The organism is Streptomyces sp. NBC_01268, assembly GCF_036240795.1.
Classification (GTDB): domain Bacteria; phylum Actinomycetota; class Actinomycetes; order Streptomycetales; family Streptomycetaceae; genus Streptomyces.
Genome location: NZ_CP108454.1, coordinates 4,050,371 through 4,278,350 on the forward strand (window position 1 = coordinate 4,050,371; position 227,980 = coordinate 4,278,350).

Consider the following 227,980-nt stretch of genomic DNA (forward strand, 5'->3'; position numbering starts at 1 on the left):
GGAGTGATCCTCCCCGATGGGTTTTCCACAGGATCGGCGGACCCCCTTGTCCCGACCGATCGTTCGGTTACTCTAACTCCGTACGCCTGCCCCTGCCCAGCTCATTGAGGAGTTGCGCCCATGGCCGCCGCTCAGCTGACCACCGACCGTCTGGCCGACAAGCACCGGTCCACCCTGGATCAGGCCCTCGACACCATCCGCACGCGCGCGTACTGGTCTCCGTACCCGGAGCATCCCAAGGCCTACGGGGAGGGCGGTTCGCTGGACGCGGCCGCCGGTCTCGACGCCTACAAGGCCCTGCTCGACACCCGCTTCGAGCTCGACCAGCCCGGCACCGACGACTGGACCGGCGCGGAGGTCTCGCCGTACGGCCCGGCCCTCGGCATCACGTACCCGCACGCCGACATCGACGTCCTGCTGCCCGCGATGCGCGCCGGCATGGGCGCCTGGCGCGACGCGGGCCCCGAGACCCGAGCCCTGGTCTGCCTGGAGATCCTCGCCCGGATCTCCGCCCGCACCCACGAGTTCGCCCACGCCGTCATGCACACCAGCGGCCAGGCCTTCATGATGGCCTTCCAGGCCGGCGGCCCGCACGCCCAGGACCGCGGCCTGGAGGCGGTGGCGTACGCGTACGCGGAGCAGACCCGCACGCCCGCCGGCCGCGCCGACTGGTCCAAGCCGCAGGGCAAGCGCGATCCCCTGGAGCTGTCCAAGGAGTTCACCCCGGTCGCCCGCGGCATCGCGCTGATGATCGGCTGCAACACCTTCCCGACGTGGAACGGCTACCCGGGCCTGTTCGCGTCGCTGGCCACCGGCAACCCGGTCCTGGTCAAGCCGCACCCGCGCGCGGTCCTCCCGCTGGCCCTCACGGTCCGCGTCGCCCGCGAGGTCCTCGCCGAGGCCGGCTTCGACCCCAACCTGGTGGCGCTGGCCGCCGAGCGTCCCGGCGAGGGCATCGCGAAGACGCTGGCCGTCCGCCCCGAGGTCCGGATCATCGACTACACCGGCTCGACCGCCTTCGGCGACTGGCTGGAGGCCAACGCGCGCCAGGCGCAGGTCTACACGGAGAAGGCCGGCGTCAACACGGTCGTCGTCGACTCGACCGACGACTACAAGGGCATGCTCTCCAACCTGGCGTTCTCGCTGTCCCTGTACAGCGGCCAGATGTGCACCACCCCGCAGAACCTGCTGATCCCCCGCGAGGGCATCGCCACCGACCAGGGCCCGAAGGCGTACGACGAGGTCGTCGCCGACCTCGCGGGCGCGGTCGGCGGCCTGCTCGGCGACGACGCCCGGGCGAACGCGCTGCTCGGCGCCCTGGTCAACCCGGACGTGAAGGCGCGTCTGGAGGCCGCGGCGGGCCTGGGCGAGGTCGCGCTGGCCTCCCGCGAGGTGGCGAACCCGGACTTCCCGCAGGCCGTCGTCCGCACCCCGGTCATCGTGAAGCTGGACGGCTCGAAGCCGGACGCGGAGGCGGCGTACTTCTCCGAGTGCTTCGGCCCGGTCTCCTTCGCCGTCTCCGTCGACTCGACCGCCGACGCCCTGGAGCTGCTGCGGCGCACGGTCCGCGAGAAGGGCGCGATGACGGTCGGCGCGTACACGACCTCGGCGGACACCGAGCGGGCCGTGGAGGAGGTCTGCCTGGAGGAGTCGGCGCAGCTCTCGCTGAACCTGACGGGCGGCGTCTACGTGAACCAGACGGCCGCGTTCTCCGACTTCCACGGCTCGGGCGGCAACCCGGCGGCGAACGCGGCGCTGTGCGACGGCGCCTTCGTCTCCAACCGCTTCCGCGTGGTGGAGGTCCGCCGCCAGGCCTGACCTCCCGCCCTGTGACCCCGGCCCTCCGGGGTCACAGGCCCCGGAGGCCCCGGAACACCAGGGCGCGGGGCGTGCCCGGCGGCTCGGCGGCCGCCCCCGAGCCCGCTACTGCGGGTCCGGGACGTCGGCGTACCGCTGCACCCAGGCGTGCATGGCGACGGCGGCCGCGGCCCCCGCGTTGATCGACCGGGTCGAGCCGAACTGGGCGATCGAGCAGACCATCGCGGCGTGCTTCCGTGCCTCCTCGGTGAGGCCCGGCCCCTCCTGCCCGAACAGCAGCACACAGCGGCGCGGCAGCACGGTGCGCTCCAGCGGCACCGCGCCCGGCAGGTTGTCGATGCCGATGATCGGCAGGTTCTCGGCCGCCGCCCAGGCGGTCAGCGCCTCGGTGTCCGGGTGGTGGCGCACATGCTGGTAGCGGTCGGTGACCATGGCCCCGCGCCGGTTCCAGCGCCGCCGCCCCACGATGTGGATCTCCTTCGCGAGGAAGGCGTTGGCGGTCCGCACCACCGAACCGATGTTGAAGTCGTGGCCCCAGTTCTCCACCGCCACGTGGAAGCCGTGGCGGCGGGTGTCCAGGTCCTCGACGATCGCCTCGCGCGTCCAGTACCGGTAACGGTCGACGACATTGCGCCGGTCCCCGCCCGCCAGCAGCTCGGGGTCGTAGCGCTCGCCCCGCGGCCAGGGCTCCGGGTGCGGCCCGACGCCGACCTCGGGGCCGTACCCCTCGTCGTACTGGATCGGCTCGCTCGGCTCGCTCTTCCCGGACGGCTCGGACGGTGCGGACGGTGCGGACGGTGCGGACGGCTCGGTGCTCCCGACGGGCCGGGGCTGTTCCTCGGTGGTGCTCACCCGACGAGGGTACGGGGACGTGGCGCCGGAGCCTCCTCCTCCGCGGGCGGCTCCCGCCGCAGCAGCCGGTCCCGGCCCCGCGCCGCCCGCACGCCCAGCCACAGCAGGAAGCCCGTCGGCAGGAAGACCGCGTCCGCGGAGATCATCGCGAGCGAGAAGACGGGCAGCCCCAGCAGCACGGCGATGCCGGCGTGCTCCAGCATCATGACCCCGAGCAGGACGTTCTTGACCTTGCGGTTGAAGAGCGTGAAGGGGAACGCGACCTGCACGATCACCGTGCCGTAGGTCAGCAGCAGCACCATCACGCCGCTGGTGCCCAGCAGCTCGGAGAGGGCCGGCCAGGGGGAGAAGTAGTCCAGCTTGAGCGGGTAGTACAGCGCGGTGCCGTCCTGCCAGCGCGAACCCTGGATCTTGTACCAGCCGGCCGTCGCGTAGATCAGGCAGACCTCCACCATGATCACGAGGAGGGCCGCGTTGTGGGTGAGGTTGGCGATGACGTCGAGCAGGGTGCGCGGCTCGTCGGCGGCGTACCGGCACACCAGCCACCACAGCCCCTGCCCCAGCCACAGGACCCACAGCAGCACCACGAGCCACCATTCCCCGGTGATGTCGGAGAAGTAGGTGGTGGCCAGCAGGAGGCCGCCGAGGAGGGTCCACAGCACCGGCCCCACGAGGTCGCGGTCCGGACCGCCCGCCGCGCCGCTCCGTGCGCGCCGGGCCGCCCGTCGGGCGTCCAGCGACCAGACCTGGCCGCAGCGGGTGAGGACGAGGTAGAGCGCCATGATGTGGACGACGTTGTCGCCGCCGTCGCCCATGAAGATGGAGCGGTTCTGCAGGGACAGGACGCCGGCCATGAAGACCACGGACACGGCCCGGGTGTGCCAGCCGAGCAGCAGCAGGAGCGAGGAGAGCGCCGCGAGCCCGTAGACGAGCTCGAACCAGAGCCGCCCGTCCGACCACATCAGGGCGGTGAAGGCGTGGTTGTCGGTGATCAGCCGGCGGCCCATCTCCCAGGACCAGGGGCCGTCGGGCCCGTACAGCTCCATGCGGTGCGGCCATTCGCGCAGCAGGAACAGCAGCCAGGTGAACGAGAAGCCGATCCGGACGATCGCCGTCTGGTACGGGCCGAGGGCCTCGGCCGTGACCTTCTGGAGGGCGCGGGCGAGCCGCCGCTCGAAGGGGACGCGGGGCTGCGCGGGGGCAGCGGGGGTGCGGCTCATCGGCCGGCCTCCGTACGGTTCGGCGCGAGACTCCGGGCTTCGGCGCCCGCGGCCCCGGCGGGCCGGTCGGGATCGGTGATCCGCCACCACGGATACGAACGGAAGACCGGCTTCGTGTCGGTCTTCTCACCGCTCCACGAGGGGGCCGGGACGGGCCGGGTCACGGAGCGCAGCTGGACCCGCTGGACCGTGCCGCCGAGCTCCCGCTCGTCGAGGCGGCGCATCACGATCCGCCGCATGTAGCTCTCGGAGAGCTCTCCGCGCAGCCCGTTGGGGCGGTGGTCGTCGGTGTGGGAGTTCAGGTAGAAGTCCCAGGCCCGGCGCAGCTCGTTCTGCTCGGTGTGGCTCGGCAGGAGGCTGCCGCGGATGTTCGCGGCGTCCTGGCCGGTGAGGTCGATCCAGCCGGTGGTCCTGCGTCCGCCGTCACCGGCCACCTGCGCGCGCACCTGGACGGCGACGTTCTGCTGGAGCGGGTTGGGGGCGAAGAGCTTCCAGTTCTGTTCGAACTCGGGGTAGACCCAGTCGTCGACGGCCTCGCCGTGCTGCTTGGTCAGCGTGTTCGACGGGGCGACGTGCAGGAACACCATCCCGAGATGCACGCAGGCGAAGACGCCGAGAACGGCGAGCGCGACGGCGGCGACCACCTGGTACGGGAGCGAGAGCGCGGCGATCCCGGTACGGGGCACGGCCGGAGGAGCGAGCCCGTCCTGCGGCGCGGGGGCGTCCTCAGGCTCGGGGGCGTCCTGCGGCAAGCTGCCGTCCTGCCGTACGAGACCGGAGTCGGGATCCCGGACCTGCCTGGCGGAGTCCTCGGTGTCACCGGACTCCTCGGCACCTCTGCCGTCCCCGGCGCCCCCTGTGCCCCCGGCTTCCCCCGTGTCCCTGCTGGTCCTGGCCTCCCCGACGCCCTCTTCCACGCCTCCGTCGTCGTACGAGTCCATCGCGCCCCGCTCCCGATCGGCCCAAGCAGTTATCCACAGAGGTTGACACCCTACGGGCCGTCGAACGACCATTGAAGCAATTCAACCGAACGATCGGTCGGTAGGGGGTCCGATGACCGCAGGTACGGCAGAGACGACAGCGACAGCGACACCGGCGACGACAGGGACGGCGGCGACACACGCAGCCCTGGAAGCGGTGTTCGACGCCGCCGTCGCCGCCGACGAGCGCATCGAGCCACGCGACTGGATGCCCGACGCCTACCGGGCCGGCCTGGTCCGCCAGATCGCCCAGCACGCCCACTCCGAGATCATCGGCATGCAGCCCGAGGCGAACTGGATCACCCGCGCCCCCTCCCTCCGGCGCAAGGCGATCCTCATGGCCAAGGTCCAGGACGAGGCCGGCCACGGCCTGTACCTGTACAGCGCCGCCGAAACGCTCGGCACCAGCCGCGACGAGCTCCTCGACAAGCTGCACTCCGGCCGCCAGAAGTACTCGTCGATCTTCAACTACCCCACGCTGACCTGGGCCGACGTCGGCGCCATCGGCTGGCTCGTGGACGGCGCCGCCATCACCAACCAGGTCCCCCTCTGCCGCTGCTCCTACGGTCCGTACGCGCGCGCCATGGTCCGGGTCTGCAAGGAGGAGTCGTTCCACCAGCGCCAGGGGTACGAGGCGCTCCTCGCCCTCTCCCGCGGCACCGAGGCCCAGCACGCCATGGCCCAGGACGCGGTGGACCGCTGGTGGTGGCCCTCGCTGATGATGTTCGGCCCGCCGGACGACGAGTCGACCCACTCCGCCCAGGCCATGGCCTGGAAGATCAAGCGGCACTCCAACGACGAACTGCGCCAGCGCTTCGTCGACATCGCCGCCCCGCAGGCCGAGTCCCTCGGCCTCACCCTGCCCGACCCCGACCTCAAGTGGAACGAGGAGCGCGGGCACTACGACTTCGGCCCCATCGACTGGGCCGAGTTCTGGGACGTCCTCAAGGGCAACGGCCCCTGCAACGAGCAGCGGCTCACCCAGCGCCGCCAGGCGCACGAGGACGGCGCCTGGGTCAGGGACGCCGCCGCGGCATACGCCGCGAAGCACACCGCGAAGCAGCACACGACGGACGGGGAGGCACGGGCATGACCACCGACGGATGGCCGCTGTGGGAGGTGTTCGTGCGCTCGCGCCGCGGACTGTCCCACACCCACGCCGGCAGCCTGCACGCGCCGGACGCCGAGATGGCCCTGCGCAACGCCCGCGACCTCTACACCCGCCGCAGCGAGGGCGTGTCGATCTGGGTGGTCCCCTCCGCCGAGATCACCGCCTCCTCCCCCGACGAGAAGGACCCCTTCTTCGAGCCCTCGGCGGACAAGCCCTACCGGCACCCCACCTTCTACGAGATCCCGGACGGGGTGAAGCACCTGTGACCACGCAGCCCGCCACCACCCCGGCCGCCGCCCTCGCCCTCGGCGACGACGCCCTCGTCCTCGCCCAGCGCCTGGGGGAGTGGGCCGGCAACGCCCCCGTCCTGGAAGAGGAGGTCGCCCTCGCCAACATCGCGCTCGACCTCCTCGGGCAGGCCCGCATCCTGCTCTCCCTCGTCGGCGACGAGGACGAACTGGCCTACCTCCGCGAGGAGCGCGCCTTCCGCAACTGCCAGCTCGTCGAGCAGCCGAACGGCGACTTCGCCCACACCATCGCCCGCCAGCTCTACTTCTCCACCTACCAGCGCCTCCTGTACGGCGAGCTCGCCACCGGCGACGGCCCGCTCGCCGGCCTCGCCGCCAAGGCCGTCAAGGAAGTCGCCTACCACCAGGACCACGCCGAGCACTGGACCCTGCGCCTCGGCGACGGCACCGACGAGAGCCACCGGCGCATGCAACAGGCCTGCGACGCCCTCTGGCGGTACACCGGCGAACTGTTCCAGCCCCTCGACGGCCTGGACATCGGCCCCGACGCCGCCGCCGCGATGGAGCGCGCCTGGCTCGACTCGGTCACCGCCGTCCTCGACAAGGCCACCCTCACCGTCCCCTCCGGACCGCGCACCGGCGCCTGGAAGGCCGGTGCCGGCCGCCAGGGCCTGCACACCGAGCCCTTCGGACGGATGCTCGCCGAAATGCAGCACCTGCACCGCAGCCACCCGGGGGCGTCATGGTGACCACCGCCCCGGCCACCCCCGCCACGGCCCCGCCGACCGCGCTCGAAGAGGAACTCGCCCGCATCGCAGGCGCCGTCCCCGACCCCGAGCTGCCCGTCCTCACCCTCGCCGAACTCGGCGTCGTGCGCGGCGTCCACGTCCTCGGGCCCGGCCGCGTCGAGGTCGAACTCACCCCCACCTACACCGGCTGCCCCGCGATCGAGGCGATGTCCTCCGACATCGAACACGCCCTCCACGCCCACGGAATGCCCGAAGTCAGCGTCGTCACCGTCCTCAGCCCCGCCTGGTCGACCGACGACATCACCGAGGAAGGGCGCAGCAAACTCACCGAGTTCGGCATCGCCCCGCCCCGCCCCCAGGGCCCCACCGGCGGCCCCATACCCCTCACCCTCGCGATCCGCTGCCCGAACTGCGGCTCCACCGACACCGAGCTCCTCAGCCGTTTCTCCTCCACCGCGTGCAAGGCACTCCGCCGCTGCACCGCCTGCCGCGAACCGTTCGACCACTTCAAGGAGTTGTAGATGCAGTCCTCAAAGACCGGACGGGCCGGATTCCACCCGCTCCGGGTCAGCGAGGTCGAGCAGCTCACGGACGACTCGGTGGCCGTCACCTTCGCCGTCCCGCCCGAGCTGCGCGAGACCTACCGCCACACCCCCGGCCAGCACCTCGCCCTGCGCCGCACCGGAGCCCACGGCGAAGAGATCCGCCGCACGTACTCGATCTGCGCCCCGGCCGCCCCCGAGGGCGAGACCCCCGTCCTGCGCGTCGGCATCCGCCTCGTCGACGGCGGCGAATTCTCCACCTACGCCCTCAAGGAACTCGCCGCCGGCGACACCGTCGAGGTCATGGAACCCATGGGCCGCTTCGTCCTCGACCCGCGCCCCGGACACTTCGCCGCGGTCGTCGGCGGCAGCGGCATCACCCCGGTCCTGTCCATGGCCGCCACCCTGCTCGCCCGGCAGCCCGACGCCACGTTCTGCCTCGTGCGCAGCGACCGCACCGCGGCCTCCACGATGTTCCTCGACGAGGTCGCCGACCTCAAGGACCGCTTCCCCGACCGCTTCCAGCTGGTCACCGTGCTCTCCCGCGAGGAACAGCAGGCCGGACTCCCCTCCGGACGGCTCGACCACGAACGGCTCACCACCCTGCTGCCCGCGCTGCTCCCGGTCGGCGACATCGACGGCTGGTTCCTGTGCGGCCCCTACGGCCTGGTGCAGAACACCGAACGGGCCCTGCGCGACCTCGGCGTCGACCGCGGCCGCGTCCACCAGGAGATCTTCCACGTCGACGACGGCTCCGCCCCCGCCCCGGCCCCCGCGGCGGACGCCCCCGCGGACGCCACCCTGACCGCCACCCTGCACGGCCGCTCCGGCAACTGGCCCGTCCAGCAGGGCGAGACGCTCCTGGAGACCGTGCTGCGCGCCCGGGCGGACGCCCCGTACGCCTGCAAGGGCGGAGTCTGCGGCACCTGCCGCGCCTTCCTCGTCACCGGCGAGGTCCGGATGGACCGCAACTTCGCCCTGGAGCCCGAGGAGACCGACGCCGGATACGTGCTGGCCTGCCAGTCCCACCCGGCGACCCCGGAGGTCGAGCTCGACTTCGACCGCTGACAGGCGGAGCCCGCCCATTCCCTTCCGGTAGAACCTGTTCTATCTTGACGATCCGTCAGATCGACAGGGCCGGAAGGGACAGGGCAGTGGACTTCACCTTCACCGAAGAACAGCACGCCGCCGTCGAGGCGGCCAGGGCCGTCTTCTCCGACGTCGCACCCGACGCCGTACCCAGCCCCGCCCTCACACCCGGCGCGGTCGCCGACGACTACGACCGCCCGCTCTGGGCCCGCCTCGCCACCGCCGACCTCCTCGGCCTCACCCTCGACCCCGCCCACGGCGGCGCCGGGCTCGACCCCATCGCCCTCTGCCTCGTCCTCCGCGAATCAGCCCGCGTCCTCGCCCGCGTCCCCCTGCTCGAGACCACCGCGGTCGCCCTCACCCTCCAGCAGTACGCGCCCGCCGAAACCGCCGCCGCCCTGCTCCCCCGGGTCACCCGCGGCGAACTCGTCCTCACCGCCGCCGCCCACGGCCGCACCGGACACGACCCGGCACCCCTCGCCGTCACCGCACACCGGGACACCACCGGCTGGACCCTCGACGGCCACACCAGCGCCGTCCCCTGGGCCCACCAGGCCGACCGCATCGCCGTCCCCGCACACACCCCCGACGGCCGGACCGTCCTCGCCCTGCTGCCCCGCACCCACCAGGGCCTCACCCTCGCCGACCAGTACGCCACCCACGGCGAACTCCTCGCCGAACTCCACCTCGACGGCGTCCACCTCGACCCCGCCGACGTCATCGACACCGAAGGCGCCTGGGAACGACTCCGCGACCTCCTCGCCACCGGAACCTGCGCCCTCGCCCTCGGCCTCGGCGAACAAGTCCTCACCATGACCAGCCAGTACACCGGCAAGAGGGAACAGTTCGGCCACCCCGTGGCCACCTTCCAGGCCGTCGCCGTCCAAGCCGCCGACCGCTACATCGACCTGCGCGCCATGGAGGTCACCCTCTGGCAGGCCGCCTGGCGCCTCACCACCGACGCCGGCGGACCGCTCCCCACCGGCGGAGACATCGCCGTCGCCAAGATCTGGGCCTCCGAGGGCGTACGCCGCGTCGTCCAGACCGCCCAGCACCTCCACGGCGGCTTCGGCGCCGACACCGACTACTCCCTGCACCGCTACCACGCCTGGGCCAAGCACCTCGAGCTCGCCCTCGGCCCCGCGGCGGCCCACGAAGAGGAACTGGGCGACCTGCTGGCCGCCCACCCCCTCGCCTGAACCCGCCGGACTACAGCACGTACGCGGGGCTCCCGCCGTCCGCGACCATCGGGCGCCCCGCACCCTCCCAGGCCAGCATCCCGCCGTCCACGTTCACCGCGTCGATGCCCTGCTGCACCAGATACTGCGTGACCTGTGCCGAACGGCCACCCACCCGGCACATCACGAACGCCCGCCGCCCCTCGGCCACGGCCTCCGTCACCTCACCGAACCGCGCCACGAAGTCGCTCATCGGCACGTGCAGCGCACCCTCGACATGGCCGGCCGCCCACTCGTCGTTCTCACGGACGTCCAGCACCAGGGCGTCGGCCGGCACGGAGGCCGCGTCCACCGACGGCAGCGGGGCGAAATTCATGGGACAGGCCTTCTCTCTCACACGACGGTGGCACCCCGCGAACGCGGACGCCGAACCATCGAAACCTACTGCACCGACCGCACCAGCGCGGCGAGCTCCGCCTCACGCTCGGAGACCTGCGCCAGCAGCTGCTCAGCGATCTCCTCGAGCAGCCGGTCGGGATCGTCCGGAGCCATCCGCAGCATCGCGCCGATGGCACTGTCCTCCAGCTCCCGGGCCACCCCCGACAGCATCTCCTTGCGCTGCGACAGCCACTCCAGCCGCGCGTACAGCTCCTCACTCTCGCTCAGCCGCAGCTCCGGCACCGGACCGGCCGCCCACTCCTCGGACAGCTCCCGCAGCAGGGCCTCGTCGCCACGGGCGTAGGCCGCGTTCACGCGCGTGATGAACTCCTCACGCCGCTGCCGCTCGCCCTCTTCCCGGGCCAGGTCCGGATGCGCCTGCCGCGCCAGCTCCCGGTACAGCTTGCGCACCTCGTCGGACGGCCGCACCCGCTTCGGCGGCTGCACCGGCCGCTCGGTCAGCATCGCCGCCGCCTCGGCCGAGAGCCCGTCGGAGTCCACCCAGTCGTGGAACAGCTCGTCCACCCCGGGCATCGGCATGACCGCGGCCCGCGCCTCCTGGGCCCGCCGCAGATCCTCCGGATCCCCGGTCCGCGCCGCCCGCGCCTCCGCGATCTGCGCGTCCAGCTCGTCGAGACGCGTGTACATCGGGCCGAGCCGCTGGTGATGCAGCCGGGAGAAGTTCTCCACCTCGACCCGGAAGGTCTCCACCGCGATCTCGAACTCGATCAGAGCCTGCTCCGCAACCCGCACAGCCTGCTCGAGCCGCGCCTCAGGCCGCTGGTCAGCGGGCCGCTCACCGGCCGGCGGCTCGCCGACGGAGCCCCCGGCAGACCGCTCACCGCCAGGCTGTCCACCCTCGGGCCGCGCACCCCCGGGCTCCGCACCCTCCGGCAGCACGCCCTCGGGCAGCTCCTCCGCGGGCCGCTCACCCTCGGACCCGCCACCCACGCCCTGGTCCACGCTCACGTCCACGCCCGTCCACGTCCTCGTTCCGGCTCGTCCCATCCAGCCTACGGTCCTTCGGGGGGGCCTCCCCCCTCCCTCCCCCTCCCTCCCCCTCCCCCCTCCACCCCCTCGCCCCCTCGCCCCATATGAAGCCGTGATGGACACGGCCCAGGCGTCAGACGCCCAGTTCCGCCGCTATCCGTCCCGTGCGGATCGCCGACAGCAGGTCCTCGTGGTCCGCGGTGGTGCGGTCCGCGTAGGCGATGGCGAAGGCCGCGACGGCCTCGTCGAGCTCTTCGCTCTTGCCGCAGTAGCCGGCTATCAGCCGCGGGTCGGCGCTGTGGGCGTGGGCGCGGGCCAGCAGGGCGCCGGTCATGCGGCCGTAGTCGTCGACCTGCTCGGCGGTCAGGGCGGCCGGGTCGACGCTGCCCTTGCGGTTGCGGAACTGGCGCACCTGGTACGGCCGGCCCTCGACGGTGGTCCAGCCGAGCAGGATGTCGCTCACGACCTGCATCCGCTTCTGCCCGAGCACCACCCGCCGTCCCTCGTGCCCCGCGTCCGGGACGGTGAAGCCGGCGGCCGGCAGGTACGGCAGCAGCGCCGAGGGGCGGGCCTCCTTGACCTGGAGGACCAGCGGCTCGCCCCGGTGGTCGAGGAGCAGCACCACGTAGGAGCGGGTGCCGACGCTGCCGGTGCCGACGACGCGGAACGCCACGTCGTGGACGGCGTACCGCGCGAGCAGCGGCAGCCGGTCCTCGGAGACGGTCCCCAGGTACTCGCCGAGGGCTGCGGCGACGGCCGCGGCCTCCTCGTCGGGGACCCGGCGCAGCACGGGCGGCGCGTCGACGAAGCGTCTGCCGCCGCCCTCCTCGTCGGTGACGGCCTCGGTCGAGCGGGCGGCGAAGCGCGCGCTGGTGTTGTTGCGGGCCTTCGCGGAGACCCGTTCCAGGGTGCCTATGAGGTCGCGGGCGTCGGTGTGGGAGACGAGCTCCTCGTCCGCGATGGCGTTCCAGGCGTCGAGCGCGGGGAGCCGGGCGAGCAGCCGCATGGTGCGGCGGTAGGCGCCGACGGTGTCGAAGGCGGCGGCCCGGCACATCTCCTCGTCGGCGCCGACCTCGCGCCCGGCGAGCACGAGGGAGGTGGCGAGCCTTTTGAGGTCCCACTCCCAGGGGCCCACGACGGTCTCGTCGAAGTCGTTGAGGTCGATGACGAGGCGTCCTCGGGCGTCGCCGTAGAGGCCGAAGTTGGCGGCGTGCGCGTCGCCGCACAGCTGGGCGGCTATGCCCGTGACGGGGGAGCCGACGAGGTCGTGGGCCATGAGTCCGGCGGAGCCGCGCAGGAAGGCGAAGGGGCTCGCCGCCATCCTGCCGACGCGTATCGGTGCGAGTGCGGCGACGCGGCCCCGGCTCGACTCCTCCACGGCGGCGACGGCGTCGGGCCGTCCCGCGGCGAGGACGAGCGTGCTGTGCGATGCGCGGGGGACGCCGCGGCGCAGGTCCTTGCCGCGCTGTTTGGCGGAACCGCCGGGCGTGGCCTCGGTGCCGCCGGGCGTGGCCTCGGTGCCGCCCGCCGCGCGCCGGGCGAATCCGGGAACGTGCGGGATGCGCCCGTCCCCGTGGGTGTGCGCACGCTGCCCCGGAACCGTTGTCCTCGTCTCGTCCATGGGACGACCTCCCCCGACTCTTGCCTGTCTGCCAACATCAACTTCGTCGACTGGGCATGAAGGTACCGCCGGGGCCGCCAGGCCGTCTTCCCCTGTGGACAACGGCCTGTGGACAACTCTTCGCGGGGGTCGGTTCCCCCTGGGTCAGACGCCGACGGTCTCCTCGATCTCCTCCTCGATCTCTTCCTGGACGTCCTGGTCGGCGCGCTTCTGCGGCGTCTTTTCCGTCGTGTGCTCCGCCGCTCGCGTCCGCCGGGCCTCGGCCCTTCCCGCGAGGGCGGTGACCAGGACTCCGGCGAGGAACCAGAGGCCCAGCACGAGGACGTTGCGGCCGAGGTCGTCGCCGGCGAGGTAGACGTGGCCGCGGACGCCTTCGACGAAGCCGGCGCCGTTCCAGAAGGCGTGCAGCGAGCCGAAGAAGCCGGGCTGGAGCTCGGGGCGGTAGATGCCGCCGGAGCTGGTGAAGTTGAGCATCACGAACAGGACCATCACGCCGAGGGTGGTCCAGCGCTTGAGGAAGGTGTGGAGTCCGACGCCGATCAGGAGGATGCCGGCGCAGTACAGCCACGACAGTGCCCAGACGCCGCCGAGTCCGTGGTCGACGAGGTGGAAGAGCGGTCCGGCGAAGACGGTGCCGATGAGGCTGACGACGAGGGACATGCCGGCGGCCAGGAGGGCCCTGATCCGCATGGGCAGGACGGCGCCGGCGCCGCCGATGACGGCGACGGAGGCGTACGAGCCGATGCTGAGGGCGACGAGCAGGAAGAAGACGCCCTGGCCGGTGGGGTCGCCGGAGGCGACGGGTGCGACGTCGGTGACCTTCAGGGGTTCGCCCTGGGTGGCGGCGACCTTGGTGAAGACCTTCTCGACGGCCATGGCGCTGGTGTCGGAGGAGGCGGAGGCCACCAGGAGCTCGGGCCGCGCGGCCGCCCCGCCGGCCTGCACCCCGCTGGCCTGCACCCCGCCGGCCTTCACCCCGCCGGCCTTCACCCCGCCGCCCTGCGTCCCGTCCGCCTGCGCCCCGTCGGCCTGCCCCGTCCCCGCCTGCCCGCCGGGTACGTACGCGCCGAAGCTGGCGCGGTCGCGCAGGTGGGCGGTGGCGGTGGTGCGGTCGGGGACGGTGCGGACGTCGAGGGCGCCGGCGCCCTTGTCCTGGAGGGTCTGGGCGAGGACCTGGGCCTGGGGACCGGAGCCGACGATGTCGACGCGCAGGTCGTGTGGCTGGGGGGCGTGGAAGGCGCCCAGGTAGGCGAGGCCCATGCCGACGCACATCAGCAGGGGGGTGAGCAGATGCCCGAGGACGTGGCGCAACGCTCCCTTGGTGGTCTGTCCTGCGGATGCTGCGGACACCGGAACCTCCATGGTTGGCTTTTACAACTAAATAGCCGTTGTACTATACAACCGAAGAGAGGGAACGGGCCACCGGGCCCGGCCATCAGGTCCGACCACGGGGTCCCTCGGTGACAAGGAGCGCACCATGAGCGACGGCGCGCGGGAGACGTCCCTCGACACGATCGAACGGGAGCTGACCGCCTTCGCCCGCCGGGCGCGGGCCGCGGCCGCCCGGCTCCATCCGGAGCTGCCGCTGGTCTCGTACACGCTCCTCGCCCACATCGACGACCAGCAGGGCTGTCGGGCCACGGACCTGGCCGCCCACTACCTCCTGGACAAGTCGACGGTCAGCCGGCAGGTCGGGGCCCTGGAGAAGCTGGGTCTGGTCGAGCGGCGGCCCGACCCTGACGACCACCGGGTCCAGGTACTGCACCCCACCGCGAAGGGCACCCGGCTGCTCGCCTCCACCCAGGCCAGCCGCCAAGCCGCCTACGAGGAACGACTCAAGGACTGGTCGGCCGACGACCTCACCCGGTTCGCCGCGTACCTGCTCCGCTACAACGCGGCCGGCGGCGCCGGTCTCCCCGACGCCAAGGGCTGAGTCAGAGGCCGGCGTCCCGCGCAAGGAGGGCCGCCTGGACCCGGTTCTCGCAGCCCAGCTTGGCGAGGATGCGGCTCACATAGGTCTTCACCGTCGCCTCGCTCATGTGGAGCCGACGGCCGGCGTCCGCGTTGGAGAGGCCCTCGCCCAGCAGGGCCAGCACCTCGCGCTCCCGTTCGCTGAGCGCCGTCACCCGGGTCCGGGCCGCCTCGGACCGGGTCGCCTCCCGCCCGGAGGCCAGCTGTTCGACCACGTGCCGGGTGGCGGCGGGGGACAGGTACGCGTCACCCGCCGCCGCCGCCCGTACGGCGCGGATCAGTTCGGCCGGGGCGGTGTCCTTGAGCAGGAACCCGGCCCCGCCGTGCTCCAGCGCCCTGAGCACGTTCTCCCGCTCGCCGAAGGTCGTCAGCACGATCACCCGCGTCGAGGGCGTGGCCCGGCGCAGCTCCGGCAGGGCGGAGAGCCCGTCGAGCACGGGCATCTGGATGTCGAGCAGCAGGACGTCGGCGGCGTGGGCGCGTGCCAGGTCGACCGCCTCGCGGCCGTTCGCCGCCTCGGCGACGACTTCGATCTCCGGGTCCGAGGTGAGGATCATCCTGATCCCGGCCCTGATCAACGGCTCGTCATCGGCGATCACGACCCTGATGTGCCGGCTCCCTGCCACAGCCACAGCCACTCCCCCAACGGCTCACTTGCGCACACGGGCCCACGTGCGGGCCCCGCCGGCACCGGCCGCGCCTAGCGCACGACCTCGTACGACTTCTTCTCGATCAGCTTGCCGTCCTTGAAGCAGAACCGGAAAACGGGCTCGCTCTCCATGTCGCCGGGCTCCGAGCTCATCAGCACCAGGCACGAGGAACCCTCGGGCTCCTTGGGGCCCTTGCCGTGCAGGCCGGTGGTGGCGATGCTGTCACCCGAAGGGAGCCGGTCGCGCACTTCCTGCTCGTTCTGCCCGACCTTGACGGCGTCGTATTCGCCCGGGCCGATCATCCCCTTCTGCATCGACCCCATCAGGAAGTAGAGGCCGAAGCCGCCCGCCACCAGCAGCAGTACGAGGGCGGCGAACGCGATCCCGCACCCGATCGCTATCCCGCTGCCCGTGCTCCTGCCCCTGCCCGCGCGCATCGCCATCGCCCACTCCCGTTCGGTCACCGTCCAGTCGGCCTTTCCGACCGCGGCCCGACCACCGTCGCGCGAGCGGGGCCATCGCGACTGCTGTCGGAAGTCGTCGGTGGCATCGACGAAAGGATCGGCGGGGGAAGGACGGTGGGAGGTGCCGTGGGCGGCGCCGTGGGTGCCGGTGGCGGACCCGGCGGGGGGTGCGACGCCGAGTTCGATGCCCGCCGTGAGCAGGTCCGGCTCGACGTACGGAGCGGCCTCCACCGCCCCGTACGGCAGGACGCCCGCGACCCGGAAGCCGCCGCCGTCCGCCGGGCCGGCGTGCACGATGCCGCCGACCAGCCGGGCCCGTTCGTGCAGTCCGGTGAGGCCCTGTCCGCCGCTGACGACATCGGTCGGCTCGGTCGTCGCGGGTTCGTTGAGGACCTCCACGACGAACGCGTCCGGTTCGTACCGCACTTCGACGGCTATGGCGGCGCCCGGTGCGTACTTGTAGGCGTTCGTCAGGCCTTCCTGGACGATCCGGTACGCGGCGTGGTCGACGGCCGGGGCGAGCGGCCGGGTCTCGCCGTGGCGGGCGAGGTCGATGGTGGTCCCGGCGGACCGGGCGGCGGCCACGAGTCCTTCGATGCCGGCGGTCCCCCGGGCCGCTTTGCCGGTCTCGTCCCCGGGCCGTGCCACGGGCACGCCCCCGGTCTCGGCGGGTGCCTCGATGCCGTCCCTGAGGATGCCGACGACCTCGCGCAGCTCGTGCATGGCGTCCACCGAGGCGTTCCGGAGCACGCCGACGGCCTCGCGTTGGCGGTCGGTGAGGTTCGGGTCCACCTCCAGGGCGCCCGTGTGCACGGAGATCAGGGCCAGTTGGTGCCCGAGGCTGTCGTGCATGTCCTGCGCGATGCGCTGCCGCTCGCGCAGCCTGGCCTGCCCGGCGATCATCGCCCGCTCCCTGATCAGCTGGGCGTTGCGTTGCTGCAGCGCGTGCAGCAGGCTCCGGCGCTGGGTCCAGTAGCGGTGGGCGAGACCGGGCGCGAGCGTGGTCGCCAGGAAGTACAGCGTGGTGATGAACGCGAGGGTGAGGATCATGCGCTGGTCCCAGGCCTCGATCACCGTGCCCGCGACGTTCAGCACGTACGCGGCGGTGAAGGCGGCCAGCGCCCGTCCGGCGCCCGCTATGTAGCGGCCTGCGGACCAGCCGATGAGGATCAGCAGTGCCAGGAAGCCCGGCACGAAGGGCGCGAGGAGCGATGTGACGACGAGCACGGTCCCGGGGAGCCTGCGGCGCAGCAGCGACAGCACGGCGGAGCCCAGGGCGACGGCGGCGAGCGTCCAGCCCTCGCCGCCGAGCATGTCCTGGGTGCCGGCGGCCAGCAGGGCCATGACGACGGCGAGGACCAGCTCGCCGGCGGTCCTGCGTCGCGACCACTGGCCGGGCAGCACGAACCACCGTCGGGCGGCTTCGGACCACGTCCTGATCTTCGGAGGAGCTTCCACGCCCGCACGATAGGCGGCGCGCCGGCCGGTCCGCCGTCCTCTTTCGTCGTGTTCCTCACCGACGAACGTCGCGCGCTCCGACGCCCGTCACCAGGCACCCGTTCCCAACCCGGACCCCCAGGAGCCGAGTTCACACGTGCCGGTACAACGCGGAAGCCCCGCAGATCTTTCGATCTACGGGGCTTCCGTCTGGTGCGCGAGGGGGGAGTTGAACCCCCACGCCCTTTCGGGCACTGGAACCTGAATCCAGCGCGTCTGCCTATTCCGCCACCCGCGCATTGGGTGATCTCCGAGCTTCTTGGCTTTTTGGCCCGTCCGCCTGGCGACATCTGAAGATTAGCACGTCGGGGGCGGTGGATTCACATCCGTTGTTTCGCCCCCGCCTCGGATGACGAGGAGTGGGCAGGAAGGAGGACGAAGGGGCAAGGAGGCAGGGGAGGAAGGGGCAAGGAGGCAAGGCGGCAAGGAGGCAGGGGGCCGGGAGAGAAGGACTGGGTAGGGCAGGGAGGGGCGGGGAGAGGCGGGGAGAGGCGCGGAGGACGGGAAAGGGTGGGAAGGGACAGCGAGGGACAGGAAGGGACGGGGTGGACGGAAGGGAAGGGCGCGGGGAGGACGGAAGGGAAGACGCGGGGAGGGCGGGAGTGGGAGGAAGTAGACCGGTCGAGATGTGCGAGTGACGCACGGGGCCCTCCTGCTCCGCCGCCGGGTGCGGGACACTGTCCACAGGCCACCTCTACGATCCATGGGGAAGGTCTGCCGAAAGGTCTGCGGAAGGTCTGTGAGAGGTGACACTCGTCCACAGGGCAGAGAAGGGGAACCAGCCGATTTCCCGACGCGTGGATACGATCAGTAAGCAGTACCAGGACGACAACGCCGGAGGAGGTGCCCCATGGGAGTCATGAAGCGGTTCGAGCAGCGACTCGAAGGTCTGGTCAACGGCACCTTCGCCAAGGTCTTCAAGTCCGAGGTCCAGCCCGTCGAGATCGCCGGCGCGCTCCAGCGCGAGTGCGACAACAACGCGACGATCTGGAACCGCGAGCGGACGGTCGTCCCCAACGACTTCATCGTGGAGCTGAGCGCGCCGGACTACGAGCGCCTCAGCCCCTACTCGGGTCAGCTCGGCGACGAGCTCGCCGGTCTGGTCCGGGACTACGCCAAGCAGCAGCGGTACACCTTCATGGGGCCGATCAAGGTCCACCTGGAGAAGGCGGAGGACCTCGACACCGGTCTGTACCGGGTGCGCAGCCGTACGCTCGCGTCGAGTTCGTCACAGTCCCAGCCGTCGCCGCAGCAGAACGCGCCCGGTGGGTACCCGCAGGGGCCCCAGGGCCAGCAGCAGCCGGCCCGCGGTGGCTACGGCTACCCGCAGGGCGGTCCGCCGGCCGGTGCTCCGCCGATGCCCGCGGCCCCGCCGCCGGGTGCCCCGGCCATGCCCGGCCACCGTCCGACGGCTCCGGCCGCGGCCCGCCCCGGCGGTGCGCCCGCGGCGCCCGCGACGACGGGTGCGGGCGGCCAGGTGCGCCGTTGGATCGAGATCAACGGCACCCGTCATCAGATTTCCCGCCCGACTCTGGTCCTCGGCCGCAGCACCGACGCGGACGTGAGGATCGACGATCCCGGCGTCTCCCGCCGGCACTGCGAGATCCGGACCGGAACGCCCTCGACGATCCAGGATCTCGGGTCCACCAACGGCATCGTGGTGGACGGGCAGCACACCACCCGCGCTACGCTCCGCGACGGCTCGCGGATCGTCGTGGGCAGCACCACCATCGTTTACCGGCAAGCCGAAGGGTGAAGCGGGGGCAATGTCAGAGCTGACCCTGACGGTCATGCGGTTGGGTTTCCTGGCCGTTCTGTGGCTGTTCGTGATCGTGGCCGTCCAGGTCATCCGCAGTGACCTTTTCGGCACGCGGGTCACCCAGCGCGGTTCGCGCCGCCAGGAGGCGCGTCCGCAGCAGAACGCGCGCCAGGCGGCGCCGCCGCAGCAGCGCGGCCAGCAGACCCCGAGCGGCGGGGGCGGGCGGCAGCGCCGCGGTGCCCCGACGAAACTCGTCGTCTCCGAGGGCACCCTCACCGGCACGACGGTCGCCCTGCAGGGGCAGACCATCACGCTGGGCCGGGCCCACGACTCGACGATCGTGCTGGACGACGACTACGCGTCGAGCCGGCACGCGAGGATCTACCCGGACCGGGACGGCAATTGGATCGTCGAGGATCTCGGGTCCACGAACGGTACGTATCTCGACCGGACCCGGCTCACCACCGCGACGCCGATTCCGCTGGGCGCGCCGATCCGCATCGGCAAGACCGTCATCGAGCTTCGGAAGTAGTGCTACGTCATGATTGAGCGCGAGCGGAGCATGCGCGCCGGGAGGGTCCCCACGACGGGCCGCCCCGAGCAGCGCGTGGCAGCCCGGCCAGCGGGCCAGGGCGGGCACGGGCTCCCGACCGGAGGGTGGGCAGTGTGGCTCGAGACCGGCGGCACCCCGAGGCGGCGCCGACAGGGCAGGTGGGCATGAGTCTGTCACTGCGTTTCGCCGCGGGCTCGCACAAGGGCATGATCCGCGAGGGCAACGAGGACTCCGGTTACGCCGGTCCCCGGCTGCTCGCCATCGCCGACGGCATGGGCGGCCAGGCCGCCGGTGAGGTCGCCTCGTCCGAGGTGATCTCCACGCTGGTGACGCTCGACGACGACGTCCCCGGCTCCGACATCCTCACCTCGCTCGGTACGGCGGTGCAGCGCGCCAACGACCAGCTGCGGATGATGGTCGAGGAGGACCCCCAGCTGGAGGGCATGGGCACGACGCTCACCGCCCTGCTGTGGACGGGTCAGCGCCTCGGCCTGGTGCACGTCGGCGACTCGCGCGCCTATCTGCTGCGGGACGGCGTGCTCACGCAGATCACGCAGGACCACACCTGGGTGCAGCGGCTCGTCGACGAGGGCCGGATCACCGAGGAGGAGGCGACGACGCACCCGCAGCGTTCGCTGCTGATGCGGGCGCTGGGCAGCGGCGATCACGTCGAGCCCGATCTCTCCATCCGCGAGGTGCGGGCCGGCGACCGCTACCTGGTCTGCTCCGACGGCCTGTCGGGCGTGGTGTCGCACCAGACGCTGGAGGAGACCCTCGCCAGCTACCAGGGTCCGCAGGAGACCGTGCAGGAGCTGATCCAGCTCGCGCTGCGCGGCGGCGGCCCGGACAACATCACGGTGATCGTGGCCGACGTCCTGGACGTCGACGGCGGCGACACCCTCGCCGGTCATCTCAGCGACACCCCCGTGATCGTGGGCGCGGTCGCCGAGAACCAGGCGCAGCTCAACGACGGCGGCGCGATGCACACGCCCGCGGGGCGGGCCTCCGGGCTCGGCCGGCCGGCGCCGCACCAGCAGCCGCCGGCCGGTGGTTTCGGCCCGCCCGGCAGCGGTGACGACCACGGGTACGGCGGGATGCCGCCGCAGGGCTCCTTCGGGGCCTACGTGGACGACGACTTCGTGAAGCCGCGGTCCGCGGGCCGCCGGTGGCTGAAGCGGTCGTTCCTGCTGGTGCTGGCGCTCGCCGTGGTCGGCGGTGCGCTGTACGGCGGGTACCGCTGGACGCAGACGCAGTACTTCGTGGGCTCGAAGGACGAGCACGTGGCGCTGTACCGGGGCATCAGCCAGGACCTGGCGTGGGTGAAGCTCTCGGAGGTCGAGACGGACCATCCCGAGATCGAACTCAAGTACCTGCCGGAGTACCAGCGCAAGCAGGTCGAGGACACCATCACCGGTGGCAGCCTCGACAAGGCGCGGACGAAGATCTCCGAGCTCGCGGTGCAGGCCACGGCCTGCAAGAAGACGGAGGAGCGCCGTAAGGCGGCCGCCGCCGCCCCGGACAAGTCGAGCACGCCGCGCGGCACGGAGAACAACGCGTCGCCGAACCCCACCAAGCCCACCACAGCCGCACCGTCCCCGGGTCCGACCCTGTCCGCGGAGGAGCAGAAGCTGGCCTCGAACTGCGGCAAGCAGTAGGCAGACCCGTAGGGGGCCTTTCACCACCATGAGCGTTGTCACCAACACGACCACGATCGGCGCCATCGAGGCGCCGAGCCGCCGGAACACCGAGCTGGCGCTGCTGGCCTTCGCCGTCGCCATCCCGGTCTTCGCGTACCTTGCCGTCGGTCTGGCGATCGACGGCAAGGTGCCGCCCGGCATGCTCGGTTACGGGGCGGGCCTGACCCTGCTCGCGGGCGTCGCGCACCTCGTGGTGCGCAAGTTCGCCCCGTACGCGGACCCGCTGCTGCTGCCGTTGGGCACCTTGCTCAACGGGCTGGGCCTGGTGCTGATCTGGCGTCTCGACCAGTCGCCGCGGCTGATCCAGCGGGCGACGAGCGCGTACGGCTCGTTCAGTCCGGACGCGCCGAAGCAGATGCTGTACTCGGCGATCGGCATCGCCATGTTCGTGGGCGTGCTGCTGGTCCTGAAGGACCACCGGGTGCTGCAGCGGTACACGTACATCTCGATGGTGGCGGCCCTGGTGCTGCTGCTGCTGCCGCTGGTGCCGGGCCTCGGTTCGGACGTGTTCGGCGCCAAGATCTGGATCAACGTCGCCGGTTTCTCCATCCAGCCCGGTGAGTTCGCGAAGCTGGTCCTGGCCGTGTTCTTCTCCGGCTACCTGATGGTGAAGCGGGACGCGCTGGCGCTGGCGAGCCGCCGGTTCATGGGGCTGTACCTGCCGCGTGGCCGCGACCTCGGCCCGATCGTGACGATCTGGGCGGTCAGCCTCCTCATCCTGGTCTTCGAGAACGACCTCGGTACGTCGCTGCTGTTCTTCGGCATGTTCGTGATCATGCTGTACGTGGCGACGGAGCGGACCAGCTGGATCGTCATCGGTCTGCTGATGTCCGCGGGCGGCGCGGTGGTCGTCGGCTCGACCGCGAGCCACGTGCAGTCGCGTGTGGCGGCCTGGCTGGACCCGTTCGGCTGTCTGAAGACGGCCCCCGAGGGCTCCAACATGGCCAACGCCTGTGACCAGATGACGCAGGTGCTGATGTCGTTCGGCTCCGGCGGCATCCTCGGCACCGGCCTCGGCCAGGGCAACTCGGACCTGATCGGCTTCGCCGCGAACTCCGACTTCATCTTCGCCACGGTCGGCGAGGAGCTGGGTCTGGCCGGCGTCATGGTCTTCCTGCTGCTGTACGGCCTGATCATCGAGCGTGGTGTGCGGACCGCCCTCGCGGCCCGCGACCCGTTCGGCAAGCTGCTCGCGATGGGCCTGTCGGGCGCGTTCGCGCTGCAGGTCTTCGTCGTCGCCGGCGGTGTGATGGGGCTCATCCCGCTGACCGGTATGACGATGCCGTTCCTCGCCTACGGTGGTTCGTCCGTGATCGCCAACTGGGCGCTGATCGGTGTGCTGATCCGGATCAGCGACACCGCGCGGCGCCCCGCGCCCTCCCCCGCCCCGAACCCCGACGCCGAGATGACGCAGGTGGTCCGTCCGTGAACAAGCCGCTGCGCCGGGTCGCGATCTTCTGCGGCCTGCTGGTCCTCGCCCTGCTGCTGCGGGACAACTGGCTCCAGTACGTCCGTGCCGACGAGCTCAACGCGAACCCGAAGAACAAGCGGGTGCAGATCGAGCGGTACTCCAATGAACGCGGGAACATCATCGTCGACGGCAAGCCGATCACCGGCTCCGTCGACTCCGGTGACAACTTCTACGCGTTCAAGCGGACGTACGTCGACGGCCGGATGTGGGCGCCGGTGACGGGGTACGCCTCGCAGGCGTTCGACGCCAACCAGATCGAGAAGATCGAGGACGGCATCCTCACCGGCAACGACGACCGGCTGTTCTTCGACCGCACGCTCTCCATGTTCACCGGGGAGAAGAAGAAGGGCGGCGACGTCGTCACCACCCTGAGCGGGGCCGCTCAGCGGGCCGCGTTCAAGGGCCTCGGCAGCAAGACGGGCGCGGTCGTCGCCATCGAGCCGTCGACGGGCAAGATCCTGGCGCTGGCGTCCACGCCGTCGTACGACCCGGGCTCCTTCGCCGGCTACCACGACAAGGACGCCCAGGCGTGGCAGGCGCTGGAGAAGGACAAGAACAAGCCGAAGCTGAACCGCGCGCTGCGCGAGATCTACCCGCCCGGTTCCGTCTTCAAGGTCGTCACGGCCGCGGCGGCGCTGGAGAGCGGCAAGGTCAAGGACATCAACGCGGCGACGGACACCCCCGAGGGCTGGAAGATCCCGCTCTCCACGGTGCCGATGAAGAACCACGCGAGCGGCTGCACCAACGCCAGCCTGAACGAGGCGCTGCGGGTCTCCTGCAACTCGGTCTTCGCGAAGCTGGGTGACGACGTCGGCCGGGACAAGATGGTCGAGATGGCGGAGAAGTTCGGTTTCAACGCCGAGCAGTTCACGCCGGTGCGTTCCGCGGCCTCCGTGTACGACAAGAAGGCCGACCGCGGTGGCAACGCGCTGTCGTCGATCGGCCAGTTCAACACGGCGACGACCCCGCTGCAGATGGCGATGGTGACGGCGGCGATCGCCAACGACGGCAAGCTGATGAAGCCGTACATGATCGACCAGCTGCGGGCGCCGAACCTGGACGTCATCAAGAAGACCGAGCCGGAGGAGCTGAGCCGACCGGTCTCGCAGAGCACCGCGCAGCAGCTGCAGGCGATGATGGAGAACGTCGTCGAGAAGGGCACCGGCGCCAACGCCGCCCTGGACATCGACGGGGTGCGGGTCGGCGGCAAGACGGGTACGGCGCAGCACGGCGAGAAGAACGCCAAGCGGCCCTACGCGTGGTTCATCTCCTACGCCAAGACCGACCAGGGTTCGCCCGTCGCGGTCGCCGTGGTCGTCGAGGACTCGGCGGGCACGGACCGTGAGGACATCACCGGTGGCGGCCTGGCGGCTCCGATCGCCAAGGCCGTGATGAAGGCGGTACTGAAGAGCAAGAGCTGAGCCGATCCCGGGGTCCCGGGCCGCATACCGGTCGGGTATCAGGTGGCGGCCGACGGACGAAGCGCCGTCCCGCGGCCGGTAGCGTATGCGCGAACAGCACACACCGCCGGACCACACACGGGTGCGGTCGGGACAGACGGAGAGGGCTGGAGTAGCTATGGAAGAGCCGCGTCGCCTCGGCGGCCGGTACGAGCTGGGCTCGGTGCTCGGCCGTGGTGGCATGGCCGAGGTGTACCTCGCTCACGACACCCGGCTCGGCCGCACCGTCGCCGTGAAGACGCTGCGGGCGGACCTCGCCCGTGACCCGTCCTTCCAGGCCCGGTTCCGCCGGGAGGCCCAGTCCGCCGCCTCGCTCAACCACCCGGCGATCGTCGCGGTCTACGACACCGGCGAGGACTACGTCGACGGCGTCTCCATCCCGTACATCGTGATGGAGTACGTGGACGGGTCGACCCTGCGTGAGCTGCTTCACTCCGGGCGCAAGCTGCTGCCCGAGCGCACGCTGGAGATGACCGTCGGCATCCTCCAGGCGCTGGAGTACTCGCACCGCGCCGGGATCGTGCACCGGGACATCAAGCCGGCGAACGTGATGCTGACCCGCACCGGTCAGGTCAAGGTCATGGACTTCGGCATCGCGCGCGCCATGGGCGACTCGGGCATGACCATGACGCAGACGGCCGCGGTGATCGGCACGGCCCAGTACCTCTCCCCGGAGCAGGCCAAGGGCGAGCAGGTCGACGCCCGCTCCGACCTGTACTCCACGGGCTGCCTGCTGTACGAGCTGCTGACGGTCCGGCCGCCGTTCATCGGCGACTCGCCGGTCGCCGTCGCGTACCAGCACGTGCGGGAGGAGCCGCAGGCTCCGAGCGTCTTCGACCCCGAGATCACGCCCGAGATGGACGCCATCGTCCTCAAGGCGCTGGTCAAGGACCCCGACTACCGCTACCAGTCCGCCGACGAGATGCGGGCCGACATCGAGGCCTGCCTCGACGGCCAGCCGGTCGCGGCGACCGCCGCCATGGGCGCGGTCGGGTACGGCGGCGGATACGGCGGCTATCCGCCGGAGGACCAGCCGACGACGGCCCTGCGCCAGGCGGACCCGGCGGGCCAGACGACGATGCTGCCCCCGATGAACGGCGACGACGGCTACGGCGGTTACGACGACCGTCCGGACCGGCGCCGTCAGAAGAAGTCCAACACCTCGACGGTCCTGCTGATCCTGGCGGGCCTCCTGGTGCTGGTGGGAGCGATCTTCATCGGTGTCTCCATCTTCGACAAGAAGGACGGGCCGCAGCAGGTCCCGGTCCCGCAGTTCGTCGGCAAGACGCTGAAGGAGGCGGAGGGACTGGCGCCCAACGCCCAGGTGAAGGTCGCCCAGACCGGCACCGAGCGCTGCGACCAGCCGAAGGGCACGATCTGCAGCCAGACGCCGGCCTCTGACCCGACGGCGAAGATGAACATCAACGAGACGATCTCCGTCGTCGTCTCCGAGGGCGCGCCGCAGATCGAGGTGCCGGACGTCACGGAGAAGCAGCAGGAGGGCGCCGAGGAGCTGCTCCGCGGCAAGGGCTTCCAGGTCGTCGTGCAGACCGAGGAGTCCGACGAGGACCCGGGCAAGGTCCTGAAGCAGGACCCCGAGGGCGGCACGCAGGCGGAGAAGAACTCGAAGGTCACCATCACGGTGGCCAAGAAGCAGAAGTCGCAGCTGCCGGACGTCACCAGCCGCACCTACGACGTCGCCGTCCAGCAGCTGCAGGTGCTCGGCTTCACGAACGTGTCGCGCCAGGACGTGGACTCGGAGCAGCCCATGGGCACGGTCATCGAGCAGAACCCCAAGGGCAGCACGGACCAGCCCAAGGACGTGCAGATCGTGCTGAAGGTCTCCAAGGGCCCGCAGCAGCAGACGCAGCCGGTCCCGCCGATCGTCGGCATGACGATCGACCAGGCCCGGGCGACCCTCACGGCGCTCGGCTACCAGCTGGGCAACGTCGACGGTCCGGCGGGCGGCGACGCCCGTATCAAGGAGCAGGACCCGCAGCCCGGCACGCAGGGCCAGCCGAACCAGGCGGTCAACGTGAAGACCGAGAAGGACGGCAACGGCGGCGGGGGCTGGTTCGGCTAGAACCGGCGCGCCCACCGTGCGGGCAGGTCGTATGAAGTAAGCCCCGGCATCCTGGATGCCGGGGCTTACTCGTTCTCCCCAGGGGTGTTCCGGGCGCTCTCCGGCGTTCCGGGCGCTCTCCTGGAGGGGCTCCGGGCGGCTAGCGGAGCTCCGCCGGCGGGGTGCGCCGGGCGTCGACCTTCTCGGTGCGCTCCAGCTCGCCCCAGACGATGTAGCGGTAGTCCGAGGTGTACATCGGGGTGCAGGTCGTCAGGGTGATGTAGCGGCCCGGGCGGGTCTTGCCGGACTCCTTGGGGACGGGCTGGAGGACGTCCACGTTGTACTTCGTGGTCTCCGGGAGCGTCTTGTAGACCTTGTAGACGTACCAGGTGTCCTTCGACTCGAAGACGATCGAGTCGCCGTTCTTCACCTTGTGGATGTTGTGGAACTTCGCCCCGTGCCCGTCGCGGTGCGCGGCGAGGGTGAAGTTGCCCTGCTTCTGCTGTGGCAGCGCCGACGTGACCGGGTCGGTGTAGTAGCCGGCGACGCCGTTGTTGAGGACGTCGCTGTCGGTGCCCTTCTTCACGAGGACCTCGCCGTCGCCCATGGCCGGCACGTGCAGGAAGCCGATGCCGTCCTTGGTGTCGAGTGCGCCGGGGCCGCTGTCGGCCCAGTGGTCGCGGACCTGGTCGCCGTCCTTGTCGGCGGCCCGGTCGGCGATGACGTTGGTCCACCACAGCGAGTAGACGACGAAGAGGCCGAGGACCAGGCCGGCGGTGATGAGGAGCTCGCCGAAGACGCTGATGAACCCGGCGATCCGGTTGCGCGCACGTGACACTGGGTCGTCCCGTCGAAAAGGTGGTGGTCTCGGTGGGGCTCAGCCTACGAGCGCGGCCGGCTTCCCCTTGCTGCGCGGGCGTTCGTCGACCAGTTTTCCCCACACGATCATGCGGTACGTGCTCGTGAACTCGGGCGTGCAGGTGGTCAGGGTGATGTAGCGGCCCGGCTTGGTGAAACCGGAACCCTTCGGGACGGGGTCGATGACGGAGACGTTCGACGGCGAGGTCTGCGGCAGGATGCTGGCCATCTCGTACGTGTAGTACGCGTCCTGCGTCTCGACGACGATCGGGTCGCCGGGCTTCAGCTGGTTGATGTACCGGAACGGCTCGCCGTGCGTGTTGCGGTGGCCGGCGACGGCGAAGTTGCCCTGCTTGTCGGCGGGCATGGCGGTCTTCAGCCTGCCCTCGCCGTAGTGGCCGACCATGCCCTTGTCGAGGACCTTGGGCTTGCTGATGCCCTCGGCGATGGGGGCGACCACGTCCAGCTTGGGGATGTACATGATGGCGAAGCCCTGTCCGGGCTCGAAGGCCTCGGGCCGGCTCTCGCCCTGCGACCACGAGTTCTCGATCTGCGCCTTGGCCTGGTCGGTCTCCTGGCCGGCCCGGACGTTCGTCCACCACAGCTGGTAGGTGACGAAGAGCAGCATGACGACGCCGAAGGTGATGAAGAGTTCACCGACGACCCGGCTGAGGACGACGCCGACGCTGTCCTTGGCGGCGCGGGCGGCCCGCCGCGCCTCGACGCGGGAGAGCGGGGCGGCGGGCTCCGGCGCGGCGGCGGGCTCGGGTGCCCGCCCCTTGCGCCGGGCGGCACGGCGCCGCTCGGCCCGGCCGGGCCCCGGCAGCGGCGCGGCGCCCTGCTCGACGGGGCGCGGGGCGTGCGGCTCGTCGTGGGAGAGGTCGTCGTGGGCGGGCTCGTCGTGGGCGGGGCCCGCGTACGCGGGCTCGTCGTAGGCGGAGGCGGAGGCGCCGGCGGGGGCTGCGTACGGCGCCTCGGCATACGTCGGCTCGGCGTACCGCGGCTCGGTGTACGGGGCCTGCGCGGCGACCGGCTCGTACGGCGGTTCGGCGTACGAGGGGTCGGCGTACCGCGGCTCGGGGGCGGCCGGCTCGTACGGTGCCTCCCGGGTCGGCTCGTACGGCCCCGTGTAAGCCGCCTCGTACGCCTCCTGGGGCCTCTGGGACGGCTGGGGGGCCTGGTAGGCCTCCGGGGCCGGTATCGCCTCGTAGACGGCCGTCTCGGCCTCGTACGCGGGCGGTACGGGTCCGGGGGCGTAGCCGTGCGGGGGGACGGGTCCGGGGGCGGGTGTCCGCTGCGGGTCCGGCTCGTCCTCCGGACCGTTCGCCGCCCGGAACCACGGCGACCCGGCCGTCACGCGACGGCCTTGCCCACCACCGGCGCGAGTCCCGCCGACCGCGCGACGGCCCCCTTGTCGCCGCACTGCTCCAGCCAGTTGGCGAGCATCAGGTGGCCGTGTTCGGTGAGCACCGACTCCGGGTGGAACTGCACGCCCTCGACCGGCAGTTCCCGGTGCCGCAGCCCCATGATGATGCCGTCCTCGGTGCGCGCGGTGACCTCGAGCTCGGCCGGCAGGGCGGCGGGCTCGGCGGCCAGCGAGTGGTAGCGGGTCGCGGTGAACGGCGAGGGAAGGCCCTGGAAGACGCCCTTGCCCTCGTGGGTGACGGGCGAGGTCTTGCCGTGCAGCAGCTCGGGCGCGCGGTCCACGACCCCGCCGTAGGCGACGGCCATCGACTGCATGCCCAGGCAGACGCCGAAGACGGGAACCCCGGTCGCGGCGCAGTGGCGCACCATGTCGATGCAGACCCCGGCCTGTTCGGGCGCGCCGGGCCCGGGCGACAGGAGCACGCCGTCGAAGCCGTCCTGGGCGTGGCTCAGCTCGACCTCGTCGTTGCGCAGCACCTCGCACTCGGCGCCGAGCTGGTAGAGGTACTGAACGAGGTTGAAGACGAAGCTGTCGTAGTTGTCGACGACGAGAATTCGCGCGCTCACTGGCCGTCCACCGTCACATCGTTGAACGGAAGCAGCGGCTCCGCCCAGGGGAACACGTACTGGAAGAGGACGTAGACGACCGCGAGGACGAGCACGACCGAGATCAGTGCCTTGGCCCAGGCGTTGCCCGGCAGATGCCGCCAGATCCATCCGTACATGACGTCCGCCGCCCCTTCCGTTCGTTACGGGGACCAGAGTACGGGGCGCGGGGGCACTGGGGGGTCAGCTGTCCAAAGCCTGTGGACGGCCGTCGGTCACCGGCTGGGTGGCGTCCAGGTGGGCCCAGGCGATCAGGCGGTGGCTGCTGCCCCACTCGGGGTCGCAGGTGGTGAGGGTGAGGTAGCGGCCGGGCCCGCGGAAGCCCGACTTGCGGGGCACGGGGTCGATGACGCCGACGTCGGTGGGGACGGTCCGGTAGGGCTCGCGGTCCACCCGGTACGTGTACCAGGTGGTGCCGTCGGTGAGGACGACGGCGTCGCCGCGGCGCAGCCGGGGGAAGTCCTTGAAGGGGTCGCCGTAGGTGCGCCGGTGGCCGGCGACGGCGAAGTTCCCGGTCGCGCCGAGGCGGGCGGTGCCGGCGTAGTGGCCGAGGCCCTTCTTCAGGGTGCCGGCCGAGGTGCCCTGGAGGACGGGCCACTCCCAGTCCTCGCCGAGCCGGGGCACGTACATGACGGCGAAGCCCTTGCCGGGCGCGTACGGCGTCGGGGGCGGTGCCGCGCGGGGGGCGCCGGCCGCCGTGACCGGACGGTCCACCCACGCGCGCTGGAGGGTGTCGAGCTGACCGGCGGTGGCGCTGCCGGCCTGCACTCCGGTCCAGTACATGACGTACACGACGAAGAGGACGATCAGCGCTCCGGTGGTGATGCACAGCTCGCTGAAGCTCCGTACGGCCAGGCGCAGAACCCGTCCTGCGGCCGGTGGTCCGGCCGGTCGCACCCTCGTCCCCGCCGTCACGGCACCCCGGCTCCCCCCGGTCGGCTGACCGGTCAGCTCACCGGCTTCGCGTAGTGGAGGTCCACTGTGCCCGAGTAGCCGGGCAGAGTCACCGCCTTGTGCTCGTCGACTTTCCAGCCGAGGCCGTAGGCCTTCACGTAGAGCTGGTAGTTCTGCAGGGCGGGGGAGTCGGCGAGGGCCTTGTTCAGCTTGCCGCGGTCACCGACGGCGGTGATCTTGTAGGGCGGCGAGTAGACGCGGCCCTGGAGGATCAGGGTGTTGCCGACGCAGCGGACGGCGCTGGTGGAGATGAGCCGCTGGTCCATGACCTTGATGCCCTTGGCGCCGCCCTTCCAGAGCGCGTTGACGACGGCCTGGAGGTCCTGCTGGTGGATGACCAGGTCGTTGGCCTGCGGCTCGGGGTAGCCGGGCGCGGCCTGGGCGTTCGGCGGGGCGTCGTCGAGGGTGACGGTGAGGCCGGGGCCGGCCGTCTCGGTGGTGCCCGCGGCGGTCTCCAGGGCGCGCAGCCGTGCGTCCTGGGCCTTGGTGGAGCCGTCGTCGCGGGCGGCCAGTGCGTCGACCTGGCGGCGCAGGGCGGCGGTGGTCTCGTCGAGGCCGGCGTTCTTGTGGCTGCGCTCCTCGATCAGGTCCGAGAGCCTGAGGAGGGAGGCGTCGGTGCGCAGATTGGTGCCCTTGGCCGTGTTGAAGCTGGTGACGAAGATCAGTCCGGCGAGGGCGAAAACGGCAGCGGTGAGCACCCGGACGGGGCGCCACCTCGTGGTTCGGCCCGGCCCTGTGGGAGTGTCGGCGGAATTGCTCAACGTACCCTGATCCCCTTCGGTGCCGCGGAACCACTACGCTAACGGACGCCCGGGGGACGCAGCGGTCCTCCTGCGTCACATCCCGGCGCCAGCCACAGTTCCCTGCGCGGTCACGCAGCGCATCGACAGGAGAGTCCCTCGTGCCGAAGTCACGGATCCGCAAGAAGGCCGACTACACGCCGCCGCCCGCCACCAAGCAGGCCGCCTCCATCAAGCTGACCAACCGCAGCTGGGTGGCGCCCGTGATGCTGGCACTCTTCGCCATCGGGCTGGTGTGGATCGTGGTCTTCTACGTCACCGACGGCACGCTGCCGGTCAAGTCCATCAACAACTGGAACATCGTGGTCGGCTTCGGCTTCATCGCCGCGGGGTTCGGCGTCTCGACGCAGTGGAAGTAGCGGCTCCCGCCGCCACTCGTCAAGCTCTGCCCTGAGGTTATCCACAGCGTTGTGCACAGCACTGGATAACTTACGAAGATCTGTGGATAACTCCGAGGGTGTTGACGCCGGTACGACCGCGACAACTCCACCAAGAGGACTCCTCGCCCCTCGCCTCTGAGAGAAAACACCTGCTCAGAGACGGGGGGCGCAGTCATGTCCAGACCAAGGTAACGCCGCGACCACGCACTGTGGATAACTCTGGGGAAAGCTCACCCCCGGGCCCGTCCCCAGCTCGTCCACAAGCCGCCCTGCTCAGGTGAGCGCAGCACTCCGGAAGAGCACGATCCCCAGGTCGACCAGGAGCACCAGGCCGCAGACCCCGTACTGCACGAGCCCCCGCCGCTCCCGCGGCGCGTGCACCATGGCGAAGGTCACCAGCGCTCCCCCGACGAGACCGCCGATGTGGGCCTCCCAGGAGATCCCCGGTCGGGTGAACGTCAGCAACAGCGACAGCGCCACGAAGAGGAAGACCGGCCGCATGTCGTAGCGGCGCCGGCGGGCCAGCACCACCCAGGAGCCGATCAGGCCGTAGACGATCCCCGAGGCGCCGAGCGAGGCCTGGTTCGGGGCGTCGACGAGATAGACCAGCGCGGAGCCCGAGAGGCCCGACAGCAGACACAGCAGCGTGTAGCGGATGCGGCCGAGCTCCGGCTCCACGATCCCGCCGATGACCCACAGGCCGATCATGTTGAAGAGGAAGTGCGGGATCTCCTGGTGCAGGAAGGCCGAGGTCAGCAGCCGGTACCACTCGCCGTCCGCGACTCCGACGACCTCGCCGAGCACGGGGTTGTAGGCGTAGCCGATCATCACCAGCTGGTCGGTGAACCGGTCGCCGAGCACCTGGACCGCGATGAACAGCGCCAGGTTGATCCCGATCAGGATCTTGGTGACGAGCCGCCCGTCGCTCTCCACCCGGCCGCCGGCGAGCGTCCTCGGCCGGTTGGCGTCGGGGGCGCGCCCCGTGCCGGAGCCGTTGCGCACGCAGTCGGGGCACTGGAAGCCGACGGACGCGGAGACCATGCACTGCGGGCAGATCGGCTTCTCGCAGCGGGTGCAGCGGATCCCGGTCTCGGTGTCCGAGTGGCGGTAACAGCGCGGCAGACCGGACTGCGGGTCCATGAGGCGTCCTCCCGAGGACGAGGCGACTGAGGAGACAGGTGCGGCGGGGACGTAGGGGACAACGGCGTCAACAGAACGCCCCGCCCTCCTGACGGACGGGCGGGGCACCAAGGTTCCCGGACGGGGTACGGGCAGATGTGCGAGCCGAGGAACGGACTGCGGTGCGAGCCGAGGAACGGACTGCGGTACGAGCCGAGGAACGGACTGCGGTACGAGCCGAGGAACGGACTGCGGTACGAGCCGAGGTCAGCGCTTCGCGATGACGACCGTCTCGATGACGACGTCCTCGACCGGGCGCTCCGTGCGCGCGTTGGTCTCGACGGCGGCGATCGCGTCCACGACCTTCTTGCTCTCCGCGCCGACGACCTCACCGAAGATCGTGTGCTTGCGGTTGAGCCAGGTCGTCGCGCCGACCGTGATGAAGAACTGCGAGCCGTTGGTGCCCGGGCCGGCGTTGGCCATCGCCAGCAGGTACGGCTTGTCGAAGAAGAGCTCCGGGTGGAACTCGTCGGCGAACTCGTAGCCCGGGCCGCCGGTGCCGTTCCCCAGCGGGTCGCCGCCCTGGATCATGAAGCCCTGGATCACCCGGTGGAAGACCGTGCCGTCGTAGAGCGGGTCCGTGGTGACCGCGCCGGTCGCCGGGTGCGTCCACTCGCGCTCTCCCCGGGCGAGCTCGACGAAGTTCTTGACCGTCTTGGGGGCGTGGAACGGCAGCAGCCGAATCTCGATGTCACCCTGGCTGGTCTTCAGAGTCGCGTACAGCTGCTCGGCCACGATCCGCCTTCTTCCACCTCTGCACCGGCGCGTATGCGCCCGCGTGTCCGATCCTCGCATGCCCCGGATGCCCGCCCCGCATGCCGGACAGCGGTCGGACAGGCATGATTCCGAAAAGGATGGAAAGGTGAAAAACCGACATCGCCACCGAGGAGGAGGAATCCTGTGACCCGCATGGACAGCGTGCGCGCCGCGACAGGTTCGGCGAAGGAGAGCGTGCTGCACGCCGCGGAAGTGGTGGCGCCGTACGCGGAGACGGCCAGAGACCAGGCCGTTCAGTATGCGCAGGAGACGCGCGACAAGCTGGGCCCGAAGGTCTCCAAGGCCGCGTCGCAGGCCCGCGCTCAGGCGCGTCAGCAGTACGACTGCCATGTCGCACCGCATGTACCGCCGCGGGTCGACGAGGCCGCGCATCGTGCGGCGGCCGTGACCCGCAAGGCCGCCCGTCAGGCGACCGACTACACCGTTCCGCGTGTCGAGCACGCGGTGGCCGTGACCGGTCCGGTCCTCGACGAGGCCGGGTCGCGTTCGACCGCCGCCTGGGCCGCGCTACGCGGTCAGGTGACGCCGAGGGACATCGAGAAGCTCATGAGGCAGCACGAGCGTCGGGCCAGGGCCGGACGCCTCGCCAAGGGACTCGCGGTCCTCGGCGTGCTGGCGGTGGGCGCGTTCTGCGCCTGGAGGTGGTGGGACAAGCAGGCCAACCCCGACTGGCTGGTCGAGCCGCCCGCTCCCACCGAGGTGGACGAGGAGACCGGGCTGTCGTCCGTCGACGACGGCGGTTCGTCACTCGATCCCGAGGTGGCGGCCAAGGAGGCCGACGCGGAGGCCACGGACCATGACGAGGAGCGTCGCTGATCGTCGGCCGGTCGCCGGGCAGGACACGAACGGACGCGAGGGCGTGCGCGGGACATCCCGCCGCGCCCTACGCGGCCGTCGCGGCCTGAGCGGCCGTCGCGGTCTGACCGGCCGTCGCGGTCTGCGGGGCCGTCGCGGTCTGACCGGCCGTCGCGGTCTGCGGGGCCCGAGCGGTCCGGGCGGCGCGCGCGGTGCTCGCGCCCAGCGCGCCGCGCACACCCTGCGCGGGGATCGTGCCCTGCTCGCCCTGCGCGGTCTTCGTCTGCAGGGCCGGGGCGGTCAGGTCGTCCGAGCCGGCCGGGTCGGTGCCGGCCGGGGCGTCCGCGCGCAGGTGCCGGACGGCGGGGGAGGATCCGTGCGCCTCGGCGCCGATCCGCTGCTTGATGGTCGGCGGCAGCGCGCGGCTCCGCGCCGTACGCCACTGATGGCTCCGCTGTGCCGGTACGGAGACGGCGGGACGCGCGGCAGCGGTCCCGGTACCACCGGCGACGGCCGGCTCCTCACCCTGCTGGAGGGCGGGCTGCCGGGCGGCGGTGGCGGGGCTCGCCAGGCCGAGGGAGGCGAGCAGGGCGAAGAGGACGGAGATGAAGGCGGTCCAGAACTGCTTGACCTTGGCGGTTGCCATGACCCCTCACTTTCGTGACGTTGTGGACGGTGTCCGATGCCCCGGAGGCCCGAGGAGAATCGGGGCGATCTCGAATGGTTCATTTGGAATTGCGCGCTTTTCGTACCTTCCTCATGATGTGTACGCGGGCCGGGATTCCCCGGAGCGACGCCACGTCCGCGCAGTTCTTCCGATGAACACCACCCGTCCGGCTCAGTGGGCTTCGGCCGGCTCCCCCGCGCCCGGGACCGGTGCGCCCGCGCGGGAGCGCTCCGCCCAGCGCACCGCCGGCCCCGTCGCCAGGCCCGCCACCAGGAAGATCCCGCCCAGGACCAGCCAGCCGGCCGCGCCCCCGCCGATCAGCAGCGTGGTGACGAGCAGCGGCCCGAGCGTCCTGGCGAACGGCACGCCGGTGCCGTAGAAGCCCTGGTACTGGCCGATCCGGTCGGCCGGCGCGAGTCCGAGGCCGATCTGCCAGGAGCCGACGGAGTGGCGCATCTCCGCGATCACCTGGAGGATCGCGCCCAGCACGAGCACCGCGACCGTCGGCCACGGCCCGAACCCGGCCGCCGTCACCGCGAACACCGCGCACGAGGCGAGCATCACCAGGCTGGAGCGCCCCACCGCCCGGGTGGCCTCGGGCAGCCCGGTGACCGAGCGCGCCGCCCGCACCTGGAAGAGCATCACCGCGCCGGTGTTGAGGACGAAGAGCGCGGACACCGTCCAGCCGGGCGCCGCCGTGCGCTCCACGATCCACAGCGGCAGGGCGAGGCTGAGCAGCGGCAGCCGGAGCAGCAGCAGCGCGTTGAGGAGCGTGAGCAGGGCGTACGGGCGGTCCCGCAGCACATCGAACCGGGCCGCGCCGTCGGCCGCGGTGCCCGTGCCGGGCAGCGGCGGGAGGGTGCGCAGCACCAGGGCGCAGACCAGGAAGCCCAGGGCGTCGAGGGCGAAGACGGCGAGGTAGGCGCCGCGTGTGCCGGCGTGCAGGGCGAGGCCGCCGAGCGCGGCGCCGACGGCGAGCCCGGCGTTGAGCGTGGCCTGGATCCTGGCGAGCATCCCGACCCGGGCGGCCGGCTCGACGAGCCCCGCGAGGAGCGCCTGGCGGGCGGCGGCGAGCCCGCTCTGGGCGGCGGCGTACACCGTGGCGGCGATCAGGAACGGCACGAAGGCGCGGATGAGCAGGAAGGAGGCGACGGCTCCCGAGGTCGCCAGGGCGAGCAGGACCGAGGTGCCGCGCGGTCCACGCCGGTCGGCCAGGTGTCCGAGTGGCACCCCCGCGAGTGAGCCGATGCCCCAGGCGACGGCGAGTCCGGCGCCGATCTGCGGGGCGGAGAGCCCGACGACCAGCGCGAAGTAGAGGGCCGAGGTCACATAGAACGCGCCGTCGCCGACGGAGTTGCTGAGCTGGGCGAAGAGCAGCGCCCGGTGGGGGCGCGGGGTGGTCCCGCGGGTGTTCGGCATGGACACGACGCTAGGCCGCGGTGGCCCATGCTCCCTGGTCCATTCACCCCTCGCGACAACGGGCCACTTCCCCACCCTCCGCGCCCCTACGAGAAAACCCCTCCCGGCCCGCGTACACGCAGGTCGGAAGGGGTTTCCAGCAGAACTCTGGGAGTGGAGCCTAGGGGAGTCGAACCCCTGACATCTGCCATGCAAAGACAGCGCTCTACCAACTGAGCTAAGGCCCCGGAGTGACAACAGAGTACCGGGTCACCCCCCGTATCCCGCAAAAGGATTGGGACTCCCCGTCGGCGACCACGCTCCGTAAGATGCTGATCGAGGTTCGCAGTGGCGAACCGCAGGGATGGGGAGAAGTAATGGATACAGCGCAGCAGGAAGCCACGGCCAGAGCCAGGGAGCTTCAGCGCAGTTGGTACGGGGAGCCGCTGGGGGCGCTCTTCCGTCGCCTGATCGACGATCTCGGGCTGAACCAGGCCAGGCTCGCGGCCGTGCTCGGGCTTTCGGCACCCATGCTCTCCCAACTGATGAGCGGCCAGCGGGCCAAGATCGGCAACCCGGCCGTCGTCCAGCGTGTCCAGGCCCTGCAGGAGCTCGCCGGCCAGGTCGCCGACGGCAGCGTCAGCGCCGCCGAGGCCACCGACCGGATGGACGAGATCAAGAAGTCCCAGGGCGGTTCCGTCCTGACCGCCAGCGGCCAGGCCACCACCGGCGTGGGGGCGCCGACGGTGCGCCGCGTGGTCCGCGAGATCCAGTCCCTGCTGCGCTCGGTCTCCGCGGCCGGCGACATCATCGACGCGGCGGACGCCCTCGCCCCGGCCCACCCCGAACTGGCAGAGTTCCTCCGGGTGTACGGCGCCGGGCGCACCGCCGACGCGGTGGCGCACTACGAGGCGCACCAGAACTGACGCCGGACGGCAGGGGGGCGGGCGCGGCGCGATGGGTGAGGTCTTCGCCGGTCGGTACGAGCTGATCGACCCGGTCGGGCGTGGCGGGGTGGGTGCCGTCTGGCGCGCCTGGGACCACCGGCGCCGCCGCTACGTGGCGGCCAAGGTGCTCCAGCAGAGCGACGCCCACACCCTTCTGCGCTTCGTCCGCGAGCAGGCGCTCAGGATCGACCACCCGCACGTCCTCGCCCCGGCCAGCTGGGCCGCGGACGACGACAAGGTCCTCTTCACGATGGACCTCGTGGCGGGCGGCTCGCTGGCCCACGTCATCGGGGACTACGGCGCCCTGCCGCCCCGCTTCGTGTGCGTCCTGCTCGACCAGCTGCTGTCCGGGCTCGCCGCGGTGCACGCGGAGGGGGTCGTGCACCGTGACATCAAGCCCGCCAACATCCTGCTGGACGTCACCGGAACCGGACGGCCGCACCTGCGGCTGTCCGACTTCGGCATCTCCATGCGCAAGGGCGAACCGCGGCTGACCGAGACCGATTACGTCGTGGGGACGCCGGGTTACTTCGCCCCCGAGCAACTGAGGGGCGCCGAACCGGACTTCGCCGCCGACCTCTTCGCCGTCGGCCTGGTCGCGCTCTATCTGCTCCAGGGCCGCAAGCCGGACTCCCAGGCCCTCGTGGAGTACTTCCTGACCCATGGCACCCCCGGCGCGCCGCAGGGCATCCCGGAGCCCCTGTGGCAGGTCCTGGCCGGGCTGCTCCAGCCCGACCCGCAGTCCCGCTTCCGGACCGCCACGGGCGCGCGCAAGGCGCTGAACGCGGCCGTGGAGCTGCTGCCCGAGCCGACGGCGGCCGACGAGCCCGTCGAGGTCTTCGACCAGATAGGGCCGCTTCCCACCGGCTTCGGCCCGAACGGCCCCGAGCCGACGGAGCCGACGGGGCCGACGGAGCCCCCGCAGGCACCGCACGCACCGCACGCACCGCACGTCCAGCAGCCGCACGCACTGCAGCCACCCGTGCAGCAGCCGTCCGTGCAGCAACCACCGGTGCAGCAGCCGTCCGCGCACCTGCCGGGCATGTCCGAGACGGGCAGCTTCCACCTGCCCCCGCCGCCTCGCACACCGACCCAGCCGGTCGCCGTACCGCCCTCCCCGGCTCACGCTCCGGCGCACACCCCCGTACAGACGCCCCAGGCGCCCCCGGCGCTCTCAGCCCCCGTGGCGCCGTCCGGGACCTCGCCCGCCGCCTTCGCCCAGATACCGACGGCCGCGGTCCCCCGAAGGCGGCCTGAGGCGTCCACGGCTCCCACCCGGGCCGAGGTCCTCCCCGCGCGCCGCCCCGGGCCGCCCGTGAAGGTCGCCGTCCCGGTGCTGTTCACCGCGCTGGTCTGTTTCGCCGTGGGGATCTGGGCGCTCATCCAGGCATAGGCCCGGCGCCCGCCGCCCGGCGGGCCAGCAGCCACCAGGTGCCCAGGCCGAGCAGCAGGACCGTTCCGGCGCCGATCCCGGCCACGCCGACCACGCGCAGTACGTCGCTGCGGGCCGCCTCGGGCGCGCTCTGGCCGCTGGCGGCCGCGTCCCGGTCGGCGTCGGTGACCGTGAACGGCCCGGCGGGCCCGGCGTACGCGGGAGCGGCCTTGGGCTGCCCGGTCACGTTCACCCGCAGGGTCAGCGGCAGCGGCTGGTCCCCGTACGCCTCGGCGACCTCCGGGCTGAGCGTGGCCGACAGGGTGTACCAGCCGGCGAAGCGCATGCCGTTCGTGCCGTCGTTCGAGGAGAAACGGTTCTCGTACGCCACCGGCCGCCGCGGATCGAGCTCCAGGGTGGCCGGGTCGCCGCCGTAGCTCAGGGAGTCGCGGTCGACGTGGCCGCGGGCGGGGTTCTCCAGGGAGAGCACGAACGCGTTGCCGACGAAGGCGTCCCCGTCCGGGCTGCTGCCCAGCTCGGCGTCGGCGAAGAGCTGCTGGCCCCAGTCGACGGGGACCCGGTAGAAGAGCGTCTGGCCCGGCCTGATGTCCGTGCGCCACTCGCCCTGCCGCAGCGAGGTCGCGCCCTGGAAGCCCGCGCCGCCCTGGCGCCGCTGCGGCCCTCCGGAGGGCGGCTGCGGCGTGCCCGAGGCCCAGTTCTCCGGAAGCGCCGTCGGACCGCTCCGGCGCACGCCCGGCTCGGTCAGGAAGCGGATCTCCAGCTCCCAGGCTCCGGGGTCGGAGGCGACGGCCGAGTCCCGTTCGACGAGGACGTAGTACGCGCCCGCGTGCCGGCAGGAGGAGGAGCCGGGGGTGAGCGTGCGGTGGGCGTAGGCGGTGAGGGGGCGGGCGAACTCGGCGGGACCGAAGGAGGTGTCCTGGTAGCCGCACTGGGTGTGGGAGCCGTCCTGCATGCTCACCTTGATGCCGTCGCCGTACGCGACCTTCCCGGCCCCTTTGGGGACGGCCACGACCGAAACGTACGCGTCCCGCTCGGAGTCGAGGTCGACGCGGTAGTAGAGCTTGCCGTTCTTCCCGATGGTGTCCCGGTAGCTCTTCTCCGGCTCCAACTGCGCGGCGTCCAGCGTGGATACGGCGCCCTTCACCTGCCGGGCGCCGTCGTCGAAGGCGTACCCGCCGACGTCACCGGCCGCCCGCGCACCGCCGGGCAGCGAGACGGCCAGGCAGGCCGCCGCGGCCAGCACTCCGGCCGTACGGCCCGTACCCCGTCGCCTGTTCACGCGCTCCCCCTCGTCGTGTCCGTGCCGGCCCATCCTGCCCGTCCGCCCGGCCACGACCCAAGAACTTCGCGACAGCAAGCAATTCATTCACTGTCGCGAACAGCACGAGGCCCCGGCCGCTCAGAGCGGCCGGGGCCTCGCACACACAGACTGTTGCGTCTCACACACCCGAACCTGCGGGCACGGAGTCGGTCGCCTCCGTCCACAGGTCCTGCTCGGCGCGATCCGCCTGGATCTGGCGGTACACGAGGAGCCCGCCGATGGCGGCCAGTGCGACCAGGAGCAGCTTCTTCACCGTGCGACCTCGTCTTTCGTTGACGTAGGAGACTTCTGACGCCCACTCTACACACCGACCGATACCGATCAGTGACCTAGGACGCCAACGCGTCCGAGAAAGCAATCGGCCCGGACGGGTGAACCGTCCGGGCCGATCTTCTGTGTGGGGCTAACAGGATTTGAACCTGTGGCCTCATCCTTATCAGGGATGCGCTCTAACCAACTGAGCTATAGCCCCGCCGCGCTTTGCGGTGTGTGTCCCGCGCGCTGACTCCTGAAGATTAGCGCACGTGGGGGCCAGCACCAAAATCGGTTCCGGACCGGCCCCCTCGGGAGCTACTCGTCCTCGGCGAGGGTGAGCTCCACACCGCCCACGAAGCCGGCCGACAGGTTGTAGATGAACGCCCCGAGCGTGGCCAGCGCCGTCATCAGGACGACGTCGATCACGGCGATCACCGAGGTGAACATCAGCACCCGCGGCAGCGACAGGAACGACTGCAGGTCGAAGCCGTTGGACTCGTTGGAGCCGGTGGCCTCGCTGATCGTGCCGCCCACGGTCGAGAAGACGCCCATGGCGTCCATGACCATCCACAGCACCGCTGCGGCCACGACCGTGCAGATGCCCAGCGCGATGGAGAGCAGGAAGCTCACCTTCATCACCGACCACGGATCGGCCTTCGCCACCCGCAGCCGCGCCTTGCGCGTGCGCGGCGTGGTCCGCGCGCCCGTGCGCGGCTTGCGCACGGCGGCCGTGTTCTGGCCGCCTGACGTGCCGCCCTGGGCCGCGTAGGCCTGCGGCGGGTGGTACGGCGCGCCCTGCTGCGCCTGGCCCCCCGCGCGCTCGCCGGGCAGCGGCCCGTTGTACGTCTCGTACGAGGGACGCTGCCCCCGAGTGTCCGTCACCGTAATCCCCCTACCTTCGGCGGGGGTGCCCCCACCCTGGGAGTCCGTGGCGGAGCCACGGGCACCGCTCGATCCTGCGGACCGGCCGTCGGCCGAACCGGCGCCCGTGGCTCCACTCACGCTCTACTCCTCGTGCTCCCCGGTCGCGGGCTCCGTGCCCTCGACCGCCTCGACCGCATCGGCGCCCTCGACCGCCTCGGCGTCGACGTCCTCGTCCTCGCCGCCGGCCTCGGCGTTGCGCGCGATGCCGACGACGGCATCGCGCTTGCCCAGGTTGATCAGCTGGACGCCCATGGTGTCACGGCCGGTCTCCCTGACTTCATTGACTCGCGTACGAATCACACCGCCGGACAGGGTGATGGCGAGGATCTCGTCGGTCTCCTCGACCACCAGCGCGCCCACGAGCGAGCCGCGGTCCTCCACGATCTTGGCGGCCTTGATGCCGAGGCCGCCGCGACCCTGGACGCGGTACTCCTCGACCGGGGTGCGCTTGGCGTAGCCACCGTCGGTCGCGGTGAAGACGAAAGTACCCGGCCGGACGACATTCATCGAGAGAAGCTGGTCGTCCTCGCGGAAACTCATCCCCTTGACACCCGAAGTCGCGCGTCCCATCGGGCGCAGCGCGTCGTCGGTGGCGGTGAAGCGGATCGACTGCGCCTTGCGCGAGACCAGCAGCAGGTCGTCCTCCGACGAGACCAGCTCGGCGCCGATCAGCTCGTCGTCGCTGCCGTCCTCCCGCTCGCGCAGGTTGATGGCGATGACGCCGCCGGAGCGCGGCGAGTCGTAGTCCTTCAGCACCGTCTTCTTCACCAGACCGGCCTTGGTGGCGAGCACCAGGTACGGCGCGGCCTCGTAGTCGCGGATCGCCAGGATCTGCGCGATCTGCTCGTCCGGCTGGAAGGCCAGCAGGTTCGCCACGTGCTGGCCGCGGGCGTCCCGGCCGGCGTCCGGCAGCTCGTACGCCTTGGCCCGGTAGACCCGGCCCTTGTTGGTGAAGAAGAGCAGCCAGTGGTGGGTGGTGGAGACGAAGAAGTGGTCGACGATGTCGTCCTGCTTCAGCTTCGTGCCCCGCACGCCCTTGCCGCCGCGCTTCTGCGAGCGGTAGTCCTCGGTCTTGGTGCGCTTCACGTAGCCGCCACGCGTGATCGTGACGACGATGTCCTCCTCGGCGATGAGGTCCTCGATGGACATGTCACCGTCGAAGGGCACCAGCTTGGAGCGGCGGTCGTCGCCGAAGCGCTCGACGAGCGCGGCCAGCTCCTCGCTGACGATCGAGCGCTGGCGCTCCGGGGAGGCCAGGATCGCGTTGTACTCGTTGATCTTCGCCTGGAGCTCGTCGTGCTCGGCGACGATCTTCTGGCGCTCCAGGGCGGCGAGCCGGCGCAGCTGCATCTCGAGGATGGCGTTGGCCTGGATCTCGTCGATCTGGAGCAGGCCCATCAGGCCCGTCCGCGCGACCTCGACGGTGTCGCTGCGGCGGATGAGCGCGATGACCTCGTCGATCGCGTCGAGCGCCTTGAGGAGGCCGCGCAGGATGTGGGCGCGCTCCTCGGCCTTGCGCAGCCGGAACTTCGTCCGGCGGACGATGACCTCGATCTGGTGCTGCACCCAGTGGCGGATGAACGCGTCGATCGACAGGGTGCGCGGCACCCCGTCCACCAGCGCCAGCATGTTCGCGCCGAAGTTGGTCTGCAGATCGGTGTGCTTGTAGAGGTTGTTCAGCACGACCTTGGCGACGGCGTCGCGCTTGAGCACGATCACCAGGCGCTGGCCGGTCCGGGACGAGGTCTCGTCGCGGACGTCGGCGATGCCGCCGATCTTGCCGTCCTTCACCAGGTCGGCGATCTTCTGCGCGAGGTTGTCCGGGTTGGTCTGGTACGGAAGCTCCGTGACCACCAGGCACTGGCGGTTCTGGATCTCCTCGACCTCGACGACCGCGCGCATCGTGATGGAGCCGCGTCCGGTGCGGTACGCCTCCTCGATGCCCTTGCGGCCGACGACGAGCGCGCCGGTGGGGAAGTCGGGGCCCTTGATCCGCTCGATCAGCGCGTCGAGGAGCTCCTCGTGGCTGGCGTCGGGGTGCTCCAGCGCCCACTGGGCACCGGCCGCGACCTCGCGCAGGTTGTGCGGCGGGATGTTGGTGGCCATGCCGACCGCGATGCCGGCGCTGCCGTTGACCAGCAGGTTCGGGAAGCGGGCCGGCAGGACCGTCGGCTCCTGGTTGCGGCCGTCGTAGTTGTCCTGGAAGTCGACGGTCTCCTCGTCGATGTCCCGGAGCATCTCCATGGCCAGCGGCATCAGCTTGCACTCGGTGTAGCGCATCGCGGCCGCCGGGTCGTTGCCCGGGGAGCCGAAGTTGCCGTTCGAGTCGACCAGCGGCATCCGCATCGACCAGGGCTGGGCGAGGCGGACGAGCGCGTCGTAGATCGAGGAGTCGCCGTGCGGGTGGTACGTACCCATGACGTCGCCGACGACGCGGGCGCACTTGTAGAAGCCCTTCTCGGGCCGGTAGCCGCCGTCGTACATCGCGTACAGCACGCGCCGGTGCACGGGCTTGAGGCCGTCCCGCACGTCGGGAAGGGCACGGGACACGATGACGGACATCGCGTAGTCGAGGTACGAGCGCTGCATCTCGGTCTCGAGCCCGACGGGCTCGATCCGCAGCACGGGTTCGTCTTCGGTGGTCCCGGTCGGGGTGTTTTCGTCGGCCATTGCTGGTCGTCAGTCCTTTCGTACGGTCAGCTGAGACCGACTCAGATGTCGAGGAAGCGAACGTCCTTGGCGTTGCGCTGGATGAACGAGCGCCGCGCCTCGACGTCCTCGCCCATCAGCACCGAGAACAGGTCGTCGGCCTGGGCCGCGTCGTCCAGGGTGACCTGGCCGAGCACGCGGTGCTCGACGTCCATGGTGGTGACGCGCAGCTCCTCGGCGTTCATCTCGCCGAGACCCTTGAAGCGCTGGATCGAGTCTTCCCGGATCCGCTTGCCGTTCTGCTTGCCCAGCTCGACCAGCGCGTCGCGCTCGCGGTCCGAGTACGCGTACTCGAAGTCGTCCCGGCCCCACTTGATCTTGTACAGCGGCGGGCGGGAGAGGTAGACGTGCCCGGCCTCGACCAGCGGCCGCATGAAGCGGAAGAGGAAGGTCAGCAGCAGGGTGTTGATGTGCTGGCCGTCGACGTCGGCGTCCGCCATCAGGATGATCTTGTGATAGCGGAGCTTCTCGATGTCGAAGTCCTCGTGCACACCGGTGCCGAAGGCGGAGATCAGCGCCTGGACCTCGGTGTTCTGCAGGATCTTGTCGACGCGGGCCTTCTCGACGTTCAGGATCTTGCCGCGGATCGGCAGGATGGCCTGGTACATCGGGTTGCGGCCGGACTTGGCCGAGCCGCCGGCGGAGTCACCCTCGACGATGAAGATCTCGCACTTGGTGGGGTCGTTCGACTGGCAGTCGGACAGCTTGCCCGGCAGCGAGGCGGACTCCAGCAGACCCTTGCGGCGGGTCAGGTCGCGCGCCTTGCGCGCGGCCACGCGCGCGGTGGCGGCCTGGATGCCCTTGCGGATGATGTCCGCGGCCTCGTTCGGGTTGCGGTCGAACCAGTCCGTGAGGTGCTCGTGGACCACCTTCTGGACGAAGGTCTTCGCCTCGGTGTTGCCCAGCTTGGTCTTGGTCTGGCCCTCGAACTGCGGCTCGCCCAGCTTGACCGAGATGATCGCGGTCAGACCCTCGCGGATGTCGTCACCGGTGAGGTTGTCGTCCTTCTCGCGGAGCAGCTTCTTGTCGCGCGCGTACTTGTTGACGAGCGTCGTCAGCGCCGCGCGGAAGCCTTCCTCGTGCGTACCGCCCTCGTGGGTGTGGATCGTGTTCGCGAAGGAGTACACGCCCTCGGAGTACGAGGAGTTCCACTGCATCGCGATCTCGACCGAGAGCGTGCGCTCCTTGTCCTCGGCCTCGACGTCGATGACGGTGGGGTGGATCAGCTCGCCCTTGCGCGAGTTGAGGTACTTCACGAAGTCGACGATGCCGCCCTCGTAGTGGTACTTCACCGTGCGGGCGACGGCCTCGGTGGTCGCCTCGGCGTCCGGGTCGTCGGCGCCGACCGTGGCCTTGGCGGAGTCGCGCTCGTCGGTGAGCGTGATCGTCAGGCCCTTGTTGAGGAAGGCCATCTCCTGGAAGCGGCGCGAGAGCGTCTCGAAGGAGTACTCGGTCGTCTCGAAGATGTCCGGGTCGGACCAGAACGTCACCGAGGTGCCGTGCTCGTCGGTCGCCTCGTGCTTGGCGAGGGGCGCGGTCGGGGCGCCCATCTTGTAGTCCTGCGTCCAGCGGTGGCCGTCGGTCTTGACCTCGACGGCGACCTTGGTGGACAGGGCGTTCACGACGGAGACGCCGACACCGTGCAGACCGCCGGAGACCGCGTAGCCGCCACCGCCGAACTTGCCGCCCGCGTGGAGCACGGTCAGCACGACCTCCAGGGCCGGCTTGCCCTCGGACTCGACGATGCCGACCGGGATGCCACGGCCGTTGTCGACGACGCGGACACCGCCGTCGGGGAGGATCGTCACGTCGATGGTGTCCGCGTGACCGGCCAGGGCTTCGTCGACCGAGTTGTCGACGACCTCCTGCACCATGTGGTGCAGGCCGCGCTCTCCGGTCGAGCCGATGTACATGCCGGGGCGCTTGCGCACCGCATCCAGGCCCTCGAGTACCTGGATGTTGCTGGCGGTGTACGGGTTGTTCTCGTTGGGGTTGCCGGAATCGGCCACGAAGCGCCCTTTCTGGCACAGCACAGGCCGTTCTCCGGGCATACGGGAGCGGCTGCGTCGTTCGACATGTTCCGCAGGGTGGCGGGATTGTCTCCCAGTCTACCGGTACCGCTGACACTCATGGGGGTTTGCCGGTACCTGAATGCTCATGTGCCGCCCTCGACGGGCGCGAGACGACTCCCCATATCCGGGGAGGGGCCCCAGAGGCCTCTGACGGCCACCTAGCGCTTCGGGTCGTAGCGCGTTGTGGGCATCGGGGGCCGCGCAGCGGACATCCGCGGCGCGCCCGTTGTGGGCACACGTTCCGCCAGGGCGATGGGAGCCCCCCGGACGACGTCCGGCGGGAGGACGGCACAACCCTTCGCGCGCGGGCGGCGGCCGGGGGCAAACCGGGGGAAATGGGAAGAGAACGGGCACAACCGCCTCGCGCACGGGGCCTTCCGCCGGGACCGCGCCTCGCGCACGGCGCCTTCCGCCGGGACCCGCGCCCCCTGCGGCGGCCCGCCCTGCCCGTACTACCCGTACGTGTCGCCGGGCCCCGTGGACCCGGGCGCCCGCAGCGGCCCGTACCCCCTGCGCGGCGCCCCGGGCCCCAGCACCTTGATCATCCGCACGGTCCCGTGCCCCAGGTCCTCGTTGAGCCGCGCCACGAGCCGCGGCGCCAGGAGCCGCAGCTGCGTCGCCCACGCCGTGGAGTCGCACTGCACGGTGAGCACCCGCACCTCGGGGTCCTCGTCGTACTTCAGCGGTACGCAGTGCTTGGCCAGGTCCTCGCCCACGATCTGCGGCCAGCGGCCCATGACCCCGCCGACCGCCGCCGGCGTCTCCCAGCCCCGCTCGGTGATCAGCCGGTTGATCGCGGCGCCGAGCGCCATCGGGTCGCGCCCGTCCGCGCGGGCGCCGGAACGCAGCCCGCCGCCGCGCCGCGCCTGCTTCTTCTGCTGGGCCGCCGCGCCCCGCGCCTTCGCCTGCTCCTTGGCTGCGCGCAGCGCGACCCGCGCCAGATCGACGCCCGACGGCTCGGGCACCGCCGGCTTGTCCACAGGCTGGGGAGAAGATTCGCCGCTCATGCCGCTCCCACCCGTTCCACCGTCCCGCCGGAGACCTCGTACCGCGTTCCCGCGAGCACGCCCGGCACGTCGTCGTCGACGGCGGCCGTCACCAGGACCTGTTCGCCGGGGGCCACCAGCTCCGCGAGGCGTTCCCGCCGGCGCGCGTCCAGCTCGGCGAAGACGTCGTCGAGGACGAGGACCGGCTCGTTGCCCTCCGCGCGCAGCAGGTCGTACGAGGCGAGCCGCAGCGCCAGGGCGTACGACCAGGACTCGCCGTGGCTCGCGTACCCCTTGGCCGGCAGGTCGCCCAGCTTGAGCAGGAGCTCGTCGCGATGCGGTCCGACCAGCGTGACGCCCCGCTCGATCTCCTGCTTGCGCACCTCGGCGAGCGCGGCGATCAGCTGCTCGTACAGCTCCTCGCGGGTGTGCCCGGAACCCGGCGCCGAGGGCCGGTACTCCAGCTGTACGGGGCCGCCGCCGGGTGCCAGCTGCTCGTACGCCTTGTCGGCGAGCGGCCGCAGCACCCCGATGAGGTCGAGCCGCTGGGCGAGCAGCTCGGCGCCCGCGCGGGCCAGGTGCTGGTCCCAGACGTCGAGCGTGGACAGGTCCATGGAGCGCCCGCCGTGCCGACGGGCCATCGCGGCGGACTTCAGGAGCGTGTTGCGCTGCTTGAGCACCCGCTCGTAGTCCGAGCGCACGCCCGCCATGCGCGGCGCGCGCGCCGTGATCAGGTCGTCGAGGAAGCGCCGGCGCTCGCCGGGGTCGCCCTTGATCAGCGCCAGGTCCTCCGGCGCGAACAGCACCGTCCGGACGATCCCCAGTACGTCACGGGGCCTGACCTGCGAGGACCTGTTGATGCGGGCACGGTTCGCGCGGCCCGGGTTGAGTTCGAGCTCGACCAGCTGGGAGCGCTCGCCCTGGGTGACGGCGGCGCGGATGACCGCCCGCTCGGCGCCCATCCGCACGAGCGGGGCGTCGGAGGCGACCCGGTGACTGCCGAGGGTGGCGAGATAGCCGACCGCCTCGACGAGGTTGGTCTTGCCCTGCCCGTTGGCCCCCACGAACGCGGTGACGCCCGGGTCGAGAGGCACCTCGACCCGGGCGTACGAGCGGAAGTCGGCCAGCGACAGATGCGTGACGTGCATGGTGGGCGCCGACCTTCTTCCCCGGCGGCTGTGCACCGCGGGGTGCACAGCCTGTGGATTACTTCTTCGTCTCGACCGCGTGGCCACCGAACTGGTTGCGCAGCGCGGCGATCATCTTCATCTGCGGGGAGTCGTCCTGACGCGAGGCGAACCGCGCGAAGAGCGACGCGGTGATCGCCGGCAGCGGCACGGCGTTGTCGATCGCGGCCTCGACGGTCCACCGGCCCTCGCCGGAGTCCGACGCGTAGCCGCGCAGCTTGTCCAGGTGCTCGTCCTCGTCGAGGGCGTTGACCGCGAGGTCCAGCAGCCAGGAACGGATGACCGTGCCCTCCTGCCAGGAGCGGAAGACCTCGCGCACGTCGGTGACGGAGTCGACCTTCTCCAGGAGCTCCCAGCCCTCGGCGTAGGCCTGCATCATCGCGTACTCGATGCCGTTGTGGACCATCTTCGCGAAGTGGCCGGCGCCGACCTTGCCGGCGTGGACCGAGCCGAACTCGCCCTCGGGCTTGAGCGCGTCGAAGATCGGCTGGACACGGGCCACGTTCTCGGCGTCGCCGCCGTACATGAGCGCGTAGCCGTTCTCCAGGCCCCAGACGCCGCCGGAGACGCCGCAGTCGACGAAGCCGATGCCCTTGGCCGCCAGCTCCTCGGCGTGCTTCTCGTCGTCGGTCCAGCGGGAGTTGCCGCCGTCCACGACGATGTCACCCGGGGAGAGCAGGTCGGCGAGCTCGTCGACGGTGGACTGGGTCGCGGCACCTGCCGGGACCATCACCCACACGACGCGCGGACCCTTGAGCTTGCCCACAAGCTCTTCGAGGCTGTGGACATCGGCGAGGTCCGGGTTGCGGTCGTATCCGATGACGGTGTGACCTGCGCGGCGGATGCGCTCGCGCATGTTGCCGCCCATCTTGCCGAGACCGACGAGACCGAGCTCCATCAGATGATTCCTTAAGCGTCGTGTGCGGTTCGTACCCGCGTCCGAGCCTACGCCCGGACGCGGGTGCACACCTGTGGGGTCAGCCGCTCAGGCGTACCGGCATGATCAGGTACTTGTAGGCCTCGTCCGCCTCCGCGTCGAGCGCCGGCTTGCCGCTCAGCAGCGCGGGCTTCGTGGAGGTCGTGAAGGAGAGCTGGGCGACCGGGGAGTCGATCGCGCTCAGGCCGTCCAGCAGGAACGTCGGGTTGAAGGCGATCGAGATGTCGTCGCCGTCCAGCTGCGCGTCCACACGCTCCACAGCCTGTGCGTCGTCGCTGGAGCCGGCCTCCAGGATGAGCACGCCCTGCTCGAAGCTGAGCCGGACCGGGGTGTTGCGCTCGGCCACCAGGGCCACACGCTTCACGGCCTCGACGAACGGCGCGGTCTCGATCACGGCGACCGAGTTGAACTCGGTGGGGAAGAGCGTCCGGTACTTCGGCAGGTCGCCCTCGAGCAGCCGGGTGGTGGTGCGGCGGCCCGCGCCCTCGAAGCCGATGAGGCCCTCGCCCTTGCCGGAGCCGGAGAGCGCCAGGGTGACCGTGTCGCCACTGGTCAGGGCCTTCGCGGTGTCCAGGAGGGTCTTCGCGGGCACCAGGGCGACCGCGGAGGCGTCCGGGGACTCCGGCTTCCACAGGAACTCGCGGACGGCGAAGCGGTAGCGGTCGGTGGAGGCCAGGGTGACGGTGTCGCCCTCGATCTCGATGCGCACACCGGTGAGCACGGGCAGCGTGTCGTCGCGGCCGGCGGCGATGGCCACCTGGGCGGCGGCGGAGGCGAAGACCTCACCGGGGACGGTGCCGGTGGCGGTGGGCATCTCCGGCAGCGCCGGGTACTCCTCCACAGGAAGGGTGTGGAGGGTGAAGCGGGAGGAGCCGCAGACCACGGTCGCCCGTACCCCGTCTGTGGAGATCTCCACCGGACGGTTGGGGAGGGCGCGGCAGATGTCGGCGAGCAGCCGGCCGGAGACCAGGACGGTGCCGTCCTCCTCGACCTCGGCCTCGACGGAGACGCGGGCCGAGACCTCGTAGTCGAAGCTGGAGAAGCTCAGCGCGCCGTCCTCGGCCTTCAGCAGAAGGCCCGCGAGCACGGGCGCCGGCGGACGGGCCGGAAGGCTGCGGGCCACCCACGCCACCGCCTCCGCAAGTACATCGCGCTCCACCCGGATCTTCACCGGAACCGCCTCCTGCTTGTTGCTGGCTCTTCGTCGACTGCGGGAACCAGTCTGACGTACGCCACCGACACTCGGTGCGGCTCGGGGTCAAGTCGCGACAAGAGCGCGTCGAGGCTCCGGGCTCGAGTTGTGCACAGGCCCCGCTTCGAAGCGGATTCCTAGCTAACTCTCTGTGGGAGTAGTAGTAGGGGCTGTGGAAACCGTGGATAACGCTGTTCGCGCAGGTCAGCCCCAGTTTTTTGTCCACCGACCCTGTGGGTGAAGCCCGTGGACAACTGGGCTGTTCTGTGGACACGCGAAAGTTCTGCACACCCGATTCACAGGGCAGGGGGAGTTCTCCCCAGTGCTGTCCCCAGCTTTCCCCAGGTTCCCCACAGCCCAAACGTCTCCCTTGGTGTGACCGCTTTCACTCGGTGCGGTGAGCGGGGGTGTTTCGTTGCCGAACAGTGGACAGCGGTGTGGAGAAGCTGTGGGCAACCGCCCGGACCCTGTGGGCGGCCGGTGGACAACCGAGGCGCGCCCCTGTGGACAGATTTTTCATCCACAGGCTGTGGAGATCGTTTGCCAACAATTCCACAGGCCTCTGACCAGGGGTGATGGCCTGTCAGCCCGTCACCCTGTGGATGTAATCCGGATAACTTCGCAGTCCCCACCCTGTGGACGGAAGATCATCCCTCAATCTGTGGAGAACTCGCCACCGGAACGGAGTAATCGAACAGCGAGCTCTCGTACACAGGTGTGCACAGGGCCCGATCACCGTCGCGGAGGACCCTCGGAGGTCTCTCGGAGGGCTCGCGGAGGGCTCTTGGACGGCTCTTGGAGTCCCTGTGGGTGCGTCTCAGGACCGCTCCTGGAGAACTACCGGACCGCTCCTGGAGGCTCCGGAAACGCCTCCAGGGCCGCCCCCTGGAACCGCCCCGGCTCTCCCCTGCCCGCCTTGCGCGTTCCCGGCAACGTTCCCGGGAACGCTCCCGGGAACGCCGAAGGGCGCCCGGGGAGGTCGTCCCTGGGCGCCCTTCGGAGGGTCCGCGGCGGCGTCTCAGCCGTTCTTGATGCGGTTGGTCAGCTCGGTGACCTGGTTGTAGATGGAGCGCCGCTCGGCCATCAGCGCGCGGATCTTGCGGTCGGCGTGCATGACCGTGGTGTGGTCACGGCCGCCGAACTGCGCGCCGATCTTCGGCAGCGACAGGTCCGTGAGCTCCCGGCACAGGTACATGGCGATCTGCCGGGCCGTGACGAGTACCCGGCTGCGCGAGGAACCGCACAGGTCCTCCACCGTCAGACCGAAGTAGTCCGCCGTCGCCGCCATGATCGCGCCCGCGGTGATCTCCGGCGCCGAGTCCTCGCCGCCGGGGATCAGGTCCTTGAGGACGATCTCGGTCAGCCCGAGGTCCACCGGCTGCCGGTTGAGACTCGCGAAGGCCGTCACCCGGATCAGCGCGCCCTCCAGCTCGCGGATGTTCCGCGAGATCCGGGAGGCGATGAACTCCAGCACCTCCGGCGGGGCGTTCAGCTGCTCCTGGACCGCCTTCTTGCGCAGGATCGCGATCCGCGTCTCCAGCTCCGGCGGCTGCACATCGGTGGTCAGACCCCACTCGAAGCGGTTGCGGAGCCGGTCCTCCAGGGTCACCAGCTGCTTGGGCGGCCGGTCCGAGGAGAGCACGATCTGCTTGTTGGCGTTGTGGAGCGTGTTGAAGGTGTGGAAGAACTCCTCCTGCGTCGACTCCTTGCTCGCGAGGAACTGGATGTCGTCGACCAGCAGGATGTCCACATCGCGGTAGCGCTTGCGGAACGCGTCGCCCTTGCCGTCGCGGATCGAGTTGATGAACTCGTTGGTGAACTCCTCCGAGCTCACGTACCGCACCCGCGTGCCCGGGTAGAGGCTGCGGGCGTAGTGACCGATCGCGTGCAACAGGTGGGTCTTGCCGAGCCCCGACTCGCCATAGATGAAGAGGGGGTTGTACGCCTTCGCCGGCGCCTCGGCCACCGCGACCGCGGCCGCGTGCGCGAAGCGGTTCGAGGAACCGATGACGAAGGTGTCGAAGAGGTACTTGGGGTTCAGCCGGGCGTGCTGCTCGCCGGGCGCGCCGGGACCGCCGCCCTGGGAGGAGCCGCCCATGCCGGGGCCGCCGGTCGGACCGGTGCCCATCGGACCGGGGACGGGACCGCCCGGACGGGGGCCGCCGCCGGGCCGCTGGGGTTCTTGCATCTCGCCGCGGTCGGGCCGCTGCGGCTGCTCGTACGCCGGGGGCCGCTCGTCGTAGCGCGGCTGGGGCTGCTGGGGGCGGGCCGTCGCGTAGGGGTCGCGCTCCTGGAAGCCGCCGAGCCGCTGCTGCTGCCAGGACAGGTCCTCCTGGGCGCGCGGCCAGGACCCGGGCTCGGGGCGCTGCTGCTGGTACTCGGGGTAGGCGGGCCGGGCGGTCGGCAGACCGTCGTCCGGCAGCGGGCGCCCGTACTCGTCGTACTTCTCGTACTTGTCGTACTTCCCGTACGGCTCCGCCGGCGGGCGCTCGTCGTAGCGCTGCGGCGGCTGGGGCTGCGGCGCGTGCCGGACGGGCGGCGCGGGCGGGGTCGGCTCGCCGACCGAGTCGTCGACGGTGATCGCGATCCGGATCGGGCGGCCGCAGGCGTGGCTGAGGGCCTCGCTGATGAGCGGGGCGAGCCGGCCTTCCAGAACCTGCTTGCCGTACTCGTTGGGGACCGCGAGCAGTGCGGTGTCGGCCACCAGGGCGAGCGGCTGGCACCGCTCGATCCACTGCTTGTCCTTGGACTCGATGCCCTGCTGGCCTTCGCCGAGAAGCTGTTCCAGCACGCGCGGCCACACTGCGGCAAGATCGGCAGGTACGTCAGCCACGGGGCACGCTTCCTCGCAGGTCCCACGAATGTGTGGTTCTCGGGACGGTAGGTCGAAGTCCTGAAGGACAGGTAAGGACAGATCGGAAAAGATTGCGGAGTCCAGCCACGGTAGTCGCGGCGGCTGACGTGGTTCAAGTTGTTGTCCACAGCCTGTGCACAATGGACCCCGGTGACCGGCCGGTTTGACCGGATGGCGTAGCCGCGCGTACCGTAACCAGGTCGAGTTGTCGATGGCTGCTGCCGCCTGCCTCCGATGGGCGAAGATCACTTTACGTGGTCGCGAAGCGGTGCACTCGGGCGTATTACGAGCTTCTCGTGGGCGCACGGTGACAGCCAGGCGATGTCCCGCCACCAACGAATCATTTCTGGAGCCCCCGAGTGAGCAAGCGCACCTTCCAGCCGAACAACCGTCGTCGCGCGAAGACCCACGGCTTCCGCCTGCGCATGCGCACCCGTGCCGGCCGCGCCATCCTGGCGAACCGCCGTGCCAAGGGTCGCGCGGAACTGTCCGCCTGATCTGTCTAAACAGGTCATGACGTGCTGCCTACCGAGAATCGGCTGAGGCGGCGCGAGGACTTCGCGACCGCGGTACGCCGAGGGCGTCGGGCTGGACGCCCGTGCCTCGTCGTCCATCTACACAGCGGTGCAACGGACCCGCACGCGCCTGGGGAGAGCGCTCCCCCGACGCGTGCGGGTTTCGTCGTGAGCAAAGCCGTTGGTGGAGCGGTCGTCCGCAATCAGGTGAAGCGTCGTTTGCGCCATCTCGTGCGCGAACGACTCACCGAGCTGCCCCCCGGTAGCCTGGTGGTGGTACGGGCGTTGCCCGGAGCCGGCGACGCCGATCATGCACAGCTGGCCCGAGACCTGGACGCCGCCCTTCAGCGGCTGCTGGGAGGGGGCACGCGATGAAGTACCCGCTGCTGGCCCTCATCAAGCTGTACCAGTGGACGATCAGCCCGCTCCTGGGCCCCGTCTGCCGGTACTACCCGTCGTGTTCCCACTACGGATTCACGGCCATCGACCGGCATGGCGCGATCAAGGGCACAGCCCTGACCGCTTGGCGCATCCTGCGGTGCAATCCGTGGTCGCCCGGCGGCGTGGACCATGTTCCCCCGCGCAAGCGGCCGCGCTGGCACGAGATGCTGCGCGCCGCCCTGCGTGGAGACAAGGGCGGGTTCTCCGCCGAGACGAGCCCGGCCGGAGAGACCTCGCCCAATGCTCAAGGAGCCTGATTAGTGGACACGATTGCCAGTCTGTTCAGCTTCATCACCACACCTGTCTCATGGGTGATCGTCCAGTTCCACAAGATGTACGGGGCGATCTTCGGCCCTGACACGGGCTGGGCCTGGGGTCTGTCCATCGTGTCCCTCGTGGTGCTGATCCGTATCTGCCTGATCCCGCTCTTCGTGAAGCAGATCAAGTCGACGCGGAACATGCAGGCGCTCCAGCCGAAGATGAAGGCGATCCAGGAGCGCTACAAGAGCGACAAGCAGCGTCAGTCCGAAGAGATGATGAAGCTGTACAAGGAGACGGGTACCAACCCGCTCTCCTCGTGCCTTCCCATCCTGGCCCAGTCGCCGTTCTTCTTCGCGCTGTACCACGTGCTCTCCGCGATCGCCTCGGGCAAGACGATCGGCGTCATCGACCAGCCGCTGCTCGAGAGCGCCCGGCAGGCCCACATCTTCGGCGCCCCGCTGGCCGCCAAGTTCACGGACAGTGCCGAGAAGGTCGCCTCCCTCAACGCCTCGCTGACCGATGTCCGCATCGTCACCGCGGTCATGATCATCATGATGTCGGCCTCGCAGTTCTTCACCCAGCGCCAGCTGATGATGAAGAACGTCGACCTCTCGGTGAAGACCCCGTACATGCAGCAGCAGAAGATGCTCATGTACATCTTCCCGCTGATCTTCGCGGTCATGGGCATCAACTTCCCCGTCGGTGTCCTCGTCTACTGGCTGACCACCAACGTGTGGACCATGGGCCAGCAGATGTACGTGATCAACCAGAACCCGACGCCGGGCAGCAAGGCCCAGGACGCCTACCTGCAGCGCCTGCTCAAGGGCGTCACCCACCACGGCGAGGTTCGCGGCCGTCGCCGCAAGAACATCGTCAAGGCGATCGTCGCCAAGGGCAGCGACCGCAACGACAACGAGCGCCGCTTCTTCGCGGGCCTGGCCAAGGCCGGCTTCGCCGCCCAGGCCGACGGCACCGTGATCAAGAGCGACACCACGGCCGCCGAGGCGGAGGGCGGTGCCGCCACCCGGCGCCAGCAGCCCAAGCGCCAGACCAAGGCCCAGCGCCAGTCCGGAGGCCAGCACACCCCGGCGAAGGAGGCCGAGGAATCGGCTCCGGAGACCGAGGAAGCCGCGGCTGACGTCGCCGACGAGAAGGCGGCTCCCTCGCTGGAGAAGAAGCCGCAGCCCGAGGCGAAGGGCACCGGGACCCAGGACGCGGGTGACAAGCCGACGCGGCAGCGGGCCAACTCCGGTGGCTCCCGCCAGCGCAAGGGCCAGCAGCGGCCCAAGCACCCCTCCTCCAAGAAGTAAGCCTCCACGAAGCCGAAGCAAGAAGGAGTCCATCCGTGACGGAAGGCATCACCTCCGCCGCCGAGGGTGGCGACACCCTGACCCGCCTGGAGCAGGAGGGTGAGATCGCGGCCGACTACCTCGAAGGCCTGCTCGACATCGCCGACCTCGACGGTGACATCGACATGGACGTCGAGGCGGACCGGGCGTCGGTCTCGATCGTCTCCGACGCGAACAGCCGTGACCTGCAGAAGCTGGTCGGCCGCGACGGCGAGGTGCTGGAGGCCCTTCAGGAGCTCACCCGGCTGGCCGTGCACCGGGAGACCGGTGACCGCAGCCGTCTGATGCTCGACATCGCCGGCTTCCGCGCCCAGAAGCGCTCCGAGCTGGCGCAGATCGGCGCCAAGGCCGCCGACGAGGTCAAGTCCAGCGGCCAGCCGGTCAAGCTGGACCCGATGACCCCGTTCGAGCGCAAGGTCGTGCACGACGCGGTCGCCGCCGCCGGTCTGCGCAGCGAGTCCGAGGGCGAGGAGCCGCAGCGCTTCGTCGTCGTGCTCCCTGCCTGATCCCTCTCGTAGTGTCGGCCCCGTCTGTTCGCAGGCGGGGCCGAATTTTGTCAGCCTGATAGTCAGCCACACAGTGCCCTCGCACGTCATGCGTGCGGTACGGAAGGACGGTTCCCCGTGACGGAGGCAGCGGAGCTTCCCCAGGCGCCGGAGCAGGCGCGGACGGTCTTCGGTGAGTACTTTCCGGAGGCGGTGCGCTACGCGGAGCTTCTCGCGGACGCGGGGGTCAAGCGCGGCCTGATCGGCCCCCGTGAGGTTCCCCGGTTGTGGGAGCGCCACATCCTGAACTGCGCCGTGCTCTCCGAGGTCGTCCCCGAGGGCGTCACGGTGTGCGACGTCGGCTCGGGCGCCGGCCTGCCCGGCATCCCGCTGGCGCTCGTGCGCCGGGACCTGAAGATCACGCTCCTCGAGCCGCTGCTGCGCCGGACGAACTTCCTCCAGGAGGTCGTCGAGCTGCTCGGCCTCGACCACGTGACGGTGGTCCGTGGCCGCGCCGAGGAGATGCTCGGCAAGCTGCCGCCCGTGCACGTCGTCACCGCCCGGGCCGTCGCCCCGCTCGACCGGCTGGCCGGCTGGGGCGTTCCGCTGTTGCGTCCCTACGGCGAGATGCTCGCGCTCAAGGGAGACACGGCGGAGGAGGAGATCAACGGCGCCCGCGCCGCCCTGTCCAAGCTGGGCGTGGTGGGCACCTCCGTCGTGCAGGTGGGCGAGGGGATCGTCGATCCGCTGTCCACGGTCGTCCGGGTCGAGGTCGGCGAGAGCCCGGGCGGTGTGAGGTTCGCCGCCAAGCGGGCCAAGGCGGCCAGGACCAGTCGGCCCCGCCGTGGCGGCCGCTGATCCCTGCCCACTGATCCGTACAAGCTGCGATACGTACAGATTTCGGAGTGTCGAGCGGTCCCGGCCCTGCGGCGCGTGCATCGTGTTTCACGTGAAACGTCGCTCACTGCTGCAGGGGATCATCAGCCGCGGCCGCGCGGCTGCCACGCCCTGGGACCGCACACCTCCGGCGAAACCCCCCGTGAGGGTTAAAGGGTTGTCCACAGAGGTGGATTCCTCCACAGAACCACGGGCCTCGCTGGTTCACGACCCCGAAAGCATGGCAGGCTCTGTGCATCGCGAGCCTGAAGCCGAGGAGAGTGAATCCTTGCGGTCCGACGCCAACATCGCGGGACCGATGACCGATCCGGTCCCCGGTCCCCGAACCGAATCGGCGGGGGAGGATGTTTCACGTGAAACACCGCCCCCGATGGACGACACCCCCATTGGTCGTGCAGCCCAGCTGGCCGTAGAGGCCTTGGGCCGTGCGGGTGAGGGGCTTCCCCGGCCTGCCCAGACCCGCGTGATGGTGGTCGCCAACCAGAAGGGCGGCGTGGGCAAGACGACCACGACGGTCAACCTTGCCGCCTCCCTCGCCCTGCACGGTGCCCGTGTCCTGGTCATCGACCTCGACCCGCAGGGCAATGCCTCCACGGCGCTCGGCATCGATCACCACGCCGAGGTCCCCTCGATCTACGACGTCCTCGTGGAGAGCAGGCCGCTCTCCGAGGTCGTCCAGCCGGTCCAGGACGTCGAGGGCCTCTTCTGTGCCCCGGCCACCATCGATCTCGCCGGTGCCGAGATCGAGCTGGTGTCGCTGGTGGCACGCGAGAGCCGCCTGCAGCGTGCGATCCAGGCGTACGAGCAGCCGCTCGACTACATCCTGATCGACTGCCCGCCGTCGCTGGGCCTGCTCACGGTCAACGCCATGGTGGCGGGGGCCGAGGTGCTGATCCCCATCCAGTGCGAGTACTACGCGCTGGAGGGCCTGGGCCAGCTCCTGCGGAACGTCGAGCTGGTGCGCGGGCACCTCAACCCCGGGCTGCACGTCTCGACGATCCTGCTCACCATGTACGACGGCCGGACGAGGCTCGCCTCGCAGGTGGCCGACGAGGTGCGCACCCACTTCGGCAAGGAGGTGCTGCGGACCAGCATCCCGCGATCCGTGCGCATCTCCGAAGCGCCGAGCTACGGGCAGACCGTCCTCACCTACGACCCGGGCTCCAGCGGTGCCCTGTCGTACCTGGAGGCGGCGCGCGAGATCGCCCTGCGCGGGGTCGACGTCCAGTACGACGCCACGCATGCCCACACCGGTCAGCCGGCCATGGGCCACCAGAACAACCAGCGAATGTCGGAGGGGATCCAGTGAGCGAGCGACGTAGGGGGCTGGGACGCGGGCTCGGTGCCCTGATCCCCGCTGCTCCCCAGGAGCGACAGGTGCCGGCCGTGGCCGTGGGAGGCCAGGCGACCGGGTCCCCCAGTGCCCTTCCGGCGCTCGGTTCGGAGCGGGGGGTGGCGGCGGCGAAGCTGGCGACCCTTCCCGCGAGCCCGCAGTCGCCCGATTCCATGGTGCCGACGCCGGCCCCCGAGCCCGAGGTCCTGCCGGAGTCCCCCGCCGGGGCGCACTTCGCGGAGCTGCCCCTGGACTTCATCACCCCCAACCCGCGCCAGCCGCGTGAGGTGTTCGACGAGGACGCCCTGGCCGAGCTCGTCACCTCCATCAAGGAGGTGGGTCTGCTCCAGCCCGTCGTCGTGCGCCAGCTGGGTGCCGAGCGCTACGAGCTCATCATGGGTGAGCGCCGCTGGCGGGCCTGCCGCGAGGCCGGTCTGGAGCGCATCCCCGCGATCGTGCGGGCCACCGAGGACGAGAAGCTGCTGCTCGACGCCCTCCTGGAGAACCTGCACCGGGCGCAGCTGAACCCGCTGGAAGAGGCGGCAGCCTACGACCAGCTCCTCAAGGACTTCCACTGCACCCACGACCAGCTGGCCGACCGGATCGGGCGTTCGCGCCCCCAGGTCTCCAACACGCTGCGTCTGCTGCGTCTCTCCCCGCCGGTGCAGCGCCGGGTCGCCGCTGGAGTCCTCTCCGCCGGCCACGCCCGCGCCCTGCTCTCCGTGGACGACCCCGAGACGCAGGACAAGCTGGCGTACCGGATCGTGGCCGAGGGACTGTCGGTGCGGGCGGTCGAGGAGATCGTCACGCTGATGGGCTCGGAGCCCTCCTCGCCGGTCAAGCCGAAGGGTCCGCGGGCAGGGGCCCGGGTCTCCCCGGCCCTGAACCAGCTGGCGACCCGTCTCTCGGACCGCTTCGAGACCCGGGTGAAGGTCGATCTGGGCCAGAAGAAGGGCAAGATCGTCGTCGAGTTCGCCTCGATGGAGGACCTGGACCGGATCCTGTCGACGCTCGCCCCCGGCGAGGGACGCGTGATGGACCAGGGAAACACCGAGCAGGCCGAGCAGGACGGGCAGGACTCCGAGGGCTGATCCCTCTCTTCTCCGCCCAGGGCGGGGCGCGTTCCGGCTTTCACCGGAACGCGCCCCGCCCTTTGCCTGAGTGCGGTATCGCCCCCCTCACGCCCTGGTTACGATGCGAAGAGGCGTATTCGTCCGGCAATGACCGAGGGAAACGAGGAGCAGCCGTGGGGCGTCGGCTCGTACCGCTCACCTTGGACAACCTTCCGGATCTCCCGAAGCGGTGCCGCTCCTGTGTCTTCTGGGAGCTCGATCCGGTGAGTGGAGAGGCCGCCGTGAAGGCCGGCCGGCCGGAGTTGGAGAAGGAGGCGTGGATCTCCGCCGTGCTCCTGGAATGGGGATCCTGCGGCCGGGTGGTCTATGTCGACGAGGTACCGGTCGGCTATGTGCTGTACGCGCCTCCGGCGTATGTGCCCCGGGCCACCGCCTTCCCCACCAGTCCGGTCTCCGCGGACGCCGCTCAGCTGATGACGGCCTGGATCATGCCGGGCTACCAGGGCCAGGGGCTCGGGCGGATGATGGTGCAGACCGTGGCGAAGGATCTGTTGCGGCGGGGCTTCAAGGCGATCGAGGCGTTCGGCGACGCCCGCTGGAAGGAGCCGGCCTGTGTCCTGCCGGCTGATCATCTGCTGGCGGTGGGATTCAAGACCGTGCGGCCGCACCACGCGTTCCCGCGGCTGAGGTTGGAGCTGAGGACGACGCTCTCCTGGAAGGAAGACGTCGAGCTGGCCCTGGACCGGCTGCTGGGAGCCGTACAGAAGGAGCCGGCGCTCCGGCCCCTGTGACACCCCGGTGGGGAGCCTGGCGGAAACGACGGCGGCCCGCCCCCTCGGAAGGGGGCGGGCCGCCACTGTTTCACGTGAAACAGGAAGAGCGTCAGCCTTACTGGCCGATGAAGTCGTTCAGGTCGCGCTCGATCGCGGCCTTGGGCTTCGCACCGACGATCGTCTTCACGACCTCGCCGCCCTGGTAGACGTTCAGGGTCGGGATGGACATGACGCCGTACTTGGCGGCCGTGGCCGGGTTCTCGTCGATGTTGAGCTTGACGACCTCGATCTTCTCGCCGTGCTCGGTGGCGATGGCCTCCAGCGACGGGGCGATCTGGCGGCACGGCCCGCACCACGCGGCCCAGAAGTCCACCAGCACGGGCTTGCCGCTCTTGAGGACGACCTCGTCGAAGTCAGCGTCGGTCACGTTCTTCAGGGCGCCGGCCACGGCGACCTCCTTAATTCGCGGGGTGTGGGGTGATGAGACGTAGGGGTCAGACCGCGGGGGTCTCGGCCAGCTTCTCGCTGTCGGCGAGAGCGGCCAGGAAGCGCTCGGCGTCGAGCGCGGCCGAGCAGCCGGTGCCGGCGGCGGTGATCGCCTGGCGGTAGGTGTGGTCGACGACATCGCCCGCACCGAAGACACCCGTGAGGTTGGTGCGCGTGGACGGGGCTTCGACCTTCAGGTAGCCCTCCTCGTCCAGCTCCAGCTGGCCCTTGAAGAGCTCCGTGCGCGGGTCGTGGCCCACGGCGATGAAGAGGCCCGTCACCGGAAGCTCGCTGGTCTCGCCGGTCTTGGTGTTGCGCAGGGTCAGACCGCTGAGCTTCTGCTCGCCGTGGATCTCGGCCACCTCGTTGTCCCAGGCGAACTTGATCTTCGGGTCGGCGAAGGCGCGCTCCTGCATCGCCTTGGAGGCGCGCAGGGAGTCACGGCGGTGCACGATGGTGACCGACTTGGCGAAGCGCGAGAGGAAGGTGGCCTCCTCGATCGCGGTGTCGCCGCCGCCGACGACGGCGATGTCGTGGTCCTTGAAGAAGAAGCCGTCGCAGGTGGCGCACCAGGAGACACCGCGGCCGGAGAGGGTGTCCTCGTTCGGCAGGCCGAGCTTGCGGTGCTGGGAGCCGGTGGTGACGATGACGGCCTTCGCGCGGTGCACGGTGCCGGCGGTGTCGGTCACGGTCTTGATGTCACCGGTGAGGTCCACGGCGACGACATCGTCCGGAACGAGCTCGGCGCCGAAGCGCTCCGCCTGGGCACGCATGTTGTCCATCAGGTCCGGGCCCATGATGCCGTCACGGAACCCGGGGAAGTTCTCCACGTCGGTCGTGTTCATCAGGGCGCCACCGGCGGTGACCGCGCCTTCGAAGACGAGCGGGTTCAGCGACGCGCGGGCTGTGTAGAGCGCAGCGGTGTAACCCGCGGGCCCGGAGCCGATGATGATCACGTTACGGACGTCGCTCACGGGTTTCTTCCTCGTCTCTGCAGACTGCCTACTGCCTACGGGGGGCGATCGTGTCGGTCACTCTCACCCCACCCAACCGATCCTACGGGGCAAGCATTCCCGAGACCGCCGCCTGGCACGGCGCAGAGTTCACGAGCGCGGTACGGATTCCTTCAGCAGCACGTCGGCCTGTGTGTTCCCGTTCCCCGTGGCGCACGAGGCGTCGACCACATAGATCTGCACCCGGGTGCTGTCGGACGTGTCGGGGAGGACGAGGAGGTAGGCCTCCTGTCCCTGGTAGTCGCCCTTCCGGAAGGCGAGGACCCCGTCCGAGCGATGGGTGCCGGCCTGGACGCAGCGGGGCAGGGAAGCGGTGAGGGTCCGCTGTCGGCCGTCGCCGCCGCTCTGGGCGGAGAGCGACTCGGGACTGTCCTGGGGGGCCTTGAAGGTGCTGTCCTGCTGGAGGAGGGCCTGAGCGGTGACCTCGATCGGAAGGCCGTCGAAACGGGCGGTGCCGGCAGCGCTGGCAGCGGTGTCGGACGTGGTCTTGGCGCCCGAGCCGTCCCCGTTGACGTTCAGCACGCCGGACTGGACGAAGAACAGACTCAGTCCCAGTGCCGCGCCGCCGACGACCGCACCCAGGACGGCCCTGCGACGCCGGCGCCCACGGGGCCGTCCGGGCCCGGTGGGGGCGGAGGAGCGGCCGACGGGGCGGTCCGCGGCCGGGGCGGTGTCCGCCGGACGACTGCGCGGTGTTTCACGTGAAACATGTGCGGCGGTGTCCGGTGCCCTGGAGTCGAGGAGGGCTTCGGCGGCCAGGGCGGCGTCGATCCGTCCGGCGATCTCGGCGGGCATCCGGGGCGGCCCGGGAAGGGTGCCCAGCAGGCCCCGGATCTCCTCCAGGGAGGTCCGTACATCGGCACAGAGAGAACACGCGTCGAGATGGAGGCGTACGACCGCGCTACGGGAAGGCGACAGGAGGCCCTCGGCGAGGTCGGAGATCTCCGAGACGTCGGGGTGCCGAGTCGTGTCGGCCGTGGAAGTCACGCGCGCCCACCTCCGCCCTTCACAGCAGCTGGATTGCTCGGTCCGGTCTCCGTCGGTCCCGGCACCGGTGGGACGGATGTCCCCGGCGTCCGGTTCCTTCCCCGGTCGGGGCTCTCGTTACCCACCGTGTCACCGCGCAGATGAGTGAGCATCGGAAGGAGTCTGGCCCGTCCGCGCGCACAGCGGCTCTTCACCGTGCCGGTGGGGACATCGAGGACCCGGGCGGCCTCGGCCACCGGGTATCCCTGCATGTCGACCAGGACGAGGGCGGCACGCTGCTCGGCGGGGAGCGTGGCGAGGGCCGCCAGGAGCTGGCGGTGCAGATCCTGGCGCTCGGCGGGGGCCTCGGCGGACTCGTGCGGTTCGAGGAGCTGCTCGAACCGCTCGGTGTCGTCCACCGGGGAGGTACGGCGTGAGGCCGCCTTGCGCACCCGGTCGAGACAGGCGTTCACGGTGATGCGGTGGAGCCAGGTCGTGACGGCCGACTGGCCCCGGAAGGTGTGGGCGGCCCGGAACGCCGACACGAGGGCGTCCTGGACGGCGTCAGCGGCCTCCTCGCGGTCGCCGAGCGTCCGCAGGGCCACCGCCCACAACCGGTCCCGGTGGCGGCGTACGAGCTCACCGAAGGCGTCCTGATCGCCGGCCACATGGCAGGCCAGGAGTTCCTGGTCGCTGCGCTCGTCGCGTATGGCGTCGTCCAACGGTGAGCCCCTCCCCCCACGTGGGTCAACTGGTGATCTTGATGTCCGAGATCTGTCCCTTGTAGCCGCCCCCACCGGCCGGCAGGTCGGTCAGCCAGACGAGCACGTAGCGCGTCATGACCGGCTTGGCCGGAGTGAGCGACACCTGTGAACCGTGCCCCGAAGCCTGCCCGGCGAAGCCCCCGAGCTTGTCGGGCTGGGACGAGGCACTCTCGGGCGCCGTCCGCAGTTCGACCGAGGTGCTGCCCTGGAACGTCACGTCGACCTTGGCGACCTGCTGGGCCTTGCCGAGGTCCAGGACGATGCCCACGCCGGCCTTCAAGCGGCCGAACTTCGAGTACCCGTCGTAACGCATCGTCGGCCACGAGGTGCTCGGGTCGCCGTCGTACGCGTTCTGTATCTGGTCCGGGTTCTCCGCGCCGTCGCCCTGCGGGTCGAAGTCGTGCGCGCCGACGATCGCTACGGGCTTGCCGTTCGGCTTGTCCTTCTCGTCCTCGCCGGTCTGCGGCTGGGTGACCTGCGGGGTGTCCGGGTCCTTCGGCTGGTTGAGGAGCCGGTCCGCGATCTGCCAGCTGCCCAGGCCCAGGGCGGCGATCAGCAGGGCGGAGACGGCCCACTTCAGCGCCTTGCCGGCACGGCTCTGCAGCGGCGGCGGCGGGAGCACGACCGGCTGGGTGACCTGCGGGTGCGGCTGGGGGCGCCCGTACGTGCCCTGCTGGTAGGTCGTGCGCTGGTACTCGGGCGGCGCCGGGAGCGGGAACACCGGCTCCGGCGGGCGGATGCGCGGCATCGCCGCCACCGCCTTCGCGAGCTCGTCCGGGGTGGTGCAGGGCGGCTCCTGGCGCGAGGCGGTGGCCCCGTCGTTCGCCAGGGCGCGCATGGCGATCTCGGAGAGGCCGCGGTGGACACCCGCGCGCACCTGGTCGGGCGCGAGCAGCCCGACGCCCTTGGGGAGCCCCGAGAGGCCGTAGGCGTCGTTGTCGTACGGCCAGCGCTGGGTGAGCGCGGCGTAGAGCAGGGCGCCGATCGCCTCGGTGTCGGTGCGCTGCGGCCGGTCGGCGCTGATGCCGCGCAGGGCGGCGTTCACGGCGAGACCGCGGATCCGGTACTGGCCGGTGGAGCTGCGCAGCACGGCGCTCGGCGTGAGCCGGAGGTGCGAGAGGCCCTCGCGGTGTGCCGCGGCCATGGCCTGGGAGACCTGGCTGACCAACTGGTAGGCGTCGTGCGGCTCCATCGGCCCGGTGGCCAGGAGCGCGGTCAGCTCGGTGGAGTCGGGCAGCCACTCGTGCACGACGTACACGAGGTCGTTCTCCTCGACGGCGTCGAGGACCTGGACGAACCGCGGATCGCCGAGCAGCGCAGCGGAACGGGCCGCGGCCAGCACCGAGCGTGCTCTCGGGTGGTCGGCGGGCAGGATGTGCACGCCGACGGCGCGGCGGAGTTTCTCGTCCACGGCACGCCAGCTGCTGAATCCGTCCAGTCGGGTGACGCACTCCTCCAACCGGTAGCGCCTGGCCAGCTTGTGGCCGCTGTGCAGTTCCGGTGCCGTGATGGAGGGCTGTTCGCCGCTCTTTGGTTCGCCCGCCTTGTTCTCCGTGGCCTCGGCGGTCGTGACCGCCTTCTTCTGCGCTTCCGCCACCCCGTCGGTCGCGGCCTTGTCCGCCTTGGCGGTCAGCGGGTCGTCACCGCTGTTGTCGGCCACGTCGACGGCAGCCGTGCTACGTTCCGCCACCGTCGTTCCTGCCTCCCCATCCGTTGCGCCACATCAACAGCCATGCCAATTGTGCCCACAGTCCGACGCTATGCACGACACGCGTCGGCAGGCGATGGTTGTGCGAGCCCCGTTCGTCAGCGTCCCAGACGCCCGCGGACCATACCGACCATGGAGTTGAGCTCCGCGATCCGCATGCGCTTGGCGGCGACGAAGAAGACGCCGAGCAGGACCGCTCCGCCCACGAGCAGCGCCACCAGCGAGCCGAGGGCCCCTTCGCCCAGCACCTTCAGAAGGCCGAAGCCGACCGCTCCGGCGACGATCGCGGCCGGCAGCGAAGCGAGGCACAGCCGGGCGTAGGTACGCATCACATGGGCACCGTCGAGGTCGCCACCGAGGCGGTTGCGCAGGCGGCGCCAGGCGACACCGACACCGACCATGTAGGCCAGACCGTACGAGGCGGCCATGCCGACGACGGCCCACTGGGCCGGGAGCACGACGTAACAGACCGCCGAGGCGGCCGCGTTGACCGCCGCCACGATGACCGTGTTGTAGAAGGGCGTCCGGGTGTCCTCGTAAGCGTAGAAGCCGCGGAGCACGACGTACTGGACGGAGTAGGGGATCAGGCCGAGGCCGAAGGCCATCAGGATGAAGCCCATGCCCTGAGCGGCCTGCACGCCGCTGGAGGCGTAGAGCAGGGTGCACATCGGGACGCCGAGCGCCAGGAAGGCGAAGGAGACCGGGACGATCGCCACGGCCGAGTTGCGCAGGCCCTGGGAGATGTCGTCCCGGACGGCGCCCGGGTCGTTGTCCGAGGCGGCCCGGGAGATGCGGGGCAGCAGCGCGGCCATGACGGAGACGGTGATGATGGCCTGCGGCATGCCCCAGATCAGCTGGGCGTTGGAGTAGGCCAGGAAGCCCGCGCCGTTCTTGCCGGACTCCTCGCCGGCCGCGGTGGCGAGCTGGGTGACGACCAGGACACCGGCCTGGTTGGCGAGCACGAACAGCACGGTCCACTTGGCCAGCTTGACCGTCTTGCCGAGGCCGTGGCCCTTCCAGTCGAAGCGCGGGCGGAAGCGGAAGCCGGTCTCGCGGAGGTACGGGATCATCGCCAGGGCCTGGACGACCAGGCCGAGCAGGGTGCCGATACCGAGCAGCCGCACACCCTCGTCGGGGATGGTCTGGACACCCATGTGGGACTCGGCGGAGGTGCCGTAGACCCAGATGAACAGGCCGAACGTGGCGATCATGACGATGTTGTTGAGGACCGGGGTCCACATCATCGCGCCGAACTTGCCGCGGGCGTTGAGGATCTGACCCATCACCACGTGCACACCCATGAAGAAGATCGTGGGCAGGCAGTAGCGGGCGAAGGTGACGGCGACGCTGTTGGCCGCCGCGTCGTCGGCGATGGTGTTCGACATCAGCCGGATCAGCACGGGGGCCGCGAAGACGGCGATGGCGACGATCGCGCCGAGCGCGACCATCACGAGGGTCAGCAGGCGGTTGGCGTAGGCCTCGCCGCCGTCCTCGTCGTTCTTCATCGAGCGGACCAGCTGCGGTACGAAGACCGAGTTGAGACCGCCGCCCACGGTGAGGATGTAGATCATCGTCGGCAGGGTGTAGGCGACGGTGAAGGTGTCACCGAGCAGGGCGGCGCCGAGAGCGCCGGTGATCACGAGGCTGCGGACGAAGCCGGTGAGGCGGGAGACGAGGGTGCCGGCGGCCATCACGGCGCTCGACTTGAGCAGGCCGGAGGCGCGGCCGGACTTCTTCGGGGCGGGCGCGGGCATGGGGTCCGGCTCCGTCGAGGGCGGAGGTACCTGGCCGGGCGTCTGCTGGTCCCGGTACAGGTGGGCGAAGGCGTCCGTCTCCGGCGCGTCCTCCCCCGCCCGGGTCACCAGGTCGTCGACACCGGTGAACTGGACCGTGCGGGCGTCGTCGCCGTACGGCAGGTGCCGCGAGGGCCCGTCGGGCTCGGGCGCCGGGGTCTGCGCCCACACCCGGGGGTCCGGAGCGTGCGCGGGCGCGGCCGGCTGCTGGTAGAGCGGCTGGGGCTCCGCGTAGGTGCCGGGCGGGGGCGGCGGGTGCGCAGCGCGGTCGTAGAGCGCCTCGGACACCGGGTCCTGCGCGGAGAGGTCCCGGCCCTGGTACGGGTCCTGGGCGTAGGCGTCCTGGACGTACGGATCCTGGGCGTACGGGTTCTGCTCGTTCGGTGCGTACGGGTCAGGCGCGGGCTGCTGCGGCGGCGGCACCGGCATGGGGCCGGGTGCCGGTGCCGCGGGCGTCCCACCGGCGGGCGCGGTGCCGCCCGCGGCCTGACCGCGGTCACCGTCGTACGGCGCGTTCATGGTTACCCCACCTCATCGTCCCCGGCCGACCGGCCACGACATCGCTCAACGGTCCACTTTCTCACCCGGGCCCGACGGGTCGCCGCTTTCGGGACCGGTGTCCGGTGTCGGGTCACTCGGCTGCCCGGGATCGGCGGCCTCGTCGGCCGTCTCCGACTCCGCTTCGGCGGTGGCCCCGCCCTCGGCCTCGTCGTCCGTCTCCGTCCCGGCTTCCGCTTCCGCTTCGGCTTCCGCTGCTGCGTTGCGGGCGGCGGCCCGCTTGCGCTGCGAGTACATGCGCACGCCGGCGAGGACCAGCAGGAGCACACCGCCGGCGATGACCAGCATCACGGTGGGGGTGATCTCGGAGACCTTGACGGTGAAGTTCATCGGCGGGCCGTAGGGCGTGCCGTCCTCGGTGTAGAGCTGGGCCGACATCGGGACCGGGCCGTTGGCGTTGGCCGAGGCGGTGAACTTCACCGACTGGCTGTGTCCGCCCTCGATCTTCACCGGCAGCTCGGCGACGGCGTCGCCGCCGTTCAGCTGCAGGCGGGTCTTGTTGCCGGAGGTCAGCCGCAGCACCAGGTGGTCCACGCCCTGGAGCAGCTTGTTCTGCACCGTCACGGGGATGGTGGCGCTCCGCCCGGAGAGCAGCAGGTCCGACTTCTCGATCAGCTGCACCTCCCGGGTCAGGCTCTCCAGGTACTGGTGCACTTCCTGGCGGTACAGCGCGGCCGAGGCCTTCTGGCCGCGCCACGAGGTCGACATCTCGCGGCTGATCGCGTTGGTGAAGGGCGGCACCACCCGGTCCGGGGCCGTCAGGATGACCTTGAAGTCGTCCAGCTGGTCGCGGGTCTTCTTCATCTGCTCGAACGCCTCGGAGTCGAGCTCCTGGGCGCGCAGCCGCTTCGGGTAGGCGGCGCTGCCCGGCACCCGGGTGGAGGCGTCCGTGTCGGGCTTGACCGTCGTGGCGGCGGCCGTCAGGTCCAGCGGCTGCGTCCAGCGCTTCGCCGCGCCCTGCAGCACCGACGCCATGGCCTGCGCCTGGGCGGTGCTCGGCATGCGCTGCGGGGCGACCACGACGCTGCGCTGGTCCTCGGGCCGCTCCAGGGTCACCGCGAGGGACTGTGCCAGGAAGGACTGGACGGCGAGGGTGGAGTTCTCGGCGCGGATCAGATCGCCCTCGAAGGCCGTGGACAGCTCGGCGTCGCTGACGACGGCGGTCGTGCCGCCGCCGACCGGGCGCGCCGCGTTCGGCGTGTACGGGAGGTCGTCGCGGAAGCTGTCGCTGCGGGCGATCACGTTGTGCGCGCCCGCGGAGGTGGCGACGGACATGATCGAGGGGTCGACCGCGCCGTCGACGGGCCACGAGAAGTCGGTGGACGGCTTCACGTGGAGGATCGTCTCGACGGTGGTCGTGGCGAGTGCCGTCGCCTGCTGGAGGTGACTGAGCGAGCCGGGGACGTCCTTGCCGTGGTGGGCCAGGGAGGCGAGGTCGGGGTCGGCGAAGGGCAGCGCGACGACCTTCTGGCCCTGTACCGCCTTCTCCAGAAGACCGAGCCACCGCTCGGCGATGTTCTGGTTCTTGCCCGCGACCTCGGTGTTGCCGCTCTTGACCCGGTACGGCTTGGCCATGGCGTCGACGCTGGCCAGGAGGTCCGGGTCGATCACCCAGGTGACCGGGAGGTTCGTGCCGAGGCTGACCATCTCGTGCAGCCGGCCGCCGGGGGCGAGCTCGGCGGCGAGGTCGTCGTTCTCGAAGACCGGGGTCTGCTGGAGGTCCGGTCCCGTCTCCGCGGAGACGTGGGTGGTGGAGACCAGCGGCCAGAGATAGGTGAGCTGGGTCTTCTTGTCGGTGTCCTCGGGCTGGTACGGCAGGAAGGTCCGCTCGATGCCGAGGACCCGGCCGTAGGACTGGCTCGCGGTCTGACCCGTCAGGGAGACCCCGAGCTGGTAGACGCCGGGGTCGTCGACGCCCAGCTTGGAGACGGGGACGGAGAGCGTGAAGTCCTTGCTGAGTCCGGCCCCCAGCTTCGGGATCTTGACCGTGTAGGTGCCGCCGAGGGGAGGCGGGTCGCCGCCGTCCCGGTAGCCGCGGCGGCCGGAGACGTCCTCGATCTCGCTGCGGCTGGTCATCCGGGGGCCGACGCGCAGGTCCACCGTGGCGTTGGTCACGGCCTGCTTGCCGCGGTTGGTGACCGAACCGGTGACGGTGAGGGTGTCGCTCTCGACCGGGGCGCTCGGCGTGAGGGTGTCGACCGACACATCGACGGTCCCGGTGCTGCTCGCGCTCTCGGCGGCCTGCGCCGAGGGAGCGGTCAGGGCCGGAAGGAACCCGGCCAGCAGCGGAGCCGCGACGGCGAGGGAGACCAGGCGCCGCACCCAGCGGCGGGCAGGTGAGGGACCGATCCCCTGGATAGCTGCCGCCTCGGCCACGCGTCGCCCGTCCTCGTCGTTGTCTGTGGTGTGTGTGGTGTCGGTGGTTCCCGGTTGCTGTGTCCAGGCATGGTAACGAGGCACGCGGCGGCCAAGTGCCGGGGACTGCTCCAGCCGATCGGGCGAAGGGCGCCGGAGAAGGCCGGCGGGCCGCTGTGGGCGCGGGAAAAACGGGGGCATCGGTACGAGCTGGGGCACGTACCCTTTTCTGTTGTGCCGAACGCCAACGAAGACACCTCGACTGCACTGAGCCAGGTGCAACACCGCGCGGTCAGTGAACTACTGCGTGTGTCCCCCGTCGCCGACGATCTCGCCCGCCGCTTCCAGGAAGCCGGATTCAGCCTCGCGCTGGTCGGCGGCTCGGTCCGCGACGCCCTCCTCGGCCGCCTCGGCAACGACCTGGACTTCACGACGGACGCCCGCCCCGAGGACGTCCTGAAGATCGTCCGCCCCTGGGCCGACGCCGTCTGGGAGGTCGGCATCGCCTTCGGCACGGTCGGCTGCCAGAAGGACGCCCGCGTCGGAGACGTGGTGCAGCGCTTCCAGGTGGAGGTCACCACCTACCGTTCCGAGGCGTACGACCGCACCTCGCGCAAGCCCGAGGTCTCCTACGGCGACTCCATCGACGTGGACCTGGTCCGGCGTGACTTCACCGTCAACGCCATGGCCGTGGCCCTTCCCGAGAAGGAGTTCATCGACCCGTACGGCGGCCTGGAGGACCTGGCTGCCCGGGTGCTGCGGACCCCGGGAACGCCCGAGGAGTCCTTCTCCGACGACCCGCTGCGCATGATGCGCGCCGCCAGGTTCGCCGCCCAGCTGGACTTCGAAGTGGCCCCCGAGGTCGTCACCGCGATGACGGAGATGGCCGGACGGCTGGAGATCGTCTCCGCCGAGCGGGTCCGGGACGAGCTCAACAAGCTGCTGCTCTCCGCGCACCCCCGCAAGGGCCTGGGGCTGCTCGTCGAGACCGGCCTCGCCGCTCATGTGCTGCCCGAGCTTCCGTCGCTGCGCCTGGAGAGCGATGAGCACCACCGGCACAAGGACGTCTACGAACACTCGCTGACCGTCCTCGACCAGGCGATCGACCTGGAGGAGGACGGCCCGGACCTGGTGCTCCGGCTGGCGGCGCTGCTCCACGACATCGGAAAGCCGCGCACCCGCCGGTTCGAGAAGGACGGCCGCGTCTCCTTCCACCATCACGAGGTGGTCGGGGCGAAGATGACGAAGAAGCGCATGACGGCGCTCAAGTACTCGAACGAGATGATCAAGGACGTCTCGCGTCTGGTCGAGCTGCATCTGCGCTTCCACGGCTACGGCACGGGTGAGTGGACCGACTCGGCCGTCCGCCGCTACGTACGGGACGCCGGCACGCTGCTCTCGCGGCTCCACAAGCTGACCCGCTCCGACTGCACCACGCGCAACAAGCGCAAGGCCTCCGCGCTCTCCCGCGCGTACGACGGCCTGGAGGAGCGCATCGCGCAGCTCCAGGAGCAGGAGGAGCTGGACTCGATCCGCCCCGACCTCGACGGCAACCAGATCCAGGAAGTCCTGGGGATCCGTCCGGGGCCGGCCGTCGGTCAGGCCTACAAGTTCCTGCTGGAGCTGCGGCTGGAGAACGGGCCGATGGGTCACGAGGGGGCTGTCGCCGCGCTCAAGGAGTGGTGGGCGACTCAGGGCGAGTAGGCGAGCGACGCTGTTTCACGCGTGATGTTTCACGTGAAACATCGCAGGGCCGGTACCGGCGAGGGGTGATGTTTCACGTGAAACATCACCCCTTCGTCGTCAGGCCCGCGTGGCGCTACGGGCGCTCTTCGCCAGCGCCAGCGCGGTGCCGGCGTAGAGAAGGGCCACGAGGACCACGAGCGGTGCGGACCGCCCGTCGGGAGGCAACATGAGTGCGGCGAGCCCGGCCGCCCCGACGAAGGCGACGTTGAAGAGCACGTCGTACAGGGAGAAGATCCTCCCGCGATAGGCGTCGTCCACCGAGGTCTGGACGACCGTGTCCGTCGCGATCTTCGCTCCCTGGGTGATCAGGCCGAGCAGGAAGGCGGCCACGAGGAACGGGGTCCGGGCGAAGGTCAGCCCGAGGGCCGGAGTGAGCACGGCCGCGGCTCCCGAGCAGAGGGTCATCCAGCCGAACGGACCCAGCTTCCCGACCGCCCAGGGCGAGACGACGGCGGCCGCGAAGAAGCCGGCGCCGGAGGCGGCGACGGCGAGCCCGAGCGCGGCCAGGCCCTCCGAGTCCGTCGAGCTCCAGGCGTACCGGCAGAGCATGAGCACGGTCACGAACAGGGATCCGTAGCAGAAGCGCATCAGGGCGACCGCGGTGAGCGCCCTGGCGGCGGGTCGCCGCTCGGCGAGATGCCGCAGCCCGCTCGCCAGCCCCCGGGCGGTGGACCTCAGCGCGCTGGACAGGCGGGGTTGGACGCGTTCAGGGGCCGGGCCGAGCAGATCGCGCGGCATCCGCAGCGAGGCGAGCGCGGAGCAGAGGTAGAGGACGGCGCCGAGGAGGACGACGGCGGCGTCGGAGTCGTCGGCGAGCAGGCGCATCCCGAAGGCCAGCCCGCCGCCGAGGGTCGCGGCGAGGGTGCCGGCGGTCGGGGAGAGAGAGTTGGCGATGACCAGCCGCTCGTCGTCGACGACGTGGGGGAGGGCGGCCGAGAGTCCCGCCAGGACGAAGCGGTTGACGGCCGTGACGGAGAGCGCCGAGGCGTAGAAGAGCCAGTCGGGCGGGGAGGCCAGGACGAGCAGCGCGGTGCCGCAGGCGAGGACGGCGCGCAGCAGGTTGCCGTAGAGGAAGACCTGGCGCCGCTGCCACCGGTCGAGCAGGACGCCGGCGAAGGGGCCCACGAGGGAGTACGGGAGCAGAAGCACCGCCATGGCCGAGGCGATGGCCGCGGGGCTGGTCTCCTTCTCGGGGGAGAAGACGACGTACGTGGCGAGGGCCACCTGGTAGACGCCGTCGGCGCACTGGGAGAGCAGGCGTACGGCGAGCAGGCGGCGGAAGTACCGCAGGCGCAGAAGGACGCGCAGATCACGCACGACGGACATGGCAGCAAGACTCACATACGAAGAGGGCCCCCGGGCAGTGCCACGGGGACCCTCGTCAGCGAGCCGTTCGACCGTCAGGTCAGCGCTCGACCTCGCCCTTGATGAACTTCTCGACGTTGGCGAAGGCCTCGTCGTCGAAGTACTGCACCGGCGGGGACTTCATGAAGTACGAGGACGCGGAGAGGATCGGGCCACCGATGCCCCGGTCCTTGGCGATCTTCGCGGCGCGCAGGGCGTCGATGATGACACCGGCCGAGTTCGGGGAGTCCCAGACCTCGAGCTTGTACTCGAGGTTCAGCGGGACGTCGCCGAAGGCACGGCCCTCAAGGCGGACGTACGCCCACTTGCGGTCGTCGAGCCAGGCCACGTAGTCCGACGGACCGATGTGGACGTTCTTCTCGCCCAGGTCGCGGTCGGGGATCTGCGAGGTGACGGCCTGCGTCTTCGAGATCTTCTTGGACTCGAGGCGGTCGCGCTCGAGCATGTTCTTGAAGTCCATGTTGCCGCCGACGTTGAGCTGCATGGTGCGCTCAAGACGGACACCGCGGTCCTCGAACAGCTTGGCCATCACGCGGTGCGTGATGGTGGCGCCGACCTGGGACTTGATGTCGTCGCCGACGATCGGGACACCGGCCTCGGTGAACTTGTCCGCCCACTCCTTGGTGCCGGCGATGAAGACCGGGAGAGCGTTGACGAACGCGACCTTGGCGTCGATGGCGCACTGCGCGTAGAACTTCGCGGCGGCCTCGGAGCCCACGGGCAGGTAGCACACGAGCACGTCGACCTGCTGGTCCTTGAGGACCTGGACGACGTCCACGGGAGCCTCGGGGGACTCCTCGATGGTCAGGCGGTAGTACTTGCCGAGGCCGTCGAGGGTGTGACCACGCTGGACCGTGACGCCCGTGTTCGGGACGTCGCAGATCTTGATGGTGTTGTTCTCGCTGGCGCCGATGGCGTCGGAGAGGTCGAGGCCGACCTTCTTCGCGTCCACGTCGAACGCGGCCACGAACTCCACGTCGCCGACGTGGTAGTCGCCGAACTGCACGTGCATGAGGCCGGGCACCTTGGACGCCGGGTCGGCGTCCTTGTAGTACTCGACGCCCTGCACCAGCGAGGCGGCGCAGTTGCCCACGCCGACGATGGCTACGCGAACCGAACCCATTCCGGTTGCTCCCTGTGTGTCGTGGAAGCCCTGCTGACGCAGGGTTTCACTTTGCGGTGTCGTCGGACGGATCCGGCCGGGTACTGCCCCCGTGCCGGGGCAGGCCGCCCGTTTCTCCAGAATCGTTGTGCTGCTGAGCGGAGGCGTCGGGGCGGGATCGCTGATCCCGTCCCGCCCGCTCGCTCTCGATGAGCTCGTTCAGCCAGCGCACTTCGCGCTCCACGGACTCCATTCCGTGGCGCTGCAGCTCAAGCGTGTAGTCGTCGAGGCGCTCGCGCGTCCGGGCCAGAGAGGCGCGCATCTTCTCCAGGCGCTCCTCCAGCCGGCTGCGGCGGCCCTCCAGCACTCGCATCCGCACGTCGTGCTCGGTCTGGCCGAAGAAGGCGAAGCGGGCGGCGAAGTGCTCGTCCTCCCAGGCGTCGGGACCGGTGTGGGAGAGGAGCTCTTCGAAGTGCTCCTTACCTTCGGCCGTCAACCGGTAGACGATCTTGGCGCGGCGTCCTGCGAGTGAAGCGGCCAGCGCGTCCTCGGGAGCGCTGCCCGGCTCCTCGATCAACCAGCCGTTGGCGACCAGCGTCTTGAGGCAGGGGTAGAGGGTCCCGTAGCTGAAGGCCCGGAAGATGCCCAGCGAGGTGTTGAGCCGCTTGCGCAGCTCGTAGCCATGCATCGGGGCCTCGCGAAGAAGGCCGAGAACGGCGAACTCAAGAATTCCTGAGCGCCTGCTCATCCGCCACCTCCTCCGCTCTCGGGACTCGTCTCTCGGAACCAGAAAACTCTTATGCCGAGTCGATGTGCCGCTCCGATGTATCGACTCGATACATCCCGACGATAGAACGAGCCCCCGGCTGCGACAAGTGGGGCTCGGGTGACCGGCGTCACATCGTCAATTCACAGCGTTCGACTTGCCGGATTTGGGGTGAAGTCCGTCTGTAGGTGGGTTTTGGCCGTGCGTAGTCTGTGCGGCATGCAGACCACCGGGAACCGAGCGATGCCGCGGGGCGTCAGTGAAGCGGGTGACCGGCTGCGGCACGGTGGGGCTTTTTCCGAGGTCCGGCCGTGTGTATTTCGGGGGGACCGGAACTCAACTGCCGCTTCCAGGCGTACGCGCCTGCCCGAGGAGTAGTCGTTCGATGAGCGAGCACCGTCGCAAAATGCCGCAGCAGCAGCCGCCTAGTGGCGGTCGCGCTGCGGCCCGGCGCGCGGCCCAGCAGCCGATGGGCCACAGGCCGGCCCAAGGCCATGACGTCGGTTCCGGGTCCCCTTCGGACTCGTACGGACCGCCTTCCGCCTATGGGGAGGAGCAGCGCCCCTACGGGGGGCGTGCCGAGGCCCGGCGAGCCGCCCAGCGGGGCGGTCGCAGGCGTGCGCCCGAGGCCGGTGGCCCCGGGGGCCCGAGCGGTCCCGGGGGAGGACGGCGCGGCGGGGGCGGCGGCGGGCAGGGGGGTGGTCCCGGACGCGGTCGTGGCGGACGTCCGCCCGGCAAGAAGCGGATCATCGACTACCCGCGCTACGGCAAGTACGGCTGGCGTCGCTGGATGCCGTCGTGGAAGCTGGTCACGGGCCTGTTCCTGGCCTTCTGCGGTGGCCTTCTCGGGGCTGCCTCCATCGCGTACGCCATGGTGGGGATCCCGGACGTCGACAAGACGGCCGTCGCGCAGAACAACGTCTTCTACTGGTCCGACGGCACGCAGATGGCCGCGACCGGTGGTGAGGTCAACCGCCAGATCGTCGGCATCGAGCAGATCCCCAAGTCGATGCAGAACGCGGTGGTCTCGGCCGAGAACAAGACCTTCTGGACCGACTCGGGCATCGACCCGATGGGCATCGGCCGCGCCGTGTGGAACATGGCCAAGGGCGGCGAGACCCAGGGTGGCTCGACCATCACCCAGCAGTACGTGAAGAACAACCGGCTCAACGACCAGTCGCAGACCTTGACCCGCAAGGTGAAGGAACTCTTCATCTCGATGCGTGTCGGCAACGACCTGGAGAAGCCCGACATCATGGCGGGCTACCTCAACACCTCGTACTACGGGCGCGGTGCCTACGGCATCCAGGCCGCGGCCCGCACGTACTTCGGCAAGGACGCCAACAAGCTCAACGCGAGCGAGTCCGCCTTCCTCGCCTCGCTGCTCAAGGGCGCGACCTACTACGACCCGGCCGGCTCCCCCGAGATCGACCCCGCGGCCGACGCCAAGTCGAACCGCGAGCGCGCCGAGAAGCGCTGGAAGTGGATCCTGGACGAGATGGTCAAGGACGGGAACCTCCCGGCCGCCGAGCGCGCCAAGTACACCAAGTTCCCCACGGTGAAGGGCCGGACCCAGGGCGCCCAGCTGAGCGGCCAGATCGGCTACCTGGTGCGGACGGCCGAGGCGAACTTCCTCAACAACAACGACCGGAACATCGGCGCCCAGCAGCTCGCCCAGGGCGGCTTCGAGATCCACACCACCTTCGACAAGAAGAAGGTCAAGGCCCTCGAAACGGCCGTCAAGAAGGTCTACGACGAGCACATCAAGCCGGAGAAGCGCCCGAAGACGGACACCCACGTCCAGTTCGGCGGCGCCTCGGTGGACCCGAAGACGGGCGCCATCGTGGCGATCTACGGCGGCACCGACGCCACCAAGCACTTCACCAACAACGCCGACCAGACGGGTGCCCAGGTCGGATCGACCTTCAAGCCCTTCGTCCTGGCCGCCGCGATGCGCGACGGTGTGCGGGACAAGAAGCTGGGCCCGGAGCAGGGTCCGTCCTCGCGGACGATCGTCGACCCCGACAAGAGCGTCTACAACGGCCAGAACAAGCTGAGGATCAAGAACTACGACGGCACGGTCTGGCACGACGAGAACGGCAACGAGTGGCTCCAGACGAACGACGACGACGCGAGCTACAAGAACATGTCGCTGCGTGAGGCCATGGAGCGCTCCGCCAACTCGCCGTACGTGCAGCTCGGCATGGACGTGGGCATCGACCAGGTCCGCAAGTCGGCCGTCGACGCGGGCCTCCTGGAGTCCTCGCTGATCAAGGCCAACGTGCCGTCGTTCTCGCTCGGTATCTCCTCCCCGAGCGCGATCCGCATGGCCGGCGCCTACTCGACCTTCGCGAACAACGGCGAGCACAACGACCCGTTCTCCGTCACCAAGGTCCTCCAGCGCGGCGAGACGATCTACGAGCACAAGGCCGCGCCGAAGCGCGCGTTCTCCACGGCCGTCGCCAGCAACGTCACCGACGTGCTGAAGGACGTCGTGAAGAAGGGCACCGGCAAGAAGGCCGCGCTCGACGACCGCGAGGCGGCCGGCAAGACCGGTACGACCGACGGCAACAACTCGGCCTGGTTCGTGGGCTACACCCCGCAGCTGTCGACCGCCATCGACATGTACCGCTTCGCGGACGACGAGACGATCAAGGACCGTAAGTTCGAGTCCATGTTCGGCACCGGCGCCCAGCCGAAGATCCACGGTTCGTCGTTCCCGTCGCAGATCTGGCACGACTACATGACCGACGCGCTGAGCGGCACCAAGGCGATCGACTTCCCGGACCCCGAGGACCTGGGCGCCGAGGCGGTCTTCGGTGGCGGCGCGGTCAGCCCGACGCCGACCCCGACGGAGACCGAGTCCGAGTCGCCGTCCGCCACCGCGACGACGCAGACGCCCACCATGAAGCCGACCAAGACGGCGGACCCGGGCAAGACCTGCTCCGTGTGGGACTGGCCGTGCGACCCGAACGGCGGCACCAGCAACGGGAACGACAACGGCGGCGCGTCCAACGGCGGTGCCACCACGACACCCCCGCCGACGTCCACGGACTCCCCCTCCACCGATCCGGCCACCACCGGCGGGGGCGGAAAGCCCAACGGCGGCACCGGCTGGACCGGCCTGGGCGGCTGATCCGCCCGCCGGCAGAGCGGCCTCGTCGAGGGCCGCCGCGCCCGGTCCGTACCCCGCGTACGGAACCGGCCGTGGCGGCCCTCACCGTTTTCCCAGGCCCGTACGGCAGGATGTCCCCCATGCCGAGCCTCCAGAAGACGACCCCTCCGCGGGAACCGGCGGTGGTCTGCCCCACGCGCAGCGACGACGTGGCCGCCGCGGGCAGCGAACTGATCGGCGGACCGATCGGCCGCCGGGCGCTGCTGGGCGCCGGACAGCTCACCCCGGTGCGCGTGGTGGCCCTGGTGGCCATCGGGATGTTCGCGCTCGGCATGGTGCAGAAGCTGCCCTGCTACAACTGGGCCTGGTTCCGCGGCACCACCTCCCAGTACACCCACGCCTGCTACTCCGACATCCCGCACCTGTTCTCGGGGCGCGGTTTCGCGGACGGCCTGGTGCCCTACTTCGACCGGATCGGTGGCGACATACCGTTCCTGGAGTACCCGGTCCTGACCGGCCTCTTCATGCAGGTCGCGGCCTGGCTGACGCCCGGCGGCACCACCCTGTCGGAGCGGGAGCAGGCCTACTGGATGGTCAACGCGGGCCTGCTGCTCGTGTGCACGGCCGTCCTCGCCGTGTGCGTGGCCAGGACCCACCGCCGACGCCCCTGGGACGCCCTCCTGGTGGCGCTCGCGCCCGCCCTGGCGCTGACCGCCACGATCAACTGGGACCTGCTGGCCGTCGCCCTGACCGCCGCCGCGCTCCTGATGTGGTCGCGCGGCCGGACGCTCGGTGCCGGCGTGCTGATCGGGCTCGCGACGGCCGCCAAGTTCTACCCGATACTGCTCCTGCTCCCCCTGTTCCTGCTCTGCTGGCGGGCCGGGAAGTGGCGCGCGTTCGGCACGGCGCTGCTCGGGGCGGTGGGCGCGTGGCTGGCGGTGAACCTGCCGGTGATGCTGCTCGCGCCCGAGGGCTGGAAGCAGTTCTACGTCTTCAGCACCGACCGGAACGTCGACTTCGGCTCCGTCTGGCTGCTCCTCAGCCAGACCACCGGCCGTCAGGTGCAGCCGACGACCGCCAACCTGTGGGCGCTGCTCCTGATGCTGCTGGCGGCCGTCGGTCTGGCGATCCTGGCGTTCTCCGCGCCGCGCCGGCCCCGGCTGGCCCAGCTGGCCTTCCTGATCGTGGCCGCCTTCGTGCTCACCAACAAGGTCTACTCGCCGCAGTACGTGCTGTGGCTGATCCCGCTCGCCGCGCTCGCCCGGCCGCGCTGGCGCGACTTCCTCGTCTGGCAGGCCTGCGAGGTCATGTACTTCCTGGCCATCTGGTTCTACCTGGCCTACACGAGCAGCGGGAACAAGCAGGGCCTGCCGACCGACGGCTACCAGTTCGCCATCGTGCTGCACGTGCTCGGCACGCTCTACCTGTGCGCCCTGGTCGTGCGCGACATCCTCGCGCCGGACCGGGACCCGGTACGCCGGGACGGCTCGGACGACCCCTCGGGGGGCGTCCTGGACGGGGCGGAGGACGTCTTCGTCCTGGGCAGGGCGGCCCACCCGCCGCTGCACGCGGCCCCGGCGGCGGAGGGCCCGCGGGTGGAGTGGGGCGCCCCGGGCGGCGTCCCCGGGGGCGATCCCTGGGCGGCTCCGAGGAGCGCCTCCCGAGAGTGAGCGGACGCGGACACGTGAGCGGCCCCCCGGGTGATCCCGGGGGGCCGCTCACGTATCCGTACGGTGCTGCCGTCGGCTCAGCGCTCGACGATGCGGTCGTACTGGGTCGTGGTGTGGCGCAGATGGGCGACCAGCTCGTCGCCGACGTGCGGCTCCTGCGCGTCGGAGGGCACGAACAGGATCGACACCTGCATGTGCGGGGGCTCGGCGAACCAGCGCTGCTTGCCGGCCCAGACGAACGGGGAGAGGTTGCGGTTGACGGTCGCGAGACCGGCGCGGGCCACGCCCTTGGCGCGCGGCATCACGCCGTGCATGGCCTTGGGGGCCTCCAGGCCGACGCCGTGCGAGGTGCCGCCGGCGACCACCACGAGCCAGCCGTCGGACGCCGCCTTCTGCTGGCGGTAGCCGAAGCGGTCCCCCTTGGCGACGCGGGTGACGTCGAGGACGGCGCCCCGGTAGTCGGTGGCCTCGTGGTCGCCCAGCCACAGCCGGGTGCCGATCCGGGCCCGGAAGCGGGTCTGCGGGAACTGCTGCTGGAGCCTGGCCTGCTCGTCGGCGCGCAGGTGGCTGACGAACATGGTGTGCAGCGGCAGCCGGGCGGACCGCAGCCGGTCCATCCAGGCGATGACCTCCTCGACGGCGTCGGTGCCGTCCGGGCGGTCCAGGGGCAGGTGCAGGGCGAAGCCCTCCAGGCGTACGTCCTCGATGGCGGCGTGGAGCCGGCCGAGGTCCTCCTCGTGGACGCCGTGGCGCTTCATCGAGCTCATGCACTCGATGACGACACGGGCGCCCACCAGGGCGTGCACGCCGTCCACGGAGGACACCGAGCGGATGACCCGGTCCGGCAGCGGCACCGGCTCCTCGCCGCGCCGGAACGGGGTGAGCACCAGCAGGTCGCCGCTGAACCAGTCCTTGATCTTGGCGGCCTCGTACGTGGTGCCCACCGCGAGCATGTCGGCGCCGAAGCGCGCGGCCTCGTCGGCCAGCCGCTCGTGGCCGAAGCCGTAGCCGTTGCCCTTGCAGACCGGGATGAGACCCGGGAACTGGTCGATGACCGTCTTCTGGTGCGCCCGCCAACGAGCGGTGTCGACGTAGAGGGAGAGCGCCATGGCCGGCCCGGAACCTTTCTGGTGGCTGCGGTGTGTCAGCTGCGGTGGATCGATGGTGTGTACGCGTGTACGAGACTACGCAAGCCTCGGACGTGACGTCAGCGACGCGACATGTAGATGTCCAACGCCTTGTGCAGGAGCTTGTTGAGCGGGAAGTCCCACTCGCCGACGTACTCGACGGCCTCGCCGCCCGTGCCGACCTTGAACTGGATCAGGCCGAAGAGGTGGTCGGTCTCGTCCAGCGAGTCCGAGATGCCCCGCAGGTCGTAGACGGTGGCGCCCATCGCGTAGGCGTCGCGCAGCATGCGCCACTGCATCGCGTTGGAGGGGCGGACCTCGCGGCCGATGTTGTCGGAGGCGCCGTAGGAGTACCAGACGTGGCCGCCGACGACGAGCATGGTCGCGGCGGAGAGGTTCACGCCGTTGTGCCGGGCGAAGTAGAGCCGCATGCGGTTGGGGTCCTCGTTGTTGAGGACGGTCCACATGCGCTGGAAGTACGAGAGCGGGCGCGGGCGGAAGTGGTCGCGGACGGCCGTGATCTCGTACAGCCGCTGCCACTCGGCGAGGTCCTCGTAACCGCCCTGGACGACCTCGACGCCGGCCTTCTCGGCCTTCTTGATGTTACGGCGCCACAGCTGGTTGAAGCCCTTGAGGACGTCGTCGAGCGAGCGGTTGGCGAGCGGGACCTGGAAGACGTAGCGGGGCTGCACGTCGCCGAAGCCGGCGCCGCCGTCCTCGGCCTGCTGCCAGCCCATCTTCCGCAGCCGGTCGGCGACCTCGAAGGCGCGCGGCTCGATGTGGGTGGCCTCGACGTCCTTCAGACGCTTGACGTCCGGGTCCTGGATGCCGGACTTGATGGCGGCCGAGTCCCAGCGGCGGATGACGACCGGCGGGCCCATCTTCACGGAGAACGCGCCCTGCTGCTTCAGGTGCGCGAGCATCGGCTGGAGCCAGTCGTCGAGGTTCGGGGCGTGCCAGTTGATGACCGGGCCCTCGGGCAGGTACGCCAGGTACCGCTTGATCTTGGGGAGTTGGCGGTAGAGCACCAGGCCGACGCCGACGAGCTCGCCGCCCTTGTCGAACCAACCGAGGTTCTCCGAGCGCCACTCGGTCTTCACGTCCGCCCACGCCGGGACCTGGCAGTGGCTCGCCGCGGGCTGGCTCTGGATGAATGCCAGATGCTGCTCACGGCTGATGGTCCTCAGGGTCAGGCTCATGCGGGGCGCTCCTCGGCAGGTGTGTCCCCATCGGTCAGGGGCTCCGGCTCTCGCGCCGAAGCCTACTGCGACCGGGGAGCGCCCCTGATGGGACGTGTGTCCCTGAGCCTGTCAGGCCCTCGGGTGGGATCAGGCGAGGCCTCCGTAGAACATGCCGAGGTAGAAGCCCACGGCCGAGGCGCCGAGGCCGACGATGAGGACGAATCGCTCCCTGGTGGTCACGGAGACGAACTGTCCGACCGCTCCGGTCAGGATGCCGATCAGACCCGTCCAGGACGCCAGCACGTGCAGGCTGTGGAACTGGGCGGTGATGAAGGACAGGATTCCGAGGAAGAGGGTCACCGCCATCAGGGTGTCCTGGAGCGGGTGCGGCTTGCCGTCCGTGGCGAAGAGGGAGTGTCCGGGGTCGGGTCGCATTGCCTGTGCCATGGGGCACCTCCTGGCGTGGCTGCGGGAAGGCGGCGCACTGTGACGCCGCCGACATCCGTTGTGTACAGATTGCGTCCCCTCACCACCGGATTTCAACCGCAGGGCGATGTGCGGGTACTCTGTACGGTCTGCACCGGTGTCTGCCCAGGTCCGTCCTGGACCCCGACGGAACCCTCGCTCGTCGAGGGGGATTGTCAGTGGTGGCCGATACCGTTGCTTACGCATCACGACCCTCCTGCCACGGAACGACCGTGGCCGCTGAGTCCAAAGGAGGTGGGTTCCACATGCGTCACTACGAGGTGATGGTCATCCTCGACCCCGATCTCGAGGAGCGCGCTGTCTCCCCGCTGATCGAGAACTTCCTCTCCGTCGTCCGTGAGGGCAACGGAAAGGTTGAGAAGGTCGACACCTGGGGCCGTCGTCGTCTCGCCTACGAGATCAAGAAGAAGCCCGAGGGCATCTACTCGGTCATCGACCTGCAGGCCGAGCCTGCGGTCGTCAAGGAGCTCGACCGCCAGATGAACCTGAACGAGTCGGTCCTCCGGACCAAGGTCCTCCGCCCCGAGACCCACTGAGCCTTCGGCTCACAGGTTTTCGGGTTCGAGTAGCAGTAAGCAGCCAGAAGCAATCCCGCCGAGAGGTTCACCCATGGCAGGCGAGACCGTCATCACGGTCGTCGGCAATCTTGTCGACGACCCCGAGCTGCGCTTCACCCCGTCCGGTGCGGCGGTCGCGAAGTTCCGTATCGCGTCCACTCCCCGCACCTTCGACCGCCAGACCAACGAGTGGAAGGACGGCGAAAGCCTCTTCCTGACCTGCTCGGTCTGGCGACAGGCGGCGGAGAACGTCGCCGAGTCGCTCCAGCGAGGCATGCGCGTCGTCGTGCAGGGCCGGCTGAAGCAGCGGTCCTACGAGGACCGCGAGGGCGTGAAGCGCACGGTCTACGAGCTGGACGTCGAGGAAGTCGGCCCCAGCCTGAAGAACGCCACGGCCAAGGTCACCAAGACCACGGGTCGCGGTGGCCAGGGTGGTTACGGCGGCGGGCAGCAGCAGGGCGGCGGCGGTGGCAGCTGGGGTGGAAACTCCGGCGGTGGCCAGCAGGGCGGCGGAGCTCCCTCCGACGACCCCTGGGCCTCCAGCGCCCCGTCCGGCGGCCAGCAGCAGCAGGGCGGCGGTAGCTGGGGTGGAAACTCCGGCGGCGGCTACTCGGACGAGCCTCCCTTCTAGGGCTACGCCCCAAGAAGCAGCTCGTACCCAAACTTCTTGATCACACAGGAGAAACACCATGGCGAAGCCGCCTGTGCGCAAGCCTAAGAAGAAGGTCTGCGCATTCTGCAAGGACAAGGTCGCGTACGTCGACTACAAGGACACGAACATGCTGCGGAAGTTCATTTCCGACCGCGGCAAGATCCGTGCCCGTCGCGTGACCGGCAACTGCACGCAGCACCAGCGTGACGTCGCCACGGCCGTCAAGAACAGCCGTGAGATGGCGCTGCTGCCCTACACGTCCACCGCGCGATAAGGGAAGGGTGACCGAAAAATGAAGATCATCCTCACCCACGAGGTCTCCGGCCTCGGTGCCGCTGGCGACGTCGTCGACGTCAAGGACGGCTACGCTCGCAACTACCTGGTCCCGCGTGGTTTCGCGATCCGCTGGACCAAGGGTGGCGAGAAGGACGTGGCGCAGATCCGCCGCGCCCGCAAGATCCACGAGATCGCGACCATCGAGCAGGCCAACGAGGTCAAGGCCCGGCTCGAGGGCGTCAAGGTCAAGCTGGCCGTTCGCTCCGGCGACGCCGGCCGCCTGTTCGGCTCCGTGACCCAGGCCGACGTCGCTTCGGCGATCAAGGCTGCGGGCGGCCCGGACGTGGACAAGCGTCGTGTCGAGCTCGGTTCGCCGATCAAGACCCTCGGCGCGCACCAGGTCTCCGTGCGTCTGCACGCCGACGTGGTTGCCAAGCTGGGCGTCGAGGTCATCGCCGCCTAAGGCTGGCCTTCGGCAGTCTCTGCTGAGCAGTGAGGAAGGGCCGCACCCCTCGGGTGCGGCCCTTCCGCCGTTTCACGTGAAACATCGTGTTTCACGTGAAACGTCATCGATCGGACAGCGGAGCACCGGTCCCGGTGCCCTCGGTCGGCAGCAGCCTCGCTCGGCGGCAGTCTCAGCCGGCGGCCCCGGTCAGCGGGTGGCGCCCGTGACGATCCAGCGTCCGGAGCGGGCGCGGAGCCAGAGGGTGGCCAGGCGGACCGTCATCATCAGCGTCATCGCGCCCCAGAGGGCGGTCAGCCCGCCTCCGAGCGTGGGGACGAGCAGGGCGACGGGGGCGAAGACGGCCAGGGTCACCAGCATGGCTCCGGCGAGGTAGCGGCCGTCGCCCGCGCCCATGAGGACGCCGTCGAGGACGAAGACCATGCCGGAGACGGGCTGGGAGAGCGCCACGACCAGGAGGGCGGGCAGCAGGGTGTCCTGGACCGAGGGATCGCTGGTGAACAGCGGGATGAAGAGCGGTCGGGTGACGATGAGCAGGAGTCCGAGCACGATGCCGGAGACCACGCCCCACTGCACCATCCGGCGGCACACCTGGCGGGCGCCGTCTCCGTCCTCGGCGCCGAGGTAGCGGCCGATGATGGCCTGTCCGGCGATGGCGATGGCATCGAGGGCGAAGGCCATCAGGCTCCACAGGGACAGGATGATCTGGTGCGCCGCGACATCGGCGTCGCCGAGCCGGGCGGCCACGGCCGTGGCGATCATCAGGACCGCGCGCAGGGAGAGCGTACGGACCAGGAGCGGGGCACCGGCCTGGGCGCCGGCCCGGATCCCGGCGGGGTCCGGGCGCAGGGAGGCGCCGTGGCGGCGGGCGCCGCGGACGACCACGAACAGATAGGCCGCGGCCATGCCGACCTGGGCGATGACCGTGCCCCAGGCGGATCCGGCGATGCCGAGCCCGGCTCCGTAGACCAGCCCGAGGTTGAGGAGCCCGTTGGCGGCGAAGCCGGCGATGGCGACGTACAGAGGGGTCTTCGTGTCCTGGAGGCCGCGGAGGACGCCGGTGGCGGCGAGGACGACCAGCATGGCCGGGATGCCGAGGATGGAGATCCGCAGATAGGTGGTCGCGTAGGGGGCGGCGGTGTCGGAGGCGCCGAAGAGCCCCACGAGCCAGGGGGCGGTGGGCAGGGTGAGGGCGACGACGCCGGCGCCCAGGAGGAGGGCGAGCCAGATGCCGTCCACGCCCTGGCGGATGGCGGACGGGAGGTCGCCCGCACCGACACGGCGGGCGACGGCCGCCGTGGTGGCGTAGGCGAGGAAGACGAAGACGCTCACCGCGGTGGAGAGCAGGGTCGAGGCGATGGCTAGCCCCGCCAGCTGGGGCGTGCCGAGGTGGCCGACGATGGCGCTGTCGGCCAGGAGGAACAGGGGCTCGGCGACGAGTGCGCCGAAGGCCGGGACGGCCAGCGAGACGATCTCGCGGTCGTGTTGCCGTCGAGTGGCCTTGGAGGGCGCGGGAGCCTGATGCATGGGGTCAATCTAATCTTCCACAGGTAAGAGATGCAATGGCATTACAACCCTTACTCGGGGAGGGATTGGGCCTTCGGGTGTGCGCCGTTTGTTCTGATCTTGGTCCAGACGGCGAAGTTTTTCTCCCCCACAGCCGGTGGACGGAAAAACCGCAGGTCAGGTGGGTTGGGTCGAGGGCGGTATGAGTTTGTCCACATGGCTGTCCCCCGGTCCGTGCACAGGTTCTGGGGAGTTCTCCACAGCATCGGGGCCTTCACCCACAGGCCCTGTGGATAACCAGATTGGCTGACGGTGCCCGCGGGCCTACCGTGGACCGGCGCACGACGCGCCAGAAGCGGAGTCAAAGCCTCTCGTTTGTCGGAGCCGTGGCGTAAGAAAGAGTGGCACGGTGAGGTCCGCGGAGCGGACGGGAGGAGGTGGCTTGGTGAGCAGTCCCGAGCCCATGGACGATCCCTGGGCCGACAGCGGACCAGGTGACCGGCTGCCCACCCGTACCCGCGGCGAGGGCCGTGGCCGGGGGCGCGGTCGTGAGGACCAGCACGAGCGCGGCAGCGAGGACTCCTGGGACTCCGGGATGTCCGGCTTCGAGCGGGTCCCCCCGCAGGACCTGGACGCCGAGCAGTCCGTCCTCGGCGGCATGCTGCTCTCCAAGGACGCCATCGCCGACGTCGTCGAGATCCTCAAGGGCCACGACTTCTACAAGCCGGCCCACGAGACGGTCTACGCGGCCATCCTCGACCTGTACGCGAAGGGCGAGCCCGCCGACCCCATCACGGTCGGCGCCGAGCTCACCAAGCGCGGCGAGATCACCCGCGCCGGCGGCGTCTCCTACCTGCACACCCTCGTCCAGTCGGTGCCCACCGCCGCCAACGCCTCCTACTACGCGGAGATCGTCCACGAGCGCGCCGTGCTGCGGCGCCTCGTCGAGGCCGGCACCAAGATCACGCAGATGGGATACGCGGCCGACGGCGACGTCGACGACATCGTCAACCGCGCCCAGGCCGAGATCTACCAGGTCACCGAGCAGCGGACCACCGAGGACTACCTGCCGCTCGGCGACATCATGGAGGGCGCGCTCGACGAGATCGAGGCGATCGGCTCCCGCAGCGGCGAGATGACCGGTGTGCCCACCGGCTTCACCGACCTGGACGCGCTGACCAACGGTCTGCACCCGGGTCAGATGATCATCATCGCGGCCCGTCCCGCCATGGGTAAGTCGACGCTCGCGCTCGACTTCGCCCGCGCGGCCTCGATCAAGCACAACCTGCCCAGCGTCATCTTCTCCCTCGAAATGGGACGCAACGAGATCGCGATGCGTCTGCTCTCGGCGGAGGCCCGGGTCGCCCTGCACCACATGCGCTCCGGCACTATGACCGACGAGGACTGGACCCGGCTGGCCCGCCGGATGCCGGACGTCTCGCAGGCCCCGCTCTTCATCGACGACTCGCCGAACCTGTCGATGATGGAGATCCGCGCCAAGTGCCGCCGCCTCAAGCAGCGCAGTGGCATCAAGCTGGTCATCATCGACTACCTCCAGCTGATGCAGGCCGGTGGCTCCAAGCGGTCCGAGAGCCGCCAGCAGGAGGTCTCCGACATGTCGCGAAACCTGAAGCTGCTCGCCAAGGAGCTGGAGCTCCCGGTGATCGCGCTCTCGCAGCTGAACCGTGGCCCCGAACAGCGCACGGACAAGAAGCCGATGGTCTCCGACCTGCGTGAATCCGGCTCCATCGAGCAGGACGCGGACATGGTCATCCTGCTGCACCGCGAGGACGCCTACGAGAAGGAGTCCCCGCGCGCGGGCGAGGCCGACATCATCGTCGGCAAGCACCGTAACGGTCCGACCGCGACGATCACCGTGGCCTTCCAGGGCCACTACTCACGCTTCGTGGACATGGCACAAACCTGATCGAGTTCTCCGGGGCCACGCGGCATGATCACCGTATGACCTCATCCTTCGAAGCCCTTCTTCCCGGCACCGAACGCGCCCTGCTGCACCGCGTCGCCGTCGCCCAGACCGAGGGACGCTCGCCCTCCTTCGCCGCCGGCGTGGTCCGGGAGGGCGAGACCGTCTGGTTCGGGTCGCGCAGCTGTGTCGACGGGCACGACCCGGAGGTCGACACGCAGTACCGGATCGGCTCGATCACCAAGGTGTTCACCGCGGTGCTGGTGATGCGGCTGCGGGACGAGGGGCTGCTCGGCCTCGACGACCCGCTGGAGAAGCACCTGAAGGGCACCGGCGTCGGCGAGGTGACGATCGCTCAACTGCTCGGCCACAGCGCCGGTCTCGCCGCCGAGACCCCGTCGCCGTGGTGGGAGCGGACGCCCGGCACGGTGCGGCCCGAGCTCGACGACGTCCTGGGGGAGCAGCCGAGGCGGCACCCCGCCGGGCGGCTGCACCACTACTCCAACCCCGGTTACACCCTGCTCGGTTCGCTGGTCGAGGCCCTGCGCGGGGTGTCCTGGGAGGAGGCGCTGCGCACCGAGATCCTGGAGCCGCTGGGGCTGCGCCGGACGAGCGCGCAGCCGGTCGCCCCGCACGCCGGCGGCTTCGCCGTGCACCCGTGGGCCGATGTGATGCTGCCCGAGCCCGCGCAGGACCTGGGGATCATGGCACCGGCCGGGCAGCTCTGGTCGACCGTCGGCGACCTCTGCCGGTTCGGCGCGTTCCTCGCCGAGGGGGACGACCGGGTGCTCTCCAAGGCCTCGGTGGAGGAGATGCGGGTGCCCGCCGCGCCCCCGGCGGCCGGTGACGGGGAGTCGGGCTATGGCCTGGGTCTTCAGCTGCTGCGCAAGGACGGCCGGACGCTCGTCGGCCACACGGGTTCGCTGCCGGGCTTCGTGGCCTGCCTCTGGGTGAGCGTCGAGGACGGGCTCGCGGCGGTGGCGCTCGCGAACGCCACCTCCGGGCCCCTGACGGGCCTTGTGGCCGCCGATCTCGTCCGGATCGTGGCCGAGGCCGAGCCCCGTCTGCCGGAGCCCTGGCGGCCCCTTCCCGAGGCGGAGGTCGACCAGGAGCTCCTGGCGCTCACCGGCCCCTGGTACTGGGGGACGTACGCCTACGGTCTGCGGGTCGGCGCCGGGCGCGCGGTGACCCTGGAGCCGCTGCGCGGTGTCGGGCGCCGTGCCACCTTCCGGGCGCTTCCGGAGGGCGGCTGGATCGGTCTGGACGGCTACTACGCGGGGGAGACGCTCCGGGTGGCGCGGCGTCCCGACGGCTCGGTGAGCCATCTCGACCTCGGCTCCTTCGTCTTCACCCGCGAGCCGTACGAGCCGGGAGACGCCGTTCCCGGAGGTGTGGACGAGGCCGGCTGGCGCGGCCTCTGACCGGAAGCGCGCTGTTTCACGTGAAACAGCGCGCTCTCCTTCACAGGCTCAACTTGAACCCGACGTGGGAGGCCTCGAAGCCGAGTCGCTCGTAGAAGCGGTGGGCGTCGATGCGGGTGACGTCCGAGGTCAGCTGCACCAGTCGGCAGTCCTGGGCGCGGGACTCCTCGACGGCCCACTCGATGAGCCGGGTGCCGAGACCGCTGCCGCGCTCGTCGGCGTGGATGCGGACGCCCTCGATGAGGGACCGGGTGGTGCCCTTGCGGGAGAGCCCGGGGATGAGCGTCAGCTGCAGGGTGCCGACGACCCTGCCCGCGCGCACGGCCACGACCAGACGCTGGTTCGGGTCCTGGGCGAGCCGGGCGAAGGCGGCCGTGTACGGCGTGAGGTCGTCCGGCGACTCGCGCTGGGCGCCCAGGGGGTCGTCGGCCAGCATCGCCACGATGGCGGGGAGGTCGTCCTGCTGTGCGGGCCGTATCTCAAGATCGCTCATGGAGGGCAGGGTACGTCCGGCCCGGGGGTCAGGCGGGAACGCCGAGACCCTCGACGACCCGGACCAGCGGGGCCAGTTCCGGGTTCTCCGCCGCCGCGTCCAAGGCCTCGCGCAGGGCGCTGTCGTTGGTCGGCCGGGCCTCGTCGAGCAGCTTCCGGCCCGCCTCGGTCACATCGGTGTAGATGCCCCGCCGGTCGGTGGCACACAGGTACCGGGTGAGCAGCCCGCGGTCCTCCAGCCGGGTGACGAGCCGGGTGGTGGCGCTCTGGCTGAGCACGACGGCGTCGGCGACCTGCTTCATCTGGAGGTGTCCGCCCGGACCGTCGTGCTGGCGGCTGAGGACGTCGAGGAGCGAGTACTCGCGCACGCTCAGACCGTGCCGGGACTCCAGGGCCCGCTCGATGTGCGACTCGATCCTGCCGTGCAGCAGAGAGAGCGCACACCAGCCCTGGGAGAGGGCCGTCAGTGCGGGGTCCGTCGCGGTCATGCTCTCCCTCGCTTCCTCGGCTCCGCGGTGCCGGAGCGGCTCCGTACCAGGGTAGACGATGTGCGCAAAAATCGGCGTGTGCAAGTAATCGGTGAGGGACGGGGCTCGCCGGGTCAGCCCGCCGCGACGGTGAGCGGCGCGAAGCGGCGGCGCCAGTCGCCCGGGAGGCCGGGGAGGGAACGGATCATGATGGCGGTCTCGGCGATCTGCTCCAGGCCGTTCGCCTTCAGCCAGGTGGTCAGCGAGGTGTGCCGGCTGTCGACATCCGTGCGCAACGGGCGGTCCGAGGCGCCGGCGAGCGAGGAGACCAGGGCCTGGGCCGTGGCGACGTCGCGGGCGATCAGCGGGCCGACGACATGGGTGTCCATGTTGGGCCAGAGCCCGGCGAAGCCGGTGATCTCGCCGTCCTGCTCCGCGACGCGCAGCACATCGGCGAAGGCCGGCAGGCGGGCGATCATCGCGGTGCGGTCGACGCCGAAGATCTCGTGGTCGAGGCGCAGCACCGCGGGGAGGTCCTCCGCGGTCGCGGGGCGGACCGGAAGGGCGGGAGCCGGCTCGGTGAAGGTGAAGCGCCCCATGAGCATCTCCGAGCGGCCGACATCGGCGAAGCCCAGCTCCTCGTAGAGGGGCTGCCCGTTGGAGGTGGCGTAGAGGGTGAGCGGGGTGTCCCCCGCCTCGGCGAGCACATGGCGCATCAGCCGGCGCCCGACGCCCTGGCGGGCGTAGCGCGCGGCGACCAGGACCATGCCGATGGCGGCGAGACCCGGCCCGTACGAGGTGACCACGCAGGCGGTCACCAGCCCCTCCCCGGACGGGTCGTCGATGCCGTATCCCGTGCCCGCGGTGAGCAGCAGGCCCCACTTGTACTCCTCCCGCGCCCATCCCCGGTCCTCGGAGAGGTCCGCGCAGGCGAGGACGTCCTCCGGGGTGAGGCGGCGAATCGGGAGCTGGTCGAGCGAGGGCGCTGAGGAGGGCATGGGGTTCAGGCTCTCCGAAGCGGCGCTGAGGCGTCCACCGTTTTACGGAAACGGGCGGACTCCCGCAGGCGGCGCCCGCGTCGGGTCGGCCCCCAGGGCTTGAGCACCGAGATCGCGGTCATGAAGAGATAGGCGCCGGTGGAGACCGTGGGGGCGGCGACCAGGCTGAGGTCCGGCACGCCGGCCGCCGCCGCGTGGGTGATCTCCGGGCGGAGCGCGAAGATCGTCGCGGCGGCCGTGGCGAGGGTGATCCAGAACTTGATCCAGACCCAGCGGTGCCGGGCCAGCCCCCACGGTGTCCCCAGGGAGAGCACCAGGCCGGTGCCCAGGGTGAGCAGTGCGACCGGTGCGAGCAGCCAGTCCGCGAACACCTGCATGGCGCGGTAGGCCGCTTCCGTCAGGGAGGAGTCCTGGGTCGTGTACGCGGTGATGCCGAGGGTCAGCAGGCCCAGGCTGAGGCCGAGCCAGGCCACGGAGACGGAGACGTGGACGACGAGGAGCGCCCGCCGCGCGGGCCGCCGGAGTTGTTTCACGTGAAACACGGTGCCGTCCGGAGGTCTTCTCCCGCGTCTGACCGGGGGAGTAACCGGCCGTACTAGCCTCGGCGTACATGACGACCCTCAGCGGCAGCCGCAGGCTCCATCTCTTCGACCTCGACGGCACGCTCATCCGGGGCTCGGCGGCCGCGGTGGAGATCTCGCGGCAGCTCGGGCTGCACGAGGAGATCGCGGAACTGGAGCGGGGCTTCCTGCTGCACGGCCTCACCCCCGACGAGTTCGCGGTGCGGGCCAGGGCGCTCTGGTCGGAGCTCACTCCGGAGCAGGTGGCGGCGGCCTTCGAGGGGGCTCCCTGGCTGGCCGGCATCCAGGAGGTCTGGGCGGGGATCCGGGCCGAGGGCGGTCACTGCGCGGTGATCTCGCTGTCGCCGGACTTCTTCGTCGAGCGGTTGCTGGCCTGGGGAGCGGACGCGGCCCACGGCTCGCTCTGGCCCTCCGTGCCGTTCACGGAGCCGATCCACCGCCCGGGGATCCTCGACGCGTCGGCGAAGGTGCGGATCGCCAAGGAACTCTGCGCGCGCTTCGACGTCCCGCTGGAGGCCTGTGTGGCGTACGGGGACTCGATGTCCGACGCGGAACTCTTCGCGGTCGTGCCCGAGACGGTGGCCGTGAACGCGGACCACCACCTCGCGGATCTCGCCCGGCACAGCTACGCGGGAGCGGACCTGCGCGAGGCCTACGCACTGGTTCGAAAGAGCGCAGCCTAGTCGCCGACGGGGGGTGATCGGCCGGGAATTCCGCTTTCTGCCCGGTGTCCACGCCGGACTGTCATCCTGCGAACACGGAAGGCGACCATCCAGGTCGGCTGCGGGGAGGCGAGGACATGACGGATGCTCTGGCTACGGCCCCGGACGCATCACCGCCCCGAATACCTCCGGACGAGAGCGTGACGCCCTCGCCGGACGCGGTGCTGGTGCGTCGCACGATGGCGGAGATCGACCCGGTCGCCGACCGGGTGACCTCGTATTTCTACGCGCTGCTCTTCACCCACCAGCCCGATCTGCGGGCGATGTTCCCGGCCGCCATGGACACCCAGCGCGACCGGCTGCTCAAGGCGCTGCTCACGGCTGCCGAGCACCTGGACGACGTCCCCGTGCTCACGGAGTACCTCCGGAACCTCGGCAGGGGGCACCGCAAGTACGGCACCCAGCCCGCGCAGTACCCGGCGGTGGGCGAGGCCCTGATCGGCGCCCTGGCGCGGTACGCCGACAGCTGGGACGAGGAGGCCGAGGCGGCCTGGGTCCGCACGTACACGACGATCTCGCAGATCATGATCGACGCGGCGGCGGAGGACGAGCGGCGCGCGCCGGCCTGGTGGCAGGCGGAGGTGGTCTCGCACGACCTGCGGACCCCGGACATCGCCGTGATCACCCTCCGGCCGGACCAGCCGTACCCGTTCCTCGCCGGGCAGTACACGAGCCTGGAGACGCCCTGGTGGCCGCGGATATGGCGGCACTACTCCTTCGCCTCGGCGCCCCGCCCGGACGGTCTGCTCTCGCTGCACGTCAAGGCGGTGCCGGCCGGCTGGGTCTCCAACGCCCTGGTGCACCGCGCCCGCCCCGGGGACGTCCTGCGGCTCGGCCCGCCCGCCGGGTCGATGACCGTCGACCACTCCACCGACAACGGGCTGCTCTGCCTGGGCGGAGGGACGGGCATCGCCCCGATCAAGGCCCTGGTCGAGGACGTGGCCGAGCACGGTGACCGGCGCCGCGTCGAGGTCTTCTACGGCGCACGCAGCGACCATGACCTCTACGACATCGACACCATGCTGCGGCTCCAGAAGACCTTCCCGTGGCTGGCCGTCCGCCCCGTCACCGAGGACCAGGGACGGCTCCCGGACGCCGTGCGCCAGTACGGGCCGTGGGCCGAGTACGACGCCTATCTCTCCGGGCCGCTCGGCATGATCCGCAGCGGGGTGGACGCCCTGCGGGGCGTCGGCATCCCCACCGACCGGATCCGCCACGACTTCCTGACGGAGCTCGTCCCGCAGCCCTAGCCCAGGTCGGGCGCGTGCATCGCGCGGACGCCCTCGATGTTGCCGTCCAGGTAGTGGCGCAGGGAGAGCGGCACCAGGTGCACGGCGGCGATGCCGACCCGGCTGAAGGGCACGCGCACGATCTCGTACTCGCCCAGCGGCTCCTCGATCTCGGGGCCGTGCCGCAGCGAGGTGTCCATGGACTCCAGGCGGCAGACGAAGAAGTGCTGGACCTTCACGCCGGAGACCCCGCCGTCGACGATGTGCTCGACGGTGTCGACGAAGCAGGGCACCACGTCGGTGATCTTGGCGCCGAGCTCCTCGTGCACCTCGCGGTGCAGGGCCTGGACGACGGTCGGGTCCGAGGGCTCGACCCCGCCGCCGGGGGTCAGCCAGTACGGATCCACTCCGGGCTTGGTGCGCTTGATGAGGATCAGGTCGTCCCCGTCGAGCAGGATGGCGCGTGCGGTGCGCTTGACCACTGGTCGTTCGGTCATGGGAAGAAAATGGCCCGTCCCGGGTGTCCTGAAACTCACCAGTCCCCCGCGGTCCGCAACAGCCACTCGTGGGCCCGCGCCAGATGCGGCAGCGCGAGCGTGCCGGTGCGCACCACCAGGAAGTAGGTGCGCAGGGGCGGCACCGGCGGGTCGAGGAGCGCCAGCAGGCGGCCGCCGGCCAGGGCCTCCTCACACAGATAGCGCGGCAGCACGGCGAGCCCCGCTCCGGCGGCGGTGGCTTCCAGGACGGCCCGCAGGTCCGGTACGACCACGGTCGCGGCGGCGGCCGGCTTCGACTCGAAGACGGCCGCCCAGTAGCGCGCGACGAACGGCAGCGACTCGTGCACCTCGACCACGGGCAGCTGCTCCAGGACGACCGCACCCCGGCGCAGCAGCACCCCGGGAGAGAGGCGGGCGGCCCAGCGCGGGGCGGCGACCAGGACGTGCTCCTCGTCGCAGAGCGGGGTGGCGGCGAAGAGCCCGCCGCGGGGCCGTGCGGTGGAGACGGCCAGGTCGTGGTGCCCGGCGGCGAGCCCGTCGAGGGTCTCGTCCGCGTCGCCCAGGAAGGAGACGCGCAGCGTGAGGCCCTGGGCGACCAGCGGGGTCAGGGCGGGCAGCACCCGGACCGAGGTGAACTCGGGCGGCCCGGCCAGGTGCAGGGTGCGGATCCCGCTCTGCTCCTCGAGGCCGGTCTCGGCGATCTCGGCGAGCGCGTCCAGGTGCGGCGCGGCGCGATGGGCGAGTTCGTCGCCGATGGTGGTGGGGGTGACCCCACGGGCCTGTCTGAGGAAGAGCGGGCGGCCCAGCTGCCGTTCCAGGGTGCGGATCTGGCCGGTGACCGCGGGCTGGGAGAGTCCGAGGAGGGCGGCGGCGCGGGTGAAGGAGCCGGCCCGGTGCACCGTGACGAACGTGCGCAGCAGGGCCAGATCCATGTCGCCCCCTCCCGGCCGCAGGGGGCCGTTCGACTCAGGCGGTCCGCTGACGGCGCCTCAGGACCGTCCAACTATAAATAAGTCGATAGGTCGCTGTCGCTAGAGTGATTGGACACTGACGCACAGTCAACTAGCCTTGTCCGGGCGGACGTCGGCCGTGGGGACGGCTGCGGAACCGCTGGGGGAGCAAGGGGGAGGAGGGCGTTCCGAGCCACGAGGGGGGAGGTTCGGAACGCTTCTTCATGAGCCCGCTCTCCCCTGTCAGGCACCCTTGGCGGCGGTGTCGAGGGCCTGAAGGACGTCGTCGATCAGGTCCTCCGGGTCCTCCGCGCCCACCGAGAAGCGGACGAAGCCCTCGGGCACGGCGTCCCCGCCCCACCGTCCGCGCCGCTCGGCGGTCGACCGGACCCCGCCGAAGCTGGTCGCGTCGTCCACGAGCCGCAGCGCGTCCAGGAACCGGTCCGCCCACGCGCGGTCCGGCAGGACGAAGGAGACGACGGAGCCGAAGCGCCGCATCTGCCGGGCGGCCACCTCGTGCGAGGGGTCTGTGGGCAGCCCCGGGTAGCGCAGTCCGGTCACGTCCCGGTGCGCGAGGAGGGCCTCGGCGACGGTCAGCGCGGTCGCGCACTGCCGGTCGAGGCGCAGCTGGAGGGTGGCCAGGGAGCGGTGGGCGAGCCAGGCCTCCATCGGGCCCGGGATGGCCCCGACGATCTTCCGCCAGCGGCGCACCTCGGCGGCCCGCAGCGGATCGCGGCAGCTGACGTGGCCGAGCAGGATGTCGCCGTGCCCGGTCATGCCCTTGGTGTCGCTGGCGACGGAGAAGTCGGCGCCCAGCTCCAGGGGCCGCTGGCCGAGCGGGGTGGCCAGGGTGTTGTCGACGGCCACCAGGGCCCCTGCCTCGTGGGCGGCCCGCACCATGCGTCGCACGTCGCAGACGTCGAGCCCGGGGTTGGACGGCGTCTCCAGCCACAGCAGCTTCGCCCCGTCGAGGACGGTGAGCTGGGTGTCGCCGCGGGTCGGCGCGGTGCGCACCTCCACGCCGTACGCCCGCAGCTGTTCGTGCAGCAACGGCAGTGCCTGGTAGGCGTCGTCGGGGACGACGACGGCGTCGCCGGCGCGCAGCTGGGAGAACAGGACGGCGGAGATGGCGGCCATCCCGGAGGCGAAGACCAGGGTCTCGACCCCGGTCTCCCCCGGTGCCTCCAGCTCGCCGATGGCGCGTTCCAGGAGGGTCCAGGTGGGGTTCTCGTCGCGGCCGTAGGTGTAGGGGCCGGTGGGGTCGCCCGGCAGGTGGAAGTGGGCGGCGAAGACCGGACCGGGCAGGGTGGGCTCGTACTTCACGGGCTCGGGCAGGCCGGCCCGGACCGCCCGGGTCCCGTCGCCGATCCGGCCGGTCTCCTCGGGTCGGAGCCCTCCGTCGCCGTCGGTGCTGCTCATCGCGTCCGCTCCTCCACCTCGTCGCGCACCGCGGCGAGCAGTCCCTCGCTCGCGGCCTCCACCATGTCCAGGCACTCCTCGAACCCCTCCCGGCCGCCGTAATAGGGGTCGGGCACGTCGAGCTCGGCGCCCGCGCCGGGGTCGTAGGAGCGCAGCAGCCGTATCTTCGCAGCGTCCTCGGGGGTGGGGGCGAGCCGCCGCAGTTCGCGCAGATGCCCCTCGTCGAGGGCGATGACCAGGTCCAGCGCGGCGAACCACGAGGAGCGGAACCGGCGGGCGGCGTGCGCCGAGCCGTATCCGTGCTCCTCCAGGACGGCCACGGTGCGTGGGTCGGCGGCGTCGCCCTCGTGCCAGCCGCCGGTGCCGGCGCTGTCCACGACGACCGCGTCGGCCAGGCCGGCCTCGGCCACGCGGGCGCGGAAGACGTGCTCGGCCATCGGCGATCGGCAGATGTTGCCCGTGCAGACGAAACAGACGCGGTACGTCACGGCCGGCCCTCAGTCGCCGTCGGGGAGGACGACGTTCAGCGCCCAGGAGACGACGGAGATGATCAGGCCGCCGAGCACCGCGGTCCAGAACCCGTCCACGTGGAAGCTGAGGCCGAGCTGGTCGGCCAGCCAGGAGGTCAGCAGCAGCATGAGCGCGTTGACGACCAGGGTGATCAGACCGAGCGTCAGGATGAAGAGCGGAAGCGTGAGCAGCTTCACGAGCGGCTTCACCAGGAAGTTGACCAGGCCGAAGACCAGGGCGACCAGGATCAGGGTCCAGGCCTTCTTCGCGGTGCTGTCTCCGGTCAGGGTGATGTCCTGGAGCAGCCAGATGGCCACGGCCAGGGCCCCCGCGTTCGCGAGCGTCTTGACTACGAAATTCTTCATGTGTCAGATCGTGGCAGACACGATCGAGCCAAGGCAGGGGCGAACGACCATGAAGGCATTCCGACTGGATGAGCTGGAGGCGGAGCGCGCCGCCAACGAGGGCGCGTACCTCCAGTTCCTGCGGGAACGGAACATGTCCGTCGGGCTGTACGCGCTCGACGCGGGGCAGCTCGACCCGCAGCAGCCGCACGGTCAGGACGAGGTGTACTTCGTGGTGAGCGGCCGGGCGGCGATCACGGTCGGGGAGGAGACGACCCCGGTGGCGCGGGGCAGCGTGGTCTACGTGCCGGCCGGGGTGCCGCACAGGTTCCACCACATCACCGAGGACCTGCGGGTCATGGTGGTCTTCTCGCCGCCGGAGGCGTGAGCCCGGCCCCCTAGGGGTCGGATCAGGGAAGAGCGGGGGCCGTGAGGCCCCCGCTCGCCAGGGGTGCGCACCTAGCATCGAAGGTGTCGGCGACAGAACGCCGGCGGTCCCGGGGTCCGGACGGATCCCGCGGGTCCGGACTCTTCGGGAGATGAGGTAAGCGCAATGGCGGTGAAGGAGATTCTCGCGGGGATGCCGTGGTGGGTGAAGTGGGTCGCCATACCCGTTCTCGCGCTCGTCGTCTTCGGTGGACTGATCACCAGCGTCCTCACCATCGTGGTGGGCCTGCTCTTCAAGGTGCTGGTGTTCGTGGCGCTCGTCGGTGGCCTGATCTACGTCGTACGGAAGTTCAGCTCGTCCTCCTCCGGTTCGCGCGAGGACTGGTAGCACGGGTTCCCCCTTGGTACGGGCCAACGGCCTGGGATTAGCCCGGGCGAGGGAACGCACCGGTTGAAACCGGCCGTGGCCCTGGGGGCTGCCATTAGAGTGGAAACCTCTGCCGCCCCAGGAACAACAGGCGTAGACCCGACGGTCCCAGGTCGCGGTGGGCGCGCGGGGGCGGCCCCCGCGGGCGGATGCGACGCGTCCGTCACTCGCCTGGGGGTGACCTTTGGCCACGGCTTCGCAGACCGCTGCTCCTACCCTGATCGGATCGGTACAGCGGGCGCTGAGACTTCTGGAGGCCGTGGGCTCCCATGAGGACGGAGCGCCCGCCAAACAGCTTGCCCGCGAAGCGGGACTGCCGCTTCCCACCGCATACCACCTGCTCCGCACCCTGACGCACGAGGGCTATCTGCGCCGTGAGAAGGGTGTGTTCGTCTTCGGCGACGCCGCCGGCCGTCTGGTCGGCGGCGGAGTTCTGCAGAATCGTCGCACCAAGGTCGAGGACTCTCTCGCGCACTGGCGTGATGCCATCGGCGTCCCCGTGTACTTCGCGATCTACCGCGAAGGCGAGATCGAGCTCGTCGCCGTCGCCGACACCCCCGCGGCTCCCGCCGTCGAGGAGTGGGCCGATTTCCGGGAGACCGGCCACGCGCACGCCATCGGGCAGTGCCTGCTGAGTCAACTCGATCTGAAGAGTCGTCAAGACCACCTCGATCGCCATCCGGTGGAAGCGATCACGCCGTATACGGTGCGTAATCGGCGTGCCCTTTTGGACCGTTTGGACGGAATAGGGCGTATGGAGCCCCTGGTGGAGCGTCAGGAATATGCGCTCGGCACAGTCTGTGCCGCCATCCCCATCACTGCGGGGTCCACGGCGGCCGCGATGGCCATTTCCGTACCCCTTCACCAGGGAGAACGGTTGCTACCTGCGATCGCTCAGCTACAGAACGAGATCGGAAGGCTCTTCAGTTCGCTCGCCTTCTCTATCAGTATCTGAAAAATCACTCCTTGTGATCTGCTAGCGCTTACAGCACGATTGCGTCAAGAGGGCCATGAGGGATCATTCCTGGCCGTTTCGACCACAGCTTTCAGCAGCGTGTTTACACAACTGCTTCGTCTACTGCGGGGTACATGATGCGAGAGACGGTTCAAGCCGAACTCCTGATGAGCTTCCTCGTCTCCGAGGAGCTCTCCTTCAGGATCCCGGTGGAACTGCGATACGAGACCCGCGACCCCTATGCGGTGCGGATGACCTTCCACCTTCCCGGAGACGCGCCGGTGACCTGGGCGTTCGGCCGGGAACTGCTGCTCGACGGGATCAACCGGCCCAGCGGCGACGGCGATGTGCACATCGCGCCGACCGATCCGGACGGGCTCTCCGACGTGATCATCCGGCTCCAGGTCGGCAGCGACCGGGCCCTGTTCCGGGCGAGCGCGCCACCGCTGGTCGCCTTCCTCGACCGTACGGACAAGCTGGTCCCGCTCGGTCAGGAACGCACCCTCGGCGACTTCGAGGACAACCTGGAGGCGGCACTGGGCCGGATCCTCGCGGAGGAGAACGCCGGCTGAGCCGTACCGAGGCGTACGGAGTCCCCCGGGTCCCCGTACTCCGCGGTCGGTCAGGTCACTTGGCCCGGCGGCGGCGTCCGCGCCCGCCCGGGCGCTGCTCCGTGGCCCCCGGCCGGTCGGCCGAGACCACCAGCGCCGCGAGGACGGTGGTGACCGGCACCGAGGCGACCAGGCCGATGGAGCCGATCAGCGTGCGGACGATCTCCTCCGCGACCAGCTCGCTGTTGGCCACCGTCCCCACGCTGCTCTGGGCGATCGAGAAGAGCAGCAGCAACGGCAGGGCGGCGCCGGCGTACGCGAGGACCAGGGTGTTCACGACCGACGCGATGTGGTCGCGGCCGATCCGGATGCCGGCCCGGTAGAGCGCCCGTGGACCCATCCGCGGATCGGCCTGGTGCAGTTCCCAGACCGCCGAGGTCTGGGTGACCGTCACGTCGTCGAGCACGCCGAGCGAACCGATGATGACGCTCGCCAGCAGCAGACCCGACATGTCGATGTTCGGGTACAGGCCGTGGATGAGGCCCGTGTTGTCGTCGGTGTTGCCGGTGAGCGAGGCCCAGCCGATGAAGAGCGAGCCGAAGAGGCCGATCAGCAGCAGCGAGACCAGGGTGCCGAGCACGGCCACCGAGGTCCGGGCGGACAGGCCGTGGCACATGTAGAGCGCGATGAGCATGATCGCGCTCGCTCCGACGATGGCGACCACCAGGGGATTGGAGCCCTCGAGGATCGCCGGGAGGATGAAGAAGGTCAGCACCAGGAAGCTCACGGCGAGCGCGATCAGCGCCATCACGCCGCGCATCCTGCCCACGGCCACCACCACCAGCGCGAAGATGCCGGCGAGGACCGCCAGCGGCAGCTTCCGGTTCACGTCCGTCACGGAGTACTGGAGTTCGCGCGGTGCGTCGGGGGCGTACGCGACGACCACGCCCTGGCCCTCGTGGAGCTGGCGCGGGGCGTCCGGCTGCACGATCTCGGTGAAGGTCCGGCCCTGGTGCGGGCCCGAGGTGACCTCGATCGTCGCCTTCTCGCACTGCCGGGTGTCACTCCCCTCCGGCGTCGAGGCGTCGCCGGTCGGCGGGGCCTGCGCGACGTTCACGTCCTTGCAGTCGACGTGGTCGACGGCCACGACCCGCCCCTGCTCGGTCTGCCGGTCGAAGCCCACCCCCGTGCGCTCGTGCGCCGGGGCGCCGCCCGGCCACAGCACCGCGAGCCCGATCAGGACGGCGGCGCCGAAGGGGATCAGGACGGCGGCGATGACCTTGCGCAGATGACGCGAGACGGGCGCCGCCGGGCCGTGGCTGTGTGTGTGGCCGTGTCCGTGGCCGCCGCCGTGCCCCCCGCTCCCTCCGTCGTCGTGGCCGTGTCCGCCATGGCCCTCGTGGCCACCGGAACGGTGCGGATCGGGGGTCTGCTGCGTGGAAGTCACCGAGCGATCATCGCAAGAACGCGGGGGACCCACTGTTCAGCACGCCAGGGAGGGCGCTAGCGTGGTGGCACCTTTGCACACGCGGGAGCTCGGAGCACCGGGCTGAGAGGGCGCTGATCACCGTACGCGCGTACTGGACGTACGTACGGGAGGAGGCTGCGCCGACCGCCGAACCTGTTACCGGGTAATGCCGGCGTAGGGAGATTCGGTCTCATGACCATTCAGGATGCACGCACGCCTGCCTCCGACCAGAACGGCCCGCAGGAGCGCACGCCGGGCTGGCACAAGGGATACGTCGAGGGCTCGCGCCCCGACCTCCGGGTGCCGGTCCGCCAGGTGCACCTCACCAACGGCAAGGACGTGACGCTGTACGACACGTCCGGTCCGTACACCGACCCCACCGTCGAGACCGACGTCCGGCGCGGCCTGGCGCCGCTGCGCGAGAACTGGATCATCGCGCGCGGGGACACCGAGGAGTACGCGGGCCGCCCGGTCCGCCCCGAGGACGACGGCATCAAGCACACCTCGCCGCGCGGCGGGGGCCTGAAGAACCTCGACGCCGTCTTCCCGGGCCGGCCGCGGCTGCCCCGCCGGGGCCGGGACGGCCAGGCGGTGACGCAGCTCGCGTACGCCCGCCGGGGCGAGGTCACCCCGGAGATGGAGTACGTCGCCATCCGCGAGAACGTCTCCCCCGAGGTCGTGCGCGAGGAGATCGCCGCGGGCCGCGCGGTGCTCCCGGCCAACGTCAACCACCCGGAGATCGAGCCGATGATCATCGGCAAGCGGTTCCTGGTGAAGGTCAATGCCAACATCGGCAACTCCGCGGTCACCTCGTCCATCGAGGAGGAGGTGGAGAAGATGACCTGGGCGACGAAGTGGGGCGCCGACACGGTCATGGACCTCTCCACCGGCCGCAACATCCACACCACCCGCGAGTGGGTGCTGCGCAACTCCCCCGTGCCGATCGGCACCGTGCCGCTCTACCAGGCCCTGGAGAAGGTCGACGGCAAGGCCGAGGAGCTGACCTGGGAGATCTACAAGGACACGGTCATCGAGCAGGCCGAGCAGGGCGTCGACTACATGACGGTCCACGCCGGCGTGCTGCTGCCGTACGTGCCGCTGACCGCCCGCCGCAAGACCGGCATCGTCTCGCGCGGCGGCTCGATCATGGCCGCCTGGTGCCTCGCGCACCACCAGGAGAACTTCCTCTACACGAACTTCGAGGAGCTCTGCGAGATCCTCGCGGCGTACGACGTCACGTACTCGCTCGGCGACGGCCTGCGGCCCGGATCGATCGCGGACGCCAACGACGCCGCGCAGTTCGCCGAGCTGAAGACCCTCGGTGAGCTCAACACCATCGCCAAGCGGCACAACGTGCAGACCATGATCGAGGGCCCGGGCCACGTCCCGATGCACAAGATCAAGGAGAACATCGACCTCCAGCAGGAGATCTGCGAGGAGGCGCCGTTCTACACGCTCGGCCCGCTCACCACCGATGTGGCGCCCGCCTACGACCACATCACCTCGGGCATCGGCGCGGCGATGATCGCCTGGTGGGGCACGGCGATGCTCTGCTACGTGACGCCGAAGGAGCACCTGGGCCTGCCCAACAAGGACGACGTGAAGACCGGCGTCATCACCTACAAGATCGCGGCCCACGCGGCCGACCTCGCCAAGGGCCACCCGGGCGCGCAGGAGTGGGACGACGCCCTGTCGGACGCGCGCTTCGAGTTCCGCTGGGAGGACCAGTTCAACCTGGCCCTCGACCCGGACACCGCCCGCGAGTTCCACGACGAGACGCTGCCGGCGGAGCCCGCGAAGACGGCGCACTTCTGCTCCATGTGCGGGCCGAAGTTCTGCTCGATGAAGATCTCCCAGGACATCCGCCGTGAGCACGGCGGCGACCTGAAGGCGGACGAGATCGAGGCGGGCATGGCGGAGAAGTCGGCCGAGTTCGCGGCGGCCGGCAACCGCGTGTACCTGCCGCTGGCGGAGTAACCCGCCCCGGCACACGGCCGGGACCGGCCCGCGACCCATGGGGGGAGCCGCGGGCCGGTCCCGTTCCCGGGCGCCCTCGCGCCCGCGCCGGGCTACTCCGGGCGGTGGTCCGGCGGTCCGAAGTCCGGGCTGGTGAAGTCCGGGCTCGAGTAGGTCGGCCGGGGGGCCGGGGGGCCCTCGGCCGGGCTGCTGAAGTCCGGGCCGCTGTAGCCGACCTTGGGGATCCGGCCGGTCGGCGGCGGCTGCTTCGGCTTGGGGAGGACCGGGGGAGCGGGGGTGGCGAGGGCGTCGCGGAGGAAGGGCAGGATGCCGCGGTCCACGAGGGCGCGGCCCCAGGCCTGTCTCGCGCGGGACAGATCGTCGTCCGGAGTCCCGGCCGGCACCTCCGTGGCGCTGTTGCGCAGGGCCGTCACCAGCAGTCCGACGGCCGCGCAGACCAGTCCCGCCGCGGCCACCGCGCCGAACATCAGGCCGGCGGTCAGCAGGGTGTCGGCGAAGACGGGCGCCGGGTCGAGCAGCTTCAGGACCGCGCCGACCAGGAGCAGGAGCACGGCCGCGGTGCCCGCGAGGATCGGGGCGAGGACGGTGACGATCGCGACGACACCCGCCCCGTCGGCGCCGTTCGCGCCGTCGAGGGCTGCGTCGGTGCCACCGGCACCGGCGGCGCTCGCCGTGCGGAGCTGTTCACGGACCTTCACGAAGTGGTCGTACTCGACCGCGGCGGCCGTCGTGATGAGCGCTGTCGCGTTCAGCGCCATCTCGCGCAGCTGCGCGGTCGTGAACCGGTCGCCGATGTCGGCGAATCCCGGCCGGTCGTGCGCGGAGCGCAGTGCCTCGTCGAGAACGCGCTCGAACTCGGCGCGGTCCTCGGTCAGCAGGTGCGGAGCCACGTTCATGTGCATCCCCCGATGCTCCGTAGGGCCGCAACGGCCCTGGTGAAGCGGCCGGTTTGGCGGAAACGGAGGAGAGCCTGCTACGGATGAGCCGATGGTATTGCGGTTACGGCACGCGGTGACAGGGTGTTTCGGGAAATCGACTTCCCCGGATGCGCAGGGTTATGCGTCAGGCGGGCAGCGGGAGTTGTACGACCAGCAGCTTTCCGGCCATGGTCACTCCGCCGTCCATCGCGATCGCGAGTCCGTCCGCGTAGACGTGCGGACCCTCGACGGGCGGGCGCTCGCCCTCCTCGCCGTCCTCCGTGCCGACCTGGCCGAGGAGGTACGGGATGGGGCTGTGCCCGTGCACGATCCGATGGCCGCCGTAGGTGCCGAGCAGCTCCTGGACGGCCTGCGGGCCCGTGGTCTCGTCGCGGAAGGCGAAGCGCTTGGTGAACTTGCGGAAGACGTCCCAGACCTCGTCCGCGTCGTTCCGGTTGAGGATCTCGTGGACGGTGTCGTTGACGTCCTCGATCGTGGCGCCGTACTCCAGGTACGCGGTGGTGTCCGAGTGGAGCAGGAGGTGTCCGTCCTCCTCCACCACGGCGTCGAGCCGGGACATCCACTGGAGGTGGACGTCCTGCAGGCGGTCCATGTCGTGCTTCTGCCCGCCGTTGAGCAGCCAGGCGGCCTGGAAGGTGGCGGTGCCGGCGCCCGAGCTGACGGGCGTGTCGCCGAAGCGCTTGGCGCCGATGAGCAGCAGCTCGTGGTTGCCCATGAGGGCCTTGCAGTAGCCGCCGGCGGCGGCGGCCTCGGCGGAGAGGCGCATGACGAGGTCGATGACGCCGATGCCGTCGGGCCCGCGGTCGGTGAAGTCGCCGAGGAACCACAGGCGGGCGTTGCCCGCGGCCCAGCCGCCGTTCTCGTCGATGAGGCCCTGGGCGCGCAGGGCTTCGAGCAGCTCGTCCAGATAGCCGTGGACGTCGCCCACGACGAAGAGCGGGCCGGGGCCGTCGCCCGTGGCCGCGAGGGGCTGCGGGGCGGGGGCGACGTGGACCTGGACCGTGTCGCCGCGGTTGATGACCGGGAGGTCGCGCTCGGTGGGCGTGTAGCCCTCGGGCGGCTCGTCCTCGGGGTACGCGTTGCCGGGGTGGCCGGTGGCGACGGCGACGATCGAGGAGCCCGGGTCGCCGTACGACTCGCTCCGGTCGGCCGCGGGGGCCGGGGGTGCCGGAGGGGCCGCGGGGGCCGGGGGCGCCATCGCAGCCGGAGCCGGAGCCGGAGCCGGAGCCGGAGCCGGGGGCGCGGCGGCAGCCGCCGGGGGCGCCGACGGGACCGGCGGGACCGGAGAGGTCGCGGCGCCGACCAGGTGGAGGGTGGCGTCGGCGGGTGCCGGGGGCGCCACGGGGGCGGCCGGCGCGTCGGCGGGGAACGGCTCGGGTGCGTGTCCCTGGACGGGCACCCGGGCGTACGGAGGTACACGGAAGTCACGCAACGTCGCTGTGCGCACCACGGGTTCCTGCCCGGCCCCCTGTGTCATCGACCCCTCCACCACCGTCGCGATGCTCTGCACATCGCGGACCGTTCTGGTCGAGGTGGTCCGCGGTGTCGTCCGCCCATCATAGGAATGAGCGTCCTCCTGTGTGACGCACCAGGGGTGGTGAATCCGGGTCCACTCCGGGTTCACCGGTTGTTTCGCCCGAATTGGGAAGGTCCAGGCCAGGGACGAGGCCGGGCCGCCCCGAGGTTTTGCCTCGACACGGCCCTGAAGTGACGTGCGATCCGATCCGCGGAGTCGCGGTCGGCGGGTCTTCCTCGGATCAGTCCTTCGAGGGAGACCTCGGCGGGCTGACCGTCGTCCGCGGCGACCTTCGCTGCGAGGAGGTGCGGACGATCAGCTCCGTCGGTATCACCTGCTCGACCGGTCCGTCCGTCTCGATCCCCTCGATGGCGTCGATGAGGAGCTGGACGACGGCGGTGCCGATCCGGCGGGGCTTGAGCGAGAGCGTCGTGATGGGCGGTTCGGTGTTGGCGTAGACGGTCGACTCGCTGCAGCAGACCAGCAGCAGGTCGTCCGGCACCCGCAGCCCGTAGCGGCGGGCGGCCGCCAGCAGGTCGGTGCCGTTGGGGTCGAAGAGGCCGTACACGGCGTCGGGCCGGTCCGGGCGGGCGAGCAGCCGGTCGGCCGCGACGGCGCCCGCGCACGGATCGTGCGCCGGATAGGCCTCGTAGACGGGGTCCTGGCCGACCCGCTCGCACCAGTTGAGGTAGGCGGTGGTGGACAGGCGGGTGTAGGTGTCGGTGGTGGTGCCGGTGAGCAGGCCGATCCTGCGGGCGCCGGCGGCGGCGAGGTGGTCGAGCAGATCGAGGACGGCCGCCTCGTGGTCGTTGTCGACCCAGGCGGTGACCGGCAGGGTGCCGGCCGGGCGCCCGTCGGAGACGACGGGCAGTCCTTGGCGGACGAGTTCGGTGACGACGGGGTCGTGGTCGGAGGGATCGATGACGACGGTCCCGTCGAGGGCGACGTTCGACCAGACGTCGTGACGGGAGGTGGCGGGCAGGATGACCAGGGCATAGCCGCGAGCGAGCGCGGCCGAGGTGGCGGCTCTGGCCATCTCCGCGAAGTACGCGAATTCGGTGAAGGTGAAAGGTTCATCCCCGTACGTGGTCACGGTCAGGCCGATGAGGCCCGACTTGCCGGTACGGAGCGTGCGGGCCGCTGCGGACGGGCGATAGCCCAGCCGGTCTGCGACCTCGCGGACGTGGCGGCGGGTGGCGTCCGGGAGCCGGCCCTTGCCGTTGAGCGCGTCGGAGACAGTCGTGATGGAGACCCCGGCGGCGGCGGCCACGTCCCGGATGCCCGCTCGGCCCTGCCGGCTTCCCCGGGTCTGTGCCCGGCTCACCTGGTGCTTCCCTGCTGCTGTCATGGCGAGCCGATAGTAGGGCGAGGGGAGTGGGTTGGGCCGGTCGCATATTCACGCATTGACAGGCACGTTTCTGCATGATCAAAAACAGCTAACGCCCTGAGAAACAAAGGGTGTTTGGGCCCTTGCCATGCGACCTGTCGGCCCCGGTACCCATGAGCCTGGCGAGAGGGTCAGGTCTCGAAGAGGTCTCAACTCACCTCTACGGGGGATGCGCGCCACGGCGCCCGCCACCGGCGCGCGCCACCCCTGGGCGCGCTCCCCCTGTTGTCGCTCCGTTGTCCACAGGCCATTCGCAGGGGAGCCGAATCCTCATAAGGTGAGCAGCATTGGCGGTACGGACGGTCGAGGAGGCCACACTGTGAGCGAGACCAGCGGGACGAGCACCGGCAGCCCGAAGCTGCGCGCCGAGCTGGACGGCATCCCCACCTACAAGCCGGGCAAGCCGGCCGCCGCGGGCGGACCGGTCGCCTTCAAGCTCTCGTCGAACGAGAACCCCTACCCGCCGCTGCCGGGGGTCATGGAGAGCACGCTGGCCGCGGCCGCGACCTTCAACCGCTACCCGGACATGGCGTGCACGGGGCTGATGAACGAGCTGGCCGACCGCTTCGGCGTCCCGGTCTCGCACATCGCCACCGGCACCGGCTCGGTCGGCGTCGCCCAGTCGCTGATCCAGTCGACCGCGGGCCCGGGCGACGAGGTCATGTACGCCTGGCGCTCCTTCGAGGCGTACCCGATCATCACGCAGATCAGCGGGGCGACCTCGGTGCAGGTGCCGCTCACCGACGGCGATGTGCACGACCTCGACGCGATGGCCGAGGCGATCACCGAGCGGACTCGGCTGATCTTCGTCTGCAACCCCAACAACCCCACGGGCACCGCGGTGCGCCGTGCCGAGCTGGAGCGCTTCCTGGACCGGGTGCCCTCCGACATCCTCGTGGTGATCGACGAGGCGTACCGCGAGTTCGTCCGCGACACCGAGGTCCCGGACGGCGTGGAGCTCTACCGCGACCGGCCGAACGTGGCGGTGCTGCGGACCTTCTCGAAGGCGTACGGCCTGGCCGGGCTGCGGGTCGGTTTCGCGATCGCCCACGAGCCGGTGGCCGCGGCGCTGCGCAAGACGGCGGTGCCGTTCGGCGTCAGCCAGCTCGCGCAGGACGCGGCGGTGGCCTCGCTGCGGGCGGAGGACGAGCTGCTCGGGCGGGTCGGCTCGCTGGTCGCCGAGCGCGCGCGGGTCCATGCGGGGCTCGTGGCCCAGGGCTGGACCGTGCCGGACACCCAGGCGAACTTCGTCTGGCTGCGGCTCGGCGAGCGGACCATGGACTTCGCGGCGGAGTGCGAGCGGCACGGCGTGGTGGTGCGTCCGTTCGCGGGCGAGGGCGTCCGCGTCACGATCGGTGAGACCGAGGCGAACGACCTGTTCCTGAAGGCGGCGGAGGGCTTCCGCCAGGAGGGCTGATCAGCCCTCGGAGGGTCCGTACGACGGGGCGGTCAGCTGCCGGCCGCCTCGACCCGGATCACGTCGCCGTCCCGCACGGTGGCGAGGATCCGGGGATCCCCGTCCAGCGCGCCCAGGATGTTGCACGGGCCGGCGAGCCGCGGCTCGTCCCCGAGCGAGATGGGGGTCGGGCCGTAGGGGAGGGCGAGTGCGTCGCCCTCGGTCCAGAAGGCCACCGTGCCCGGTGCGACCACCTGTCGGGCGCCGGACTCGACGGGGACGGAGACGGGTGTGACGAAGTAGACCTCCTCGCCCCAGGTCCGTGCGGTGGAGACGATCGGAAGAGCCCCCATGAGCGCCTTGCTCGTGGGGGTTTCGTCGATGGTGGCGGTGGTGTGGCCGGCGGGCCAGGAGATGCGTATCCGAAGGGTCATGGCCCGGATTCAACAATATGTTGAAGTCCTTGGGAAGGGGTGACCCCTCGTAGGGGGCCCCCGGTCGAAGGTACGGATTTCGTATGAGCCATAATGCTTGTGAATGTGAACGCGTTCACAAGCGTGTCCCTGTTCCTCCCCGGATGGGTGGGATTAAAGGGGCAAACTGCCGTTGTGACCACGGCGATGTAAGGAGAACGACGTGGACCTAGCTTTGGCGCCGGAGACGCTGGCGCGCTGGCAGTTCGGCATCACCACCGTCTACCACTTTCTCTTCGTCCCGCTGACGATCTCCCTCGCCGCCCTCACGGCCGGTCTCCAGACGGCCTGGGTGCGCACCGAGAACGAGAAGTACCTCAGGGCGACGAAGTTCTGGGGCAAGCTCTTCCTGATCAACATCGCCATGGGTGTCGTCACCGGCATCGTGCAGGAGTTCCAGTTCGGCATGAACTGGTCGGACTACTCCCGCTTCGTCGGTGACATCTTCGGAGCGCCCCTCGCCTTCGAGGCCCTGATCGCGTTCTTCTTCGAGTCCACCTTCATCGGCCTGTGGATCTTCGGCTGGGACAAGCTGCCGAAGAAGATCCACCTCGCCTGCATCTGGATGGTGTCGATCGGCACGGTCCTGTCCGCGTACTTCATCCTCGCGGCCAACTCCTGGATGCAGCACCCGGTGGGCTACCGGATCAATCCCGAGCGGGGACGGGCCGAGCTCACCGACTTCTGGCAGGTGCTCACCCAGAACACCGCGCTCACCCAGTTCTTCCACACCATCACGGCGGCCTTCCTGGTCGGCGGCGCGTTCATGGTGGGCATCTCCGCCTTCCACCTGGCGCGCAAGCGCCACATCGCCGTGATGCGGACCTCGCTGCGGGTCGGCCTGATCACCCTGATCATCGCGGGCCTCGGCACCGCGATCAGCGGTGACCTGCTCGGCAAGGTCATGTTCAAGCAGCAGCCCATGAAGATGGCCGCGGCCGAGGCGCTCTGGGACGGCGAGGCGCCCGCACCCTTCTCCGTGTTCGCCTACGGCGACGTCGAGAAGGGCCACAACACGGTCGCCATCGAGATCCCGGGCCTGCTGTCGTTCCTCGCGAACGACGACTTCAGCTCGTACGTCCCGGGCATCAACGACGTCAACAAGGCCGAGCAGGAGAAGTTCGGCCCCGGCGACTACCGGCCGAACATCCCCGTCGCCTACTGGGGCTTCCGCTGGATGATCGGCTTCGGCATGGCCTCGCTGGCCATCGGGGTCGTGGGCCTCTGGCTGACCCGCAAGAAGTTCATGCTGGCGCCGGGGCTGCGGACCGGTGATGACGAGGTGCCCAATCTGGTGCTGTTCAAGCGGAAGGCGCTCAGCCCCCGCCTGGGCAAGTGGTACTGGATCATCGCCCTGTGGACCATGGCCTTCCCGCTGATCGCCAACTCCTGGGGCTGGATCTTCACCGAGATGGGCCGCCAGCCGTGGGTCGTCTACGGCGTGCTGCGCACCCGTGACGCCGTCTCCCCCGGGGTCTCCACGGCCGAGGTGCTCACGTCGATGATCGCCTTCACCCTCCTCTACGCCGTGCTCGCCGTGATCGAGGTGAAGCTGCTCGTCAAGTACGTCAAGGCCGGCCCGCCCGAGCTCACCGAGGACGACCTCAACCCGCCCACCAAGATCGGCGGGGACCGCGACCCCGACCGGCCCATGGCCTTCTCGTACTGAGGCTCAGGAGATCGAGGCATGGAACTCCACGACGTCTGGTTCGTACTCATCGCCGTCCTCTGGATCGGCTACTTCTTCCTCGAAGGATTCGACTTCGGGATCGGAGTCCTGACCAAGCTGCTCGCGCGCGACCGCACCGAGAAGCGGGTCCTCATCAACACCATCGGTCCCGTCTGGGACGGCAACGAGGTGTGGCTGCTGACGGCCGGCGGGGCGACCTTCGCCGCCTTCCCCGAGTGGTACGCGACGCTCTTCTCGGGCTTCTACCTGCCGCTGCTGATCATCCTGCTCTGCCTGATCGTGCGGGGTGTCGCCTTCGAGTACCGGGCGAAGCGGCCCGAGGAGAAGTGGCAGCGCAACTGGGAGCAGGCCATCTTCTGGACCTCCCTGGTCCCCGCGTTCCTGTGGGGCGTGGCCTTCGGCAACATCGTGCGCGGCGTGAAGATCGACCGCGAGATGGAGTACGTGGGCACCTTCTGGGACCTGCTCAACCCGTACGCCCTGCTCGGCGGAGCGGTCACGCTCACCCTGTTCACCTTCCACGGGGCCGTCTTCGCCTCGCTCAAGACGCTCGGTGACATCCGTACCCGGGCCCGGGCGCTCGCGCTCAAGCTGGGTCTGGTCACCGCGGTGCTCGCGCTCGTCTTCCTCATCTGGACCCAGGTGGACAAGGGTGACGGCTGGAGCCTGCTGGCGCTGGTGATCGCGGCGGTGTGCCTGGTCGGGGCGATCGGGGCGATCAAGGTCGGGCGCGAGGGCTGGTCGTTCGCGCTCTCGGGGATCACGATCGCCGCCGCGGTGGCGATGCTCTTCCTGGCACTGTTCCCGAACGTCATGCCCTCCTCGCTCGACCCCGCGTGGAGCCTCACGGTCACCAACGCGTCGTCGAGCCCGTACACGCTCAAGATCATGACCTGGTGCGCGGCCATCGCGACCCCGCTCGTGCTGCTCTACCAGAGCTGGACCTACTGGGTGTTCCGCAAGCGGATCGGCACGCAGAACATCGCCCAGGCCCACTAGGCCGTGTCCGACCGCCCGGAGCCGACCCGCCCCGGCCTCTTCAGGGGAGGATGTTTCACGTGAAACCGATCGATCCGAGGCTGCTCCACCACGCCCGCGCGACCCGGGTCTTCCTCACGGCGGTGGTCGGGCTCGGCCTCGTCGGGGCGGTGCTGGTCGTCGCCCAGGCGATGCTCGTCGCCGAGCTCGTGGTGGGGGCCTTCCAGAAGGGTCTGTCGGTTTCCGGGCTCACCACGCCCCTGCTGCTGCTCGCCGGAGTGGCGGCGGGGCGGGGGCTGGTCGCCTGGCTGACCGAGCTCGCCGCCCACCGGGCGAGCGCGGCGGTCAAGTCCGAGCTGCGCGGGCGGCTGCTCCGGCACGCGGCCCGGCTCGGCCCGGGATGGCTGAGCGGGCAGAAGGCCGGTTCGCTGGCCGCGCTCGCGACGCGGGGCGTGGACGCGCTGGACGACTACTTCGCCCGCTACCTGCCGCAGCTGGGGCTCGCGGTGGTGGTCCCGGTGGCGGTCCTCGCCCGGATCGTCACCGAGGACTGGGTCTCGGCCGCGATCATCGTGGTGACGCTGCCGCTCATCCCCGTCTTCATGATCCTGATCGGCTGGTACACCCAGGCCCGGATGGACCGTCAGTGGAAGCTGCTGTCCCGCCTGTCGGGACACTTCCTCGACGTGGTGGCCGGGCTGCCCACGCTCAAGGTCTTCGGCCGGGCCAAGGCCCAGGCCGAGAACATCCGGTCGATCACCGCCGACTACCGGCGGGCGACCATGCGGACGCTGCGGATCGCGTTCCTCTCCTCCTTCGCCCTCGAACTGCTCGCCACCCTCTCGGTGGCCCTGGTCGCCGTCACCATCGGCATGCGGCTGGTCCACGGGGACCTCGACCTGTACACCGGCCTGGTCATCCTGATCCTGGCGCCGGAGGCCTATCTGCCGCTGCGGCAGGTGGGGGCGCAGTACCACGCGGCGGCCGAGGGACTCGCCGCCGCCGAGGAGATCTTCGAGGTCCTGGAGAGCCCGGTGCCGGACGCCGGTACGGGGCCGGTGCCCGCTTCCGTACGGCTGGAGCTCGACCGGGTGACGGTGCGTCACGCGGGGCGCGCGGAGCCCTCACTGGACGCCGCCTCGCTGACCGTGGCGCCCGGCGAGACGGTGGCCCTGGTGGGGCCGAGCGGGGCCGGGAAGTCGACGCTCCTCGACGTGGTCCTCGGCTTCGTGACCCCGGAGGAGGGCGGCTCGGTCCGGGTCGACGGCACCGAGCTGGCCTCCCTGGACCTGGAGGAGTGGCGGTCGCGGATCGCCTGGGTGCCGCAGCGCCCCTACCTGTTCGCCGGGACGATCGCCGAGAACGTGCGCCTGGCCCGGCCGGACGCCCCCGACGAGGCGGTGCGCCGCGCCCTGCGGGACGCGGGCGCCGAGGAGTTCGTCGCCGAGCTGCCCGAGGGCACGGAGACCCTGCTCGGCGAGGACGGCGCCGGCCTGTCCGCCGGACAGCGCCAGCGCCTCGCCCTCGCCCGGGCGTTCCTGGCCGACCGGCCGCTGCTGCTCCTGGACGAGCCGACGGCCGCGCTGGACGGCGCGACCGAGGCCGCCGTCGTGGACGCCGTCCGCCGCCTCGCCGAGGGCCGTACGGTCCTGCTCGTCGTGCACCGGCCGGCACTGCTCGCGGTCGCGGACCGGGTGGTGCGGATCGAGGGCGCCCCGGCCGCCGACGAGGCCGCCGCCCCGGACTCCCCCGTCGCGGCGGCCCGCCTCACCGACGACCTGGGCGAGCCGTTCCCGTCGCGCGCGGGCGACGCGGCCGAAGAGGACGCGCCCGGGGGCCGCGAGCCCGGGGGCGCCGACGGCTCCCCCGCGCGCTCGGTCCTCGGGCGGGTCCGGGCCATGGCCGGGGAGCTGCGGGGCCGCATGGCGCTCGCGCTGCTGCTCGGCAGCCTGGCGCTCGGCTCCGCCGTCGGGCTCATGGCCGTCTCCGGCTGGCTCATCTCCCGGGCCTCCGAACAGCCGCCCGTGCTCTATCTGATGGTCGCCGTCACCGCGACCCGGGCCTTCGGCATCGGGCGGGCCGTGTTCCGCTACGCCGAGCGGATCGTCTCGCACGACGCCGTGCTGCGGATGCTCGCCGACCTGCGGGTGGCCGTCTACCGGCGCCTGGAGCGGATCGCCCCCGCCGGACTGCGCCGCACGCGAGGCGGCGACCTGCTCGCCCGGCTCGTCCAGGACGTCGACGCCCTCCAGGACTACTGGCTGCGCTGGCTGCTGCCGGCGGGCGCCGCCCTGGTCGTCGGCGCCGGTTCGGTCGGATTCACCGCCTGGCTGCTGCCCGAGGCCGGCGCCGTGCTCGCCGCGGGCCTTCTGCTCGCCGGAGTGGGCGTCCCGCTGATCGGCGGCGCGCTCGCCCGCCGGGCCGAACGGCAGCTCGCGCCCGCCCGCGGCACGCTCACCACCGCCGTGGTCGACCTGCTGCGGGGCTGCGCCGAACTCACCGTCGCCGGAGCCCTCAAGGACCGCGTGGAGCGGGCCGGCGCGGCCGACCGCACGCTGACCGGCATCTCCTCCCGCCAGTCCGCCGCCACCGCGCTCAGCGCCGGACTGTCCGCCCTGATCTGCGGCCTCACCGTCGCCGGGGCCGCGCTCGTGGGCGTCCAGGCGGTACGCGACGGGCGGCTGGAGGGGGTCGCGCTCGCCGTCGTCGTGCTCACCCCGCTCGCCGCCTTCGAGGCCGTCACCGGGCTGCCGCTGGCCGTTCAGTACCGCCAGCGGGTGCGGCGCAGCGCCGAGCGGGTCTTCGACGTGCTCGACGCCCCCGTGCCCGTACACGAGCCGGAGGTCCCCGCGGCGCCGCCGGCCGACCCCTTCCCGCTGGAGCTCGCCGGGCTCACCGCCCGGCACGCCGGACAGGACAGGCCCGCGCTGGACGCCTTCGCGCTCACCCTGGAGGCCGGCCGGCGGGTGGCCGTGGTCGGCGCCTCCGGCTCCGGCAAGACCACGCTGGCACAGGTCCTGCTGCGCTTCCTGGACGCGGAGTCCGGCACGTACCGGCTCGGCGGCACCGAGGCGGACGCCCTCGACGGGGACGAGGTCCGGCGCTTCGTCGGCCTGTGCGCCCAGGACGCCCACATCTTCGACAGCACCATCCGGGAGAACCTGCGGCTCGCCAGGACCGGCGCGTCCGACGACGAGCTGCGCGGCGCGCTCGGCCGGGCCCGGCTCCTGGAGTGGGTGGACGGGCTCCCGGACGGGCTCGACACCCTGGTGGGCGAGCACGGCTCACGGCTCTCCGGCGGGCAGCGACAGCGCCTCGCGCTCGCCCGGGCGCTCCTCGCCGACTTCCCCGTCCTCGTCCTGGACGAGCCGGCCGAGCACCTGGACCTGGCCACCGCCGACGCGCTCACCGACGACCTGCTCCGGGAGACCGAGGGCCGCACGACCGTCCTGATCACCCATCGCCTGCACGGCCTCGAAGCCGTCGACGAGGTCCTCGTCCTGGACCGGGGCCGGACCGTGCAGCGCGGGGCGTACGCGGAACTGGCGGCGGCCGACGGACCGCTGCGGCGGATGCTGGAGCGGGAGCGGGAGAGCGATCTGCTGCCGGTCTCCGGCCACACCCCGACTTTTCTTGCCAAATAGGACTAACTAGGCTCAGGCCCATGACCGCCGCCGTGCCCGACGCCCCGGACCCGCTCGAAGCCGCGACCCAGGCCACGCGCAGCCTGCACGGCCTCTCCACGGAGCTCACCGCCCGCGTGCCCCAGCTCCTGGAGGCCATGCGCTCCGTCGGCACCGGCCTCGAACTGCACTCCACGCTCGACCGGATCTGCGAGACCGCGGCCGAGCTGGCCGACGCCCGCTACGCCGCGATCGGTGTGGTCGACGAGGAGGGCAAGGGGCTCTCCGACTTCGTCACCTACGGCGTCGGGGACGACGTGGCCCGCCGGATCGGGCACCGCCCCGACGGGCACGCCGGGCTGCTCGGCGCGCTCATCCGGGACCCCCAGACGATCCGGCTCGCCGATCTGTCCGCCGATCCACGCGCGGCCGGATTCCCGCCGGGACACCCCCCGATGCACTCCTTCCTCGGCGTCCCGATCCGGGTGCAGGGCGAGATCTTCGGCAACCTCTACCTCGCCGAGAAGAACGGCGGCGGCGAGTTCAACGACTACGACGTCCACATGGTCCGGGTGCTCGCCACCGAGGCCGGGATCGCGATCGGCAACGCGCGCCTGTACGAGGCGGCCCGGCAGCGCGAGCGCTGGATCGACGGCTCGGTCGCCGTCACCACCGCGCTGCTCTCCGGCGGCGACGCGGACGACGCCCTCACCGTCGTCGCCGAGCAGGCCCGCCGGCTCGCCGACGCGGCCGCCGGGATCGTGCTGCTGCCCGCCGAGGAGGGCGGCCTGGAGATCGTCGCGGCCTCCTCGCCGCACCCCACCAAGTCGCTCGGGGTGGTGATCCCGCCCGAGAGCCCCGTCGTGGAGCGGCTGATGGAGGGCGAGGCGGTGTTCGTCGCCGACGCCTCCAGCGACGTACGGATGGTGCACCGGCTCTCCGCCCAGTACGGGCCCGCGATGCTGCTGCCGCTGCAGAGCGGCGGCCGGGTCCTGGGCGCGCTCGCCACCCCGCGGGCCCGGGGCGCCCGGCAGTTCACGGAGGCCGAGCGGACCCTGGCCACCCAGTTCGCCTCACAGGCGGCGCTCGCCCTGATGATGGCGGAGGCGCAGCGGGACCGGGAGCGGCTCGCGGTCTACGAGGACCGCGACCGGATCGCCCGTGACCTGCACGACCTGGTCATCCAGCGGCTCTTCGCCACCGGGATGATGCTGGAGAGCGCCCAGCGGAGGTCGGTCGTGCCGGCCGTGCAGGAGGGCGTCGGCAAGGCGGTGGACGAGCTGGACGTGACCATCCAGGAGATCCGTACCGCGATCTTCGCGCTCCAGCAGGGGCCGGCCGAGGCCCCCTCGGGGCTGCGCACCCGGGTGCTGCGGGAGATCAACATGGCGGCCGTGCCGCTGGGCTTCAAGCCCTCCCACCGCTTCCTCGGCGCGATCGACGCCACGGTCGGCGAGCTCACCGGCAAGAACCTCATCGCCGCCCTGCGCGAGGCCCTGTCGAACGCGTTCCGGCATGCGGGGGCGAGCCGGATCGAGGTGGTCGTGGACGCCGGCGTCACCCTCCCCGACGGCACCCCCGGGGTACGGCTCTCGGTCGCGGACGACGGCGTGGGCATCCCCGAGGGCGGCCGGCGCAGCGGCCTGCGCAACCTGGCCCGGCGGGCCGAGTCGCTGGGCGGGGCGAGCTGGTGCGGCCCGGGCATCGGGGAGGACGACGGCGGTACGACGGTGGTGTGGGAGGCCCCGCTGTAGGGCCTGGCGGTCCTCCGCCGGGGGCCAGGGCGGCCTAGCGCTTCGCCAGGGCCTCCGCGACGAGCTGCTCGATGATCACGGCGACGCCGTCCTCGTTGTTGCCGACGGTGCGCCCGGAGGCGGCGGTGATCACCTCCGGGTGGGCGTTGTCCATCGCGTAGGAGCGGCCCGCCCAGCTGAGCATCTCGATGTCGTTCGGCATGTCGCCGAAGGCCACGACCTCCTGCGCGGTGATGCCGCGCTCGGCGCAGCAGTGCGCGAGGGTGGAGGCCTTGGAGACGCCGAGGCCGCTGATCTCGATGAGGGCGGTGGGGCTGGAGCGGGTGATCGAGGCCAGGTCGCCGGCGGCCTCGCGGGCCGCGGCGAGGAAGGCGTCGGGGTCGAGCTCGGGGTGCTGGGCGAGCAGCTTGAGCACGGGCGCGGCGGCCCCGGGGGCCTCCTCGAACAACAGCTTCTCGGCGGTGGCGACGGTGGCGCCGGGGTCGAGGTGGAACGGCGGGTAGTCGGGCTCGTAGTGGATCCCGGTGGTGAGCTCGACCGCGAAGGAGGTGCCGGGCGCGGCGGCCCGCAGGGCGTGGACGACGTCCAGGGCGACGGGCCGCTCCAGCGGCCTGACCTCCAGGAACGTGCCGCCCGCGTGCAGGTCCACGACGGCGGCGCCGTTGGCGCAGATGGCGAGGCCGTGGCCGTGGACGTGGTCGCTGACGACGTCCATCCAGCGGGCGGGGCGTCCGGTGACGAAGAAGACCTCGATGCCCGCGCGCTCGGCGGCGGCGAGGGCCGCGACGGTGCGTTCCGAGACGGACTTGTCGTCCCGCAGCAGGGTGCCGTCGAGGTCGGTGGCGATCAGCCGGGGGGCCGGGGCTTCGGGGCGCGCGAGATGGGGTGAGGTCACCGATCCATTGTTCCGTAGAAAATGCACGGGCGTGCGAGGGGGTGCACATCTGAGTGTGACGGGAGGGCGACGGGGTGTGGCGGAGGGAGGCGCGGGCCGGGCGGGGCGTCGTACGCGCGGAGGCGTGCGTCCGCGCCAAGGATCGCCGCTGCCGGGCCACCGGGCGTCGTGCCGTGCCGGGCGGTCCGGTCCCGCTCCGCCCGGCGGCGCGGGCGGAGCGGGACTGCCGTTCAGGAGGAGAGGCGGTTCAGTGCCGCGGTGGCGAGGCCTTCGAAGGAGGCCGGGGCGTAGGAGGGCCGGCCGGTGAGCTCGACGACGGCGACCCTGGTGCCGCTGCGCAGGACCGCGACCCCACCGCTGACGGTGCCGTCGCCGTTGTAGGCCGCGTACCAGCGGGCGGTGCCGCCCGTGGTGGTCAGGGTGTGGGCGGCACCGTAGCGCCAGTGGCCGGCGGGCTCGTCCTGGCAGTCCTGGACGAGCGTGACGAGCTGCTTCTCCCAGGTGGCGGCCGTGGCCTTGGCGGGGGCGTTCGCGGCCGACTCGGTCAGCAGGCCGTCGCTGTCGAAGGTCCACGTCACGGAGGCGTACGCGGTGGCCTTGCCCTTGGTCAGGCCGCGCATCGTCTCCTCGCCGGAGCACGCGGACAGCCCCTGGCGTCCGGTCAGCGCAACGGTCGCGCCGACCGGGTTCAGGCCCTTCCGGAAGAAGTCCTCGCTCTGGACGAGGTCGGCGGAGCCGAGTCCGGGCACGGCGCCCGTGACCGCGGCCGAGCGGGCGGCGCCCGCGGTGCGGTGCGCGGCCCCGTCGGCGGTGGCCGACTGGGTGCCGACGGCAGTGGCCGTGAGCAGTGCGGCGGCGAAGCAGGCCGCGGCGGCGAGCCGGTTGCGGCGAACGGACTTCTGCTGGACGGTCTGGTTCTCGGTCATCTGGTCCCCCTGCTGGTCGGGACGCCTGCTGCGTCCTCGTACAACCGGGGGAGATGCCGCGGGTGAAGGGAAAGTTGGAGCCCCGACCGCCTGTTTCACAGCTGTGACAGAGCGGTCCGGACGACGCGGTCCATCGCGGCCGTCCCCAGGCAGGCGTCGACCTCCAGCACCCCGTAGTGGGTGCCGCTGCGCAGCACGGCGATGCCGCCGCAGGGCTCCTTGCCCTCGGGCGCCGTGCCGGTGGTGTTGAGGGATCCCTGGTAGGCGCCCATCCAGCTCGCGGTGACGTCCGGGGCGAGCCGCAGCGTCGTCGTCTTTCCGTAGACCCAGTGCCCTGGCGTCTGCTCCTGGCAGGGCACCTCCTCCAGGAGCAGGCGCTCGGAGAAGTTCTGCGCCAGGGAAGCGCTCCGGGCCTCGGCGGCGACTTCGCGGGCGACCTGGTCGGCGTTGTCGGAGGCCAGCGTGGGGTCCTCCGGGACGGTGCGGGTGCTGGTCGTCAGCCCGCGGAAGTGGGCCCCGGGCCCGCCCAGGGTCTCCGTGAGGGTCTTCTCGCCGGAGCAGGCCGCGTTGGCGTATCGCCCGTCGCCGTACCGGTCGGTGACGCGGATCTGCTCGACGTCGACGTCCGGGCCGAACGCCGCGGGTTCCAGAAGGTTCGCGGGCGTCACCGGCCCGGTCGCACCCGTCACCCCGGTCGCTCCCGTCGCTCCCGTCGCTCCGGTCGAGCCGGTCGCTCCGGTCGTCGAGGCGGCGCCGGAGCCGGAGCCGGAGGCCGAGGGCGCCGGGGCGGACGCGTCCTGGGACGCCCCGCCGATCGCGGCACCCGAGCGCGCTGCCGGGTGCGCGGTGGCGCCGGGGAGCGGTGGCAGGACGAACCGGCCGGTCGCCAGCCCGAGCGCGGCGGCTGCCACCAGGGCGGCGACGGCGGACCGGCGCCGGACGACGGCGTGGCCGCCGCCCGTGGCGGGACCGCCGCTCACGGACCGGTGACCAGGCGCTCGCGCATGAAGCGGCGGGCCTGGTGGATACGGTCCTTGATCGTGCCCAGCGGGGCGCCCAGCTGCTCGGCCACCTGGGCGTAGGGCAGGTCGCCCAGGTCGCGCAGCACGAAGGACTCCACCAGGGTGGGGTGCTGCTGCTCCAGCGCGGCCAAGGCCTCCATCAGGTCGAGCCGGCTCCCGGCGATGACGCTGGTGGTGCGCGGGTCGACGGACTCGGGGAGGTCGGCGTGGCTGTCCTCGGCGCGCCGGCGCATCGAGCGGTAGGTGGACCGGGCGGCGTTCGAGGCGATCACCGTGACCCAGCCCAGGAAGGAGCCGTGGCCGCCGTACTCGCCCAGGTGCGTGCTGATGGACAGCAGTGCGTCCTGTGCGGCCTCCTCCGCGTCGGCGTGGTGGGGCAGGAAGCGCGAGCAGCGGCGCAGCACCACCGGCCGCAGCTTGGCCAGCAGGTACTCCATCGCACCCGGGTCCCCCGCCTGAGCGGCCGTCACGAGCCGTTCCAGCTCGCCTTCCTCGAACACCCGGATCCCCCGTCTCGCCCCGCCTGGCATCCCGCCCGCCGAACGGGAGTTCCCCACTCCCCTCCGACTCCGGCAGAATGCTGCCACATGCGCAAGCTCGGCCGTTACCTCCTCCTGGAGCGGCTCGGAGCCGGCTCCTTCGCGACGGTCTGGAAGGCCTACGATCCGGAGCTCGACACCGAGGTCGCGGTGAAGGTGCTGGCCGACAACTGGGCCGCCAACGCCGATGTGCGCGAGCGGTTCCTGGCGGAGGCGAGGCTGCTGCGCCGGATCGCCAGCCCGCGGGTGGTCCGGGTGCACGACGTCGGGGTGCAGGAGGACCGGCCCTACTTCGTCATGGACTACGTACGCGGCGGCACCCTGGCGGACCGGGTCGGGCAGTGCGACCCGCAGGAGGCGCTGCGGCTGGCCGCGGAGGCGGGCTACGCGGTCCAGGTCCTGCACGAGGCGGGCGTGGTGCACCGCGACGTCAAGCCGTCCAACCTGCTGCTCGCCGCCGGTCCTGCGCCCGCCGCGGTGCTGGTGGCGGATCTGGGCAGTGCCAAGCAACTGGCCGACGCGTCCGGGCTTACGGTGACCACGGGCACGCCCGCGTACATGGCACCGGAACAGGCCTTCCAGACCGGCGGGTTCGACGGGAGGGCCGACGTCTACGCGTTGGCCGTCGTGGCCTACGAGCTGCTGACCGGGCAGAAGCCGTTCGGCACGGGCGGGCGTGCCACGGCCCTGATGACCGACCAGCCGACCGCCTCGACGCTGCCGGCGCTCCCGGCCGGAACGGAGCTCCCCCCGCACGTCGCCCTGCTGCTACGGGCCGCGATGTCCGTCGAGCCGGCGGACCGGCCGCCGACTGCCCAGGCCTTCGCGGACGCGCTGCTGGCTCCGGTGCCGCAGGCCCGGCCCCTGGAGGGCCGCAGGTCGCCGACCCTGCGCGCGGTCTGTCTGGCGGCGGGCGCGGTGTTCACGGCGACGACCCTGCTGAGCTGGCTGCTGCGCTGAGTCCGGCAGTGGGGGCGCCTGCCGCCGACGGTTCCCGTAGGGTCGGTGGCATGCGTCTGAGCACGGTGATCCTCCCCATCCACCGGTGGGCCGAGGGACAGAAGATCTGGCGGCGGGCCGAGGACCTCGGCTTCCACACCGCGTACACCTACGACCACCTGTCCTGGCGGACCTTCCGTGACGGTCCGTGGTTCGGGGCGATCCCGACGCTGACCGCCGCCGCCGGGGCCACCGAGCGGATGCGCCTGGGCACGCTCGTCACCTCGCCGAACTTCCGGCACCCGGTCACGCTCGCCAAGGATCTGATCTCGCTCGACGACATCTCGGGCGGGCGGGTCACCCTCGGCATCGGCGCGGGCGGCAACGGCTTCGACGCGACCGCCCTGGGGCAGGAGGCGTGGACGCCGAAGGAGCGGGCGGACCGGTTCGCCGAGTTCGTCCCGCTGCTCGACCGGCTGCTCACCGAGGACTCGGTCTCCGCGCGGGGCACGTTCTACTCGGCGGACGAGGCCCGCAACATCCCCGGCTGCGTGCAGCGTCCCCGGCTGCCGTTCGCGGTGGCGGCGACCGGCCCGCGCGGGCTGAAGCTGGCCGCGCGGCACGGGCAGGCCTGGGTGACGACGGGCGACCCGAAGCTGTTCGAGGCGGGCACCCCGGAGCAGTCCCTGGAGGCGCTGCGGGGTCAGCTGGCCAAGCTGGGCAAGGCGTGCGCGGAGATCGGCCGGGACGTCGAGCCGATGGAGAAGGTGCTGCTCACGGGGTTCACCCCGGACCGTCCGCTGGACTCCTTCGACGCCTTCGTGGACTTCGCGGGGAAGCACTTCGAGCTGGGCTTCACCGAGCTGGTCCTCCACATGCCGATCGCGGACTCGGTGTTCGCGGCCGACGAGTCGGTCTTCGAGAAGATCGCCACGGAGGCTCTCGGACAGCTCCGCTGAGGCGGCGCTGCCGGCCCGGTCAGCGGACGTGGCGTGACAGCCACGGGGTGAGCGAGATCCCGGTGACGAGCTCCTTGTAGGTCTCGTCGCCGGGGAGCGGGACGATCAGCCACCAGCCGGGCGGGAAGAAGCGGCCCTTCACATGGGCCAGCCCGCCGTGGGCGGAGCGGAGGAACGCGGGGACCGCGTCGCGGGGGACGTCGTCGAAGTCGATTCCCTCGACCGTGATCCTCGCGTCGTCCTCGGGGTGCAGCCGGACGGTGATCGAGGGGGAGCCGCCGAGCTCGACGAAGGCCTCGTGGGGGAGCGAGCCGTCGGGGTCGAGGACGGTGAAGGCCCCTGCGGAGGTGCGGCGGGAGGTCTGGTCGGCGCCGATGGCGTCGGTGACGGTCATCTCCAGGTTGAACTCCCGGGCGATCTCGCGGATCGCGGCGACGGCCGACTCGGTGGTGGGCAGGTGCTGGTGTCCCATGGGAAGGATCATGCCGCAGGCCCGTCTAGGCCGGGAAGCGGATGAACTGCGGCGGGACGGCGTCGCTGAGCCAGACGCCGTTGGCGCTGACGTGGAAGACGTGGCCGGCCCGGTGCATCGCCCCGGCGTCGACGGAGAGCACCACGGGGCGGCCCCGGCGGGAGCCGACGCGGGTGGCGGTCTCGCGGTCGGGTGAGAGGTGCACATGGTGGCGGGCCATGGGGCGCAGGCCCTCGGCCCGGATGGCGGGGAGCGCGGCGGCGACCGTACCGTGGTAGAGGTACGCGGGCGGTTCGGCGGCCGGCAGGTCCAGGTCCACCTCGACGGTGTGCCCCTGGCTGGCGCGGATGCGCGTGCCCTCGATCGCGAAGCGCTTCTTGTCGTTGACGGCGACGACGTGGTCGAGTTCGGCGCGGGTGATCGGGAAGCCGTGCGTGGCGGCGGCCCGGAGCAGCGCGTCGATCTCGGTCCAGCCGTGCGCGTCGAGGGCGAGGCCGATGCGTTCGGGCTGGTGGCGGAGGTGTTTCGACAGGTATTTCGACACCTTCACGGTGCGTTTCTCGTCGTTCATGGATTCATTGAAGCCGCAGGTTTGATCCACAGCCAAGTGGGTTTATCCACAGGGTAATTGGCGATCCTGTGGACAATGACCCGATTTCCTCAGGTGGATTGACCGATTTGGTTGTCATTCTGGGCATTTGAGGCAAGAGAGTCCAATGTTCTTTTCTGTACCTCTCGTTCGGTTGCCGCCGCGATGAACGCCGCGACGTTCTGCGGGCCAACGAGCCGCTGGACGGCCCGAATCGTCTCCGGCGGGAGCGCCACCGACAGCGACTCCTGACCCCTCGGCAATGGGGTGTCCGCCGCGAGGTGCTGCTGGAGGTGGCGGGTCGCGAACAGGCGCATCGCCCGCGCGAGTTCGGCGTCGACCGTCTGCTGGGCGAGCGGGCGCAGCCGCCGCACCAGGGTCGCCGCCTCCGTCGCGTCGGCGTCCGTCGGCGGGCGGTGCTCCAGATAGCGCGCGAAGACGTGCTCGGTCGTGAACTCCAGGAAGCGGGAGGCGATGTGCTCCACCTGGCCGCGAAGTTCCCTCAGATGACCCGTGATCGCGGGCAGCGGCACGCCCGCCGCGTACAACTCGGCCGCCACCGCGAGCTCTTGCGGGCTCGGAACCAGGTACTCCTCGGCGTCCCGGTCCGGGATGCGCTCCAGGACACCGAGCTCGATCGCCTCCTGGACCGCGTCCTCGTCGGGCCGGCCGCCGAAGCGCGCGTCGAGCTCGGCCCGCGAGATCCGGTCCGCCTCCTCGTCGGTCCACGGCCCGTCGACCTCGGCGACCAGACCGAGCACCCCGCCGAGACCGCGGCCGGCGTCCCAGGCCTCCAGGAGCTCCTTGATGGAGGCCAGGGTGTAGCCGCGGTCCAGCAGGTCGGCGATCTGCCGCAGCCTGGCCAGATGCGTGTCCCCGTACACGTTCGACCGGCCGCGCCGCTCGGGGCGGGGCAGCAGACCGCGGTCCTGGTAGGCGCGGATCGTCCGGACCGTGGCCCCGCTGTGATGGGCCAGATCCTCGATCCGGTACTCCGGCTGTGCCGCCTGCTCCGATGAACGCACCGACGAACCTACTCCCACCGACCGCTCCCTTCTGCCCTGCGAGGGATGGTACGACCGCCCGCCCCGCCGCTACGCCGGCGGCTGCCAGCGGGCCAGCGCCCGCAGCAGTCCCGGGGCGAACCGCGAGGCCAGATGCGCGCCCCGGGCCTCCGGCGTCACCGGGACGACGGCCTCGTCGCGCAGGACCGCGCGCAGGATCGCGTCCGCGACCTTCTCCGGCGGGTAGTTGCGCAGCCCGTAGAGCCGCGAGGCCTTCTTCTGGCGCCGCTTCTCCTCCACCTCGTCCGTGACGCCGGCGAACCGGGTCGTGGACGTGATGGCGGTGTTGACGATGCCGGGGCAGATCGCCGAGACCCCGATGCCCTGGTCCGCGAGCTCGGCCCGCAGGCACTCGCTCAGCATCAGCACCGCCGCCTTCGACGTGCTGTACGCGGGCAGGGCGCGGGAGGGCTGGAAGGCCGCCGCGGAGGCCGTGTTGACGATGTGGCCGCCCTGGCCGCGCTCGGCCATCTGCGCGCCGAACACCCGGCAGCCGTGGATGACGCCCCACAGGTTGACGTCGAGGACCCGCTTCCACTCCTCGCTCGTCGTCTCGAAGAACGAGCCGGTCAGGCCTATGCCCGCGTTGTTGACCAGCACGTCGACCACGCCGTACTCGCTCGCCACCTTCGCGGCCAGCTTCTCCATCGCCGCCTCGTCGGAGACGTCGGCGGTCTCGCCCCAGGCGGCGGGCGCGCCGATCAGCCGGGCCATCTCGGCCGTACGGGCCGCGCCCTCGGCGTCCCGGTCCACCGCCACGACCCGGGCGCCGGCCTCCGCGAACGCGAAGGCGGTGGCCCGGCCGATGCCACTGGCCGCGCCGGTCACCAGGACCAGCTGGCCGCCGAAGCGCTCCGCGTACTCCGGCCGCACCCCGCTCCTGGCCGCCGTCTTCGGCGCCTTGGTCGCCGGGTCCTCGTTGGCCTCGACGAACTCGGTGATCCAGGAGGCCAGTTGGTCGGGGCGGGTGCGCGGGACCCAGTGCTTGGCCGGCAGGGTGCGCCGGGTCAGGTCCGGCACCCAGTCGGCCAGGTCGTCGTAGAGCCGCTCGGAGAGGAAGGCGTCCCCGGTCGGGGTGATCAGCTGCACCGGCGTGTGCGCGTAGGCGTCGGCGCGCGGCCGGGAGAGCCGGGCCCGCACGTTGTCCCGGTAGAGCCAGGCGCCGTGGGCGGCGTCGCTCGGCAGCGACGGCGTCGGGTAGTCGCCGGCCGGGATCCGCTCCAGCCGCTCCAGAAGGCGCGGCCAGCGCTTGCCGAGCGGCCCGCGCCAGGCGAGCTCCGGCAGGACCGGGGTGTGCAGCATGTACACGTACCAGGACTTGGCGCCCTGGCCGAGGAGCTGGCCGACCCGGCGCGGGGTGGGCCGGGTCATCCTGCTCTTGATCCAGTGCCCGAAGTGGTCGAGGGACGGGCCGGACATCGAGGTGAAGGAGGCGATCCGGCCCTCGGTGCGCGGGACCGTCGCGAACTCCCAGGACTGCACCGAGCCCCAGTCGTGGCCCACCAGGTGGACCGGGCGGTCCGGGCTGACGGCGTCGGCCACGGCCAGGAAGTCGTCCGTCAGCTTCTCCAGCGTGAACCCGCCGCGCAGCGGGGTCGGCGCCGTCGACCGGCCGTGGCCCCGGACGTCGTACAGCACCACGTGGAAGCGCTCCGCGAGGCGGCCCGCGACCTCCGACCAGACCTCCTTGGAGTCCGGATAGCCGTGCACCAGCAGCACGGTCGGCCGGGTCTCGTCGCCCAGCTCGGCCACGCACAGCTCGATCCCGCCCGTGCGGACCCAGCGCTCCCGCGCCCCGTCGGTCGTCACGCCGCCACCTCTTCCTCGTTCCAGCGCCGCACGTGCGGCAGGTCGTCGTCCAGCCAGAACGCGCTCTGCTCGGGGTCCCGGGAGTCGGTGACGACCAGGATCTCCTCGAACTTCGCGCCCGTACCCCGGAATCCGAGGTGCGGCTCGACCGCCCACAGGCCCGGCCTGGGCGGGTGGTCGGAGAACCTGTACGGCGACCACAGCGGCGACCAGCCGTCGCGGTGGCCGTGCAGGGCGTCGCTCGCCAGGCCCTTGAGGGACTGGGTGCCGAAGCCGAACAGCGTCGGCGACCAGCGGCGCTCCCTCACCCGGTCGACCTTGTGGGCGATGACGCCGAAGGGGTAGGCCCGGTGCCGGTTGGCGTACCCCTGGCGGACCATCAGGCGGTCCACGTCCTCGTAGATCTCCCGCAGCGTGCGGCGCTCGCGCACCTCGCGCAGGATCAGCTCGCGGTGCTCCCTGAGGTCGGCGAGCAGCTTGTCCTGGACGGGGTTGAGGCCCAGGGAGCCGGAGTAGCCGATGTCCGCCGTGTAGCCCTTGTAGACCGGGGCCATGTCGAGGATGAACGGCATCCCGGCCTCCAGTCGCCGGTTCGTCGGGAAGAACTGGAGCGGGATCCTGAAGTCGACGAAGGCCGTGCGGTCGCCGAACCAGGCGAACGGCCGGTGGAACCAGTCCTTCACTCCGCGCTCGTACAGCCACTCCCGCTGCATCCGGGCCGCGTCGCGCTCGGTCACGCCCGGCTTGAGCTGGGCCGCGACGGCTTCGGCGCACGCGTACGAGAGGCGCTGCACCTCTCTGAATCCGCGCAGCTCCGCGGTGAGCTCCCGCGTCCCTGCCGTGCCTGCTGAGGTCATGCCACCCGCCCGTCCCGTGTGAGCGCCCGGCGACGCTACGCGTACGTAACTTGACATCGATGAATGTGACAATGCCCGGCGGCTGCGTCAAGGGGTCCGGCACAGCCTGTGGAAAACCGGGGCCGGAACGACTTTGGTCTCGACTCCCCTACGGGCTTGTACGTCTGGAGTCGGAGAGGGATCGAGCCGTTGGGCTGACGACCTGTGTGGCGCAGACCACTACCGTCGTAGGCGTGACTGTGATCGCGACCGAAAGCCTCAGCAAGCGGTTCCCCCGGGTGACCGCTCTCGACCGGCTCTCCCTGGACATCGGGCCCGGTGTGACCGGACTTGTGGGTGCCAACGGAGCCGGCAAGTCGACGATGATCAAGATTCTTCTTGGTCTGTCCCCGGCCACGGAGGGCCGCGCCGAAGTCCTCGGACTCGACGTGGCGACCTCCGGCGCCCAGATCCGTGAGCGCGTCGGCTACATGCCGGAGCACGACTGCCTGCCGCCGGACGTCTCGGCGACGGAGTTCGTCGTCCACATGGCGCGCATGTCCGGCCTGCCGGCGACCGCCGCCCGCGAGCGGACCGCGGACACCCTGCGCCACGTCGGCCTGTACGAGGAGCGCTACCGCCCCATGGGCGGCTACTCGACCGGCATGAAGCAGCGGGTGAAGCTGGCCCAGGCCCTCGTCCACGACCCGAAGCTGGTCCTCCTCGACGAGCCGACCAACGGCCTCGACCCGGTCGGCCGCGACGACATGCTCGGCCTGATCCGGCGCGTGTGGACCGACTTCGGCATCTCGGTCCTGGTCACCTCGCACCTCCTCGGCGAGCTGGAGCGCACCTGCGACCACGTCGTCGTCATCGACGGCGGGCGGCTGCTCCGCTCCAGCTCCACCAGCGACTTCACCCGCACGACCACGACCCTCGCGGTCGAGGTCACCGACTCCGACGCCCACCCCGACGGCACGGAGGCGCTCCGCGCCGCCCTGACCGCCGCCGGAGCGACCCTGCACGGCGGGACGGAGGAGGGCCTCCCGGGCGCCGGTCACATCCTCCTCCTGGAGGCCCCGGGCGAGGAGGTCTACGACCTGGTCCGCGACACCGTCGCCGGCCTCGGCCTCGGCCTGGTCCGCATGGAGCAGCGCCGCCACCACATCGCCGAGGTCTTCAAGCCGCAGCAGCAGGAGGAGGTGCCGACGCGATGAGCTCCCAGGCCCCCGAGAACACCCAGATCCACAACATCGGCTACCGCGGATACGACGGAGCCCGCCTCGGCCGCCCCGCCGCGCGCCGGGCGCTGTTCTCCCAGTCGCTGCGCGGCGCGTACGGACTGGGCCGCAGCGCCAAGTCCAAGGTGCTGCCGATGCTGCTCTTCGCCGTGATGTGCGTGCCGGCGCTGATCATCGTCGCCGTCGCGGTCTTCACCAAGTCGTCGAAGCTGGCGATCGAGTACACGCAGTACGCGATCTTCCTCCAGATGGTGATCGCCATCTTCGTGGCCTCCCAGGCCCCCCAGTCGGTCTCCCGCGACCTCAGGTTCCGGACCGTCCCCCTCTACTTCGCCCGCCCGATCGAGCGCGTGGACTACGTGCTCGCCAAGTACGGGGCGATGGCCTCCGCGATGTTCATCCTCACCGCCTCCCCGCTGCTGATCCTCTGGATCGGCTCGCTGCTCGCCAAGATGGACTTCGCCGAGCAGACGAAGATGCTCGGCCAGGGACTCGTCTCCGTGGCGCTGCTCTCGCTGCTCTTCGGCGGCATCGGCCTCGTCATGGCGGCGCTCACCCCGCGGCGCGGCTTCGGTGTCGCCGCCGTCATCGCCACCCTGGTGATCTCCTACGGAGCGGTCTCCACCCTCCAGGGCATCGCCTACGGCACCGACAACGTCGGCGCGGTCAAGTGGATCGGGCTGTTCTCGCCGATCACCCTCATCGGCGGCGTGCAGGACGCCTTCCTCGGGGCGCCCACCGCCGCCCCGGGCGGGGAGGCCGCCGCGCCCGGCACCGCGGTCGGCGCGCTCTACGTGCTGGTCGTCCTCGCGCTGATCGCCGGTTCGTACGGCGTGCTGATGCGCCGCTACCGAAAGGTCGGGCTGTGACCACCCTGAACATCGACCACGCCTCGCGCTGGTTCGGCAACGTCGTGGCCGTCAACGACGTCACCATGACCGTCGGTCCCGGGGTCACGGGCCTGCTCGGCCCCAACGGCGCCGGAAAGTCGACGCTGATCAACATGATGGGCGGCTTCCTGCCCCCCTCCACCGGCACCGTCACCCTCGACGGCGAGGCGATCTGGCGCAACGAGTCGGTCTACCGGAAGGTCGGTGTCGTCCCCGAGCGGGAGGCGATGTACGACTTCCTCACCGGCCGCGAGTTCGTCGTCGCCAACGCGGAGTTGCAGGGCCTCGGCGACGAGGAGGCCCGACGGGCCCTCGCCACGGTCGAGATGGAGTACGCCCAGGACCGCAAGATCTCCACGTACAGCAAGGGCATGCGGCAGCGCGTGAAGATGGCCTCGGCCCTCGTCCACGAGCCGTCCGTGCTGCTGCTCGACGAGCCCTTCAACGGCATGGACCCGCGCCAGCGCATGCAGTTGATGGACCTGCTGCGCCGGATGGGCGCCGAGGGCCGCACGGTCCTGTTCTCCTCGCACATCCTGGAGGAGGTCGAGCAGCTCGCCTCGCACATCGAGGTGATCGTGGCCGGACGGCACGCCGCCTCCGGCGACTTCCGCCGCATCCGCCGCCTCATGACGGACCGGCCGCACCGCTACCTGGTCCGCTCCAGCGACGACCGGGCCCTGGCGGCGGCGCTGATCGCCGATCCGTCGACGGCCGGCATCGAGGTCGACCACACGGCCGAGGGCGGGCTGCGCGTGCAGGCCGTCGACTTCGGGCGGTTCACCGAACTGCTGCCGAAGGTGGCCAAGGAGCGGGGCATCCGGCTGCTCACGGTCTCGCCCTCGGACGAGTCCCTCGAATCCGTCTTCTCGTATCTCGTAGCGGCCTGAAAGGAGCCCGACCGATGTACAACCCCACAGTCGCCCGGCTCACCTACCGGGCCCTGCTCGGCCGCCGACGGGCCCTGATCCTCTTCCTGCTGCCCGCCATGCTGATCGTGATCGCCGCCGCGGTCCGCCTGTTCAACGGCGCCGACGACCAGGTCGCCGCCGACGTCCTCGGCGGATTCGCGCTGGCCACGATGGTGCCGCTGATCGGTGTCATCGCCGGCACCGGCGCCATCGGCCCGGAGATCGACGACGGCTCGATCGTCTACCTGCTGGCCAAGCCGGTGAAGCGGCCGACGATCGTCTTCACCAAGCTGATCGTCGCCATCGCCGTGACCATGGTCTTCTCGGCCGTGCCGACGCTGATCGCCGGATTCATCCTCAACGGCAACGGGCAGCAGGTGGCGGTCGCCTACACGGTGGCGGCCCTGGTGGCCTCCATCGCGTACAGCGCGCTGTTCCTGCTGCTCGGCACGGTCAGCCGCCACGCCGTCGTCATCGGCCTGGTCTACGCCCTGGTCTGGGAGGCCCTGTTCGGCTCCCTCATCGCGGGTGCCCGCACCCTCAGCGTCCAGCAGTGGGCGCTGGCCCTCGCGGAGAAGGTCACCGGCGACGGCCTGGTCACCTCCGAGGTGGCCCTGCCGACCGCGGTGGTGCTCCTGGTCGCCGTGACGGTCGCGGCGACCTGGTTCGCCGGCCGGAAGCTGCGGACCATGACGCTGGCGGGCGAGGAGTAGCCCGCCCCCGGGGCGCACGCCGCCCCGGAGCCGCGGCCCCGCGCCGGAGCCCCGCCCGTCCCCGGAGCCGTACGCGTCGTCAGACCGTACGGCTCCGGGCCGCGAGCAGGCCGACGGCGAGGGCCGCCGCGCAGACGCCCAGCACGGCGAGGATCGGCGTGGTCCAGGAGCCGGTCGCCTGGTGCAGGGCGCCGGCGGCCAGCGGGCCCGCCGCAGCCATCAGATAGCCGACGGTCTGCGCCATGCCGGACAGCCGGGCCGCCGTCACCGCGTCGCCCGAGCGCAGCACGATCAGGGTGAGCGCGAGACCCACCGCACCGCCCTGGCCGACGCCGAGGAGCCCCGACCAGAGCCAGGCGCCCTCCACCGGGGCCACCATCAGCCCGGCGTAGCCCGCCGCGACCAGCGTCGTGACCAGCACGATCAGCGGGCGCTGGCTGCGCATCCGGCCGGCCAGCAGCGGCACGGCGAAGGCGCCCGCCACCTGGATCAGGTTGTTGAAGGCGAAGACCACACCGGCCGTCGAGCGGCTCATCCCGTGGTCCGTGAAGATCGTCGGCATCCAGGCGATCAGGACGTACGACCACAGCGACTGGAGCCCCATGAACAGGGTCACCTGCCAGGCCAGTGCCGAGCGCCAGACGGACCGGACGGGCATGGCGGCGGGGCTCCCGGCCCGCACCTCGTGCCCGGTACGGCCCCGGGCGATCAGCACCTGCGGCAGCCAGGCCAGCGCCGCCACCGCGGCGAGCAGCGACCAGAAGCCGAGCGAGGCCTGCCAGCCGCCGAGCGCCCGCTCCAGCGGCACCGAGGAGGCCGCGACGACCGTGGCGCCCGCGATCATCGCGCCCGTGTAGACGGAGGTCATCGAGGCGGCCCGGTCCGGGAAGTCCCGCTTGATGAGGCCGGGCATCAGGACGTTCAGCAGGGCGATGGCGGTGCCGACGAGGACGCCGCCCGCGTACAGCGCGGCCGACGACGGCAGGACCCGCGTGAGGATGCCGACGCCGAGCAGCAGCAGCGCCGCGAACAGCACCCGTTCCGCGCCGAAGCGGCGCCCGAGCCAGGGCGCGACCAGCGCGCCGAGGCCCAGGAAGAGCACCGGTACCGAGGTCACCAGGGAGGTCGCGGCCGACGACAGGCCGTACGCCTCGGACATCTCGCTCACCAGCGGCGACACGCTCGCCAGCGCGGCCCGCATGTTGACCGAGGCCAGCACGATCCCGACCAGGAGCACCGCCGGCCGGGCGAGCAGTGCCCGCCGGGCCGCCGCGCCCGCCGCGGAGGGCCGGACATCCGCCTCGGCGTCGACGAGGACGTCGGGGAGGGCGTCGGTGAGGGCGGCAGGAAGGCCATCGGGGAGGACGTCAGGAAGGGCGTCAGGGAGGGCGTCGGCGACGGGTGCCCCGGAGGTCTCCCGGCTCACCGCGACTCCTCCGTCAGCGCCGCGACCGTCTCCATCGGGAGCCGCAGCAGTTCGCGCGTCTGCGCCTCCGCCGCGTCCGGGTCCGCCGCCTCGATCGCCGCGACCAGCGCCTCGTGCGCGTCGATGTCGACCGGCGGCATGGCGTGGTCGCCGAGCGCCTCCGTCAGTGACTCGTGCACCTGGGCGGAGAAGAAGCGGTACACCTCGCGGAAGGCCGCGTTGTGCGTGGCCTCGACGACCGCGAGGTGGAAGGCGACGTCGGCGCCGGCATCCCGGTCGCCCCGCTCGCGCAGGCCGGTCAGGGCCGCCCGCAGCCGCAGCAGGTCGTGGGTGTCCCGCCGGACCGCCGCCAGGCGCGCCGCCTCCGCCTCCAGGGCGACCCGGAGCTCCAGGACGTCCAGGGCGCCCGCGTGCCGCACCCCGCGCAGCACGGCGGCGGGGTCGGCGGTGGACCTGACGAAGGTGCCGTTGCCCTGCCGGGACTCCAGGAGCCCGGCGTGGACCAGGACGCGGACGGCCTCGCGCACGGTGTTGCGGCCGACGCCGAGGAGTTCGGCGAGCTCGTGCTCGGTCGGGATGCGGTCGCCGACGGCCCATTCGCCCTCGGCGAGCTGTGTCCGCAGCTGCTCCACCACGGAGTCCACCAGCGAGACCCGTCCCGCCGCCTTCAGCGCCATCACCGCGTCACCACTCCTTGATTCACCCGGTTGCCCAGTCATCCTACAACTGGCTTCCCGCTGCTCCTCCGCCCCTCCGCAGCGGCGGGACTACTGTGGCCCCGTACGGGGGCTCGTAGGACTCGTACGCGGACCGAACACCCTCACCACCCTCGGGAGTCAGTCATGTCAGACCGCTTCGACGTCGTCGTACTCGGAGCTGGCCCCGGCGGCTACGTCGCCGCCATCCGCGCCGCCCAGCTGGGCAAGCGGGTCGCGGTCGTCGAGGAGAAGTACTGGGGCGGTGTCTGCCTGAACGTGGGCTGCATCCCCACCAAGGCGCTGCTGCGCAACGCCGAGCTGGCCCACATCTTCAACCACGAGGCCAAGACCTTCGGCATCAAGGTCGACGGCACGGTGACCTTCGACTACGGCGACGCCTTCGCGCGCAGCCGCACGGTCGCGGACGGCCGGGTCAAGGGCGTCCACTTCCTGATGAAGAAGAACGGCATCACCGAGTTCGACGGCCGGGGCACCTTCCTCGACGCGAACACGCTGCAGGTGAACAAGGCCGACGGCACCGCGCAGACGATCACGTTCGACCACTGCATCATCGCCACCGGCGCCACCCCGCGGCTGCTGCCCGGCACCGCGCTGAGCGACCGCGTCGTCTCCTACGAGCAGCAGATCCTCGCCGAGGACGCCCCGAAGTCGATCATCATCGCCGGCGCCGGCGCGATCGGCATCGAGTTCGCCTACGTGCTGAACAACTACGGCACCAAGGTCACCATCGTCGAGTTCCTCGACCGGATGGCCCCGCTGGAGGACGAGGAGGTGTCGAAGGAGCTCGCCAAGCAGTACCGCAAGCTGGGCATCGACGTCCTGACCTCCACCCGCGTCGAGGCCATCGACGAGTCCGGCCCGCAGGTCCGCGTCACCGTCACCGGCAAGGACGGCGCCCAGAAGGTCCTGGAGGCCGACAAGGTCCTGCAGGCCATCGGCTTCGCCCCGAACGTGTCCGGCTACGGCCTGGAGAACACCGGCGTCGCCCTGACCGAGCGCGGCGCCATCGAGGTCGACGGCCGCTGCCGCACCTCCGCGCCGCACATCTACGCGATCGGCGACGTCACCGCGAAGCTGATGCTCGCGCACACCGCCGAGGCCATGGGCGTCATCGCCGCCGAGACCATCGCGGACGCCGAGACCATGGAGCTCGACTACGCGATGATCCCCCGCGCGACCTACTGCCAGCCGCAGATCGCCAGCTTCGGCTACACCGAGGCGCAGGCCCGCGAGAAGGGCTACGACGTCAAGGTCGCCAAGTTCCCGTTCATGGCGAACGGCAAGGCGCACGGCCTCGGTGACGCGACCGGCTTCGTGAAGATCGTCGCCGACGCCACGTACGGCGAGATCATCGGCGCCCACCTCATCGGCCCCGACGTCACCGAGCTGCTGCCCGAGCTCACCCTGGCGCAGCAGTGGGACCTCACCGTCCACGAGGTCGCCCGCAACGTGCACGCCCACCCGACGCTGGGCGAGGCCGTCAAGGAAGCGATCCACGGCATCGCCGGACACATGATCAATTTCTGAGGTTCCTCACACCCATCACCCAGGTTCGGGTGATAGGCACGGATACGTGCCTCGCGAAACCTCTCCCCATGCCCCGGGTGGCGAACCGTCCCGGCCGATCAGGTCGTGGGTGCGTTCGTCACCCGGTACGCATGTCTGGCTGGCCGTCATCGCGATCACCAGCCTGTTCATCGCGCTCTCCCCGGACGGCCTGGAGCACTATCTGCTGCACCGCAACAGCAGCAATCTCCACGAGCTCTCCCGCCACCCCGTCCAGGCGCTGCTCGGCAGCGCGTTCTGGATCGAGAACCCGGAGAGCCTGCTCCTGTACGCGGTCCTCTTCGAGGTCTTCCACGCGCCCGTCGAGCGCTGGCTCGGCACGGCGAAGTGGCTGGTCGTCGTCGCGACGGCGCACGTCGCCGCCACCCTCATCAGTCAGAAGGTCGTCCTGGAGGCGATCCAGGACCACGACGTGCCGCGCAGCATGGCGCACGTCGTCGACATCGGGGTGAGCTACGGTCTGGCCGCCTCGGTCGGCATCCTCACCTACCGGCTGCCTCGCCCCTGGCGCTGGTTCTACCTGGCGGGGGCGGTGGCCTTCTTCGCGGTGCCGCTGGTCTCGCACCACACGTACACCGATCTGGGGCACGCGATCTCGCTGGTCATCGGGCTCGCGTTCTGGCCGCTGACCCGGCACACGGCGCCGCAGGCGGCGGATCCGGCGCACCGCGGGTGAGCGTCCCGGCGCACCCCCGTTAAACCGGTCGGTAAACCGGTGGTCCCCCGGGGGCGTCCGGCCCACACTGGGGGTACGGAAACGGGGCGGCCGCTTCGAGCGCGCGGAGGCGAACCGCGCGGGCCGCCCCGCTTCTTCCCTGTCTTCCGTCGCGCGCTCAGGCGCTCAGCAGACGCTCCAGGACGAGCGCGATGCCGTCCTCCTCGTTGGACGCGGTCACCTCGTCGGCCACCGCGCGCAGCTCCTCGTGGGCGTTGCCCATCGCGACGCCGCGCGCCGCCCAGCCGAACATCGGGATGTCGTTGGGCATGTCGCCGAAGGCGATCGTCTCCGCGGCCTTCACGCCGAGCCGGCGCGCGGCGAGGGAGAGGCCGGTCGCCTTGCTCAGGCCGAGCGGAAGGACCTCCACGATCCCCGGGCCCGCCATGACGACGTCCACGAGGCCGCCGACCGTCTCGCGCGCGGCCCGGGTCAGCTGGTCGTCGTCGAGCGTCGGGTGCTGGAGGTACAGCTTGGTCAGCGGGGCCGACCACAGCTCCGCCGGGTCCTCGTACGGGACGTACGGCAGCGGGCCCTCCTGGACCCGGTAGCCGGGGCCGATCAGGACCTCGCCCTCCAGGCCGTCGCGGCTCGCGGCGAGGGCCAGCGGGCCCACCTCGGCCTCCAGCTTGGACAGGGCGAGGCCGGCGAGCTGCCGGTCCAGGGTGAGCGAGGTCAGCAGCCGGTGCTCACCGGCGTGGTAGACCTGCGCGCCCTGCCCGCACACCGCGATCCCCTCGTAGCCGAGGTCGTCGAGGATGTGCCGGGTCCAGGGCACCGCCCGGCCGGTGACGACGATGTGCGCGGCGCCCGCCTCCGTGGCGGCGACGAGCGCGTCGCGCGTACGGCCCGAGACGGACTCGTCGGCCCGCAACAGCGTGCCGTCGAGGTCCGTCGCCACCAGGCGGTAGGGGAAGGTGCTCACTTGGAGATCGGCTCCAGGACCTCACGGCCGCCGAGGTAGGGGCGCAGCACCTCGGGCACGCGGACCGAGCCGTCCGGCAGCTGGTGGTTCTCCAGGATCGCCACGATCGTGCGCGGTACGGCGCACAGCGTGCCGTTCAGGGTGGCCAGCGGCTGCACCGTCTTCTTGCCGCCCTGCTCCTCGCGCATGCGGACGGACAGGCGGCGGGCCTGGAATCCGTCGCAGTTGGAGGCGGAGGTCAGCTCGCGGTACTTGCCCTGGGTCGGGATCCAGGCCTCGCAGTCGAACTTGCGGGAGGCGGAGGAGCCCAGGTCGCCGGTGGCGACGTCGATCACCTGGAAGGGCAGCTCCAGGGAGGTCAGCCACTGCTTCTCCCAGTCGAGCAGCCGCTTGTGCTCGGCCTCGGCGTCCTCCGGAGCGACGTACGAGAACATCTCGACCTTGTCGAACTGGTGGACGCGGAAGATGCCGCGGGTGTCCTTGCCGTAGGTGCCGGCCTCGCGGCGGAAGCACGGCGAGAAGCCGGCGTACCGCAGCGGCAGCTTGTCGGCGTCGATGATCTCGTCCATGTGGTACGCGGCGAGCGGGACCTCGGAGGTGCCGACCAGGTAGTAGTCGTCCTTCTCCAGGTGGTACACGTTCTCCGCGGCCTGGCCGAGGAAGCCGGTGCCCTCCATGGCGCGCGGGCGGACCAGCGCGGGGGTGAGCATCGGGATGAAGCCGGCCTCGGTGGCCTGGGCGATCGCCGCGTTGACCAGGGCGAGCTCCAGGAGCGCGCCGACGCCGGTCAGGTAGTAGAAGCGCGAGCCGGAGACCTTCGCGCCGCGCTCGACGTCGATGGCGCCCAGCGCCTCGCCGAGCTCCAGGTGGTCCCTGGGCTCGAAGCCCTCGGCGGCGAAGTCGCGGATGGTGCCGTGCGTCTCGAGGACGACGAAGTCCTCCTCGCCGCCGACGGGCACGTCGGGGTGGACGATGTTGCCGAGCTGGAGGAGGAGCGCGCGGGCCGTCTCGTCGGCCTCGTTCTGCTCGGCCTCGGCGGCCTTGACGTCGGTCTTGAGCTGCTCGGCCTTCTGGAGGAGCGCGGCGCGCTCCTCGGGGGAGGCCTTGGGGATCAGCTTGCCGAGCGCCTTCTGCTCGGATCGGAGCTCGTCGAAGCGGACGCCGGACGACCTGCGCCGCTCATCGGCGGAGAGCAGGGCGTCGACGAGCGCGACGTCCTCTCCACGGGCGCGCTGGGAGGCGCGAACACGGTCGGGGTCCTCACGGAGCAGGCGAAGGTCAATCACCCCACCAGGCTACCGGTGCGCGATCGTGCGGCCCCACTCGATAAGGACTTGCGTGTCGCTTTGCCCGAATTGCTTTGTTTTTCCATGATTTCCCCATTCGGACTCCCCGAGGAGATCTCCGGGCTTCTCCCGGGGTTCTCTCCGAGGTTCTCCACAGGAATGCGGGACTCCGAAGGGTTATCCACAGGCTGTGTGGAAGATCTGTGGACCAAGAGGGCCGACGGCATTTTCCCACTCCTTCGAGTGGGAATACCTCGCCCCAAAGAGTGGGCCCCCGGAGCAGGGGTGACGACGATTTGTCGACCCTGCCGGGGGCGGCCCGGGACCTGGTGAACGCGCTTGTCGACTTGTCCCCAGGTCGAGACACAAGCCTGTGGATAACTCGGGCTACGCCCGGCCGTCCTGGACCCGCGCCAGCCAGTCCGAGGCGTTCGTGAACTCGCCGTCCGAGGTTCCGCGCCGCAGCGGCCGTACGTCCTCGACCGCCACGCCCGCGCGCGGATACGAACCGAGGAAACGCACCTTGGGACAGATCCGCTTCAGCCCCATCAGCGCCTCGCCGACCCGGCGGTCCGAGATATGGCCCTCGGCGTCCACCGCGAAGCAGTAGTTGCCGATGCCCGCGCCCGTGGGACGGGACTGGATCAGCATCAGGTTGACCCCGCGCACGGCGAATTCCTGGAGGAGTTCCAGCAGCGCGCCCGGGTGGTCCTCGCCCAGCCACAGCACGACCGAGGTCTTGTCCGCACCGGTCGGCGCCGCGGGCCGGGCCGGCCGGCCCACCAGCACGAAGCGCGTCTCGGCGTTCTCCGCGTCGTGGATCTCGGTGACCAGGGCCTCCAGGCCGTAGGTGGCGGCCGCGAACTCGCCGGCGAAGGCCGCGTCGAAGCGGCCCTCCTGGACGAGGCGGGCGCCGTCCGCGTTCGACGCGGCCGACTCCCACACCGCCTCCGGCAGATGGGTCCGCAGCCAGTTCCGCACCTGCGGCTGGGCCACCGGGTGCCCCGTGACGGTCTTGATCTCCGACATCCTCGTCCCGGGCCGTACGAGCAGGGCGAAGGCGATCGGCAGGAGAACCTCGCGGTAGATCATCAGCGGCTCGCCCGAGGCCAGCTCGTCCAGGGTCGCGGTCACCCCGCCCTCGACCGAGTTCTCGATCGGCACCAGCGCTGCCGCGGCCTCGCCGTTGCGGACGGCGTCCAGCGCGGCCGGGACCGAGACCATCGGGACGAGCTCCCGCGTCGCGGCCTCGGGCAGCGTACGCAGCGCGGCCTCCGTGAAGGTGCCTTCGGGACCGAGATACGTATACCGGGTGGCTGACATACGGTCACCCTAATGGCAGCGGGTCGGAGGCGACGTGCCTACGACTCCAGCAGCCGCTGGCCCACGTACTCGCCCTCCGCGGCCCCGCCCGGCACCGCGAACAGTCCGCTCGCCTCGTGCCGGACGAACGGGGACAGCGCGTCGCCCCGGTCCAGCTTGCGCTGCACGGGCACGAAGCCCCGCAGCGGGTCCGCCTGCCAGCAGACGAAGAGCAGACCGGCGTCCGGGGTGCCGTCCGCGGCGATCCCGTCGTGGAAGGAGAAGGGCCGGCGCAGCATCGCCGCGCCGCCGTTCTGTTCGGGGGCGGAGATCCGGGAGTGGGCGTTGTCCGGGATGACGGTCCTGCCGTCCGGCCCGATCTTGTCCAGATCCAGCGGGGTGGTCTCGCTCCCGCCGGTCAGCGGCGCCCCGTCCGCCTTCCGGCGGCCGATCACCTTCTCCTGCTTGTCCAGGGACAGCTTCTCCCAGTCGTCCAGCAGCATCCGGATCCGCCGCACGACCGCGTACGAGCCGCCGGCCATCCACTCCTGGAAGCCGCGGGACCCCTGGGATCCCTGGGACACCTGGGGGCTCTGCGGCACGAAGATCCGCCGGTCGAAGTCGGCGTCCGTCTGCTTCGGGTTGTTCGTGCCGTCGACCTGGCCCATCAGGTTCCGGGCGGTCATCGGCCGGGCCGTGGCACCGGCCGAACGGTTGAAGCCGTTCATCTGCCACCGCACCCGTGCCGCGCCGGCCGCGTCCTTCTGCAGCGCGCGCAGCGCGTGGAAGGCGACCAGCGCGTCGTCGGCGCCGATCTGCACCCACAGGTCGCCCTCGGAACGCTTCGGGTCGAGCGCGTCGGAGGAGAAGGCGGGCAGCGGGTCCAGCTGCTCGGGGCGGCGCGCCGTGAGCCCGGTGCGGTCGAAGAAGGTGCGGCCGAAGCCGAAGGTCACGGTCAGCGAGGACGGCCCGGCGTCCAGCGCGATGCCGGTGTCACCGGTCGACGGCTTGCCCGCCATCAGGGCCTTCGCCGTGGCCGACCAGCGGCGCAGCAGCGCGGCGGCCTCCTTGCGGCCCGCGCCCGGGGCGAGGTCGAAGGCGACCAGATGCCCGCGGGCCTGCAGCGGAGTGGTGATCCCCGCCTGATGTTTCCCGTGAAACATCACCTCGGTCGAGCCGACCGAGGCCAGCGCGGGCGAGCCGCCGGAGCCCGCGCCGGAACCGCCCCCGTCCTCCGTCGAGGCGAAGCCGACACCGCCGGCCGCGCCGATCAGCAGACCGGTCGCGCCCGCGGCGCCGACGGTGCCGAGCAGCCGCCGCCGGGAGATGTCGAGGTGGTCGTCGTTCGCGGGGGCGTTCGCAGGGGCTTTCACGGGCTCGTTCACGGGGCTCAGCCGATCTTCACGTTCTTGTCGATGGTGGTCTGGTCGATCTCGGACGTCCGCACGGTGACCTGCATCTGCCACTCGCCCGCCATCGGGAGCTGGACGCCCGAGGCGGTCCAGTGCCCGGTCTGGATCCGGTCCGGCAGCACCGGCAGCGGGCCGATCTGCTTCTCCGTGAGGGTGAAGGACACCTTCACCTCGGGCACGTCCAGGGGGCGCCCGTTGGGCCGCAGTACGAAGATGTGCAGCGCGTTGGCGCCGGTGCGCCCGGGGGAGAGGGTCAGCTGCACGGTGCCCTTGCCGTCCACGCCGCCGGTGTCGAAGGGCATCCGGACGTCGATCGGACGGTTGGGCACGGCGGAGGAGCCGGACGACGCCTTGAGACGGCCCGCCTCCTCTTCCGTACGGGCCGGCTCGGTCGAGGTCAGCACGGTCGTCACCGCGAGGAGCACGACCGCGACGGCCGCCTCGGTCAGCACCGACCGGCGCAGTCCGGCCCGCTCGGGGTCCGCGTCCCGCTCCCGCTTGCGGCGAGCGGTGGCGACGGCGGCGCGCTGCCGCGCGAGCTGCTCGGAACGAGCGGCGCCGACCTCGTCGGCCCCGCCAGGCGCAGCACCTTCGACGTCGCCGGAGTCACCCGCCGCGCCGGAGGCACCCGCCTCTTCGGAGTCACCCACCGCGCCGGAGTCAGCCGTCTCCTCGGAGTCACCCACCGCGCCGGAGTCACCCGTCTCCTCGGAGCCTCCCGCGTCGTCGACGTCCGAGACCTCCGCCGCCTCCCCCAGCCGCTGCACCCACCGCCGCGACACCCAGGCGATGCCCAGGAGGACGGCGACCAGGCCGATCTTCACGAGGAGCAGCTGCCCGTACCGCGTGTCCGTCAGCGCCGACCAGGTGCCGACCTGCCGCCAGGACTGGTAGATCCCGGTGGCGACGAGCACCACGACCGAGCCGAACGCCAGCTTCGAGTACCGCTCGACCGCCGCCCGTCCGACCGAGGGCGCCCGGTACAGCGCGACCAGCAGGGTCGTCAGGCCGCCGAGCCAGCCGGCCACCGCCAGCAGGTGCAGGATGTCGACCGGCATGGCGATGCCCGGCTGGAGCCCGGTCGAGGCGTGCTCGGCGAGCGCCCAGGTGCCGGCGATGCCGGCCGCGACCACGGTGCCGCCGAGCGCGAGGCCGAAGGTGAGGTCCTTGAGTTCCTTCTCGTCGGTGCGCCGGGCGTATGCGCCGAACAGCACGGCCACGAACAGCGCCGCCGCGCCGAGGAGGAGCAGCCGGGAGGAGAGCGCCGCCCCGGTCTTGGTGGCCAGGACGGCCTGCAGCCCGGCCAGGTCGAAGACGTCGGCCAGTCTGCCCGAGCCGGTGTAGGGGTTGCGGAGCAGCAGCATCGCGAGGGTGGCGCCGGTCAGGGTCAGCCAGCCGCGGACCACGAGCCGCTGCACCGGCCGGACGCTCGCCCCGCGCGGCCAGCAGACCAGGACGAAGGCGCCGCCGCCGACGAGGACGACGAAACCGGCGTACGAGAGGTAGCGCGCGATCCCGTACAGCGCGCCGACGATCCCGCCGCCCGCGGTCTGTTCGGGCAGGGCGACGGAGGTGGTGGAGGGGGCCCCGACGGAGAAGGTGAAGGCTCCGGAGACGGGGTGGCTGTCGGCGGAGACCGTCTGCCAGGCCACCGTGTAGGTGCCGTCGGGCAGTCCGGGCAGCAGCTCGACGCCGTAGCGGACGATCGAGCCGCTGCACATGTCACGGATCTCGCCGGTGTCGACCCGCTTCCCCGACGGGTCGAGGACCCGGATCGAGTCGGCGCCCATGGCGACCTGCTCGGAGAAGGTGAGGTCGACGTCCTTGGGAGCGGTGGCGACCACCGCCCCGTCCTGCGGGTCGCTGCCGGTCAGGGCCGCGTGCGCGGACGCGGGGCCCGCGGTGGCGAGCAGCGTGCCCAGGAGCGCGGCCACGACGAGCAGCAGCCGGGTGACGGCGTGCCCGAGGCGCGGGGCGGTGGTGGTCATCGTCCTGTTTCTCCCTCGACCGGCTCAGTGCTGCTTCGGGTTGTGGTTCGGCGCCTCGACGGGGAGCTCGACCTTGAGCGGGCCGGACTTCTCGAAGTGGAGCTCGATGCTCACCTTCTCGCCCTGCTTCGGCTGCTTCTTCAATTCCATGAACATGATGTGGTTGCCCCCGCGTTCCAGCTTGAGCTCACCGTTGGCCGGGATGTCGAAGGCCTTCACCTGCTGCATCTTCTGGTTCTTCGTCTCGTGCATCGTGACGTCGTCCGAGAGACCGCTGGTGACGGAGGTGAGCTTGTCGGCGACGCCGCCGCCGTTGCTGATGGTGAGGAAGCCGCCGGCCATGTCCATCACGGGCTGCGGCATGAACGCGCCGCTCACCTTGAGTTCGGGCTTGTCGTCGCCGGAGGACGAGCAGCCGGTCAGGGCGAGCGCGGCGGCGAGGGCGACGGAGGCGGTCAGGGCGGTGGTGCGGCGGTTCACGGGTTCTCCCCCTTGATGAGCTTCGGCAGGTCCTTGGCGTAGTCGTCGGCGCTGGTGCTCTCGCCGTAGAGGACGTAGCCCTGGTCGGTGGTCGGCGAGAACGCGATCACCTGCGCCCCGTGCATGGAGACGACGGTGCCGTTCTCCTTCTTCGCCGGGTCGATGCCGATGCCCATGGAGCGGGCGCCCGCCTGGATCGTCTTGAAGTCGCCGGTGAGCCCGACGAAGGACGGGTCGCCGGCGGCGGGCAGCCACTTGCCCAGCTCGGCGGCGGTGTCCCGCTCGGGGTCGGTGGTGACGAAGACGACCTGGAGCTTGTCCTGGTCCGCCTTGGGGAGCTGCTTGCGGGCGATGGCGATGTTGCTCATCGTCAGCGGGCAGACGTCGGGGCAGTGGGTGTAGCCGAAGTAGACGAGCGTCGGCTTGCCCTTGGTGGCCGCGCGCAGGTCGTACTTCCGGCCCTTGGTGTCGGTGAGGACGAGGTCGGGCTTGGCGAACGGCCGGTCCAGGACGGTGGCGGCCTGGTCGCTGTCGGTGCCGCCGGAGACCTCGGCGACCGGCCCACTGGTGGTGCCGGGCGTCTTGTCGTCGCCGCCGAGGCCGACGGCGGCCGTGATCCCGAGCGCCGCGACGATCGCCACGGCGGCGGCGATCAGCGGGGCACGGCGGCCGGGGCGGCCGCCGTCCTTCGCGTCGTCGGCACCGGACTTCTGAGCAGCTGTCTTGCTGTCGGACATGGTGATTCTTCCGGGTCGATGGAGCGGCCGTCAGGCCGAGCGGCGGCGTCCGGCCAGGACGCCGAAGGCGATGCCGGCGAGGCCCACGAGGATGCCGACCACGCCGAGCACACGGGCCGCGCTGTCGGTGGACCCGGCGGCCTCCTTCTCCTTGTGCTCGCCGGCCTTCTCGTCGTGGCCTGCCTTGTCGTCGGCGGCGGGGGCGGCGCCACCGTGGTGGTCACCGGTCGCCGCGGACAGCTTCAGCACCGGGGCGGGGCTCTCGGGCTCCGGCGCGCCGTCCTTGGGCTCCTCGATCCAGCGCACGACCTCGTTGTTGTCGTAGGTCTGGATGGCCTTCAGGACGAGCCGGTCGGTGTCCTCGGGCAGCTGGCCGAGGGAGAGCGGGAACTGCTGGAACTGACCGGGGCCGATCTTCGAACCGTCCGCGGTCCAGGTGACCTTGGCGACCGCCTCGTTGATCTTCTTGCCGTGCAGCTCCAGCGGCTTGGCCAGCTTGGCCTTGGTGACCTCGACCTTCCAGCCGGGGACCGGCTGAGGCATCACGGAGGCCAGCGGGTGGTCGGTGGGGAAGGTGACCTCGACCTTGACGGTGGAGGCGTTGTCGCGCTCGTTCGGCACCTTCACGTTGACGGTCGCGTAGCCGCCCTTGGCGGCCTCGCCCTGCGGCTGGACGCCGACGTGCGCGGACGCGGTGCCGGCGAGCAGCAGGACGGACGCGACGGCGGCGCCGCCGGTGAGGACGGCGCGGGAGACGTGGGTACGGGAAACGCTCATGGCAGAAGACACTCCAGCTCGGAGGAGAGGTCGGAAGCGGACGACCGGACACGGCGTCGCGTCACCGCGCGATGCGCGGCGGCGGGCCGGCGGGCGGGCCGTCCGGGAGGTCGTCCGCGAGCGCGGACGACCGCGGATCCGCTCCCCGGGAGCGGTCCGCGTCAGGCTGCGAGGACGCAGGAGGCGGCCGGGGGGCCGCGCCTGATCACGGTGTGCTGGAGTGCCTCGGCCACCGGCGGCGGCGAGGAGGCGAAGGCGGTACGGGCGGGGCCGCGCGGTCCGGTGGCCGGAGCCCCCGGCAGCCCGGCGAGCAGGGCCCGTACGAGGAACAGCGCGGCGCGCAGGGAGCGTACGAGCGCGCACGCGGCGAGCTCGGTGGCGCCCTGCGTGGAGAGCCGGACCAGCCGGCCGAGCGCGAGGTCGCCGCGGCGCAGCAGCCAGCCGGTGGCCAGCGCGGCCAGCAGGTGCCCGAGCAGCATGGGCAGACTCGGCATCAGCTCGGCGGCCCCGGCGGTCGCGCCGCCGGTCATGCCGGTCATGCCGGCCATGTGCCCGTGCCCGGTGGCGGCGGGCGGGGTGAGTCCGGCGTCGCTGACGATGCGGGCCGCGTCGGCGGGGCTCAGGGACGTGCCGCCCTGGCCGCAGACCAGCTTCGCGGCCAGCCGGACGAGGGCCTGGTCGGTCTCCGCCCCCATGGCGAGCCGGCGCTGGCCGAACCCGAACAGGGCGTGCAGCCCGAGCTGTCCGACCGTCAGCGCGCCGACGATGGCGGGCAGCGAGCGCTCGCGTCCGGTGAAGAGCACGGTGACGCCGAAGACGCCGAGGAATCCGGCGGCCACCGACCACAGCGCGATCCCCGCGCAGGAGGCCAGCGCGTGGCCGAGCGCGGACAGCACGACGCAGACCGCGGTGAACACCGCGGCCCTCAGCATGCGTGGTGCGAGCGCGGGGGCAGACATGGCGGGCCCATCATCGCACCAGCCTCACCCCTCCCATACGGCAGGTCCGGAAGGTCACTCTTGGGGGCGTTCGGGGTGACATACACCGGCGCACGGGAGGAGTGCATCCGCCGAACGGGCGCTCTTGACGTGGCTCGGGGCTTATGGACCACGCGGGACGGCAATACGTATCGGTATGTCGTGCCGCAGCATGTCGAGCCGCAGCCAGGAGGCTGGAGCATGAGCATCTGGTGGTCCCTGCATCTGCGGCGCGAGGCTGCGAGCGTGCCGCTCGCCCGGCGGCTGCTGCTCGGCACGATGGAGACCGCGGGCGTCGACCCGGACGTGTCCTACGAGCTGTCGGTGGCCCTGACCGAGGCGTGCGCGAACGCCGTCGAGCACGGCGGGACGGCGGGCCGGGGCGGGGGCTCGCAGGCGTACCGGGTCACCGCGTACCTGGACGGCGAGACCTGCCGCATCGAGGTGGCCGACTCGGGCCCCGGTTTCGCCGCGGCCCCCGAGCGGCGCCCGGCCGCGCCCGACGCGGAGAACGGGCGCGGGCTGCGGCTGATCGAGGAGCTCGCCGACCACGTGCACTTCGGGCGGACCGGCCGGGGCGGCGCCCTGGTCAGCTTCGACAAGATCATCAAATGGCGGCCGGACGCCCCGCTGGCGCTGACCTGAGCCGCGCGCGGATCCGGGGCCGGACACGGATCCGGACCGGGATACGGCGCCGGACCGGGCCACGGCGCCGGACCGGGCCACGGCGCCGGACCGGGATACGGAAAGGGCCCCGCCGACACGAATCGGCGGGGCCCTTCCGGCACGAGCGGGGGACGGATCAGCCCTTCAGGCCGGCCATCCACGCCTCGACCTCGTCGGACCGGCGCGGCAGCGCCGCCGAGAGGTTCCGGTTGCCGTCCTCGGTGACGAGGATGTCGTCCTCGATCCGGACGCCGATGCCCCGGTACTCCTCGGGCACGGTCAGGTCGTCGGCCTGGAAGTAGAGCCCCGGCTCGACGGTCAGGCACATGCCCGGCTCCAGCGTGCAGTCGACGTACGCCTCGGTGCGCGCGGCGGCGCAGTCGTGGACGTCCATGCCGAGCATGTGGCCGGTGCCGTGCAGGGTCCAGCGGCGCTGGAGGCCCAGCTCCAGGACGCGCTCGGCCGGGCCCTCGACGAGGCCCCACTCGACCAGCTTCTCGGCGAGCACGCGCTGGGCGGCGTCGTGGAAGTCGCGGTAGGCGGCGCCGGGCTTCACCGCGGCGATGCCGGCCTCCTGGGCCTCGTACACCGCGTCGTAGATCTTGCGCTGGATCTCCGTGTACCGGCCGTTGACCGGCAGGGTGCGGGTGATGTCGGCGGTGTAGAGCTCGGTGGTCTCCACGCCGGCGTCGAGCAGCAGCAGGTCGCCGGAGCGGACCGGGCCGTCGTTGCGGACCCAGTGCAGGGTGCAGGCGTGCGGGCCGGAGGCGCAGATGGAGCCGTAGCCGACGTCGTTGCCCTCGACCCGGGCACGCAGGAAGAACGTGCCCTCGATGTAGCGCTCGCTGGTCGCCTCGGCCTTGTCGAGGACCTTGACGACGTCCTCGAAGCCGCGGGCGGTGGAGTCGCAGGCCTTCTGCAGCTCGGAGACCTCGAAGGCGTCCTTCACGAGGCGGGCCTCGGAGAGGAAGACGCGCAGCTCCTCGTCGCGCTCGGCGGTGACCTTGTCGGTCAGGGCCGCCTCGATGCCGGCGTCGTGGCCGCGCACGGCGCGGACCGGGCCGGTGGCCTGCTTGAGCGCCTCGGCCAGCTCGCGGACGTCCTTCGCCGGGATCCCGAGCAGCTGCTCGGCCTCGGTGAGGGAGTGGCGGCGGCCGACCCAGAGCTCGCCCATGCCGTCCAGCCAGAACTCGCCGTTCTCGCGGTCGGAGCGGGGCAGCAGGTAGATCGTGGCGCGGTGGCCGTCCTCGGACGGCTCCAGGACCAGGACGCCGTCGTGGGTCTGGTCGCCGGTGAGGTACGCGTACTCGGTGGAGGCGCGGAAGGAGTACTCGGTGTCGTTGGACCGGGTCTTCAGGTTGCCGGCCGGGATCACCAGGCGCTCGCCCGGGAAGCGGGCGGACAGCGCGGCGCGCCGGTCGGCGGTGTGCGCGGCCTGGGCGATCGGCGCCAGGTCGTGCAGCTCGGTGTCGGCCCAGCCGGACCGCATGTTCTCGGCGAGCTCGTCGGAGACGCCCGGGTACAGGCCGTTCTTCCGCTGCTTGATCGCCTGCTCTTCGGACTCTTCCGGGGTCTCCGGGTTGTCCGGCGTGAGCTCATCGGCCACGGGTCTGCCTCCTCTGGTACGACACTGAACCATTCCCATCGTACGGTCGTGCGGAAGGGGGCCCAGAGCCGGAAGACCCATTACCGACGGGTCAGGACGGTGGCGGTTCTCACTCCGGTCGCGCTCCGGTCGGTGCCGGATGCCGGTCGGCGCTCACTCGAATCGCGCGGCGAGCAGCACGACGTCCTCGCCTTCGGCGTCCGGACCGTCCAGTCCCTCGGGCAGTACGGTCCGCAGGACGTGGTCGGCGACGGCGCCCGGATCGGCCCGGTCCGCCTTGGGTACGCCCGCGGCGGCGGCGTGCAGCCGGGCGAAGGCCCGGTCCATCGGGTCGCCGGTCCGCCGGAGCAGTCCGTCCGTGTACAGCAGCACCGTTTCTCCGGGCTGCGGGGAGAGCTCCACGCTCGGCGCCTCCCAGCAGGCCAGCATGCCCAGCGGGGCGGAGAGCGAGGTCTCGACGTACTCGGTGCGCTGCTCGCCGATGATCAGCGGCGGGGTGTGGCCGGCCCCGGCGAGCACGATCCTGCGGGCCTGCGGCTCGCAGAAGGCGAAGAGCGCGGTCGCCGCGCGCGCGGGCTCGGTCAGCCGGAGCAGCAGCTCCAGGTCGGAGAGGACGGCGACCGGGTCCTCGCCCTCCATCACGGCGTACGCGCGCAGCGAGGCGCGCAGGCGTCCCATCGCGGCCAGGGCGCTCGGCCCGCTGCCCGTGACGGAGCCGACGGCCAGGCCGAGGGCGCCCTCGGGCAGCGGCAGCGCGTCGTACCAGTCGCCGCCGCCGCGGGGGCCGGTGCGGTGCCGGGCGGCGAGCTGGACGCCGGGGATCCGGGGGAGGCGGCTGGGCAGCAGCTCCTCGGCGACGGTGGCGACCTGGGCGCGGGCGCGCTCGACCTCCAGGAGGCGGGCGAGGTGCTCGGTGGCGAACCTTCCGTAGAGCTGGACGAGGTGCCGCTGGCGCTCGGCGGGCTCGGCGGGCTCGTCGTACAGCCAGACGACGGCGCCGAGCCGGCCGGCCTGCTCGGTGGCGAGCGGCAGCGCGTAGCTGGCGGCGTAGCCGAGGCGGGCGGCGACCTCGCGGTGGCGCGGGTGGAGGTCCTCCTTCCCGCGCAGGTCGGGGATGCCGACCGGGCCGGGCAGCGTGCCGTCCGGCAGCGGATCGAGCCCGTCGAGGATGCGCCCGTACGAGGTGACGCTGCGCGGCACGGTCTCGATGCTGCCGAGGTCGGCGTGGGCGAGGCCGAGGCCGACGGTGGAGGCGGGGCCGAGGCCGTCGGCGGGTTCGAGCACGGCCATGCCGCGACGGGCCCCGACGAGGGCGGCTCCGGCGCGCAGCAGCTCGCGCAGGGCGTCGTCGAGCGAGCCGGTCCTGATCAGGGACTCGGTGAGTTCATGGAGGAGGGTGAGGTCCGAGACCCAGCCGGCGAGGCGGTCCTGGAGGAGGGCGTCGGCCGGGACCGGCGGGGGCGCCGCGGGGCGGGAGGGAACGGCCGCCGTGTGCGGGGGAACCGCAGTGTGCGGCGGAAGGGAAACAGCGGAATCGATTCCGGCCACTTTCGGCGCACGCGGCGTACTCATGGCACGCGGCTTTCAGACCTGCGCGTTTCATGCAATAGCATCGCAAACCCCCAAGTCATTCTGCGCCACTACCCATCGATCCACATCTACACGCACATGTAGATCGATGTCCAGCATCGTCACCATGGGACTTGTGGTGTCCGTGAGATGTGGCGAGGGGGTTGAAGACTAGGGGAAGTTGGCTGAAAATTGCCCCCAGTGTGCACCATTTGCGGTCGACTGGCGTCGTTTGAAAGCGCGTCATTCTGAGCGTGACGGGTACGTAATCGGTGACGGGCAGGGGCAGTTGGACACGCCCCTGAATACGGACGCGGAACCCGGGCGTCCTCATCACCGCAGGCCGCACCCTCCAACCGAGTGGCGGGGAACCTCTTCCGCCAGGACCGGCCGGCAGCGACTGCCGAGCCTGGATGCAGCTCGTACGCGCTGAAATGCATGCTGACACGCACGCTGAGACGCACAGTGATACGCACGGTGAAGAGATCCGCACGTGGAGTCACGCACGTGGTGTGATGTGGATTCGGCGTTCAACGGAAAGGAACGAGCGCTCATGCGCGAGATCCTCGGAAGGCGACGCAGGCTCCGGTTCCGGCGCAAGAGGCGCGAGGAGCGCGCGGAGCGCGAGACGGTCGTCGCACAGCTCGACTCGGCGCTCCTGTGCGCCACCGCATGGGACTGGCCCGTCCTGCCCGGCGTGGGCCTGCGGACCGCGGGATCGAAGACGACGGGAGCGCGCGCCCTCCTCGGCGCGCCCGCCGCCGTGACCTGCGCCTGCCCCGACCCCCAGTGCGTGGTGCCCGGCGCGCACCCCTTCGACCCCGGGCTGCTCGCGGCCACCACCGACGCCCGCATGATCCGCTGGTGGTGGGGCGAACGCCCGGACGCGCCGGTCCTGCTCGCCACCGGCGGCCGGGCCCCGTGCGCGGTGAGCCTGCCGGCCGTCGCGGGAGCCCGCGCGCTCGTCGCGCTGGACGCGCTGGGGATGCGGCTCGGCCCGGTCGTGGCCTCGCCCACGCGCTGGGCGATCCTCGTCGCCCCGTACGGCCTCGAACGACTGGGCGAACTGCTCTATACGAAGGACAGCGTGCCCAGTTCGCTGCGCTTCCATGGAGAGGGCGGCTATCTACCGCTGCCGCCCTCCACCACCGGGACCGGACAGGTCCGCTGGGAGCGGGCCCCCCTGGCCGGCTCGGCGCGGCCGTGGCTGCCGGACGTGGAGGCGGTCGTGGACGCCCTGGTCGAGGCGAGCACGAGCATGCCGGGCGGCGGCAGCAGACTCACCTACTGAGCACACCGAGTCCGCAGCGGGGCGGAGCCGAGGGCCGGGACCGGCACGGACGTTCACCCGAACGGGTGTGTCGCACCCCGGCATCCAGGGGAAACGGGCGCGCGGCCCGCCGCCCGCCCGCCGGCCGCCGCTATCTTCGCCCCGAGGGGTCGTTCCGACGGAACAGGTGGCTGCGGCATGGGGCAGATGAGTCCGGCGAAGCTCCGCGCGATCGGGCTCGGGACCGCGGTGGTGATCGCCGTCCTGGTGCCGATCGCGGCGACGGCGGGCCCTTCGGGGACAGCACCGCTTTCCGGGGCGCGCTCCACGCCGGGTGCCGGCCCCGACGGAGACGCCGGCTCTGATGGCGATGCCCGTGCCGATGCCGGTTCCGATGCCCGTTCCGATGCCGGTTCCGCTGGTGACGACGCGAAGCCGAAGGGCCTCTTCTCGGAGCTGGACCTGACCTCCGGGCGTCCCGCCGCTGCCGACGGGTCCGCTCCCGGCCGGCCTTCCGCCGCGCTGCCCTCCGCGACCCGGTGCGGACCCGAACTCGCCTCCCCCGACGGGGTCGAGGCGCAGACCTGTGTGGTGACCGAGGGCGCGCACATCCGGGGGCGTACCTACTACCGCAACGTCACCGGCCAGGAACTCGACGCGGTCCTCACGCTGATGGCCCCCGGAGGCCGCACGGTGCAGGTGCGTTGCGCGGTCGCCGCGGGGGACGAACCGGGTACGTGCGAGACGCCCGGAGAACCGGTCAGGGGCGGTGCCGTGGACTATTCGGCGGTCTCGGAATTCGCCGGTGCGGGGGAGGGTGACAGCACTCCGCTGCTGCTGCGCTCGGGGAGCAACGCGGCCGGGCCGGACGGTAGTTGAACCGTACGCGGGCTTACGCGGGCACACGCGGGCATGAGAAGGCCCGATCGCTGGCGACGGGGGATGCACCAGCGACCGGGCTTCTAGAACGGTAACAAGAGATCTGCCGTTCGCAAATTCGATCTCGGTTATTCGGACAGGGATTTAGGCCTGCGAACGAGGGGTTGTGGCGGAAGTCACCGACTGGTCGGTCTGTCCGTCACGGATACCACCTGGGGTATCAGCTGAGCGTGACCTGACGGTTGGTGAGACCGCCCCGCGCGCGCCGCTCCTCGATGCTGAGCGGGGCGTCGGAAGCGAGGGCCTCCGCGAGCCGCTCGGCGAACTCGGCCGCCGGCTTCTCGCACTCCTCCGCCGTCATGCCGGTCGGCAGGTCCCACACCGGAACCATCAGGCCGTGCGCGCGGAAGGAGCCGACGAGCCGGGTGTCCGCGCCGAGCGAGGTCGTGCCGGCGGCCTGGAGCCGGGCCAGCGCGTCGAGCAGCTTCTCCTCGGCGTGCGGCATGACCCAGCGCAGGTGGTTCTTGTCCGGGGTCTCGCACCAGTAGGCCGCGTCCACACCGGTCAGCTTGACCGTGGGGATGGCGGCGGCGTTGGCGCGCTCCAGGGAGGCGCTGACCTCGGGGCTGGAATTGTCCGAGGACTCGGGAATCCAGAATTCGAAACCGGTGTGCACGTCCGGCGCGAAATCGCTGCTCGGGTCGAGCAGGTCCTGGAGGCGCGGACCCTCCGGCGTCACGCGGCGGGGCTCGACCGGCGTGCCGGGCTCGGTCTCCAGCGCGCGCTGGAGGGTGTCGGCGAGGTCGCGGGCGAGGTCGCCGGAGGACGCGTCGTTCTGCAGCGCGAGCAGCACGGAGCCGTCGTCGCGGCGCAGCGCGGGCCAGGCCATCGGCAGCACTGTCGCCAGGGTCACCGACGGCACGCCCTCGGGCAGTCCGCCCTTGAGGGTGAGCGGCACGGTGGCGGCGGGCACCAGCTCGCGCAGCGCGACCCAGTCGCACTCGCCGGGCAGCCCCTCGAAGGGACGCTGGACGACCTCGGTCACGGCGTGCGAGGCAGCACGCCCGTGACACGCCTTGTAGCGGCGGCCCGAGCCACAGGGGCACGGCTCGCGCGCACCGACGACCGGGATCTCCCCGCTCGTGACCTGTGCCTGGCCGGTCTTGCCGGGCTTCGTCTGGGGGCGCTTCTTCGCCATGGTGTGGCTTTCTCCCGATCGCGGCGGTGCTGTCTAGGGCGCGAGCCTAGCCGCACGGGATCCCGCATGCCGGGAGGCCACCGTCACCGGGGCCGGTCCGGCCCGTGCCAGGACGGCATCCGGACGGTCGCGCCGGCCCGGACCCGAGGCCCGGGACGTCGTCCGGATGACGGCTCCCGAGGAGTCGGCGGACGTACCGTGCGGACCGGCGGGCAGGTCCGGACGTACCGTGCGGACAGGTCGCGCCGACGGTCCCGCTGCCGTTTCCGCCCTCACCCCGGCCGACGGTCCCGCCGCCGGCTCCGGTCTCATTCCAGCTCGTCGTACGCGTCCAGGAAGTCCAGCCCGGAGCCGCCGCCGACCCGTGCCGCGAAGTCCTCGCGGCGGTGGCCCTCGGTGACGACCACCCAGACGGTGACCTCGCCGGTCGCGCTGTCCCGTACGCCCCAGTCCTGCGCCAGCGAGCTGATGATGTTCAGCCCGCGGCCGCCGCGTGCGGTGACCGAGGGCGTGGCGGGAACGGGGCGGGTCGGTCCCCCGCCGTCCGTCACCTCGACCGTCAGCCCGCCGGACCTGTCGATGCTCCAGGCCGCCCGCACGTCACCGTCGCCCACGTCCGCGTGACCGAGCGGTCTGCCGTGCCGACACGCGTTGCTCAGCAGTTCGGAAAGGATCAGCACCGCGTCGTCGACGACCGTTTCGGACATCCCGCTGCGGTGCAACTGCTCCCGCATCCGGTGTCGCGCCTTACCCACGCCCGCAGGGCCATGGGGTACGGCCATGCTCGACGACGTGGGCACCTCCTGTGCCACCACCAACGCCACCCCCGAGACCTCCTTTGCCCCACGCCACGGTGTGAATGCCCCAATGGCCTGGACCGGAAACCGGCCAGTAGGGGTCTGGTGACGCACTCGTGACGATCGCGTACGTCCCGAACGCGCCGGGGCACACCCCATACCCCTGTGACAGGGGGGACGCGAGGGGTTAAAGGCGGCCCAACTGGGACAGCACGCGCTTCGGACGGTTGGTGATGATCGCGTCCACGCCGAGCCGTTCGCACAGCTCCACGTCCTCGGGCTCGTCGACGGTCCAGACGTGTACCTGGTGGCCGGCCTTCTGGAGCCGCAGGATCACGGCGGGGTGGTGGCGGACGATCCGGATCGAGGGCCCGGCGATCCGCGCGCCCGCGGGCAGCCGCCCGTCGCGCAGGCGCGGGGTGACGAACTGGGCGAGGGAGACGGTGGGCAGGGTCGGGGCGGCGGCCGCGATGCGGTGCAGGGAGCGGGCCGAGAAGCTCATGACGCGCACGGGGGAGTCCTCGGGCGCGGCCGGCGCGGCGAGGCCGAAGCGGCCGAGGAGCTGGAGCAGCTTGTCCTCGACCTGGCCCGCCCAGCGGGTGGGGTGCTTGGTCTCGATGGCGAGCTCGATCCGGCGCCCGGCGTCGGAGACCAGCTCCAGGAGGCGTTCCAGGGTGAGGACGGAGGTGGCGCCGGGGTCGCCCCAGTCGGGGATCTCGCGGGCCTCCTCGCGTCCCTTCCAGGTGCCGAAGTCGAGGGCGGCCAGATCGGCGAGCTCCAGGGCGGAGACGGCGCCGCGGCCGTTGGAGGTGCGGTCGACGCGCCGGTCGTGGACACAGACGAGGTGCCCGTCGGCGGTCAGCCGCACGTCGCACTCCAGGGCGTCGGCGCCGTCCTCGATGGCCTTCACGTAGGCGGCCAGAGTGTGTTCCGGGGCGTCCTCGGAGGCCCCGCGGTGGGCGACCACCTGGACGGGGAGACGGTTCGGTTGCTGCGGTGCGTGGGTCACCGCGACATGGTAAGGCTGTGTCGTATATGCCCCCATATAAAGAAGAGGGGTGCAGACACACAGCTCCGGCTTACAGTGGCCTGACGTCCGGTGGGAAAAGCTGAGCGCAGCACCATGGACCAGGCATCCACCCACCCACATCCGTGCAGTGAACGAGGAGAGAGCTGTGAGCACCGAGAACGAGGGCACGGCGGTTCCGGCGGACCGGAGTGCCCCGTCCGTCCCTCCCACGCCTCCCGCCCCGCCCGCGGCCCCTCCGACGCCTGCCGCCTCCGCGGAAACGCCCGAGCCGCCGCGGTCCGAGCCCCAGGCCGAGCCGCAGGCCCAGCCCCAGGCCGGGTCCGAGCCCCAGGCCCCGACCCAGCCCCTGCCCCAGGCCCCCGCAGCGGCCCCCGCAGCTGAGCCCGCCCCGGCCCACGCTCCCACCCCCGTCCACGCCCACATGCCTCCCCCCTCCCCCGCACCCGCCCCCGTCCCCGACGCGGCGGCCGGTGGCTGGCCCCCCGCCCCGCCGGTGACCCCGTCGTGGGGCATGCCGGCCCAGCCGGTCCCCGAGGCCCCGCGCAGGCGCACGGGCGGCCTGGTGGCGGCCGTCCTGGTCGCGGCGCTGGTCGCGGGCGGCGTCGGCGGCGGCATCGGCTACTGGGCGGCGTCCCAGCGCGACGACGACCCGACCGCGTCGACCACCGTCTCCTCGGGCGACTCCCCCGCCTCCTTCAAGCGCGACCCCGGCACGGTCGCCGCGGTGGCGGCCAAGGCGCTGCCGAGCGTCGTCACGATCCAGGCGAAGTCCGGCGGCACGGACGGCGAGGGCGGCACGGGCACCGGCTTCGTCTACGACAAGGAAGGCCACATCGTCACGAACAACCACGTGGTGGCCTCCGCGGCGGACGGCGGCACGCTGTCGGTCACGTTCTCCAACGGCAAGACGTACGACGCGGAGGTCGTCGGCCGCGCCGAGGGCTACGACGTGGCCGTGATCAAGCTGAAGAACGCTCCGTCGAACCTGGCGCCGCTGGCCCTGGGCGACTCGGACCGGGTGGCGGTCGGCGACTCGACCATCGCGATCGGCGCGCCCTTCGGCCTGTCGAACACGGTGACCACCGGCATCATCAGCGCCAAGAACCGCCCGGTCGCCTCGGGCGACGGCTCCAGCGGCAAGAACTCGTACATGAGCGCCCTGCAGACCGACGCGTCGATCAACCCGGGCAACTCGGGCGGCCCGCTGCTCGACGCGAGCGGCGCCGTGATCGGCATCAACTCCGCGATCCAGTCGGCCGGCAGCGGCTACGGCCAGTCCCAGGCGGGCTCGATCGGCCTCGGCTTCGCCATTCCGGTCAACCAGGCCAAGAACGTGGCCGAGCAGCTGATCAAGACCGGCAAGCCGGTCTACCCGGTGATCGGCGCGACGGTGAACATGCAGGACAAGGGCGAGGGCGCCACCATCGCCCAGCAGGGCACCAGCGGCACCCCGTCGGTCACCCCGAACGGCCCGGCGGCCAAGGCCGGCCTGAAGGCCGGCGACGTGATCACCGCCTTCGGCGACCACGCGATCGACAGCGGCCCGACCCTCATCAGCGAGATCTGGACCCACAAGCCCGGCGACTCGGTCAAGATCACCTACGAGCGCGCGGGCAAGACCGCCACGGCCACGGTCACCCTCGGCGAACGCACGGGCGACAGCTGACGGGCGACCGCTGATCCTTTACGGTCCCGGTATTCTGTACTCGCTCCGCCCCTGGCGGACGGAGCGAGGGTGGGTTGCCCGAGCGGCCTAAGGGAACGGTCTTGAAAACCGTCGAGGCAGCGATGTCTCCGTGGGTTCAAATCCCACACCCACCGCGCAGGCCAGAGATTTAGCAGGTCAGAGGGCGGGCCCCGGGATTCGGGGCCCGCCCTCTATGCTCACCGTGTCTCACCCTGACTCGCCCGTATACCGCTCCTGACCAGGACGTGTGGGCCATCTGCGGGCCAGGATCCGCGCCTACTCCTCCGCCAGAAGCCCTTGCTCCACAGCACGGTTGGCCGCAGCCGAACCGCCCTTGAGGATCTTCGCGTAGAAGCGGTAGAGCACCGCGAGACTGTGCCCTGCGCGGTAGGCGGCTTCGGCCGGGTCCATGCCCGACTTGATCCACAGGGAGATGGCGGCGTGCCTGAGGGAGTAAGGCACTTCGGCGAGCGCGGTTGCCAGCTCCAGCTCCGTGAGCACCGCTTCACGGGCCGTCTGCCAAGCCGCGGTGTACTCGTTCGAGGTGACCCGGCCGCCACCCACGGCACGGAAGATGCGCCCGTCCGCCGCGACACCGTGCCGTGTGATGTGCCGGCGGACCATCCTGACGAACGTCGGCGGAATCGGCACCACCCGTACGGTCTTCCGGGCCCTGTGCTTCAGCCCACGCTGGTCGTGCGCCTTGCCGGTGTCGGTCCACCCGCCCCCGACCTCAGGGTGGCTCTCGTGGACGTGCACTTCCCCCCACGCCTCAGGATCGGTCTCGGGCGGCAGCACGAAGTCGCTCTCCCGCAGCGCCACGGCCTCACCGGGGCGCGTGGCCGCGTAGTAGATCGTGCCGAAGAACGTCTCCAGGTGCTCTCCGCGCGGCCCCTGAGCGGCGACGGCATCGAGCAGCCTGCGGGCCAGACCGGGGCCGGGAACGAAGCGGAAGTCGACCTCATCGGAGGTCTGAGGCGCAGCCCAGTCCACCGCCAGGAAGGGGTGCCGATCGAGCAGCCCCCTCTCCTCCACCGCGTAGCGGAAGGCGTTGCTCAGCACCATGCGCTTGCGGCTGGCGGTGTTCTCGGCGGCCGGCTTCCCGTTCAGGAGGACCGAGAGCGCTGTGAACGCCGTCCGGACACTCTCGGGCTTGGCCGCGTCGCTCACCTTCATGGAGTGCTGAGCCACCCACGCCAGCGCCTCCCGCAGCCCCTCAGGCACCGGCTCGGCGTCGGCGCGCGACAGCGGAGCACCGTCCGGACCCGTCACGGCCCGAAAGGCGTACTGGTACAGGGCAGTTCGCAGCAACCGGGCATCCGGGCGCCCCTTGGTCGTGGTGACGAGTACGGCCGTGACGACGGCCAGCGACTCCGCGATGCTCGCCCGGTGCTTGGCCGCAGCTCCGGGCCACTTCATCAGCACGTAAGCCTTCGCGTGGTCGAACCACGTGGGCATCTTCGCCGCCGCCAGCTCCTTCTCCGGCAGGCCGGTCTCTTCGTCGAATTGCTGGCCCTTCTGGAGGGCCGTCATGAGCTGCGAGCGTCGCCCGTCTGCCTGAGGCTTGAGCATGTAGCTCTTCGAGTGCTCCTCAGCGCCCACGCGCCAGCGGAGCTCCCAGGGCTTCGGCCGGCCTTTCCGCTGCCGGATGGACCAGATGACGACATCGAAGGTGAGCATGTCTCTCCAAAGGGCGAGGGGCCCGTGGTGACGGGCCCCTCGGCAAGCGGCTGGATCACGCTGCGGCGTTCTCGCACTGGGCGAGCCACGCGTCCAGGTCGGCCCTCCTGACCCGGAGGTGCCCGTTGGGCAGCTTGTGGAGGCGGGGGCCCTGCCCCCGGGCCCGCATCCGGTAGAAGGCGGCCCGGCTCATCCTGAGTTCGCTCAGGACCTCGGGCAGCTTGAGCATCGGCTGGCGCGGCATGGCACTCCTTCTGTGTCCGAGGTTGGGATTTCTGCGTCATCGCGTCATCAGCGTCATTGGGGGTGTTGACCTGCGGGTTTGTGGTGACGCAGCGGGTACGGGGTGTGTCACCGGTGACGCAGTCGTCCGCCATGGGGTGACGCGGGTGACGCAGGATGACGCAGATTTTGAGCTCTGCGTCACCCTTGTTGGCGCAGGTCAGGTGCCGTTTCGGGGCCCTGGTGACGCGGGTGACGCAGCGTCTTTCTACTTAGGAAAAAGGGAGGGGCGGTGTCTGCAGTTGCGCGCGCCTTCGGGCGTGAATGGGGAGCCGCTTCGCGGCGCGTCCTTAGGGAGCGGCTGCGCCGCTGAACAGCAAGAGGAGCACCCCCGGCCAGGCCCCCGGGTGCTCCTCTTGCTCGTGCGCCGCCCCTGTGCCGGGGCGGCGAGGGCTAGTGCAGGGCCTGCTGCTCGTCGGCCGGGAGCTTGGGCCGGGCCATTTCGATGTAGCGGGCGGCGCGGGTGCGGCCCCAGTCGATGAGGACGCCGCGGGCGGCGAGGACGGGCTGGAGGCGCTTGAGGCGGTCGGAGAGGACCTTGCCGGTGGTGGGCCACCCCTTGGGCACGGGGCGGAAGTCCTCGCCGGTGTACAGCTGGGTGAGGGCGTGCAGCCACTCCGCCGACGTCATGCGGACGTCCGTGCCCGGTTCGATGTCGGCGGCGCGCTTGAGGACGGTCTGGGCGAGGAGGTCGCCCTCGATGACGTCGTCGTTGAGGTCGTCGAGGCTGGCCCGGTAGGCGGGCAGGGCTCCGAAGTTCCGGGCGGCATCGAGCTGCGCGCACAGATGGGCGAAGTCCGCCATCCGCAGGTCGGTGGGGATGGACGCCCGGGCCGTACGGGCCTCGACGGCGAGGTCGAGCACGGACCCGAGGATGACCGGCAGGGCTTCCGCGAACTCCGCCCACAGCTCCGCCTCGGTCCGCCGCACCTTCGGCCGCTCCAGCCTCAGCGGAAGGAGCCGTTCGGCGAGGTCGGGGCGGATGACTCCGACGTCGATCCCGGTCAGCAGCAGCGGCCGGCGGTAGCGGGAGCGGACGACGTCGCCGTCGGTGAACAGTGCCCGCTTGATGTTCTCCGCGCCGGTCACCACGCAGCACATCAGGTCGGACAGGTCCGGCCCGAGATGGCTCAGGTTGTCCAGGGCGGTGACCCACCCGGCCGCGACGGCGGTGATCAGGTTCTCTTCGTCCTTGGGGGCGCGGCGCAGGTCGCCGCTCATGCCCTCGATGATCCGCACGAGCATCCGGCCGGCGGTGGACTTGCCCGCGCCCTGGGGGCCGGTGAGGAACGGGGCGGGCACGGGGGCGTCGGGGTCGAGGCAGCCGACCAGCCACGCGAGGGCGAGGGCTTCGCCCTGGGCGCCCGCGAAGTTGCACAGCCGCATGAGCAGGTCGATGCCCTTGCCGTCGGTGTCCTTGACGGGCATCGGGAGTTCGCCGGTGAGCTGGGTGCGGCGCCAGCACACTTCGCGGGGGTCGGGGGTGAGGATGTCCCAGCCGGTGGGGTGGATGCGGACGGACTTGCCGTCATCGCGGCCGAGGTCAAGCCAGGTGGCGCCGTCGTATCCGGGGGCGACGCGGATGTGGACGGGCTGGACGTCCTCGGTGAGGGCGAGTGCTTCGATCAAGTCGAGCGCCTCCTTCAAGGCGGTTCCGTTGAAGACGCCGAGCCCGTCGCGGAACAGGCCGACCATGAGTTCCTGGCGGTGGCTGCCGGTGGTGCCCTGGGAGCGGATCGGGCGGGCGACGGGATGGCCGTTGCGCTGGGCGTAGACGGTGCCGTCGACGGTGCGGAAGTACCGGAAGTTGGCCTGCGCGTAGTCGGTGATGACCGCGCGGGCGGGGTTCTTCTCGTCCTCGGACACGTCAAATCCCCAGCGCGGTCAGGGCGTTGGACCACGCTTCGGCGCAGTGCCGGGGCGACTCACCCTTGGCCTGCGCGGCGGTGAACAGCCGCGCGATGTGGGCCTCGGCCAGACAGCCGCACCGGCCGTGGGTCGAGAGCACCGCCAGGAACGTGGCGTAGACCGTGTTGTGGATGGCGCTGGTGGCGTCGGCGATCCGCTGCTCGGCCATGGTGATCCCGCGCTCCAGGTATGCGGGCGTCCGGTGACGGCACGCTCCGCCCCCGGCGGGCGCGAGAACCGTGACGGCACCCGGCACGGGCCGGGCCGTGGCCGGCGCCTTCTCGACCAGCGCGAGGACGGACGACGGCAGCAGGGCCGTGGCGCCGATGCCGCGACCGAGCCAACGGGCGTATGCCATAAGGGACTTGATGTCGACGCCGTCGCGGACGTGGTTCACGGATCGCACGGTGCCCCGGTAGATCCAGTGCTCCCCGCGCGTCGTGGCGACGGTCCGGGTCGGGGGCAGGGTCTTGCGGGCCCAGGCGACGGCGGCGGCGTTGTCGAGGTCGACGACGGTGACCCCGGCTCCGCCGGGGCAGTAGGCTACCGCCTCCGCCTGCCGCCAAACCCTCCCCCAAGCGGGTGACGCAAGGATGTTCGGGTTGGTGGTGGCGGCGGCCCAGGCGTGGCAGGGGCGCGGGCAGGCGCAGGGGCCGGGGGTCTTCATGTTCGGCCGGCCGCCGCACGCGTTGTCCGCGCAGTCGCGGCAGTTCCCGACAGGCACCTTCCCGGCCCGCAACGGCAGAACGGGCAGCCCGCCGGAGGCGAGTCGCAGGGCCACGTCGAGGTGGTGTCCGGTCCGGGCATCTCGCCGAATCGGGAGGGCATGAGTCATGCTGGGGACTCCAGTTCTGTGCTGGATGAGGGCGGCCCCGGTCTTTGGCGAGAGGGGGGCCGCCTTCGTCGTTCACGGGTTGGGGGCCTTTAGCGGGTGGCGGGTGTGACGGCGAGGACGATGGCGGTGGCGTCATCGCGGTAGCCGTCCGCGTCGGAGCGCGCGGCGCCGACGAGCGCGTCGGCGAGGGCCTGCGGGTCGTCCGCGTGCTCGCGGGCGAGGGCTTCCAGCTCGGCGTGGGTGGTCTGGGCATGGACGCCGTCGGACGTGAGGATGACCACCGGGTCGGTGATGAACGCCAGCGGGACGGTGGCGATGGAGCAGCGGCCGAGGGCGGCGCGGGCGAGGTCGTCCAGTACGACGGCGGCGGTGTCGGCGTCGACGGTCTCGTCGGGGCGGTTGTCGCGGTGGAGGGTGACGGCGGTGCCGCCCCAGGCTCGGAGCCAGGTGCCCATGGTCTGGTCGGTGGAGCGCTGGATGAGCTGGGTGCCGGTCCAGCCGTAGATGCGGGCGTCGCCGGTCCACGCGATCTGCGTGATCCCGGACTCCTCGCTGGAAACGGCGAGGACGGCGACGCCGTCGTCGACCTGGACGCCGGGCGGCGCGGCGGCCATCTCGGCGGCGGCGAGGATGCCGAGGAGGGGGCCCTTGCGGGCGCCGACCCGGGCGGCGACCTGGGCGGCGACGCGGGAGAACTCGACGGCACTTTCGGTGTTGCCGATGCCGTCCACGAGGGCGGCGGCCGTCATCGGCGTGCCCGGCAGGACGTGGATGGCGGCGGTGTCGGCGTTGCGCGGACGAGTGCCGCGCCGGGTGGCGATGGCAGTGATCACGGGCATGCGGGTCTCCTGTCGTGGTGGGGCGCGAAGGGGGCCGCCCTTGGCGTTGCTAGAACGGCGGCTCGTCGCTGAAGAGGCCGTTCGGGGTGCGGCGCGGGAGTGGGAACAGGGCCCAGCGGCGGTACCAGGTCCAGCAGTCGCAGGGGTCCCAGTCGGTGCTGGCGTATTCGCCGGTCTCGTAGTCGGCCCAGTCGACGTCGTGACCGCCCCGGCCCTGGCAGTCGGGGCAGTCCGGCTGGGGGGTGTCGGTGAGGATCAGGGCCTTGCGGGGCCAGTCCGTCACGCGGATCCGCAGTCGGAGCATGGTGGTCTCCTTCGTCAGCGGTGGTCGGTGCTGGTCCGGGGCCGGGACGGGAGGATCGGCCGGTTGATGTGCCGGTGGGTGATGTCGACCTGGTGGCCTCGAACGTGCAGCGGGAGGGCGAGGAGTTCGGCGACGGCGACGGAGCGGTGCCGGCCGCCGTAGCAGTGGACGTGGACGTCGATGTGCTGCTCGGCGCGGGCGCGCTGCTCGATGGTGTCGAGGGCGGAGTCGAGGAAGGCGTGGGCGCCGGGGGTGGCCAGGACGTAGGCGGCGACGTCGGGGTGCAGGCCGGTGAGCTGGGTGAGGGTGGCCCGGACCTGGGGGTCGTCGGGCGGGTTGTGCAGGACGGTGGTGTCGACGACGACCGGGTTGGCGGCGGTGGGGTCGTCGCGGTGGCCGGTACCGTACGAGGTGATCTTGATGGTGGTCAACTGCGGTCTCCTCAGCGGTTGTTGATGGTTCCGGTCGCGCGGCCGAACAGGCCGGTCGCGGTGATGTTCTGCGTGATGTGCGTGGTCGTCCCGCCCCCGCTCGCGCCGGTGCCGCTGACGGCGCGGCGGGTGGTGCGGATCAGGACGGGGACGGCGATGACGGCGGCGACGACGAGTGCGGCGGCGGACCACAGGGCGTGGGTCATGGCAATGAGTCCCGGTGCGGCGTAGGAGAGCCCGATACCGGCCGCGCTGATCCCGCCGCCGACCGTCGGGGCGAGCAGGGCGGTGGTCTTGGCCCACGCGGGGATGGGCTGCGCGGCCGGTACCGGAATCTGGGCGGGTGCGGTGGGGTGGGTGTAGGCGAGGGTCCGCATCCCGTTGGGGAGGGTGACCCAGTCGACGCCGGGCGGGATCTCCGACGGGAGGATCACGGGCGGCACGGCGGGGGCCGGCGGGGCGGTCCAGGTGGGCCTGGTGGTGATCTCGTACGTGGTCGGCTCGTACACAAGGTGCCCCTTTCGCGGCCCCGGGCGGCACCCCCGTGGTGGGGTGCTGCCCGGTGGCCTGCTTGTCGTGTCGCTTGTCGTCTGGCTTGTCGCCTGCTTGTCGCCTGCTTGTCGTGCGGCTTGTCGCTTGTCTTGTCTTGTCGCTTGTCGCCTCCCAGGTCAAAGGCCGTTTCCGGGCTCCTGGGAGCCATTGAGGGCCGTTCCCAGGGCGGGGGCGACAAGGGCCCGGGTCAGTCCTCGGTGGGGGCGTGGGTGTGGTGGACGTAGCGGGTCTTGGTGCCGGTGCCGAGGCGTACGGCGGTGCCGTCGTCGGCCCACTCCTTGAGCCAGCCGACGACCGTCTGACGGCTCGTGCCGTGCTGTTCGGTGAGCGCCCGGGCGATGGCGGAGGCGCCGGTGCCGTCGGGTCCGGCGGCAAGCAGGACGGCGAGGGCGGCCTGTCGGGCGTCGCTGTCCTGCTGCTCGATCCGGAACGCGGACAGGTTCAGCCCGCGCGACGGCTCGCGCTCCTCCTGGTCGTCCGTGCCGGGCTCGGCGACGGTGCCGAACTCGGCGTCGATCTGCGCCATGAACCGGGCGGCGAGCGCGTCCTCATCGCCTGCCAGTGCGGCCGGGGCCGGGGTGTCGCGGAGGGCGGAGAGGTTCAGCCCACCGGAGCGGGCGGGGCGCTGCTCGGCCGCCGGGGTGGGCCGTTCGTCGGTGACGGTGTGGGTGCGCATCCAGGCGGTGCGGTTGGTGTCCCAGCGGCGGGCGTAGTCGGGGCCGGCGGCCTTCGCGGACGGCTCATCGAGCCGGGGGTGAAGCGAGCTGGTGGCACGGACGATGTCGGCGATCTGGTTCGGGGTGATCCGCCACCCCTTGAACAGGCCCGGTGCGGACTCGGGGGTGCCGATGAATCCGGCGCCCTTGTACGGAGCCTGCTCCGGCTTCAGGCCCCGGGAACCCTGGAAGACCCGGGAGAGGTCCATGCCCTCGACTTCGCCGCCGGTCAGGACGACGCGGGCTTTGGCTTCGCGGCGGATCATCAGGTTGCCGAGGACGGCGCCGGTGGCGCCGAGCGCGGTCAGCACGGTGCGGACGCCCATGGCGCGCATCAGCCGGATGACCTCCAGGATCTTCGCGGCCAGCTTGCGCATCTTCGGGTCGTTGCTGGCCAGGATCTCCGCGCCTTCGTCGATGACCAGCATGATCTGGGGGATCTGTGCGGAGACGGGCAGCAGGTCGGTGTCGGCCTGGGCCATGAGGTCCTGGTAGACGACCTTGCGGTGCTTGCCGACCCGCAGGGCCGCGTCCAGCATCAGGGTGGCCTCCTCGGGGGTGGAGGCGAGCCAGTCGATCCCGGGCCGGGTCTCCTTGTCCGGCTTGCCGTCGCCGTCGAAGGCGGGGCGGACCCAGGGCAGGCCGGCGGAGCCCGCGTTGAGGTCGATGACCCAGGTCAGGATGTCCGTGGCGCGGGCGAACCCGCCCAGGACGGTGTGGACGAAGTTCGTCTTGCCCGACCCGGTCGGCCCCACCACCAACGCGCACTGCTCGCGCAGGAAGACAGAGACCTCCCGCCCGTCGGAGCGGACACCCCACGGCAGGCCGGTGTGAATGGACAGGGGGCTGCAGTCGCTGGGGTAGGGGATCTCCCCGGCGAGGACGTTGACAGTGGAGACGTCGATCAGGACGCGGCCCTGGTGGATGCCCGGGGTCGCGGCCACCGTGCAGCCGTGGGGCAGGCGGGCGTCGGCGGAGAGCTTGGCGGAGTCCTTGGCGATCTGGTCGTACGTGGTCGCGCCCGGGAGTTCGGCGTCGATGGTGAAGCCGGTTCCGGTGGGCCACTTCTCGATCGCCAGCACGGTCACGGTGACGCCGCAGACGCGCTGGATCCGCTCGACCCACTCCGCGGCGAGGGTCCGCCGCTCCGCCGAGAGTTCCGCCGCCACCTGCCGGTCGGCGAACGCGATCAGCTCCAGCTCGCGGGCGTCTTCGTACAGGGCGGTGGAGCGGGCGGTGGTGCCGATGCCGACGCCGAGGACGGCGAGGGACCCGATCGCCGACCAGGTCAGGGGCCCGGTGGTGATGGCCCACGTGGTCCATCCGGCGCCCAGCAGCCAGGAGGAAGCGCGCAGGGCGACGGTGCGGGCGGACAGCCGCTCGCGGAGGGTGGAGACGGTGTGGCCGATGGCGCCGGCCGCGCCGACGGCGAGGGCCCAGCTCGGGGGCATGCCGGTGGCGGCGCCGGTGGCGGCGAGCGCGAACGCGCCGGTGGTGGCGGACAGGGCGCCGGTCACGGGTCCGTGACCGGCGTTCCAGTCCCACACCGGCCCCGTGGTGTTGGGGGTGTCGGTGGTGGTCATGATCAGACGTTCCAGCCCTTCTCTGCCTCGACGCCGTTGCGGGGGTCCTCGTGACGGGCGATGTCCTTCTCGTGGACCTGCCGGAACAGCGGCCCGACCTCACCGGAGGAGTCGACCGCGCGCATCAGCGCGCCGTAGATCTCGTCGAACGCGGCCGCGATCTGCTTCTCCAGCGGGAACTCGCCGTCGGACCGCTCGGCCAGGACCTTGAAGGTGTTCGCCACCGACGTCAGCGCGTCGGGCAGGTTCTCGACCATGGACAGGATCTCCATGGCCGTCTCGGGCTCGTAGGTGCGGGCCGCGTTCTCCATCTCGGCGGCGGCCTCTTCGAACTTGAAACCAGACACGTTCGGAACCTCCATGGGCGATGAGGGTGCGGCGGGGGTGAGGAAGGTGGGGCGCTCGGCCTTGTCGCCGATCTGCTGCTCCGGCGAGAGGTCGGCGTCGATCGCGGCCTCGGCAGCGGCCTGCCGCTCGCGGATCTCGGCGTCACGCGCGGCCTGCTGCTCTTCGGCGGTGCGCATCAGGCGCCGGTACAGGCGCCGGCCGGGGTGCTGGATGGACTTGATCCCGAGCTTCCGGCCCAGCGGCGTGGTCAGCATGCCGAGCGCGCCGACGGGGGCGGCGAGGAGCGCGGCGAGCAGGCGGCGTCCCTGCTTGCGGGCGGCCGACTTCCACAGCTGACGCCGGGCGTCCCTGCGCACGGCCCGCTTCAGCACCCGCGCCTGCCGGGCGGTGAGTCCCGCCTGGACCTTGTCGCGGGCCCCGTCGACCGCACGGGCAGCCGACCGATCCCGGAGGTTGCGGGCCCGCTGCACCGCAGCGTCCCGCCCAGCTCGCACCCGTCCACCCAGCGCCGAACTCCGCTTCGTGTGGCTGGAGTTGGCGCCGCCGCCATGTTTGCTGTTGGTGGTGGCGGAGGGGCGGGGTGAGGGGGTGTTGCGGCGGGTGCCGGCAACCTGACGCCGGTCCTGCACACCCTGTGTACGGCGCTCCGCCCGCGTCCTTCCGGCGGCCGTCGAGCGGGCGTCCTGCCGCAGCGCCTTGACCTGCCCCACCCGGCCCGGCGACTTGGGCGAGCGCGCAGAGGAAGACCCGGAGGTGCCGCTGCCGGTGCGGCCGGTGGACGTCCGCGACGCCCCCGAACCGCTCCGGGTACCGCCTGCCCGACGGGCGCCGGTGCCGCTGCCTCGGCCTCCAGCGCTGCGGTTACTGCCGCTGCCCGACTGCCGGGGGGTGGGGACCTTCTTCGCGGCGCGGGTGGTGGTCTTGGCGGTGCGGTTGCGTACGGCGCGGCGGGCCAGGATCGCGCCGCCGATGAGCGCGGCACCAGTGGCTGCGACGGCGGCACCGGCCGGACCGGCGGCGAGCGCGGCGGCGGCGATCCCGCTGATCGTGGAGTTGGCGCTGGTGGTGGCCAGCGGCACCACCGGCCAGCCGCCCGGGGTGTGCTCGACCTTCGGGGTCTCCTTGACCGGCTGCTCGGCGGCCGGCGGCGGGGGCGGAGCCGGGGCGGTGACGCCTACTACCGGCTCGGTGCTGATGTCCGTCATCCTTGCTACCTCCCTTAGGGAGATCAGGGGCCCGACCAAATGCTGTGGAAGGTGGATGGTCGGGCCCTGTCTGATGTGCAGGTCAGAGGGTGTTCGGGTCCAGGGAGAAGAACAGGACGATCGCGCTCTCCAGCCCCTGGTACGGGTGCTGGCGGCAGGCGTCCTTGCGCAGCTGGGTGAGCACGTCGAAGCGGGTCCATCCCCGGGCCGGGGTGTGGGTCCCGGACAGGGTGCAGACCTGGCCGCGCTCGCCCTGCAGCGTCAACACGTAGACGTGGGTGCCCTGGGTGGTCGACATGGCAAGACTCCGTTTCAGGCAGCGAGGGCGAGGGCCGCGAAGGCCAGTGCGGTGATGTGGGCGGTCTGGTCGACGTGCGCGGCACCGCCGTTGGCGGCCCAGTCGGACTGCCCGAAGCGGTGCATCCACCAGCGGACCGGCCAGCGGCGGTCGATGAACGCGTGCGTCCCGCCGATCCACGCCAGGGCGGCGTAGGCGGACCAGGTGCTGATGTGCAGGTCGAGGAAGACCATCCCGGTCAGCAGGGCGAGGCCGCAGATGCTGGCGTGGGTGCTGGCGTGGTTGAGGTTCGCCCGCCACCCCACCCGACCGGGGTCGGCCTTGTGGGCGGCCTGGTGATCGGTCTGGAAGGGGTAGTCGGCCAGCAGGTGACCGACGTAGAGCAGCAGGAACACGGTCGCGAACACGCGGATCTCCTCGGCGTCGGTCACGCAGCAGTGGCGGTTTCGGGGTAGGCGCAGGGCACGCACATGCCGAGCGAGCCAGGGATGCGGTATCCCGCGTCCCGCCCGCACTCCGGGCACACCCGCCGGGCCGCGTTCGCGCGGCCCAGGGCCGCCCACTTCGCCGGGGTCATCGGGCGGACCGGCAGGGCCAGATCGACCCGGTAGAGGTAGGCGACCAGCGGGCCGCGTCGGCGGCGGGGGCGTTCGAGCTGGGCGACGACGTCCTGACCGCCGGGCCGAAGGCCGGCGGCGCGGAGCTGCCGGACCGTGGCCAGACCCTCCGGGGCGAGGCGCCACGGGTAGACCGGGAGCACGCTCACCGGGTGCCGCCCAAGGGAACCGGCCGGATGCTCCACGGGATCTCGGCGGCGGCCGCCGGGGTCGCGCAGCACGCGGTCGAGGTGGTCCAGCCGTCCCGGGCGGCGCCCTCGGCCTCGGCCGCGATCTGCGCCGCGTCCAGGGAGGCGTGCACGCTGTGCAGCTCCCCGGAGCGGAACAGGACGTAGACGAACTCGGCCCGCGCGTTCTGCTTCCGGGTGACCCGCAGCAGGGTCCGCAGCGCCTGCCGGTCCTCGGTGTCGAGCAGCGATTCGGCGCGCAGGGTCTCCAGCTCACCCTCCAGCCGGGCCGCGTCGGCGATCGCCTGGACGAGCCGCGCGCGCTGCGTCTCCAGGGCGTTCTCCGCCCGGATCGCGAAGTCGGCGGACAGCTCGCTGCTCTGCTGGTGGTGTGCGGCCTCGGCGCGGGCGACGGTGGTGGCCGCCTCGGCGTCGGTGACATCGTCGCGCAGGGCGCGCAGGGTGCGGGTACGGACGATCGCGATCACGCGGTGGCTCCCTCAAGGACGGTGGTGGACTGGGCGTCGCGGAGTTCCTGGTAGCGGGTGGAGACCCAGCCGACGGACCAGCCGCACAGCTCTGCGGCCTGCCGCACCGACACCCCCGCACCGAACGCGGCGGTCACGGTCTGGCGGGCCCGCTCCTCCGACTGCTTCTCGTTCGCGGGGCCGGCGGCGAGGAGGGCGGCGCGTTCACGCTCGGCGCGCTCGGCCTGCTCACGCTGTTCACGCCGCGTCGCTTCCTCGCGCTCCCGGCGCTCCTTGTCGCGCTGCTGCGCGGCCTGCCGTTCACGCTCCCGCTGCTGGCGTACACGCTCGCGCTCGGCCTGTTCACGCTGTTCACGCTCGCGCTCGGAGCGTTCACGCTCGGCCCGCTGCTCGCGCTCTGCAGCTGCCCGCTGCTCGCGCTCTTCACGGGCCCGGCGCTCTTCTCGTTCAGCCTGTTCACGGGCCAACGCGGCTTCGTGCTCGCGCTGTTCACGGGCGAGAGCCGCCTGATGCTCGCGCTCCTCGCGGGCCCGGCGCTCCGCCCGTTCCTCGCGCTCCTCGGCCTCCCGCCGCGCCTCGGCCTGCTCGGCCCGTTTACGGGCGTTCAGGCCGTCCAGGGCGGCGGTGATAGCCCGGCGGTAGGCGAGGCTGGTCTCCGCTGTGACGATGAGCAGCAGCGGGGCGACCGAGTGCACGGCGACGCCGACCAGGTCCTTGTTCAGCGCGGAGTCCGCGACGTTCAGGGCCAGGGTCATGGTGCCGGTCATCCACCGCAGCACCACCGACCACCGACCGCCGTGGTGACCGAGACGGGCCAGGACCGAGTCCAGCCGGACCACGATCACGACCGCCGCGTCCACCACGATCGGCAGGATCGGCGCCGTCCACTTCCACTCGTCGAGCGTGTGCGCCCGCATCAGCGGCGTCACCGTCAGGACCGAGTAGAGCATCGCCCCGCACACGATCAACCACGTGCCGAACGACAGGGCCCGCTCCGCTGAACGGATCTGAACATCGTTCACGACCCGACCCCCGCACCCGTCAGGACCGCCTCGGCGGCCGGGACCGGCGAGTAGCCGACCAGCTCCACCGTGGCTCCGGCGAACCTGCCGTGAACGGTCAGGACCCCCGTGCGCCCCCCGGACTGAACGTGGTGAGCAACGTCCTCCGAGGCCAGGTTCAGCGCCTGCCGCCACGCCTCGAACGCGCCGAAGCCGCCTTCGTGGAACGCCAGCTCCAGCCGGTCCGGGACGACCGTCGACACGTGCACGGACGGCGCCGGCAGGTCCGCGAACTCCGCCGCAACAGTCCGCAGCGCCAGCAGCGGGGTGCTCAGCCCCGCCAGGGTCAGCCCGCTCACGCGGCACCGCCCAGCACCGTGGCGACGCGGTTGGTCAGGTTCCGACGCTCGGCCAGGCCCCGGTTACGGGCCCGGCGCACCCGCCGGCCGTCCAGGTCGTTGACCGGACGGTCCAGGGTCTTGATGTACAGGTCGAGCCCCGCCAGGTCCGCCAGAATCTCCGGCATCTCCAGCTCGATCGCGTCCAGCTCAGCGTCCGACGGCTCAAGATCGTGCGGCAGCCTCGTAACGAGGCCCTGAAGTGCAGCGATGGACTTCATTGGGTGTGTTCCTCTCACACAGGAACGGCCCGAACGAACCCCCGGAGTAGCCGCTCCGGGGGTTCTCGCCGTTGGAACCATCCGGCTCCCCTCAACCCCGCCCGTACGGCACCCCGCGTGGGGCCCGGACGGGCGGAGGAGGCAACCGGCCGCAGCCGAGAAGGCTGCGAAGTCGGGTAAGTACATGGGTCGCGATCTTTGCCCCTGTGTCACCGCACGTGACGGGTCCTCGGCCAGCCCGAAGGGTGACCTAGATCAAGGTGCGTGCTGCTCTCGTGCGGCAGGGCCTACGGCTTGTCGCAGGTGCCTGGACGTACTGACGACCGCTCTTCCCTAGCGAAGGCTGCGGTGCGTCCCCTGTTTAGTTCTCAAGCCAGCAGTCGCTTCCATCGAGCCGATCCGCCTAGTGCGGAGCCCTCCGGGCGCATACGGATGGCAAGGGGGGGTTAGCACCCAAGCCGTCCGGCAACCTCTCCTGTTAAGGGGGGGTTGCCATGTAGCTTGCTGGAGACTGGCGACCTGTGTCAACCCCCCCTTAACATGAGTCGAGGGAACATCCACTCTGAGCTGATTCGCGAGGCGAGACATTGATCGAGGAAGTACGGCGGGTCTCGGCGATGCAGGATCACTCCCTGCGCGTCAAAGCCGCTGTTGACCTGATGACAGAGCTGCAAGCCGCAGTCGTCGAGACATCACGGATGCGGAAAGAGAGCATCGCGTGGCTTCGCAAGAACGGGCACTCGATGGCCGACGTGGCGAAGTTGATGGGGGTGAGTCGTGCGCGTGTCGCTCAGCTTCGTGATGCTGGGCCGCCCGCGGAGAGGGGGTTCCTTGGTTCACAGCTAGTACAGGTCGTTGTGCCTCTCCGGCCCGGTGAGCGGGAGTACGTGGCTGTGGAAGACAGCTCGACCGGGCAGAAGCTGTTGACGCTGGCACAGAGCCTTCAGCTCGATGGAGACCTCGGGTACATCCCGGTGACGGGAGAGCTCGACCTCAACCGTGACGACCTGCTGGTGGTGTGCGGGCCGAAGACGTCTCCAGAGGCTGCGGCGGCACTCGCTCAAGACCCCCGACTCCTGTTCGAGACGCTGCCTGACGGGCGATGGGCTCTCACGGAGAGGGAAAGCGGCAAGGTCTACACATCGCCGAGTGACGATCCGCAGGAGCCGAGGCCGGCAGATGTGGCGTACCTCGGGAGGCTTCCTCGCCCGGATGGGCAGGGAACGTTCATCTTGATCGCCGGGGTCCATGCGGTCGGGTCGCTGGGCGTGGCCCAGTTCCTCACCGAGAACCTTGCGTCCCTTTACGGGGAGGTGGGCATCGAACCGTTCTCGATGGTCGTGGCCTGCGACTACAACCCCAGTGACAAGTCGGTGACGGCGACTCGATCGATGAGCGGTGTGCTGCGTCACGAGGCCGCTTGAGATGGACGTGTCGGCGCACAGTAGTGCGTGCCCGGGGCGGGCTAACGAGGACTTCGCAATCTGGAGCGACCGCGTCGCCCTTGTTGTGGATGGCGCTGGCATGCCCGATGCACTGCAGGCACCGTGCATCCATGGGGTCTCCTGGTTCGCCAAGACACTGGGAGCGGAGTTGCTCGCCGAGGCAAGCGGGTCCGCCTCTCTTCGAGACGCCCTCGCCGGCGCCATCGAGCTGACAGCCGACGCGCACCGCAGCACGTGCGCGATCGATGATCCTCTGTCCCCATCGGCGACGCTCGCTGTCCTCCGGTGGAGTAGCGATGCCGTCGATTGGCTGGTCCTGGGGGACTGCACTCTCGTGGTCGAGCGCGAGGGTGCAGTGGAAGCGGTTTCGGATACGCGTCTCGCGTCGGTGGCTGCCAGTGAGCGAGCGGCGATGAAAGGGGCAGCCCCCGGGTCCCCCGAGCGTCAGCGCTTGCACGCCAGTCTTGTGCGGGCTGAACGTGCCCGCCGGAATCGGCCGGGTGGTTACTGGGTGGCTGCTTCAGAGCCAGCGGCGGCTGAAGCGGCGTTGTGCGGCTCGTACCCCTCACAGGATCTGGTTCAGGCGGCGCTCCTAACCGACGGAGCGGCTCGCTTGGTCACCACGTTCGCTTTGGCCAGCTGGCCGGGGTGCCTGAGAATTCTCGGGGAGCGGGGGCCTCAGGCTTTACTCCGCAGCGTTCGCGCTGCGGAGCTGTCCGATGGAGATATGACTCGGTGGCCCCGCAGTAAGCCGCACGACGACGCCACCGCGCTCTACATCCGTTCATAGCGGGGCTCGCCCCCTCCTCAGTGCGGTTGGTGCTGGCGTCACTTCTTGTGCCGTGAGCGACCGCGCTCAAGTCCTTGCGTGTGCCCCGGAGCGAGCGATGACGATGACTCTCTCCGGGGTAGCGAATATCAGAAATTGATCAAGCCCGGGCCTAAGTCCCGGGCTCATCGTTATTTCTCCGAAATAGAGGAATCACTCCGTCTGGGCTCTCCATTTCTTGACTCTCAAGGAACAGGTCATCGCGTACGGGGGCCCTGGCTGTCACTGTTCGAAAAATCCCTGGAGTCACTCGGGATTCCCTAGCCAGTGACAATTCATCCATTCCAACGCTCGAAAGGATTTCCACGGCCTTTGGGTAAAGGGAAGGCTGTTCTACAGTGGGCATCTCGCCAGGTTCTCGGCGGCGCCAGCCCTTCGAGGACAAGTAGGTGACTGCATTGCGATACGTGACGTCACTCATGACGCCTAGGGCCCTAGATCGGTACAGCAATGCCTGTAGGCTAACGCCGTAAGTCTCCTTCAGCCTTGCGAGGACTCTCCAGTCTGCCTTGCTCGGCAGGAGGTCGCGCAGTTCGTCTTCTGGGAGTAGCAGTTCGGCCGCGAAACGGTGAGCCTGATTTTCGACTACTTTACTCCCCGGTTCGGCATCCACGTGCATTACGAGGTGACCGAGTTCGTGGGCGACGTCGAAACGCTGACGGTAGTAATCCTCCTTGGCTGGGTTGAGAAATACCGTCGGCCTGTAGCCATCGTCGAAGGAGTAGGCGTCCACTGCGGCGGTCTGCGCAGGGCTGAAGACCACCACAACGCCGTGATTCTCTGCAATTCGCACCAGATGGCCGACAGGCCCCGCAGTAATGTCCCAGTGCTTCCGGAGGAGGCGGGCTGCCTCCTCCGGAAGGGTGCTCGACTCGTCCTCCACGTCGACGCTTAGGCGCGGGACGTCGGGTTCTGGAAACTCGACGTGCCTTTCGAGGGCTGCGCCTACCTCCCCAGAAATGACGCCATAAGCAAAGGCTTGATCGCGGGCCAGCTGTGTCGTCGAACGCAATGAACGGAAATGAGGCACGGAGTCGCTGGTAGTCGACTGATTGGGGCCAGGGAGAAAGAATCCGGGATCCACCCCAAGCGTCAGACATAGCTGCGCGACCGTAGCCGGAGCTGGGCGTTTTGTGTTGTTTTCGTAAGCTGCAACGGCGGTGGGGCTTTTATCGATCCTCACTGCGAGGGCATTCTTCCGCAAGCCGACTAGTTGTCGCGCGAGCTTCAAGCGGCGCCCTTCGAAAAGGCGAGAGGCGTCACCAACCTGTACCTCCGTGCGGCGTGAGGAATACATGACCATCCACTCGTTTCGTTGCTTGTCGTTCTCCCTACGCCTGGTGGTTCTCCCCGCTTCCTTCGGACGGCTGGCGACGAAGGCGAACGGGTGCATCCTGAATGCTGGACGACTCGGGGAGGGGGCCGAGAGGCGTAGGAGTAGGTTTGGTGGCGGGTGTTCCAGGGTTGGCGGCAAGTAGATCATGCCTCCAGTACCAGGCGTCTCCGCCCCCACGGTTAAGTCGTGAGCGGCCCAGGTAAAGTTCTCGGATTCCCAGCTCTCGTTCAATGCTGTGCGCGACGATGAGCGTTGTCGCGTTGAGTTCCGCGTCCACTTCCCTCAACGCTTCGATAGCAGCAGCGAGAGTGTCGGGTTCCTCGTCGAACAGGGTGGGGTGAGAGTCCTGCCACCCAGCAGGCTGCCCCTGTGACGCGACGCGTTGTTTGGTGGGGCTCTTCTGAGGCCAGGGGATGCGGTTGATCTCCCCGTAGCCGAAAGACGTGAGCAGGAAGCGCCAGTCGCCGCATCGCCAACCCGGCGACTGGGTGAGGGGGGACCAAACGACCCGACCCGGGGTGATGAGCGGCATCTTGCGATGCTCGCCAGGAGCCAGTCCGGCGGCGACGAGGTCCAGGCCGGCGGAGGCGGACTCCGGGGAATCCACGCCATGCTTGCCCGTGCTGAACACCCGGTGCAGTCGGTCCACCAAGAGCCTGTGGGCGGTAGATCCAACCCAGCCTCGGTCATGCCCCGTGTCGGGGTCGTAGTCGTCCATGGTGCGCCGGTAGGCCGACGTGGCTGCCCATGCCAGGGCCGCGAGAACACCGCTGGACTCAAGGTCCTCAAGCGCATCCTGCTGTTCGCTCATGCCACACGACTGTACCTCACTTAAGTAAAAGGTGCACGAAACTAAACCAGGCGCCGATGATGGCGCCATCGGATGAACCGAACATGTGCACGATTTCACGGGGAAACTTACCGCTCTAGAAGGTCGGCTGGCCAGCGTTTCAGTGCCGCTCATGCCGCCGGGTGCCATCGACGAGGCGGGGTCGCGTAGGGGTTTGGGCCCTTGCCCTGTGGGCCAGGTGCGGGCCAGGGGTGGCGTGCGACGCCCTGAACGCGAGGAACGTGCAGGTGGGAACGGGGGCGGGCGGGGTGTCGCGAACGGTCTTGAAAACCGTCGTGGCGCGAGTCACCGTGGGTTCAAATCCCACACCCACCGCGGTGCCTGGAACGGCCCCCGACCGGTCACGACCGGTCGGGGGCCGTCGGCTTTCCCGCCCCGCTGCCCGCCCCGGCTGCCCCCCCCGCGCCTGCCGCGCCAGACCCACCGCCCGCACGCCGGTCGCCCGCACGCCGGTCGTCCCACGCCTGTCGTCCCGGGTTCCGTGCGCCGGTTCTGCGCCCGCGCTCGACCGGCCCCCGCCCCGCTTTTCGCCCCGTTCTCGTGGCCCCCGGGCGGGGTTTTTCGGGCAGAAGGACGGATTGGCTGAAAAGCTGCCGAAACGCTTCAGCCCTTGGGAGGAACGGCCTCCCCCGCCCCTCCGGCTCCTCCGTGCGCGTGGCCTGGGGCTTTGTCGTGGTCGAGGGGGTTTATCGACTTGTCCTCACGCTTGAGGGGGAATCAGGCGCTAGGGGGTGGTTCGACGGGGATTCGGTGGGCAACTCTGATCTTGCGACGTCGAGCAGGAAACGACCGAGGTGGTCGGCCAACCGCCTTGGAATCAGCAGCAGTTCGCAGCATTCAGAGCTTTCAGTTCCCGGAGGAACAGACATGGCAAGCATCCGTACCGCCCGCGTCATCGCCGCTGTCGCCGCCCTGCCCCTCGCCGCCGCTCTCTTCGGCGGGGTGGCCCAGGCCGACAACGGAGGATTCGCGGACAACGGATCGAACACCAGCGTCGCCACGATCATCGGCAGTGGTGTGGGTGGCAACAACCACGGCAACTCGACCACGACCCAGCAGGTGGCGACGGGTTCCGGTGCCTCCAACCAGAACAACACCGCGAGCGTGAACGGCTCCGCCCTCACGCACATCGACCAGGCCAACGTGAACTCGGTCGTCAACTTCTATCCGTGGTGGTGACCGGCCCGACGGGGGGAAGGCTCGCGGGGTGAACGGCGGCCCGTGCGGCGGCGCTTCGGCGCCGGCGCACGGGCCGCTTTCCGTCGTGGGGCCGACGCTCCCGTCGACGGGGATCCGGTGACCGTCGTGACCTTGACAGGGTGAGTGAATCTGACGGACAGTCAGAAACCTTAGGTGGAAGTCCTGTCCCGACGAGAGGCGTCGCCGTGCACCTCGCCCCGACCGAACGGCAACTGCGGCTGCGCGCCGAACTCCGCGCGTACTTCCGCGACGTGATGCCCGACGGGCCCCCGCCCCCCACCGACTCCGCCGCCCAGCGCCGGCTGCTGCTCCGCATCGGCGGCGACGGCATGCTGGGGCTCGGCTGGCCCGAGGAGTACGGCGGCCAGGGCCGCGGCCCCGACGAGCAGTTCGTCTTCTTCGACGAGGCCTACCGGGCCGGCGCCCCCGTCTCCATGGTCACCCTCAACACCGTCGGCCCGACCCTCATGAAGTACGGCACCGACGAGCAGAAGGCGTACTTCCTCCCCCGCATCCTCAGCGGCGAGATCGTCTTCGCCATCGGCTACAGCGAGCCCGAGGCCGGCACCGACCTGGCCTCGCTGCGCACCAGGGCCGTACGGGACGCCGACTCCTGGCTGATCGACGGGCAGAAGGTCTTCACCTCGAACGCCCAGAACGCCGACTGGATCTGGCTCGCCTGCCGCACCGACGCCGACCCCGGCACCCCCCGCCACCGGGGCATCTCGATCGTCCTCGTCCCCACCGACGCACCCGGGTTCTCGTGGACCCCGATCGAGACCGTCGGCGGGCTGACCACCACGGCCACCTACTACGACTCCCTCCGCGTCCCGGCCGGCAACCTCGTCGGGCCCGAGCACGGCGGCTGGGGGCTCATCACCAACCAGCTCAACCACGAGCGGGTCGCGCTCGCCGCGATCGGCATGCAGGCCGAGGACTTCTTCGCCGCCGCCCTCCGGCACGCCCGCACCCCCGATCCGGTCACGGGCGCGCGCCGGATCGACGAGCCGTGGGTCCGCATCCGCGCCGCCGAGGCCCACGCCCGGCTGGCGGCCACCCGTCTGCTCAACTGGCGCCTGGTCGGGGAGGTCGGGGCGGGCCGGCTGGCCCCCGGCGACGCGAGCGGGGTGAAGTTCGCGGGCACCGAGTCGGCCGTCGAGGTCTACCGGATGTGCCAGGAGATCGCGGGCGGCGCCGCACTGGTCCGGGCCGGATCGCCGGGCGCGTTCGAGGACGGCGAGCTGGAGCGGATGAACCGGGCGGCCCAGATCAACACCTTCGGGGGAGGCGTGAGCGAGGTGCAGCGCGAGATCGTCGCGACGATGCGGCTCGGCATGAAGGGGAGGGGGCGGCGATGAGCCAGGACCCACGTGATCCGCACGACCCGCACACCCCTCACGACCCGCACACCCCGCGCGACCCGCACACCCCTCACAGTGACCTGTTCTACGAGCGGTTGAAGGCGTACGAGGGGCGGGCCGCCGCCGTCGGCGGCACCGGCAAGGACCCCGTCAACGAGCCCATGATCCGGCACTGGTGCGAGGCCATGGGCGACACCGACCCCGCCTACCAAGGCCCCGACGCCGTCGCCCCGCCCACCATGCTCCAGGCGTGGACCATGGGCGGCCTCTCCGGCCACACCGACCGCTCCGGGGCGTACGACGAACTCTCCGCCCTCCTCGACGCCGCCGGGTACACCTCCGTCGTCGCCACCGACTGCGAGCAGGAGTACCTGAAGCCGCTGCGGCCCGGGGACGCGATCACCTTCGACGCCGTCATCGAGTCCGTCTCGCCGCGCAAGACCACCAAGCTGGGCACCGGCCACTTCGTCACGACCCGGATGGACGTACGGGCCGGCGGCGAGCTCGCCGGCACCCACCGCTTCCGCATCCTCAAGTACACGCCCGCGGCCCGCCCCGAGCGGCGGGAGGAGACCGCGCCCCAGGCGGCCGGCCGTCCCCGGCGCCCCCGCCCCGTCGTCAACCGCGACAACGCCGGCTTCTGGGAGGGCGTGGCCGAGCACCGGCTGCTCGTCCAGCGCTGCGCCGACTGCGCGACCCTCCGCTTCCCCTGGCTGCCCGGCTGCAACGCCTGCGGCTCCCGGCAGTGGGACACCGTCGAGGCGAGCGGCGAGGGCACCGTCTACTCGTACGTGGTGATGCACCACCCGCCCTTCCCGGCCTTCGACCCCCCGTACGCGGTCGGGCTCGTCGAACTGGCCGAGGGCGTACGGATGATCAGCAACGTCGTCGGGGTGCCCTACGACAAGGTGCGGATCGGGATGCCGGTCCGACTGGAGTTCCTGAAGGTGGACGAGGAGCTCGAACTCCCCGTCTTCCGCGCGGGAGGCGAGGACTGACATGGACTTCACGCCCACGGAGGAGCAGCAGGCCGCGAGGGAACTGGCCGCGCGGATCTTCGGCGACCTCGCCACGCACGAACGCCTCACGGCCGCCGGCACCGACACCGACGCCGAACTCTGGAAGGCCCTGTGCGCCGCCGGTCTCCCCGAGTCGGTCGAGGAGACCGGACTGCTCGGACTCGTCCTCCTCGCCGAGGAACAGGGCCGCACCACCGCGCAGGTCCCCTTCACGGTGAGCTGCGTGTACGGGCTGCTCGCCGTCGCCCGGCACGGCACGGAGGACCAGCGGGCCCGGCTGCTGCCCGGCCTCCGGGACGGCACGACCGTGGTGACCGGCGCCTTCCCGGCGGTCGCCGGAACCGGCGCCGTACGGGTCGACGCCGAGGGCCGGCTCACCGGCGCCCTGGACCGGGTGCCCTGGCTGCGGGACGCCACCCACGTCCTCGTCCCGGCCGAGGACCGGACGCTGTGGCTGGTGCGCACGGCGGACGCCGCCCGCCCGGTCGAGCCCGTCGACCTCACCGCGCCCTGGTCCGCCGGCCGCCTGACCCTCGACGGGGTCCGCGGGGAGCGGCTCGGCGAGCGGCTCGGCGAGCGGCTGGGGGAGCGGCTCGGAGAGCGGGCGGGCAGCCTCGACGGGCGTCCTTCCGACGGCTCCCACGGCAGCCCCTCCGGCCGTCCGGCCGACGGCTCCCACGTCAGCCCCTCCGGCCGTCCGGCCGGCGGCTCCTCCCACGGCACCCCCTACGCCGACGTCCTCGCCGCCGCCAGGATCGCCTTCGCCGGGCTCCAGGCCGGGGTCTGCGCCGGGTCGCTGGCCCGGGCCGTCGCGTACACCTCGGAGCGCGAGCAGTTCGGGCGCCCGCTCTCCTCCCACCAGGCGGTGCAGCTGCGGGCCGCCGACGCGCACATGGACACCGAGTCCATCCGGGTCACCGCCTACGAGGCCGCCTGGCGCCACGACGAGGGCCTGCCCGTGGGCGAGCACGCGCTGACGGCGGCCTGGTGGGCCGCCGAGGCGGGCAGGCGGGTCGTGCACGCCGGCCAGCACCTGCACGGCGGGCTCGGCGCCGACCTCGACCACCCCGTGCACCGGCACTTCCTCTGGGGGCGGCAGCTCGACGCGTACCTGGGCTGCGGCACCGAACTCCTCGCCGAACTGGGCGACCTGCTCGCGAAGGGAGCGGCCGCGTGACCGCCGTGCAGGCCGGGGACGAGCTCGCCCCGCTCGTCGTCCCGATCACCCGCACCCTGATCGTCGCCGGGGCCGTCGCCTCCCGCGACTACCAGGACGTGCACCACGACGCCGAACTCGCCCGGGCCAAGGGCTCCCCGGACATCTTCATGAACATCCTCACCACCAACGGCCTGGTGGGCCGGTACGTCACCGACCGGTTCGGCCCCGGGGCCGTGCTCCGCAAGGTCGCCATCCGGCTCGGCGCGCCCAACTACCCGGGAGACACGATGACGCTCACCGGCACGGTCACGGAGGTCGACGGCGACACCGCCCTGGTGCGGGTCGTCGGCGCCAACGGCCTCGGCCACCACGTCACCGGGACGGTGACGGTGCGGCTGCCCGGAGAGGAGCGGGACCGATGAGCGTCCGCGGCCGGGACTCGCTCGGCGGCCGGGCCGCCATCGCCGGGATCGGGGCCACCGAGTTCTCCAAGGACTCGGGGCGAAGCGAGCTCACCCTCGCCGTCGAGGCCGTGCACGCGGCGCTCGACGACGCCGGGCTCACCCCCGCCGACGTCGACGGCATGGTCACCTTCACCATGGACACCAGCCCCGAGATCACCGTCGCCCAGGCGGCCGGCATCGGCGAGCTGTCGTTCTTCTCCCGCGTGCACTACGGGGGCGGCGCCGCCTGCGCCACCGTCCAGCAGGCCGCCCTCGCCGTCGCCACCGGCGTCGCCGAGGTCGTCGTCTGCTACCGGGCGTTCAACGAGCGTTCCGGGCGCCGCTTCGGCTCCGGGGTGCAGCAGCGCGAGCCGTCCGCGGAGGGCGCGGCGCTCGGCTGGCAGCTCCCCTTCGGGCTGCTCACGCCCGCCTCCTGGGTGGCGATGATCGCCCAGCGCTACCTCCACACGTACGGGCTGACGCCGGAGGCCTTCGGCCACGTCGCCGTCACCGACCGCCGCCACGCGGCCCGCAACCCCGCCGCGTACTTCCACGGCAAGCCGATCACGCTGGAAGAGCACGCCGCCTCCCGCTGGATCGCCGAGCCGCTGCGGCTCCTCGACTGCTGCCAGGAGACCGACGGCGGCCAGGCCCTCGTCGTCACCTCCGTCGAGCGCGCCCGCGACCTGCGGCGCCCGCCCGCCGTGATCGTGGCCGCCGCCCAGGGCGCCGGGCGCAACCAGGAGGCGATGACCAGCTTCTACCGGGACGACCTGACCGGGCTCCCGGAGATGGGTGTGGTGGCCCGGCAGCTGTGGCGCACCTCGGGCCTCGCACCCGACGACATCGACGTGGGCATCCTCTACGACCACTTCACCCCCTTCGTGCTGATGCAGCTGGAGGAGTTCGGCTTCTGCGGGCCCGGGGAGGCGGCCGACTTCGTCGCGGCGGACGCGCTGCCGCTGAACACCCACGGGGGGCAGCTCGGGGAGGCGTACCTGCACGGTATGAACGGCATCGCGGAGGCGGTGCGGCAGATGCGCGGCACGTCCGTGAACCAGGTGCCGGGGGCGGCCAGGACTCTGGTCACGGCGGGCACCGGCGTTCCCACGTCCGGGTTGATCCTGGGCACGGACGGCTGAGGACAGGGCCCCAGCGGTGGCCGCGCGGGGCGCGGCGCTCTTCACTCGCGCCATGGACGCCAGGAACGCCAGGAACGCCGTGGACGCCAGGAACGCCATGAACGCATCGGACGACGCCCTTCGTGCAGCGGACGCCCTCCGTGCGGCGGAGGGCGCACCTGCCGCACCCGCCGCACCCGCTGCCCCCGCCGCGCCGGAGACGCCCGTCCCGACCGGGCCCCGCCCGCCCCGCCCGCGGGTCCGCTGCCGAGCCCGCCGTCGGGCCTGCGCCGCGGCGGCCGCCGTCGCGGTGCTGGTGGCGACCGCGCTCCTGGCGGGGGCGGGAGCGGGCCGGGGGACCGACGGCCGGGGGACCGACGACCGAGGAACAGACGGCCGGAGGACCGACGGCCGGGGGACCGACGGCCCAAGGCCTGACGGCAGGGTGCCCGGCGGGCGGGCTGCCGCCCCTGCCGCCGCCCCCGCCGCCGCCCGCTACTTCACCGGCCGCGCCTTCGACACCTGCGACGCCCCGTCCCTCGCCGTGATGCGGGCCTGGCGGGCGTCCCCCTACCGCGCGGTCGGGGTGTACTTCGGCGGCCGCGGGCGGGGCTGCCGTGCGCAGCGGCAGCTCACTCCCGGGTGGGTCGCCTCGGTCCACGGCCTCGGCTGGCGGCTGCTGCCGCTGTTCGTCGGCTCGCAGGCCCCGTGCGTGCTGTCCGAGGCCAAGCGGCGGTACGCGATCGGCCGCACCCCCTGGACCCAGGGCACCCGCGAGGCCGGGGACGCGGTGCGGGCGGCCCGTGCCCTCGGGTTCGACGCGGCGAGCCCGCTCTACCTCGACATGGAGGCGTACCGGATCGGCGACGCCGGCTGCGCCGCGACGACCCTGCGCTTCGTGCGGGCGTGGAGCCGGGAGGTGCGGCGGCACGGCTACCTGCCGGGCTTCTACAGCAGCGCCGAGACGGGGGTCCGGCACCTGGAGCGGGAGCGGCGGGCGGGGACGGCGGACCTGCCGTCGGTGATGTGGTTCGCGCGCTGGCGCGGGGTGCCCACGCTGGAGGCGGAGGCGGTGCTCGCCGCGCCGGCCTGGCAGCCGCACGGCCGGATCCACCAGTACGCGGGGAACGTCTCGGAGACGTACGGCGGCCGGCGGCTGCGGATCGACCGCAGCCTCGTCGACGCCCCGGTCGCCCGGGTCCGACCCTGACCCGGAGGTCCGGGTGCTCCACCTGAAGGAGGTCCGGCAGGCCCCACCCCTACAACCTGAGGGGGAGTGCGGTTCGGGACCTGGGGCCGATCCCCGGCGGGGTCGGGCGCTCATAGCGTGGAGCCATGACTCCGCCGCCTTCTGGCCCCGTCTGTGCCGGCGCCTCGCAGTACGCGACGTACCCGTCGCTCGTGACGCGCCCGTCCGCCGCGACGTACCCGTCGTTCACCTCGTACGTACGGGCTCGCGGCCCCGTCCTCCTCCGCACCGCGCGCTCGCTGACGGCGAACCCGTCGGACGCGGAGGACCTGCTGCAGACGGCGCTGGCCAAGACCTTCGTCGCCTGGGAGCGCATCGAGGACCACCGCGCCCTGGACGGCTACGTCCGCCGCGCGCTGCTGAACACCCGCACGTCCCAGTGGCGCAAGCGCAAGGTCGACGAGTTCGCCTGCGAGGAGCTGCCGGAGCCGGCCGGGCTGCCGGAGCCGGACCCGGCCGAACGCCAGGTGCTGCACGACGCCATGTGGCGCGCGGTGATGAAGCTGCCCGACCGTCAGCGCGCGATGGTCGTCCTCAGGTATTACGAGGACCTGAGCGAGGCGCAGACCGCCGAGGTGCTCGGCGTCTCCGTCGGCACGGTCAAGAGCGCGGTCTCGCGGGCGCTCGGCAAGCTGCGCGAGGACCCGGAGCTCTCCCCCGTACGGTGAGGGCGCCCCAGCCCCGTCCCGCCGGGCCCCGACCCGTTCCGGCAGCCCCCAGCCCGTCCCGCCGGCCCCAGCCCGTCCCGCCGGGCCCCCGTCCTTCCCGACGGCCTCTGACGGCCCCGACAGGCCCCGACAGGCCCCGACCGGGCGTTACCCTCGGTTATGCCAGTGATCACTGGCAAATTCGTACTCCTGGGTAGTGACATACCGCGTGGTACGTGCGCAGAATCGGCACATCCTTACTGCCGCGTAGCGCCCTCGGGAGGACGCCCGTGCTCAGCACCATGCAGGACGTACCGCTGACCGTGACCCGCATCCTGAACCACGGGATGACCATTCACGGGAAGTCCACCATCACCACGTGGACCGGGGAGGGCGAGCCGCAGCGCCGCACCTTCGCCGAGACCGGTGCCCGGGTCGCCCAGCTGGCCCACGCCCTGCGCGACGAACTCGGCGTCACCGACGACGAGCGGGTCGCGACCCTCATGTGGAACAACGCCGAGCACGTCGAGGCGTACTTCGCGATCCCCGCCATGGGCGCGATCGTCCACACCCTCAACCTGCGCCTCCCGGCCGAGCAGCTGGCCTGGATCGTCAACCACGCCGCCGACCGCGTCGTCCTCGTCAACGGCTCGCTCCTCCCGCTCCTCGCCCCGCTGCTGCCGCACCTGCCGACCATCGAGCACGTCGTCGTGACCGGCCCCGGCGACCGCGCCCTCCTCGACGGCACGGCCCCCCGGGTGCACGAGTACGAGGAGCTGATCGCCGGCCGCCCCACCACGTACGCCTGGCCCGAGCTGGACGAGCGCGCCGCCGCCGCCATGTGCTACACCTCCGGCACCACCGGCGACCCCAAGGGCGTCGTCTACTCGCACCGTTCGATCTACCTGCACTCCATGCAGGTGAACATGTCCGAGTCGATGGGCCTGACCGACCAGGACACCACCCTCGTCGTGGTGCCGCAGTTCCACGTGCTGGCCTGGGGCCTGCCGCACGCCACCTTCATGACCGGCATCAACATGCTCATGCCGGATCGTTTCCTCCAGCCGGCCCCGCTCGCCGACATGATCGAGGCCGAGAAGCCGACCCACGCCGCCGCCGTCCCCACCATCTGGCAGGGCCTGCTCGCCGAGGTCACCGCCCGCCCCCGCGACCTGACCTCCATGGCCCAGGTCACCATCGGCGGCGCCGCCTGTCCGCCCTCCCTCATGGAGGCGTACGACAAGCTGGGCGTCCGCCTCTGCCACGCCTGGGGCATGACGGAGACCTCCCCGCTCGGCACCATGGCCCACCCGCCGGCCGGTCTCACCCCCGAGGAGGAGTGGCCCTACCGCGTCACGCAGGGCCGCTTCCCCGCCGGCGTCGAGGCCCGGCTGGTCGGCCCCGGCGGCGAGTTCCTGCCCTGGGACGGCGAGTCGGCCGGTGAGCTGGAGGTCCGCGGCAACTGGATCGCCGGCGCCTACTACGGCGGCGCCGCGGGCGGCGAGCTGCGCCCCGAGGACAAGTTCAGCGCGGACGGCTGGCTCAAGACCGGCGACGTCGGCGTCATCAGCTCCGACGGCTTCCTCACCCTCACCGACCGCGCGAAGGACGTCATCAAGTCGGGCGGCGAGTGGATCTCCTCCGTCGAGCTGGAGAACGCCCTGATGGCCCACCCGGCCGTCGCCGAGGCCGCCGTCGTCGCCGTACCGGACGAGAAGTGGGGCGAGCGCCCGCTCGCGACCGTCGTGCTCAAGGAGGGCGCGAGCGCGGACTACGACGAGCTGAGGGCCTTCCTCGCCACCGAGGGCGGCATCGCCAAGTGGCAGCTCCCGGAGCGCTGGGCGATCGTGCCGACCGTCCCGAAGACGAGCGTCGGGAAGTTCGACAAGAAGGTGATCCGCAAGCAGTACGCGGAGGGCGACCTGGACGTCACCCAGCTGTAGCCCCCGCGACGCCGGCACCGACCGGCACCGACTGCCACCCACCGGCACCGACCGGCACCCACCGGCACCGACTGCCACCCACCGGCCCGTACGTGCGTACCGCGCGTACGGGCTAGTTGGTGCCGATCTTCGCGAGCAGGTCGACGATCCGGGCCTGCACCTCGTCGCTGGTCGAGCGCTCGGCGAGGAACAGCACCGTCTCGCCCGAGGAGAGCGTGGGCAGTTCGGCCTCGTCGAGCCCGGCGGAGGTGTAGACGACGAGCGGGGTGCGGTTCAACTGCCCGTTCGCGCGCAGCCAGTCGATGATCCCGGCCCGGCGGCGGCGCACCTGCATCAGGTCCATCACCACCAGGTTCGGGCGCATCTGCGCGGCCAGCGTGACCGCTTCGGTGTCGGTCGCCGCCCGCGCCACCTGCATCCCGCGCCGCTCCAGCGTCGCCGCGAGCGCCTGCGCGATGTCGTCGTGCTCCTCGATGAGCAGGACGCGGGACGGGTGCTGCTCACTGTCCCGCGGGGCCAGCGCCTTGAGCAGGACGGCGGGATCGGCGCCGTACGCCGCTTCCCGGGTGGCCTGCCCGAGCCCGGCCGCGAGCAGGACGGGCACCTCGGCGGCGACGGCCGCCTGGCGCAGCGACTGCAGCGCGGTCCGGGTGATGGGCCCGGTCAGCGGGTCGACGAAGAGCGCGGCCGGGAAGGCGGCGATCTGCGCGTCGACCTCCTCGCGGGAGTGCACGATCACCGGCCGGTAGCCGCGGTCGCTCAGCGCCTGCTGGGTGGAGACGTCCGGCGCGGGCCAGACCAGCAGCCTGCGGGGGTTGTCCAGCGGCTCCGGGGGCAGCTCGTCGTCGACGGGCTGGGGCAGCGGCTGGTTCGACACCTCGACCGCACCGCCGGGCCCGTCCAGCGGCTCCGGCCCCTCGGCCGAGCCCTCGGCGGGCGCCCCTATGGCGTACGCGCGCCCCTCGGGGGCCGCGGCGGGCGCCGGGATCGGGGCGGGCTTGGGGGCGGGCGGCACGGGCGGCATGGTGGGCACGGGCGGCATGGCCGGTAGGGGCTGGGCCGCGGGCAGCGGGTGCGGCCTGGCGGCCGCCTCCGGAGCCGGGGCGGAGCCCGGACGGCTCTCCTCGGCGGGGTTGCCCAGCTTGCGGCGCCGACCGGAGGGATTGGGCTGGCCGTTGGGCTGTGCTGCGGCGGGGCTCGCCGGGGCCGGGGTCGGGGTTTGCGCCGGGGCCGGGGCCGGGGTCGGGGCCTGGGCCGGGTGGGCGAAGGGGACGCCCTGCCCGAGGGTGCGGACGCTGAACGCCCGCCCCTGGGTCGAGTCCGTGCCGGGCACGGAGCCGGGTACGGAGCCGGGCACGGAGCGGGCCGCCGGAACCTCCGGCGGCAGCGGCACGGACCCCGTGCCCGTCCCGCTGGTGGTCTCCTGCGGCCCACGGCGCCGCCCGGGCAGCGGATGCGGCTGCGGCGGGGTGTGATCGTCCTCGGGAAGCGCCCGTACGGCCTCGTGGCGCTCCGCGTGCTCCGGCCCCCGCACCTGCTCCAGGGCGGGGACGGGCGCGGGCTCCAGGAGGGCCTCCGAGTCGCGGTCGGCCTCGGCCGGCGGCAGCGCGAACGGCGTGCGCGGCCCCGCCTCCGCCGCCGCGGCCCGCTCCTGCGCTGCCGCGAGCGCCCGGCGCCTGCGCCCGGTCGGCTGGGCGGGCGACTCCTCGGACGCGACGGCGGGCAGGGCGAGCGCGGGGGCGAGCGCGTTGTGCGGCGGCACATCGACCGGCACGCCCTGCGGGGGAACGGTGTCACCGAGCGCCGGACGGGCCTGTGCGCCCTCGGCGGCGGTCACGACGGCACCCTCGGCGGGTCGCCCACGGCGCCGCCCGGTCCCGGTCGGTTCGACGGGCCCGGCGTTCTGAGCCGGGATCAGCTCACCCTGCGCGCCCGCGGGGACCCCCGCGGCGGGCGTGTCGCCCGTACGGCCCCGGCGGCGGCCGGTCGGTTCGGGAGCGGCGCCGTCCTCGGGAGCGAGCGGGCTCTCCAGGAAGGCGTCGGTGGAAGCACGCCGGGCCCGGCGGCGACCGCCGCCGTTGGTGCCGTCCTGGGAGGCGACGGGCTCGGCGGGGACGGCGGACGGACCCTCCGGCACGACGGCCGGAGCGGCGTCCCCGGCTCCCCCGACGGCGCCGGCGTCCCCGGCCTCCCCGCCCCCGGCGGCCTGCGCGGGTACGGGAGGCAACGCGGGCAGCTCCCGGCCGCCCCCTGCCCCTGCCTCGGCTCCTGCCGCCGTACCCAGCTCACGCGCGGGACCCAGCTCGGGCCGGCCCCCGGCGTCCGGGGCGGCGGGCGGCGCGGCGACGGTCCCGCGCCCCGCGCCGAGGGGAACCTCGACGACGTAGGCGCTGCCGGTCGTCCCCGGCACCTCGTGCGTCTGCACGACACCGCCGTGGGCGTCGACGATCCCGCGCACGATCGGCTGGTGGACGGGGTCGCCGCCCGCGTACGGCCCGCGGACCTCGATGCGGACGACGTCGCCGCGCTGTGCGGCCGCGACGACGATCGTGGAGTCGGCGTAGCCGCTCGGCTGGGCGGCCTTGTTCTTGCCGGTGGCGTCGACCCCGGCGACGTCGGCGACGAGGTGGGCCAGCGCCGTGACGAGCCGTGCGGCGTCGACCTCGGCCTCGATCGGCGGCGCGTGGACGGCGAACTGGGCGCGGCCGGGCCCGATCAGCTCGACGGCGTGGTCGATGCCGGCCGTGACGATCTTGTCGAGGAGGACGACGTCCTTGTCGAGGGCCTCGGCGCCGGCGTCGAGCCGCTGGTAGCCGAGGACGTTGTCGACGAGGGTGGTCATCCGGGTGTATCCGGCGGCCAGATGGTGCAGGACCTGGTTCGCCTCGGGCCACAGCTGCCCGGCGTCGTCGGCGGCGAGGGTGCCGAGCTGGGTGCGCAGCTCCTCCAGGGGCCCGCGCAGGGAGTCGGCGAGCACGGCGGTGAGCTGCTCGTGCCGGGCGGAGAGCTCGGCGTACCGCTCGCGCTGCTGCTCCAGCTCGGCCAGGTGCCGTTCGGCACGGTCGGCGGCCTCGCCGGCGTGCTGCTCGACGAGCTGCTCGTACGGCCTGCGGTCGGTGAAGGTCATGACGGCGCCGACGAGCTGGTCCCCGTCCCGTACCGGCGCGGTGGTCAGGTCGACCGGCACGCGGTCGCCGTTCTTCGACCAGAGCACCTGGCCGCGGACGCGGTGCTTGCGGCCGGACTTGAGGGTGTCGGCGAGCGGCGACTCGGCGTACGGGAAGGGCTCGCCGTCCGGGCGGGAGTGCAGCACCAGGGTGTGCAGCTCCTTGCCGCCGAGGTCGGTGGCGCGGAAGCCGAGGATCTGCGCGGCGGCCGGGTTGACCAGGACGACGCGCCCGTCGGTGTCGGTGCCGACGACGCCCTCGGCCGCGGCGCGCAGGATCATCTCGGTCTGGCGCTGGGAGCGGGCGAGTTCGGCCTCGGTGTCGAGGGTGCCGGTGAGGTCGCGGACGACCAGCATGAGCAGCTCGTCACCGGTGTAGCTGCTGTACGAGTCGTAGGCCTCGCGCCCGTCCTCCAGGCTGGCGCTGGTCACCTCGACCGGGAACTCGCCGCCGTCGGTGCGGCGGGCGATCATCCGGGTCGGCGTGGTGCGCCCCCGCTCGTCGGCGGCCTCGGGGAGGCGCATCGAACCGGGGATGAGGCGGGAGTCGAACTCCGGCAGGAGATCCAGCAGCCCGCGCCCGACGAGCGCGGTGCCGGGCGTCTCGAACATGCCGAGGGCGATCGTGTTGGCGTTGACGACCGTGCCGTTGCAATTGACGAGCACGAGGCCGTCCGGGAGGGCGTCGAGTATGGCTGCGAGGCGAGCAGCGCCTCGGGATGGCCTGCTGCTCACGACGACGGTTCCTCCCTGACCCACTGCACTTGCCTATCGCCTGTGCCTATCGCCTGTCGGCCGGGCCCATCTTGCCCCTCGGGTCGCGGCCTGTCACGGAGGGAGTCTAAGGGAGGCGCTCACTCCGCTCCCCGGGGCTCACCCCTGGACGCGGGGAAGAACGGGCCTCAGGTCGTCCCAGCGCCCGATCTCGCACCCGTTCGCGCGGGAGAAACGAGCGTCGATCGACCGCCCCTGCCAGTCGCCGGTGACGTGCGCGGTGGCGGGCCCGCCGTACTGCTGGGTGCACATCTGGTCCTTGGGCACGGGAGCGAACGGATTCACTCCGGCGGCGGCGAACTCCGCCAGCTTCTTGCAGGCGTTCCCGGCCGCGGGATGCGTCCCCCCGGGCGTCCCCTCGCACTCCAGCCGGAACGTCCCGTCGGCCTCGGTGCTCCCGGCGTCCGCGACGACGATCGTGAGGGAGTCGGGCACGGAGAACAGCGGCAACGGAGGCAACGCCCCGAGCCCGCCGCCCGAGGCGGCGGCGGTGACGGCGAGCGGGGCGAGGGTGGCGAGGACGAGGCGGCGCAGCATGCGAACTCCAGGAAGCGGCGGACGAAGAAGCGGGGGACCGAAGAACGGAGGACGGATGAACGGGGAACCGATGAACGGAGGGCGGGCAAGAACCCGGATGCCGAAGGGACCGGAGGAGCCGAGGGGACCAGAGGAGCCGAAGGGACCAGAGGAGCCGGGGAAGCAGGGGAAGCAGGGGAAGCGGGGGAAGCGGGGGAAGGCAGGGAGAAACAGGGGAAACAGGGAGAGCGCCAGCGGACGCCCCCTCCTCTAACGCTCAGCCCCCCGCTCCGTTGCGCAACCGGGATGCGCCGGGTGGGGGGCGCGAGGGCGCGAGGGCTTTGCCCTGGGCCCCCGGGGCCTAGTACGGTGATAAGCGATTGGTGGCGCGGTGCTCGTCTGTGTCATCATCTGCACGCACCACTCGCGTACGCGCGGGGTGCGAGGAGGCGTCGCCTAGTCCGGTCTATGGCGCCGCACTGCTAATGCGGTTTGGGTCTTAAAGCCCATCGAGGGTTCAAATCCCTCCGCCTCCGCCCACCGAAGCCCCGGCCCCCAAGGCCGGGGCTTCGCTCGTTCCCGGCCCTCACGCCGGAACCCGCGCCCCCGCGCCACGGCACTGTGACCCCGGTCTCTTTCCCGCCATTCCAGCCCCACCAGGCCCGCCGCCGGCTCCGGCCCCGTTCCGCCCTCGTCCGACGTTTTCGCAGGTCACAAGGGGTGTGGTCTATGGATTTCACATGACGGCGGCAGTCATGTAATGTTCTTCCTGTCGCCGCGAGCGGGTCGAAAGACCGGGGAGCGAAGACGAAAAACAAAACAAGCACTCGTAGCTTAACGGATAGAGCATCTGACTACGGATCAGAAGGTTGCAGGTTCGAATCCTGCCGAGTGCACATGGACAAGAGGCCCGGACGAGAGTCCGGGCCTCTTGCTTTGCGTTGTGGTGTGCGGCCCGGCCCCGTTGACAGTGGTACTTGAACGCGTTCAGGATGATGTTCGCCGCCTTCTTGAGGCGTCGCCCCTGGGCATGTGCGAGACACGAGAGGCAGGGTCGTATGGCTGTCGGCCGGGATCTTCTGCGGATGCGACGTGTATGCGTCGGCGCTGTGTTGGGGTGCGCGGTGACGTTCCTGGCGACCTCCTGCTCCGTGTACCCGGTCGAGGTCGAGACCGCTGATCAGTTGGTGGGCGTCTGGTCGGACTTCGCCGGGAGGACCGTCGAGTTCAAGGGCGACGGCACGTTCACGGCCAAGGGCCTGGACGAGGCGGAGGTCGCCGCCGATTGTTCCGGGATCGCCGACCCGCAGCAGGGGAGCCTGGCCCTCGGCGGAACCTACGCCGACGTCACCTTCGACGGCGTCGACTGCGAGGGCATGAAGCTCGCCTTCTACGGCTCCCCGAGCTCCTTCGTCGCCTGCTTCACCCGGGACGTCACGGTCGGGGCGTGCACGGACGAACTCAGCCGGAAGAGGGACTGACCTGTCGTCCCGCGCTTCAGAGGCGTGCGGCTCTCGGCCGGTGCCGGTGTTGCTCCCGGCTCTGTAGGGTGCGGCCACAGGTTCGGGCTGGACGGCTGCGGGGGGCGCTGTGAGTGAGGTGAAGGTCGACGGGCGGCGGGCTGCCGTGCGGCCGTGGCACGTGTTCGCGTTCGGGTCGGTGCTGGCGGTGGGCGCGCTCGTCGAGCGGGTGCAGGGATTCCGGGCCGGGCGGCAGTACGTGCTGTGTCACGCGTCCGCGACACTGGACCACCTCACCCTCCTGGCCCTCGGGCTGGTGGCAGGGGCCCTTCTGGTGGGCATCGTCGGTGCGGCGGCGGAGACCGTACGGGGCAAGGCATCCCGTCCCGCGTTCCTCGTCGCCTGCATGGTGGCCGCCCTGGCCTTCGTGGTGGCGGCCGACAGGGTGGACGCCGGCGCGGAGGAGCGGGCCGTGAGGATGGCGGGCGAGCCCTTCACGGAGGGCGCCTGCGACTACGCGCCGCAGGTCTACTCGGCCACGCCCGGCTGGTTCTCCTGGTGAGCGGCTGAAGAGCGGCGGGCTTTCGGGCGCAACGCGCGGCCGCCAGCCCTTACGATCCGTGGATGTCTACCGAAGCACCCGCGGCCGTCTGGGTCCTGGAGGGGTACCGCAAGGCCGATGAGTTCCTGCGGGCCGAGTTCCCCGTCAGTCGTGAGCAGATGCTCCGGCTCCGCGAGGTGATCGAGCCGGATCCCGACGACCCCTGGATGGTCCTCTGGTACGACGTGCCCGTCGAGGCGTGGCCGGAAGTGGAGGCGGTGCTGGGGTGCGGGCCCGCCGACCCCGAACTCGACTACCAGCTCGGCGGCTACGCGACCGAGTGAGGCCCCTGCCTGGCCCGCCAGGTGCGGGTACGGGGGCGGGCGCGGAGGCGGGTACGGGTGGGGGCGTGTTCGGACACGTGCGGCTTGGGCGTCCGTCCGGGCCTCGTGTGCCGGCGGGGCCGGTAGCGTCGGGTGGTGTGACGGCCGAGCGGGGATCTTGGGTCTGGTACGTCGCTTACGGGGCGAACATGGACCTGGAGCGGCTCCAGCGGTATCTGGACGCCGGGCGGGATCCGGCCGCGCCGGTCGCCTCGCGCGGTGTCGTGATGCCGGGGGTCGTCTACTTCGCCACCGAGTCCCCCGTCTGGGGCGGCGGGCGGGCGTTCTACGATCCGGCCGCCGACGGGAGGGTGTACGCGCGGGCACACCTGATCGGACTCGGGCAGTTCGCCGACCTCGCCGCTCAGGAGATGTACCGCTTGCCCGGTGCCGAGACCGAGACCGAGGCCGAGACCGACATCGGCCTCGACCTCGACGAGGTCGTACGGCGCGGGCGGGTCCGGCTCGGGCCCGGGCGGTACGAGACCGTCGTGCGGGTCGGGGAGGTCGGGCGCGTTCCCATGGTCACCTTCACCGCGCCCTGGCGCGTGGGCGAGGTCGAGCTGCGGCGTCCCTCCGGCCCCTACCTGCGGCATTTCGTGCGGGGGCTGCGTGCCGTGGGGGGACGGTCGGATCTCCGGATCGCCCGGTATCTGGCCGCCTGCCCCGGCGCCGCGGGGGAGTGGGCGGTCCATGACCTGCTCGCTCTGATGGGGGCGGAACCTCCTGATTCCCACACGTTTGGGTGAACCGGACTGATTTCCATGTCAGTTGAATATGCCCTCGGCCTAGCTTGCAGGTGGAGGTGATGTCCGATGAACGCCAACGTCAACACCGACGCCATTGACATCGACGACTTCGTTTTTGCCGCCACCGGGGTCCGGCTGCGCAGGCTCACCCTGGCCGACGGCACACACTGGTTCCCCGCCGCGGACGTGGCCGGAGCCCTCGGCCACACCGACGTGCGCAAAGCCCTCCGCGCCCACGTCGGCCAGGCCATGCAGGCCACCCTCGGCGAACGGATGGTCAGCCTCGACGGGCTCGTCCAGCTCGTCGCCGCCTCCACCGGGGCCCGCGTCGCCCCCTTCACCGCCTGGATCGCCGAGATGGTCACCGCCGTCCAGCGCCACGGCGCCTACGGACTCGAACCCTCCTCCCTGCAAGGCCGGTTCGTGCCCCCGCAGCCCGTCCTCGACGAAGTCGTCCGGCTGGAGGCCGACGAGCTCGACGACCGGAGCCTCACCCGGCTCGCCGAGGCCGGCGACCTGCTCGCCGTGCCCGTCCAGCGCGTCGGCCCCGACCCGTACGCCGGTCCCGCGCTCACCCCGCAGGACCTGCTCGCCTCCTGGCGCGAGCGGAACGTCGAGCTCAGCGACGACGTCCACGCCGTCGCCGCCTGCCTCGCCCCCGAGCTCGTCCGCGGCGGCGTCCGCTACCGCCTGGAGGAGGTCGCCCGCCGCACCGGACTCCCCTCCGACCGGGTCCGCGACTGCGTCCGCATGCTCGTCGAGCGGGGGTGCATGCGGCATGCGGAGGGCGGGGACGGCGGGGACGGTGGAGACGGTGGGGCTGGAGGGGGCGGTGGTGGTTCTGACGGCTCCGACGGCTCCGATGGTTCCGATGGGGGGTTGCTCTATCTGTTGCCCTGACCGGTGGGCGTCGGCACCCGTCGCCCGTCCCCTGACCGCTGTCAGTGTCCTGCGTCAGACTTGATCCATGGTGTGGCGGAGTGCCGGAGTGTCCTGGCGGGGTGGTGCGCCCGCGCTGCGGTGGGACGGGGGGCGGGTCAGTCCGCTCGCGTACGGGCGGGTCATCGGCTTCCGCGCGGTCGGGGAGCGGCGGTGCACCGGGGCCCGGGGGAACGTCTGCCCCCTGGGGGCCGTCGTGAGCGGGCGGAGTACCGGTGGGCGGTGCCCCGAGTGCGCGCGGCTCGACCGGGCGCACTCCGTCGCCGCCGACACCCTCCTCGACGACCCCCGGCCGTACCGCGTCTACCTCGCCTGGTTCGGGCCCGGCATGGTCAAGGTCGGGATCACCAGGGAGGAGCGCGGGGACGCGCGGCTGCTGGAGCAGGGTGCGGTCGCGTTCAGCTGGCTCGGGCGGGGGCCGCTGATGGCCGCGCGGCGGACCGAGGAAGTGCTGCGGCACGCGCTCGCCGTGCCCGACCGCATCCCGTACGCGCGCAAGCGGGCCGTCCGCACCGTCCTGCCGCCCGCCGCCGAGCGGGCCCGCGAGGTCGAGGAGCTGTACGCGCGCGCGGTCGGCGTCGGCGCCTGGTCGGAGACGCTGGAGCGGCTGGAGTGCGAGGTCCACGACCACGTGGGGGCGTTCCGCCTCGACGGGCTGGCGCCGCTCGACGCGAGCGTCGTCGAGCTCGTGCCCGCCGGGGTGGTCGCCGGGCGGCTGCTCGCCGCCGCCGGGCCCGATCTGCACCTCCTCGACGGGGACGGGCGGCACCTCGCCCTCGACACCCGGCTGTTGACCGGGTGGGGGATCGAGAGCGCGCCGGGCGGATCGCCCGTCAGCGTGCCTCTCGGGGCCGTCCCCCGAGAGGGTTCGGGGGACGGGCAGGAACAGCTCTTCTGAGGGCCGGCTGCCCAGGCTTCCGGTGCTGTTCCGGGCTTCCGGGGCTGTTCCGGGGTGCCTGAGGGACAGCGTGATCGTAAAGTCTTGGATCCCTTCCGGCGACGGCCATGGACACGTCCACCCGGCCCGGACCAGGGTGATCACATGACTCCTCGCCCTGTCGGCGGTTTCGAACCGCCTTACTACACCGCTGTCTTCACCTCCGTCCGGCCCGACGCCCCCGAGGGCTACGCCGAGACCGCCGCCGCCCTGCAGGCCCTGGTCCAGGACATGCCGGGCTACCTCGGCTACGAGTCCGCCCGGACGCCCGGCGGGATCGGCATCACCGTCGCCTACTTCCGCGACCTGGAGGGACTCGCCGCCTGGCAGCACCACCCCGAGCACATGGAGGCGAAGCAGCGCGGGCGGGAGGAGTGGTACGACAGCTACCGGGTCCACATCGGCAAGGTGGAGAGGACGTACGGCTTTGACCGCGACTGACGGCCCCGGCGGTAACGCCGCCCCCCGCGGTAGCGCCGCCCCCCACGACGACGCCGCCCCCCGCGGCGACGAGGGCGGCGAGGTCCGGGCGTGGGCGGCACGGCTCGGGCTGCCGGGGCTCGTCGACGTCCACACCCACTTCATGCCGCGCAACGTCCTCGACAAGGTGTGGGCCTACTTCGACTCCGCCGGGCCCCTCACCGGCGTGGAGTGGCCCATCACCTACCGCGAGGAGGAGGACCGCCGGGTCGCGCTGCTGCGCGAGTTCGGGGTGCGCGCCTTCACCTCGATGCTCTACCCGCACAAGGCCGGCATGGCCGCCTGGCTCAACGACTGGGCGGAGGCCTTCGCCCGGCGCACCCCCGACTGCCTGCACACCGCCACCTTCTTCCCCGAGCCCGGCGCCCCCGCCTACCTGAGCCACGCGCTCGGCCGCGGCGCCCGGGTCCTCAAGGTGCACGTCCAGGTCGGCGGCTTCGATCCGAACGACGCGCTGCTCGACGAGGTGTGGAGCCTGGTCGAGGACGCCGGGACGCCCGTCGTCGTGCACTGCGGCTCCGGGCCCGCGCCCGGCGCGTTCACCGGGCCCGGGCCGGTCGGGAGGCTGCTCGCCCGCCACCCGCGGCTGCGGCTGATCGTCGCCCACATGGGCATGCCCGAGTACGGGGACTTCCTCGACCTCGCCGAGCGGTACGAGGGCGTCCACCTCGACACCACCATGGCCTTCACCGACTTCAGCGAACGCCTCGCGCCCTTCCCCGGGGCGGAGCTCAAGCGGCTCCAGGACCTCGGCGACCGGATCCTCCTCGGCACCGACTTCCCGAACATCCCCTACCCGTACGTCCACCAGCTCCACGCCCTCGAACGCCTCGGGCTCGGCGACGACTGGCTGCGGGCGGTCTGCCACGACAACGCGGCCCGGCTCTTCGGACTGCCGCAGCCGCCGGCTCCCTAGCCCCAAGCCGCGCTCAGAGCCCACCCAGAGCCCACCCAGAGCCCGCCCAGAGCCCGCTCAGAGCCCGCTCAGAGCCCGCTCAGACCGCCCCAGACCGCGTTCCGGGCATTCTCAGGAGATTCACAGGGAAGGGAAAGAACGGTCTCAGCAGCGGCGGACACCGTGGTGCCATGACTGCGACCACTCCCCGCTCGCGTACCGATCTGCTCCGGCTCGACGGCACCGCCGTCCGCGTCCTCGTCGTCGACGACGAGGCCTCGCTCGCCGAGCTGCTCTCGATGGCCCTGCGCTACGAGGGCTGGCAGGTGCACAGCGCGGGCGACGGGGCCGGGGCGCTGCGCACCGCGCGGGAGTTCCGGCCCGACGTGGTCGTGCTCGACATGATGCTGCCCGACATGGACGGGCTCGCCGTCCTCGGGCGGCTGCGGCGCGAGCTGCCCGAGGTGCCGGTGCTGTTCCTCACCGCGAAGGACACGGTCGAGGACCGGATCGCCGGGCTCACCGCGGGCGGCGACGACTACGTCACCAAGCCGTTCAGCCTGGAGGAGGTCGTCGCCCGGCTGCGCGGGCTGATCCGCCGCTCCGGGGCCGCGCAGGCGCGCAGCGAGTCGCTGCTCACCGTCGGCGATCTCACCCTCGACGAGGACAGCCACGAGGTCACCAGGGGCGGCGACTCGATCCACCTCACCGCGACCGAGTTCGAGCTGCTGCGCTACCTCATGCGCAACCCGCGCCGGGTGCTCAGCAAGGCGCAGATCCTGGACCGCGTCTGGTCGTACGACTTCGGCGGCCAGGCCAACGTCGTCGAGCTCTACATCTCGTACCTGCGGCGCAAGCTGGACGCCGGACGCAGCCCGATGATCCACACCCGGCGGGGGGCCGGTTACCTCATCAAGCCGGCGGAGTAGCCCGGCATGCGCATCCGCTCCCGGACGCCGCGGGCACCCCATGCATCCCGGGCACCCCATGCATCCCGGGCACCCCATGCATCCCGGACGCCCTGGGCACCCCGTGCGCCCCGGACGCCCCGTGCGCCCCGGGCACCCTGGTCGCTGCGGACCCGGCTGGTCGTCTCCGCCGTCGCGCTGATCGCCGTCGTGTGCGCGGTCATCGGCACGGTGACGACGATCGCGTTCCGGTCGTACCTGTACGACCAGGCGGACACCCGCCTCCAGGAGGTCGCCAACCGGGCGGCCGGCCCGCCGCACTCCGCCCCCGGGCCCACGCCGGGCGACGGCTTCGAGGTGCCCCTCGGCTTCGTCATCGGGCCCGGCGCGCCGCTCGGGACGGTCGGTGCGCGGGTCGTGGAAGGCGAGCTGACCTCGGCGAGCGTCTCCGTGCCGCCCGAGGACGGGACGTACGGGCAGCGGTACCGGATGGACGAGCTGAGCACCGCCCAGTCCGCCGCCCTCTCCGCCGTCCCCCGCGACGGCGGCCCGCACACCGTGGCGCTGCCCGGCGGCCTCGGCGACTACCGGGTGCAGTACGCCACCGGCAAGAACGGCGACTACCTCATCGGCATCCCGCTGTCCGAGGTCCAGGACGCCCTCTCCACCCTCGTCGTCGTCGAGCTGAGCGTCACCGGCGCCGGGCTCGTCGCCGCCTCGCTCGCCGGGACCGTGCTCGTACGGATCGCCCTGCGGCCGCTGCGCCGGGTCGCCGCGACCGCCGCCCAGGTCTCCCGGCTGCCCCTGCACAGCGGCGAGGTGGCGCTCGACCACCGGGTGCCGGAGGCGCAGGCCGACCCCCGGACCGAGGTCGGGCAGGTCGGCGCGGCCATCAACCGGATGCTCGACCACGTCCACTCGGCGCTCGACGCGCGCCAGCAGAGCGAGACCCGGGTACGCCAGTTCGTCGCCGACGCCAGCCACGAGCTGCGCACCCCGCTGGCCTCGATCCGCGGCTACGCGGAGCTGACCCGGCGCGGGCACGAGGAGTGCGGGCCCGACACCCGGCACGCGCTCGGGCGCATCGAGTCCGAGGCGACCCGGATGACGGGCCTGGTCGAGGACCTGCTGCTGCTCGCCCGGCTCGACACCGGACGCCCGCTCTCGTACGAGAGCACCGATCTCGCCCGGCTGGTCGTGGACGCCGTCTCCGACGCCCGCGCCGCCGGACCCGGGCACCACTGGCGCCTCGAACTCCCCGACGGGGGCGCGGCGGTGAAGATCCCGGCCGACGGCGCCCGGCTCCACCAGGTCCTCGTCAACCTCCTCGCCAACGCCCGTACGCACACCCCGCCCGGCACCACCGTCACCGGGCGCCTGCGGACCGGCCCCACCCACGTCGTCGTCGAGGTCGAGGACGACGGGCCGGGCATCGCGCCGGAGTTGGTGCCGTCCGTCTTCGAACGGTTCGCCCGCGGGGACGCCTCCCGCTCCCGGCACGCCGGCAGCACCGGGCTCGGCCTCGCCATCGTCCGGGCGGTCACCCTCGCCCACGGCGGCGAGGTGGGCGTCGACAGCGCACCGGGCCGCACCCTGTTCACGATCAGGCTGCCGAAGCAGCTCTGAGTCGGGGGGAGGCCCCGCCTCCCCCCGGGCCCTCGCCCCCGACTCACAGCCACAGCACAGGCTCAGCACACCGCCGTGACAGCGGCCCTGGCGAGGGTCGGGACATGCAGATGTCACCGACCGCCGAAACCCTTCCCGCCCGGGAGCACCTCCCCGTCGGCGCGGCCGGCCGGCCCGTCCTCGACGTGGTGATCCCCGTGTTCAACGAGGAGAAGGACCTGGAGCCCTGCGTCCTGCGGCTCCACGAACACCTTTCCCGCACCTTCCCGTACGACTTCCGCGTCACCGTCGCCGACAACGCCTCCACCGACTCCACCCCGGACGTGGCGCGTGCGCTGGCCGCCCGGCTGTCCGGCGTACGTTCCGTACGGCTGGAGCAGAAGGGGCGCGGGCGGGCGCTGCGGACCGTGTGGTCGGCGTCCGAGGCGCCGGTCCTCGCGTACATGGACGTGGACCTGTCCACCGACCTCAACGCGCTGCTGCCGCTCGTCGCGCCGCTCATCTCCGGCCACTCCGACCTCGCGATCGGCTCGCGGCTCGCGCGCTCCTCGCGCGTGGTGCGCGGCCCGAAGCGGGAGTTCATCTCCCGCGCCTACAACCTGATCCTGCGCGGCTCGCTCGCCGCCCGCTTCTCCGACGCGCAGTGCGGCTTCAAGGCGATCCGGCGCGAGGTCGCCGAGCGCCTGCTGCCGATGGTCGAGGACACCGGCTGGTTCTTCGACACGGAGATGCTGGTGCTCGCCGAGCGGGCCGGGCTGCGCATCCACGAGGTGCCGGTCGACTGGGTCGACGACCCCGACTCGACCGTGCACATCGTGCGGACCGCCACCGACGACCTGCGGGGCGTGTGGCGGGTGGGGCGGGCGCTCGCGACCGGTTCGCTGCCGCTGGACCGGCTGGCCCGGCCCTTCGGCGACGACCCGCGCGACCGCGACCTGTCCGGCGTGCCGGGTGGCCTGGCCCGCCAACTGGTCGGCTTCTGCGTGGTCGGGGCCCTGTCGACCCTCTTCTACGTGGCCCTCTACTCCCTCTTCCGCCTCGGTGTCGGGCCCCAACTCGCCAACGCCGGCGCCCTCCTCGTCTCCGCCGTCGCCAACACGGCCGCCAACCGGCGGCTCACCTTCGGCGTACGGGGCCGGGAACGGGCCGCCCGCCACCAGGCGCAGGGGCTCGTCGTCTTCGGCATCGGCCTCGCCCTGACCAGTGGCTCCCTCGCCGCGCTCGGCGCCGCGACGGGCGATCCGGCGCACTCGACCGAACTCGCCGTGCTGATCGTCGCCAACCTCGCCGCGACCGTCGTCCGCTTCCTCCTCTTCCGGCTCTGGGTCTTCCCGGAGCGCGCCACCGTCACAAGGACCTCTCGATGAACTCCCTGACCCGACCCGGCCGTCTGTGGCGCGGGCGGCCCGATGACGCCCCCTGGGTGCGGCCCGCCTTCCTCGGACTGCTCCTCGTCACCGCGGCGCTCTACCTGTGGAACCTGAGCGCCGGTGGCTACGCCAACTCCTTCTACTCCGCCGCCGTGCAGGCCGGCAGCGAGAGCTGGAAGGCCTTCTTCTTCGGCTCGCTCGACGCGGCCAACGCCATCACCGTCGACAAGCCGCCGGCCGCGCTGTGGCCGATGGCCCTGTCGGTCCGCCTCTTCGGCCTCGGCTCCTGGCAGATCCTGCTGCCCGAGGTGCTGATGGGGGTCGCCACCGTCGGCGTCCTGTACGCGTCGGTCCGGCGCCGTTTCGGCGCGGGCGCGGGCCTCGTCGCGGGCGTGGTCCTCGCGCTCACCCCGGTCGCCGCGCTGATGTTCCGCTTCAACAACCCGGACGCGCTGCTGGCGCTGCTGATGACCGTCGCCGTCTACTGCGTGCTGCGCGCGCTGGAGCTCGACAAGGGCGCGGCGCGGTGGCTGGTGTGGGCGGGGGTGGCCCTCGGCTTCGCGTTTCTCACCAAGACCCTGCAGGCCTTCCTGATCCTGCCGGTCCTCGCGCTCGTGTACGTGGTGTGCGCGCCGGGCGGGATCGGGCGCCGGTTCGGGCGGCTCGGCCTCGGCGGGCTCGCGATGCTGGTGTCGGCGGGCTGGTGGGTGGCGCTGGTCGAACTGTGGCCGGCGTCCTCCCGCCCGTACGTCGGCGGCTCGCAGAACAACAGCTTCCTGGAGCTGACCTTCGGCTACAACGGCCTGGGCCGGCTCAACGGCGACGAGGTCGGCAGCGTGGGCGGCGGCGGTGCGCGCGGCGGTGGCACGGGCATGGAGCTCCCGGCCGGGCTGGAGCTGCCGGGGCGCGGCGGCCGGGGCGGTGGCGGCGGCTGGGGCGAGACCGGCCTCGGGCGCATGTTCAACGAGCAGGTCGGCGGCCAGATCTCCTGGCTGCTGCCGGCGGCGCTGCTGCTGCTCGTCGCCGGTCTCGTGGTGACCTGGCGGGCCTCCCGCACGGACACGGCGCGTGCGGCGTTCCTGGTGTGGGGCGGTTCGCTGCTGCTGACGACGGGTGTCTTCAGCTTCATGGCCGGCATCTTCCACGAGTACTACACGGTGGCCGTGGCCCCGTACCTCGCCGCCCTGATCGGCATGGGCGCCGCCGTGCTGTGGGAGGAGCGGACGCGGTTCCTCGCCTCGGCGGCCCTCGCCGCCTCGGTCGCGGTGACGGCGGTGTGGGCGTGGGTGCTGCTCGGCCGGAACCCGGACTGGCTGCCGTGGCTGCGCTGGGCGGTGCTCGTCGCGGGCTGCGCGGCGGCGCTCGGGCTGCTCGTCGCGGCCCGGCTGGGCAGGGCGGCCCGCCGGATCGGCCTGACGGCGGCGGGCCTCGGCCTCGCGGCCGCTCTCGCGGGCCCCTTCGCGTACACGCTGGCCACGCTGGCCGACGGGCACCAGGGCTCGATCGTCACGGCGGGCCCGGCGGGCGGGATGCGCGGCGGTCCGGGGATCACGCGGATGATCTTCGGGGAGGGGCCGGGCGGCCCGGGCATGGGGCAATTCCCGGGCGGCGGCCAGGACGGGCAGGACGGCCAAGGCGGGCAGGGCGGCCGGGGCGGCCAGGACGGCCGGGGCGGCCAGGGCGGCCGGGGCGGTCAAGGCGCCGGCCGGGGCGGTCAGGGCGCCGGCCAGTTCCCCGGGGGCGCAGGTCAGCCTCCCGCCGCCGGTCAGGCCCCCGCGGCACCCGGCGAGAGCGTCCGTCGCGGCACCCCCGGCGGCCTTCTCGACGGGGCGAAGGTCGGCGCCGCCGCCCGTGCCAAGCTGCTCGCCGACGCCGACGCGTACACCTGGGCCGCCGCCGCCGTCGGCGCGCAGAACGCGGCCAGCTACCAGCTCGCGACGGAGAAGCCGGTGATGGCGATCGGCGGCTTCAACGGCAGCGACCCGTCGCCGACGCTCGCGCAGTTCAAGCGGTACGTGGCCGAGGGGAGGATCCACTACTTCGTCGGGTCCGTCGGCGGCATGGTCGGCGGCCCCGGCGGTGGCGGCAGCAGCGAGATCAGCTCGTGGGTGGAGTCCACCTTCGAGAAGACGACCGTGGACGGCACCCCCTTCTACGACCTGACCAGCGCGAAGCAGGCCGCCCGGAAATAATCCCTATACAGCGTACGAGAGCTCCTATACGGTGTACGAGAACCTGCCTCGTACACCGTATAAGGAGTTGCCATGACGGCGCCGAACGGGACCGGGGGCGGCCACCCACAGCGTTGGCTGATCCTCGGCGTCATCTGTCTCGCCCAGCTCACCGTGCTGCTCGACAACACCGTGCTCAGCGTCGCCATCCCTTCGCTGACCTCCGAGCTGCACGCCACCACCAGCGACATCCAGTGGATGATCAACGCCTATTCGCTGGTCCAGTCCGGCCTCCTGCTCACCGCGGGCAACGCCGCCGACCGCTACGGCCGCAAGAAGCTCCTCGCCGCCGGCCTCGCTCTCTTCGGCCTCGGCTCGCTCGCGGCGGGCCTCGCCGACTCCACCGCGCAGTTGATCGCCGCCCGCGCGGGCATGGGCGTCGGCGGCGCGCTCCTGATGACCACGACCCTCGCCGTCGTCATGCAGATCTTCGACGACTCGGAGCGGGTCAAGGCCATCGCGCTCTGGTCCACCGTCGCCTCGCTCGGCTTCGCCGGCGGGCCGCTGATCGGCGGCGTGATCCTGAACCACTTCTGGTGGGGAATGATCTTCCTGATCAACATCCCGGTGGCCGTCGTCGCCCTGGTCGCCGTCGTCAAGCTGGTCCCCGAGTCCAAGAACCCCCAGGGCGAGCGCCCCGACCTGCTCGGCGCACTGCTCTCCACCATCGGCATGACCGCGGTCGTGTACGCCATCATCAGCGGCCCCGAGCACGGCTGGATCTCCGGCGAGGTGCTGGTCCCGGCAGCGATCGGCCTGCTCGGCCTGGGCGCCTTCGCGCTGTGGGAGCTGCACACCCCGTACCCGATGCTCGACATGCACTTCTTCCGCAACCAGAAGTTCGTCGGCGCCGTCGGCGGCTCGATCCTGGTCGTCTTCGGCATGGGCGGCTCGCTCTTCCTGCTCACCCAGCACCTGCAGTTCGTCCTCGGTTACGAACCCCTCGAGGCGGGCCTGCGGATGGCGCCGCTCGCCCTGACGATCGTCGGACTCAACCTGACCGGCATCGGCCCGAAGGTCGTCATGAAGCTGGGCACCCCGCCCACCGTCGCCCTCGGCATGACCCTGGTCGCCGCCGGTCTCACCTCGATCTCGCTGCTCGGCGGCGGCACGGACGGCAGCTACTGGGGCATGCTGCTCGGCCTGGTCCTGATGGGCGCCGGCATCGCCGTCTCCTCCCCGGCGATGGCCAACGCGCTCATGAGCGCCATCCCGCCGGAGAAGGCGGGCGTGGGCGCCGGGATCAACGGCACGCTCGCCGAGTTCGGCAACGGCCTCGGCGTCGCCGTCCTCGGTGCCGTCCTCAACGCCCGCTTCGCCGCCCTCGTCGCCGTCACCGCCACCTCCCTCCCGGCCGCCCTGGCCGCGGCGGGCAGCGACGCCCAGCGACAGCAGATCTCCGACGCCTTCGCCTCCGGCCTGCAGACCAGCCAGCTGGTCGGCGCGGTCGCCGTCTTCGCCGGCGGACTGCTCGCCGCGGCCCTGCTCCAGCGGGCCGAACGGGCGGAGCGGCGCGAGCAGGGCGCGGAGAACCTCGAAGTGGCTGCATAGCATGGGCACGGAAAGGTGATCGGACGGAGGAACGCGATGGTCAAGGCGGCGGACAGGGCCAAGAACCCTGCGCGTTCCAGCGTCTGGCTGGAGAACCGGGCCACCCGCAGCGGCGGCGGCCCGGCCGGGCTCGACCGGGAGCGGATCGTGAGCACCGCGATCCGGATGCTCGACGAGGACGGCCTCGCCAAGCTGTCGATGCGCAGGCTGGCGACCGAGCTGAACGTCACCGCGATGTCCCTGTACTGGTACGTGGACACCAAGGACGACATCATCGAGTTCGCGCTCGACGCCGTCCACGAGGCGATCGACCTGGCGGCCGTCGAGGCGGCGGGGAGCTGGCAGGAACGGCTCCGGCTGATGGCGAACGACTACCGCCGGATGCTGGTCGCCCACCCGTGGGTCTCGTCGATCTCGGGGACCTACCTCAACGTCGGGCCGCAGGCCGTCGCCGTCGCGAAGGGCATCTACTACCTGATCGAGTCGACCGGGCTGCCGCTGGACGGGCAGCCGGGAGCCACCTCGGCCGTCTTCCAGTTCGTGTACGGATTCGGCACGGTCGAGGGGCACTTCGAGCGGCGGGCCGTCGAGACGGGCATGTCGCAGGACGAGTACTACCGGGAGGCGATCGAGGCCTTCGTGGACGAACCGCGGTTCGCCGACGACCTGAAGATCATGCGGCCCGTCATCGACGAGCGGGCCAACCGCCCGATGGACGCGCTGTGGGACCGCGACTTCGACTACGCCCTGGACGTGCTGATCGCGGGCATCGAGGTCATGGTCGCCCGCGGGCAGGAGAAGTAAGCGGGAACAGCGGGCACGCGCCCACCCCGAACAGCAGGAACAGCAGGAACAGCTGGAACAGAGGGCACGCCCGCACCCCGAACAGCGGGAACAGCGGGAACAAGCGGAAATGACGGAGCGGCGGGCCGTCCCCTGCCCGCCGCTCCGTACCGAACCCCGCCGCGCCTCCGCTCGAAGCGCGGCCGGGAGCTTTTCCTACTGGGCGTCCGCCGTGGCGTCCTCCGCCTTGACGGTGTTGCTCTTCAGCGCGACCTCCTTGATGAACAGGGTCACGATGAAGGCCAGCAGCGCGAAGGGCGCCGAGTAGAGGAAGACGTCGCCGACGCCGTGGCCGTACGCGCTCTCCATGACCGTACGGATCGGGGCGGGCAGCTTGTCCATGTCGGGGATGCCGCCACCGCCGCCCTGGCCCATGGCCGCCGCGGCCTTCGGGCCGAGCTCGGCCAGACCGTCCTTGACGTAGTCGGTGACCCGGTGGGCCATGACCGCGCCGAGCGCCGAGACACCGATCGCACCGCCCAGGGAGCGGAAGAAGGTGACGACGGAGGAGGCGGCGCCGAGGTCGGAGGGGGCGACCTGGTTCTGCGTGCAGAGGACCAGGTTCTGCATCATCATGCCGAGGCCGAGGCCGAGGACCGCCATGAAGAGGGCGATGTGCCAGTACTCCGTGTCGTAGCGGATCGTGCCGAGCAGACCGAGTCCGCCCGCGGCGAGGGCGCCGCCGGCGACCAGCCAGGCCTTCCAGCGGCCGGTCTTGGTGATGATCATGCCGGAGACCGTCGACGAGACGAACAGACCGCTGATCATCGGGATGGTGAGGACGCCGGACATCGTCGGCGACTCGTTGCGGGCCAGCTGGAAGTACTGGCTGAAGAAGACCGTGCCGGCGAACATCGCGACACCCACGAAGAGCGAGGCCAGCGAGGCCAGCGTGATCGTGCGGTTGCGGAAGAGGCGCAGCGGGATGATCGGCTCGGAGGCCTTGGACTCCACGAGGAGGAACACCGCGCCGAGGAGGACCGAACCGCCGACCATGGCGGCCGTCTGCCAGGACATCCAGTCGTACTTGTCGCCCGCGAAGGTGACCCAGACCAGGAGCAGGGAGACGGCGGCGCTGATGAAGAAGGCACCCGCCCAGTCGACCTTGACCTGACGCTTCACGACGGGCAGCTTCAGGGTCTTCTGCAGCACGAACAGCGCGATCAGCGCGAAGGGCACGCCGACGTAGAAGCACCAGCGCCAGCCGAGCCAGTCCGTGTCGGTGATGACGCCGCCGAGCAGCGGGCCGCCGACGGTGGCGACGGCGAAGGTCGCGCCGAGGTAGCCGCTGTACCGGCCGCGCTCACGCGGGGCGATCATGGCGGCCAGGATGATCTGGGAGAGGGCGGTCAGACCGCCGACGCCGATGCCCTGGACCACGCGGCAGGCGATCAGCATGCCGGTGTTCTGCGAGAGGCCGGCGACGATCGAGCCCGTGACGTAGATGACCAGGGCTATCTGGACGAGCAGCTTCTTGGAGAAGAGGTCCGCCAGCTTGCCCCAGAGCGGGGTGGTCGCCGTCATCGACAGGAGCGCGGCGGTGACCACCCAGGTGTAGGCGGACTGGCCGCCGCCGAGGTCGGTGATGATCTGGGGGAGGGCGTTCGAGACGATCGTCGAGGACAGGATGGCGACGAACATGCCGAGCAGCAGCCCGGAGAGCGCCTCCATGATCTGCCGGTGCGTCATCGGGGCACCGGAGTTGTCGGTCCGGCCTTCCCGTACACCCGTGGCAGGTGCGGTGGTAGCCATGAGGTTCCTTTACGTGTACGTGGGCGTACGTGAAGTCCGCTGCGGTCGGATGTCGGGGCCGGACGGTGGGTCGGTCGGTCGGCGGTCAGGCGTGGGACCGGCAGTCCCCGAAGGCGTCGCGCAGCCGGGAAAGCATCGTGGTGAGCAGTGCGACGTCGTCGTCGGACCACTCCGCGAGGTGGCGGGTGAAGGCCTCGGCGACCCGGCGGTCGAGCTCGCCGAGCATCGCGTAACCCTCGGTGGTGAGCCGCAGGATCCGGGAGCGCTTGTCGTCCGGGTCGGGCAGCCGCTCGATCCAGCCGTACTCCACGGTGTGCGCCACGTGCCGACTGCAGACGGACATGTCGACGGCCATCAGTTCGGCCAGCCGGCTCATCCGCATGTCGCCGTGGTGCTTGACGAGGGCGAGCACGGCCGCCGCGCCGCCCTGGCAGTGGGCGGGCAGGACCCGTGCGACGCCACGCTTGACGGCACCGATGGCGCTCACCGCCCTGGCGAGCTCCTCGTACCGGTTCAGCGTCTCCATCGAGCTCCCCCAACATCTTGTTGCTTAGGGCAACCATAGAGATCGATGGTTGCTTCAGGCAAACTAAATCGGTCAAAGCGCGCTAAAGAATCGGTAAAGGGGGCCTGGAAGGGGAGGGGAGGTGTGGGTCCTGGGGCGGGGGCGGTACGGGAGGAGGGCGGGGCTTGGGCCGGGAAGCCCTGTTTCGCTAGGGTCCGGGCCATGGCACACAACCCCCAAGCACCGTACGGCCAGGGCGGCCAGGGCCCCGAGGGCTCCTACGACCCCGCCGGCAGCACCCAGATGTTCCGCGCCTTCGTCGACGAGGGCACCCCCCAGCAGCAGAACCAGCCGGGGCAGCGGCAGCAGCAGTACCAGACCACGACCCACTCCTCCGGCCCGCGCGTCGGCCTGATCGTCGGCGTCATCGTGGCGATCGCCGTCCTGGCGGGCGTCGCCTGGCTGGCGCTGGGCTGACGCGGTCGGATTCGGGGCCGGGGCCGGGGCCGGGGCCGGGGCCGGTCGGGTCCGGTTCGGGTCCGGTTCGGTTCGAGTTCGGTTCGGGTCCGGCTTCCGGTTCGGTTTCCGGTTCGGTTTCGGTTCGGGCTCGGGGAGAGGGCGGTCGTGGTGGGAGTCCTGGTGGGCTTCTGGCGCGGCCGCCCTCTTTCCGAGTGTGGCCCCCGGGACCGGGCCGTCAAGGGCGCTCCCTGCGGTCGCGTCGCTTCGCGATTCCGCTGCGCTCCACCCTTGACGGCCCGGCCCCGGGGGCCCTTTCACACTCGGAGGGCGGCCGGGGGCGGGGCCACGCGGGGGACGGGGAGTGGTGCTGGTGGGTGCGCGGCCGCCGGGCCGGTGGGTGGGGAGGCCGGGTATCGGCGGGCCTCGTTCCCTGTCCGTCGGCCGGGTGGGTGGGGGGCTCGGTTCGTGGCCGGGGCCGGTGGGGGCGACTCCCTTGGTTCGGGGTGCGCGGCAGTGGAATGGGGCGGCTGGGCTTGGCTCAGCGGCGGACGGTCGGCGGATGGCGGGTCTTCAGGCCCCGCTGGTCATCGCCGGTGGGTTGATCGCCGGGGAGAACCGGCGGCCGAGAGCGTCGAGAGTCTTGAGACTGCCGGGAGTGTCGAGAGCTCCGGGTTCCCAGCCGAGTAACGCCGCTCACTTCGTGCCCGAGATGGCCGGTCGGCACCTCCCTCGTCACACGAGTCGCAGACCGTCCCATCGCGGGCCGGAGTTGCACGTTTTGCATGGACGGGGCGGCCAGGACACGGAGATACGTCGGCCCGCTGAGCGTCGGGAGGGCCGTCCGGCACCTCTCCCGTCACACCAGCCACCTCCCGTCCCACCGAGGAGGGGAGAAGGGACTGCGCGGGGCGAGCGGGGTGGACTGCCATGCAAAGTCTCCACACCATGCACGGAGGGGACCGGCCACCACCTCTCCCGTCACACGAGTCCTCGCCTGCCCCATCCCGGCCGGGGATCGCAGACTTTGCATCCCAGAGTGACCAGCCGGGCCTGAAGCCCACCCATCGCGAGCCGGCGTCCGCTGAGCCAAGCCCAGCCGCCCCATTCCACTGCCGCGCACCCAGAAGCGACGGATGTCCGCCCACCGGCCCCGGCCACGAACCCAGCCCCCACCCACCCGGCCGACGGACAGGGAACGAGGCCCGCCGATACCCGGCCTCCCCACCCACCGGCCGACGGCCGCGCACCCACAGGCACCACTCCCCCGTCCCTCCGCGTGGCCCCGCCCCCGGCCGCCCTCCGAGAGGTTTTTCGCACCTTCCAGCGCCGGGTCAAGGGTGGCCGTAGGTCATCGCGCAGCGACGCGACCGTAGGGAGCGCCCTTGACGCGGTGGTGGAAGGTGCGACTCTCGGAAAGAGGGCGGCCGCACCAGAAGCCCGCCCGCGCCCCCACCCCGACGAACCCAGAGACCAGCGCGCCCAGGAGGACACCGATGCCCGAGACGTCCGTACCCGACGCATCCGATGCGCCCGACGTTTCCCACGTCCTGGCCGAGCTGGCCGCGCTGGAGGACCCGAAGGCGCGTGCCGTGAACGAGCGGCACGGTGACGATCACGGTGTGAACCTCGGCAAGCTGCGTGCGCTCGCCAAGCGGCTCAAGACGCAGCAGGAGCTCGCGCGCGGGCTCTGGGCCACGGACGACACGGCCGCGATGCTCCTCGCGCTCCTGATCTGCCGCCCCAAGGCGTTCGAGCGGGACGAGCTGGACGCGATGCTGCGGCGGGCCCGCGCGCCCAAGGTCCACGACTGGCTCGTCAACTACGTCGTCAAGAAGAGTCCGTACGCCGAGGAGCTCCGCGTGGCCTGGTCCGCCGACCCGGACCCCGTCGTCGCCAGCGCCGGCTGGGCTCTCACCACCGAGCGCGTCGCCAAGAAGCCTGACGGCCTCGACCTCCCCGCTCTCCTCGACGTCATCGAGGCGGACATGAAGGACGCCCCTGACCGCCTTCAGTGGGCCATGAACCACTGCCTCGCCCAGATCGGGATCGAACACCCCGAGTACCGCGTCCGCGCGATCGGCATCGGCGAGCGCCTCGAAGTCCTGAAGGACTACCCGACCTCCCCGGGCTGCACGTCCCCCTTCGCCCCCGTCTGGATCGCCGAGATGGTCCGCCGCCAGACGGCGTGACCCGCCCCCGTCCCCGACGCCGCTCCGACCCCTCCCCGACGCTTCTCCGCCCTCCGACCCCTCCCCCCGCACCCCCCGCCGCCCCTACGGTGGCCCGCATGACCAGCCGTCCGCCGCTGATCCACCGGCATTGGCCCGCCCTCGCCGACGCCCTCCCGTACCTGCCGCTCGGCACCGGCCCCACCCCCGTCCGCCCGCTCACCCGCCTCGGCCCGCGCACGCCGGTCTGGGTGAAGGACGAGAGCGGGTACGGCGACGGCGGCTGGGGCGGCAACAAGGTCCGCAAGCTGGAGTGGCTCCTCCCGGACGCCCGCCGCCGGGGCGCCCGGACCCTCCTCAGCGTCGGCGGCCTCGGCACGAACTGGGGCCTCGCGGCCGCGCTCTACGCCCGCGAACAGGGCCTCGACGTCGCCCTCGCGCTGATCGACCACCCGGTCGACGACCACGTCCGGGCCCAGCTCGCCCGGCTGCGGGCCTCCGGCGCCACGCTGCACTTCCCGCACACCAAGGCCCGGCTCGTCCTCTCGCTGCCCTGGCTGCTCGCCCGTCACACCCGCGGCCTCCGCCTCCCGTACGTCCTGCCGGCGGGCGGGTCCTCGGCGCTCGGGACGCTCGGGTACGTCGAGTGCGCGCTGGAGCTGGCCGAGCAGGTGGCGGAAGGGCTGCTGCCGGAGCCCGCCTGGATCGTGACGCCGGTCGGCTCCGGTGGTACCGCCGCAGGGCTGGCCCTCGGACTACGGCTGGCCGGGCTGCGCACCCGGGTGCTGGCGGTCGTCGTGAACGACACGCTGCGCCTGGACGGCGGCCGGCTCGCGGCACTGGCGGGGAAGGCGGAGCGGCTGCTGCGGGCACGGGGCGCCGACGTGCCGGCCGTACGGCTCGGTGCCGAGGACATCGTCACGGAGCGCGGGTGGCTCGGCCCGGGGTACGCGCACTCGACCGAGCCGGGCGCGCGGGCACTGCGATGGGCGGCCGCGGAGGCGGATCTGGAACTGGAGCCCGTCTACACGGCGAAGGCAATGGCGGCCCTGTTGCCTCCGGAGACGGAGGGGCGCTTCGACGACGGCGGTCCGGTGGTCTTCCTGAACACGTTCGGGCCCAGGCCGGACGGGGCCCGGGGCAGGGGCGAGGATCGGGGCTCCTCGGAATGACGGAGGGTTCAAGTGACCGCACGGGGACGGTGGGACTGCCCTGCATCTGCATCCGAAGCTGAATCTGAAAAAACTTCGGTCGTCCGGTCACACGTCCGTCGGGCGCGGTGTCAGAGGGACAGAGCGAGCGAGAAGCGCCCGCCACAGCCCCTCCGAGGAGCCTCCGATGTCCACCACCGCCATCGTCGTCACCGCCGTCGCCGCCTTCATGGCCGGGTTCTCGGGCGCCTCGATCTTCTTCAAGGCGAAGTTCACCGTCGAGCCGCTCGCCGAGTACGGCGTTCCGCGCGCCTGGTGGAACTGGCTGGGTGCCGCCAAGGCGGCCGGCGCGGTGGGTCTGCTCGTCGGCTACGCGATCCCCGCGATCGGGATCGCCGCCGCGATCGGCCTGGTCCTGTACTTCCTCGGCGCCGTGATCACGGTCCTCCGCGCCAAGGCGTACGCCCACGCGGTCTTCCCGCTCGTCTACATGGCCCCGGCGGTCGCCGTCCTGGCCCTGGCGGCGTGAAGGTCAGACGCTGCGGACGAACGAGTCCCACGCGGAACGCCCGAAGACGACAGCAGGGCCCTCAGGGGCCTTGCTGTCACGTACGGGGACGAGGGCGGGGAATCCGGGGGCGACTTCGAGGCAGTCTCCGCCGTTGGCTCCGCTGTAGCTGCTCTTGATCCAGGTCGCCACGGTCAGATCGCGCCTCTGCATGGTGCCCGTACCTTTCCATCATGTCGCTGATCAGAGCGGCGGACTCGCGGCCCGACAAGCAATCGGCTCTCAGCACATCATAGGTCTGGCTGTGTCGGGCGAAGACGGCTGGATCATCGCTGAAGTGGCCGCTGTCGAGCGATTCCGAGTACACCCATTGGTGTCCGTCAGGCAGCAGGATCAGCGACATCGACGCGTCCGGCCGGTCGATCCCGGACTGGCTGAACGGTGCTACCTGGACTCGGATGTTGGGGAGTCGACCCACATCCAGCAGATGGGCGCACTGCTCTCGCATCACCTCGGTGTCTCCCATCGTGTTGAGGAGGCAGCTCTCGTCCAGCACGGCGATGTATGAAGGTCCGCCAGGAGAGAGGAAGCGCTGCTGGCGGCTCAGTCGGGCTCGGACTCGGTCTTCCACTTCCTCGGCATCTTCGAGGCGTTGCGCATAAAGCGCGTAAGCGTAGGCCGGAGTCTGCAGGAGGCCCGGTACCACCTGGATCTGATACGCACGGATCTGGGTCGCCTCCGCGTCCATCTCCGCCCGGCGCTCGAACCAGTCCGGGTGTTCGACCTGTGGGTACCAGTCGATCCGGCCCCACAGGCGCAGTAACACCCCGCCCGTGCCGAGGATCTCGTCGCCCGCTCTCGCGAACGTGTCCGTCGGCACCCGTTTCGCCGCCTCCACCCGGGCGACCTGTGAGCGGTCGCAGTGGACGAGGCGGGCCAGGGCCGACTGGGTCAGGCCCGCTGACTCGCGGTAGTGGCGGAGGAGTTCGCCGAACATCTCCGCCGTCGTGGCGGCCGGCTCGGGCCCCGCGATATGCCTCTTGGTCACTCCGAACCCCCTCGTGACAGCAGTCCTTGGCACGCCGCAGGCGTTGTGGCCGCCTCTTCCATTGAGCAACGCTGAGGGCACGCAGAGTAGTCGCCCGATCGGGTGACCGTGAGACGAGGAGTGCGGAATGGCAGGGCACGAGGAGTGCGGCGCGTACCTGTACGACCCGGCGGCGAGGAAGGTCGGCGAGTACCGGGGGCAGGCCGGGCCGTACGCCATGCTGCGGCCGCTCGGGGGCGGGCGGGAGTGGCAGGCGGACCCGGAGCGGGTGCGGCCGGCCACGCAGGAGGAGCGGCTGAGCGCCGGGGTGCGCGCCGCCAACGCGCGGGCGACGGCCTCGTACGAGATGAGCCGCCCGCCCGTCCCCGTGCCGCACTGCGTCGCGTGCGGCGCGCTCGACCGGGCCCGTGCGGCCGCCCGCGCCCGGTTCGACTGGAGCGCCGAGACCGACGCGAACGTCCTGCTGCGGCGGCACCTCCGGGCGGACCATCCCGAGTGACGTGTCGAGCTCATGATCGTTGGCCTCGCCGTGAACATGAAGAAGCTGGCCGCCACGGCCACCCTCGCCCTCGCCGCGGTCTCCCTCGCGGCGCCCGCCCACGCCGACGACAGCGACTTCGGCAGCGGCGTGAACGCCGCGAACAACTGGAACTTCACGGCCGCCGACGTCTGTGTCCAGGAGCTCGCGGTCGTTCCCGCCCTCAGCGACTGGTCGGGCAACCACCAGAACAACTGCTCCAGCGGGAACGTCATCGACCACTCCGGCTCCGGCGCCCGGCTGTAATCTCCGCGCCCTGCCTTCCTAGGGATGCTAGCTTTTAACCTAGAGTCCCTAGGAAGGAGTCCGGCAATGGTCCGCGCCGGCATCACCGTCGACCGTCTCGTCCGGGCCGCCGCCGAGCTGGCCGACGCGGACGGCCTCGACAAGGTCACCGTCTCCGCCCTCGCCCGCCGCTTCGGCGTCAAGGACGCGAGCCTCTACTCGCACATCAGGAACCTCCGCGACCTGCGCGTCCGCCTCGCCCTCTTCGCCTCCGGGGAGATGAACGAGGCCATCGGGACAGCCGTCGCCGGGCGTTCCGGCAAGGACGCGCTCGTGGCCTTCGCCGACGCCTACCGCGGCTACGCGCTCGCCCACCCCGGCCGCTACGCCGCCACCCAGCAGCGGATCGAGCCGGAGGAGATCGGTGACCCCGCCGTCCTCCTCCGCGCCGTGGAGCTCACGTACGGGATGCTGCGCGGCTACGGGCTCGCCGAGCCCGACCTCACCGACGCCGGGCGGCTGCTCCGCGCCACCTTCCACGGCTACATCCATCTGGAGCTGAGCGGCGGGTTCCACGCCTCCCGGCCCGTCACCGACTCCTGGGCTCGCTCGCTCGACGCCCTGCACACCACCCTGGAGAGCTGGTCGTGAAGCCCGTCCTGAACGCCGCCGTCCTGTCCGTCCCCGGCGCCACCCTGCGGTACGAGACGCGGGGCACCGGCCCCGTCCTCCTGCTCATACCCGGTGGCGCGGGCGACGCCGGACTGTACGAGGGGATGGCGGACCTGCTCGCGGGCGCCGGGCACACGGTCGTCTCCTACGACCAGCGCGGTCTCTCCCGCAGCCCGCTCGACGGGCCGCTCGCCGACCAGCGGGTCGAGGTGTGGGCCGAGGACGCCCGCGCGGTCCTCGACGCGGTCGTGCCGGACGGCGAAGCCGCGTACGTCTACGGCGGCAGCTCGGGCGCGATCGTGGCCCTCGCCCTGCTCGCCGCCCACCCCGGTCGCCTGCGCCGCGTCGTCGCCCACGAGCCGCCCCTGGTGGAACTGCTCGCCGACCCCGGCCCGTACCGCGCCCACTTCGCCGAGGTGCGCGAGCTGCACCGTACGCAGGGGCTCGGCCCCGCGATGGCCCGGTTCGCCGAGACGCCCGACGGACGCAGGCCGGAGCCGGCGGCGGGGCAGCGGCGGCATGCCGAACTGCCCGAGGCCATCCGGCCGATGGCCTCCCGCATGGCGGCCAACATGCCCGTCTTCCTGGAGCACGTGCTGTGCCCCTTCTCCTCCTCCGCCCCGGATCTCGACGGGCTGCGCGCCGCCGCCGGGAAGCTGGTCCTGGGGGTCGGCCGGGAGTCGGACGGTCAGGAGGCGCTGGTGGGTCCGGCGCGGCGGATCGCCGAGGTGACCGGGGCCGCCGCGGTGGTGTTCCCGGGCGGGCACCTCGGGTGCGTCGAACGCCCGGAGGAGTTCGCCGAGGTGCTGCTCACTGCCATGAGGCCGTGACGGTCCGGGTGTCCACGCGCATGCCGAGCGGGACCCGCCAGGACTCCACGCACACCGTGTAGGTCCTGGTGCGGGTCTCCCCGGCCGCGATCGGGGCCGGCAGGGGCTGGCTGGATCCGATGGTGGCCCAGTCGACGCCGAGGGCGCCGATGATGTGGGTCGCGAAGGTGACCGTGCCCGAACGGGCAGCCGTTCCGCCGGTGTTGCGGATGGTGACCGTCACGTTCTCGCACCAGCGCTTGTCGGTGTCGGCGAGCGTGGGCGCGGAGAGGGTGAGTGCGGCGGGCGGGGCCGTGGTGCCGGGGGGCGTGGTGGGCCGGGCGGGGCTCGTGGGCTTCGTGCCCGGTGTGCTGGGAGTGCCGGGGCCGCCTGGTGTGCCCGGCGCCGAGGACGGGGGCCTGGGGGCGGTCGTCGACGGTGTTCCGCCGGTACGGGTCGGGGGCGGCGCCGTGGCCGTGCGCGGGCCGCCGGGGTCTTTGGCGGCCGTACGGCCAGGGGCCGCGCCGTCCGTACCGCCCGGTGGGCGCGGCGACGGGGACGACGTGCTGGAGGTGTCTCCGGTGCGTGCCGGGTCCAGCGGGACGAGCGTCACCGATCCGCTCGGCGGAACCGCTCCCTCGGGGGAGGAGCCGGCGCCGACCGCCGCGTATCCCTCGCCGTCGTCGCCCGATCCGCAGGCGGTGAGCGCTCCGCCGAGGCAGAGCGCGACCACCACGAGTCCCGGACGCTTCCTTCGCCACGAGCTCACCATGGGCGCCAGTGTGTCTGACGTTGCGTCAGGAAGGAAGCAGAACGGCTGGGTTCAGTCGGCGATCAGTCCTTCCCGCAGCTGTGCCAGCGTGCGGGTGAGCAGGCGGGAGACGTGCATCTGGGAGATGCCGACCTCCTCGCCGATCTGGGACTGGGTCATGTTGGCGAAGAAGCGGAGCATGATGATCTGCCGCTCGCGGGGCGGGAGTTTGGCGAGCAGCGGCTTCAGCGACTCGCGGTACTCGACGCCCTCCAGGGCGCTGTCCTCGTAGCCGAGGCGGTCCGCGAGGGAGCCCTCGCCGCCGTCGTCCTCGGGGGACGGGGAGTCGAGCGAGGAGGCCGTGTACGCGTTGCCGACGGCGAGGCCGTCGACGACGTCCTCCTCCGACACCCCGAGCACCGCCGCGAGTTCGGGGACGGTGGGGGAGCGGTCCAGCTTCTGCGCGAGCTCGTCGCTGGCCTTGGTGAGGGCGAGGCGGAGCTCCTGGAGGCGGCGCGGGACGCGGACGGACCAGGAGGTGTCGCGGAAGAAGCGCTTGATCTCGCCCACGACGGTCGGCATGGCGAAGGTCGGGAACTCCACGCCCCGTTCGCAGTCGAAGCGGTCGATCGCCTTGATCAGGCCGATGGTGCCGACCTGGACGATGTCCTCCATGGGCTCGTTGCGGGAGCGGAAGCGGGCCGCCGCGTACCGCACGAGGGGGAGGTTGAGCTGGATGAGGGTGTCGCGGACGTAGGTCCGCTCCGGGCTGTCCGCGGCGACGCCCTTGTCGTCCAGGGCGCGCAGCCGCAGGAACAGGGAGCGCGAGAGGGTGCGGGTGTCGAGTGCCTCGGGCGTGACGGCCGGCGGGGCGACGAGGGTCTCGTCGGGCGCGGGCGCCGCGTCGGCGGCGGTCGGAGCCGTCGTCTGGGCGGGCACGCCCGTCGGCGGGGCCGTCTGCGCCATGGCGGCCGTCGGCACGGAGACGGGCGTCTGCACGGACGCGGGCATGGGCGTGAGCGTGAGCACCTTCGAGCTGCCCTGTTCTGCGGACATGCCACCCCCTTGAGGTCGCGGACGGTCGTGGCGGCCACGACCAACTGAGGAACGCAGCCTCCACCTGAATACCGGAGGCGGGGCCGCGGCAAACTCGGTTTCTGCAGAATGTCACATGTCGGCAACACGCTGTAGTGACTTGTCGACAAGCCGAGGGCGAATATCCGCAGGAAACAAGGGGTGTGCGGCATTTGGGGTGCCGAAAAACTGCTCCGAAACGGTCTACCCGTCTCAGCTACGCCTCGATCCGATTTGCGGATCTCAGCCGGGCGAAGCTTCGGGCGAGGAGCCTTGACACGTGCATCTGCGAGACCCCGAGCTCCTGGCTGATCTGGGACTGCGTCAGGTTGCTGTAGTAACGCAGCATCAGGATCCGCTGCTCGCGCTCGGGGAGCTGGACGAGCAGGTGGCGTACGAGGTCGCGGTGTTCGACGCCGGCGAGCGCCGGGTCCTCGTAGCCGAGTCGGTCGAGCAGGCCGGGCAGGCCGTCGCCCTCCTGGGCCGCCTCCAGGGAGGTGGCGTGGTAGGAGCGGCCGGCCTCGATGCAGGCCAGCACCTCGTCCTCGCCGATCTTGAGGCGTTCGGCGATCTCGGCGGTGGTCGGGGAGCGGCCGTGGGCCGTGGTCAGGTCCTCGGTGGCGCCGTTGACCTGGACCCACAGCTCGTGGAGCCGGCGGGGCACGTGGACGGTGCGGACGTTGTCGCGGAAGTAGCGCTTGATCTCGCCGACGACGGTCGGCATCGCGAAGGTCGGGAACTGCACGCCCCGGTCGGGGTCGAAGCGGTCGATGGCGTTGATCAGGCCGATCGTGCCGACCTGGACCACGTCCTCCATCGGCTCGTTGCGGCTGCGGAAGCGGGCGGCGGCGTACCGCACGAGGGGCAGGTTGGCCTCGATCAGGGCCCCCCGCACGCGGTGGTGCTCGGGGGTGCCCGGCTCCAGGTTCTTGAGCTGCCCGAAGAGCACCTGGGTCAGGGCGCGGGTGTCGGCGCCTCGGGTGCTCTGGGGGCGGGGGCGTGGGGTCTCGGGCGCCCCGGCCTCGTTCTGGGGCGGGACTTGAGGCGCTGCACTGGCCGGCACGTTCACGCCACCCCTTCATGTCAACTTCGGTCGACTCATCCGTCAAAAGCGGTCATAGCATCACAAGACATGTCCACTGTGTGCAAGCACCGTATAACCACGTGTTGAGGGCAAGTTGGGCGGGTAAAACTTTGGGCCCCCCGCCGAAGGTCGGCGGGAGGCCCGGAAGAAGTCAGGGGTGGAGCGGGGCGAGGGCGAGCCCGTGCGGGGGGCTCAGCCGGTCTCAGCCCTCGAAGGGGTAGTCGGCGATCACCCAGGTCGCGAACTCGCGCCACTGGCCCACGCCCGCCTGGTGCGCCGGGTGCTCCAGGTAGCGCTTGAGCGCGTCCGCGTCCTCGACGGCCGAGTTGATGGCGAAGTCGTACGCGATCGGGCGGTCCGAGATGTTCCAGTCGCACTCCCAGAAGCGCAGCTCCGGGATCTGGGAGCCGAGGGCGCGGAAGGCCTCGACGCCCGCCACCACGCGGGGCTCGTCGCGCTGCACGCCGTCGTTGAGCTTGAAGAGGACCAGATGGCGGATCACGGGCGGTACTCCTAGTTGACGAGCTCGGTCATGAACTGGCCGACGCCTTGAGCGGCGCTCGATATGCCTTCGAACCCTACCTGGACGAGATCCGCCGCCCGGGCCGGGGACGTGATGATCGTGTACAGCACGAAAACCACGACCGCGTAGAGAGCGATCTTCTTCGCCTGCGCCATCTGCTCCGCCCTCCCCTGGCCCGCCTCCGCCGCGCGGTCGCCGAGTCTAGCCCAGGCCCTCCTCACGGGGTCTTTATGGACCAAGGGCCCTGCCGTCGGGGCCTTTTGCCGCCGTCCGGGCGGGTGGCGGAGGAGCAGTATGGATCTCGAGCCCGGCGGGTCTGGCAGGAATCCGCAGGGTTCGAGGAACCGGCCCTCACTGCGGGGTCCGCGCCGTGAGCTTCCCCCCTGACTGCGGTGCAGGACTTGCAGGACCGGTTCTCGTCGGGGGGAGCGGCTTGTCCCCCCGATGCCGCTCCCCCCGTCCCCAACCTTCTTCCATCCGGGCATGATTGTCATGGTCATGACTCGGGCGCATTCACCTTTGAGGGTTCGCCTTGGGTTCGGCTTGGGGTTCGGCTTGAGGGTTTGCCGTGAGGGGTTGCCGTGAGGGTTCGCCTTGAGGGGGGCGGGGGTTCGCGGACATGAAAAAACCTCCCCCAGCCGAAGCTGGGGGAGGTTCTCTGGCGGTAGCGGAGGGATTTGAACCCTCGGTGAGTTTCCCCACACTCGCTTTCGAGGCGAGCTCCTTCGGCCGCTCGGACACGCTACCGAGAGAGAGCTTAGCCCAAAGGTGCCCCAGGACTGAAATCCTTATGTCTCCGCAGGTGGGAGGCGGGTCGGGGCCGGGCCGTAAGGAGCCTCAGCGGTCCCGGAAGAAGGCCGTCAGCTGACGGGAGCACTCCTCTTCCAGCACCCCGTGGACGACCTCGGGGCGATGGTTGAGCCGCCGGTCGCGCACGAGGTCCCAGAGCGAGCCGGTCGCGCCCGCCTTCTCGTCCCAGGCGCCGAAGACCACCCGTTCGACCCGCGCCTGGACGAGTGCGCCCGCGCACATCACGCACGGCTCCAGGGTCACCACGAGCGTGCAGCCGGTCAGCCGCCACTCGCCGGTCGCCGCGGCCGCCCGCCGCAGGGCGAGGACCTCGGCGTGGGCCGTCGGGTCGCCGGTCGCCTCGCGCTCGTTGTGGCCGAGGGAGAGGACCGTGCCGTCCGGGGAGAGCACGACCGCGCCGACCGGTACGTCACCGGCCAGCGCGGCCCTGTCCGCCTCGGCGAGGGCCTGCCGCATCGGATCCCGCCAGGGGTCCCGTACGGGATCGGGGCCCACGCCGGGGCCAGGTACCGCCAGGGGCACTAGCGCACGGCCTCCAGGACGGAGGAGGCACCGAGGGCCTCCGCGATCTCCCCGAGGGCGTCGCTGTCGAGCGCGAGCAGCTCCCGCTCGGAGATGCCCAGGTCCGCCAGGATGTGCCGGTCGCCGACGGGGGCGGCGGGCACGCCCGTCTCCTCGTCGTCCTCGCCGGCCGAGGCGTCGACGGGCTCGCCGTCCTCCGTGCCGTCCAGGTCCAGCGCGTCCACGTCGGTGTCAGCGTCGCGCGGGTCGTCGCCGAGGACCTCCGAAGTGAGGATCTCCCCGTACGAGGAACGGGCCGCCGCGGCCGCGTTCGAGACGAAGACCCGCGGGTCGTCCTCGCCGTCGACGCGGACGACGCCGAACCACGCGTCCTCCTGCTCGATGAACACGATCACGGTCTCGCTGTCGTCCGCCGCGGCCTCCCGGGCCAGATCGGCGATGTCCGACAGGGTCTCCACACTGTCGAGCTCTGTATCGCTCGCTTCCCACCCGTCTTCGGTGCGCGCGAGCAGTGCGGCGAAGTACACCTGACTCTCCCACTGATCAGAGGTGTGACGATCCGGCGGCGCGCTCCTGATGCCCCGCCCAATCGGCATCGTGGCAGAAACGGAGGCCTCAGGAGAGGTCTTCGGCTCTTGCGTCGTGCATCAGTCTGAACGACACCGCGATCGGGCGGGCGTGCGACCCCGGCGCACACGGGGGGCGCACGGCGGGCGGGTCAGTGGCGCTTCACCCGTACGTCACCGGGGGAGCCGTCGGCGGGTCACCGGCGCGTCACCAGCGGAAGGTCCGCATGCGCATGGCCTGCCGCATCCGGGCCGCCCGGGCGCGCCGGGGCTGGACGCGGTCGCGCAGCGCCTTGGCCTCGTTCAGCTCGCGCAGGAACTGGGCGCGGCGCCTGCGGCGCTCCGCGTCGGTCTCCGGGCGGCGCTCCTCGGGAGCGGGTCCGCCGGGCTTGCCTTCCAGGTCGGGCATGGGCCACACCACCCCAGGACTAGGTCCGGTACCTGTGTCCCCACCTTCCCTCCACGGCGTGGTTCGACGCCAGTCCCGGCTACTGTGGAGCCATGCGTCTCCACGTCGTCGATCACCCGCTGGTCGCTCACAAGCTCACCACGCTGCGCGACAAGCGCACGGACTCCCCGACCTTCCGCCGGCTCGCCGACGAGCTGGTCACGCTGCTCGCCTACGAGGCGACCAGGGACGTGCGCACCGAGCAGGTCGACATCGAGACCCCCGTCACGCCGACGACCGGTGTGAAGCTGTCGTACCCGCGTCCGCTGGTGGTCCCGATCCTGCGGGCCGGCCTCGGCATGCTCGACGGCATGGTGCGGCTCCTCCCGACGGCCGAGGTGGGCTTCCTCGGCATGATCCGCAACGAGGAGACGCTGGAGGCGTCCACGTACGCCTCGCGGATGCCGGAGGACCTGTCCGGCCGCCAGGTGTACGTCCTGGACCCGATGCTCGCGACCGGCGGCACGCTGGTGGCGGCGATCCAGGAGCTCATCAAGCGCGGCGCCGACGACGTGACCGCGGTCGTGCTGCTCGCCGCCCCGGAGGGCGTCGAGGTCATGGAGCGCGAGCTGGCGGGCACGCCGGTGACCGTCGTGACGGCCTCGGTCGACGAGCGCCTCAACGAGAGCGGCTACATCGTCCCGGGCCTGGGCGACGCGGGCGACCGGATGTACGGGTCCGCCGACTAGTCCGTCTGCTGGCCCGTCTGCTGGTACGTCGACTGGTCCGTCGACTGGTCCGTCGTCCGGTTCGCCCGTGGGCAGTTCGCCTGCTGACCGTCCGTCCGTAGAGCCGGTTCGTCCGTAGAGCCGGTTCGTCCGCGGACCGGTCGGTCCGCGGACCGACCGGTCCGCGGACGGGTGCCCGGGTGTCTAGCAGTGTCCGGGCAGGGGCGGCTTGGGCCTGTTGAGGGCCACGAGCGCCGCGTCCGCCGCGGCCTTCGGGTCGAGGGTCTTGAAGGCCGTGCCGATGATCAGGTCGACGTCCGCCGTGGTGCGGGCGTCGACCTTTGTCGTGGCGCCCTTCAGCTGGGTGCCGAGCACGGAGAAGCTCCCCTTGGTGGCGGCGGGGGCGCCGAGCAGTATCCCGGAGCCGGTGACCTTCTTGTCGTACGCGGCCGGGGCGTTGCCCACCTTGCCGATGGCGAAGCCGCGCTTCTTCAGCTCGTCCGCGGTCGTCTTGGCGAGCCCGGCGCGCGGGGTCGCGTTGTAGACGTTGACCGTGATCTGGCCGGGCTTGGGCAGGGCGGTGGCGGGCTGTGCGCTCGCCTTGGCGACGGGTTTGCAGTCGGCCTGCTTCCCGGCGGCCGTGGTGGTCTTCCCGTCGCCTCCGGTGAAGACCTCGACCAGCTGCAGCGTCCCCCAGCCCGCCGCACCGAGCACGAGCGCTCCGGCCGCGGCTGTGAGGATGATCCTGCGCCGGCGGTGGGGGCGGCGCATGCGCGGGTAGACATCGCCCGTGATGCGGTACTTTCCGCCCATTCCGGGGGGAGTGAGCATGCTCATGAACGCAGCGTAATGCCGCCGGTGGGCGATGCCTACTGGATGATCATGTGATCGCGTCCGGATGGGGGCGAAGTGGCCCCGAAAGGATCAGCGGGGAGCGGTCCGAGGTGTCGGCCGGGGTGCCCGGCGGGCTGCCCGATGGGCGGGCCGGGAGGGCGCGGGGAGGCGGCCGACGGTCAGTCCATCTCCAGCACGCGGGCGTGCAGCACCTGGCGCTGCTGGAGCGCGGCGCGGACCGCGCGGTGCAGTCCGTCCTCCAGGTAGAGGTCGCCCCGCCACTTCACGACGTGCGCGAAGAGGTCGCCGTAGAAGGTCGAGTCCTCGGCGAGGAGGGTCTCCAGGTCCAGCTGGCCCTTGGTCGTCACCAGCTGATCGAGGCGGACCGGGCGCGGGGCGACGTCCGCCCACTGCCGGGTGTTTTCCCGGCCGTGGTCGGGATACGGCTTTCCGTTACCGATGCGCTTGAAGATCACACGGAAAGCCTACCGGGCGACCGGCTCCCGGCGCAGCCACGCAGGCCCGGTGCGATGCTGGGACAAACCGGGATCAAGCCGTACGCACGTGGGACAGGGGTCCGCCAATGAGTGGGAGCGACCAGCCGTCGACAGGCTCCGCGGTGCAGGCGGGCGCCGAGCCCTGGGCGCCGATCGCCGCCGGGTACGCCTTCGACGGAGCGGCACTCGATCTGGGGGCCCTGCTCTGGGACGGGGAATGTCACCCGGACGCGCGCATCCGCATCCCGCTGCCCATGCTCAACCGGCACGGTCTGGTCGCCGGAGCGACCGGCACGGGCAAGACGAAGACGCTCCAGCTGATCGCCGAGCAGCTGTCCGCGAACGGCGTGCCCGTCTTCCTCGCCGACATCAAGGGCGACGTGTCCGGGGTCGCCGCGCCCGGCGTGGACGGCGAGAAGGTCCGGGAACGGGCCGCGCAGGTAGGGCAGGAGTGGACGGCGACGGGCTTCCCCTGCGAGTTCTACGGGCTCGGCGGCACCGGCCCTGGCATCCCGGTGCGGGCCACCGTGACCAGCTTCGGCCCGGTGCTGCTCTCCAAGGTGCTCCAGCTCAACCAGACGCAGGAGCAGTCGCTCGGCCTGATCTTCCACTACGCCGACGCCAAGGGCCTGGAGCTGGTGGACCTGAAGGACCTGCGGGCGGTGGTCGCCTTCCTCGTGTCGGACGTGGGCAAGGCCGAACTGAAGGGGATCGGCGGGCTTTCGACGGCGACGGCCGGGGTGATCCTGCGCACGATCACCGCGTTCGAGCAGCAGGGCGCGGGCGGCTTCTTCGGGGAGCCGGAGTTCGACACCGGCGAGTTCCTGCGCACGGCGGCGGACGGCCGCGGTGTCGTCTCCGTGCTGGAGCTGGCGGCGGTGCAGGACAAGCCGCAGCTGTTCTCGACGTTCCTGATGTGGCTGCTCGCGGACCTCTACGGCGACCTGCCGGAGGTCGGCGACGTCGACAAGCCGAAGCTGGTGTTCTTCTTCGACGAGGCGCACCTGCTGTTCAGCGGGGCCTCGAAGGCCTTCCTGGAGTCGATCACGCAGACCGTGCGGCTGATCCGTTCCAAGGGCGTCGGGGTGTTCTTCGTGACGCAGACCCCCAAGGACGTGCCCGCGGACGTGCTCGCCCAGCTGGGCAACCGGGTGCAGCACGCGCTGCGCGCCTTCACGCCGGACGACGCCAAGGCGCTCAAGGCGACGGTGCGGACCTTCCCCCGGTCGGCGTACGACCTGGAGGAGGTGCTGACCGGGCTCGGCACGGGCGAGGCCGTGATCACCGTCCTGAGCGAGAAGGGCGCCCCGACCCCGGTGGCGGCGACCCGGCTGCGGGCGCCGCAGTCGCTGATGGGCCCGGTCCCGGCGGCCGACCTGGAGGCGGCGGTGAGGGGATCGCTGCTGTACGGGCGGTACGCGGAGGCGGTGGACCGCGAGTCGGCGTACGAGAAGCTGACGGCCGAGCAGCAGGCGGCGGAGACGGCGGCGCTGCGGGCGGCGGAGGAGAAGGAGGCGGCCGAGGAGGCCGCGCGGGACGCGAAGGAGGCAGCGAGGGCTCCTCGCGGGAAGGAGGAGCCCTCGCTCGCCGAACAGGTCGTCGGCAGTGGGATCTTCAAGTCCCTCGCGCGCTCGGTCGGGACCCAGCTGGGCCGGGAGATCTCCCGTTCGCTCTTCGGGACGGCACGCAGGAAGCGCTAGCGGCACCGGCCGGGCGGGGTGGCCCCGCCCGGCCGGTGACCGGCCCGGTGGACTACTCGGTGGCCGGCCGGTGGACTACTCGGTGGCCTCGTCGTGGTCGGAGTGCAGGCCGCCGCCGCTGCCCGCGTCGCCGGTGGTCGGGACGGAGACGACCGGGCGCTTCAGGGAGCTGATGTCGTGGGCGTAGGTGCCCACGGCGTTGGCGATGACGTCGATGTTGACGTCGAAGGCCGTCATGTTGATGTTCGAGAGGTCGTCGCCCTTGGCGTGGTAGTTCACGTCGTAGGCGACGCCCGCCTGGCCGCCGAACTTGGCCGCCTGGCCCGCGGTCTTGATGCCCTCGGCGCCGGTGAAGGTGCCGCCGGAGGCGATGCCGGCGTCGACGAACGGGCCGTAGTCGGAGCGGCCGGTGAAGTCGGTTCCCTCGTGCGCGGTGCCGCGTCCGTCGAGGAAGTCGTTGATGTCGCGCTCCAGCTGGGCGGAGCCCTCGGGGCCCGCGCCCGAGCCGACGCCGTCGGAGTTGTCGCCGTCGTAGACGAAGAGTCCGTAGTTCGGCGAGGCGATCATGTCGAAGTTCAGGTAGAGCTTGATCTCCTTCTTGCCGAGCTCGCTGAGGTTGGCGACGTAGTGCTCGGAGCCGAGCAGGCCGTTCTCCTCGGCGGACCACCAGGCGAAGCGGACCTTGTTGCGGACCTTGTCCTTGGACTTGGCGAGCTCCAGGGCGGTCTGGAGGAGGCCGGCCGAGCCGGAGCCGTTGTCGTTGATGCCGGGGCCCGCGGTGACGGAGTCGAGGTGCGAGCCGAGCACCACGGTGTTGGCGGCGTTGCCGCCGACGGTCTCCGCGATGACGTTGTTGGTGGAACGCTTCTCCTGGAGCTGGCGGATCTCGAAGGAGAGGTTCACCGCGCCCTTGGCGAGGTCGGCGACGAGCGCCTCGCCCTCGGCCTTGGTGATGCCGCCGGTCGGGACGCCGGGGCCGGGCTCGCCGAGGGTGCCGGAGAGGACGCCTTCGGCGTTGTTGTAGACGATCGCGCCGACGGCACCGGCGGCGCCCGCGTTCTGCTGCTTGACGGAGAAGTTGCAGCCGCCGCGCTTGATGAGCGCGATCTTGCCGGTGAAGGTGCCGGAGGCGAAGTCGCCCGGCTCGCAGCCGGTGGTGCCGTCCGCGTCGACCGGGACCGCGGCGAGCGCGGCCGTCACGCCGCCGACCGGGGTCGACTTGGTGTAGGTCATCGCCTTGATGTCGAGGTCACGGGCGGCGGGGGAGACGACGGAGGCCTTCTCGGCGAGCGTCTGGGTGTAGATGAAGTCGAACTTCTGGTACGTGACGGCGTAGCCGGCCTTCTTCAGCTGCGTGTACACGTACGCGGCCGAGGCGTCGTGGCCGAGCGTGCCGGCGGCGCGGTTGCCGCCGGCCGAGTCGGCTATCGCCTGGAACTTCTGGAGGTGCTTGTAGGCGTCCTTCGCGGACGTCTCACGGACCAGCTTCTTCGCCAGCTTGGCGGCGTCGCGGGCTGCCGCGGCCCCGGGGTCGGGGGTGGCGGTGGCGGGCGCGGCGAGCACCAGCGGGGTGGCGAGTGCGGCGGCGGCCAGAACGGCGGCGGCTCTGCGCTGGGTTGCGTTCACAGAAGTCCTTCCCGATTCGTACGAGGTGGAAGGGAAGTTAGCGACGCGTGGTGGATTTTGTGAACACATCTGGCGCAATTCCTGTCAGGTTGAACAGGATTGAAATCTGGAATTTTCAATTCCGGGTTGTTTTGCTGGATTTGGGGGCGGCCGCGCTCGCCTTGGCCGCCGCCTTCATCTCCTGCTTGTGGGCGCGCACCTTGGCCAGCGACTCCGGCCCGGTGATGTCGGCGGCCGAGCGGTAGCAGCTCGCCTCGCCGTACGCGCCCGCCGCCTCCCGCCAGCCCGTGGGGCGCACGTCGTACCGCTTGCCGAGCAGGGCCAGGAAGATCCGCGCCTTCTGCTCGCCGAACCCGGGCAGCGCCTTGAGCCGGGCGAGCAGCTCCGTCCCGGTCGCCGCGTCCCGCCAGACGGCCTCGGCGTCGCCGCCGTACTCGTCGACGAGGAACCGGCACAGCTGCTGGATCCGCTTGGCCATGGAGCCCGGGTAGCGGTGCACGGCCGGCTTCTCGGAGAGCAGCGCGGCGAAGGCCTCGGGGTCGTGGACGGCGATCTCGTGCGCGTCCAGGTCGTCGTGGCCCATCCGGGTCGCGATCGTGTACGGGCCGGAGAACGCCCACTCCATCGGCACCTGCTGGTCGAGCAGCATGCCGACGAGCGCGGCGAGCGGGGAGCGGCCGAGCAGCTCGTCTGCCTCGGGCTGCTGGGCGAGGTGGATCTCGGGGCTCATGACCGGATCATCCCGCCGCCGCGCCCCGCCCGCGCGGTGGGTCACCCCTTTGCGAAGCGTTCGAGGGCCGTGAGCACGTGCGTACGGGTCTCCTCGCCGCCCATGTGCCCGGCGTTCTCCACGACGTGCAGCTCGGCGTCCGGCCAGGCCCGGGACAGCTCCCAGGCGGTGCCGAGCGGCCCGGCCATGTCGAGTCGGCCGTGCACCAGGACGCCGGGGATGCCGGCCAGCCGGTGCGCGCCCCTGATCAGGGCGCCCTCGTCCAGGAAGGCGCCGTGCGCGAAGTAGTGGGAGCAGATCCGCACGAAAGCGAGCCGGGTGGCGTCGACCCGGTCGGTGTACGGGGTGCCCTGCCCCTCCATCGACAGTACGGCGTCCTCCCAGGTGCACCAGTCGGCCGCGGCCTTCTCCCGTACGGCGGGGTCGGGGTGGTTCAGCAGGGCGGCGTAGGCGCTGACGAGCTCGGCGGACGTGCCGGCCCCTCCCGCCTCGCCCGCCCCCGCGCGGAAGCGGTCGTGGGCCTCGGGGAAGAAGCGGCCGGCGCCCTCGTACAGCCAGGCGATCTCGGAGCGGCGGGTGGTCGTGACGGCGGAGATGACGATCTCGCTCACGCGCTCCGGGTGGGCCTGCGCGTAGGCCAGGATCAGCGTGGAGCCCCAGGAGCCGCCGTACAGCAGCCAGCGGTCGACGCCGAGGTGGATCCGGAGCCGTTCCATGTCGGCGACCAGGTGGGCGGTGGTGTTGACCGACAGGTCGGCGGCCGGGTCGCTCGCGTGCGGGGTGGAGCGCCCGCAGCCGCGCTGGTCGAACTGGACGATCCGGTACCGCTCGGGGTCGAAGAGCCGCCGCGACCCGGGCGAGGACCCGGAGCCCGGCCCGCCGTGCACGACGAGCGCGGGCTTGCCTTCCGGGTTGCCGGCGACGGACCAGTGCACGTGGTTGCCGTCGCCGACGTCGAGCAGGCCTTCGGCGTACGGGGGGATGTCGTTGTGGGCGCGCATCCGCCCGACGCTAGCGGTTGGCACCCACCCGGACCGAGGGGTTTTCGCACCACTCCAGGACCGAGGGCCAGGCCCCGTACCCGGAGTCCGGGGTCAGATGGGCCCCGCCGGGCACCTCGTCCATGGCGAGGCCGAGCGGGGTGCCGTAGTGCGTGTCGGCGCCCTCGGGGCAGTACGGGTCGCTGGCCGCCCAGACGAGCCGGGCGGGCGCCTTCAGGCGGACGGCGCCGAGGTCGAGCCCGTCGGCGAAGCCGGCGATCTCCGGGAGGGAGGCGGTGACGCCGGGGGAGGGCGGCGCGACGAGCAGCACCCGGTCCGCGTCCGGCACCCGGCCGGCCGCCGCGGCCCGCAGCCACAGCAGGACGCCCAGGCTGTGCGCGAGGACCACGAACCCGCCCTCGGCGGGCCGTCTCCCGTGCTCCTCCAGGGCGTCCAGCCAGTCGGCGAGCACCGGCGCGTCCGGCTCGGGGAGCTGCGGATAGCGCACCTCGTGCCCGCGCTCGCGCAGCGCGCCGGCCAGCCAGTGGTGCCAGTGGCCGGGCGGACGGTGGTTCTGGTAGCCGTGCAGGATCAGATACGTCGTCATGGCGCCGATCGTGCGTCCTGGGCGCGCGATCGGTCCACCAGCGTCCAGGGGGCGGTCGCCCGAGCGGTCGCCGGGGCGGTCCGGGCTCAGCGCGGAACGGGAGTCTGCAGCCGTATCAACTGCCGCATCCCCGACTTGAGCTCACCGGCGGAGAGCTCCTTGTCCACCGAGAGGTGGTGGATCAGGCTCGGCGAGAACGGCGCGAGCAGCAGGTGCGCGAGGAGCGCGGCGTTGAACTCGGGGCGGGCCTGGCCGATCAGCAGCGTCAGGTGCAGGTGCATGGCGAGGTAGGCGCCGTTGCCGTAGCGGGCCACGGGCCCGGCGGTCTGGGCGGCGAGCAGGATCTCGCGCTGCTCGACGGACCGGTCGACGAGTGCGTCGAGGAAGGCGTCGAGCCGCTCGTCGGCGGGGGCGCCCGGGCCGAGCGGCGGCGGACCATTCAGGTACGCCTCCTGGAACTGCCGCTCGCGGTCGTCGAGGAGTGCCAGGAGCAGCTGGGCGACGTCGCCGAAGCGGCGGTAGACGGTGCCGACGCCTATGCAGCTGGCGTGGGCGACCTGGTTCATGGTGACGGCCTCGGGGCCTTCCTCGGCGACGATCCGGGCGGCGGCATCGAGGATCTTGCGCCGGTTCCGGGCGGCGTCGGCGCGCTCGGGCGGCGGGCCTCCTGCGATCGGCAGCAAGTTGAGCATCGGCGCCGACCCGTCTCTGGCCTGCGGATTCTTCGTGCTCATCTGCGACTGCCTCCCTAGTGGCGCACTTCCCCCTCGGTCCGTTCCAGGCCACGAGCATAACGTTCCCCTTGCGAATCGGATAGCTGTCCGCTTAGCCTCGGAGAGTCGAATCGGAAAGCAATCCGCTTAGCTCGATCGAGGAGCCCGCCATGTCCGTCAAGGTCGCCGTCGTCTACTACTCGTCCACGGGGAACGTGCACCAGCTCGCCCAGGCCGTCGCCGAGGGCGCCGAGAAGGCCGGCGCGGAGGTCCGCCTCCGCCGGGTCCCCGAGCTCGCCCCCGACGCGGCCATCGACGCGAACCCGGCCTGGCGCGCGCACGTCGAGGCGTCCGCCGATGTCGAGATCGCCACTCTCGAGGACCTGGAGTGGGCGGACGCGTACGCGCTCGGCTCGCCGACCCGCTTCGGCAACGTCGCCGCCCAGCTCAAGCAGTACA

The 227,980-nt window shown here is 71.4% G+C and carries 217 protein-coding genes, 8 tRNA genes and 1 pseudogene (1 of these 226 only partly in view); 100 read left to right on the forward strand and 126 right to left on the reverse strand.

What is annotated here, in order from left to right; genetic code table 11:
* Positions 1–120: 120 nt before the first annotated feature.
* Positions 121–1,818, forward strand: a complete 1,698-nt coding sequence (gene paaN / locus OG309_RS17950) for a phenylacetic acid degradation protein PaaN (protein WP_329422099.1) — start codon at positions 121–123, stop codon at positions 1,816–1,818.
* Positions 1,819–1,923: 105 nt separating this feature from the next.
* Here the strand turns inward: paaN and OG309_RS17955 are convergent, their stop codons facing one another.
* The 3 genes from OG309_RS17955 to OG309_RS17965 form a co-directional block, all read right to left on the reverse strand.
* Entirely contained in the window at positions 1,924–2,559 is a 636-nt protein-coding gene (locus OG309_RS17955; RefSeq protein WP_329428406.1) for a TrmH family RNA methyltransferase, read from the reverse strand.
* Between the two features lie 107 nt (positions 2,560–2,666).
* The gene (locus OG309_RS17960; protein ID WP_329422101.1) at positions 2,667–3,890 is read right to left on the reverse strand and encodes an HTTM domain-containing protein; all 1,224 of its coding nucleotides are present in this window, start codon (positions 3,888–3,890) and stop codon (positions 2,667–2,669) included.
* Positions 3,887–4,831, reverse strand: a complete 945-nt coding sequence (locus OG309_RS17965) for a DUF5819 family protein (RefSeq protein ID WP_329422104.1) — start codon at positions 4,829–4,831, stop codon at positions 3,887–3,889. Before OG309_RS17965 ends, OG309_RS17960 begins: the two co-directional genes overlap by 4 nt.
* 112 nt (positions 4,832–4,943) lie before the next feature.
* On the opposite strand from OG309_RS17965, the gene paaA reads away from it, so the two are divergent.
* The 6 genes from paaA (at position 4,944) to OG309_RS17995 (ending at position 9,808) form a co-directional block, all read left to right on the forward strand.
* Positions 4,944–5,963, forward strand: a complete 1,020-nt coding sequence (gene paaA / locus OG309_RS17970; RefSeq protein WP_329422105.1) for a 1,2-phenylacetyl-CoA epoxidase subunit PaaA — start codon at positions 4,944–4,946, stop codon at positions 5,961–5,963.
* Positions 5,960–6,247 (forward strand): 1,2-phenylacetyl-CoA epoxidase subunit PaaB, encoded by a 288-nt coding sequence (gene paaB / locus OG309_RS17975; RefSeq protein WP_329422107.1) that lies wholly within the window; start codon positions 5,960–5,962, stop codon positions 6,245–6,247. Before paaA ends, paaB begins: the two co-directional genes overlap by 4 nt.
* On the forward strand, positions 6,244–6,978 hold the full coding sequence (gene paaC, locus OG309_RS17980; protein WP_329422109.1) for a 1,2-phenylacetyl-CoA epoxidase subunit PaaC: 735 nt from the start codon (positions 6,244–6,246) through the stop codon (positions 6,976–6,978). Before paaB ends, paaC begins: the two co-directional genes overlap by 4 nt.
* The gene (gene paaD, locus OG309_RS17985) at positions 6,972–7,499 is read left to right on the forward strand and encodes a 1,2-phenylacetyl-CoA epoxidase subunit PaaD (protein ID WP_329422110.1); all 528 of its coding nucleotides are present in this window, start codon (positions 6,972–6,974) and stop codon (positions 7,497–7,499) included. The genes paaC and paaD overlap by 7 nt, the downstream gene beginning before the upstream one ends.
* Positions 7,500–8,588 carry a 2Fe-2S iron-sulfur cluster-binding protein gene (locus OG309_RS17990; protein ID WP_329422113.1) on the forward strand — a complete coding sequence of 363 codons (1,089 nt, stop codon included), beginning with the start codon at positions 7,500–7,502 and terminating at the stop codon, positions 8,586–8,588.
* Positions 8,589–8,674: 86 nt separating this feature from the next.
* On the forward strand, positions 8,675–9,808 hold the full coding sequence (locus OG309_RS17995) for an acyl-CoA dehydrogenase family protein (protein WP_329422115.1): 1,134 nt from the start codon (positions 8,675–8,677) through the stop codon (positions 9,806–9,808).
* Between the two features lie 10 nt (positions 9,809–9,818).
* Here OG309_RS17995 and OG309_RS18000 read toward each other — a convergent pair whose 3' ends face one another.
* From OG309_RS18000 to OG309_RS18015, 4 genes are all read right to left on the reverse strand, one after another.
* A complete protein-coding gene (locus OG309_RS18000; protein WP_329422117.1) occupies positions 9,819–10,163 on the reverse strand; it encodes a rhodanese-like domain-containing protein in 345 nt (114 codons plus the stop codon).
* A gap of 65 nt (positions 10,164–10,228) precedes the next feature.
* Entirely contained in the window at positions 10,229–11,125 is an 897-nt protein-coding gene (locus OG309_RS18005) for a hypothetical protein (RefSeq protein WP_443067637.1), read from the reverse strand.
* Between the two features lie 223 nt (positions 11,126–11,348).
* A complete protein-coding gene (locus OG309_RS18010) occupies positions 11,349–12,836 on the reverse strand; it encodes a DUF2252 domain-containing protein (RefSeq protein WP_329422120.1) in 1,488 nt (495 codons plus the stop codon).
* Positions 12,837–12,980: 144 nt separating this feature from the next.
* Complete coding sequence (locus tag OG309_RS18015) at positions 12,981–14,198, reverse strand: hypothetical protein (RefSeq protein WP_329422123.1); 1,218 nt, start codon at positions 14,196–14,198, stop codon at positions 12,981–12,983.
* A gap of 115 nt (positions 14,199–14,313) precedes the next feature.
* Between OG309_RS18015 and OG309_RS18020 the strand changes: the two genes are divergently transcribed.
* On the forward strand, positions 14,314–14,769 hold the full coding sequence (locus tag OG309_RS18020; protein WP_329422125.1) for a MarR family winged helix-turn-helix transcriptional regulator: 456 nt from the start codon (positions 14,314–14,316) through the stop codon (positions 14,767–14,769).
* Position 14,770: 1 nt separating this feature from the next.
* Here the strand turns inward: OG309_RS18020 and OG309_RS18025 are convergent, their stop codons facing one another.
* From OG309_RS18025 to OG309_RS18035, 3 genes are all read right to left on the reverse strand, one after another.
* Positions 14,771–15,433, reverse strand: coding sequence for a response regulator transcription factor (locus OG309_RS18025; protein WP_329428410.1), 663 nt, complete (start codon positions 15,431–15,433; stop codon positions 14,771–14,773).
* A 74-nt stretch (positions 15,434–15,507) separates the two neighbouring features.
* Entirely contained in the window at positions 15,508–17,379 is a 1,872-nt protein-coding gene (locus OG309_RS18030) for a sensor histidine kinase (RefSeq protein ID WP_402544866.1), read from the reverse strand.
* A 190-nt stretch (positions 17,380–17,569) separates the two neighbouring features.
* Positions 17,570–17,656, reverse strand: a tRNA-Leu gene (locus OG309_RS18035).
* A 612-nt stretch (positions 17,657–18,268) separates the two neighbouring features.
* Here OG309_RS18035 and OG309_RS18040 point away from each other — a divergent pair.
* The 6 genes from OG309_RS18040 to pknB all read left to right on the forward strand — a co-directional run bounded on the left by OG309_RS18040 (position 18,269) and on the right by pknB (position 26,441).
* Positions 18,269–19,174, forward strand: coding sequence for a DUF3662 and FHA domain-containing protein (locus OG309_RS18040; protein WP_329422127.1), 906 nt, complete (start codon positions 18,269–18,271; stop codon positions 19,172–19,174).
* A gap of 10 nt (positions 19,175–19,184) precedes the next feature.
* Positions 19,185–19,709 (forward strand): FHA domain-containing protein FhaB/FipA, encoded by a 525-nt coding sequence (locus tag OG309_RS18045; protein ID WP_329422129.1) that lies wholly within the window; start codon positions 19,185–19,187, stop codon positions 19,707–19,709.
* 185 nt (positions 19,710–19,894) lie between these two features.
* On the forward strand, positions 19,895–21,385 hold the full coding sequence (locus OG309_RS18050) for a Stp1/IreP family PP2C-type Ser/Thr phosphatase (protein ID WP_329422131.1): 1,491 nt from the start codon (positions 19,895–19,897) through the stop codon (positions 21,383–21,385).
* A 28-nt stretch (positions 21,386–21,413) separates the two neighbouring features.
* On the forward strand, positions 21,414–22,856 hold the full coding sequence (locus OG309_RS18055) for an FtsW/RodA/SpoVE family cell cycle protein (RefSeq protein WP_329422133.1): 1,443 nt from the start codon (positions 21,414–21,416) through the stop codon (positions 22,854–22,856).
* Positions 22,853–24,319: a peptidoglycan D,D-transpeptidase FtsI family protein gene (locus OG309_RS18060; RefSeq protein ID WP_329422134.1), complete on the forward strand. Its 1,467-nt coding sequence runs from the start codon at positions 22,853–22,855 to the stop codon at positions 24,317–24,319. Before OG309_RS18055 ends, OG309_RS18060 begins: the two co-directional genes overlap by 4 nt.
* A gap of 157 nt (positions 24,320–24,476) precedes the next feature.
* Positions 24,477–26,441 (forward strand): Stk1 family PASTA domain-containing Ser/Thr kinase, encoded by a 1,965-nt coding sequence (pknB, locus tag OG309_RS18065; RefSeq protein WP_329422137.1) that lies wholly within the window; start codon positions 24,477–24,479, stop codon positions 26,439–26,441.
* A gap of 139 nt (positions 26,442–26,580) precedes the next feature.
* Here the strand turns inward: pknB and OG309_RS18070 are convergent, their stop codons facing one another.
* The 6 genes from OG309_RS18070 to OG309_RS18095 all read right to left on the reverse strand — a co-directional run bounded on the left by OG309_RS18070 (position 26,581) and on the right by OG309_RS18095 (position 31,024).
* Positions 26,581–27,258 carry a class E sortase gene (locus OG309_RS18070; protein ID WP_329422139.1) on the reverse strand — a complete coding sequence of 226 codons (678 nt, stop codon included), beginning with the start codon at positions 27,256–27,258 and terminating at the stop codon, positions 26,581–26,583.
* A gap of 39 nt (positions 27,259–27,297) precedes the next feature.
* On the reverse strand, positions 27,298–28,635 hold the full coding sequence (locus OG309_RS18075) for a class E sortase (RefSeq protein ID WP_329422142.1): 1,338 nt from the start codon (positions 28,633–28,635) through the stop codon (positions 27,298–27,300).
* A complete protein-coding gene (locus OG309_RS18080; protein WP_329422143.1) occupies positions 28,632–29,270 on the reverse strand; it encodes an aminodeoxychorismate/anthranilate synthase component II in 639 nt (212 codons plus the stop codon). Before OG309_RS18080 ends, OG309_RS18075 begins: the two co-directional genes overlap by 4 nt.
* Positions 29,267–29,428 carry a hypothetical protein gene (locus OG309_RS18085; protein ID WP_329422144.1) on the reverse strand — a complete coding sequence of 54 codons (162 nt, stop codon included), beginning with the start codon at positions 29,426–29,428 and terminating at the stop codon, positions 29,267–29,269. Before OG309_RS18085 ends, OG309_RS18080 begins: the two co-directional genes overlap by 4 nt.
* A 64-nt stretch (positions 29,429–29,492) precedes the next feature.
* Positions 29,493–30,170: a class E sortase gene (locus tag OG309_RS18090; RefSeq protein WP_329428412.1), complete on the reverse strand. Its 678-nt coding sequence runs from the start codon at positions 30,168–30,170 to the stop codon at positions 29,493–29,495.
* Positions 30,171–30,256: 86 nt separating this feature from the next.
* Positions 30,257–31,024 carry a DUF881 domain-containing protein gene (locus OG309_RS18095; protein WP_329422147.1) on the reverse strand — a complete coding sequence of 256 codons (768 nt, stop codon included), beginning with the start codon at positions 31,022–31,024 and terminating at the stop codon, positions 30,257–30,259.
* Positions 31,025–31,164: 140 nt separating this feature from the next.
* Here OG309_RS18095 and crgA point away from each other — a divergent pair, with 140 nt between their 5' ends.
* Positions 31,165–31,422: a cell division protein CrgA gene (crgA, locus tag OG309_RS18100; protein ID WP_046908700.1), complete on the forward strand. Its 258-nt coding sequence runs from the start codon at positions 31,165–31,167 to the stop codon at positions 31,420–31,422.
* 294 nt (positions 31,423–31,716) lie between these two features.
* Here the strand turns inward: crgA and OG309_RS18105 are convergent, their stop codons facing one another.
* Positions 31,717–32,583: a rhomboid family intramembrane serine protease gene (locus OG309_RS18105; RefSeq protein WP_329422150.1), complete on the reverse strand. Its 867-nt coding sequence runs from the start codon at positions 32,581–32,583 to the stop codon at positions 31,717–31,719.
* Positions 32,584–32,829: 246 nt separating this feature from the next.
* Positions 32,830–33,357 carry a peptidylprolyl isomerase gene (locus OG309_RS18110; protein ID WP_329422152.1) on the reverse strand — a complete coding sequence of 176 codons (528 nt, stop codon included), beginning with the start codon at positions 33,355–33,357 and terminating at the stop codon, positions 32,830–32,832.
* Between the two features lie 165 nt (positions 33,358–33,522).
* Between OG309_RS18110 and OG309_RS18115 the strand changes: the two genes are divergently transcribed.
* Positions 33,523–34,215 (forward strand): DUF5324 family protein, encoded by a 693-nt coding sequence (locus OG309_RS18115; protein ID WP_329422155.1) that lies wholly within the window; start codon positions 33,523–33,525, stop codon positions 34,213–34,215.
* 67 nt (positions 34,216–34,282) lie between these two features.
* On the opposite strand, the gene OG309_RS18120 is transcribed toward OG309_RS18115, so the two are convergent.
* From OG309_RS18120 to OG309_RS18130, 3 genes are all read right to left on the reverse strand, one after another.
* Positions 34,283–34,840: a DUF6344 domain-containing protein gene (locus OG309_RS18120; RefSeq protein WP_329422157.1), complete on the reverse strand. Its 558-nt coding sequence runs from the start codon at positions 34,838–34,840 to the stop codon at positions 34,283–34,285.
* A 192-nt stretch (positions 34,841–35,032) separates the two neighbouring features.
* On the reverse strand, positions 35,033–36,280 hold the full coding sequence (locus OG309_RS18125; protein ID WP_329422160.1) for an MFS transporter: 1,248 nt from the start codon (positions 36,278–36,280) through the stop codon (positions 35,033–35,035).
* Positions 36,281–36,434: 154 nt separating this feature from the next.
* Positions 36,435–36,507, reverse strand: a tRNA-Ala gene (locus OG309_RS18130).
* A gap of 129 nt (positions 36,508–36,636) precedes the next feature.
* Here OG309_RS18130 and OG309_RS18135 point away from each other — a divergent pair.
* On the forward strand, positions 36,637–37,185 hold the full coding sequence (locus OG309_RS18135) for a helix-turn-helix domain-containing protein (protein WP_329422161.1): 549 nt from the start codon (positions 36,637–36,639) through the stop codon (positions 37,183–37,185).
* Between the two features lie 31 nt (positions 37,186–37,216).
* The gene (locus OG309_RS18140) at positions 37,217–38,599 is read left to right on the forward strand and encodes a serine/threonine-protein kinase (protein WP_329422163.1); all 1,383 of its coding nucleotides are present in this window, start codon (positions 37,217–37,219) and stop codon (positions 38,597–38,599) included.
* Here the strand turns inward: OG309_RS18140 and OG309_RS18145 are convergent.
* The 11 genes from OG309_RS18145 to dnaA all read right to left on the reverse strand — a co-directional run bounded on the left by OG309_RS18145 (position 38,586) and on the right by dnaA (position 53,015).
* Positions 38,586–39,878, reverse strand: coding sequence for a hypothetical protein (locus OG309_RS18145; RefSeq protein ID WP_329422166.1), 1,293 nt, complete (start codon positions 39,876–39,878; stop codon positions 38,586–38,588). The genes OG309_RS18140 and OG309_RS18145 overlap by 14 nt on opposite strands.
* Positions 39,879–40,038: 160 nt before the next feature.
* Complete coding sequence (locus OG309_RS18150) at positions 40,039–40,173, reverse strand: DLW-39 family protein (protein WP_003958712.1); 135 nt, start codon at positions 40,171–40,173, stop codon at positions 40,039–40,041.
* A 145-nt stretch (positions 40,174–40,318) separates the two neighbouring features.
* Positions 40,319–40,392 (reverse strand) — tRNA-Ile (locus tag OG309_RS18155).
* Between the two features lie 98 nt (positions 40,393–40,490).
* A complete protein-coding gene (locus OG309_RS18160) occupies positions 40,491–41,057 on the reverse strand; it encodes a DUF3566 domain-containing protein (RefSeq protein ID WP_329422168.1) in 567 nt (188 codons plus the stop codon).
* Positions 41,058–41,180: 123 nt separating this feature from the next.
* Positions 41,181–43,769, reverse strand: a complete 2,589-nt coding sequence (gene gyrA / locus OG309_RS18165) for a DNA gyrase subunit A (RefSeq protein WP_329422169.1) — start codon at positions 43,767–43,769, stop codon at positions 41,181–41,183.
* A 41-nt stretch (positions 43,770–43,810) separates the two neighbouring features.
* Positions 43,811–45,841 (reverse strand): DNA topoisomerase (ATP-hydrolyzing) subunit B, encoded by a 2,031-nt coding sequence (gene gyrB / locus OG309_RS18170; RefSeq protein ID WP_329422172.1) that lies wholly within the window; start codon positions 45,839–45,841, stop codon positions 43,811–43,813.
* Positions 45,842–46,332: 491 nt separating this feature from the next.
* Positions 46,333–46,887 (reverse strand): DUF721 domain-containing protein, encoded by a 555-nt coding sequence (locus OG309_RS18175; protein ID WP_329422175.1) that lies wholly within the window; start codon positions 46,885–46,887, stop codon positions 46,333–46,335.
* Positions 46,884–48,014 carry a DNA replication/repair protein RecF gene (gene recF, locus OG309_RS18180; protein WP_329422177.1) on the reverse strand — a complete coding sequence of 377 codons (1,131 nt, stop codon included), beginning with the start codon at positions 48,012–48,014 and terminating at the stop codon, positions 46,884–46,886. Before recF ends, OG309_RS18175 begins: the two co-directional genes overlap by 4 nt.
* Before the next feature lie 58 nt (positions 48,015–48,072).
* The gene (gnd, locus tag OG309_RS18185) at positions 48,073–48,951 is read right to left on the reverse strand and encodes a phosphogluconate dehydrogenase (NAD(+)-dependent, decarboxylating) (protein WP_329422179.1); all 879 of its coding nucleotides are present in this window, start codon (positions 48,949–48,951) and stop codon (positions 48,073–48,075) included.
* 79 nt (positions 48,952–49,030) lie between these two features.
* Positions 49,031–50,161: a DNA polymerase III subunit beta gene (gene dnaN / locus OG309_RS18190; protein WP_041130169.1), complete on the reverse strand. Its 1,131-nt coding sequence runs from the start codon at positions 50,159–50,161 to the stop codon at positions 49,031–49,033.
* A 1,039-nt stretch (positions 50,162–51,200) separates the two neighbouring features.
* Positions 51,201–53,015 carry a chromosomal replication initiator protein DnaA gene (dnaA, locus tag OG309_RS18195; protein WP_329422183.1) on the reverse strand — a complete coding sequence of 605 codons (1,815 nt, stop codon included), beginning with the start codon at positions 53,013–53,015 and terminating at the stop codon, positions 51,201–51,203.
* 380 nt (positions 53,016–53,395) lie between these two features.
* Here dnaA and rpmH point away from each other — a divergent pair, with 380 nt between their 5' ends.
* The 9 genes from rpmH to OG309_RS18240 all read left to right on the forward strand — a co-directional run bounded on the left by rpmH (position 53,396) and on the right by OG309_RS18240 (position 60,181).
* Positions 53,396–53,533: a 50S ribosomal protein L34 gene (gene rpmH, locus OG309_RS18200; protein WP_046908686.1), complete on the forward strand. Its 138-nt coding sequence runs from the start codon at positions 53,396–53,398 to the stop codon at positions 53,531–53,533.
* 21 nt (positions 53,534–53,554) lie between these two features.
* Positions 53,555–53,926, forward strand: a complete 372-nt coding sequence (gene rnpA / locus OG309_RS18205; RefSeq protein WP_329422186.1) for a ribonuclease P protein component — start codon at positions 53,555–53,557, stop codon at positions 53,924–53,926.
* Positions 53,923–54,249, forward strand: a complete 327-nt coding sequence (gene yidD, locus OG309_RS18210; RefSeq protein ID WP_329422189.1) for a membrane protein insertion efficiency factor YidD — start codon at positions 53,923–53,925, stop codon at positions 54,247–54,249. Before rnpA ends, yidD begins: the two co-directional genes overlap by 4 nt.
* A 3-nt stretch (positions 54,250–54,252) precedes the next feature.
* Positions 54,253–55,563: a membrane protein insertase YidC gene (yidC, locus tag OG309_RS18215; protein ID WP_329422191.1), complete on the forward strand. Its 1,311-nt coding sequence runs from the start codon at positions 54,253–54,255 to the stop codon at positions 55,561–55,563.
* Between the two features lie 35 nt (positions 55,564–55,598).
* Entirely contained in the window at positions 55,599–56,108 is a 510-nt protein-coding gene (locus tag OG309_RS18220; protein WP_329422193.1) for a Jag family protein, read from the forward strand.
* Positions 56,109–56,225: 117 nt separating this feature from the next.
* On the forward strand, positions 56,226–56,945 hold the full coding sequence (gene rsmG, locus OG309_RS18225; RefSeq protein ID WP_329422195.1) for a 16S rRNA (guanine(527)-N(7))-methyltransferase RsmG: 720 nt from the start codon (positions 56,226–56,228) through the stop codon (positions 56,943–56,945).
* A gap of 259 nt (positions 56,946–57,204) precedes the next feature.
* Positions 57,205–58,293 carry a ParA family protein gene (locus OG309_RS18230; protein WP_329422196.1) on the forward strand — a complete coding sequence of 363 codons (1,089 nt, stop codon included), beginning with the start codon at positions 57,205–57,207 and terminating at the stop codon, positions 58,291–58,293.
* Positions 58,290–59,408 carry a ParB/RepB/Spo0J family partition protein gene (locus tag OG309_RS18235; protein ID WP_329422197.1) on the forward strand — a complete coding sequence of 373 codons (1,119 nt, stop codon included), beginning with the start codon at positions 58,290–58,292 and terminating at the stop codon, positions 59,406–59,408. Before OG309_RS18230 ends, OG309_RS18235 begins: the two co-directional genes overlap by 4 nt.
* 155 nt (positions 59,409–59,563) lie before the next feature.
* The gene (locus tag OG309_RS18240) at positions 59,564–60,181 is read left to right on the forward strand and encodes a GNAT family N-acetyltransferase (RefSeq protein ID WP_329422200.1); all 618 of its coding nucleotides are present in this window, start codon (positions 59,564–59,566) and stop codon (positions 60,179–60,181) included.
* 97 nt (positions 60,182–60,278) lie between these two features.
* Here OG309_RS18240 and trxA read toward each other — a convergent pair whose 3' ends face one another.
* The 7 genes from trxA to OG309_RS18275 form a co-directional block, all read right to left on the reverse strand.
* A complete protein-coding gene (gene trxA, locus OG309_RS18245; RefSeq protein WP_329422201.1) occupies positions 60,279–60,611 on the reverse strand; it encodes a thioredoxin in 333 nt (110 codons plus the stop codon).
* Positions 60,612–60,657: 46 nt separating this feature from the next.
* Positions 60,658–61,623: a thioredoxin-disulfide reductase gene (gene trxB, locus OG309_RS18250; RefSeq protein ID WP_329422204.1), complete on the reverse strand. Its 966-nt coding sequence runs from the start codon at positions 61,621–61,623 to the stop codon at positions 60,658–60,660.
* A gap of 129 nt (positions 61,624–61,752) precedes the next feature.
* A complete protein-coding gene (locus tag OG309_RS18255) occupies positions 61,753–62,649 on the reverse strand; it encodes a hypothetical protein (protein WP_329422206.1) in 897 nt (298 codons plus the stop codon).
* The gene (sigM, locus tag OG309_RS18260; RefSeq protein WP_329422208.1) at positions 62,646–63,350 is read right to left on the reverse strand and encodes an RNA polymerase sigma factor SigM; all 705 of its coding nucleotides are present in this window, start codon (positions 63,348–63,350) and stop codon (positions 62,646–62,648) included. Before sigM ends, OG309_RS18255 begins: the two co-directional genes overlap by 4 nt.
* Positions 63,351–63,375: 25 nt before the next feature.
* Positions 63,376–65,082, reverse strand: coding sequence for a protein kinase family protein (locus tag OG309_RS18265; protein ID WP_329422210.1), 1,707 nt, complete (start codon positions 65,080–65,082; stop codon positions 63,376–63,378).
* Between the two features lie 116 nt (positions 65,083–65,198).
* On the reverse strand, positions 65,199–67,412 hold the full coding sequence (murJ, locus tag OG309_RS18270) for a murein biosynthesis integral membrane protein MurJ (RefSeq protein ID WP_329422212.1): 2,214 nt from the start codon (positions 67,410–67,412) through the stop codon (positions 65,199–65,201).
* A 45-nt stretch (positions 67,413–67,457) separates the two neighbouring features.
* Positions 67,458–69,827 (reverse strand): DUF6049 family protein, encoded by a 2,370-nt coding sequence (locus tag OG309_RS18275; protein WP_329422214.1) that lies wholly within the window; start codon positions 69,825–69,827, stop codon positions 67,458–67,460.
* A 213-nt stretch (positions 69,828–70,040) separates the two neighbouring features.
* Between OG309_RS18275 and OG309_RS18280 the strand changes: the two genes are divergently transcribed.
* The gene (locus OG309_RS18280) at positions 70,041–71,510 is read left to right on the forward strand and encodes a CCA tRNA nucleotidyltransferase (protein ID WP_329422215.1); all 1,470 of its coding nucleotides are present in this window, start codon (positions 70,041–70,043) and stop codon (positions 71,508–71,510) included.
* A 99-nt stretch (positions 71,511–71,609) separates the two neighbouring features.
* On the opposite strand, the gene OG309_RS18285 is transcribed toward OG309_RS18280, so the two are convergent.
* The 3 genes from OG309_RS18285 to OG309_RS18295 all read right to left on the reverse strand — a co-directional run bounded on the left by OG309_RS18285 (position 71,610) and on the right by OG309_RS18295 (position 74,767).
* The gene (locus OG309_RS18285; RefSeq protein ID WP_329422216.1) at positions 71,610–72,878 is read right to left on the reverse strand and encodes an MFS transporter; all 1,269 of its coding nucleotides are present in this window, start codon (positions 72,876–72,878) and stop codon (positions 71,610–71,612) included.
* A gap of 79 nt (positions 72,879–72,957) precedes the next feature.
* The gene (locus OG309_RS18290) at positions 72,958–74,040 is read right to left on the reverse strand and encodes an inositol-3-phosphate synthase (RefSeq protein WP_329422218.1); all 1,083 of its coding nucleotides are present in this window, start codon (positions 74,038–74,040) and stop codon (positions 72,958–72,960) included.
* 46 nt (positions 74,041–74,086) lie between these two features.
* Positions 74,087–74,767, reverse strand: coding sequence for a PadR family transcriptional regulator (locus OG309_RS18295; RefSeq protein ID WP_329422220.1), 681 nt, complete (start codon positions 74,765–74,767; stop codon positions 74,087–74,089).
* A gap of 403 nt (positions 74,768–75,170) precedes the next feature.
* Between OG309_RS18295 and OG309_RS18300 the strand changes: the two genes are divergently transcribed.
* Together OG309_RS18300 and OG309_RS18305 are read left to right on the forward strand one after the other, a co-directional pair.
* On the forward strand, positions 75,171–77,921 hold the full coding sequence (locus OG309_RS18300) for a transglycosylase domain-containing protein (protein ID WP_329422223.1): 2,751 nt from the start codon (positions 75,171–75,173) through the stop codon (positions 77,919–77,921).
* A 119-nt stretch (positions 77,922–78,040) separates the two neighbouring features.
* Complete coding sequence (locus tag OG309_RS18305; protein WP_329422226.1) at positions 78,041–79,570, forward strand: glycosyltransferase family 87 protein; 1,530 nt, start codon at positions 78,041–78,043, stop codon at positions 79,568–79,570.
* A gap of 77 nt (positions 79,571–79,647) precedes the next feature.
* On the opposite strand, the gene OG309_RS18310 is transcribed toward OG309_RS18305, so the two are convergent.
* The 3 genes from OG309_RS18310 to OG309_RS18320 form a co-directional block, all read right to left on the reverse strand.
* Positions 79,648–80,679, reverse strand: a complete 1,032-nt coding sequence (locus OG309_RS18310) for an alanine racemase (protein ID WP_329422229.1) — start codon at positions 80,677–80,679, stop codon at positions 79,648–79,650.
* A gap of 98 nt (positions 80,680–80,777) precedes the next feature.
* Positions 80,778–81,896, reverse strand: coding sequence for a lipid II:glycine glycyltransferase FemX (locus OG309_RS18315; RefSeq protein WP_329422232.1), 1,119 nt, complete (start codon positions 81,894–81,896; stop codon positions 80,778–80,780).
* Between the two features lie 129 nt (positions 81,897–82,025).
* On the reverse strand, positions 82,026–82,325 hold the full coding sequence (locus OG309_RS18320) for a hypothetical protein (protein ID WP_329422234.1): 300 nt from the start codon (positions 82,323–82,325) through the stop codon (positions 82,026–82,028).
* Positions 82,326–82,609: 284 nt separating this feature from the next.
* Between OG309_RS18320 and rpsF the strand changes: the two genes are divergently transcribed.
* From rpsF to rplI, 4 genes are all read left to right on the forward strand, one after another.
* Positions 82,610–82,900, forward strand: a complete 291-nt coding sequence (rpsF, locus tag OG309_RS18325) for a 30S ribosomal protein S6 (protein ID WP_004950685.1) — start codon at positions 82,610–82,612, stop codon at positions 82,898–82,900.
* 73 nt (positions 82,901–82,973) lie between these two features.
* Positions 82,974–83,552: a single-stranded DNA-binding protein gene (locus OG309_RS18330; protein ID WP_329422236.1), complete on the forward strand. Its 579-nt coding sequence runs from the start codon at positions 82,974–82,976 to the stop codon at positions 83,550–83,552.
* Positions 83,553–83,610: 58 nt separating this feature from the next.
* Positions 83,611–83,847: a 30S ribosomal protein S18 gene (rpsR, locus tag OG309_RS18335; RefSeq protein WP_128983236.1), complete on the forward strand. Its 237-nt coding sequence runs from the start codon at positions 83,611–83,613 to the stop codon at positions 83,845–83,847.
* 18 nt (positions 83,848–83,865) lie between these two features.
* A complete protein-coding gene (gene rplI, locus OG309_RS18340) occupies positions 83,866–84,312 on the forward strand; it encodes a 50S ribosomal protein L9 (RefSeq protein ID WP_329422240.1) in 447 nt (148 codons plus the stop codon).
* Positions 84,313–84,501: 189 nt separating this feature from the next.
* Here rplI and OG309_RS18345 read toward each other — a convergent pair whose 3' ends face one another.
* Entirely contained in the window at positions 84,502–85,839 is a 1,338-nt protein-coding gene (locus OG309_RS18345; protein WP_329422243.1) for an MATE family efflux transporter, read from the reverse strand.
* 442 nt (positions 85,840–86,281) lie between these two features.
* Between OG309_RS18345 and dnaB the strand changes: the two genes are divergently transcribed.
* Both dnaB and OG309_RS18355 read left to right on the forward strand, forming a co-directional pair.
* The gene (gene dnaB, locus OG309_RS18350; RefSeq protein ID WP_329428413.1) at positions 86,282–87,745 is read left to right on the forward strand and encodes a replicative DNA helicase; all 1,464 of its coding nucleotides are present in this window, start codon (positions 86,282–86,284) and stop codon (positions 87,743–87,745) included.
* 35 nt (positions 87,746–87,780) lie between these two features.
* On the forward strand, positions 87,781–89,163 hold the full coding sequence (locus OG309_RS18355) for a serine hydrolase domain-containing protein (RefSeq protein WP_329422246.1): 1,383 nt from the start codon (positions 87,781–87,783) through the stop codon (positions 89,161–89,163).
* Between the two features lie 40 nt (positions 89,164–89,203).
* On the opposite strand, the gene OG309_RS18360 is transcribed toward OG309_RS18355, so the two are convergent.
* The 4 genes from OG309_RS18360 to OG309_RS18375 form a co-directional block, all read right to left on the reverse strand.
* A complete protein-coding gene (locus OG309_RS18360; protein ID WP_329422249.1) occupies positions 89,204–89,656 on the reverse strand; it encodes a GNAT family N-acetyltransferase in 453 nt (150 codons plus the stop codon).
* A 28-nt stretch (positions 89,657–89,684) separates the two neighbouring features.
* On the reverse strand, positions 89,685–90,143 hold the full coding sequence (locus OG309_RS18365; RefSeq protein WP_329422251.1) for a MarR family winged helix-turn-helix transcriptional regulator: 459 nt from the start codon (positions 90,141–90,143) through the stop codon (positions 89,685–89,687).
* Between the two features lie 113 nt (positions 90,144–90,256).
* Positions 90,257–91,120, reverse strand: a complete 864-nt coding sequence (locus OG309_RS18370) for a GNAT family N-acetyltransferase (protein WP_329422252.1) — start codon at positions 91,118–91,120, stop codon at positions 90,257–90,259.
* Between the two features lie 5 nt (positions 91,121–91,125).
* On the reverse strand, positions 91,126–91,653 hold the full coding sequence (locus OG309_RS18375) for a DUF2269 domain-containing protein (RefSeq protein ID WP_329422254.1): 528 nt from the start codon (positions 91,651–91,653) through the stop codon (positions 91,126–91,128).
* A 77-nt stretch (positions 91,654–91,730) separates the two neighbouring features.
* Here OG309_RS18375 and OG309_RS18380 point away from each other — a divergent pair, with 77 nt between their 5' ends.
* A complete protein-coding gene (locus OG309_RS18380) occupies positions 91,731–92,384 on the forward strand; it encodes an HAD family hydrolase (protein ID WP_329422255.1) in 654 nt (217 codons plus the stop codon).
* Positions 92,385–92,428: 44 nt separating this feature from the next.
* On the forward strand, positions 92,429–93,673 hold the full coding sequence (locus OG309_RS18385; protein WP_443067577.1) for a globin domain-containing protein: 1,245 nt from the start codon (positions 92,429–92,431) through the stop codon (positions 93,671–93,673).
* Here OG309_RS18385 and OG309_RS18390 read toward each other — a convergent pair.
* From OG309_RS18390 to OG309_RS18410, 5 genes are all read right to left on the reverse strand, one after another.
* Entirely contained in the window at positions 93,670–94,149 is a 480-nt protein-coding gene (locus tag OG309_RS18390; RefSeq protein WP_046908654.1) for an NUDIX domain-containing protein, read from the reverse strand. The two genes, OG309_RS18385 and OG309_RS18390, sit on opposite strands and share 4 nt — an antisense overlap.
* Positions 94,150–94,184: 35 nt before the next feature.
* Entirely contained in the window at positions 94,185–95,081 is an 897-nt protein-coding gene (locus tag OG309_RS18395; RefSeq protein WP_329422263.1) for a LysR family transcriptional regulator, read from the reverse strand.
* Positions 95,082–95,342: 261 nt separating this feature from the next.
* Complete coding sequence (locus OG309_RS18400; protein ID WP_329422265.1) at positions 95,343–96,518, reverse strand: cystathionine gamma-lyase; 1,176 nt, start codon at positions 96,516–96,518, stop codon at positions 95,343–95,345.
* The gene (locus tag OG309_RS18405) at positions 96,515–97,006 is read right to left on the reverse strand and encodes a low molecular weight protein-tyrosine-phosphatase (RefSeq protein ID WP_329422266.1); all 492 of its coding nucleotides are present in this window, start codon (positions 97,004–97,006) and stop codon (positions 96,515–96,517) included. The genes OG309_RS18400 and OG309_RS18405 overlap by 4 nt, the downstream gene beginning before the upstream one ends.
* A 9-nt stretch (positions 97,007–97,015) precedes the next feature.
* Positions 97,016–97,393, reverse strand: coding sequence for a phage holin family protein (locus OG309_RS18410; protein ID WP_329422269.1), 378 nt, complete (start codon positions 97,391–97,393; stop codon positions 97,016–97,018).
* A 49-nt stretch (positions 97,394–97,442) separates the two neighbouring features.
* On the opposite strand from OG309_RS18410, the gene OG309_RS18415 reads away from it, so the two are divergent.
* From OG309_RS18415 to OG309_RS18430, 4 genes are all read left to right on the forward strand, one after another.
* Positions 97,443–97,760, forward strand: coding sequence for a cupin domain-containing protein (locus OG309_RS18415; protein WP_329422272.1), 318 nt, complete (start codon positions 97,443–97,445; stop codon positions 97,758–97,760).
* 165 nt (positions 97,761–97,925) lie between these two features.
* A complete protein-coding gene (locus tag OG309_RS18420; protein ID WP_329422275.1) occupies positions 97,926–98,147 on the forward strand; it encodes a DUF5326 family protein in 222 nt (73 codons plus the stop codon).
* A gap of 223 nt (positions 98,148–98,370) precedes the next feature.
* Positions 98,371–99,141, forward strand: a complete 771-nt coding sequence (locus tag OG309_RS18425; RefSeq protein ID WP_329422278.1) for an IclR family transcriptional regulator — start codon at positions 98,371–98,373, stop codon at positions 99,139–99,141.
* Between the two features lie 137 nt (positions 99,142–99,278).
* Entirely contained in the window at positions 99,279–99,713 is a 435-nt protein-coding gene (locus OG309_RS18430) for an SsgA family sporulation/cell division regulator (protein ID WP_329428415.1), read from the forward strand.
* Positions 99,714–99,768: 55 nt separating this feature from the next.
* Here OG309_RS18430 and OG309_RS18435 read toward each other — a convergent pair whose 3' ends face one another.
* Positions 99,769–101,139 (reverse strand): YibE/F family protein, encoded by a 1,371-nt coding sequence (locus tag OG309_RS18435; RefSeq protein WP_443067578.1) that lies wholly within the window; start codon positions 101,137–101,139, stop codon positions 99,769–99,771.
* Between the two features lie 213 nt (positions 101,140–101,352).
* Between OG309_RS18435 and thiC the strand changes: the two genes are divergently transcribed.
* On the forward strand, positions 101,353–103,137 hold the full coding sequence (gene thiC / locus OG309_RS18440; RefSeq protein ID WP_329422282.1) for a phosphomethylpyrimidine synthase ThiC: 1,785 nt from the start codon (positions 101,353–101,355) through the stop codon (positions 103,135–103,137).
* 92 nt (positions 103,138–103,229) lie between these two features.
* Here the strand turns inward: thiC and OG309_RS18445 are convergent, their stop codons facing one another.
* From OG309_RS18445 to OG309_RS18455, 3 genes are all read right to left on the reverse strand, one after another.
* A complete protein-coding gene (locus tag OG309_RS18445) occupies positions 103,230–104,039 on the reverse strand; it encodes a hypothetical protein (RefSeq protein ID WP_329422285.1) in 810 nt (269 codons plus the stop codon).
* Positions 104,040–104,199: 160 nt separating this feature from the next.
* The gene (locus OG309_RS18450) at positions 104,200–105,552 is read right to left on the reverse strand and encodes a metallophosphoesterase (protein WP_443067579.1); all 1,353 of its coding nucleotides are present in this window, start codon (positions 105,550–105,552) and stop codon (positions 104,200–104,202) included.
* Between the two features lie 280 nt (positions 105,553–105,832).
* Positions 105,833–106,939 (reverse strand): LacI family DNA-binding transcriptional regulator, encoded by a 1,107-nt coding sequence (locus OG309_RS18455; protein WP_046908646.1) that lies wholly within the window; start codon positions 106,937–106,939, stop codon positions 105,833–105,835.
* A gap of 358 nt (positions 106,940–107,297) precedes the next feature.
* On the opposite strand from OG309_RS18455, the gene hisC reads away from it, so the two are divergent.
* Positions 107,298–108,395, forward strand: a complete 1,098-nt coding sequence (gene hisC / locus OG309_RS18460; RefSeq protein WP_329422288.1) for a histidinol-phosphate transaminase — start codon at positions 107,298–107,300, stop codon at positions 108,393–108,395.
* A gap of 32 nt (positions 108,396–108,427) precedes the next feature.
* On the opposite strand, the gene OG309_RS18465 is transcribed toward hisC, so the two are convergent.
* Entirely contained in the window at positions 108,428–108,808 is a 381-nt protein-coding gene (locus tag OG309_RS18465; RefSeq protein WP_329422291.1) for a cyclophilin-like fold protein, read from the reverse strand.
* A gap of 202 nt (positions 108,809–109,010) precedes the next feature.
* Between OG309_RS18465 and OG309_RS18470 the strand changes: the two genes are divergently transcribed.
* Genes OG309_RS18470 through OG309_RS18485 form a run of 4 tightly spaced genes read left to right on the forward strand, consistent with a single transcriptional unit; the run spans position 109,011 to position 116,892 of the window.
* Complete coding sequence (locus OG309_RS18470) at positions 109,011–110,516, forward strand: cytochrome ubiquinol oxidase subunit I (RefSeq protein ID WP_329422294.1); 1,506 nt, start codon at positions 109,011–109,013, stop codon at positions 110,514–110,516.
* Between the two features lie 18 nt (positions 110,517–110,534).
* On the forward strand, positions 110,535–111,536 hold the full coding sequence (gene cydB / locus OG309_RS18475; RefSeq protein ID WP_329422297.1) for a cytochrome d ubiquinol oxidase subunit II: 1,002 nt from the start codon (positions 110,535–110,537) through the stop codon (positions 111,534–111,536).
* 59 nt (positions 111,537–111,595) lie between these two features.
* Positions 111,596–115,159 (forward strand): thiol reductant ABC exporter subunit CydD, encoded by a 3,564-nt coding sequence (gene cydD, locus OG309_RS18480; RefSeq protein ID WP_329422299.1) that lies wholly within the window; start codon positions 111,596–111,598, stop codon positions 115,157–115,159.
* A 20-nt stretch (positions 115,160–115,179) separates the two neighbouring features.
* On the forward strand, positions 115,180–116,892 hold the full coding sequence (locus OG309_RS18485) for a GAF domain-containing sensor histidine kinase (RefSeq protein WP_329422300.1): 1,713 nt from the start codon (positions 115,180–115,182) through the stop codon (positions 116,890–116,892).
* A gap of 34 nt (positions 116,893–116,926) precedes the next feature.
* Here the strand turns inward: OG309_RS18485 and OG309_RS18490 are convergent, their stop codons facing one another.
* The 4 genes from OG309_RS18490 to OG309_RS18505 form a co-directional block, all read right to left on the reverse strand.
* Positions 116,927–117,787 (reverse strand): Cof-type HAD-IIB family hydrolase, encoded by an 861-nt coding sequence (locus tag OG309_RS18490; RefSeq protein WP_329422302.1) that lies wholly within the window; start codon positions 117,785–117,787, stop codon positions 116,927–116,929.
* A 230-nt stretch (positions 117,788–118,017) separates the two neighbouring features.
* Positions 118,018–118,713 (reverse strand): hypothetical protein, encoded by a 696-nt coding sequence (locus tag OG309_RS18495; RefSeq protein ID WP_329422303.1) that lies wholly within the window; start codon positions 118,711–118,713, stop codon positions 118,018–118,020.
* Positions 118,714–118,808: 95 nt separating this feature from the next.
* Complete coding sequence (locus OG309_RS18500) at positions 118,809–119,693, reverse strand: hypothetical protein (RefSeq protein ID WP_329422305.1); 885 nt, start codon at positions 119,691–119,693, stop codon at positions 118,809–118,811.
* The gene (locus OG309_RS18505; protein ID WP_329422306.1) at positions 119,690–120,235 is read right to left on the reverse strand and encodes an RNA polymerase sigma factor; all 546 of its coding nucleotides are present in this window, start codon (positions 120,233–120,235) and stop codon (positions 119,690–119,692) included. The genes OG309_RS18500 and OG309_RS18505 overlap by 4 nt, the downstream gene beginning before the upstream one ends.
* Before the next feature lie 87 nt (positions 120,236–120,322).
* On the opposite strand from OG309_RS18505, the gene OG309_RS18510 reads away from it, so the two are divergent.
* A complete protein-coding gene (locus tag OG309_RS18510; protein WP_329422308.1) occupies positions 120,323–121,234 on the forward strand; it encodes a serine/threonine-protein kinase in 912 nt (303 codons plus the stop codon).
* A 50-nt stretch (positions 121,235–121,284) separates the two neighbouring features.
* Positions 121,285–122,172, forward strand: a complete 888-nt coding sequence (locus OG309_RS18515) for an LLM class flavin-dependent oxidoreductase (protein ID WP_329422310.1) — start codon at positions 121,285–121,287, stop codon at positions 122,170–122,172.
* A 19-nt stretch (positions 122,173–122,191) separates the two neighbouring features.
* Here the strand turns inward: OG309_RS18515 and OG309_RS18520 are convergent, their stop codons facing one another.
* The 5 genes from OG309_RS18520 to OG309_RS18540 form a co-directional block, all read right to left on the reverse strand.
* Positions 122,192–122,644, reverse strand: coding sequence for a hypothetical protein (locus OG309_RS18520; protein WP_329422312.1), 453 nt, complete (start codon positions 122,642–122,644; stop codon positions 122,192–122,194).
* 25 nt (positions 122,645–122,669) lie between these two features.
* Entirely contained in the window at positions 122,670–123,215 is a 546-nt protein-coding gene (locus tag OG309_RS18525) for an RNA 2'-phosphotransferase (protein WP_329422314.1), read from the reverse strand.
* Positions 123,216–123,304: 89 nt separating this feature from the next.
* Positions 123,305–124,258 carry a MerR family transcriptional regulator gene (locus OG309_RS18530; protein WP_329422315.1) on the reverse strand — a complete coding sequence of 318 codons (954 nt, stop codon included), beginning with the start codon at positions 124,256–124,258 and terminating at the stop codon, positions 123,305–123,307.
* A gap of 69 nt (positions 124,259–124,327) precedes the next feature.
* On the reverse strand, positions 124,328–126,106 hold the full coding sequence (locus OG309_RS18535) for an SDR family oxidoreductase (protein ID WP_329422316.1): 1,779 nt from the start codon (positions 126,104–126,106) through the stop codon (positions 124,328–124,330).
* Positions 126,103–126,963: a M24 family metallopeptidase gene (locus tag OG309_RS18540; protein WP_329422318.1), complete on the reverse strand. Its 861-nt coding sequence runs from the start codon at positions 126,961–126,963 to the stop codon at positions 126,103–126,105. Before OG309_RS18540 ends, OG309_RS18535 begins: the two co-directional genes overlap by 4 nt.
* A gap of 239 nt (positions 126,964–127,202) precedes the next feature.
* Between OG309_RS18540 and OG309_RS18545 the strand changes: the two genes are divergently transcribed.
* Genes OG309_RS18545 through OG309_RS18560 form a run of 4 tightly spaced genes read left to right on the forward strand, consistent with a single transcriptional unit; the run spans position 127,203 to position 130,697 of the window.
* Entirely contained in the window at positions 127,203–128,159 is a 957-nt protein-coding gene (locus OG309_RS18545; RefSeq protein WP_329428418.1) for an ABC transporter ATP-binding protein, read from the forward strand.
* A complete protein-coding gene (locus OG309_RS18550) occupies positions 128,156–129,052 on the forward strand; it encodes an ABC transporter permease (RefSeq protein ID WP_329422320.1) in 897 nt (298 codons plus the stop codon). Before OG309_RS18545 ends, OG309_RS18550 begins: the two co-directional genes overlap by 4 nt.
* Positions 129,049–129,963, forward strand: coding sequence for an ABC transporter ATP-binding protein (locus tag OG309_RS18555; RefSeq protein WP_329422321.1), 915 nt, complete (start codon positions 129,049–129,051; stop codon positions 129,961–129,963). The genes OG309_RS18550 and OG309_RS18555 overlap by 4 nt, the downstream gene beginning before the upstream one ends.
* 14 nt (positions 129,964–129,977) lie before the next feature.
* Positions 129,978–130,697, forward strand: a complete 720-nt coding sequence (locus tag OG309_RS18560; protein WP_329422323.1) for an ABC transporter permease — start codon at positions 129,978–129,980, stop codon at positions 130,695–130,697.
* A 79-nt stretch (positions 130,698–130,776) separates the two neighbouring features.
* Here the strand turns inward: OG309_RS18560 and OG309_RS18565 are convergent, their stop codons facing one another.
* Positions 130,777–132,123, reverse strand: a complete 1,347-nt coding sequence (locus tag OG309_RS18565) for a CynX/NimT family MFS transporter (RefSeq protein WP_443067580.1) — start codon at positions 132,121–132,123, stop codon at positions 130,777–130,779.
* Positions 132,120–132,800, reverse strand: coding sequence for a FadR/GntR family transcriptional regulator (locus tag OG309_RS18570; RefSeq protein ID WP_329422325.1), 681 nt, complete (start codon positions 132,798–132,800; stop codon positions 132,120–132,122). The genes OG309_RS18565 and OG309_RS18570 overlap by 4 nt, the downstream gene beginning before the upstream one ends.
* A 165-nt stretch (positions 132,801–132,965) precedes the next feature.
* Here OG309_RS18570 and lpdA point away from each other — a divergent pair, with 165 nt between their 5' ends.
* On the forward strand, positions 132,966–134,369 hold the full coding sequence (lpdA, locus tag OG309_RS18575; RefSeq protein ID WP_329422326.1) for a dihydrolipoyl dehydrogenase: 1,404 nt from the start codon (positions 132,966–132,968) through the stop codon (positions 134,367–134,369).
* A 46-nt stretch (positions 134,370–134,415) separates the two neighbouring features.
* On the forward strand, positions 134,416–135,084 hold the full coding sequence (locus tag OG309_RS18580; RefSeq protein WP_329422328.1) for a rhomboid-like protein: 669 nt from the start codon (positions 134,416–134,418) through the stop codon (positions 135,082–135,084).
* 157 nt (positions 135,085–135,241) lie between these two features.
* Here OG309_RS18580 and OG309_RS18585 read toward each other — a convergent pair whose 3' ends face one another.
* The 9 genes from OG309_RS18585 to OG309_RS18625 all read right to left on the reverse strand — a co-directional run bounded on the left by OG309_RS18585 (position 135,242) and on the right by OG309_RS18625 (position 144,989).
* Complete coding sequence (locus OG309_RS18585; RefSeq protein ID WP_329422330.1) at positions 135,242–136,048, reverse strand: HAD family hydrolase; 807 nt, start codon at positions 136,046–136,048, stop codon at positions 135,242–135,244.
* Positions 136,045–137,334, reverse strand: a complete 1,290-nt coding sequence (gene serS / locus OG309_RS18590) for a serine--tRNA ligase (RefSeq protein ID WP_329422332.1) — start codon at positions 137,332–137,334, stop codon at positions 136,045–136,047. Before serS ends, OG309_RS18585 begins: the two co-directional genes overlap by 4 nt.
* A 387-nt stretch (positions 137,335–137,721) precedes the next feature.
* Positions 137,722–138,657 carry a prephenate dehydratase gene (pheA, locus tag OG309_RS18595; RefSeq protein ID WP_329422333.1) on the reverse strand — a complete coding sequence of 312 codons (936 nt, stop codon included), beginning with the start codon at positions 138,655–138,657 and terminating at the stop codon, positions 137,722–137,724.
* Positions 138,658–138,695: 38 nt separating this feature from the next.
* Positions 138,696–140,021 carry an iron uptake transporter deferrochelatase/peroxidase subunit gene (gene efeB / locus OG309_RS18600; RefSeq protein WP_329422334.1) on the reverse strand — a complete coding sequence of 442 codons (1,326 nt, stop codon included), beginning with the start codon at positions 140,019–140,021 and terminating at the stop codon, positions 138,696–138,698.
* A gap of 5 nt (positions 140,022–140,026) precedes the next feature.
* Complete coding sequence (locus OG309_RS18605) at positions 140,027–142,036, reverse strand: copper resistance CopC/CopD family protein (protein WP_329422336.1); 2,010 nt, start codon at positions 142,034–142,036, stop codon at positions 140,027–140,029.
* A gap of 24 nt (positions 142,037–142,060) precedes the next feature.
* Positions 142,061–142,516 (reverse strand): copper chaperone PCu(A)C, encoded by a 456-nt coding sequence (locus OG309_RS18610; RefSeq protein ID WP_329422338.1) that lies wholly within the window; start codon positions 142,514–142,516, stop codon positions 142,061–142,063.
* A complete protein-coding gene (locus tag OG309_RS18615; protein WP_329422339.1) occupies positions 142,513–143,253 on the reverse strand; it encodes an SCO family protein in 741 nt (246 codons plus the stop codon). Before OG309_RS18615 ends, OG309_RS18610 begins: the two co-directional genes overlap by 4 nt.
* A 30-nt stretch (positions 143,254–143,283) precedes the next feature.
* Positions 143,284–144,030, reverse strand: a complete 747-nt coding sequence (locus OG309_RS18620; protein ID WP_329422341.1) for a YcnI family copper-binding membrane protein — start codon at positions 144,028–144,030, stop codon at positions 143,284–143,286.
* Positions 144,031–144,191: 161 nt separating this feature from the next.
* Positions 144,192–144,989, reverse strand: coding sequence for a hypothetical protein (locus OG309_RS18625; RefSeq protein ID WP_329422342.1), 798 nt, complete (start codon positions 144,987–144,989; stop codon positions 144,192–144,194).
* A 219-nt stretch (positions 144,990–145,208) separates the two neighbouring features.
* On the opposite strand from OG309_RS18625, the gene OG309_RS18630 reads away from it, so the two are divergent.
* Positions 145,209–145,652 carry an ATP-binding protein gene (locus tag OG309_RS18630; RefSeq protein WP_329422343.1) on the forward strand — a complete coding sequence of 148 codons (444 nt, stop codon included), beginning with the start codon at positions 145,209–145,211 and terminating at the stop codon, positions 145,650–145,652.
* Between the two features lie 157 nt (positions 145,653–145,809).
* On the opposite strand, the gene OG309_RS18635 is transcribed toward OG309_RS18630, so the two are convergent.
* Both OG309_RS18635 and OG309_RS18640 read right to left on the reverse strand, forming a co-directional pair.
* A complete protein-coding gene (locus OG309_RS18635; RefSeq protein WP_329422344.1) occupies positions 145,810–147,279 on the reverse strand; it encodes an aminopeptidase P family protein in 1,470 nt (489 codons plus the stop codon).
* Between the two features lie 153 nt (positions 147,280–147,432).
* Positions 147,433–148,827 carry a PP2C family protein-serine/threonine phosphatase gene (locus tag OG309_RS18640; RefSeq protein ID WP_329422346.1) on the reverse strand — a complete coding sequence of 465 codons (1,395 nt, stop codon included), beginning with the start codon at positions 148,825–148,827 and terminating at the stop codon, positions 147,433–147,435.
* 574 nt (positions 148,828–149,401) lie between these two features.
* On the opposite strand from OG309_RS18640, the gene OG309_RS18645 reads away from it, so the two are divergent.
* Positions 149,402–150,139: a bifunctional DNA primase/polymerase gene (locus tag OG309_RS18645; RefSeq protein ID WP_329422348.1), complete on the forward strand. Its 738-nt coding sequence runs from the start codon at positions 149,402–149,404 to the stop codon at positions 150,137–150,139.
* Between the two features lie 231 nt (positions 150,140–150,370).
* The gene (locus tag OG309_RS18650; protein ID WP_329422349.1) at positions 150,371–150,997 is read left to right on the forward strand and encodes a hypothetical protein; all 627 of its coding nucleotides are present in this window, start codon (positions 150,371–150,373) and stop codon (positions 150,995–150,997) included.
* A gap of 220 nt (positions 150,998–151,217) precedes the next feature.
* Here OG309_RS18650 and OG309_RS18655 read toward each other — a convergent pair whose 3' ends face one another.
* The 3 genes from OG309_RS18655 to OG309_RS18665 all read right to left on the reverse strand — a co-directional run bounded on the left by OG309_RS18655 (position 151,218) and on the right by OG309_RS18665 (position 154,001).
* Positions 151,218–152,195 (reverse strand): DUF5926 family protein, encoded by a 978-nt coding sequence (locus OG309_RS18655; RefSeq protein WP_329422351.1) that lies wholly within the window; start codon positions 152,193–152,195, stop codon positions 151,218–151,220.
* 308 nt (positions 152,196–152,503) lie between these two features.
* On the reverse strand, positions 152,504–153,151 hold the full coding sequence (locus tag OG309_RS18660; protein ID WP_402544827.1) for an ATP-binding protein: 648 nt from the start codon (positions 153,149–153,151) through the stop codon (positions 152,504–152,506).
* 28 nt (positions 153,152–153,179) lie between these two features.
* Complete coding sequence (locus OG309_RS18665; RefSeq protein WP_329422354.1) at positions 153,180–154,001, reverse strand: glycerophosphodiester phosphodiesterase; 822 nt, start codon at positions 153,999–154,001, stop codon at positions 153,180–153,182.
* A 166-nt stretch (positions 154,002–154,167) separates the two neighbouring features.
* Here OG309_RS18665 and OG309_RS18670 point away from each other — a divergent pair, with 166 nt between their 5' ends.
* Together OG309_RS18670 and OG309_RS18675 are read left to right on the forward strand one after the other, a co-directional pair.
* Positions 154,168–155,688 carry a S1C family serine protease gene (locus OG309_RS18670; RefSeq protein ID WP_329422356.1) on the forward strand — a complete coding sequence of 507 codons (1,521 nt, stop codon included), beginning with the start codon at positions 154,168–154,170 and terminating at the stop codon, positions 155,686–155,688.
* Between the two features lie 68 nt (positions 155,689–155,756).
* Positions 155,757–155,843: transfer RNA gene (locus OG309_RS18675), tRNA-Ser, on the forward strand.
* 142 nt (positions 155,844–155,985) lie between these two features.
* Here OG309_RS18675 and OG309_RS18680 read toward each other — a convergent pair.
* The 17 genes from OG309_RS18680 to OG309_RS18760 all read right to left on the reverse strand — a co-directional run bounded on the left by OG309_RS18680 (position 155,986) and on the right by OG309_RS18760 (position 169,582).
* On the reverse strand, positions 155,986–157,389 hold the full coding sequence (locus OG309_RS18680) for a tyrosine-type recombinase/integrase (protein ID WP_329422357.1): 1,404 nt from the start codon (positions 157,387–157,389) through the stop codon (positions 155,986–155,988).
* Positions 157,390–157,444: 55 nt separating this feature from the next.
* Positions 157,445–157,633 carry a helix-turn-helix transcriptional regulator gene (locus OG309_RS18685; RefSeq protein WP_329422359.1) on the reverse strand — a complete coding sequence of 63 codons (189 nt, stop codon included), beginning with the start codon at positions 157,631–157,633 and terminating at the stop codon, positions 157,445–157,447.
* Between the two features lie 431 nt (positions 157,634–158,064).
* On the reverse strand, positions 158,065–159,537 hold the full coding sequence (locus tag OG309_RS18690; RefSeq protein WP_329422361.1) for an ATP-binding protein: 1,473 nt from the start codon (positions 159,535–159,537) through the stop codon (positions 158,065–158,067).
* A gap of 1 nt (position 159,538) precedes the next feature.
* The gene (locus OG309_RS18695; protein WP_329422362.1) at positions 159,539–160,414 is read right to left on the reverse strand and encodes a bifunctional DNA primase/polymerase; all 876 of its coding nucleotides are present in this window, start codon (positions 160,412–160,414) and stop codon (positions 159,539–159,541) included.
* 89 nt (positions 160,415–160,503) lie between these two features.
* Positions 160,504–161,253: a hypothetical protein gene (locus tag OG309_RS18700; protein ID WP_329422363.1), complete on the reverse strand. Its 750-nt coding sequence runs from the start codon at positions 161,251–161,253 to the stop codon at positions 160,504–160,506.
* Between the two features lie 49 nt (positions 161,254–161,302).
* Entirely contained in the window at positions 161,303–161,557 is a 255-nt protein-coding gene (locus OG309_RS18705) for a hypothetical protein (protein WP_329422364.1), read from the reverse strand.
* A 14-nt stretch (positions 161,558–161,571) separates the two neighbouring features.
* Positions 161,572–161,988: a RapZ C-terminal domain-containing protein gene (locus OG309_RS18710; protein WP_329422366.1), complete on the reverse strand. Its 417-nt coding sequence runs from the start codon at positions 161,986–161,988 to the stop codon at positions 161,572–161,574.
* An 11-nt stretch (positions 161,989–161,999) separates the two neighbouring features.
* Positions 162,000–162,497, reverse strand: a complete 498-nt coding sequence (locus OG309_RS18715) for a hypothetical protein (RefSeq protein WP_329422368.1) — start codon at positions 162,495–162,497, stop codon at positions 162,000–162,002.
* A 230-nt stretch (positions 162,498–162,727) separates the two neighbouring features.
* Positions 162,728–164,839 (reverse strand): hypothetical protein, encoded by a 2,112-nt coding sequence (locus OG309_RS18720; protein WP_329422370.1) that lies wholly within the window; start codon positions 164,837–164,839, stop codon positions 162,728–162,730.
* A 2-nt stretch (positions 164,840–164,841) separates the two neighbouring features.
* Complete coding sequence (locus OG309_RS18725; protein WP_329422371.1) at positions 164,842–166,392, reverse strand: hypothetical protein; 1,551 nt, start codon at positions 166,390–166,392, stop codon at positions 164,842–164,844.
* Positions 166,393–166,474: 82 nt separating this feature from the next.
* Positions 166,475–166,690: a hypothetical protein gene (locus OG309_RS18730; RefSeq protein WP_329422372.1), complete on the reverse strand. Its 216-nt coding sequence runs from the start codon at positions 166,688–166,690 to the stop codon at positions 166,475–166,477.
* A gap of 14 nt (positions 166,691–166,704) precedes the next feature.
* Positions 166,705–167,097 carry a DUF3307 domain-containing protein gene (locus OG309_RS18735; protein WP_329422374.1) on the reverse strand — a complete coding sequence of 131 codons (393 nt, stop codon included), beginning with the start codon at positions 167,095–167,097 and terminating at the stop codon, positions 166,705–166,707.
* 20 nt (positions 167,098–167,117) lie between these two features.
* Positions 167,118–167,456, reverse strand: a complete 339-nt coding sequence (locus tag OG309_RS18740; RefSeq protein ID WP_329422375.1) for an RRQRL motif-containing zinc-binding protein — start codon at positions 167,454–167,456, stop codon at positions 167,118–167,120.
* Positions 167,453–167,962, reverse strand: a complete 510-nt coding sequence (locus tag OG309_RS18745; protein WP_329422376.1) for a hypothetical protein — start codon at positions 167,960–167,962, stop codon at positions 167,453–167,455. The genes OG309_RS18740 and OG309_RS18745 overlap by 4 nt, the downstream gene beginning before the upstream one ends.
* A complete protein-coding gene (locus OG309_RS18750; protein WP_329422377.1) occupies positions 167,959–168,984 on the reverse strand; it encodes a DUF2637 domain-containing protein in 1,026 nt (341 codons plus the stop codon). Before OG309_RS18750 ends, OG309_RS18745 begins: the two co-directional genes overlap by 4 nt.
* The gene (locus tag OG309_RS18755; RefSeq protein ID WP_329422380.1) at positions 168,981–169,322 is read right to left on the reverse strand and encodes a hypothetical protein; all 342 of its coding nucleotides are present in this window, start codon (positions 169,320–169,322) and stop codon (positions 168,981–168,983) included. Before OG309_RS18755 ends, OG309_RS18750 begins: the two co-directional genes overlap by 4 nt.
* The gene (locus tag OG309_RS18760) at positions 169,319–169,582 is read right to left on the reverse strand and encodes a DUF6284 family protein (protein ID WP_329422381.1); all 264 of its coding nucleotides are present in this window, start codon (positions 169,580–169,582) and stop codon (positions 169,319–169,321) included. Before OG309_RS18760 ends, OG309_RS18755 begins: the two co-directional genes overlap by 4 nt.
* 587 nt (positions 169,583–170,169) lie before the next feature.
* Between OG309_RS18760 and OG309_RS18765 the strand changes: the two genes are divergently transcribed.
* Positions 170,170–171,006: a sigma-70 family RNA polymerase sigma factor gene (locus OG309_RS18765; protein ID WP_329422382.1), complete on the forward strand. Its 837-nt coding sequence runs from the start codon at positions 170,170–170,172 to the stop codon at positions 171,004–171,006.
* Between the two features lies 1 nt (position 171,007).
* The gene (locus OG309_RS38155) at positions 171,008–171,817 is read left to right on the forward strand and encodes a protein phosphatase 2C domain-containing protein (protein WP_443067581.1); all 810 of its coding nucleotides are present in this window, start codon (positions 171,008–171,010) and stop codon (positions 171,815–171,817) included.
* Between the two features lie 151 nt (positions 171,818–171,968).
* Here OG309_RS38155 and OG309_RS18770 read toward each other — a convergent pair whose 3' ends face one another.
* Positions 171,969–173,159 (reverse strand): helix-turn-helix domain-containing protein, encoded by a 1,191-nt coding sequence (locus tag OG309_RS18770; RefSeq protein WP_329428422.1) that lies wholly within the window; start codon positions 173,157–173,159, stop codon positions 171,969–171,971.
* A gap of 28 nt (positions 173,160–173,187) precedes the next feature.
* Positions 173,188–174,003, reverse strand: coding sequence for a hypothetical protein (locus OG309_RS18775; RefSeq protein WP_329422384.1), 816 nt, complete (start codon positions 174,001–174,003; stop codon positions 173,188–173,190).
* Between the two features lie 265 nt (positions 174,004–174,268).
* On the opposite strand from OG309_RS18775, the gene OG309_RS18780 reads away from it, so the two are divergent.
* From OG309_RS18780 to OG309_RS18825, 10 genes are all read left to right on the forward strand, one after another.
* Positions 174,269–174,357: transfer RNA gene (locus tag OG309_RS18780), tRNA-Ser, on the forward strand.
* A 552-nt stretch (positions 174,358–174,909) separates the two neighbouring features.
* Positions 174,910–175,221, forward strand: a complete 312-nt coding sequence (locus tag OG309_RS18785; RefSeq protein WP_329422385.1) for a hypothetical protein — start codon at positions 174,910–174,912, stop codon at positions 175,219–175,221.
* 206 nt (positions 175,222–175,427) lie between these two features.
* Complete coding sequence (locus OG309_RS18790) at positions 175,428–176,600, forward strand: acyl-CoA dehydrogenase family protein (protein ID WP_329422387.1); 1,173 nt, start codon at positions 175,428–175,430, stop codon at positions 176,598–176,600.
* Positions 176,597–177,601, forward strand: coding sequence for a bifunctional MaoC family dehydratase N-terminal/OB-fold nucleic acid binding domain-containing protein (locus OG309_RS18795; protein ID WP_329422389.1), 1,005 nt, complete (start codon positions 176,597–176,599; stop codon positions 177,599–177,601). Before OG309_RS18790 ends, OG309_RS18795 begins: the two co-directional genes overlap by 4 nt.
* Before the next feature lies 1 nt (position 177,602).
* Complete coding sequence (locus tag OG309_RS18800) at positions 177,603–178,799, forward strand: acyl-CoA dehydrogenase family protein (protein ID WP_329422391.1); 1,197 nt, start codon at positions 177,603–177,605, stop codon at positions 178,797–178,799.
* Positions 178,800–178,804: 5 nt separating this feature from the next.
* Positions 178,805–179,203, forward strand: coding sequence for a MaoC family dehydratase (locus tag OG309_RS18805; RefSeq protein ID WP_329428424.1), 399 nt, complete (start codon positions 178,805–178,807; stop codon positions 179,201–179,203).
* Entirely contained in the window at positions 179,200–180,366 is a 1,167-nt protein-coding gene (locus tag OG309_RS18810) for a lipid-transfer protein (protein WP_329422392.1), read from the forward strand. Before OG309_RS18805 ends, OG309_RS18810 begins: the two co-directional genes overlap by 4 nt.
* Before the next feature lie 424 nt (positions 180,367–180,790).
* Positions 180,791–181,555: a DUF1906 domain-containing protein gene (locus tag OG309_RS18815; protein ID WP_329422393.1), complete on the forward strand. Its 765-nt coding sequence runs from the start codon at positions 180,791–180,793 to the stop codon at positions 181,553–181,555.
* Between the two features lie 125 nt (positions 181,556–181,680).
* On the forward strand, positions 181,681–182,262 hold the full coding sequence (locus OG309_RS18820; RefSeq protein WP_329422395.1) for a SigE family RNA polymerase sigma factor: 582 nt from the start codon (positions 181,681–181,683) through the stop codon (positions 182,260–182,262).
* Positions 182,263–182,531: 269 nt separating this feature from the next.
* Positions 182,532–184,184 (forward strand): long-chain fatty acid--CoA ligase, encoded by a 1,653-nt coding sequence (locus OG309_RS18825; RefSeq protein ID WP_329422396.1) that lies wholly within the window; start codon positions 182,532–182,534, stop codon positions 184,182–184,184.
* A 112-nt stretch (positions 184,185–184,296) separates the two neighbouring features.
* On the opposite strand, the gene OG309_RS18830 is transcribed toward OG309_RS18825, so the two are convergent.
* Both OG309_RS18830 and OG309_RS18835 read right to left on the reverse strand, forming a co-directional pair.
* Positions 184,297–188,085 (reverse strand): PAS domain-containing protein, encoded by a 3,789-nt coding sequence (locus OG309_RS18830; RefSeq protein ID WP_329422398.1) that lies wholly within the window; start codon positions 188,083–188,085, stop codon positions 184,297–184,299.
* Between the two features lie 138 nt (positions 188,086–188,223).
* Entirely contained in the window at positions 188,224–188,661 is a 438-nt protein-coding gene (locus tag OG309_RS18835; RefSeq protein ID WP_329422400.1) for an SSI family serine proteinase inhibitor, read from the reverse strand.
* A gap of 424 nt (positions 188,662–189,085) precedes the next feature.
* Between OG309_RS18835 and OG309_RS18840 the strand changes: the two genes are divergently transcribed.
* From OG309_RS18840 to OG309_RS18915, 16 genes are all read left to right on the forward strand, one after another.
* Positions 189,086–189,176, forward strand: a tRNA-Ser gene (locus OG309_RS18840).
* A gap of 287 nt (positions 189,177–189,463) precedes the next feature.
* Positions 189,464–189,536, forward strand: a tRNA-Arg gene (locus OG309_RS18845).
* Between the two features lie 228 nt (positions 189,537–189,764).
* On the forward strand, positions 189,765–190,121 hold the full coding sequence (locus OG309_RS18850) for a hypothetical protein (RefSeq protein ID WP_329422401.1): 357 nt from the start codon (positions 189,765–189,767) through the stop codon (positions 190,119–190,121).
* Between the two features lie 109 nt (positions 190,122–190,230).
* On the forward strand, positions 190,231–190,662 hold the full coding sequence (locus OG309_RS18855) for a hypothetical protein (RefSeq protein ID WP_329422402.1): 432 nt from the start codon (positions 190,231–190,233) through the stop codon (positions 190,660–190,662).
* A 62-nt stretch (positions 190,663–190,724) separates the two neighbouring features.
* On the forward strand, positions 190,725–190,985 hold the full coding sequence (locus OG309_RS18860) for a DUF7683 domain-containing protein (protein WP_329422403.1): 261 nt from the start codon (positions 190,725–190,727) through the stop codon (positions 190,983–190,985).
* A 188-nt stretch (positions 190,986–191,173) separates the two neighbouring features.
* Positions 191,174–191,773 carry a histone deacetylase gene (locus OG309_RS18865; protein WP_329422405.1) on the forward strand — a complete coding sequence of 200 codons (600 nt, stop codon included), beginning with the start codon at positions 191,174–191,176 and terminating at the stop codon, positions 191,771–191,773.
* A gap of 66 nt (positions 191,774–191,839) precedes the next feature.
* Positions 191,840–192,673, forward strand: coding sequence for a Bro-N domain-containing protein (locus tag OG309_RS18870; RefSeq protein WP_329422406.1), 834 nt, complete (start codon positions 191,840–191,842; stop codon positions 192,671–192,673).
* 67 nt (positions 192,674–192,740) lie between these two features.
* Positions 192,741–193,610, forward strand: a complete 870-nt coding sequence (locus OG309_RS18875; protein WP_329422407.1) for a DUF2797 domain-containing protein — start codon at positions 192,741–192,743, stop codon at positions 193,608–193,610.
* Positions 193,611–193,754: 144 nt separating this feature from the next.
* Positions 193,755–194,090, forward strand: a complete 336-nt coding sequence (locus tag OG309_RS18880; protein ID WP_329422408.1) for an antibiotic biosynthesis monooxygenase family protein — start codon at positions 193,755–193,757, stop codon at positions 194,088–194,090.
* Positions 194,077–195,045, forward strand: a complete 969-nt coding sequence (locus OG309_RS18885) for an amidohydrolase family protein (protein ID WP_443067582.1) — start codon at positions 194,077–194,079, stop codon at positions 195,043–195,045. Before OG309_RS18880 ends, OG309_RS18885 begins: the two co-directional genes overlap by 14 nt.
* A gap of 170 nt (positions 195,046–195,215) precedes the next feature.
* Positions 195,216–195,953: a response regulator transcription factor gene (locus OG309_RS18890; RefSeq protein WP_329422409.1), complete on the forward strand. Its 738-nt coding sequence runs from the start codon at positions 195,216–195,218 to the stop codon at positions 195,951–195,953.
* A gap of 6 nt (positions 195,954–195,959) precedes the next feature.
* Complete coding sequence (locus tag OG309_RS18895) at positions 195,960–197,558, forward strand: sensor histidine kinase (protein WP_443067583.1); 1,599 nt, start codon at positions 195,960–195,962, stop codon at positions 197,556–197,558.
* A 104-nt stretch (positions 197,559–197,662) separates the two neighbouring features.
* Positions 197,663–198,925, forward strand: a complete 1,263-nt coding sequence (locus tag OG309_RS18900) for a bifunctional glycosyltransferase family 2/GtrA family protein (protein ID WP_329422411.1) — start codon at positions 197,663–197,665, stop codon at positions 198,923–198,925.
* Positions 198,922–201,120, forward strand: a complete 2,199-nt coding sequence (locus OG309_RS18905) for an ArnT family glycosyltransferase (protein WP_329422413.1) — start codon at positions 198,922–198,924, stop codon at positions 201,118–201,120. Before OG309_RS18900 ends, OG309_RS18905 begins: the two co-directional genes overlap by 4 nt.
* Before the next feature lie 72 nt (positions 201,121–201,192).
* Positions 201,193–202,710, forward strand: a complete 1,518-nt coding sequence (locus tag OG309_RS18910) for an MFS transporter (RefSeq protein WP_329422414.1) — start codon at positions 201,193–201,195, stop codon at positions 202,708–202,710.
* 36 nt (positions 202,711–202,746) lie between these two features.
* On the forward strand, positions 202,747–203,514 hold the full coding sequence (locus tag OG309_RS18915) for a TetR/AcrR family transcriptional regulator (protein WP_366367712.1): 768 nt from the start codon (positions 202,747–202,749) through the stop codon (positions 203,512–203,514).
* Positions 203,515–203,709: 195 nt separating this feature from the next.
* On the opposite strand, the gene OG309_RS18920 is transcribed toward OG309_RS18915, so the two are convergent.
* Entirely contained in the window at positions 203,710–205,305 is a 1,596-nt protein-coding gene (locus OG309_RS18920) for an MDR family MFS transporter (RefSeq protein WP_329422417.1), read from the reverse strand.
* Between the two features lie 85 nt (positions 205,306–205,390).
* The gene (locus OG309_RS18925) at positions 205,391–205,831 is read right to left on the reverse strand and encodes a MarR family winged helix-turn-helix transcriptional regulator (RefSeq protein ID WP_329422418.1); all 441 of its coding nucleotides are present in this window, start codon (positions 205,829–205,831) and stop codon (positions 205,391–205,393) included.
* Positions 205,832–206,032: 201 nt separating this feature from the next.
* On the opposite strand from OG309_RS18925, the gene OG309_RS18930 reads away from it, so the two are divergent.
* From OG309_RS18930 to OG309_RS18945, 4 genes are all read left to right on the forward strand, one after another.
* Complete coding sequence (locus OG309_RS18930; RefSeq protein ID WP_329422419.1) at positions 206,033–206,287, forward strand: hypothetical protein; 255 nt, start codon at positions 206,033–206,035, stop codon at positions 206,285–206,287.
* A 1,475-nt stretch (positions 206,288–207,762) separates the two neighbouring features.
* The gene (locus OG309_RS18935) at positions 207,763–208,458 is read left to right on the forward strand and encodes a DNA alkylation repair protein (RefSeq protein ID WP_329422421.1); all 696 of its coding nucleotides are present in this window, start codon (positions 207,763–207,765) and stop codon (positions 208,456–208,458) included.
* Positions 208,459–208,556: 98 nt separating this feature from the next.
* A complete protein-coding gene (locus OG309_RS18940) occupies positions 208,557–209,609 on the forward strand; it encodes a 1-aminocyclopropane-1-carboxylate deaminase/D-cysteine desulfhydrase (RefSeq protein WP_329422423.1) in 1,053 nt (350 codons plus the stop codon).
* A 166-nt stretch (positions 209,610–209,775) separates the two neighbouring features.
* On the forward strand, positions 209,776–210,117 hold the full coding sequence (locus OG309_RS18945) for a DoxX family protein (protein WP_329422424.1): 342 nt from the start codon (positions 209,776–209,778) through the stop codon (positions 210,115–210,117).
* A 3-nt stretch (positions 210,118–210,120) separates the two neighbouring features.
* Here the strand turns inward: OG309_RS18945 and OG309_RS18950 are convergent.
* Positions 210,121–210,225, reverse strand: a pseudogene (locus OG309_RS18950) (DUF397 domain-containing protein); the annotation flags it as partial.
* Entirely contained in the window at positions 210,194–211,093 is a 900-nt protein-coding gene (locus OG309_RS18955) for a helix-turn-helix domain-containing protein (RefSeq protein ID WP_329428430.1), read from the reverse strand. The pseudogene OG309_RS18950 and the gene OG309_RS18955, both read right to left, overlap by 32 nt.
* Before the next feature lie 178 nt (positions 211,094–211,271).
* On the opposite strand from OG309_RS18955, the gene OG309_RS18960 reads away from it, so the two are divergent.
* The 4 genes from OG309_RS18960 to OG309_RS18975 all read left to right on the forward strand — a co-directional run bounded on the left by OG309_RS18960 (position 211,272) and on the right by OG309_RS18975 (position 213,409).
* Positions 211,272–211,643: a hypothetical protein gene (locus tag OG309_RS18960; RefSeq protein WP_329422426.1), complete on the forward strand. Its 372-nt coding sequence runs from the start codon at positions 211,272–211,274 to the stop codon at positions 211,641–211,643.
* Between the two features lie 36 nt (positions 211,644–211,679).
* Positions 211,680–211,928: a hypothetical protein gene (locus OG309_RS18965; RefSeq protein ID WP_329428431.1), complete on the forward strand. Its 249-nt coding sequence runs from the start codon at positions 211,680–211,682 to the stop codon at positions 211,926–211,928.
* 66 nt (positions 211,929–211,994) lie between these two features.
* On the forward strand, positions 211,995–212,558 hold the full coding sequence (locus OG309_RS18970; protein ID WP_329422427.1) for a TetR/AcrR family transcriptional regulator: 564 nt from the start codon (positions 211,995–211,997) through the stop codon (positions 212,556–212,558).
* Positions 212,555–213,409 (forward strand): alpha/beta fold hydrolase, encoded by an 855-nt coding sequence (locus tag OG309_RS18975; RefSeq protein ID WP_329422429.1) that lies wholly within the window; start codon positions 212,555–212,557, stop codon positions 213,407–213,409. The genes OG309_RS18970 and OG309_RS18975 overlap by 4 nt, the downstream gene beginning before the upstream one ends.
* On the opposite strand, the gene OG309_RS18980 is transcribed toward OG309_RS18975, so the two are convergent.
* From OG309_RS18980 to OG309_RS19020, 9 genes are all read right to left on the reverse strand, one after another.
* Positions 213,390–214,160, reverse strand: coding sequence for a hypothetical protein (locus OG309_RS18980; protein ID WP_329422431.1), 771 nt, complete (start codon positions 214,158–214,160; stop codon positions 213,390–213,392). The two genes, OG309_RS18975 and OG309_RS18980, sit on opposite strands and share 20 nt — an antisense overlap.
* 51 nt (positions 214,161–214,211) lie before the next feature.
* Positions 214,212–215,195, reverse strand: a complete 984-nt coding sequence (locus OG309_RS18985) for an RNA polymerase sigma factor SigF (RefSeq protein ID WP_329422432.1) — start codon at positions 215,193–215,195, stop codon at positions 214,212–214,214.
* A 235-nt stretch (positions 215,196–215,430) separates the two neighbouring features.
* On the reverse strand, positions 215,431–216,276 hold the full coding sequence (locus OG309_RS18990; protein WP_329422433.1) for an RNA polymerase sigma factor SigF: 846 nt from the start codon (positions 216,274–216,276) through the stop codon (positions 215,431–215,433).
* A gap of 223 nt (positions 216,277–216,499) precedes the next feature.
* Positions 216,500–216,799, reverse strand: a complete 300-nt coding sequence (locus OG309_RS18995) for a Dabb family protein (RefSeq protein WP_329422435.1) — start codon at positions 216,797–216,799, stop codon at positions 216,500–216,502.
* 11 nt (positions 216,800–216,810) lie between these two features.
* Positions 216,811–216,975 (reverse strand): hypothetical protein, encoded by a 165-nt coding sequence (locus tag OG309_RS19000; RefSeq protein ID WP_164986384.1) that lies wholly within the window; start codon positions 216,973–216,975, stop codon positions 216,811–216,813.
* Between the two features lie 504 nt (positions 216,976–217,479).
* Positions 217,480–217,567: transfer RNA gene (locus OG309_RS19005), tRNA-Ser, on the reverse strand.
* Positions 217,568–217,657: 90 nt separating this feature from the next.
* The gene (gene tadA, locus OG309_RS19010) at positions 217,658–218,086 is read right to left on the reverse strand and encodes a tRNA adenosine(34) deaminase TadA (protein WP_329428433.1); all 429 of its coding nucleotides are present in this window, start codon (positions 218,084–218,086) and stop codon (positions 217,658–217,660) included.
* Between the two features lie 65 nt (positions 218,087–218,151).
* Positions 218,152–218,679, reverse strand: a complete 528-nt coding sequence (locus OG309_RS19015; RefSeq protein ID WP_329422438.1) for a tRNA adenosine deaminase-associated protein — start codon at positions 218,677–218,679, stop codon at positions 218,152–218,154.
* 247 nt (positions 218,680–218,926) lie between these two features.
* A complete protein-coding gene (locus OG309_RS19020) occupies positions 218,927–219,127 on the reverse strand; it encodes a hypothetical protein (protein ID WP_329422439.1) in 201 nt (66 codons plus the stop codon).
* 92 nt (positions 219,128–219,219) lie between these two features.
* On the opposite strand from OG309_RS19020, the gene upp reads away from it, so the two are divergent.
* Positions 219,220–219,855, forward strand: a complete 636-nt coding sequence (upp, locus tag OG309_RS19025) for a uracil phosphoribosyltransferase (protein WP_329422440.1) — start codon at positions 219,220–219,222, stop codon at positions 219,853–219,855.
* 183 nt (positions 219,856–220,038) lie between these two features.
* Here the strand turns inward: upp and OG309_RS19030 are convergent, their stop codons facing one another.
* Together OG309_RS19030 and OG309_RS19035 are read right to left on the reverse strand one after the other, a co-directional pair.
* Positions 220,039–220,671 carry a LytR C-terminal domain-containing protein gene (locus OG309_RS19030; protein WP_329422441.1) on the reverse strand — a complete coding sequence of 211 codons (633 nt, stop codon included), beginning with the start codon at positions 220,669–220,671 and terminating at the stop codon, positions 220,039–220,041.
* 176 nt (positions 220,672–220,847) lie between these two features.
* Complete coding sequence (locus OG309_RS19035; protein ID WP_329422442.1) at positions 220,848–221,144, reverse strand: type II toxin-antitoxin system VapB family antitoxin; 297 nt, start codon at positions 221,142–221,144, stop codon at positions 220,848–220,850.
* A gap of 107 nt (positions 221,145–221,251) precedes the next feature.
* Between OG309_RS19035 and OG309_RS19040 the strand changes: the two genes are divergently transcribed.
* Positions 221,252–222,865 (forward strand): helicase HerA-like domain-containing protein, encoded by a 1,614-nt coding sequence (locus OG309_RS19040; RefSeq protein WP_329422444.1) that lies wholly within the window; start codon positions 221,252–221,254, stop codon positions 222,863–222,865.
* A gap of 75 nt (positions 222,866–222,940) precedes the next feature.
* Here OG309_RS19040 and OG309_RS19045 read toward each other — a convergent pair whose 3' ends face one another.
* The 5 genes from OG309_RS19045 to OG309_RS19065 form a co-directional block, all read right to left on the reverse strand.
* Positions 222,941–224,491 carry a M28 family metallopeptidase gene (locus OG309_RS19045; RefSeq protein WP_329422445.1) on the reverse strand — a complete coding sequence of 517 codons (1,551 nt, stop codon included), beginning with the start codon at positions 224,489–224,491 and terminating at the stop codon, positions 222,941–222,943.
* 115 nt (positions 224,492–224,606) lie between these two features.
* On the reverse strand, positions 224,607–225,221 hold the full coding sequence (locus tag OG309_RS19050) for an HhH-GPD-type base excision DNA repair protein (RefSeq protein WP_329422447.1): 615 nt from the start codon (positions 225,219–225,221) through the stop codon (positions 224,607–224,609).
* A gap of 41 nt (positions 225,222–225,262) precedes the next feature.
* On the reverse strand, positions 225,263–226,222 hold the full coding sequence (gene pip, locus OG309_RS19055) for a prolyl aminopeptidase (RefSeq protein ID WP_329422448.1): 960 nt from the start codon (positions 226,220–226,222) through the stop codon (positions 225,263–225,265).
* 10 nt (positions 226,223–226,232) lie between these two features.
* Positions 226,233–226,808, reverse strand: a complete 576-nt coding sequence (locus tag OG309_RS19060) for an RBBP9/YdeN family alpha/beta hydrolase (RefSeq protein WP_329422449.1) — start codon at positions 226,806–226,808, stop codon at positions 226,233–226,235.
* A gap of 86 nt (positions 226,809–226,894) precedes the next feature.
* On the reverse strand, positions 226,895–227,542 hold the full coding sequence (locus tag OG309_RS19065; RefSeq protein WP_329422450.1) for a TetR/AcrR family transcriptional regulator: 648 nt from the start codon (positions 227,540–227,542) through the stop codon (positions 226,895–226,897).
* A 149-nt stretch (positions 227,543–227,691) separates the two neighbouring features.
* Here OG309_RS19065 and wrbA point away from each other — a divergent pair, with 149 nt between their 5' ends.
* Positions 227,692–227,980, forward strand: partial view of an NAD(P)H:quinone oxidoreductase gene (gene wrbA / locus OG309_RS19070; protein WP_329422452.1) — the 5' portion only. The gene runs 320 nt beyond the window's last position; 289 of the gene's 609 nt are visible here — the first part of the coding sequence; the start codon lies at positions 227,692–227,694; the stop codon falls past the right edge of the window.

Coding starts and splice junctions, on each gene's coding strand:
- OG309_RS17960 (WP_329422101.1), bottom strand. CDS start 3,890: ATGAGCCGCACCCCCGCTGCCCCCGCGCAGCCCCGCGTCCCCTTCGAG.
- paaB (WP_329422107.1), top strand. CDS start 5,960: ATGACCACCGACGGATGGCCGCTGTGGGAGGTGTTCGTGCGCTCGCGC.
- OG309_RS18415 (WP_329422272.1), top strand. CDS start 97,443: ATGAAGGCATTCCGACTGGATGAGCTGGAGGCGGAGCGCGCCGCCAAC.
- OG309_RS18880 (WP_329422408.1), top strand. CDS start 193,755: ATGACTCCTCGCCCTGTCGGCGGTTTCGAACCGCCTTACTACACCGCT.
- rplI (WP_329422240.1), top strand. CDS start 83,866: ATGAAGATCATCCTCACCCACGAGGTCTCCGGCCTCGGTGCCGCTGGC.
- OG309_RS18120 (WP_329422157.1), bottom strand. CDS start 34,840: ATGGCAACCGCCAAGGTCAAGCAGTTCTGGACCGCCTTCATCTCCGTC.
- OG309_RS18015 (WP_329422123.1), bottom strand. CDS start 14,198: ATGGAGGTTCCGGTGTCCGCAGCATCCGCAGGACAGACCACCAAGGGA.
- OG309_RS17990 (WP_329422113.1), top strand. CDS start 7,500: ATGCAGTCCTCAAAGACCGGACGGGCCGGATTCCACCCGCTCCGGGTC.
- OG309_RS18050 (WP_329422131.1), top strand. CDS start 19,895: ATGAGTCTGTCACTGCGTTTCGCCGCGGGCTCGCACAAGGGCATGATC.
- OG309_RS18395 (WP_329422263.1), bottom strand. CDS start 95,081: ATGGATCTGGCCCTGCTGCGCACGTTCGTCACGGTGCACCGGGCCGGC.
- OG309_RS18680 (WP_329422357.1), bottom strand. CDS start 157,389: ATGCTCACCTTCGATGTCGTCATCTGGTCCATCCGGCAGCGGAAAGGC.
- OG309_RS18495 (WP_329422303.1), bottom strand. CDS start 118,713: ATGACCGAGAACCAGACCGTCCAGCAGAAGTCCGTTCGCCGCAACCGG.
- OG309_RS18305 (WP_329422226.1), top strand. CDS start 78,041: ATGCCGAGCCTCCAGAAGACGACCCCTCCGCGGGAACCGGCGGTGGTC.
- OG309_RS18800 (WP_329422391.1), top strand. CDS start 177,603: ATGGACTTCACGCCCACGGAGGAGCAGCAGGCCGCGAGGGAACTGGCC.
- OG309_RS18860 (WP_329422403.1), top strand. CDS start 190,725: ATGTCTACCGAAGCACCCGCGGCCGTCTGGGTCCTGGAGGGGTACCGC.
- pip (WP_329422448.1), bottom strand. CDS start 226,222: ATGCGCGCCCACAACGACATCCCCCCGTACGCCGAAGGCCTGCTCGAC.
- OG309_RS18310 (WP_329422229.1), bottom strand. CDS start 80,679: ATGGCGCTCTCCCTCTACGTCGACACCGCTCGTTGGCGGGCGCACCAG.
- cydB (WP_329422297.1), top strand. CDS start 110,535: ATGGAACTCCACGACGTCTGGTTCGTACTCATCGCCGTCCTCTGGATC.
- OG309_RS18295 (WP_329422220.1), bottom strand. CDS start 74,767: ATGAGCAGGCGCTCAGGAATTCTTGAGTTCGCCGTTCTCGGCCTTCTT.
- gnd (WP_329422179.1), bottom strand. CDS start 48,951: ATGGAGCTCGGTCTCGTCGGTCTCGGCAAGATGGGCGGCAACATGCGC.
- OG309_RS18045 (WP_329422129.1), top strand. CDS start 19,185: ATGTCAGAGCTGACCCTGACGGTCATGCGGTTGGGTTTCCTGGCCGTT.
- OG309_RS18230 (WP_329422196.1), top strand. CDS start 57,205: ATGGCAGGCTCTGTGCATCGCGAGCCTGAAGCCGAGGAGAGTGAATCC.
- OG309_RS18760 (WP_329422381.1), bottom strand. CDS start 169,582: ATGAAGTCCATCGCTGCACTTCAGGGCCTCGTTACGAGGCTGCCGCAC.
- OG309_RS19050 (WP_329422447.1), bottom strand. CDS start 225,221: ATGAGCCCCGAGATCCACCTCGCCCAGCAGCCCGAGGCAGACGAGCTG.
- OG309_RS18020 (WP_329422125.1), top strand. CDS start 14,314: ATGAGCGACGGCGCGCGGGAGACGTCCCTCGACACGATCGAACGGGAG.
- OG309_RS18630 (WP_329422343.1), top strand. CDS start 145,209: ATGAGCATCTGGTGGTCCCTGCATCTGCGGCGCGAGGCTGCGAGCGTG.
- thiC (WP_329422282.1), top strand. CDS start 101,353: ATGACCATTCAGGATGCACGCACGCCTGCCTCCGACCAGAACGGCCCG.
- OG309_RS18720 (WP_329422370.1), bottom strand. CDS start 164,839: ATGACCACCACCGACACCCCCAACACCACGGGGCCGGTGTGGGACTGG.
- OG309_RS18510 (WP_329422308.1), top strand. CDS start 120,323: ATGCGCAAGCTCGGCCGTTACCTCCTCCTGGAGCGGCTCGGAGCCGGC.
- OG309_RS18010 (WP_329422120.1), bottom strand. CDS start 12,836: ATGGACGAGACGAGGACAACGGTTCCGGGGCAGCGTGCGCACACCCAC.
- OG309_RS18320 (WP_329422234.1), bottom strand. CDS start 82,325: ATGGCACAGGCAATGCGACCCGACCCCGGACACTCCCTCTTCGCCACG.
- OG309_RS18725 (WP_329422371.1), bottom strand. CDS start 166,392: ATGACGGACATCAGCACCGAGCCGGTAGTAGGCGTCACCGCCCCGGCT.
- OG309_RS18140 (WP_329422163.1), top strand. CDS start 37,217: ATGGGTGAGGTCTTCGCCGGTCGGTACGAGCTGATCGACCCGGTCGGG.
- rpsR (WP_128983236.1), top strand. CDS start 83,611: ATGGCGAAGCCGCCTGTGCGCAAGCCTAAGAAGAAGGTCTGCGCATTC.
- paaD (WP_329422110.1), top strand. CDS start 6,972: ATGGTGACCACCGCCCCGGCCACCCCCGCCACGGCCCCGCCGACCGCG.
- OG309_RS18705 (WP_329422364.1), bottom strand. CDS start 161,557: ATGCTCCGACTGCGGATCCGCGTGACGGACTGGCCCCGCAAGGCCCTG.
- OG309_RS18730 (WP_329422372.1), bottom strand. CDS start 166,690: ATGTCGACCACCCAGGGCACCCACGTCTACGTGTTGACGCTGCAGGGC.
- paaA (WP_329422105.1), top strand. CDS start 4,944: ATGACCGCAGGTACGGCAGAGACGACAGCGACAGCGACACCGGCGACG.
- OG309_RS18700 (WP_329422363.1), bottom strand. CDS start 161,253: ATGCCCGTGATCACTGCCATCGCCACCCGGCGCGGCACTCGTCCGCGC.
- OG309_RS19030 (WP_329422441.1), bottom strand. CDS start 220,671: ATGAGCATGCTCACTCCCCCCGGAATGGGCGGAAAGTACCGCATCACG.
- recF (WP_329422177.1), bottom strand. CDS start 48,014: ATGCACGTCACGCATCTGTCGCTGGCCGACTTCCGCTCGTACGCCCGG.
- OG309_RS18380 (WP_329422255.1), top strand. CDS start 91,731: ATGACGACCCTCAGCGGCAGCCGCAGGCTCCATCTCTTCGACCTCGAC.
- OG309_RS18865 (WP_329422405.1), top strand. CDS start 191,174: ATGGACCTGGAGCGGCTCCAGCGGTATCTGGACGCCGGGCGGGATCCG.
- OG309_RS18330 (WP_329422236.1), top strand. CDS start 82,974: ATGGCAGGCGAGACCGTCATCACGGTCGTCGGCAATCTTGTCGACGAC.
- OG309_RS18465 (WP_329422291.1), bottom strand. CDS start 108,808: ATGACCCTTCGGATACGCATCTCCTGGCCCGCCGGCCACACCACCGCC.
- OG309_RS18355 (WP_329422246.1), top strand. CDS start 87,781: ATGACCTCATCCTTCGAAGCCCTTCTTCCCGGCACCGAACGCGCCCTG.
- OG309_RS18900 (WP_329422411.1), top strand. CDS start 197,663: ATGCAGATGTCACCGACCGCCGAAACCCTTCCCGCCCGGGAGCACCTC.
- OG309_RS18400 (WP_329422265.1), bottom strand. CDS start 96,518: ATGAGCAGCACCGACGGCGACGGAGGGCTCCGACCCGAGGAGACCGGC.
- paaN (WP_329422099.1), top strand. CDS start 121: ATGGCCGCCGCTCAGCTGACCACCGACCGTCTGGCCGACAAGCACCGG.
- OG309_RS18810 (WP_329422392.1), top strand. CDS start 179,200: ATGAGCGTCCGCGGCCGGGACTCGCTCGGCGGCCGGGCCGCCATCGCC.
- OG309_RS18000 (WP_329422117.1), bottom strand. CDS start 10,163: ATGAATTTCGCCCCGCTGCCGTCGGTGGACGCGGCCTCCGTGCCGGCC.
- OG309_RS38155 (WP_443067581.1), top strand. CDS start 171,008: ATGGACGTGTCGGCGCACAGTAGTGCGTGCCCGGGGCGGGCTAACGAG.
- OG309_RS17965 (WP_329422104.1), bottom strand. CDS start 4,831: ATGGACTCGTACGACGACGGAGGCGTGGAAGAGGGCGTCGGGGAGGCC.
- OG309_RS19000 (WP_164986384.1), bottom strand. CDS start 216,975: ATGGCGCAGGCGAAGAAGATCGCTCTCTACGCGGTCGTGGTTTTCGTG.
- OG309_RS18450 (WP_443067579.1), bottom strand. CDS start 105,552: ATGACACAGGGGGCCGGGCAGGAACCCGTGGTGCGCACAGCGACGTTG.
- OG309_RS18965 (WP_329428431.1), top strand. CDS start 211,680: ATGAAGAAGCTGGCCGCCACGGCCACCCTCGCCCTCGCCGCGGTCTCC.
- OG309_RS18445 (WP_329422285.1), bottom strand. CDS start 104,039: ATGCACATGAACGTGGCTCCGCACCTGCTGACCGAGGACCGCGCCGAG.
- OG309_RS18105 (WP_329422150.1), bottom strand. CDS start 32,583: ATGGACCCGCAGTCCGGTCTGCCGCGCTGTTACCGCCACTCGGACACC.
- OG309_RS18605 (WP_329422336.1), bottom strand. CDS start 142,036: ATGACCACCACCGCCCCGCGCCTCGGGCACGCCGTCACCCGGCTGCTG.
- OG309_RS18820 (WP_329422395.1), top strand. CDS start 181,681: ATGACTCCGCCGCCTTCTGGCCCCGTCTGTGCCGGCGCCTCGCAGTAC.
- murJ (WP_329422212.1), bottom strand. CDS start 67,412: ATGAACGCGCCGTACGACGGTGACCGCGGTCAGGCCGCGGGCGGCACC.
- OG309_RS18430 (WP_329428415.1), top strand. CDS start 99,279: ATGCGAGAGACGGTTCAAGCCGAACTCCTGATGAGCTTCCTCGTCTCC.
- OG309_RS18895 (WP_443067583.1), top strand. CDS start 195,960: ATGCGCATCCGCTCCCGGACGCCGCGGGCACCCCATGCATCCCGGGCA.
- OG309_RS18935 (WP_329422421.1), top strand. CDS start 207,763: ATGCCCGAGACGTCCGTACCCGACGCATCCGATGCGCCCGACGTTTCC.
- OG309_RS18370 (WP_329422252.1), bottom strand. CDS start 91,120: ATGCCCTCCTCAGCGCCCTCGCTCGACCAGCTCCCGATTCGCCGCCTC.
- OG309_RS18615 (WP_329422339.1), bottom strand. CDS start 143,253: ATGTCCGACAGCAAGACAGCTGCTCAGAAGTCCGGTGCCGACGACGCG.
- OG309_RS18300 (WP_329422223.1), top strand. CDS start 75,171: ATGAGCGAGCACCGTCGCAAAATGCCGCAGCAGCAGCCGCCTAGTGGC.
- OG309_RS18285 (WP_329422216.1), bottom strand. CDS start 72,878: ATGTCCGTCGTGCGTGATCTGCGCGTCCTTCTGCGCCTGCGGTACTTC.
- OG309_RS18570 (WP_329422325.1), bottom strand. CDS start 132,800: ATGGCGCTGAAGGCGGCGGGACGGGTCTCGCTGGTGGACTCCGTGGTG.
- OG309_RS18360 (WP_329422249.1), bottom strand. CDS start 89,656: ATGAGCGATCTTGAGATACGGCCCGCACAGCAGGACGACCTCCCCGCC.
- OG309_RS18875 (WP_329422407.1), top strand. CDS start 192,741: ATGGTGTGGCGGAGTGCCGGAGTGTCCTGGCGGGGTGGTGCGCCCGCG.
- OG309_RS18980 (WP_329422431.1), bottom strand. CDS start 214,160: ATGGTGAGCTCGTGGCGAAGGAAGCGTCCGGGACTCGTGGTGGTCGCG.
- OG309_RS18525 (WP_329422314.1), bottom strand. CDS start 123,215: ATGAACGACGAGAAACGCACCGTGAAGGTGTCGAAATACCTGTCGAAA.
- OG309_RS18945 (WP_329422424.1), top strand. CDS start 209,776: ATGTCCACCACCGCCATCGTCGTCACCGCCGTCGCCGCCTTCATGGCC.
- OG309_RS18970 (WP_329422427.1), top strand. CDS start 211,995: ATGGTCCGCGCCGGCATCACCGTCGACCGTCTCGTCCGGGCCGCCGCC.
- OG309_RS18455 (WP_046908646.1), bottom strand. CDS start 106,939: ATGACAGCAGCAGGGAAGCACCAGGTGAGCCGGGCACAGACCCGGGGA.
- OG309_RS18695 (WP_329422362.1), bottom strand. CDS start 160,414: ATGACTCATGCCCTCCCGATTCGGCGAGATGCCCGGACCGGACACCAC.
- OG309_RS18925 (WP_329422418.1), bottom strand. CDS start 205,831: ATGGAGACGCTGAACCGGTACGAGGAGCTCGCCAGGGCGGTGAGCGCC.
- dnaB (WP_329428413.1), top strand. CDS start 86,282: ATGGACGATCCCTGGGCCGACAGCGGACCAGGTGACCGGCTGCCCACC.
- pknB (WP_329422137.1), top strand. CDS start 24,477: ATGGAAGAGCCGCGTCGCCTCGGCGGCCGGTACGAGCTGGGCTCGGTG.
- OG309_RS18955 (WP_329428430.1), bottom strand. CDS start 211,093: ATGTTCGGCGAACTCCTCCGCCACTACCGCGAGTCAGCGGGCCTGACC.
- OG309_RS18795 (WP_329422389.1), top strand. CDS start 176,597: ATGAGCCAGGACCCACGTGATCCGCACGACCCGCACACCCCTCACGAC.
- OG309_RS18135 (WP_329422161.1), top strand. CDS start 36,637: ATGGATACAGCGCAGCAGGAAGCCACGGCCAGAGCCAGGGAGCTTCAG.
- yidD (WP_329422189.1), top strand. CDS start 53,923: ATGAAGTACCCGCTGCTGGCCCTCATCAAGCTGTACCAGTGGACGATC.
- OG309_RS18655 (WP_329422351.1), bottom strand. CDS start 152,195: ATGGCGAAGAAGCGCCCCCAGACGAAGCCCGGCAAGACCGGCCAGGCA.
- OG309_RS18915 (WP_366367712.1), top strand. CDS start 202,747: ATGGTCAAGGCGGCGGACAGGGCCAAGAACCCTGCGCGTTCCAGCGTC.
- rpsF (WP_004950685.1), top strand. CDS start 82,610: ATGCGTCACTACGAGGTGATGGTCATCCTCGACCCCGATCTCGAGGAG.
- OG309_RS18910 (WP_329422414.1), top strand. CDS start 201,193: ATGACGGCGCCGAACGGGACCGGGGGCGGCCACCCACAGCGTTGGCTG.
- OG309_RS18775 (WP_329422384.1), bottom strand. CDS start 174,003: ATGAGCGAACAGCAGGATGCGCTTGAGGACCTTGAGTCCAGCGGTGTT.
- OG309_RS18365 (WP_329422251.1), bottom strand. CDS start 90,143: ATGACCGCGACGGACCCCGCACTGACGGCCCTCTCCCAGGGCTGGTGT.
- OG309_RS18985 (WP_329422432.1), bottom strand. CDS start 215,195: ATGTCCGCAGAACAGGGCAGCTCGAAGGTGCTCACGCTCACGCCCATG.
- OG309_RS18660 (WP_402544827.1), bottom strand. CDS start 153,151: ATGGGGTGTGCCCCGGCGCGTTCGGGACGTACGCGATCGTCACGAGTG.
- OG309_RS18515 (WP_329422310.1), top strand. CDS start 121,285: ATGCGTCTGAGCACGGTGATCCTCCCCATCCACCGGTGGGCCGAGGGA.
- OG309_RS18410 (WP_329422269.1), bottom strand. CDS start 97,393: ATGAAGAATTTCGTAGTCAAGACGCTCGCGAACGCGGGGGCCCTGGCC.
- OG309_RS19040 (WP_329422444.1), top strand. CDS start 221,252: ATGAGTGGGAGCGACCAGCCGTCGACAGGCTCCGCGGTGCAGGCGGGC.
- upp (WP_329422440.1), top strand. CDS start 219,220: ATGCGTCTCCACGTCGTCGATCACCCGCTGGTCGCTCACAAGCTCACC.
- OG309_RS18835 (WP_329422400.1), bottom strand. CDS start 188,661: ATGCTGCGCCGCCTCGTCCTCGCCACCCTCGCCCCGCTCGCCGTCACC.
- tadA (WP_329428433.1), bottom strand. CDS start 218,086: ATGCGGCAGGCCCTCGCCGAGGCGGACAGGGCCGCGCTGGCCGGTGAC.
- OG309_RS18960 (WP_329422426.1), top strand. CDS start 211,272: ATGGCAGGGCACGAGGAGTGCGGCGCGTACCTGTACGACCCGGCGGCG.
- OG309_RS18055 (WP_329422133.1), top strand. CDS start 21,414: ATGAGCGTTGTCACCAACACGACCACGATCGGCGCCATCGAGGCGCCG.
- OG309_RS18905 (WP_329422413.1), top strand. CDS start 198,922: ATGAACTCCCTGACCCGACCCGGCCGTCTGTGGCGCGGGCGGCCCGAT.
- OG309_RS18645 (WP_329422348.1), top strand. CDS start 149,402: ATGCGCGAGATCCTCGGAAGGCGACGCAGGCTCCGGTTCCGGCGCAAG.
- OG309_RS18550 (WP_329422320.1), top strand. CDS start 128,156: ATGAGCTCCCAGGCCCCCGAGAACACCCAGATCCACAACATCGGCTAC.
- OG309_RS18520 (WP_329422312.1), bottom strand. CDS start 122,644: ATGGGACACCAGCACCTGCCCACCACCGAGTCGGCCGTCGCCGCGATC.
- OG309_RS18290 (WP_329422218.1), bottom strand. CDS start 74,040: ATGGGTTCGGTTCGCGTAGCCATCGTCGGCGTGGGCAACTGCGCCGCC.
- OG309_RS19020 (WP_329422439.1), bottom strand. CDS start 219,127: ATGCCCGACCTGGAAGGCAAGCCCGGCGGACCCGCTCCCGAGGAGCGC.
- OG309_RS19065 (WP_329422450.1), bottom strand. CDS start 227,542: ATGAGCACGAAGAATCCGCAGGCCAGAGACGGGTCGGCGCCGATGCTC.
- pheA (WP_329422333.1), bottom strand. CDS start 138,657: ATGTCAGCCACCCGGTATACGTATCTCGGTCCCGAAGGCACCTTCACG.
- OG309_RS18620 (WP_329422341.1), bottom strand. CDS start 144,030: ATGAGCGTTTCCCGTACCCACGTCTCCCGCGCCGTCCTCACCGGCGGC.
- OG309_RS18890 (WP_329422409.1), top strand. CDS start 195,216: ATGACTGCGACCACTCCCCGCTCGCGTACCGATCTGCTCCGGCTCGAC.
- OG309_RS18175 (WP_329422175.1), bottom strand. CDS start 46,887: ATGAGCGGCGAATCTTCTCCCCAGCCTGTGGACAAGCCGGCGGTGCCC.
- OG309_RS18625 (WP_329422342.1), bottom strand. CDS start 144,989: ATGTCTGCCCCCGCGCTCGCACCACGCATGCTGAGGGCCGCGGTGTTC.
- OG309_RS18345 (WP_329422243.1), bottom strand. CDS start 85,839: ATGCATCAGGCTCCCGCGCCCTCCAAGGCCACTCGACGGCAACACGAC.
- OG309_RS18040 (WP_329422127.1), top strand. CDS start 18,269: ATGGGAGTCATGAAGCGGTTCGAGCAGCGACTCGAAGGTCTGGTCAAC.
- OG309_RS18085 (WP_329422144.1), bottom strand. CDS start 29,428: ATGTACGGATGGATCTGGCGGCATCTGCCGGGCAACGCCTGGGCCAAG.
- OG309_RS18420 (WP_329422275.1), top strand. CDS start 97,926: ATGGCGGTGAAGGAGATTCTCGCGGGGATGCCGTGGTGGGTGAAGTGG.
- lpdA (WP_329422326.1), top strand. CDS start 132,966: ATGTCAGACCGCTTCGACGTCGTCGTACTCGGAGCTGGCCCCGGCGGC.
- OG309_RS18930 (WP_329422419.1), top strand. CDS start 206,033: ATGGCACACAACCCCCAAGCACCGTACGGCCAGGGCGGCCAGGGCCCC.
- OG309_RS18920 (WP_329422417.1), bottom strand. CDS start 205,305: ATGGCTACCACCGCACCTGCCACGGGTGTACGGGAAGGCCGGACCGAC.
- OG309_RS18785 (WP_329422385.1), top strand. CDS start 174,910: ATGGCAAGCATCCGTACCGCCCGCGTCATCGCCGCTGTCGCCGCCCTG.
- OG309_RS18870 (WP_329422406.1), top strand. CDS start 191,840: ATGAACGCCAACGTCAACACCGACGCCATTGACATCGACGACTTCGTT.
- OG309_RS18315 (WP_329422232.1), bottom strand. CDS start 81,896: ATGAGCCTGACCCTGAGGACCATCAGCCGTGAGCAGCATCTGGCATTC.
- OG309_RS18685 (WP_329422359.1), bottom strand. CDS start 157,633: ATGCCGCGCCAGCCGATGCTCAAGCTGCCCGAGGTCCTGAGCGAACTC.
- OG309_RS18560 (WP_329422323.1), top strand. CDS start 129,978: ATGTACAACCCCACAGTCGCCCGGCTCACCTACCGGGCCCTGCTCGGC.
- OG309_RS18390 (WP_046908654.1), bottom strand. CDS start 94,149: ATGACCGAACGACCAGTGGTCAAGCGCACCGCACGCGCCATCCTGCTC.
- OG309_RS18540 (WP_329422318.1), bottom strand. CDS start 126,963: ATGACCTCAGCAGGCACGGCAGGGACGCGGGAGCTCACCGCGGAGCTG.
- OG309_RS18485 (WP_329422300.1), top strand. CDS start 115,180: ATGACCGCCGCCGTGCCCGACGCCCCGGACCCGCTCGAAGCCGCGACC.
- OG309_RS18940 (WP_329422423.1), top strand. CDS start 208,557: ATGACCAGCCGTCCGCCGCTGATCCACCGGCATTGGCCCGCCCTCGCC.
- OG309_RS18770 (WP_329428422.1), bottom strand. CDS start 173,159: ATGGTCATGTATTCCTCACGCCGCACGGAGGTACAGGTTGGTGACGCC.
- OG309_RS19060 (WP_329422449.1), bottom strand. CDS start 226,808: ATGACGACGTATCTGATCCTGCACGGCTACCAGAACCACCGTCCGCCC.
- OG309_RS18125 (WP_329422160.1), bottom strand. CDS start 36,280: ATGCCGAACACCCGCGGGACCACCCCGCGCCCCCACCGGGCGCTGCTC.
- gyrA (WP_329422169.1), bottom strand. CDS start 43,769: ATGGCCGACGAAAACACCCCGACCGGGACCACCGAAGACGAACCCGTG.